This window comes from Arthrobacter sp. 2762 (genome assembly GCF_040548745.1).
In the GTDB taxonomy this organism is placed as follows: Bacteria; Actinomycetota; Actinomycetes; order Actinomycetales; family Micrococcaceae; genus Arthrobacter.
Genome location: NZ_JBEPSI010000009.1, coordinates 57,672 through 258,520, shown reverse-complemented (window position 1 = coordinate 258,520; position 200,849 = coordinate 57,672). Strand labels below are relative to the sequence as shown.

The following is a 200,849-nucleotide window of genomic DNA, read 5'->3' as shown; positions in this document are numbered from 1 at the left end:
GGCTTGTACTTCTGCCCGGGCCCGTAAACCCAGAACGAAACCCCTGTAATGGGTCCCCGGTCCCTAACCGTCCAGTTGAACCGAATCTTATCCCCCGGCCCAACCTGCTTCGGGGACGCTAACGAAACAGAAACCAACTCCGGCGAAGTCACATCCGCCGACGTTCCAGATACCGTCGATGTGAGGGGTGGTAGGAGTGCAGAACTGCCTTCGACCCGAGCGGAGTTCCCGGCCGAGTCAGCCGGCATGATCAGTGTCACCACGTAATCACCAGCAGGCCAGGACAGAGAATCAATCACGGCCGTTTCGGACGTTCCAGAATATAGGCCAGGGCCTGAAGAGTACGAACTGACCATATAGGCAGGCTTGTACTTCTGCCCGGGCCCGTAAACCCAGAACGAAACCCCTGTAATGGGTCCCCGGTCCCTAACCGTCCAGTTGAACCGAATCTTATCCCCCGGCCCAACCTGCTTCGGGGACGCTAACGAAACAGAAACCAACTCCGGCGAAGTCACATCCGCCGACATGTCCGCAACGCTATCCCTAACGCCCCACGTCAGCGTCAGCGCAATGGATAGACATACCGACACTAATAGCGTGAATGCAGGGAACCGCAATCCAAAACTTCCATTCGCAGAATGCATACGGGCATCGAAATTATTGAGCATACTTCTGGACATCCTAAGGACATGGCGATCTACGGAGATCGTGAGATCGCGGGCAGCTGGGAGATCACCAGCTGACCCCCCGGAGATTGTAGGCAGACTTTCGAATTGCGCTTCGCTCCAAATATGTTTATGACGAGTTGATAGATTAAATGCGACAAGGACCCGATCGAATGATCAGATCCTTATCTAGGTTGTTCGGGCTGTTGCCCCTACATGTCTGCGAGCGCTCCACCAGGATTCTCGATGGCGTCGGCCACGTACCGGAGGAAGCCGGCGGCAGTCTCACCGTCACACACGCGGTGGTCGAAGGCAAGGGTCAACTCGGTAACCTTGCGGACGGCAAGTTCACCGTTAACTACCCACGGCCTGTCGATGATGCGACCCACGCCGAGCATCGCAACCTCTGGGTAGTTGATGATCGCGGCCGAGCCATCCACACCGAACACGCCGTAATTGTTCAGGGTGAAGGTGCCTGAGCCGAGTTCGGTTGGGGTCGCCTTGCCTTCCCTTGCCACCGAGGTCAGACGCCGGATCTCGGCATCCAACTCGCGGGCGCTCAACTGGTGTGCGTTCCGGACAGACGGGACCACAAGACCGCGATCCGTCTGTGCTGCGAAACCTAGGTTGATTCCGTCAAAACCTACGATTTCCTGGGAGCCGTCCTCCCCGACTTCAAAGCGCGTGTTCAGTGCTGGGTACTTTTTTAACCCAGCAGTGACAAAACGAGCGATGAAAGCCAGCAGACCGGGTGTGTCATGCGGAGCGCGCTTCTTCAGTTCAGCCCGCATCTCGAGCAAAGCGGTTGCATCGACGTCCACCCAGACCGTCGCCTCAGGGATCTCCGTGCGGCTCTTGGTCATATTCGCGGCAACTGCCTTGCGAACTCCGCGAACGGGAGTCCGGGCCGAGACAGCCAGACCGGTCCGGGCATCGAGGTCGCCTTCAGCAGCGGCAGTAGCCGAGGCCGGAGCCTTCTCACGAACAGGAGCAGCAGGAGCTTCCGGAGCTGAAATAGCAGCTTCCACATCCCGGCGCATGATCAGCCCACTGGCGCCCGAGCCCTCGATGTTCTCGAGGGAAACACCGTGGTCCCTGGCCATCTTCCTGACGAGCGGTGAGATGACGGCGCTGAGCTTGCCAGGGATCCGTGTTCCGGCGACAGCCGGCTCGGAAGCGATCGGCTGATCGGCACGGGTCTCCGCTGGGCGATCGACGACGGCGACGCTCGCCTTCCGCGGGCGGGTGCGGCCTCCGGTCACGCCCCCAGGAGTGCCGTATCCGATAAGTACATTGCCGGATCCAGCTTTCTCCTCGGTGCGATACGTCTCGGCGGCCGCATCAACCTCGGGTGAGGCCACGATCCCGGTCGAGACCGCATCATCGGCAGGGGAGGGAGTTTCCAGCGCAACGGGAGCAGCGCCTGAACGTGCGATCGAGATCAGCGGCTTGCCGACGTCGAGGGTTTGGCCGGCCTCACCGTGAAGCTCAGCCACGGTGCCCGCATAAGGCGAGGGCACCTCCACCATGGACTTGGCGGTTTCGACTTCAGCGATCGGCTGGTCCACCTTGATTTCGTCACCCACAGCGACGAGCCAGTTCACGAGTTCGGCTTCGGTAAGGCCCTCCCCCAGGTCCGGCAGACGAAATACCTGCATATCTGAGCTCATGGTCAGTCCTCCCATTGAAGGTCGTCGACGGCGTCGAGGATGCGGTCGACGCTTGGCAGGTAGTAGTGCTCCAACTTGGGAGACGGGAACGGAACGTCGAAGCCGGTCACACGGCGGATCGGCGCAGCGAGGTAGTGGAACGCACGTTCCTGGACGCGGGCCACGATCTCGGAGGACACGGAGGCGAAACCATGCGCCTCGGCGATGACGACGGCGCGTCCCGTCTTACGTACGGACGCACAGACGGTTTCGTCATCGAAGGGGACGAGGGTACGCACGTCGATGACCTCAAGCGAGCGACCCTCTTCGGCCGCAGCAGCCGCCGCTGCGAGCGCGGTGGGAACGGAAGGACCGTACGCGATCAGCGTCGCGTGAGTGCCAGGACGGGCAACCGCCGCGCGGCCCTCGGTGGAGGTGCCGGCGTCGTGCTCTGCTCGTAGGGCGTCCAGGTCCACTTGGTCCTTGGACCAGTAGAGCTTCTTGGGCTCCATGAACATGACAGGGTCATCGGAGTCGATGGCTTCGCGGAGCATCCGGTAACCGTCTGCGACGGTGGCTGGGGTGTAGACCTTCAGGCCGGCGGTGTGGGCGTAGTAGGACTCGGAGGAGTCGCAGTGATGCTCCACTCCCCCGATGCCGCCGGCGTAGGGAACACGGATGACTATGGGCATCTTCAGCTTGCCCTTGGTGCGGTTGTGCATCTTGGCGACGTGGCTGACGATCTGTTCGAACGCCGGGTAGGCGAAGGCGTCGAACTGCATCTCGATGACAGGCCGCATGCCGTTGATAGCCATACCGACAGCCATGCCAACGATGCCGGATTCTGCCAGCGGGGTGTCGAAGCAGCGCTGCTCGCTGAACTCGGCCATGAGGCCATCGGTGATACGGAAAACGCCGCCAAGCATACCGACGTCCTCGCCGAACACCAGCACCGAGGAATCGGCGCGCATGGCATCGGCCATTGCCGCGTTGAGCGCCTTGGCCATGGTGATGGACTGGGGGCCGCTCGCCTCAGCGGTAGCTGCAGCGGACGCGGCGGCGCTTGCGGTAGCGGCGCTGACGTTTCCGTTGACGTTGGTGGTGACGGTCATTTTGCGCTCTCCGTTCCGTGATTTTCGGCGCTTTCAGCGCGGGCGAGTTCGTCAGCCAGCAGCTCAGACTGCTCTTTCAGCTGCGGGGTGGGCTTGGAGAACACGTACTTAAAGAGGTCCAGCGGCTGTACGGGGACGTCTTCACCGAGGCCTTCGCGCAATTGGGTTGCCACGGCTTCTGCATGTTCGGCAATGCGTTCATTGGCGGCGTCGTCCAGGAGTCCCTTGTGGGTGAGATAGGACTTCATTCGGGCCAGCGGATCCTTCGCTTGCCATTCGGCCACCTCACTGTCGGGGCGGTAGCGCGTGGCATCATCGGCGTTGGTGTGCGCCTGCATGCGGTAGGTGTGCGCCTCGATCAAGAGAGGTCCGGAGCCTTCGCGGGCCAGCTTCACTGCGCGGTCCATTACGGCGAGGAGCGCGACGAGGTCGTTGCCGTCCACACGCTCACCGGCCATTCCGTAGCCGACAGCCTTGTGGGCCAGCGACGGCGCCACCGACTGGTGGCTGAGCGGAACGGAAATCGCGTATTTGTTGTTCTGCACGAAGAAGATGACCGGCAGGTGGAAGACGGCCGCAAAGTTCAGTGCCTCGTGGAAGTCACCCTCACTCGTGGCACCATCGCCGCACATCGCCATCACCACGGTGTCCTCACCGCGGAGTTTGGCGGCATGCGCGACCCCAACGGCGTGCAGCAGCTGTGTGGTCAGCGGGGTGCACTGGATCCCGACGTGGTGTTTCTTGGGATCGTAGCCACCGTGCCAGTCACCGCGGAAGATCGTCATCGCTTCGACAGGATCCACACCACGGGTCATCACTGAGACGGCGTCGCGATACGTCGGGAAGAGCCAGTCACCTTCACTGAGGCACATGGCAGCCGCCACCTGGCAGGCTTCCTGTCCATGGCTTGACGGATAGACAGCCATGCGGCCCTGCCGGACGAGCGCAGAGTTCTGATCGTTGACACGACGTCCGACGACGAGCTGCTCGTAAGCAGCCATGAGTTCAGCATCGCTTGGCGTGGGGTACTCGTGGCCGGGTTCGGTTCCCTGCTCTTCGTGGGAGCGGAGGGTGCCATCCGGATTCACCATTTGGATCTGGTGCCGGGCGGGCAGCATGTAGTCCTCTACGCTGATGCCGAATTTTCTCTGGACGTCAGCAGCTGTGTCCTCTACTGCCGTTTCCGGCGCAGTGTGGTCTGCGTGGATCGTCATTGGTCCGTCCTTCTCTAGCCACTATGTGCTTCCAGTATGTTCCGGACGGAGGTTTCGTATCCAGCTTTCGTTCAAATCATGGAAGAGCATGCAGAAAGTGGCTATTCTGAAAGACGAATTGCAAATGTGAGCTGGGTAACGAGCCAGTCCTGTAGACGAATTGGAGACCACGTGAGCGAGACCGAGGCGGAGCAGGCTGCCGTGCCCCTGGATGATGTTGACCGGGACATCATCCGTGAGCTCACCACTGACGGCCGGATGTCCATTACCCAAGTGGCCGAGAACGTGCACATCAGCCGGGCACATGCCTACTCACGCATTGCCCGGCTTACCGGCGAGGGGGTCTTGACCAAGTTCACGGCATTGGTGGACCCGATCAAAGCCGGCCTGCGGTCTTCGGCCTACGTCACCCTCAAGGTCCAGCAGCATTCCTGGCGGGAACTCAAGGAGCTCTTGCGGGCCATCCCCGAGGTTCACCACATTGCGCTGGTGGGCGGCGACTTTGACGTCATCCTGCTGGTCCGCGCCACAGACAACATCCACCTCCGCCGTGTGATCTTCGACCAATTGCAGTCCATGGAGGGAGTGCTGGATACCCAGACTTTCCTTGTGTTTGAGGACGTTGATACGCGATAGACAGTTCGGGCAGCCCTCGGCTGGGAGGGAGCACCCATTTCCGAACCTTAGACTGTCCCCGTGCCACTCAAAACTGTCTCCGTCACGCGCGCACTCATACGGGCTGCAGTGTCGATTTTGGTGATCGCCCTGCTGTGGCTGATCGCCGTGTTTCAGTTCTTTTACAACCCTCCACAGGGCACCCCTCATCACACCGACGCCATCGTCGTTTTGGGCGGATTAAGCAAGGAACGGCTCCCCGCGGCTCAGGAACTCCAGGAAAGCTTGAACATCCCCGTTTTGGTGGTCTCGACGACTGGCCTATCCGGCAACGTTGAGGGTGACGCTTTGTGCCATGAGGACGACGAACCGGACCTGATTTGTTTCCGTCCCTCACCTCTTAATACCCGGGGCGAAGCCAGGGGCCTTGCGGAGCTGATCGCGCAGAACGGGTGGAAGTCCGTCACCGTGGTTACTTCCAACTATCACCTCGTGCGGGCCGGCACACTGATACGGCAATGCACGTCCGCGGAGATCCAAATGGCCGGCTCCCAACCCGACCTTTCGGCCGGAGCGTGGCTGGACCGATTCATCATCGAAACAGGCGGTCTGGCCGACGCGTGGGTACAGCCGGAGTGTGGGGTCTAGCACACGATTATCACGGTGACAGAATTTGTATTAATACGACAAGTCTTGCAAGACTGGCTTCCGACTTTTTACATTCACTCGATGCAGTTTCTTAGGTCTTGAAGGATTCAGTCAAGGCATTGAGTTTGTAATGGTCTGGGAGCATTCTTTTGCCATAGGTCCAAGGTCTCACCCTACGAGTCCAAGGATCCTCCGTGGAAAGAATCGATTCCAAGTCATTCAATGCCAACCGTCGCAGGTCCAAGAATGTCGCTTCCGGTCTGTTTGCCGCGCTCGTTCTCATAGTTGGTTTCCTTCAAGTACCGGCTGCCGACGCAGCGCCCGCTCCCGTTTATCCCATCAGCGGATACTTCATCTATGGAAGTACCAGCGACGCAGCCAACCTAAAGAAACTGACGGACATCAAGTCAGTAGGTGGTGACACTGTAATCACCTTTGGCTCCCGGCTGAAGCCAGCCACGCTTTCTACCATCCCTGCCGCATGCACCATTTCGGGCGTTAATTGCGCAACGGCTGCAGCCTCTGGAGTCAAGGTGAAGCGGTACTTCACCTACTCAGATGGCAACTCCTGGGCATCACCAGCCATCCTCTGTGCCCGCGACAAGACAGTCACCAGTGGCACCACTGTTTATACCATTTTGGTGTTGCCAGTTGAGGGAAGTGGTTGCAACTCGCCGAGCGGAACATACGACATTGTGGTGATCAACGGGGGAACGTCCACCTCGATGTCGGTCTCCTTGGGAAAGGCGGCCACGAGTTTGGGAATGAAGTTCTATGCAGGCCTCCCGGCTCCGATCATGCGTACTGACATCACATATCTTCCCGACCTCTCGTATCAGGCCACGTTGTCACTTTTTACCGCCCGCTTCCTGATCTATCAATCGAACGTGAACAACGTTGCGGGTTTGGCAGGCTTTTACCACCACACGGAGATGCCACTCAGCGACGGAGCCGTATGGGACCCGGTCCTCACCTTGTACCGAATCCAAAACGCACGAATCGCCCAGTACCAGCCAAGCCGCTCAGCGGTCGTTAGCCCGTACATCGACTCCCGCACCGATTTCGGTGGGCGCGTCACGGTAGACCAAGCCCGAAATGCGGCTAACAAAATCGCAAAGACCGCCAACGGTGTCAAACTGGCGATCGCGGTCCAAGACGGAATGGGTACGGGCAAGGGCGGGTCGTTCTTTTCGAGCGAGAGCAGCAACAACGTTGACCAATTTGCCGCATCCATTGTGGGGAGCGGGTCCTGGGGAAGCAAGTATCTGGCCCCAACAAGAGACTACTTCTGGGCCCTGTCTGAAGGCGTAGAGGGTACAGGTGCCCAGCTATGGGCCAACCTCGAAGGCATGGCGCCGGCGACCTCGCAAAACCCTTGCGACAACAACTTGCGCGGGCAAAGTACAAAATCCAGAATCGATAAGCAATTGCAGCAACTGGGCAACACACCAGTGAAGGTGATCTCGTTCATGTGGGATCCGTACTTCACGTGCAGTGGGACATGGGCGCCGATGCTTGACCGCCTCAAAGCCGGCAACACGACCCCCATCATCACAGATTCCATTTTCTATGGAAACGGCGACGTCCTGGTCACAGGACACAACCTGAGCGGAGGCACCATCCAAGTTCAGTGGTCGGACGCTAACGGCCGGGTTTTTGACAAGACCGTGACGGCGTCCAACTACAACGCTTCCTACGGAAAACAATTGAGCATCAACCCACTCCTGGAGTCCGTCACGGCAAAGCTTGGGGCCACATCATTGGGTTCAGGCAAGCACTACTTCATCAATGTGGTCAACGGCGCAGGTGTCGAAAACGACGCCTTGTACTCCGACCGCGGTTAGCGGAACTTCAGAGGGGCGGTTCGAAGTTCGAGCCGCCCTTCTGACGCGTCGGCACCGGAGAGCGAGCTTCCTCGACGCCCGCGAAAGCCACCGCCCACGAGCGGTTCGGACTCCTCCGAATGTTGCGGCGGACAGCTTCGATGCAAGAATTGGTTGTGGCCATGGTTCATCTGGACGCAACTGAGGAGTAAAACGTGACGGAACCAGTCCGCCGGTTGGCGGCTCTTTCGCCTGCCCCTCGGCATCTACGCAAACGCCGTTTCAGGTCCGAGATTCCGTCGAGCCTCATGGCTGGGTACCTAGCGCAGGGCCCCATTATTTCTCCGTGCCAGCCTTCGGAAACTCCTTCAGAAGACGCACAAACAGCCAAGGCAATCACCCCGGCAAAGGGGCCAGGCGGACAGCTCCCGGAACCGCACGACGTCACGCATGGACAGAAGCGCCTTATAGCACTGGTGCTTGTGATCCTCGTCTCCGTCAGCATCCCTGTTCTAGCCCTGACATTGATATTTGCCCCATAGGACGGCGACCCCGCGGTTCGCAAATTGAAGTCCTCGATGCGTCGTGCGATAGCATCGGGTGGTCACTCAACGCTACTCCCGGGGGAAATCCATGCCCAGCGTCATGCCAATCTTCGGCACCCGTCCGGAAGCCATCAAGATGGCTCCCATCGTCAGTGCCTTTCAAGAGTCCGAGGATTTCGACTGCATCGTGACCGTTACCGGTCAGCACCGCGAGATGCTGGACCAGGTCAACGAGTTGTTTGGGATCGTTCCAGACCACGATCTGAATATCCTGCAGCAGCGCCAGTCCCTCTCAGCCATCATGACTCGGACCATCGACGGTCTGGACAAGCTATTTACGGCCAAGAAACCAGACGCAGTGATCGTCCAGGGCGACACCACCACGTCAACGGCCGGCGCCATTGCCGCTTTCTACCACGGCATACCTGTAGTTCACGTCGAGGCCGGGCTGCGAAGCGGTAACCTGTTTTCACCGTTCCCAGAGGAAGCGAACCGCAAGATCACTAGCCAGATCGCGAGCCTTCACTTGGCCCCCACTAGTACCAGTAAAGCGAATCTGCTCGCGGAGGGCATCGCCGAGGATGACATCGTGGTCACCGGCAACTCCGTCATTGATGCTCTGCTCACTACTGTCGACAAGCAGCTTCCGTTCAGCGACCCCCAATTGGAAGACCTGGCTGCCAGTGGACGTCGTATTCTTCTCGTAACTACGCACCGCCGCGAAAACCAGGGCGACGCCATGCGCGGTGTCGGTAGGGCGCTTGCCCGCATTGCCGAAGCGGAACCGGACCTCGTTATCGTATTGCCGGCCCACAAGAACCCGGTGGTGCGCGAAGCCGTACTCCCTGCTCTTGAAGGCAAAGAAAATGTAGTAGTAACGGAGCCCCTGGCATACGGCGAATTTACTCGCATGCTCTCACTCGCACATATCGTCCTCACCGACTCCGGAGGAGTTCAGGAAGAAGCTCCTAGCCTAGGGAAGCCTGTGTTGGTGATGCGCGACAACACTGAGCGTCCCGAGGCTGTTGACGCCGGTACGGTCTCCCTGATCGGAACTGACGAAGAAACAATCGTCAAGGAAGTAGACCGTCTCCTGAACCAGCAGGACGCCTTCGATGCCATGGCAAACGCCGTCAATCCCTACGGCGATGGCAAAGCTGCCGGACGGACCGTCGCGGCAGTGGCCCAGCTCCTCGGAGTAGGTAACCGCGCCGATGAGTTCGATGTTTCTAGCTTAGGCTAAGCACAACCGTCCCCGGATCGCGACTTTCGGCTCAGATCACAAGTCGCGAAATTGCAGCAGCGCCTCCGCGGAGCAACTGGCGGCGCTGCTACTCCCTCCGGCTGTTAGCATGAACTAGGTCCGATGGCGAAACATCTGCAAGGGGCGTGTACGATTTGATTGACTTTGACTTTCGAAGCACATTGATTGGCCCTGAGAGCCTTAGACGTATCGTCGGACCTCTGGTCACATACTTCAATTCACTTCGAGCCCCTATCGATGAGTCAGACTCGTATATGATAATCGACCCTGATACAGGGTTGCCCGCCACCTGTTGCACACAAATTCAGGTCGCCATATTATTTGCCCTCGATCACCTTCTGAATGACAACCAGAATGATCACGTGGCCGAGCTTCTCACGGATAATGTTCGTCAACGCCAGAACCCAAATGGGTCTTTCTCCAGCAGCTATAATCAGCCCCTTGACTCGCCGGATCTTCAGGACATCGCAGAAATTGGAGCTTCAGCTAATGCCCTCTTCTACCTCTACCAGATAACCAACAGTGAAGCTGCCAGAGATACTCTCTTAGCGGCCGCCGAATATGTACTTACGCAAGTCGCAATGGAGAATCCCGGGGCAATCTATAAAAACTCAAAGGCAAGACATGTCGACATTTTGAACGGCGATGTCTACGCCGCACTGACTTTATCCCGAGCCTTCGAGCTAACCGGTGACGACCGATTTCTTCTCCAGACACGACTTGTGGTCAACCACGTCCAAGCTAGATTTGGCGCTTGGAGTGAAGGCTGGTGGCCATACGCTGAGACTTGGGACGGAAAGGTGGCCGTGGGAGCGAGCCTTGCTTACCAAGCAACCATCATCGCCTTCGGGATGCCTATTGGCCGCACGCTCGAACCTGGCCTTCGCGCAGAATGGTCAGCGATCCTGTCGACAGCTCTCAAAACAGTGGCGCAAAAGCTGCCGCAAGGTCCGTCCGATGACTCTGAAGCACCCTCGTGGTCACGCGATTGGGCGAACGTTTGGGAGATCCCGCTAGCATTCGCACAATTTCCCTATTCACCATATGCGCAGGACTATGTACGCAAACGTCTGCTCGCGGTTGAACGTGGCATTGAACTAGCTGGCATTGAGACCCTACGACCAAAGCCGCTGCAAAACAACGGACGGACGCCTGTAACGTCTCTGTATCGCAAGGCGGCCACCTTCGCCGGCTTTCTATCCGATATTCTCCTAAATACCAGCCTAAAGACAGCTAATTCATCTACAGATGCTAGTCACTGAGATTTCTAATGACTTTTGCTGGCACTCCGCCCGCCAGACAGTTATCAGGGATATCAGACGCCACTACTGCGCCTGCCGCAATGATGCAACCCTTCCCAATAGTGACACCGCCTAGGATCGTAACACTGGCACCAATCCATGTCCCATCTCCAACGGTGATGGGCGGCCATTTATTTGCCCCGCCGCGTTTCGAGGATGGCCCGATCTCATGGGAATCAGTAACAAACCGAGTAAACGGTCCTACCATGACGTTATCTCCAAGTGTTGTGTTGCTCCGGAGGTATCCATCACGGTTTACCAAACATCCGTTACCAATAGTGACTGGTCCGGTTATTTCGGTTCCACGATAGATATTTGTTCGATCGCCTATACGAATCGGACGATCCTCGCCGGACATAAATTGCACTGACGGAGCAATCGAACAGTTATCTCCTAGCGATGTATCCGGAGGCAACCAAGCCTCTTTTCTCGGAGAGATGGCTCTCATCTGCTTATTGAGCTCAGCGAGTTGCCTCTTGAGACGAGATATTTCGAGTTCTAATTCTTGCACGGTGGTATTCCGTTCGTAAGGTGCATCAGGAGAGGTTTCAAGTGTCAGCTGTTCCCGAAACTGCAGTTCAGTCACAGTACAGGTAAGCTATTCGACGATTCGAAGGGCGAGACAGTCATCGAGCATCTGATTTACACGTTCCTTCGAGGGAGCGGAATGCGAATCCGATTCGTGTTCAAGGATGAAGTGGGCTCCAGGGCGTTTAGCAGTGACTTCACGAAACGGTGAGAAATGATGCGTCATATGATGGGTATCGCCACTATTCTGCACATAAACAAAGTTGGTCGAAACCTGCGGATCTGAGTATAAATTCGTCAAACTCACCCGCTGTGGAAACGCTGCTTCCACACCATCAAACGACCGAAACTCAGGATAGAGCGCAGTTGAGTATGCCTCAGCAAATACCCCGTAGTATCCTCCGATGGATACCTGCGGCGAGAAAGCAAGAGCTATCGATCCCGCGATTAGTGGCGCCATTGCCAAGGCTGCGAATCCTCCGCCCGAAAAACCAAGAAGTACTATGCGCGAGGCCCCGCATTGCACCGCGACGCTGCGAACAAGCGCGCCATATCTTTCAGTGAGGTTATCCGACGAATCGCCGGTGTACCACGCCAGCTTCAAATCATCGTGCGACTCAAGGGGTGTATCGGAAAGAAACAGAAGGCTTTCTTGACGGTTTTGGAGTGTGGCCATCCATTCGAATCGGGGGAGCGTGTAGACCTCTCTGTTTAGAGCACCGTGTAGGGCTACGATTAACACATCCGAGTCACGAGGCTCCACCAGACAATCCAACGGATAAGTCTCCTCGTGACCGGAAGGTTCCACGATGTGCCTCTGCCGACCCTCGACACGAAGATGCTCCAGGGCGGACCAATTGACAATTGTCGCCTTGTGCCGGGCGTCCCAGTTATCCATTACCAATTCACTTTCTCTCCGCCGCGATGGTCGGACGGATAGATTTGCGTCTCTGACAAGCTTACGAGATCGACGAAGTGTTTAAGGCAGCAGGATATCAACCGACTTGCTTCGATGTCATTGAAAATGAAGCCGAAGCAAGTCGATGAATCCTATTGACGAACCTGTTGCCTCTCGTCTACAGCCTTGCCTTCTTGCCAATCATGCAGAATTTCTTCTAGTACGCGCACCGCCTGGACTGCATTGCCTACTGCCGACCTGTAGGCCAACGGCTTCACACTCAAGGGGCTCCCCTCATCCAACAGGCCCCAAATTGGCTGGCCACTCCCCACATAGTCTGAATACTTTGAGGGCAGGAAGGGATTTATCGCCATTTCGCCAGTGCGCTCAACGTCATTAACCAGTAGTACATCAAACTTCGTTGTCAAATTTAGAAACTCAAGATAGGGACGATATCCCTGGGCCTTGACGATTCCCATGAGACCAAATTGTTGAACCTGGCGAACAACTTCATCGGGCTTGTTGGTAAAGACGTGCAACCGCAGCTTCCTACGGACGGCGGCAGATGAATTCGACAGTGCTGTGAGAACCTCAACGAGACCGCGGTTCTCATAGAAAGCCCCGAAGTAACCGACATTAGCCACGGAGTCCGATAACTCATACTTAGCGGGAAGCATCTCGTAGCTTCTGCTTGGTGGCGTTGGATGCACCCTCACAACTGATTTAGCCTGGATCTGCTCCTTCAGACGCGTGTCGGAAACGTAGCTCAACATGTACTCAAGTTGGTTTTCATTGGTAAAAATCAACTCATCCGCAAGGATATATGTCACATACTCGCACCAGGTAAATAGACTATTCGTTGCCAAAGTATCAAAGCCCCTTGACACGACTGCATGCTCAAACTCTTCGAAAAAATCGTCACGGATTAGTTCACCAGGCCTGCTCTGGCCTTGGGCGTCCGTACTCATCGGATCGGAAAACTCCGCCGTCCATACGACACCGGGATGATTAATCTTAAACTTTGCTGCCAAAAAATGTGATCCGGGCCAAAGAACACGACTGTAGAGGGTTTCGTATCCGCCGATTAGTGCATCGCGACGGTCGGCAACGCCCAAGCCTTTGTGTACAAACTCAGAGATCTGCTTCCAGCCCGCAAAAGAGGGCGGAGCATCGATCTCAGTAGCAGTGTCGATAAACCGACCTGCGATCGCTTCAAGGTTGCTATCTTTTCTACGGACTGATGCCATATTATTATATATGACGTCAACTATACTACCGCGCTCAACAATGGCTTTTGATGCCACCACCGCGCTTGTGTCTGAGTATGGAGCAAAGCAATAACTTACGACCAAACCTCGAGCGTTTCCCGCATTTATGATCGGCCAAGGAAAGTCTTTGATTCCCATGGCATCAACAGCTTCAGTAATGAGCTGCCTTTCCGCCGGATTTTCATCAAGATAGCGTTTTACGAAGTTTGCTTGTGACTTTATGAGACCAGTCAGCACCACGTCATTCGCTGATGAGTCCCAGCTTCTCTGGGATTCGAGCTGATGAATGACCTCGAGGCGCTGAGTGACTGCGAAGTCGAAATTCAGTGGCTGACGGGAGATTGACTCTTCCCGAAGGACGCGAAAATATGAGCCTGAAGCTTCAGTGGTCGCCACCAGGGCATCGAAGTTGTTCTCCACAGCCAAACGCGCCATGAAACAGACGTCCTCGCCGCTCCTGAGGATCTCCGAATACCTAACTTTTTTGACTGCCTTCGTGGGAATCAATTTGCAAGCATTGAGACCAAGAAAGGTACTAACCGATTTGAACTTGAACTTCTTAGTTCCACGTGCAGAGATCTGTACGTTCACAGAGTTTGAAGCATTTAGGTTTCCATGTACATCAACGTTGACTATCGGTGAAATCGAGACGCAATTAGGTGAAGCCGCTGACAGCAATCTCTCAAGAAACTTTGGGCCAACGTAGTCGTCATCATCAACAAATGTCAGATACTCAAACCGTGCTGCCTCGATTCCCACGTTGCGGGCTGACCCTGCACTGGCACGAACCTGATAAAGGATGCGGATTTGATGCTCCGGATTAGCTTCACGCAATGTGCTGGCTATGTCGTACGTGCCGTCGTCTATTCCATTGATGATCAAGATGATTTCGAAGGATGAAGGGTCGAGTGTTTGATCAATCAAAGACTGTAAACAAACCGCGATTCGGTCACTGCCCAAATAGCTCGGAATAATTACACTGACACCGGGGTTGAATTCTGTTATGGAATGGACAGGAGGCACCTCAGACTCGCCGAGCAAGCGACGAAGAGCCAAGATCTCCTTATCCCGTGCAGTAGCATCGACCACCATCGTGGAGCCGTAGTCGACGTCAACATACCCCTCTCTATGCTCTGCCATCGTTTAGGCCTCCTCTTTCGATTGCATCTTGTTTGCCCCTGATGTCTTCCGCCCCCAGAACCGCAGCGTTAACTTACCAAGGCGGGAATTGGCCAAGGCTTGGTACTTTTTGTCCAAGGCGCTGTGCTTGCCGACCAGAGCGTGGTGCTCGCTGTCCAAAGCGTTGTACCTGCTGTCCAGAGCCTGGTGCTCGCTGTCCAATGCCTGATACCTGCTATCCAGAGCCTGGTGCTCGCTGTCCAATGCCTGATACCTGCTATCCAGAGCCTGGTGCTTCCCGTCCAATGCCTGATACCTGCTATCCAGAGCCTGGTGCTCGGCGTCCAGTGCGTCATAGCGCCCGTGCAGCAGGAGCAGCTCTTTCTCGAGCTTGAGCACATCCTCCGATTTCGCCACAGCCGTCGCATCTTCCACTGGAGCCTGATCGACCACCGGTGCTAGCACCTCCAGCAGACTAAGATGCTTGCGACGCAGCTCTTCAAGTTCCTGAAGACTTCCGTCACGTTCTAACGGCTGGTTCCCGCATTCGTGGCCGATGAGTACGGCATTGACTGCTAGGCCCGCCTGAAAGCTCTCAAGATCAAGCCGCCCTGCAACGTCCTTGGCTGTACTGACAACCACCCTGTCGATAGTTCCCCGAACCCTCTGGACGGCGATCTGCTCTGGCAACCCCAGAAAACTAATTTGCTCAAGGGTTTGATCCAAAGGAGCTTGCAAACTCCAGGTAATTGGTGAATCCGGGCTCAGCTCACCAAGCCCGAGGAGCTCGGTTGCCACAGAGAATCCGGATTTTGTGACCAGAAACGACTGTCCGTCAGACGACCTGACTGATCGAAAGTCATCGAGACTGCGAACTAAGACTGCATCCAACGGAAGCAGAGAGTATTCAGATTCCGATGTTATCGCGCCAGTGATTACGGTGACACGGTCGACGGGCAGACTCCCACCCGTTAGATCCGCCCCCGCGCTGATACCGATTAATGTGTCAGCGCTTACTTCTGGGCTCCCGACAGCCGTCGTCATACCAGCAGCGCTCCTCGAGTATCAATCACTGTCTTGCCCGCCAAAAGCTCCGGGGCTACGCCCTTGACAGCATCGTGGTCCACGAGGACGACAACAACGCCCGAACGTTCAATGGATTCCTCCACACTCATCAGTTCGACGTTGTTGCGGCCGCTGAGCTGCTTCGGCAGTTCCTCAACGTGAGGCTCAGCGACGTTAATGCGTCGATCATTCAATGCGTCCGCCAAGTGGGCAGCAATCTCAATTGCTGGCGATTCACGGAGATCATCGATATTCGCTTTGAATGCCAAGCCCAGGACAGAAACCTCCGCTGTAGCGGGAAGATGCTGAAGGGACGATACAACTTGTTGAAAGACCCACTCTGGCTTTGCATCATTGACCTCACGGGCAGTCCGAATAAGTCGAGCTTCATCGGGCGCGGCGGCAACAATGAACCACGGGTCGACTGCGATGCAGTGCCCACCCACGCCGGGCCCTGGCTGGAGGATGTTGACTCGCGGGTGGTGGTTTGCCAGACGAATGAGCTCCCACACATCTATGCCGAGCTTCTCGCTAATCACAGACAGTTCATTGGCAAAAGCAATGTTGACGTCACGGTAAGAGTTTTCCACGAGCTTTGCCATCTCGGCAGTTACAGCATCCGTGGTGAGAATCTCACCCTGACAGAATACCGAGTAGAGGTTCTTGGCGGATTCCGCGGCTTCAGGGGTCATGCCGCCAACGATTCTGTCGTTAGTGACTAGCTCGATCATGACGCGGCCAGGAAGAACCCGTTCCGGGCAGTGAGCAACCAGGATAGCAGGGCGTGAACCTGAGCCATCAAGGCTCAGGTCCGGGCGCAGGTTGAGAATGTAGTTGGCCATGTGTTCAGTGGCCCCTGGAGGAGACGTTGATTCGAGAATCAGCAGTTCGCCGCCCTGCAGTTGCGGGGCGATGCCCCGGGCGGCAGCCTCAATGTAGCTAAGGTCAGCAGAGCGGTCTTCTTGGAACGGCGTCGGCACGGCGATGATATATGCCTCAGCCTGCGGCGTCGATGTCGTTGCCTTAAGGTGGCCCTGGCTCACCGCTCCAGAGACGTGAACGCCAAGGTCCGGCTCTACAAAAGGTACCTGCCCTGCGTTCACTGCGTCCACAGTACGTTGGCTGACGTCCACCCCAATGACCTCTATGCCATTGGTGGCCAGAATGGCAGCAGTTGGAAGGCCAATGTAACCAAGACCGATTACGGCTACGCGATTAATAGTGTTCAAAGTATTCCCCGTTTTTGTTTAGTTTGTTTAGACAGTGATGTGTTCGGCTGGATTGCCCCAGAACTGAATGTCCCCGGACGCGAGCAATTGATCGTCGGTGGCAGTCCACGTGTGCCCGGAAGCCGACCGCTGAACGTAGTAGTTGTATCGGTCGGAGGCATAGATCTTCCCTCCGGCATCGCTGACGGCGCGCATGAACGCGGTGTCCTCTCCTCGCCCCACTTCCTCGAAGGGATAGCGTTCGAAGATAGCCTTCTTGGCCATGATCGTTGCACCAATAACCATATGGCTGAAGCGATGCTCCATATGATTGAACCTCAGCAGTGTGGCATTCCGGCTCTCGATGTACATGAAATGCGCTAGCTTGCCGACGACGTCAGCCCCCGAGAACATCAAGGCGTTCACCTGATCTCGAAGGTAGTTCGGACCGTAGTAGTCGTCGTCGTCCATCTTCGTGAGAATGGCACCACTTGATGCCGCAACGCACAGATTCAAGCAAGTACCAAGACTGACTGTCCTAGGCTCATGAAGAAGCGTCACTTTACGTACGCCATATTTCCTACGCAAACGCCAAATTTTCCACCAGCTGGGTTTGAACCCATGCGCCAGCAGAACCAGCTCGACGTCGACCCCTTGCTGTGAGCCAACGGTCCTGAAAACATGTTCGAGTTGGTGGGGGCGAATAGTGGATACCAATGCGCTCACGGATTCGGGCTGCACTGGACGAACCCTGTGAGGAAGCGCCAGCCCTACGACTTTTTCAGCTCTGTGCGCGTAAGTGTGCTCTGCCCAAATTCGACGTTGGGCGAGGTGGACGGATCGATCGTTGAGTTCGGGGCTCCTCATCAACGCCCTCATGATGAACGCTGCATCTTCTTTGTTTTCCACACTATGGATCTCGCCGTTGGGGAAGAACCTAGGCAATGCAGGGCTGGGCGTGGTAACCACAGGTGTTCCGGAAGCGGTGATTTCGAAGATTCGGCGAGCACACATGCTGGGAGAATCCACTACGGAGTTGACGTTCAAAAAGACTTTGTAAGCCTTGTACGCCGTCAGCATTTGATCGTATGTCAGCGACCCAACAACGTGGGAGGCGTACGGTTCCGGGAACTGGTAGTCCGGATTCCCACCGAGCTGCCGCGAAAAAATCTCCAAGCCATGCTTGACCCTGTCGGATCCGGCTATGGCCCCATCGAGCAAAAGACGCATCTGTTCACGGCGCTCAGGATATTTGTGAGCGAAGTACATACCTGCGAATGCCACGTCGCGGGAGTGGCGACCTTCTCTTGGCCGGACAGGGTTATGGATGGCCGGTTGCGCCGCAAAAGACAGAACATCGACGCGGTTGTGTCCGAGCGCCTGTCTGTAGTCCGGCAGCTTGTTTTCGTCGGAAGTGAAGACAACGTCAAACTCGCGGGCTGCCGGCAAGAAGTCATGGAAGTGCGGAGGGTCTTCTTTGTTCCAAAAGACGGTGGGGACACCGTTATCACGGCACCATCGCATCAGGTTCAGGAAATCCTGTTTCGGGCCGCTGGTCCCAGTCAGCTGGTATTTCCAGGAACCACCATTGCCTTCCCACGCGGACTCAACAAACAAGAAATCGACGCGCTGCTCCTGGAACTGCTGCATCCAGCGGTCCTTCGTCAGATAGACAAGGTTCCATTCGAAGGCAAAGGCTTTCGCCGAGAAATTATCCAGGATTACGGCCACGGTTAGATCGTCCCGCCGGGAGGGCACCTGCGGGTAGTCGAAGGCCGGGAAGGTGAGCTGACGTTTCTCGTTACTGGTCTTAGGAGCTGCTAGGCGCGCTTGTACGTTCTTGTTGGATGTCTTATTTACCGCGAGGGCCCGTTGGCGTTTATGGAACGCCTGGAGTTGCCGGACTCCTCCGGCTCGAAAGTGCCAAGCGGCCTTCCGCAAATTTTCTACGGTATAAATCATGCCCGGCTCCTACGCATCTTACTTCTGGCCAACACTTCTGTCATTTGCAAATTGGCCCGTGCTTCATCACGGATTCTGGCGGCAGAGATGCCGTTACCCTTTGCGAGGTTTCCGGTGAAATCCTGATAGGCCTTTACCGTTTCGGCCGGGTCTCCGTCCATGATCATGTGGCCCATATCCAGCCACACGACGCGGCTGCACATGCTGGTGATGGTGTCCAAAGAATGGCTTACGATGAAGACACAACCCGCCTGTTCACGCAGTTGATCCATCCGGCGCTTACTTCTCTCACCGAATTGGGCATCACCAGTATTCAAGGCTTCGTCCACAAGAAGAATCTCCGGATCAATACTTGCAGCAATGGCGAACCGCAGCCTCGATGCCATGCCTGAGGAGTACGACTTCATAGGCAGGTAGATCGAGTCCCTTAGCCCTGAAAGCTCTACGATGCTCGTAAATTTGGCGGCTACTTCCCGACGGCTCATACCCATGGCAAGACACCCCAGAACTACGTTCTGATGACCCGAAAGATCGCCGACCAGCGCCGCGTTGACTCCCAACATTATTGGTGTACTGGAAGCGAAGACAGCGCCTGAGGACGGCCTGACCTGTCCGCAGATGAGCTTCATAAGCGTGCTCTTGCCAGAACCGTTTCGGCCGATGATCCCCACCGACTCGCCGCGCTCTACAACAAGGGACAGTTCATGCAATGCGCGTACGGTGACCGTGTTGGGTCGCCGCGCAAGGCGTCCTAGAAAGCTCGTTTCCTGGCGTTCCCTCGCAACCGCGTCAGCATCTGTTGTAACCACGCGATACTCCATGGCCGCGCGATCCACCACTACGCAGGGGTGTCCCTCAACATCCAAAACCTGTTCAGCCACGACCATAGGATTCCTCCCCCTGCCAGAAGAACACCATGCCCACGAGGAGCGCGCCGAGGGCCCAAACGCTGAGAGTCGCCCACGACTGCCATGTCGGAGGCTGGGCATAGAGAACGCAATTGCGGACGATGTCAATCACGTTGAAGAGCGGATTTAACTTCATGATCGCCAATATGTCTGGGTGAGTGACAAATTTCTCGTAGGAGTAGAAGATAGCGGAGCCATACATCCAGGCCCGCATGAAAAACGGCAGCAAATGCGTCGCATCGTGCACGCGGGAGATGACGCGCGCCAGGATTAGCCCTACACCCAAGTTGAAGATGGCCTGCAGTACTACGGCTGGAATAATCATGAACCACAACCAGGTGATCTTCTCCACGGGCGGAATCAGAGTGATGATCAAAAGCATGGCCAGAATCAACGGAACGTTCGACATCATCTCACGGATGTTGACCCCGATAGGAAGAGTTGCCCGCGGGAAGTTGAACGCTTGGACTACTGCTTTGTTGCTATGGATCGATCTCGCGCCGCTCGTGATGGCGCCAGACGTCCCTTGGAAGATGAAAATGCCAATGACCAAGTAACCAACATAATTATCGATGCCATGGCCGGTTTGGAGCAGCACTCCAAAGATCACGAAGTAAGTGAGCCCGTTGAAGATGGGGTTGAGCAACAACCACGCACTGCCCAAGCGGTCACGGCGCGTCCCGCTCTGAACCCTGGCGCGGGCATCGTAGAAAATGAACTCGCGGAAGTCCCAGAGCTGTACCAGGTAGTCCAAGAAACCTGGCCGTGCGCCGACACGCGTCAACCGTCGCATATCCACAGCCAGCGGTTGCACCACCGCTGGCTCTGGCAAAAGTGCCTTTTTCGCCGACATCAGCTGACCCTCCTCGTAAAGTTAGACCCTAAAGTTTCATAAGCTCGGCCGTAAGCAAGAGCGTTGGCCTTCCACGTCCTTGTGGCTAATACGTACTCCCTGCCCGCGGAGCCCAACCGCCGGCGCAATCCTTCATCTTCCAACAGATCGAGCAATACCTCGGCCAACCGCCCAGGGTCTTCAGCCTTGGTCACCCTGCCGTTGACGCCGTCATGCACTATCTCCCGCAGGGCGTCAAGGTCACTGGCTACAACCGGCCGACCACAGGCCAAGGCCTCCACTGGCTTCAGGGGCGTTACAGCCTGCGTAACGGCCGAGTCCCTGCGAGGCACAACAAAAACGTCCAACGACAAGTGATAAAGGCGCGCTTGCTCCGGATGGACCCGCCCTGTGAAGATAGTCCGATCTGATAGCCCCAGACGCTCGACTTGGTCACGGAGCGCAGGAGCAGCCGTACCATCTCCTACGAGGATCAGCTTCAACTTTGGCAGTCTGGGTGCAAGCAGCGCAAATGATGTGACGAGGTCGTCAAGGCCTTCGTAGCCAACTATGCTACTGACGGTCCCTATGTAGAGGTCGGTTGGTTCAAGGCCGAGAGCCACTCGAGCCATTCGGTGATCCAGCGGAGCTTCCAGATATGCGCCTCCAACAGCATTGGGACTGATGAGGATTCTTTCGTCCGGTATACCTATCGCCGTGATGTTCCGTTTCATGGACTCGCCGAGGGTCACTACGAGGTCTGCCGCCTGCATGACCTCTGCTTCGCGTGCAGTGAAGAGGGCGTATCGTTCGCTGCTGCGTGCTGCTTCATCGCGGCTGGAAGCCCAAGTATCTGCCAACTGCCCACGGACCTCGTAGACCCAAGGAATGTCCAGTGCATTCGACACCTCACGGGCCACCACGCCATTCACGAAGTGCGTGGTCGTGTGAATGATTGACGGCCTGAATCCTTGGGCAATGGTGAGTAATTCGGAGGCCTGCTGCTGCAGGCGTCCATCCATTGTCGCCGCCATGTGGCCGGGCAGGATCCGCTGGTAGCGCACGCCGTCAACAATGTCCTGTTTCCGAGCGGTGAGCGCGCCAATCTGAACTGGATAGCCCAAGCGAGTTACAGCCAAGGTTCCCCAGCCGGCTTCCTGCTGCGCGGTCAGGATGGAGTGCGAGCGTCGCGCGTATCCACTGCCGGTGTGAGGCGCCGAGTTTGTCAACAGGTGAAGTACTCGGCGGGGTTCTGGTACTACGGCAGTAGATGTTAGGACTGGCTTCCAACCTCTGAACACCTTAAGTTCCGATTCGAGGCGCAGCCGCTGCTTCGCCATGCTGTCAGACTTGCTCCGAAGGACATCGAGAGCGCCGCTCATATCGCCGTCGTACCACTTGCGTCTGGCCATGGTGGCTGGAACGGACGTAGAGTCCCCTGCACGCTGTAAGAGAACGTCCGCCCACTGGGGCTGTCCGGCAGCAATGGCAACTTCACCTGCCTTACGAGCAGGTTCACCTTCGACGCCGCCAGCCAGGACGCTTTCAAAGCGTCGGATTAGTTCAGTGTGTTGACCCGCCGCGTGACTGGCCAGCAGGAAAAGCGGACGTCCGGACGAAGGCGCCATGGCTGAGATAAGACGAGCAAGCGGCCTGACGATCCCGGCAGGCAGTTTCCTCAGGACTTGAAGTATCAAGACAAATGGTGCCTCGGTTAGGTGCTCGGATAACGTTCCAGCTGTGAGCCGTATGTTGCGAAGAAACTGGATCACGTGGTTTGCTCCCGATTTGCGGGACGTTCCGGACGAACCAGCGCCGAGATTGTGTTCATGTATCTGATCGCCAACTGCGCGTAGTCAGCGTTTTCACGCACCCACTCACGTCCGCTGGCGCCCGACGCGAGCCGGCTGCGGTCAGCAGCCAGCTCCCTCCACAATTGCGCCACAGCCTCAGGGTTAGCGGCCACAACGTCTCCCCCTCCCGCCTCAAGGATGATGCGCTCAGCTTCGCCCCGCACAATCGCGGTGACGTGCCTCCCAATCGCAAGGACCTCATAAGTCTTTGAGGGCACAGTGGTCTCAAAGGACTTCCAGTCGTCACGGAGGGACACTATGCAAGTGTCCGCTTCGCGGTATTTTTCTAACACCTCGGGGCCCTGAAGCGAGGGAAAGAAGGTGACGGGGGCGTCCAGCTCGCGGGCCAATTTCACCAGCTGTGGGCGCGTGGTGCCGTGCCCCACAAGCGTAAGTTGAAAGGCATCGCCTAAAAGTGCACTGGCCCGGATCAATATATCCAGGCGTTGACTTTTGCCATGATTTCCCAGATATAGGGCTCGGAAGACATCTCGATCCGTCGCCGGAGGCTCAAGAAACGGCATCGAGTTCAAATCCAGTCCATTGCTGACGGTGACGACGTTTTTCAAGCCGCGCTCCCGCAAGGTATCTGCAAAGCCTTCTGTAACTGTCACCACAAGGTCGGCCCGCTGTTGCACAAACTCCACAACGCGTTCCACCATACTTTTTACGCTACCCTGGACGATCCGAGCGTCCCGGGCGAGGTCAGGCCAAGCATCGCGCATCTCAACAATAAAGGGCACCCTGCGAAGTCTTGATAGCAAATATCCCGTGGCAAGCGTGGGGAGACTAGGAGCAGTGGCAAGAATAGCGTTAGGTTTCTCCCCGCGAAGTCCCACAGGAACGGATATGACCGCCGAGAAGAGCTGATCCACGAAGCGCGCAAGGGGGGACGTCCCCAGATGCCGTAGGTAGGGGACACGTCTGATGATTTCACCGTGCGGGCCAATTTGACGCGAGAAGGCGATCCCAGCCTCCCTACGAGGCAAATTGCGGCGGCCGTTGGGATAGTGTGCCACGGGAGCGACAACATCAATGTCCCATCCTGCTCGGCGAAATTCCCGGGTCAGGGACAACCATCTGCGTTGGGGAGGGCTGTGCTCAGGCCAGTACGAATGCGTTAGGAGCATAAGGCGCAGCGGTGATGCAGGATTTTCCGCAACCTCGTCCCTTGATAGGGAGCTAACCATAGTTCTACTTGCCGTTAACGCGGGGGCCGGGGACTCCCTTGGAACGAAGTGCTCGGAAGTACGCAACACCGAGCAGGATCAGGACAAGGATCGTCAGACCTTGGACAATAGGGTTGTTCTCTGCAACCGGCGCCAGGGCTACTTTGAGGGGTCCTGCAATGTCTGCGCTCACCACGGGCGGTGCTGCCACCTGGGTGACCGTCGGGGTGGGCGTAGGACTCGGGGCTGGCTGGGGTTCAGCTGGAATAACGGGCTCAATCATCTGGCTGCCCTGTTCCAGTGGGACTGATGGGACCGGCTCCATAGGTGGCGCACTAGCAAAGGGGGGAGCGACCGGCACGACAACGGGAGGGACGGCAGGAGCCGCTGGTTCCACAACGGGAGACTCAACCGCAACCGGTGCCGGTGTTGCTTCCGTAGGCGCCGGAGTGGGGAACAGCGGTGGGTCCACGGGCGCAGGTTCTATAGGCAGTGGGTTCGCCGGAAGGGAATCGATGGGCGCGGGCTCAGGGCTAGGGGATTCACCTGGTTGCTCTGTGCTGGGCACAGGATTGGTTTCCGTTGCAAGGGCAGGCTGGGAGCCGAAGAACCCAAGAATGACCACCATAAGGACGGCGCTTCCAGTCTGGACGCGTCTGATTACCTTTCCCATCTTTCCCCCGTTGTACTTGCTCCGGATCACCTACGCGTCCAAAACCTGCTTTACCGCCTGAGATTTGACGGCGCACGGACGTCCACCATCGGAGGGCGACCCGGATTAGTTTATCGTATGGATTAGAGTCGAGTGGCTTGGACTCCTGTCAGGTGGGGTTTCCGCATCCTCCCCCGGGGGTCGGGACTAAAGATCCGCCCGCATTGTTAGAGCCTTGCCGGCCAATACCGTTATCAAGGAACTGATGAGACTCAGGAAATTGCACCAGCTCGAACTGCGGCGCAACCAGCGCTCCCCTCGGCGGTTCCCGCGTAGATCCGAACGTGCAGTTGTAACTGTCACAGCCATCTCCGTGCTGGTCTTGGGACTCATGGGGATCAGTTATGCACCCTTCGTTCAAATGGACGTTCGAACCTCTGAAAGCCATGGGCCGGCCGAAGGACAGCCGCCCCAGCTGAAGGCGGCAGCACCAAGCTACCCGATTAGTGGATTCTTCATCTCGGCCAGTTCCAGGGACTCCATAAACGTCCGGAAATTAACAGACATCAAGGCGTTTGGAGGCGACACCGTCATTACTTTCGGAACGTCCCTTCAGCCGGCCACCTCAGAGTCACTTCCGAGGGATTGTGTGATAGACGGGAAGAATTGCGCCAGAGTTGCAGCGGCTTCCGGAACAGTTGACCGGTACTTCACGTTCCTAGATGGAAGCAATTGGGACGAGAACGCCCGGAAGTGTCCGAACGATCTTAAGGCAACGAACAACGGTCAGTCGTATACCGTTCTGGTTTTACCCGACTCTGGCGACGGCTGCGTTTCCCCCAATGGAAGATATGACGTCGTGGTGGTGGGAGGAAGTAGCTCGTCCGCTACAGACCCCTCTCGATCTCTTGCCGCTGCCGCTACAAAACTCGGTTTGAAGTACTTCGCTGGGATGCCTGCTCCCGTCAAAAGAACAGATCAGGCTTATCTGCCCGATATGTCATACGAGGGCACGCTAGCTAAATTCACAGAGCGTTTCCTTCAGTACCAAGCTGCCGTAAATGACGTCCCTGGCCTAGCCGGCTTTTACCATCACACCGAAATGCCCCTGACGGACAGTGAAGGGTTTGATCCGATCCTCGATCTCTACGCCAGCCAGAACCGTGCCATTCGTAACATATTTCCCACCCGGCAGGCGCTTGTCAGTCCTTACATCGATGCCCGCATCGCTAACGCGGGTATCAGCCTCGAGAAGGCGAAGAACGGAATCCGCAAGATTGCTCACACCTCGGGCGGCCTCGTGTTGAACATCGCCATTCAGGACGGCATGGGTACAGGCAAAGGAGGGGCGTTCAACGGTAGCGAAGCCAACTCCCCGGTCGACCCTTTCGCTGCAACAGTCGTAGGAAAGGGACAATGGGGAACTAAGTACATTGCGCCCAATAGAGATTACTTCTCCGCTGCAGCTGCTGGTATTTCTGGCACAGGAGCTGTTCTGTGGGCCAACGTGGAAGGTATGGCGCCCGCAATAAACGCAAACACTTGTGGTGACAGTCTTCGCGGACAGACAACCAAGAGTCGGCTGGACCGTCAACTCCAACAAGTGGCCATAGCAAAGAAGGTTGTTTCCTTCATGTGGGACTCATACTTTACGTGCATCGGAACAGGCGAACCGTTACAAAAACAAGTGGAAGCGGACCTCGCTATGCCGATAGTTACCGACACAACTTTTCGCCCCTCAACTGGGCAAGTTGACATTGTCGGATTCAACTTAATGGGAAGCACGGCCACAGTGAATTGGACTAACGAAAAAGGACAACAACTGGAAAAATCGGTAAGAGCCAGTCGCTTGGATTCTACCTACGGGGTCCGGAATGGCATGAACCCTAGACTGGAAATGGTGACTCTCAACGTTGGTGCCACGACCGCTAACACCTCAAAGAACTACGCCATAAACCTGACCAATGGATGGGGTAAGAAGGCGACGGAAGTTCAATCCCAGCTCCGCTAGCCATCCCATTCGGGAGATGTCGCTGCCACCGTTACGTGCTGCTTGATAGAATCATCTCTGCTGACGCCGACACCAAGGAACACATGACGCTCCCGACTGATACTGAAAATGCCGAGACCGAGTCCCGCCCTCGACGTCAAAAGAGCCCCAAAAAGACCGCGCGAAATGTACTGCTTGGCTTCGCGGCCGTAGTAGTCATTGCTGGTCTTATCGGTGGCGCATACATCTTCAATCTGGCACAGACCTTCAATTCCGGTACTACCAAGATTGAGTCCGCCTTCCCTGACGAGGCCACGCGACCCCAGAAGACCCAGCCCGCTAACGGTGCCGCAGCTCCAATGAACATCCTTGTGATGGGCAGTGATACTCGCGGGTCCGACGAGTTGGACGTGGACACAGCTGCGGCCACCAACCAGCGTGCCGACACGTTGATGCTCGTCCACATTCCTGCCGACCGCAAGAACGTCTATGCAGTATCCCTCATGCGTGACCTTTGGGTGAATATCCCAGGCAAGGGCGAGTCCAAGATCAACGGGGCGCTCGCCCTGGGCGGTGTCCCGCTGATGGTCCAGACCGTTGAGTCACTGTTCCAGCAGCGGATCGATCACGTTGCGATGGTGGATTTCGAGGGTTTCAAGGGTCTCACGGATGCCCTCGGAGGGGTGGAAGTCGACGTGAAGATTCCCTTCGCACCTGCATCCGGTCCGATGAAGGGCCATTACTATGCCGCAGGCAAGCAAACATTGAATGGGGATGAAGCTCTGGCCTTTGTCCGCGAGCGTAAATCTTTCAGCGATGGCGACTACCAACGCGTGCGCAATCAGCAGACCTACATGAAGGCAATCATCAGTAAGACGATCGCACGGGACACCCTGACGAACCCCGTCACCGTCAACAGCATGGTCAGCGCCGTTTCACCTTTCGTCAGCGTCGACAAGAGCTTCGATGCCGCCGCAATCGGCGGCCTCGCTCTTGGCCTCAAGGACATCAGGGCCAACGACACTGTGATGTTTACCTTGCCCACGCTAGGCACTGGGACTTCTTTGGATGGTCAGTCCATCGTCGTGGTGGACACAAACGCCATTTCGGAGATCGCTGCCGCACTTTCCAAGGACCAATTGGGCGCCTACGTCACAGCACACGCGCTTGAAAAAGGAAACTAACCACCGGACGGGTTGGTTCTGACACGAAGTTCCTGAAAGCTCAGCCTCACAAACCGCTCCCCTGGCGACTCGGCTTGGCCGCGTATGCCGGGGGTTTGGTTGTTGTGGGCTTCTGGCCCTCACCTGTAGACCAGCCCATTAGGGGAACACTGGATGCCATTTTGGACTATCTTTGGCGCATCGGTGTCCCTCAGTGGTTTGACTACAACCTAGTTGAAGCCACAGGCAATGTTCTGCTTTTTGTGCCGTTAGGCATCCTGGCTGTCATGTCCTTCCGAGACGGACGCTGGTGGCAATTCGCGGGCACGGGGTTGTTTGTCTCAGCTGTCCTGGAATGTGGGCAGTGGCTGTTCCTCACCAACCGTTTTCCCAGCGTGGCCGACGTCGTCGCCAACACAGTTGGAACAATTATCGGAGTTGGGTTGGCTACCCTTTTACATCGCCGATAAACGCCTCAACATCCTCAGCCACCCGTTCCGGGCACTCCCACAACACCAAGTGACCTGTCTTCTCATAGATCTTCAGCTGAGCTCCCGAGATACGGCTGGCAAGGGTTGCTTGATGGTGCCGCGGGACAATGTGGTCATGTGCGCCCCACAGGATGAGCGTCGGGGCTGAAATGGTTCCGGCTTCCGACGGCGGGACAGCCTCGTAGTAGCCGCGCAAGGAAGCCTTCCAAACGGCAGCCGGCATGGCCAAACCGTCCTGCACTCTGTCCTCGATGTAGGCAGCGGGCACGGTGTGCAGCAGCCGGTACCACGACAAAGATTCCCGAACCCAGTCCTCCGAAATTGGATCAGTGAGCGCCTCTATCCCGCTCGCAAAAAGTGGTTTCCCATTGAGGCTCAACGGAGATCCCACCAGAATCAGAGATGCCACGAGCTCCGGATGCATCGCTGCGAGTTGTTGCGCCACGTATCCGCCGCTGGATGAACCCAAGACGTGAGCCCTCGCTATACCCAAGGCATCAAACACTGCGACTACATCCTCCACAACCGCTGTCAGCGAATACCCGTCTTCGGGCTTGTCGGCCCCACCATGGCCGCGCAGGTCCGGCGCCACCAGAGTAAAGGACGGCAGCGAGGCAATCAGCGGCTCAAAACTCCGCCAGGATTCACCCCACGCATGCAACAAGACCAAGGGCGCGGCGCCGTCGTCGTTCGTTTCACCAAGGTGACCCTGCACAAAACAGGGCACGTTGATGCCGGTGCGCAAAGCGACGGTCCTGACCTCGGACTCCATGCGGCCAGCGTACGCCCGCGCTGGCTACTGCACGACCGTCTTGGCTGAATCCATTGCCGTCTGGCATTCCCGCAGCAGCCATTGTCGAAACCGACCAACCACCGGGCTGCCCCAGGTGCGGGATAGTTGCATCACGGCGAAAAGAACGATGCTTCCTGCCCGTTCGCTGATAGAAGGCTGTGTCGAGGTCGGCGGGCGGGCGAGTTTCCCCGAAGCCGTATCGATGAAGACCATTAAAACGGTCCTGGCATTCCACGGACGGATCGAGCGCTGGGCACGCGTCTCGCGAACGATCGCTACCGGATAGACCAGCCTCCCTAGTGTCGCTATGAGCATGCGCCCAGGTGCTGTGCGATGATGCCGAAATGGAACTGATGACCTCTGAAGTATTGCGTTATGCCGCCTTTACCAATGCTCCCGACGGGGGAAATCCAGCGGGAATTGTCCTGGACGCAATGCGGCTGTCTGACGCCAGGATGCAGGCCATCGCAGCCGAGATCGGATACGCGGAAACGGTCTTCGTTACCGAGGCGAGGGTTAATGGGGACTCCCGCCGAAACCGTGTCAGGTACTTCTCCCCGATTGCGGAGGTGCCGTTCTGCGGCCATGCCACAATTGCTTTGGCCGTCGCGCTGTCCGGGCGCGATGGTACAGGGACATTTGTCTTCGACACGGCCGTGGGACCTGTCGCGATTGAGACTGAAGGTGAGGGCGCCGCGGTGGCAGCATCGTTCACAAGCGTTGAGCCGAGGGTGGCCGATTTCCCTGACGGTGTCCTAGCCACCCTTCTCGGGCTGCTCGGTGCGGGTCGGGCCGACCTGCACCCGGCGTACCCTCCGATGGTTGCTTTTGCCGGAAACTGGCATCCAATCCTCGTCTTCGCGGATCGAAGGACCTTTGACTCGTTTGCTTTCGATCCGAATTCCATGCGTACGCTGATGGATGCCCAGAACTGGGCTGGCACTGTCACGACGCTCTGCGAGATTGGACCGGACGAGTACGACTCCCGAAACCTCTTCCCGGTTGGCACCATAGCTGAAGATCCGGCCACCGGCTCGGCAGCCGCTGCCTTCGGCGGATACCTACGCTTGCTTTCACTCGCGGAACCGCCAAGCCGTGTGGTGGTGCGCCAAGGCAGCCACGTCGGCCGCGCGAGCGTGCTGACTGTCGACATTCCTGTGTCAGGCGGGATAGTCGTGAGTGGTGAAGCCGTCGAGATCTCTTGAGCGGTATGGGCTGATCTTGAAGTGATGTGGCCCTACGGCAATCTGGCTGAATCCGTTGTTGTTTGGCATTCCGGGCAGCATCCCGAGTCCTCCGAGGACTCATTGCTGACGGTCGCAGCGGGCACAGCGCAACAAACGTCGCCACGCCACGCGTTGATTCCTTCCCGGACGGCGACGGCGGCAATCACCAGAGCCGCACCGGCATCGGCCCACCACCAACCCAGCGCGCTGTTCAGGACCAGGCCTATGAGCAGCACAGCAGAGAGATACGTGCACAACAACGTCTGCTTGGAGTCAGCTACGGCCGTCTTGGAACCGAGCTCACGTCCGGCTCGGCGCTGCGCCCAGGACAAAACGGGCATGATCGCCAGGCTGAGGGCCGCGATCACGATGCCTGGCGTCGAATGCTGTGCCTCTCCCCCACCGGTGAGGGACCGGATGGCATCGAACGTGACGAAGGCGGCGAGGGCGAAGAAGGAAATCGCGATGATCCGCAGGGTTAAGTGCTCGCGCCGCTCGGGGTCCTTGGCGGAGAACTGCCAGGACAATGCCACTGCGGAGGCAACCTCGATGACCGAGTCCAGCCCGAAACCAATCAAGGCCGATGAATCCGCCGCACCGCCGGCCCACAATGCCGCTGCCGCCTCGACCACGTTGTAGGTGATGGTGGCGGCAGCGAAAAGTCTGATCCGACGCGTCAGGACGGCTCGGCGTTCAGATGCTTCCCGCAGCTCAATGGTCATGCCACGCACGTCCCGTCAGGAGCGCAGCAGTTCGGATCCACCGCCAAGACCACACCGATCAGGTCCTTGATGGCGTGACCCAAGCGTGCGTCGGCCAGTTCATAGCGTGTCCTTCGCCCGTCGGGAACCCCGACAACCAGGCCGCACCCGCGCAGGCAGGTCAGGTGGTTGGACATGCTCTGGCGGGAAACGCCCAGGGAATCTGCAAGCTCCGAGGGGAATGCGGGTGCATCAGCCAGGGCCAGAAGCACGCGCGCCCTGGTGGCGTCCGAGATCGCGTAGCCGAACCGGGCCAGCACCGGAGCGTGGGTGAGGGTTTCCATATCGTTAAAGTACAGCCGTCGCTGTATTCATGCAATCGTGTACTGAACCTCAGCGCGAAACGCCAAAGCCGCACCCTTCCGCCCAACCCGGCGGCAGCAACGCCGTCGTACGCTTTGCCGACATGGCAGAGGCGGAGCCACCCTGTTAGGGGGCCCCGCCTCTGGTGCGTTGGGATTATCCAGTCCTGCGCCCGCCTTTCGGGTTACCTGTTGCGTTGGTATGCAGGGTGGGTCCCTTCGCGTACCGACCTGGAATTGCCGGCGGTCATGTGAAAAGTTGCGGTTTACAGGATGCCGGTCGGAACCAGGAGGGCCCAAGCCAAGGCGGGCGCCACCAGGACCACTCCACCGGCGTAGATCATCAGCTGCTTGTAGACGCGCTGACGGTCTGATTCCTGTGCGTTGGCAACGATCAGTGCGCCGTCGGTGGAGAAGGGCGAAACGTCCACCACAGTTGCTGCGATTGCAAGGGCTGCCACCGTTCCTGATGCACTCAACGTGCTGGAGGCCAGCAGCGGCCCGGCCAGCGGGATGAACGCGGTCAGCAGCGCCGTGGACGAGGCAAATGCTGAGCCGACGCCGATGACGTAGCAGAGAACCAAAGCGATCAGCAGCGGTGCGCCGAGAGCCAAAGCCATCTCTGCAAGGGTGTCGATAACGCCCACATGCTGCAGCAGGGAGACGTAGGTGATCATGCCGGCCACCAGGAGGACGGTGGACCAGGAAACGCCGCCGATGAAGGTCCGGTGTTCCTTGATGTTGATCAGCGCCAGCAGCAGGCCGGCGGAAAGAGCAACAAAGCCAATCGGCATCCGGAAGCCCAACGTGCAGACGAGCATTACACCGATCAGCACGAGCGTCAGGATCTGCTGGCCATGAGGCCGCGTGGTGCGGGGAGTTTCCAGGTCCACGTTCGGGACCCCCGTGCCGTCCTTCAGCTTTCCGAAGACTGCGAACAAAGCCAGGGAGAGCGCCGAGAGAAGCAGGTTGATGGCGAAGCTCGCCGCGAAGAGTCCGCCCTGGGAAATGGGGAAGCCGTTATCGTGGGCGATGTTGTGGACCAGGACGCCGGCAACCGAGAGTGGCGAGAACCCACCGGCGTGTGCGCCGTTGATGACGAAGGCACCCATGAGGACGGGGTGGATGCGTGACTCGTAAGCGAACCCCATGGCGGCAGGCGCAAGAAGTGCCACGGCGGCAGGCGAGAACGTGCCCAGCGAGGTCAGCGCGGCAGCAATAAGGAAGAAGACCCACGGCAGCAGCAGCGTCTTGCCCCTGACGAGGCGCGCACAGCTCTGCACGATGATATCGATGGTTCCATTGCGGTTTGCCATGCTGAAGAAGTACGTCACGCCGATGATCGTCAGGACGATGCTGGCAGGGAAGTCCTCCAAGATCTCCTTATCGGACATTCCCAGCATGAAATACCCGACGCCGAACGAGGCTACCAGCCCCATCACACCGATGTTCAGTGGCCACTTGGTAGCAACAACGAACATGAGGACGAGGACGACCAAGGGAATGATCTGGGTAGCGGTCAAGGTCGGCTCCGTTCCCGAGGTGGCCGCCGGGTTGAAAATGGCGCCTCCGAACATCAGAGCGGCCAGACCCAGGACAGCAATCACGGCTGCTGTTATCAGCAGGATACGGCGGCTGCGGTTCGGACGTTTGGAACCAGCCTCCTGGACATCATGCACTGATGTGGAGGCGGCTTGGTAATCGGTCTTAGTCATGATCTTTACTCCTCGTTGAGTGGGCTGATGTCACTGGGCGACTGATGCGAAGGAAGGCTCGACGGCGCTGCCGAGGAGTTCCGGGAGATGCAGGGTGGTGGTGGCGATGGTGCGTGCCGTCCGATCCACCCCGACCAACAGGGACCCGTCGCGTTCTTCGCTCCAGGTCTCGATCACGCCCGCAGGAGTACGAAGCCGCAGGATGGATCGCGGTTCACTGCCCGTAATGCTGTTGAGGACAGTTCCTGGGGTACTTGCCGCAAGCGTCAGGGCGATGCTTCCGGTAATCGCCAGGGCCGGGTGGGGCTTGCCCATGGAGAGCATCATGACGTTGACATCGCCGGTGTCCCCTGCGCCGGGGGCTCCGACTATTGCGAGCTTGGGGATGGCGCGGGCAGCATCCTTGACCGTTGGGGCCAGGCCCATCCGGACGGCGGCCTGCCGCCGGATCTGGTCCAGGGTGTCCAACTGCAGCTTCACTCCGGCCTGCCAGCTTTCGAAGCGTGCGGTGTCAAGGCCCAGTTCCTCAGCTTTGACGATCACAACCGGAGCTCCGGCGTCGACCATTGAAACTGTCCAGCGCGTCCCGCCGGCACTTATCGTGTCCGTCGGTTCGCCGGTGGGAAGCAACTTCCCGGTCGTCTTTCCGGCAGGGTCCTTGAAGCCCAGGCCCACCCGGTAGCCGGGAAATACGACGCCGGGCATCTCCGCATCCGGGGCGATCGGCAGGGCGCCCTCTGGGGTGGCAACGCGCTGGATGATGATCTGGCCCGTGTTGGTGTTTCGCGTGACGATCCGGGTGTTGTCGCCGCTGGGCGTGACCCAGCCCTTCTCGATCGCGTACAGTCCAACAACCGCAGAGCAATTTCCGCAGTTACTCCCCCAGTCCACGGCCGCCTCCTCGATGCCGACCTGAGCGAAAGTGAACTCGACGTCGACATCCGGGTCGGAGGGACGGCGCAGAATCATGGCCTTGCTGGTGGTGGAGGTTGACCCTCCGACGCCGTCAATCTGGCGGTGATCCGGGCTTCCGAAAAGCCGGGGCAGCAACGAGTCCAGGTCCTTGTGGGTTTCGTCCAGGTGTTCACCTTCGAAGACCCAGCACTTGCTGGTGCCTCCACGCATCCATTCCGCTTCAATCTTCATGGCAATCCGTCCATCTCCTCATGCCGCGCTGGGTTTCAGGGGCCTATAAGAAGAATGATCCGGATCACAAATGAAGACAATGTTGGATATTTAATGGGGCATGTAGAGATGCTTCATTCATTGGGTTCCGAGCGATTTTGGGTTGGCTTGTTTCTTTCTATCGGCTGTTTTCTGGGCAATAGCTAGGGGAAATCCCGCAGGATTGCATAGAATGAACGAAAATCAGAGGAGAGTTAACTGATGCTTAATGATCATGGCCAGGAATTATTCGACATTCGGCGGTTGGCTCTGCTTGTTGAGGTGGTAGAGCAGGGATCCATCACTGCTGCGGCCGATCTGATGCTCTACACCCCATCGGCGGTCTCCCAACAGCTGCGCAAGCTGGAACAGGAAGTAGGGCAGCCGCTTCTTACCCGCCGCTCGCGTGGTGTGGTGCCGACAGAAGCCGGCCAGGTGCTTGCCGGGCACGCCCGCAAGATGGTGGGGCAGATGCGCGCCGCCCGGAACGACCTCGACCAGATCGCCGGACTCCGCCGCGGCTCCCTGACGGTGGGCACGTTTCCCACCCTCGCCGGATCGTTCCTGCCGCTCGTGATCCGAGCCTTCAAGAAGCGATACCCGGCCATCAACCTGTCCGTCCGCAGCGCGCGTTTTGAGGAACTGGTCTCGGACCTCGAATCCGGAGAGACCGGCCTATGCCTGCTCTGGGACTACCCTTGGCATCGCTTCCATGACGACGCCATCCGGACAACCGAGGTCTTCCAGGAAAGCACCGTCATCCTCGTGGCCAAGGGACACCACCTCGCGGACCTCGATGAAGTAAAGATGGAGGATCTGAAAAAGGAATCCTGGATCGTGCGTGCAGACGCGCATCCCGTGGTGGAAGTACTCCGGCGCTCGGCCAACGAAGCCGGCTTCGAGCCGACCATCGGGTTCCTGGCCAACGACTACCAGGAAGCGCAGGCCATGGTCAGCGTCGGAATGGGCGTCGCCATGGTGCCCAAAACCGCCGTCGCACTCCAGCACCCCGACGTCCGGGTGCTGAGCCTCGGCGCTGCTGCCCCACTGCGCCGGGTTCTCCTCGCCCAACGCCAAGACAAGGTCTACGCCCCGGCGGAGGTCGCGTTCCATACGACACTGCTGGAAATCGCCCGGGACCACGTTGGGGATTACCTCTAGGGCCTTCACAGGATCCCAGCGAGACCCCACCCTTGGCCGATGGAACGGATATCCTGTGTTATGCCCTCCCCGGACAGACCGCCGTCGAACACCCCCCGAGACCCTGGAGATACATCCGGGGTCCTTCACGACAAGCTCACAATCCCGGAACGATACGTTGCACCGCGGAGTCAAAAGATCCTCTATGTCATCGCGGTTATCCTCGCTGTGCTCGGCGCTGGAACCTTCTTCCTCATCCTCGCCGAAGTAAAGCAAAAAATAGATCTGGCCACAGTGGATGAAACAGTCAGCTCGTGGTTCGTGAGCCAACGCTCACCGGCGGCGACCACGGTCATGGGTGTCCTCGCCACCATTTTTGGCCCTATCGTGATGCCCATCATCGTGGCGGCCGTGACCGGGATCTGGATCATCAGGGCGCGAAAACTCTGGCGCCCCCTTTTGCTGGCCGGGGCCATGCTGACCGGTGTGATCCTCGCCCAAGTCATTACGCGTTTGGTCGAACGGCCAAGACCTCCCACGGATCTCATGGTGCTCGGCGCTGACAGCACCTACTCTTTTCCCTCCGGCCACGTGCTCGGCGCGTCCGACTTCCTTCTCGTGGGGGCATTCCTCGTGTTTTCGCGCCGCCGCAGGATAGGTGCTGTCATTGCCGGCTTCAGTGCCGCCGTGGCGGGGATCGCCACCCAAGCCATCAGCAGGCTTTACCTCGGCTACCACTGGCTGACGGATGTCCTCGCTTCTGTCTCTTTGTCACTCATAGTGCTGGCCGCAGTCATTGCCTTGGACACGTGGCGCACCACCAAGGCGCTACCCGGGCCGGAGGAGATGGCTGCGAAAAAGCGCTTGCCGCCCGCATGAGTGACCGCTTCCCTTGGATGCTTGCCCTGAGGAGCCAACACACGCCTAACCAACCGGAGCGCGCCGAACTGTCACCGCATGACCGCAGCCTGGTCACCAGCAGCAGCACCGATCAACTCCGCGGTCATGGCTCCTTTTAGTACCGCCCTTCCTGCTGCTGGTGCAGTGCCGTAAAGTCTGGCCATGAACGCTTCGGCTTCCGACCTGGATCCAGTCCTGGATCCCACCGCCGGGTTCCGCCGCCGCAGCGCCGCGATCGCCCTGCCTGTCGCCTTCGTCTGTCAGCTAGTCTGCAATGCAATCTACGCCGGTGTATCAACCTCGACCGGCCTCAGCGACACCGGCAGCTCCGCCGGTGGCCTCGAGCTGGCCGCTGCGGCTCCCGGCGCCTTGCTGGCAGCCGTCATGTTCGCACTTGTCGGATCACTGCTGGCGGTGCTCGGGCTTCCCGCTGCGCTGCGACTGCTGCGTCCGGCACGTCCGCGACTGGCTCTGTGGGCGGTGACGCTCATGGTCGCCGGTTACATCAGCTACTTCGGCATTAGCTTCGCCAACCTCGACAGGATCGCCCTGGCCACGAGCGGCGTGGATGCCGCCGCCGCCCTGGATGCATCGCCCGCGGGGACGTGGGGCCAGCCGATTTACCTGCTGTTCGCGATCGGCAATCTTATCGGCACGCTGCTGCTCGGCCTCGCGGTGATCCTAGCTGGCCGCGCCGTCGGGGTGCCGTGGTGGGCGGGCGCGCTCATCATCTGCTGGACCATCGGCCACCTCATCAACATCATCGTCGGCAACGAGTGGTTCGCCGTGGCCGGTGGCGCGCTTGAGATCGTCGGGCTCACGTTCGTGGCCGCGGCGGTGTGGCGTTTGACGAACGCGGACTGGGTGGCGCGGGGCTGACCCACGGTATCCACAGTCACAGCTTTATCTACCCTGAGCATGTTCGGCAAAACCGTGCGAATGCGAAGCCTGAATCGGCTTCGATCGCCTCGCGCTGCGCCAGCAGCGATCCATACTCGCCGTGTCGAATTCGGTCGGTTCGAGAGACGATGGAGGAGAAGGAGGAGCCATGTCAGCACTCACGCACACCATAGACATCGACCGTCCACCCGATGAGGTTTTTGCGTATGCGAGCGACCCGCTGCACTTCCCAGAGTGGCAGGCTGACGTCCTGGAAGTGCACTTCGAGGGCGCCGACGGCGGGGAGCTCGGGTCGCGGTTCACCACTATCCGCCGGATCGGACCCAACGAGCGCACGATGATCCAGGAGATCACGGAGATCGAGCCGCCCCATCGGTTTGCCGCACACGGCGTTGAGGGCCCGATCCGCCCTCGCGCGAGCATCGACGTCGAACCGCTCGACGACGGTGCAAGGTCCCGGGTGACGTTCGAGCTCGATTTCGAGGGGCACGGCTTCGGCAAGGCGCTCGTGCCCGCCGTACGTCAGCTCGCCTCGCGGGGCGCTCCGGAAAGCTACAGGCGGCTTAAGGAGCGGCTCGAGGCGGACGGATAGCGCCTAATACGGAAATCTGCAGTTAGTCCTGCCGGATTTGCATCATCAGCCCGAAGAGGTCGGGGAGGCCGTGCTCTTCACTGATTTGACCGTTTGTGAATCGATAGATGTTCATTGCCTGCGTTTGGATTGGTTTGCCTGTTGCAGGTACGCCAAGGAAGTCTCCTTGGTGTGTGCCACGAAGGATGAATCGTGCGGCTACCGTGTTTCCTTCAATGATGGTTTCCTCCAGTGACCACTGGACGTCGGGAAACGCCTTTCGCATTATCCCGATGATTTCGAGGTAGCCGCTTGGATCCTGCACCGGCTCTGGCAGACAGGGCACATGGAACGTTGCCGACGGCGAGATGATCTCATCACCAATCTTTTCGTCGGCTGAATTGATGAATTCAACGAATCGGTCCATGCGTCCGCGGAGTTCTTCAGTCATTTCGCTCCTTCCTTCACGTCTCTATTGGCTACCGCATACACCGCTGGTTGCGGGTATTACTTAATGAACCCGGGGTCCCGCAAGCGTGTCAGCTCGCTCGCTCGGCAGCCGCCGTCGACCGATTGGCATTTCGCAGCCGGCCCAGCAGTTCCACGAGATCATGCGTGGTTTGCTCGGTAAGCACGTGATTCAGCCGCAGATCCAGCTCGGCTTCGACAGTCTTCCTGGCCCGTCCCAGCAGCATGCGACCGTCCGCCGTTAGCTCGATGAGGGAGGATCTGCGATCGTCCGGGTTATTTCTCCGACGGCAATATCCGGCCTTTTCAATCCGGTCAATGAGCTTGCTCGTGCCTCCGACGGTAATCGCAAGAGCCGAGGCCACATCGAAAACCCGGCACGCACCCAAGCGATCGACGACGGCCATCGGTTCAAATCTGCTCATAGGGAGGCCATGCTCTTTGCGCAATCTGCTGTCGAGCGCGTCCCAGAGCTCGGTTTCCAATCGGGTCAGTTCGCTGAAGAGAGGGTATAGAGACCAAGTTTCGGTGCCCTTGTTCATAAAGGGACTCCAACACTTTGTTTCCATGGAACATAGTTCTAAGGAAACAAAGTATTGAGGTCGCTGGGCGGAGCCTACAGCTTCGCCCAGCCTCCGCAGCCTTCGGTGATGAACCTCTGCCCGCGAACCAGTTTCACCATGGGGAATCCACTCGTCACAGCTCCCTCGGAGCTGTCAATGCTGCCTGGGCGCGTGATCTGCCAGGAGCAGGAGCCGCTAACCTCATTCGTGGTTCGATACGTTCCCGGGGCGATATCCTTCCCAACAATCCACGTCCCGTCCTGAATGGTCCCGTCTTGAACGGTTCCGTCTTGAATGGTGCCCGGAGCTTGCGGAGCAGCGGCAACGGTCGAATCACGAACCGCTTCAGTCCCGGCAGCAACCACGCCGAGGAAAAGTGACGCCGCTCCGGCGACGGCAACCACTATCGCTGCCTGTCTGCTTGGTAACGCTGCCCAGGAGGGTCTCTTGAAAGTGAGCGAATAGATACCTGTCAGCAACGCTGCCATGCCCACGAAGATCAGGATCGATTCGCCGTTCCCCGTAACAGCATTGGCCAAGGCAAGTACTGCCAGCAATGCACCGACGATCCAAAAGGACGGACCCAAGCGCTTCCTGGAACCGCTGGACCAATTTTCCGGCGCAGGATTCTGCGGGAAGGGCGGGGGTCCGAAGCCGGGATGTTGGAAGGGCGGCTGCTGGTACTGAAAAGGTGATTGCTGGAACGGCGGCTGCTGGTACTGGTGTGGCGCCGGAGCAGCAGCGGGTGCTGCAAAGGGCTGCGACGCCCCGTACAGAGGCACTCCCGGCGGCGCGAACGGCTGCGGCTGTTGCAGCGGCACTGCCGGCACGTCCGACTGGCCGTAAGCCGCACCATCCGTGTCATTTGACATCAATTCCCCCAATGAAAGTAACCGGCATGGTCCGTTCCTCAGCAGCTGCCCAACTACGCTTCAGACTACGACACCGAGTGCGAACATCAGGGGCTTTCCAGAACATCTTCCGGGCCTGAACGCCGTTGCCCTACCGACTGAAAGGGTGCACTGCCTAAACTGAGGGGCAAGCGCCACGAACACCGGGAACTCACCGACCCCGCCGACCAGCCTCTCGACACCGTCCGGACCATCCGCGACGAAATCCACGACTGTGTAAAAACCTGGTCGCCTCCCTCACGAAAGAAGCAGCACTCTAATGACCTCCGAACACCCCTCCGTCCTGTTCGTCTGCAGCAAGAACGGCGGCAAATCCCAGCTCGCCGCCGGTCTCATGCGAGACCTGGCCGGGGAGGGCCTCTCGGTCTACTCCGCCGGCACCAAAGCAGCTGAGTCCTTAAATGGCCAAGCCGTGGACTCGCTGGCGGAGTTGGGGATCGACGTCACCGGCGAATATCCCAAACCGATCACAGACGAAGTCCTCAACTCCGTGGACGCCGTAATCGTCCTCGGAACCGAAGCCAAGCTCGACCCACCAGCCGGAAAGCGTTTCGAGATCTGGGAAACCGACGAACCCTCCGAACGCGGCATCGAAGGTATGGAACGCATGCGTTTGGTTCGCGACGACATCAAGGCACGGGTCGAAAAGCTCTACGACGAACTGGTGCAGAACTGACCCCGGCCCCGCCTGGGTCAGTGTCCGAGGAATCAGCACGGAGGATGAAGCAGCCGCACAGGCGTTGTGGTCCATGTTGCCTTCAGCAGGCCCGTCGGCTTAAGAATCAGGTTGCGTAATGGAACCAGGTCAGGAATCAACCGCCGCCGGATACAACCGTGCCCGCGGGGAGCTCACTGGCTGGCTGACCCGTGCCACCGCTGACGATCTCCAACGCCAGAGCAACGGGACCCGCTGGACCAATGAGGAACTGCTCTTCCACATGGTCTTCGGCTACATGATCGTCCGGGCACTTCTCCCGCTGGTCCGTCTCATCAGCCGCCTGCCCCGCTCATGGCAAAAGGCTTTCGCCGCCGGCCTGAACGCCGCTACAGGCCCGTTCGACATCGTCAACTATTGGGGATCCCGAGCGGCCGCCACCGTCTATAACAGGCACCGAATGGGCCGCAAATTAGACAAAACGATCAAAGCACTGACCCGCCGGTTGGAACAAGAAACCCCGGCGACACTAGCCAGGTCAATGCCCTTCCCAACCCGGTGGGACCCGTTCTTCAAACCCGAAATGACAGTCGCGGACGTCTACGCCTATGGCACTCAACATTTCAACTTCCACGCCAGACAGTTGAGCCTCCAAGGACCCGAGAAGGAACCCTCCGGAAAATGACCAAGGCTGCCGACGGCCCACCGACGACGATGCACGAAATCGCTGACGTGGACGTCAGCCAGGCTTTCCAGAACATCTTCCGGGCATGCCCGATCGCCAGTGCCCTACCGGCCGAAAGGACGCACTGCCTAAACTGAAGGAGCACGAAGCAACCACGGTTTGCGGAGTTGATCGTGCTTAAGGACGGAGAGCGCCATGCTCAAGATGCTCATGTGCAAACTGAACCTGAGTCACGCCTGGCACGTGGAATCGGCAGAAGATGGCAGCGGCCGTTACAGGCGATGCACGCGGTGCGGTAAGTACGACCGCGACTGGGACGGTAGCGGCTTTATGCACTGAATGGGCCTATGACTTCGTGTTCTCCTGTGATGGGGTGGCCGGAAGCGAAACCGTAAACGTGCTGCCTCTTCCGGGTTTACTGGTGCACGTGATACTGCCGCCGTGCCGTTCCACGATGGACTTGGTGATGGACAATCCCAGGCCAACGCCCGGAATGGCGGCCTGGCGGGCGGCACCTGTCCGGAAGAAGCGCGTGAAAATCTTCGAGGTCTCCTCCGTGGTCATCCCCATGCCGGTATCTTGAACTTCCAGCTGGATCCACCCGTCGTTCCGGGCAGCCCTCACGGTGACGCGTCCGCCACCCGGGGAGTACTTGATGGCGTTGGACACGAGGTTATCCAGGGCCTGACCCAACCTCAGGGGATCTGCATCTGCCCAGAGGGGTGAAGGCACGTCGGCCACGAGGCCCACATTGGCAAAATCAGCCTGCGCATGGGCTGACACCAAGCTGTTTTCAACCAGGCCCGCAACGTCTGTACGCCTTAGGTGGATGCTTTCCACTGCAGCTGCTGACATGAGCAGATCATCCACCAGAACGCGGAGCCGCTCCGCATTGCGCTCAGCGACTTCCAAACGGGTCCGTGCCCTGTCCGAGAGCTCTTCATCTCCGCGGAGCACCAAGTCCAGATTGCCCAGGATCGAGGTCAGTGGGGATCCGAATTCGTGCGAGACATTGGCGACCAGTTCGTCCTTGGCCGCGAGGGCCTGGACTACGTCGGTCACGTCTCGAAACACGATCACAGCACCGCCGAAACCTTCGTCCACGCCGTATTTCATGCTGCGCGCGGCAGTCGAAATGGCCCGCTGTTCTGCTCCAGTACCGAACCACACAAGGTAATCGGAATACGTTTCTCCCTGGGCTGCCCTTTGAGTGGGGCTCTTTTCGGGCGGAAGCGGGGTCAGTCGATCCTGACCAAAGATCAAGAGCTCGTCCCGTGCAGGAGTTGCACCGGGCCGGGCCGGAACTGCCACGCGATGGAATTCTTTTTGCTGGTTGTTGGTCAAAAGCGTCTGGCCCTTGGAATCGACGGCGACAATTCCGACGTCGATTGTGTCCAGGATCGTCGCGAGCAGCATTTCCCGATCCCTGCTGGCAGCGAGTAATTGCCGCAAGGCTTGGTCGCGCTGCCTGACACGCTGTTGCTGGATCCTGGCATTGGAGCCGGACAGGCGAATGGTGACTGCCACCGCAAACATCACCAGAGGCAAGACAGTAACCGAGAACATGTCGGAGGCTGGTGGCTTAGGCAAGTGCGAAATAAACGGCGGGAGGGCAATTACGAGGGGTCCTAGAAAACTGATGATAAGGCTTGACCTGGTTCGCAGACCTGAGGCGGATAACCAGATCACAGGAAAAAGGGCGAGAACGCCGAGGCCTGGCAGCGAACCATAGGCACCACTTCGGGTGAATGCGAGGGCAAGGAGATCCAGGACGGGGATGGCCAGGCTTGCGCTCGGCGCAAGGCGCTCCCACGGTACCAGGAAGCAACTCACGAAAAGGATCCCGTGCATGAGGATTCCGGTGACAAACAACCCGTTCTGCATGAGATTTGGCCAAAGGGCAGGGGCAGAGACGAACAATCCTCCGACTACCAGAGTCAAGGGCAATTCGCAGACGGCTACCCGGGCCCTGGGCGTCAGTTTCCTAAAGATGCGGGCGGCTGTGCGAAGCAAAGGCTGCTCAGTCAAGGCAGAATCCTTCGTTTGGGGGACACGGACCAAATATCGTTTTGCGCCGATTCCGGGACGAGCGAGGGGGTGGAGCGAAAAACCGGAACGTTGGGACGGCACATATTGCACATATTAGGTGCTATAAAACTTGAATGCTTGTATCGTACGTATTGGGTGACGCTTCCCGCACTGCGCTGGGCTTGCGGGGATATGCGCCGACTCGGGGGAATCAATGAGCGAGCCTGGGGTTGCTGTAGTCATTGAGGATGACGAAGACGTCCGGAACTTGGTCGGCGCCATCCTAAAAGAGGCCGGTTTTGTGGTTCATTCCGCCGCCACTGGACGCGAAGGCGTCGAAGTTGTCCGAGATCATCATGCTGTGGCGGTGACACTGGATGTCGGACTTCCTGACATGGATGGTCACGAAGTTTTACGGCGAATCCGACAATTCAGTGATGCCTACGTTGTCATGCTCACTGCACGCAAAGACGAACCGGACACCCTGACCGCTTTCCTGACGGGTGCGGACGACTATGTGAAAAAGCCGTTCCTGCCCCGCGAGCTTAGGGCCAGGGTCACTGCGATGATGCGACGCCCCCGCGTGGGCGTTGGGTTGTCTTTGCCTGAGGATACCGGCGACAATGGCTTGGTCCGTTCGAATGGACGCAATGATGCGGTCATTGAACACAATGGATTGTCGTTGAATTACAAATCCCGGGCAGTTGCCCTTGATGGTTCTCCCCTGACCTTGACCAGAAGCGAATTCGATCTGCTGCTGGATTTGCTTCGCAACCCGGAGGAAGTGCGGACAAGGGCTGACTTGGTTCGAGCTGCCCGTGGTGACTATTACGACGACGACGCTTATATCAGCGAGGCCGACGAACGGGCTGTCGAAACCCACATTGGAAATCTTCGCCGAAAGCTGCGTGAAGATTCACAGTCTCCCCGGTTTCTGCAGACGATCCGGGGAGTCGGTTATCGACTCGCCCCGAAAAGACCCGATTAGGAGATGGGATCCGGTTCCGCGCTTTCATTCCTCAGAACGTAGCTTTCCTTGAGCTCCTTGACAGTGCGCTGACCACACTCGGCAATCTCATCAAGGAGAGGCTGGGCATCGCGTAAATCGCCGTTGAGAACGTGTTCCTCCAGTTGCGCTGCGAGAAACGCAAGGCGAAGCCCGCCCACCATGGAAGACGAGGTCCTGAGGCTCAAAATCGTGTCCAGGGCCGCCGCTTCGTCACCACGCTCGACGGCGGTGGCGAGGCTTTCGTACCGCACTCGCCAGAGCCGGGCAAAGTCGCTTGCAAACTTGCGCGCTGTGCGCGGATCGCCCACCTGATCTTCCAAGAGTTGGAATTCCGCGAGGTCCAATATCGGCCGCCGATCGGCGTCGGGCTTCCACGTGGAACCCTCCGCTGGGCCGATATGGTCGGAGTCCCCACGCTCGTCGACCTCACTGAAATCTGAACTGAACATAACTCGATGCTACTTCCTGAACTCAGATCTAAACCGATCTTGTGCTGATCTTGAGCAAATCCTCAGCGCCTCCTGATTTCTTGAGTTTCTTTTGAATACGCAAATTGGCTGCGTTTCATCCACCGCTGAGCGTTGTTATGGTGTTGATGACCGCTGGTCCCAGGATGGCAATAAACAGGACCGGAAAGATGAAGAATAGCAGGGGAAAGAGAATTGTTACCGGAAGCTTCATGGCTTTCTCCTCGGCGCGTTGCCGGCGCTTAACCCTCATGACCTTCGCCTGAACTTTCAACACCCGACTAATGGCAATCCCGTACGTGTCAGCCTGGATAACGGCCTGCACGAAGCTTCTCAGTTCCGGAATGTTGGTCCGTTGGGCCAACGCGAGATACGACTCGCGGCGGCTCCGTCCAACCTGCATGTCCTGGAGTGTCCTGACAAGTTCCTCCGCCAGCGGTCCCTTGCCGTTTTCTCCGGCGCGAGCCATGGCTCCTTCGAAGCCGAGGCCGGCCTCCACCGAGATGAGCATTTGGTCCATGGTGTTGGCGAGTTCCAACTGTATTTTCTTCTGACGTTCCTGACCTTTGCTGTAAAGCATCAGGTCCGGAATGAAGTATCCCAGCAGGACCACAAAGATCCCCACAAGCTTGATGAGTCCGCTCTGGCTGGTGGTAGTGATGAACACACCAAAAATCGCACCGAGAAGGCCAAGCGCAGGCTTGGCGGCGAGGACACGTCCCAGAGGGAGGGAGGCCGGACGCCCGGCCAACGCCAGTAGCCTGTCCAGTTTCTGGACGTAACTACCAGGAGTAAGCCTGTAGCCCAGGCGCTCCAAAGCCCCGCTCCTGCTCTGCTGCTCCACTTCAATGGCGATTTGACCCCTCGAGAGCAGCTCGCGGACTGCCCGCGGAGTCCTCCGGTCAGTCGAAAGGAGGGACCACGCGAAATACGCGCTCGGCAGCGGAACGAGCACCAGGGATAAAAGCAGGAAGGGGTGCAAGGTTCACCTCAGAATTTCAAATCGATGATTTTGCGCATCCACAGACCACCGATGGTCATAAAGATGAGGGAAGCGGCAATCATGCCCCAACCCAGCGGATTGGTAAACATCACGTTCATATAGCCGGGGTTGACGATCATGAGCATGATGACGATTCCCACCGGAAGAGCCATCAGAATGTAGGCCGAGAACTTTCCCTCGGCAGCCAGGGACTTGATGTGTCCTTTGATTTCGCTGCGTTCGCGAATGGTGTCGTTCACCTGGTCCAGCACGTCTGCGAGGTTCCCACCCACCTCACGGTTGATCTGGATTGCTTGCGCTATCCACACGAAATCCTCGTTCCGCATTCTTTCCGCCGTATCGTTCAGGGAAGCTTGCAAGTCCCGTCCCAGACTGGTCTCCGTGATGACTCTGCGCATTTCTTCAGATGTGGGGCTGACTGATTCCGTGGCAGCGGCGTCGATGGCCCGCAGGATACTGTGACCAGCCCGTAGGCCACCCGAAAGAAGCTGAAGTGTGTCGCCAAGCTGATCATCGAACTTGTCACGCCTTTTGCCCGCCCGGAACTTCAGAACCAGCCGAGCCACGAAGGGCGCCAAAACGCTGAGGAGAATGGCACCGATGATGCCGCCAACAACCAGCCCGATCAAAGCTCCCACAACAGCGCCTGCGATCACCAGGATAACGAAGTCCGCTTGACTCATCCGCACGCCGGCATTGTCCAGCTCTTCGCGGTTGAAAAGCCGAACGTTGCGCTGCGTCAGCACCCGATGAAGTACGTCAGTTGTGGACCCGGTGAATCGAGTCAGGTGGGAACCGGGACCTACCTGGTAGGGCCTCCTCCGGTCCAGCGGAACGTCGGGGGTCTTTGGCAAAATGACGGCTACCCCGAACAGCACGATGGCTGACAGCATAAGGGCCAGCCCGACGAAAAGAATCATGGCGCGCTCACGTCCTCGGCGTCGACGTTAGTGGAGCCGCGAAAAGCTCCGGAGAAACATGAATGCCCAGGTCCGTGAAGCGATCGATGAACCGCGGACGGATACCCGTGGATACCGGTCGGCCCAGAAACCTACCGTGAGCGTCAACCCCGGCCGAATAGTCGAAAACAAAAGCGTCCTGGAGCGTGACAATATCGCCCTCCATGCCTTGGACCTCGGTCACATGGGTGATGCGGCGCGTTCCATCGCGGAGCCGGGAAATTTGGATAATAAGATTCACCGCGGACGCGAGTTGCTCACGGATTGCCCGCAGTGGCAGGTCCATTCCGGCCATAAGAACCAGCGTTTCAAGCCTGGCGACGGCGTCCCGGGGAGAATTGGAGTGCACTGTTGAGAGGGAACCGTCGTGCCCGGTGTTCATGGCTTGCAGCATGTCCAGCGACTCTCCCCCGCGCACCTCGCCAACAACGATCCTGTCCGGGCGCATACGGAGGGAGTTCCTGAGCAGCTCCCGAATAGTGACTTCGCCCTTGCCCTCCGTGTTTGGTGGCCGGCTCTCAAGCCTGACCACGTGCTGCTGCTGGATCTGCAGTTCCACGGCGTCCTCAATAGTGACGATCCGATTGTCGTCAGGAATGAAGGAAGACAGGACATTCAACAGCGTAGTTTTGCCGGTTCCGGTACCGCCGGAAACAATAATGTTCAGTTTCGCTTTGACACAGGCGTTCAGCAGTTCGGCGATTTCCGGGGTCAGCGTGCCGAAATCGATCAAGTTTCTGATGGTCAAGGGCACTTTGCTGAATTTTCGGATGGTCAGGGACGAACCGCCAACAGCAAGCGGCGGAATCACGGCGTTGACGCGTGAGCCGTCCTCCAACCGGGCGTCGACCAGCGGGGATGACTCGTCGATTCGACGTCCCACCTTGGAGACGATGCGTTCGATGACTCTTCTCAGATGATCTTCGGAGCTAAAGCCGGAATCAGTGAGGATGAGCTTGCCGCGCCGTTCGACGTAAATCTGGTCCATCCTGTTGACCATGATCTCCGTAACTTCGGGGTCATCGAGCAGTCGTTGCAGTGGCCCGTAGCCCAGGACGTCGTCGGCCACATCCGCCACAAGCCGGCTCCGCTCCTCGGGAGAGAGCGGCACTTGTTCAGAGTCGATGATCCTGGTCAGCTCTTCGCGGGCAGCAGTCCGCAGTTCCTGCTCACTCAACGTTGAGTCGTTGAACCTCGCACCCAGGCGTTCAAACAATGCGGTTGCGGCGCGTCGCTTCAGCGCAGCGAAGGCGTCCACCGGCTGCTGGGCCTTTGGCATCGGAGCGTCCGGATGATCAGCCAATTTCGCCGAGAGGTGTGGTTTCGACCCAACCGCGGCCGCCTTCGTTAGAACGTTTGGTTTGGCCTGCTGTGCGGCCTGCGCAAAGGTGGGGTTCGCCGTCGAGACCGGCTTTAGTCCTTGCCCAGGCCCAACCGCTGGATCCGCGGATCCTTGCTCGGCATCGCGCAGACGTTCAGAGAGCTTCACTGGACTACCACCCTCCTATGCAGTTTTCGCTGGGACGAGGCCCGCCATGCGGGGTTGAAGCGTTCAACGAGATGGTTCAATCCCTTGATAGCTGGATCCTTCGGCCCCTCTTGCAGCACCGGAATTCCACGGTTGGTGGAGAGCGCCACTGCTTTTGACCGGGGGATGCTGACATCAACGGGGGCACCAACGGTCGATTCAACGTCCTGGACGGACAACCCGGATTTGGAATCGGCCATATTGAGCACCACATGGCGGGTTTCCGGGAGCAGATTCAACTTGCGAAGGATGTCCAACCCGGAGCGCAGGCCCCGAACACTTGGCACATCCATGGCTGACACCCACACGGCGTCCGTGCACTGCTCCAGCGCCGCGAGGCCGATCTCAGGCAGCCCAGGGGCTGTATCAACCACCACGTACTGAAACTCTTCGGCAAGTTGCTCCAGCAGCCGACCCACCTGTTCGGGAGTAATTTCATCTGCTTCAACAGGGTTTTTGGGCGCACAAAGGGCGTAGATGCTCGCCGGATGCACAGTGAGAAAGGCCTTGAGCACCAGGGAATCCTGGCTGGCCGACGGTGTGACTGCGTCTGTAACCGTATGCTCCGGATTGAGATAGAGCCCCGAGGCGACATCCCCGAATTGCAAATCCAGATCCACTATCACTACGCTCATGGGCGCTATCTTGCCCAGCCCCACAGCGATATTCGTGGCGATGGTCGTCTTGCCCACACCGCCCTTGGGAGAAAAGACGCCGATCACCAGGCCTTTGGGTGCACCGGATGGCTTAGGTTCCGACGTCCTCTGTCGAGTGGCGAACGACTGGCACGCCCGCTCCAGCGTGACCCTTATCTCCGCCATGTCCGCGGATGGGCTCATGATGTCGCGGATGCCCGATCGCATCGCCTGGAGGATAAAGTCTGGCTGCGGCTCGGCGACAAGAAGCACGCTGAGTTCCGGCACTTGAACATTAAGGACTGTAGCCAAGCGCATCGCGTCCTCCACGGGCACCTCGGGACCCAGGATCAGCACTTCGAGTGGTTCCTGGTTGAGGGCACCAAAGAGCTCGGCAGGGTCCACAGGCAGCACATTGGTGAAGAACGTCTGCACGCTTCCGGGGAGGCCGCCGGCAACGGCTTGACGCAACCGCTGATCGAATTCAGCACTGGGAGTTATCAGGACAAACCGGCTCACTTGTACACCTCGCTCCGTTGGATGATTCTGGGTCCGCTCTCCTGGGCGTCCACTGGCTCCTTACTCAGCCAGATTTTGGCGAACTCTGAGGCGAAAACGATCTTGGCTGCGTCCGAGTCCCCCACTGCTACGGTCAGGAGCAGGGAACCGGTGGGCAGGGTGCTGTCCTTGGGATCCGGCGCTTGGGTCCCGGGAGTGGGGCTGGGGCTGGGCTGTGCCGCCGCCGGCTCGGGGGCCCGCTGCACTGCGGTCACAAGCACCTTGTGAATGGACAATTCGGTGGTTTCCTTGTCTGGCTTGGACTCGATTCCACCGTTGGCCATTGAAATGAAAATCCCGATGTGGTCACCAGGAACCAACCGTCCCCCCACCACCCGTTGGGGCTCCAGCTGGAACGAGACCTCCTGCATTCCGGGAGGCACCGCTACGTTTCCAGGAGTCTTCAGTGCCTCCGGAGCTACAAGACGCTCGGCCACCAATGGTTCGCCCGGAACGAGGTCCACGGCAGCCACCTTGCCAGTCGAATCGGCAAGGGTCTTCAGTGCTGATGCGGGGACAGAAGACTCCGGAAGTTGCTGGGCGGCCAAGGAAGCCTTCATCGCTTCCACCGGTGTGCCGGCTGGAATCGGTGCCTTGACCATCAAGACCTCAACAGGGGCAAGATTCTGGACAGCCCGTTGATCCGCGCCCTGCGCGTAGACGAACACGAGAATCACCCCTATGACCGCCAGCAGCGCTGCTGCCGATCCTGCCAATAAGCGTGATTTCACTTAACACTCCTGTGCTTAAAAATTGCAAAGACTAGTTGGTCAGGCGCACTACGGTGACACCATTGGCATCCACAGGTCCCAAGGAGTAGCCGTCTGCCAGCGATACGTACTTGACGAATCTCCCCACGATCCCCCGGCAATTTCCGGTGCAGGACAGCGAGGAGGAAACATAGGGACTCTCGTTATGGAAGGTGTCCGGAAGGCTGCTGCCGCCGCTGAACTTCCATCCCGTCACCTTGAACGCGGCAAACGAGATCAAGTGGTAAATGGCTCCACTGCCTGTGCCCGTAACGGCATTGAAGACCGGAAGGAGCACAATGATGTCTTTTCCGGCATTGATGGTGGCGGCCCACTTGTTGAGGGTGGTTGCACAGTTTGGCGGCACGCTGTTCCCGGGGGCGCTGCCGCCTTCGCTGAGCGCCAGGTCAATGGTGCCACCGCACACGCCAGGATCCTGGACAGTCCATCCGAACCCGCCCTCTACTGCCGCGCCTGAAGGCCCGTAGTTGCAGCTGGGGTTGGCGCCGGTGCCGTGAGCCTGCAAAAGCTGCTGGACACCGCCAACGTACCCTTGCACCTGGCAGATCGAAAACGCCAGGGGAAATGGAGTTGTTCCAGCACGAGGACTGCCCCATTGAACAGTGGACGAAGTCACAACGTCCGCCGAATTCATGCCCAGGACACGGCCGAAGACGAGCGAAACAGCATTTGGAGCGCCGCCCGCTTGCTGGGAGCCGGCGGACACGGTTACCTTCCGGTTAGTCAGATCAAGGTTTACCGAGTTGATGTTTCCAAGGCCGTCTATAGCATTCTTGTTGGCCATGTCCTTGGCGATCTGGGACGTAGTGGAGCAATTCGGGTCGCTGGTGCTGGCGGCACACTTCTCCGCCACGGCCAGGGCCGCGGCATCGGATCCATTCTGCGCTTGCGCCTTTTCCGAGTAGAGCATTCCAGCATCCACAGCGAGAGCGGCAAAACCAAGAAGCGCAACCAGAATCAGAGCTATGAGGACCGCGACTGCACCGCGTTCGCCGTCGTCGTCATTGCCCTTTAGCCGCCACATACCATCACCCCTACGCCTTGCATCGGGAACGGTCCTGCGATTCCCGTGAGGGTGCTGAGTGTGTACTTGACGGTTACGGACATCTGCGCGCCGGACGTGCAGCTGGTGGCACTGAAGGTGAAGTTCGCATCTGCCAACTTCGGGTTCAGGGTTACAGCCGCGTTTTTCGCCGCCGTCCTGGCTGCCGACTGATCATTCGCGATCGACATCACGCGCACGCCCTCGCGGGCAGCGTTCGTGAGCGAGACCTGCGCATTGTAGGCCCGCCCGAATTCCATGATCCCCAGCACCAGGAGGATCAGGACGGGTGCGAGCAACGCGAACTCGACCGCTACGGCACCCCGTTCTGATGTCCTGTGCATGTGGATCTGCCTTCTTATCGAAAGTGGAAAGAGGAACGGGTGGGTGGGGCCACCGACCCACCCACCCGGGTACCCGCCGTGAGCGGACTACTTTGAGCAGCTGCCTGGGACGCCCTGGACATTGCCGACGGTGGCGGTGGTAGCAGTCCAGGTGCCGCCCTTGACCGCACAGGCTGAGCTGTTGAAGGTCTCGACGAGGTTCCCGCCAAGCAGGGTTACAGCAACAATGATGACGACTGCGATAAGGGCAACCATGATGCCGTATTCGACGGCGGTAGCGCCGTTCTCTTCACGACGAGCACGGGATGCGATGGTGCGGAAGGTAGCAAACATTTTGAAAACTCCTGAGCGAGTTGGGGAGATGTGGGCTGGCCCGATACCAGCTCCCTAACAACGTAGCAACGGAGTGAAGCCCATTTCGGAGTCCTTGGGACTTCCTGTGGAAAGCCTCTGGAACCTGCGCATTTCCTGCGCCAAACCTAGGAATTCCCTGCTTTGCCCACACAAAAACAAGGCCGCGCCACCATCGGCACGGCCTTATCCTTGAGTTTTTGTCAGCCCATTACAGGCGCAACCACGGGTGGTGGTGAGAGCTGCTTACGCGTCCAACGGGCCAACTTTTTGCCCTTGCCCTTCCACCAGTTGTCTTCGTCCTTGTCGTAGTGCCAGCGGAAGATGATCATCACCAGCACGGCCATACTCATAGCCACCTGAATCCATGACCAGCTGACCGCTTCAGCGAGCGCGCTGATCCCCATCACGAGGATGGAAGGCACCGCCAAGGTCCTGAAAATCGTATTCGCCACGTACCGCGGGCGTGAACTCGGCAGGGACAGTGCCCGCACCATATCGAAGCACAGGCATACCACTACCATTATTTGTCCCACGGACATAAGGAGAAGCCCGGGCAGCGACCCCGCGAACATTGCTGCCGATTCCATTCCTGTACTCAACGTAAACCCCTCCAACAAACGTCATTTCAGATCCACTGTGCTCCATTGAATCGGCTGCAGAAGGGCCCCGTCACGAGTAGTGGGTACTCGTTTCCGGCCGGCCCGACTACTCGGTTGCTTGCCGTGTACTTGATCCAGTAGGGCCGCACTTTCCACCAGATTCCGTGCTTTCCTGCCACCGCGCCTTGTCTTTGCTGATCCGTAAATCACTATGCTTGGCAGCAGGGCTTGGTTTTTGAGATCCGGGGGGATGGAAGGTGCTTGGCTATGGGGGATAGCGTTTTCTTGCCGCTGGAGGATTATTTCAGCAGAATCGGAACGCGCAGGGCGATTGTGCTGTGCCAGCTGCCAATGATGGCCACGGTGGCCTTCATTGTTTTCCTTGCGGTTCTCTTCAACCCAGCAAGCCTCTTACACCCTGCCTTCTTCCTCGTCCTTTTCCTGCAAGTCGTGATCCTGGCGGCATGCCTCGTTCTTCCGTGGAACCGCCTTCCGACATGGAGCTTCGTCCTCATCCCCGTACTGGATTGTCTTGCTCTCGGCCTCCTGCGCGAGGTTGGTGGTCCCGTCCTCAGCGTCGTGGGACTGGTCATGGCATTCCCAGTTATCTGGCTGTCGGTCAGCGCCAGCAAGGTCCGCGTTGCCCTGGCCGTCCTGGCACCGCTTTGCGCCACCGTTGCTTCGCCGTTCGTGTTGGGTCACGAGGTTGAACGGTCGGAGCTGATCCGCATGATTGTCTTCCCTGCCATCATGGGTGGTTTGGCGATCACTGGACATGCTGTTGCCCGCGGGCTGATCAAACACGGCGACCGGCTGGACCTGAAGGATCGCGAATTGGTGCGGCTCCATGGTGCTACCAAAGAACACGCGCAGCTCCTGGATACGGTCCTTGAAACGGTCAATGTTGGAGTCTGGGCCATGGACGCAAACGGTGCTGACATTCTCACCAACCGTCGCCTTCGCGCCGACCGCTCGTGGGTTCAGGAGTCGACGGACGCCGTGAACCCGTTCACCGTGGGGACTGGTCACTCCGATGAAGAACGGAACAGTCCTGCCGATCTTGCTGTCCGAGGCGCCAGTTTCACCAACAGACTTGTGCGCGTAGGCGATGGGGAGAAGCAGCGGACCTTTTCCGCCGCCGCACGTCCACTGGTCGGGGAAGCGGGCGAATTGAAGGGTTCAATCATTGCTTTCACCGACGTCACAGCACTGGTCAAGGCGCAAACAGCGCGCGACAAGTTCGTTGCGACGATCTCCCACGAACTTCGAACTCCGCTCACGTCCATCCTTGGTTATCTGGAAATACTCGACGGCCAGCCAAATCCTGCGTTCATGGGCATCATCGAACGGAACGCTGAACGCCTGCTAACCCTTGTCAACGATCTGCTCCTTGTCGCGTCCGAAGACCTCGAACTGCGTCGCAGACCCACCAACGTTTCCGAACTGCTCCAGGAGTCCGTCAAGAATGCCAGGCCTGCGGCCGCCGCAAGGGGTATCACCATTGCTATGCAAATCCACGGCGACGTAGCGGCAGATGTGGACCCCGGCCAGTTCTCCAAAGCGATCGAGCAGTTGCTATCCAACGCCATCAAGTTCTCCCCCGAAGGCACCCAGGTAGTCATCGGTCTCCGGGGAAATAACGGCGAAGTTGAGCTCTCCGTCCGCGATCACGGGATCGGTATGACGGAAGAAGAACAAGACGAAGCCTTCACAAAGTTCTTCAGGGCCGATCAGGCAATGGAATCGGCAATACCCGGGGCAGGTCTGGGATTACCACTCAGCAAAGCCATCATCGAAGCACACGGTGGAACCATCGGGTTGAACAGCCGGCCGGGGTCCGGCACTACCGTCACGGTCACCGTTCCGCGTTAGCTGCAGAGTTGCGGTTCCTCAGGCGCCAGCAATCCTCCTTTATCGATATCGTGACGATCGTCAACTTTTTGTTATCCACATCACGATAGACCCTGCCCTGAGCTCAGCGCAATAGCCTATTGGTATGCCAAGACCGCACTCGGTTCGGCGTCACTTCGCGACGCTGCGCAGAAATTGGCACTGCTATTGACGCTCTCTTTTAGTTTGGTATACCGTCAGCGCTATTCGGCATCCACCTGACTGGACGCCTCGACGATGAGGAAAGACGAATGGCAGAAGTTGAAGTGGCATCGAAACAGGCCGGAGCTGGCTGCGCCAACTGTGGCGGCAATGTGGGACTCGAAGAAGAAACCGACACTCTCCCAGGCCAGGCTCATCAAACCGGGCTGCTGGTGGACAAAGTCGAGCGCGAGTCCGCGCTGGCGAAGATGCGAGGATTCGGAGCTGATGGCTTCCGTGACCAAAGCCGCCCCCTGGTTCTGGCCCCGAGTTGGCTCTTGGCGCATATCAACGACGAGATGGTTCTCCTGGCCGATCACGAGGTTGTGGTCAAGAACGGTCGAATTGAGGAAGTAAGGCCCCGCACGGGCAGCACCGACGAGCGTGTGGATATGCCGGGACAGCTACTGCTTCCCGGGCTGATCTCCATGCACAGCCATGTGGCCGGAGGAGCAGCCACTCGAGGCTATGTTGAAGGCAACCTGACACCCATGAGCAAGGGTGCGCCGCTGCGGCAGGGACGGCAATTCCTCAAAGCCATGGTGCTCCTTGAAGACCTTCCGGACGAAGATCTGGACACCATGACCGCATTGAACCTCGCTGAAATTCTTCGCGGTGGCTGTACGACTCAAGTAGAAATGTCCAAGGGCCTCCGCTCAATGCAGTCATATGTCCGGGTTGCCCGCGAGTTTGGCATCCGGGGCTACCCTTCAGGCGCTGTCCCGGGGATGAAGCGAATCCTGCCCATATGGAAACGCGGTACGGACGATCAAGCGTTGTTCGATTCTGTGCCCGAAACCCTGGCAGAAATCCAAGAGAACCTGAACTACGCCCGCACCATCAATGGCGCTGATGATGGTCGGATCCTTCCTATGATGGCGCCGGCAACGAACGCTGTGCACACGCCGGAAACTTTTGCCGCAATGAAGTCCGCAGCACAAGAGCTGCACGGCCTGCACATTCACCTGCAGGCCGGATATGGCCGGGCGCCTCAGCCCGACAAGGTAGCAATGAACAGGTTGTGGGGCCAGGATGAAATACCGTGGCTGCACAGCATGGGCATCTTCGATGGGTCCGTTCGCGTGTTCGGCGCCCATCTGCTGGGTATTGACTTCGAACGTGACCTTCCCCTTCTGGCCAACTCCAGCTTCACGTTTGCCAACTGCCCCTCCGGTACGGGAGCGGGAGTAACGCCGGCGCAATGGCCATGGCCAGAGGTTCTGGGTGCGGGCGTCAACTCCGGCATCGGCTTGGATACCCACTCCAACGACTACATCGAAAACCTGAAGATGGCGGTCATTTATGGGCGCATCCGTGCTGACTTCCTGGGTGATTCCACCCCGGTGCCCATGGTCCGCCCGTCCATCTGGACCGCCGTCGAAGCAGCAACGCTGGGCGGAGCGAGGGGCCTTGGCCGTGAAGATCTGGGCCGCATCGCCGTCGGAGCGAAAGCAGACCTCACGAGCATCGACGTCAGTGGCATGTTCGTCGGCGTCGGAACCGTGCCGCGCGAACCCCTGAACCACCTCATGTATGCCAACGGGCTCTCTGTCAGGAATGTCATGACAGATGGCCAGTGGCAGGTCCGCGACGGCGCCCTGACCATCGTTGACGAGGCCGCCCTGGTCCATAAAGCCGGCAAGGTGGTCCAGAGAATCTGGGACCAGATGGCAGCCGACGGGGTGTTTGTCGACGAGCCCCGCACCGACCTGATCCCCGCCGCCTCCCTCCGCTAAACCCTCCCCCTATTTCCCGCGGTTCACGCCCCGGGCTATTCCGTGCTGCCCACTTTTGACCCTGCAGTTCCCTTCAAGACCAAGTAGTTCCCTTCAAATTGTTAGGAGATAGATCAATGAAGAACTTTGCTCCCCAGGTATCTGAATGCTGGAAGAAGGTCGCTGTAACGACAGTTCTCGTCGGCATACTCGCAAGCACCGCCGCCTGTGGTGGCGCCGCACAGCCGGCTACGAAGGTGGAACCGGCAGCAAGCGGTAATGCCTCCTTAAGCGATCTGCTTCCCGCAGACATCAAGGCAAAGGGTTCGATCACCGTCGGCACCCAGCCGGACTTTGAACCCGCCAACTACACACCGATCGGCGAAGACGGCGTCAAAGGCTTCAATATTGACCTGATGAATGCCATGGCCGCCAAGCTGGGCCTTAAGGTCACGTACCAGAAAGTCCCCTTCGACCAGCTTTTGGTCGGCGTGCAGAACGGCAAGTTTGACGCCTCCATTGCTGGAATGACGGACCGTCCCGGGCGCCAGGAAAAAGTTGATTTCGTGGACTACCAAGTGGCAGGAACCGTCTTCATGGTGGCCAAAGGCAACCCCAAGAAGATCACCAGTGAGGTCAACGGCGGCTGCGGAATCAAAATCGGCGGGGTCAAGGGCAACGACGACGAACGCCTGGTCAAACTAATGGCCGAGGCGTGCACCGCCGAAGGCAAGCCTGCCCCGGAACTGGTGACCTTCCCCACCGGAAGCGATAAGAACCTGGCGCTAACCTCCGGGCGAGTGGACGCCATGTTCTGGCCCGACATGGCCGTATCTGTGGTGCAGAGGGAGACCGGTGGAAAGCTGGAGTCCGTGCCGGTGAATTTCGAGGAAAAAGTCTTCCTCGGCATGATCTTCAACAAGCAGACCCCTCAATTGCGCGACGCCTTCCTTAAGGCCACCGAGGCCATCCACGCCGACGGCACGTATGACGAGATCCTGAAGAAATGGGATGTTGCTGTCATCGATCTGCCAAAGCCCGGAATCAACCTCGCCAAATGACCACTAATAATGAAGCGCTGACAAAAGTGCATTTGGCGACCGATTCCCCTCTGACAGCTCCACGGCACAATCCCGATCAACCTGTGGCGGCTTTCAAAGAAAAGGCGAAAAGGCGAAAGCCGTACGGACAATGGGCCACCGCAGCCCTGATCCTGGCAATCATCGGCGCATTCTGTTGGACGCAGGCCGGGAATGAAAAGCTTGACTGGGCCAGCGTGGGCCAGTTCATGTTCCATCCAGCCATCCTCAAGGGCATAGCAGTCACGCTGGAACTCGCGGTTTTCAGCATGCTGATCTCAGTGGTTCTGGCCTTCGGCGTCGCCCTTATGTGCCAAAGCAGAAACCGAGTGGCGTCAGCAGTAGGCAAACTCTACGTCTGGTTCTTCAGAGGCGTGCCCCTGCTGGTACAGATCCTCATCTGGTTCAATCTCGCCGTGCTTTACCCAACCATCCTGGGGACAGACACGAATGAATTGATCTCAGGTTTCACCGCAGGCCTCTGTGCCCTGTCTCTGGCCGAATCCGGATATATGGCGGAGATCATTCGGGGCGGCATCATCTCGGTCAACAAAGGGCAAACTGAGGCGGGACTTAGCATCGGTCTTACCCGGGGCCAAGCCCTTCGCCGAATCGTCCTGCCTCAAACCATCAGGGTCATCATTCCGCCCACGGGAAATCAATTCATCGGACTACTGAAGGCAAGCTCGTTGGTCTCAGCCATCGGTGGCAGCGACCTGCTCACCCAAACCCAGCTGATCTATGGACAAAACTTCAAGATCGTTCCCCTGCTCATCGTCGCCACAGTTTGGTACCTGATCCTGGTCAGCGTCGCCAGCGTGGGCCAGTACTTCCTGGAGCGGAAGTTCAACCCGGACGGAGCATCCTCAGGGTTCTCATTTCGGCAACTCTTCATAGGCCGCGCCGCGGTGCTGCGACAGCAATCCTCACTTATCCGGAAGGCAGGACGGCCATGACGGTACTTCAAGAGCAGGCACCCTTGATGTCAGCCCGGGATGTCAACAAATGGCTCGGACGCAATCACATCCTTCGCGGTGTGGACATGGCGGTAGAACCAGGTGAAATTGTCTGCGTCCTTGGCCCATCAGGCTCCGGCAAGAGCACATTGTTAAGGTGCATCAACGGACTCGAGGCAATCGAATCCGGCACCATCAACGTGGACGGCGACCGGGTGGGGTTCACTACCCGCAAAGGGCAGCTATACGAACACACCGAGCAGGAAGCTGCGCTGATGCGTCGGAGGATTGGAATGGTCTTCCAGCACTTCAATCTTTTCAATCACATGACGGCCCTGCAAAACGTCACCTATGGTCCTCGGAAGGTCCTCGGCCTCCCCAAAGCAGAGGCAATCAAACAAGGGCTGGATGCGCTGGACAAGGTTGGCTTGTCCTTGAAACGGGACTCCTATCCAGCCCAACTTTCCGGTGGGCAGCAGCAACGCGTAGCAATCGCCCGCGCGCTGGCCATGAAACCTCAACTGATGTTGTTCGACGAACCAACCAGCGCCCTGGACCCTGAATTGGTGGGGGACGTACTGGCGGTCATGAAGCGGGTGGCTGAGGAAGGGATGACGATGATCATCGTGACCCACGAAATCGGCTTCGCCCGGGAAGTCGCGGACAGAGTGGTTTTCATGGATGAAGGCCGGATTGTCGAATCAGGACCGGCAGCGCAGGTACTCGACCATCCATCCAATGAGCGAACAGCCAATTTCCTTCGCCACGTCAAGTGAAAGCGTGGGGTCCGGCAAGGCCCGGACCCCACGCCACCAGAACAGGAACACGACCCTATGACAGACCGTGAAGCCGTGGATGATGTCCCAGTTTCAGCATCACGCACAGCCTTGGCCTACTTGCACATCAGAGACCGGATTATCAGCGGGGACCTGACGCCCGGGACCTGGCTCCGGGAGCGGGAACTATCCTCTGAGCTCAATGTTTCCCGTGTGCCGGTCCGGGAAGCCCTGCTTCAACTCGAGGCCGATGGTTACACCACCACAGGGCCACGGCACGGTGCGGTTGTTCGGCAAATGACCATTCAGGACGTCAATGAAGTTTTCGATATCAGGCTCAGCATTGAAGTCTCAGCAGCAAGCATTGCCGCGAGGCAGGTAGCCGATGGTGCCGCTCCTGATCAACTGCTCACGGTCATGGCACATGCAGAAACGCTCATCGACAGCCAGGATGCCGATCTGCGGGCGAGGACAAATATCGCCATTCACGACGAAATCTTCCGGCTGACGGGCAACGAACTGCTGACTTCAGTCATTAGGCCGGTCGCCAACCGCATGCGCTGGCTTTTCGGAAATGTGGTGGAACAGGACGCTGCAGTGCTCTGCCAGGAACATCGGGCCCTGTGCCAAGCGATATGCATGGGGCAACCAGAACTGGCCTCGGCCTTGGCCGTCGCCCACATCGAGCACAGCAGGGCTCCTGCCATCGCCCAGTTGGAAGGAAGGCTTCCATCCCGCCGTCCGCAAACTGCCCCATCCCCCAGCTCCTTCCACCCCCGGACACAGAGGCACTCATGACACTTGTTCTTACTGCATCCACACTCGAATTCCTCGCCAGCATGACCGACACCATTACCGCCGTCGAACGCGGTTTTGGTGACATTGCCCGCGGCACTGCACTTCAGCCCGGTCCGCTTTCCCTGCACCTGCCGTCGTCGGAGGCGCGTTACTTACTCATGGCCGGACTGGCAGAAACCCAGCAGCTGGCGGCGGTGAAGCTGCTTTCCGATATCCCGGCGAACCACGATGAGGGGCTGCCTACCCAACGTTCCAGCATCCTCTTGGCCGATCGACGGACAGGAGAAACACTCGCCCTTCTGGACGGACGGGTGCCTACTCGAATTCGAACTGCGGCCGCGAGCGCCGTGGCCAGCAGGTTCCTTGCCCGGCCTGACAGTTCCACTCTGGGGCTGGTGGGTGCAGGAGCCTTGGCCATCGCCCACGTTGAAGCATTGATGGCCGTTCTTCCCATCCGGAAGGTAGTGGTGTGGTCACGAAGCGCCACTACATTGGCGGCATTTGAGGCCAGGACCGCGCATCACCCGATCGAAGTGGTGAGGGCATCGAGTGTCCAGCAAGTTGTGGAGGCAGCCGACGTCCTCTGCACTTTGACGCCGTCTGTGGAGCCGCTGGTTCGTGGTGAGTGGTTCCGTCCTGGACTGCACGTCAATGCTGTCGGTGCACGCCCACGCCCCACGCATCGGGAAATCGATTCGGAGGGGATGCGACGGTCACGGGTGTTCGTGGACAGCATGCCGACGGCGGTAGAGAAGTCGGGCGACCTCATGATGGCCGTGGCCGACGGCGTCATGTCGCTGGACGACGTCAGGGGTGAGCTCGGCGAAGTGATCGGCGGCGAGTTGATCGGACGTGAACGCGAGGACGACATTACGCTCTTCAATTCGGTGGGAATCGGGATGCTTGACCTGGCAATCGGCCGGCTGCTGTACGACGCTGCGGTCCTTCATGGGTTGGGAACCAGCATCGATATGTCCCGGTGATATGTCCCGTTATGGCCGGGTCAGGAACGACTCTACTTTGCCCGGATCCCGCTCGATTACCGGCTCCAAAACCTGGTCAATCCTGTGGAGCAGTTCAGCATCAAGCTTCACGCCCGACGCCGTCGCGTTGTCCACCAGTTGCTCTGGCTTGGACGCCCCCACGATCGCTGCCGAAACGTTGCTGTTCTGAAGTACCCAGGCCACGGCGAGGGCGGCCATGGACAGTCCTGCTTCCTTGGCAATGGGCTGCAATTCCTGAACCTTCTCCAGCACCTCCGGACGCATGAACTTGTGGTCGTCCTTCAAGGTCCCGTCCTCGGTGGTGAAGCGCGAATCGGTGGGCGCCCCCTTCCCCGGAATGTACTTGCCTGTAAGGACGCCCTGGGCCAACGGGGACCAGCAAATCTGTCCCAAGCCCAACTCCTCGCTGGTGGGAACGACTTCCTCCTCGATGACCCGCCACAGCATTGAGTATTGGGGCTGGTTCGAAATCAGGCCGATACCAAGGTCCTTGGCAAGTGCGGCGCCAGCGCGGATCTCATCCGGAGTCCATTCCGAGACACCGATGTAAAGTGCCTTGCCGGCCCGGACGATATCCGCAAATGCCTGCATCGTCTCCTCAAGCGGCGTCTCATAGTCGTAGCGGTGGGCTTGGTAAAGGTCAACGTAATCCGTACCGAGCCTGCGCAACGAGCCGTTGATGGACTCCATCATGTGTTTACGCGAGAGCCCACGATCGTTCTTTCCCTCACCGGTGGGAAAGTAGACCTTGGTGAAAATCTCAAGGCCTTCGCGCCGAACGCCCTTGAGTGCTTCGCCCAAGGCCGATTCTGCACGCGTTCCCGCGTAAGCGTCGGCAGTATCGAACGTAGTGATCCCAAGATCCAGTGCTTGCCGTACGCAGGATGTTGCCGCCTCCTGGTCGATCTGTTCGCCGTGCGTGACCCAGTTGCCGTAGGCCAGTTCGCTGATGTACATGCCGGAGGCGCCGAGCTTGCGATATTCCATGGCTTAAGTCCTTTTCAAACGTGTGATTGTTGGCTGCGGGATGTGATTCTTAGGCAGGTGGTGTGACAGTGCGCCTGCCCCGCAAGGGAAGTGGCGGCGCTGTAGTGCCGCGAACAACCAGCTGGCCGGACAGCACCAAATCCGGCTCCGCACCGGCGTCGGGCGTTATCAAAGCCAGCAACCGCCGCGCGGTTTCGGACCCCTGCAGGGCGACCGAGTGGTCCATGGTGGTCAGGCCGAGAATCTCGGAGAGTTCGTGGTTATCGAAGCCAATGACCGACATGTCGCCCGGAACATCGATTCCACCCGTCTTCAGAGTGTGCAACACGCCGAAAGCCATTTCATCGGACGCTACGAAGACTGCGGTAGGGGCTACCTCCGCGCACAACAACCGGGCCATCGCTCTTGATCCGCCAGCCGTTGAATTCTCCTCGTGGACCTCAAGGTCTTGATTGGGCTCCAGCCCAGCCTCAGCCAGGGCCTCGCGGTAGCCCTTCAAACGGTTGGCCGGCGGGACTCCACCCAGCGTGCTGTCTGCAGCCTCGCGAATTCCGACGAAAGCGATGCGTTCGTGCCCCAAATTGATGAGGTGCCGGGCTGCTGCCCTCCCGGCTGCGTGATCATCTACCCGAACACCAGACCTGCCGGGAGTTCCCGACCCCAAAAACGCGAGCGGTAAGTTCTGGGCTTCAAGGGTGGCCAGCTCCTCCGGAGTCGGCTGCAAGGCAATGACCAACACGCCATCAGCTCGCCCGGCAAGGCTCGACCCCGCGAAGAAACGCTCCCGCGCGGCAGTGTCCGCGAGTTCGTACAACAGGACGTCAAAACCTGCTTGGCGAAGCACACGCCCCGCCGATGCCAGCACCTGCCCAAAGAACCATTTGGAGAGGTTGGGAGTGACAATCGCGATGGCTCCCGTCCGGCCAGTTGCCAGGCGGGAGCCAGCCAGCGAGGGAACATACCCTAGCTCCTGGGCAATTCTCTGCACGCGCTTGCGCGTCGCTTGTGAAACACCCGGCATATCCCGCAAGGCGCGCGAGACCGTTGATACCGAGACATTTGCACGTTCCGCAACCGCATCCACTGTTGATGACATGGGAACGACGGTAGTGGCAACGCAAGATTAACGCAAGCGCTTGCGAAACGAACCTATCTGGGCTCTAAGGAGTAGTGCTTGGCGACGATGAGGAAGTTTCACTGCCCTCCGAGGTGCTCATGGTTGGTGTCGACGTCGGCGAGGCGGACGACGTCGAAGTGGCCGTGCTGCTCGGCGAACTGGTCACGCTGCCGGACGAACTGGTCATCATTTCACTGGGGGTTTCGCTACCGCCCTCGGCTTTCTCAAGCACCTCGTTGATCAGGTCTTCGAGTTCCTTCTGGTCAGGATCGCCCAGGCTTGGCCCACTCTTGGTCGCCACCACCAGCAACCTCCCGTCAGCCGCGGAGACCTGCATTAGCTTCTTCTGGCTTTCGTCGGAACGGGTGCTGATTGTTCCGAACGTTTCCTTTGCCTTCGTCTTGGCGTCTAATTTCTCACTGGAGACTTCATACGCCTGGCCAACGGCTTTCACAGTGAACTTTGCGCACTTATCCATGGTGCCGCTGATGTCCTTGAGAACCTTTTCTGCGTCCGGGCCTTCGCTACCGGATTGCGCGGACAGAGACCGGGGCTGATCACTGTCGGACAGGGCGACGGCAACATCTCCATGTTCAACCTTGTCTACGAGCCCCGCAGTGGCGATGTCCTTGCAATCCTCAGGATCCACACTGGCCGTGTTCAAGAGGAGATCGGCGATCTTGCCACCTTGGTCTACCTGCTCCTTGGAATAGAGCTTAAGCTCGTTGCCATCTCCATCCCTCATACCGGAGATTAGCTCTCGCAACTCATCCTCGCTGTAGACCTTCTCCCGGGCCGGCGTCGAGGCGGACGCTGAGGAGGTAGTGGCAGATGAAGGACTTGTTGCACTGCCCCCGCCTCCGCCGCTGCACCCTGCCAAAGCCACTGCTGCAACTGCAAATACTGCAAGCGCTGGAACTCTTCGCATCAGATAATGCCTTCCGAGACGTTCGAAGCGGGTTTTCTACATCTGTCCGCCCGGACCGCTATCCTCCACTTCACCGCGCCAAGCACCTGTTTCTGTTCCCCGGGACTCGATAAAGTCCTTAAATTTCCGCAGATCGGCTTTAACCTGCATCTCGTCGATCTTCAGCGCCGCGCCTGCCTTCTCAGTGACAGTTTCCGGCGCCCACTCAAAATGGACGTTGACTTTGGTGTGACTGTCATCCATTCGGGTGAACCGCACGACGCCGGCATGGGACTTGCCGTCTGTACTGCGCCAGGCGATCCGGTCATCAGGTTGCTGGTCCACGATTTCGGTATCGAATTCGCGCTCCACGCCAGCGATTTTGGTGACCCAGTGGTTGGTGGTGTCACTCAGCTGGGTCACGGCCTCCACACCGGACATGAACTCCGGAAAGGACTCAAACTGGGTCCACTGGTTATAGGCAGTGTGCACTGGGACAGCGACATCAATGGTTTCTTCAACGGTTTCCATTTTTCCTCCTGTTTGTTGGTGCGGCCCGCAAGCAGCGGACAGCGGTAGGCCTCACGGCGCGCTGGAGTACGCGTCGGTTCAGAATGGCTGTGATGTCCAAGTGGAGTGCCTGAGGATAGTCCGATGGACTTCGTCCGGGCGATGGACAATCGCCGGCCAGGTAGGGATCAGAGATGCTCGACATCGACTGTTTCCTCAGGAAAGGGAGGCTGCTGCCCACCTCTGGACCTGCTCCCGCTTTTAGGCTAGACCTCGACATGTTGTGAGGCAAGGATCCGACGAGGCCCACAGCGCGGAGGCAGCAGTCACTTCTTTGGCAGCAATTTTCAGTTGTTTCCGGAGACAGCACTACCAACGTTGTACCGCTTTGCTTCCAACGTTGTACCCTGTCATCAGGGCGATTCCGGCCCTTTGCGCAGGGAAAGGAGCGGCCATGTCTGTCACTATCCGGGACGTCGCCAGGGTCAGCGGTTTTTCCATCAAGACGGTGTCCAACGTCATTAATGGCCACCCGCAGCTGCGCGAAGAAACGCGGGCACGGGTTCAGGAAGCCATTGACCAGCTGGGGTACAGGCCCAATCTCTCCGCAAGGAATCTGAGGTCCGGACGTACTGGAGTCATCGGCCTCATCATTCCGGATCTCACCACGGCCTATTTTGCTGAACTCGCCGACGCCGTTATGCGTGCCGCTGCCGCCAAGGGAATCGCTGTCCTCATTGAACCGATCGGCAGTGGACGTGAAAATGAGCTGGCGGCCCTTCGTGGCCAACACCGGCACATGGTGGACGGCATTATCTACAGCTCCCTGACTTTGGGATCTGCGGATACGGAAATTCTGAAGGGAGTGGACACCCCGCTGGTTGTCCTCGGTGATACGTCCTTCGAGGGCCAGGTGGATCGCGTCACCATGGCAAACACGGCGGGAGCAAAGTCCGCAACCGAGCACTTGTTGGCAATCGGCCGACGCAGGGTTGTGGCCCTGGGTGCTCACGAGGGCGATATCGTCGCGTCCGCTGAACTTCGCTTGGACGGATACAAGGCCGCACTGGAGGACGCCGGACTGCCCTTCGACCCCAAGCTGGTTTACTACGCGGACTCCTGGCACCGGAGGGGCGGTGCCGCCGCAATGACGCGGATGCTCGCCGACGGACTGGAATTTGACGCGGTGTTTGCCTTCAATGACACCTTGGCACTGGGCGCCATGCGCGTCCTCCAAGAGGCCGGGCTGCACATCCCGAAGGATGTTGCAATCGTCGGCTTTGATGACCTGGATGAAACGCAGTATTCCTTGCCAACTTTGTCCACCATCAATCCCAGGCGGGACCAGATCGCCCAGGCAGCTGTCGAGATGCTCCTGCGACGCATAGAGGGCGGCAACGGCCCGGAAGCAAACGAGATCGAAACGGGCTTCTCCCTCCAAATCCGCGAGTCCTCTGGCGGATCCCCGGACAGCGCCTCCCTGGCAACATCTGCCGCTTGAAATAAAAATGCACTGAGGTCTTGACCCCTTTCGAAGCACGGCGCATGCTTGATACAACGTTTACGTACAACGTTTACCTAAATCGTTGACAGCAGGTTTTGGGGACATGGCTGTCCCATTTCACGAAAGGGCTGACATGAAAAGGTCGCTCACATTCCTCACCGTCGTCGCCGCCGCGTCGTTAGCGCTAACGTCCTGTTCGGGCGGGGGCGCAAGCGGGGAAAGCAAAGACGGCGCCAAAGCGGAACTAACGTTCTGGCACGGTTACACCGAGGCTGACGGGAAGGTCCTGAACAAGATCGTGGACGACTTCAACGCCTCACAGAATGAAGTCAGCATCAAAGTGCAAACCAATCCATGGTCGGTCATTGATGACACCCTTTTGCCGGCCCTCTCCTCCGGAAAGGGTCCAGACATCGTGGCGATGCCGGCCGAACGGCTCCCGGTCTACGCTGACAAAGGGGCCTTCGTTCAACTGGATGACTTCTACAAGAATCCGTCCAGCAACCTCGACAAGCTGATTCCCGCCGCCGCGGACATGGAAACCGTCAACGGCCACAAATACGGCGTCCCATCCGGCTTCGTTCCTCTGGCGATGTTCTACAACAAGTCCCTCTTTGCCAAGGCTGGAATCACCACCCCGCCCACTACCTGGGACGAATGGATCGCCGCGGCGAAGAAGCTGACCGTGGATGAAAACAACGACGGAACTCCGGAACAGTACGGACTTGGTTTGCCTGACCACGCCACCGTAGCCAACGGCGTCTGGCCTTCCCTCTTCTACGGCAACGGCGGAAACGTCGTCAAGGATGGCAAGGCTGTGGTGGACTCGCCGGAGAATGCCCAGACACTCAAGACGTGGGTGGACGCCATCCGCAACGACAAGATCTCCCCAGCCGGCCTGGACGGTATTGCCGGTGACAAGCTCTTCAGCAGCGGCAAGGCAGCCATGTACCTCGGTGGGCCGTGGATGTCCTCCATCGCCACTGAAAACAAGATCGATTACGGCATTGCCGCCGTCCCTGCCGGGCCTAAGGACCAGGCCGCGTCCGCCATCGGTATTTCGATGGGCATCACAACGCAGAAGGACGAGGCGAAAGCCGCAGCAGCACAGAAGTTCTTCACCTACTTCCTGCAAAAGGAACAGGCAACGGCCTGGTCCCTGGGTTCCGGCTGGCCGCCCCTGCGCTCGGACATCCCGGCATCTGACGTAGCTGCCAATCCTGTAGTGGAAGCCTTGACCAAGCAGTCTGAATTCGGCCGCCCGCTCCTGCCCGGCGTCGTGAACAGCACGGACGTTCTGACCGCCGTCGACAAGCTCACACAACGTGCTGTGGCCGGCGAGAACATTCAGGACCTGCTCAAGGAAACCCAGGCGTCAATCCAGAAGATCGTCGACGCCAAATAGTTGAACGGAACAGGTGCGGCGCCTATGGGGCGCCGCACCGTCCGGAAGGAAGCTCCCAAATGAGCACCACCATGCACAAGAAAACGACGGCGGCACCCCGGTACCGTGCGCCAGCCCCCTTGGGCGGCCGACGCAACCCGGCCATCGGGCAACGCCGCAAGAACATCCAGGCCCTGGCTTTCCTGATCCCAGCACTCTTGGTCCTTGGTGCGTTCACCGCGTGGCCCATGATCTCCGCCCTGCGACTGTCCTTTACCGATGCCAGCGGCTTCGGCAAGGAAAAGTGGGTGGGCTTCGAGAACTACGCCCGCATCTTCACCGATCCGGTCATCCTCAATGCAGTAGTCAACACTGCCCTTTACGCACTGTTGTTCACCCCAATGGCGGTGGCTCTGGCCCTCGTATTGGCGCTGCTGCTGAACGATCCCCGGCTGCCATTTCGGGGGTTCTTCCGAACCGCCCTGTTCCTGCCGTTCATTATCAGCCTCGCCGTGGCCGCGATCGCCTGGTCCTATCTGATCGACCCTCAGGTTGGTTTGTTGAACTACTGGCTGGGGAACGCCGGGATCCGCATCGGAAACGTCCTGCAGGATCCCGTCCTGGCCATGCCCGCGGTTGCTTTCGTTGCGGTGTGGAAAAGCTTCGGCTTCTACATGGTCATTTTCCTCGCCGGCTTGCAGGAGATCCCGGGATCTCTCTACGAGGCCGCGAAGGTGGATGGCGCCGGACCCTTGATGCGGTTCCGGCATGTGACCATGCCGATGCTTTCCAACACCACGGCTTTTGTCCTGATTTTCGCCCTTATCGCGGCCCTCCAAGCCTTCGACCAGATCTACGTGATGACTGGCGGAGGACCTTACGGCCACACCGAAACCGTGGTCATGCAGATCTATAAGTCCGGGTTCCAGAAACTCGACGTCGGTTTCGCCTCCGCACTCTCCTATGTCCTGCTGGCCGCCACGCTGCTGCTCAGCGTTGTCCAGTTTGTTTTCTTCGGAAAACGAGAACGGGAAGGTGACTGATGTCCACCACATTAAGACTGCAGCCCACCCCTGGCCGGGCCGGGTCTAAATCCCGCAATGCCACGAGGTCAAGGCTGAACCGCGCTTTGGTGGTGGTTCTCCTGGGCCTTGCGACGGCCGTAATCCTCTTGCCCATCGTGATCATTGTTTTTACCGCCTTCAAACCCGTGGCCGAGGTTAACGCTTTCCCGCCCACCCTCACCCCGGGCGCGTGGACCTTGGACAACTTCACCAGGATCTTCCAGGACCTCCCCTTCATCCGGCTGATCGCCAACAGCTTCGTCTTTGCTGGTGGCGTTACACTCTTTGCCCTCTTGTTCGACTCGCTGGCTGCCTACGCATTGGCCAGGATCGATTTCACCGGTAAGAAGCTCCTGCTGATTGCGATCGTTGCCAGCCTCATGATCCCCTTCCAAGCCACCCTTGTTCCGGTCTACCAACTGGCAAGCGATCTGGGCTGGGTCAACACCTTCGCTGCGCTGATCATCCCCCGCGCCGCGGATGCCTTCGGGATTTTCTTCCTGCGGCAGTTCTTCCTGTCCCTCCCCAGGGACCTGGACAACGCAGCCCGCATTGATGGCGCCTCTGAGTGGCGCGTCTATTGGAATGTTGTCCTCCCGAATGCCATGCCGGCCATCTTGACGCTGGGAGTGTTCGTCTTCGTGAACAACTGGAACGACCTTCTCTGGCCGCTGATATTCACCACCGACAAGGACATGGGCACTCTGACCTCAGGGCTGACCCTCTTGACGGGACCCGGCGGAATAGTCCCCTACGGCGTGATGATGGCAGGTGCCCTCGTGGCCATCCTGCCCCTCGCAGCCATCTTTATGTTTGTCCAACGCCGCTTCATTGAGAGCGTCGCCACCACAGGATTGAAGTGAGGAAAAATTTGAACTGGCATGAAGACGGGCGCCTGCATTTCGGCCTCGGGATTGAAGACACTTTCATTCCCCAGGAACGCGCCGGAGAGCGGTCCCTGGACGAATACGAACTCACCCAGCACTACCGCTTCTGGCATCAGGACTTGGGGCTTGCCAAGGAGGCGGGCGCAGAGTTCCTGCGGTGGGGCATTCCCTGGTACAAGATCAATCCCGAGCGCGATGTCTGGAAGTGGGACTGGCTGGACCAGGTGATGGACCGGTTCCAGGAACTTGGACTGAAGCCCTTGGTGGACCTGATGCACTATGGAACCCCCACCTGGCTGGACAACCAGTTCCTGAACTCCAGCTATCCGGAACGGGTGGCTGACTACTCGGCCCGGGTCGCGGCCCGCTACGCCGATACGGTGGTGGACTACACGCCGGTCAATGAACCGATGATCCATACCCTGTTTGCCGGAAAGTTCGGGCACTGGCCACCCTACCTGGCGGGCGACGACGGCCTCGTCGCCTTGGTACGCAACCTCTCCAAGGGATTTGTCCTCGCCCAGCAAAACATGGCTGAGGTGCTTGGTGAGCGGGCCATCTTCACCCACGTCGATGCAGGTTTCCGGTTCGTCAGTGACTCGAACAACTGCGAACACGATGATGAACTCCAGCACCTCAAGGCCCGCTCCTACCTGGTGGAGGACCTGGTGACGGGCAAAGTGGATGCCAATCACGAGCTCACGCCGTGGCTTTCCCGGCACGGAATGACCGACCATGATCTGGCATGGCACCAGGAGAACATCGTGCTCCCGGACGTGATGGGTGTTAATTACTATCCCCTGCACTCCACCGAGCTCCTCGAATCTGCGCGTCCCGTCCGTGGTGACATCAACGATCCCCGCGCCGTCCGCAATGACTGGACCGAGGGATTGGCCGATGTTCTGACCACTTACGGGAAGCGCTACGGTGCTCCGGTTGCGCTCACCGAGACCTGCCTTACGGGCTCATACGAGCGGAGGATCGAGTGGCTTGACGCCTCCGTACGATGCGTCCAGGAACTCCGCGCGGCAGGGCAGGACATCGTGGGATACACCTGGTGGCCGGTAACGGATATGTACGAGTGGACCTACCGCTACGGAACCGAACCGCTTGAACATTACCGTCTCACCATGGGCCTTTGGGACCTCGTCCCCGACGAAATCGGCACTCTTCACCGGGTCAAGAACCCCGTCGCGGATAGGTTCCAGCACTACGCTGCCGCAGCTGTGACCGATCCGCCCGCTGCCATCACCAAAGAACCCGCCTTCGCCTCCGAACAAGAAAGAAGCCCGTGGCCACAGCACGCCTGACCCTCGACCCGCAACGGACCATCGGCACAGTTAACCGCAGGGTGTTCGGTTCATTCGTTGAACACCTCGGCCGCTGCGTCTATGACGGCATTTACGAGCCCGGCCACCCACTCGCTGACTCCGCCGGATTCCGGAACGACGTCAAGGAACTTGTCAAGGAACTGGGAATATCAGCGATCCGGTATCCCGGCGGGAACTTCGTCTCCGGATTCAAATGGGAAGACAGCGTTGGCCCGGTGGAACAACGGCCCAAACGGCTGGACCTCGCATGGCACTCCACCGAAACCAACCAGGTCGGGCTGCACGAATTCGCAGGTTGGCTGGAGGAAATCGGCAGCGAGCTCATGCTCGCCGTCAATCTCGGGACACGCGGCACCGAGGAGGCCTTGGATCTGCTCGAATACTGCAACCTCCCGTTCGGTACCGCCTTGGCCGAGCAACGGGCAGGCAATGGCCACGACAAAGCGTTCAACATCAAAATGTGGTGCCTGGGCAACGAAATGGACGGGCCCTGGCAGATCGGGCATCGCAGCGCTGACGACTACGGCAAGATCGCCTCCCGGACGGCGAAAGCCATGCGGCAACTGGACCCTTCCATTGAACTGGTCGCCTGCGGCTCCTCAAGTGCGGACATGCCCACTTTCGGCGAGTGGGAACGAGTGGTGCTGGGGCATACCTACGACGACGTCGACTTCATTTCCTGCCATGCCTACTACGAGATCAAGGACGGGGACCTGGGAAGCTTCCTGGCCTCGGCGGCAAATATGGACCGGTTCATCGACTCGGTCACCGCTACGGCAGACCACATCAAGGCAGTGAAGGGAAGCGACAAAACCCTGAACATTTCCTTCGATGAGTGGAACGTCTGGTACAACGAACGTTTCGAGACGGTCGATAAAATCACCGGGATCGACAACTGGCCCATCGCTCCCCGGTTGCTCGAGGACAGCTATACGGTTGCGGACGCCGTCGTGGTGGGAAACCTCCTCATTTCACTGCTCAACCATGCAGACAGGGTCACGTCAGCTTCCCTTGCCCAACTGGTCAACGTCATCGCCCCCATCATGACCGAACCCGGCGGACCGGCCTGGAGACAGACCACATTTTTCCCCTTCGCACTGACCTCCCACAACGCAAACGGCATTGCCCTGGACACCGGACTCGCAAGCGAAAAATACGACACTGCCGCGCACGGCACCGTCAGGATCGTCGACGCCGCCGCCACCCACAATCCCGACGACGGATCCGCATCGGTCTTCCTCGTCAACCGCAGCTCAGACCGGGAATCCACCGTCACCATCGACACCAGCCATCTCCGGGACGTGAAAATACTTAGCGCCCTGACGCTGACCGATACTGACGTCTTCGCCGCCAACACCCTGGCCGATCCACATCGCGTTCAACTCCGTGACCTCGAAGGAACGGAGCAGCGCCCCGGCACCATCACTCTTACGCTGCCACCTGTCTCCTGGAGTGCGCTGTTCCTGACCAGCACCCCGGAAAAGGCCTGACACCCCACAGCCTCTGGCTCCACCTCATCCAAACAGTCAGACCCCACGCCCAACGAGAAATGGGAGAACAATGCACCAACAATCTGTGCCTTCAGCCATGCCCAAATGCAGGACGAGTCCTCCACGCACCCGACCCATCATCGCCGTCGTCGTGCTTGTCATGCTCGCAGTGCTGGCCGGTCAGTTCACTGCGATACCGTCAGCCATGGCAGTGACCACCGGCAACGGCGCACTCGTGTACTCACCGCCGGCGGGATCCTCGTTCAATCCCGAAGGCGGGCGCGCGGCAGGCACCACCTACGCCAAAGTCATTACCCTCAAGAACAACGGGACCGCCAACGGCACACTGCTGGCCACGTTCGACAAACTGGTACTGACAAACGGCGTTCAGAGCTACCCCATCCACCGCAGCACGGACAACGGCGCCACGTGGACCAAGATCTCTGAAGTGAATCCAAGCATCACCTTTCCTGCCCTGACGCGGACAGCCCAACCTTTCCTCTTCGAACTCCCCCAGCAGGTTGGCAACCTGCCCGCCGGCACTGTTCTGCTCACGGGCATGGTCATGCCGGAAGATCGCTCCAGCAGCAGACTTGTGGTGTACAAGAGCTTGGACAAGGGCGTTACGTGGTCCTACCAGAGCACCATCGACTCCGGCGGGCCCGCAGTTTACGATCCCAGCCCCACCTCCACCACGAGTACTGTTTGGGAACCCTCCCTGGCAATCGACGGCAACGGCGGACTCGCGGCCTACTTCTCGGACGAGCGGCAAAAAGCAAACGGCGTGCTCCAAGCCGTGTCCTACCGACGCTCAACTGATGGCGGCCTCACCTGGGGTGCACTCGGCAACGTTTCCGCGCCGACAAACAACAGTGACCGCCCGGGCATGATTACTGTGACCAAGATGCAGGATGGCCGCTATCTGGCCACTTTCGAAGTGGTCAACCGTCCCAGCCAGTCACAGAACACAGCGCCCGTCTACTTCAAGATCTCGCCCGATGGGCTGAACTGGTCGCCTGAAGCGAGCATCGGCACAAAGGTAGCTCTCAAAGACGGGCGAGGAATTGGGTCCTCCCCCTTCGTGAAGTGGGTTCCCACCGGAGGACCTAAAGGCATGGTCATCATCGCCTCGAAATGGTCACTGGACACAGCCGGCAACATCGACGGCGGCCAGAACTTCTACGTCAACTACAACTTGGGCGACGGTCCCTGGGAAAGGCTCCCCTACGCCGTCACCTATGACGCATCCGATACTCAGGGCGGGTCCTTTACCGGCTTTGCGCAAGGCTTCGACACCAGCGTTGACGGCAGGACCCTCTACCAGGCCACCAACGTTGAAAATCCTGCTACCACCTACAACGATGTTCGAGTCGGCTCAATCCCCTTGGACGCCCAGCAGTACGAGGCCGAACGCGCCGCTCGGCAGGATGCAACCCTGGTGAACGATCCGGATGCGTCCAATGGCTCAAAAGTAGGCAACATCAACAACGCCGGCAGCTCGGTCACCTTCACCGTGAGGGCGCCGACTGCAGGAACCTACACATTGAATATGCGTTACACGAACGGAACCGGAGCAAACAGCTCGCACGCCGTCAAAGTCAACGGTGGAGCATCGACTACCTTGAATTACCCGGCGACCGTCGACTGGGGACGCTACGGCTGGGCGCAGATGACGGCTACCCTGGCGGCCGGAGCCAACACGGTGTCCTTCACCAAGGGAACCTCCTTCGCCGAACTTGATGTCCTCCAGGTCTTCAACCCTTCCAGCAGCCTGGATCCGCAATTCCGGGTTACCAACCGCAACAGCGGCAAATCCCTGGAAATTCTCAGCGCTCTAACAACCGATGGCGCGGGAGCCGGACAATGGGGCGATACCGGCAATGCCACACAGCTATGGAGCATCAAACAAGCCAGCGGGGGAATCCAGCTCACCAACGTCAACAGTGGCAAACTCCTTGAAATTGGCTCGGCAGCCACTGCCGATGGAGTTCAGGCGAGCCAATGGGGCCCCACCGGCAGCCCTACACAGGTCTGGGCACCGACCGTTAGCGGCGGCTGGTGGAAACTCGCCAATGCCAACAGCGGGAAACTGCTCGAAACAGCTGGTGCTTCAACAGCCGACGGCGCACATGCCCAGCAATACACGGCCAACGGGTTCACGTGCCAGGAGTGGAAGCTGAGCCGCGAAGGAATTCAGTAACTTAATGAAGGACCCTCTGCCAGCAAAATCGGCAGAGGGCCCTTCATCGGACCGCACTATTCCTACCGAAAGGCTTCAGGGCTGGATGTGACGCTTCAATGCATCCAAGGTCGTCTCTGGCGAGGTGTTGAAGCAGAACGTGATTCCTGGTGATTCGGCGTTGCACGCATTGATAATCCGTTCGAAGAGTTCCGTGTACTCCGGGACCATCCTGATGCCACCACCGATCATCACCAGGCCGAATTGATCACGGGCGAACGCTTCACGAATCTCTGCTTCGGCCTCGTCAGGCGAGGTGCCGATCAGGCAGGACACTGCATCAAAACCGGCAGCGATGGTCGCCCCGAAGCCAGCCTCGATCCGCTCGGTCATGGTTGCCTCATCGAGTCCCGGCGGCAGTTTGCTGTAGTCAAGCGCGCGGGCATGGATACCGATCATCAGGATTCGACTCATGGTGCTTACTGTGCCACGCAGTGAAATGTTTGTCTGCTTAGTGCACTGCTCCAAACCGGGATAGAGACGACCACTCCTGCCCTTGTTCGCCCCACACACCGTACAACGGGGAGTGGGGCGGACAAGTGCGGGATCCGTGGCAACCGTTTCGTCTACAGAAACTTACGTTCCGCAGAACGTCCGGTAGGGGCCGAAGCTCTCCGGTGCCGGTGCTGCATACCGTTCCAGGCCCGGCCTTTCGCTGTACGGAGATCCCAGTGCTTCAAGCAACCGTTCCGCTGGCCCTGTATCTCCCTCTGTGGCAGCCAAAAGGGCTTCCTCCACCAAGTGGTTTCGAGGGATGTAGATCGGGTTGACCCGGTCCATGTCATCAGCATCCGGCATCACAGCGCGCCAGCGTTCCAGCCAGGCATCGAACGCTGCCAGGTCCAGGATCTGGCCGCGGGCGGGTTCAACCTCCCCGCGGGCTGCCTTACCGAGGCTTCGGAACAACGAGGTGCAGTCCGCACGTGACTCCTGAATCAGCTCAAGCAGGTCATCCACCAAAGGTGAGGCAACGCCGTCGTCAATTCCCTCAGGCACCCCAAGTTTGGCCTTCATGCCGTTGAACCAGGTAGCGCTGTACTGCTCACGGAACGCGTTGAGTGCCTCGACGGCAAGGGCCACTGCCTGCTCTTCATCCTCATGGATAAGAGCGGCGAGTGATTCGGCGAAACGGGCAAGGTTCCACTCGGCAACCAGCGGCTGGTTGCGATAGGCATACCGTCCGGTTTCATCGATGGAGCTGTATACCGCTCCCGGATCGAAGCCGTCCATGAAGGCGCACGGACCGTAATCGATGGTTTCGCCAGACACGGTCATGTTGTCGGTATTCATGACACCATGCACGAAACCGACGAGCATCCACTGGGCCACCAGCTTCGCTTGGACCGCAATGACGCCTTTAAGCAGCCCGAGGTAGCGGTTGGCTTCCCCAGCAGCCGACGGGTGGTGGCGTTCGATCGCGTGGTCGGCAAGGCGGCGCAGCAGATCCATATCGTTGGTTGCCCTGGCGTATTGGAAACTGCCCACTCGCAGGTGACTGCTGGCAACCCGGGTCAGAACGGCGCCCGGCAGGAGAGTCTCGCGCTGAACCGGACCGCCCGTCGCGACCACGGCCAGGGACCTCGTGGTGGGAATGTTCAAAGCATGCATCGCCTCGCTCACGATGTATTCGCGAAGCATGGGCCCGACCACCGCCCGTCCGTCACCGTTGCGGGCAAAAGGCGTCCACCCCGAGCCCTTGAGGTGGATGTCGCGGAGCTTCCCGTCAGCGCTGGCCACCTCACCCAGCAGGAGGGCCCGCCCGTCCCCCAAACGCGGTGAGTACCAGCCGAACTGGTGACCAGAGTACGCCTGGGCCACGGGGGTTGCCTGTTCCGGGAGGGTATTACCGATCAGCAGCCGAACGCCCTCCGGGCTGCGGAGAAAACCAGGATCAAAACCGAGTTCGACGGCGAGGGGCTCGTTGAGTGCCAAAAGCTGCGGCTCAGGGGCCTCCTCCGCCCGCCAGGGAATAGCCATCTCGGGGAAGTCCCGCGCGAAATGTCCCTCTAAGGCGATGGTGGGCTGCGCAATTTCGCTCATCATTCAAGGATAGCGATGGTGGGAAGGGGCCACCGTAGCGCAAGCTTCGGTGAGCGCTTCAGGGCCTAGATCATTCCACCGCGCGCGCCGATGATCAGTTCCAAGGACCGGAGCACAGCGAATGGGACAACGCCGCTGGTGCGCGGGTTTTGTGGCGATACTTTGTTGCAGATTTCAAAGCGGTAATTCCCGCTGCCTCCGGAAGCCTCGATCAAGTGCGTCGTAAGCTCGGCCGCCGGGTCGGCCCTTACAGACACGGCCACGGCGTCCCAGTCATCTACTGCAAGGGCGACGGCGGCTGCCACGTTGAGCGACTTTGGGAACAATTGTGTGGCTTGGGTGGCGGAACCGGAAAAGATCTCGATGGGGCCTGCCGTATTCCGAATGCGATCGGCCTCACCCTCGTCCATCCACGGCTGAATCAGGGAACCCGGCAGCTTGGTTGTGGTTATCCTGACGGCGTCATAGCCGGTTGCACGGGCGCCCGACGCCAACAGGTCCAGGCCACCAATGGAGCCCGGGGTCAAGAAAAGCCTGCCAGGGCCTGCGGCGAACAAGCGCTGTGAGAGGTCAGGGTCCGCAAGCGCCCCGAGTGAAGTAGCGAGCAGGTCTACGCCCGCAGAAAGCACCGCCTCGCCATGCTCAATCAAAACCTCCTGCCCTGCGCATTCAACGAGCAGGTCACAGCGTTCCAACGCTTGGTCAATCTCAAGCCGGGGAGCCGGCGCGTTGTCTATGGCGCTGCGGCAAATGATTCCCTCAAGGGTGGCCCCCTTGACTTTTCCATCGGCAATGTCAGCAGCAACACGAGCCCCGATGGCTCCATGTCCGATTATTCCGATCCTGCGGGCTCCTGGCTTCATTCGATTCCTTGCTTGATGTAGTGGATGGACGAACCGGCGCCGTGATCGTCTAAACGTTCAGGGCAAGTTCGTCCGCGGAGGAAGCCTTCGGGTCGTAGGCGACGATCGAGGCTTCAGTTTTTTTCAGCAGCAGCGCCAGTTGTTCGATCTCCTTGGTGGTCAGGCCGGCGAGCATCTTGCGCTGCGTTTCCAGATGCTTTGAAATAACTTCGTCAATGAGCTCCTTGCCGTGGGCCGTCATCTGGGCGTAGACAACCCGACGATCTTCCTTCGACCGAACCCGCTCAATGAGGTTTTGTTCCTCCATGCGGTCCAGCCGGAAGGTGATGCCGCCAGTGGTCAGCATGGAGGAACTGGCCAGTTCACCGGCCGTCTTCCGGTGCGGCGGGCCGGACCGACGCAAGTTGGCCAAAACATCAAAGGATGCCAACGTGAGCCCGTACTCCTCATAGTTCACATCCTGCACAGCTCGCTGCCTTGCTACCAGGCTCTGCAAGCGGCCAAAGACGCCGATGGTCCTGGGATCAAGGTCAGGGCGTTCGCGGTGCCAGTCCTCAATGATGGCGTCCACGGCGTCCATGTCAGTGTTCCGCGACTCGGTTGTCATGCGCACTCTCTCCTTCGTTCGGTCTAAGCATCTTAACACTGAGCTTCCCAACACATGCGGCAATTTTCGCGCACTTTCCACCGACATCTTGCAGCGCGATCCATTATATCTTAGTCTTGAGATAGTTAGAGTCGAGGGAGATTCACTCCGCGTCTGGCTCTTGGTGTCCCCGGGAACTTTGCCTAGCTGGTTTGGCGCTTCTTCATCAAAAGCCACCCTGGTCGGTTGTGGGGGCCATGAGACCCCTTACCATGTGCTCGAGAATTTCCTGGATGCCTCGGATGTCCCGCAGGGAGGGAGTGCGGACAACGCTGGTGACCACGTGCAGTGCCGCTTTCACCCGGGTTCTGACCACCTCTGGATCGGCACCCGGGTAAATGTCCTCCACCAGTGAGGCCAGATCGGTGATGTAGTCGCCCTGCGCCTCCATTAGGTTCCGCAAATCCCCCTCGGGCAGGTGTGGACGTTCGGACACGGCCAGTTGCAGGAATTCCGGGCTGGCCACCGAGAAAGCAATGTGCGAGGAAAGGATGCGCTGCAGTGCCTCGGATGCATCAGCAGCTTCAGATAGAGCGCGCCACATGTCCATCCACCGCACTTCTTCGGCGCGATGCAGGGCTGCGGCAAGCATTTCCGCCTTGCTGTCGAAGTGGCGGTAAATGCTGGGACCCGCGACTCCAACCTCGGCGCCGATGTCGTCAAGACTCACGGCTTCAAACCCAAACGCGGCGAACTGTCGAATTGAGGCAGCCAGCAATGCCTCACGACGGCTACGCGGCATGGGAATCGACGCGCGCCGGTGGTTCCCCGACGCTTCAATCGGGGGCAATGGCATGACGAGTACTGTGCGGGCGAGCGTGGCCAGCTGGAACTCTTTATCCACCCGTGAAAGCCGGTTGGGGTTCCACGACACACTGATCATCACAGCAAACATTGCCCAAGCCCGCAGGTCCGCCTCGGGCGCCGGCAACGCATGGCTGCCGGACTGCAGTTTGCTGCTCATCGCTAACTTGCTGGCGCTCGCAATATCGAAGCGGGTGGCAGGCGGAAGGTGCCGGGATTCACGCTCCCACAGCACGCCGTTGTCCCGGTGCTCCAAAACTGCCCGGCCCAGAGCCGCGATCAACTGTTCGAGGTCGCCGTCGGGGGCTTGGGTGACGGTATCCAAAACGGGCTGGAAGCTGGCCACAACTGCCTCCCGAAGCAGCTCGCCCTTGCTCGGGAAATGCCGGTAAAGGGCGGATGGTTGAACCGCCATGGCTTTGGCCACGTCGGTCATGCTGACTTGTGCGTATCCCTTCTGCGCGAAGAGGTCACCTGCCGCTGCAAGTATCAGGGCGCGCCGGTTCCGCGGCCTCGTGCCGCGCTCCGGGGCGATGGAGGACTCATTCATGTTCATAAGACTAGTCGGATTCACTTATTTCGCAATATACCGCCAAACTAACACAGTTCTATGAACAACTGCGAAATACTGCCATTCACTTACCGGAGGCCAAGTGGGTGCCAGACCCGAAAGGCATTCCCCAAACTCACGGGCAGGATCGGGATCGACACCGACAGCATCGTCCGTGCTGTCCTGGATGTGGTCCACTGACAGCGACGCTTATGGAGGCTGCTAATGATGCTCTTTCGCCGAGCTGCATTCATCCAGGTCCGCGAGCTGTATTCTCTATCTGAGCCACACCTTGTTGGCCTTTTCTGGTTTGGAACTACGCCCTGCAGGTGCTGAACCATGAACGTTCCTGGGGGAACCATGATTCAGTCCCGATCCGCGCGTTACTTTGAACGCTTGAAGCCAGTGCGATTCGGCGTCGCGGCCGTAGGTGTTGCCATGCAGCTGTCCGCGTGCACCATCATTTCCCTTCCGGGGTTACCCGTCGCAACCACTCCACCTCCCACGACTTCTCCGGTAGAGAGGAGCACAGAAATCGCGACGGCGGCATGGGAAGTACCGCTCGATGCCATCGGCCAACCTGTGGTGGCTGATGGCGTTGCCTTGGTCTACGCAAAGACCCCTGCCGGAGTTGCAGCCCATGCCATTTCAGTTACGAACGGCAAGGAACTGTGGACCCAGCCTGTTCACCCGGGGCTCGAGGCGCCCGCTGTTCCCCTTGAACCTGTTGTCACCAGGACAGCGACAGGGAAGAGTGCCGCCATTTTCCTGCAGGCGGCGACTCCCCCGGCCAATAATGGCGGCGCCACGTGGTGGACTGCCCCGGTGGCCTTTGACCTGAACACCGGCAAGGAGCTCTACCGCGGCAGGCCCGAACTGGTAGGCACCCGTCCCTTTGCCTGCGACGACCACGTGGACATGTGCTTTATCGCCTTTGATGAAACTTCCCAAACAGTGGAGCACTGGGTGGACTTGGGTTCCGGCGAAGATCTGGCCGGTCCCGAAATCAACCCACTCACGGGGAATTTCCGGCCAGTGGGCAAAGAACTGTACTCGGTGGTGGCTGGTGGAGTTGAAACCCTGGCCCACGTCTCTTACGGCGAGGTGCTGTGGGAAGTTGAAATCGAAAAAATCTTTGGCAAAGGGGCCAGCACCAGTATGGGCTGGCACTTCACTTACTCTGAAGAGTTGGATCTCTATGTCGGCTCCGTTGGAATAAACCCTACGGATTTTTCACCCGACAAATTTACAGAGCAAACCTTCTCATTAAACTTGCGCGAAACCGCAAAGACCGTAGGCTTCCGGGCTTCAAGCGCACGGATTCTGTGGACAGCGGACGGCTCACAGGTGGAATGCTCCAAAACCATTGGCACAATAGCGACGAAGCTGGAGGGTGGCGACGCGTTCCCCATTCGATGCGAGTACACCGAGGGGTATATAGAATTTCCCGCGGGCAAGTACAGAGGTGCCAAGTCGAAGCTGGTCGGCTACAACCCCCTGACCGGCGACGCCGCGTGGGAAACCGAGCCCATGGATGTCGGCTGGAACACGAGGGAACTCATTCCTACAGCAAGTCGCGGCGATCTGGTGATTGCGGGTGTCCCAAGGAGCGTGAATCTCTTGGACACCCGGACCGGCAAGTTCCGCGGGGCAAGCTTCGAGGACGTGTTTGTCTGCCTGAAGGAGACCACCTACACGCCACCTCCAAACGGACCCTACGAGGACCAGCCTGGTGGTGCCATCAGCGCTGGCTCGGTTACGGGTTTTCCATGCATGAAGAGTGGCGTGGCCGTCCCAGCACTCACATACGGTGCGCTCACCGACCTCACCACTGCGGAGGACGGCATGGCCGTGATCTCGTTGGAAGGAAAAGTGGCCGGGTACAAGCTCCTCAAGGAATTTGTCTAAGCGAGCTTCACCGCCAGGAACTACCCCTTGAAGACCGGCGCCCGCTTCTCCTGGAACGCCCGGAAGCCCTCGGCATAGTCGTCGGTCTTGCAGAGGCGGGCCTGCTCAGTGTTTTCCTCGGCCATGGACGCCCAGAGGCCCAGGCGCTGATCGCGGATGTGGGCCACGAGTTCCTTGGAGGCAACAAACGCGCCGGTGGCACCTGTTGCCACCCGTTCCACGATCGCCCGGGTCATAGCCAGCAACGCGTCGTCCGGCATCGCGCGGCTGAACATGCCCTGGGCCACCGCCTCCGAACCGGAAATCAGGTCGGCCGTATAGATCAGGTCCAGTGTCCGGTGCATGCCCAGACGCTCGGTGAAGTACCAGTGGCCGCCGGAATCCAAGGTGGCGCCCAGCTTGGCAAAGGGCGAACCGAACTTGGCATTCTCAGCCACGTACACCACGTCAGTGGCCAGCAGGAGCCCTAAACCAACACCCAGGCAAGCTCCATGCGCGGCAGCAAAGGTAGGCGCCGGGAACGCGGCCATCTTCTTCAACAGCGGCTCCACCAGTCCGCCGAGGTACGCCTGCGCGTCATCGGTTTCAGGGGTAACGCCGGCAATGTCGCGGCCGGCGCAGAAGGCTCGTCCCTCTCCGCGAAGCAGCAGCGCCCGCACCTCACCGCGTGAGGCGGCGGCAGCAGCGTCGTCGTACGCCTTGTCCAGTTCAGCAAGCGCGTCCTCGTTGAGCGAGTTCAGTTTTTCGGGGGCATTGAGGACAATTTCGGCAATGCCGTTGGCAATGGAGAGCTCGATCATGGGACTCCTTAGACGTCGAAGTCGACGGTAACTTCTTCGCTGGTGGGGTGAGACTGGCAGGTGAGGACGTAGCCCTTGTCCAGCTCGTCCTGCTCAAGGGCGTAGTTCTCATCCATGGACACCGTACCCGTGACGAGCTTGGCGCGGCAGGTTCCACAGACGCCGCCTGCACAGGCGAACGGAACATCGGGACGGACACGCAGCGCAGCGTTGAGGATGGACTCGCGGGCATGTGTGGGACTGGCGACCTCGCCGGTCAAACCATCCAGCTTGAACGTGATCTTGTAGGTTTCCTTCGACTCGTCCTCCACAACGGGACGGCCGGCATTGCCCTCAGGACGGTCCGGACGACCAGTGGTGAACAGCTCGAAGCGCACGTGCTCGGGCTTCACACCGCGGGCAGCGAGGGTGTCGCGGCATAGTTGGACCAGCTCGAACGGCCCACACAGGAACCATTCGTCCACATCCTCGGCATGGATGGCACTGCTCAGCAAGGCCTGCAGCTTCTCCGAATCGATGCGGCCGGTCATCAGCGGGGCGATCCGCTGCTCGCGGGACAAAACGTGGTGCAGCGCCAGGCGCGAGGGGTACTTGTCCTTCAGATCCGCCAGCTCCTCGAGGAACATGACGTCCATGGCGGCTTTGTTGGCATAGATCAGGTCAAAGGTGGTCTCCGGGTTGGCGGCCAGCAGTGTCCGGGCAATCGCCATCACGGGCGTGATGCCTGAACCCGCAGCGATCGCAACGAAGTTCCCGGGCTCTCCCGCCAACTCCTCCGGGTGGTTCATGGAGTTCATCACGTTGTGCTGGACCGACGAGCCGTCCTTGCCATGCCGTGAAATAAACGCGCCCTGCGGGCTCATGACGTCCAGGACGTCGCCGGCCTTCAGCTCGGCATTGGCCCACGTGGAGAAGACACCGCCAAGGTCCTTCTTGACGGCCACCCGGATCTCGCTGCTGCCATCCACGAAACTGCGCGGCTCTGCGCAGATCGAGTAGCTGCGGCGGATCTCGTGAGGCTCACCATTCTCATCCGGCAGCGTGGTGCGCAGCGCGACGTACTGGCCAGGCAGGTAGTCGTACTGACCGGCCAGCTCGGCGGGAACAGCGAACGTCACCTCGATTGCGTCGTCCGTAAGGCGCCGGACTTCCGAGACGGTCAGGGTATGGAAAGACGCACGACGGCGGCTGGCCGTCTGGGTTTCGGTGGTCATGGAATTCCTTAGAGGACTTTGAAGTAGTCGAACGGTTCCTTGCAGTCCTGGCAGACGAACAACGCCTTGCAGGACGTGGAACCAAAGCGGGTGAGCTCCTTGGTGTTCAGCGAAGAACACTGCGGGCATTTCACGGCCAGGTTCAAACGAACGGGACCGGAGTGGCCGCCGGCGGCAGCACGACCGCTGGGCGGCGCGATGCCGTATTCCTGCAGCTTGGCCTTGCCGGACTCGGTCATCCAGTCGGTGGTCCAGGCCGGGGAGAGCACCAGGTTGATGTGCACGCTTGCGTAGCCTGCGTTCCGGAACGCCGTCCGCAGGTCGTCACCAATCGCATCCATGGCCGGGCAGCCCGAGTACGTCGGCGTGATGGTGACCTCGACGGCGGTACGTGAGGTGCCGCCGTCGTCCGCCTTGTCCGTGAGCTGCGGCGCGTCCGGGGCCTGAACGACGTGTACGCCGCGGAGAATGCCGAGGTCCTCGATGGTGAGGACCGGAATCTCCGGATCGCAGACCGTGGACGCGATGTCCCAAGCCCGCTGCTCTTGTGTCCGTACCTGTGTTGCCATGGTGGTCACCAGCTCGCGCCGGGGTGCTCGCGGGCCAGGACCTGCATCTCAGCAAGGACGTAACCCAGGAATTCCGAATGCTTGCCGCGACGGCCGCCTCCCAGTGCTTGCGGGACGGCAGGGATGTCCAGTTCGGCTTCGGCCATGATCCCGCTGGTAAGCCGATCAAACTCAGCGCGAAGGCTTGAGGGCTGAACTGTCACGCCGGCCTCGGCCAGGCGGGTGGTGAGCTCGTCGTCCTCGAAGAGTTCGTCCACGTACGGCCATACGAGCTTGAAGCCCTGGATGATGCGGGCGCGGGACTCGTCCGTTCCGCCAGCCAGGCGCAGTACCCACTGGGCGCTGTGGTCGCGGTGGTAATCCACTTCCTTGACGGCCTTGGCAGAGATGGCAGCGAGGGTGGGATCAGTGGACTCCATGAGCCGCGTGTAGAGCTCGTACTGGTAGTAGCTGACGATGAACTGCCGGGCGATGGTCACCGCGAAGTCCCCGTTGGGCTGTTCGAACAGGTGCGCGGAACGGAATTCGTGCTCGCGGCGGAAGTACGCCAGATCGTCCTCGGACTTGTCCCATGCGGCACCGGCGTAGGTCAGGAACGAGCGCGCGTGGCCCAACTGGTCCAGCGCGATGTTGCCGAGGGCAATGTCTTCCTCAAGCTCAGGAGCACGGGAAATCCAGTGGCCCAGGCGCTGCGCCAGGATCAGGCCGTCGTCGCCGATCCTGAGGGCAAACTCGGCCACGTCCTCGCTCGGCTTGACCTGTCCGCGCCGTACTTCAAGGGCAATATCCTCCGGGCGGAGGGCGTTGCCCGGCGTGATACGGGTAGCGCTGGCTGAACCATCACCGGAAGCTCCGGCTCCGTGGACGCCCACGGAGATGTCTCCGTGGCCTTCAATGGCGAAGTCAGTGTCTTTGTCAGTCATCACAGGTGCTTCACGCCTTCGCTCTTGGTGTAATACGTTGCGTGGCGGTAGTCCTTGCCCTGCGGCGACTCGAAGAAGGAACCCTTGGAATCGGGATCGCTGGAGGAGATCGCCTCGGCCGGGACAACCCAGATGGAAACGCCTTCATTGCGACGCGTGTAGAGGTCGCGGGCATTCCTGAGTGCCATCGCGGCGTCAGGAGCGTGCAGGGATCCGGCGTGCACATGGGACAGGCCACGGCTGGAACGCACGAAGACCTCCCAGAGGGACCACGGGGTCTCGTGGTGCTGCCGTTCCGCCGGCGTAGTGGACGCAACCTTGGGGGCCTCGCGCTTGATCTCGCTGGCCGAGCTTGCCGGTTCTTCCGGGTTACCGTGGGGAGCCATTATGCTGCGTTCTCTTTCTGTGCTTGCTTGCGGGCGTAGGCAACGGCGGCTTCGCGAACCCAGGCACCGTTTTCGTGTGCCTCACGGCGGCGCTCGATGCGCTGCGAGTTGCAGGGGCCGCGGCCGGCCAGGACTTCTTTGAACTCGTTCCAGTCCAGGGGTCCGTGCTCCCACTTCTTGGTTTCTTCGTTGAAACGGATGTCCTTGTCAGGCAGGGTCAGTCCGAGGACCTTGACCTGCTCCACCATCATGCCGACGAACCGGCTGCGCAGTTCATCGTTGCTGAAGCGCTTGATGTTCCAGGCCATTGACTGCTTGGAGTTGGGTGAGTCATCATCCGGCGGGCCAAACATCATCAGCGACGGCGCGTACCAGCGGTTCACAGCTTCCTGGGCCATCTGCTTCTGCTCAGGCGTGCCGTTGGAGAGTTCCAGCAGGATCTCGAAACCCTGGCGCTGGTGGAAGGACTCTTCCTTGCAGATGCGCACCATTGCGCGGCCGTAAGGACCGTAGGAGGCGCGGCACAAGGGCACCTGGTTGCAAATGGCGGCGCCATCTACAAGCCAACCAATGGCTCCCATGTCCGCCCAGGAAATCGCGGGGTAGTTGAAGATCGACGAGTACCGGGCCTTGCCGGCAATGAGGTCTTCCATCATCTTGTCCCGGGTCTGGCCCAGGGTCTCAGCTGCCGAGTAGAGGTAGAGTCCGTGGCCCGCCTCGTCCTGGACCTTGGCCATGAGGATGGACTTGCGCTTCAGGCTTGGAGCGCGGGTGATCCAGTTGGCTTCCGGCTGCATGCCGATGATTTCCGAGTGCGCGTGCTGCGAGATCTGACGCAGCAAAGTCTTGCGGTAAGCCTCCGGCATCCAGTCGCGCGGTTCGATGCGCGAGTCTTCCGAAATGATGCGATCAAAGTACGCCTTACCGGCTGCCTCCCGCTCCTGCTCTTCCGGGGACAGCTCAGCGGGCACTGATTGCAGATTCTGCGATGCCATGGTTGCTCCTAATAAATTACCGACCGTTCGTTCAGAATATGCGGAGCGGACGTTTTCAGTCAAGCGTTCAGCTGTTGTTGGAGGCGCTTCGCGGGCTGCCAGCTCAAATTCTGCTGGATCAATCGAAGGTTGAGCAGCAGCAGTCCGCGCCATACCGCGGCTGGAGGTCGGTGCCACTCGGAATGATGCAGCAGAATCCTTCACCTGAGGCTCACTCGCTGTTCACGACGGCCCGAAACAGTGGAACCATGACTGATCTCTCACGCCGCACCCTCGTCAAAACATCCATAACCGGCTTGGCTTTGGCTGGCCTCGCAACCGGTACCGCCGCACCTGCGCCCGCCGCTATCCCGCTGGTCCGCAAACGCCTCACACTCCCCACGGGAATTGCCACCGGGGATGTCACCACCGATTCCGCTGTCCTCTGGTCACGCGCCTCAGGCCCGGGCCGATTGAGCGCCCGGCTGCAAGCAGTGGATAACGCTGGCGAAGTCCTGCGGGGACGCTACGGATTCAGCCGCACCATCCAAGGCCCTATCGCTGCCGAAGCCAGCGACTTCACCGCCAAGATCCATGCCAAAGGACTTCCTGCTGGAACCCGCTTCGCCCTTGAACTTAACTTCGAGGACGAGAACGGCCTCGGCGAGGCAGTCAGGGGGACATTCACTACGGCGCCTGATTCGTCTGGGAACGGCGGTCCTGAAGACGGGCGCGGAGGCGGCAGGCCGTCGTCGTCCTCGCAGTCCTTCGTGTGGACCGGCGACACCGCTGGGCAGGGCTGGGGCATCAATGAGGAAATCGGCGGCATGCGTGGCTACAAGGCAATGCACGCAACGCGCCCGGATTTCTTCATCCACTCCGGCGACACCATCTACGCCGACGGCCCAATTGCCGCCACGGTCACGGAGAAGAACGGCCAGGTGTGGCGGAACATCGTCACCGAGGAAGTCGCCAAGGTCGCCGAGACACTCGCCGAATACCGGGGCCGGCACCGTTACAACTCCCTGGACGCCAATATGCGCGCCATGTTCGCCGAGGTCCCGGTAATCGCGCAGTGGGATGACCACGAAACACACAACAACTGGTACCCCGGCCAGATCCTGGACGACGCGCGCTACACCGAACGCAACGTGAACGTCCTGGCCGCCCGCGGCAGGCAGGCCTGGCAGGAGAACATGCCGATCGCGGACTCGGCGGCGTTATGGCGCCCGGGAACGTTCGACGACGGCCGGTACCAACCTGCGCGTATCTACCGGAAGATTTCGCGCGGCCCGCAGCTGGACATCTTCTGCCTGGACATGAGGTCGTTCAAGTCCCCCAACACCGATGGCAAAGAGCCGTACGCCACCAACATCCTGGGTCAGGAGCAGGTCGACTGGCTGATCAAGGAAGTCCGCCAATCCAAGGCGACGTGGAAGGTGATCGCGGCGGACCTGCCGCTGGCCATCATCGTGCCGGACGGGCCCGTAAACCAGGAGAGCCTCTCCAACCGGGACAACGGCGCTCCCCTGGGACGGGAACTGGAAATCGCCGGCGTGCTGAGTGCTTTCAAGCGGGACGGCGTCAAGAACACTGTATGGCTGACGGCGGACGTGCACTACTGCGCAGCCCATCACTACTCCCCCGAGCGGGCCTCGTTCACCGATTTCGATCCCTTCTGGGAGTTCGTGGCCGGTCCTATCAACGCGGGCTCGTTCGGTCCGAATGACATGGACGGAACGTTTGGACCGGAAGTAGTGTTCACCAAAGCTGGCCGCTTCCCGGGCGAATCCCCGCGGGATGGCGAGAACCAATATTTCGGGCACGTGGACCTCGCCCCGGACGGCACTTTTACTGTGAGCCTCCGCAACGCCAACGGGGCCGTGTTGTTCTCCAAGACGCTTACCCCGCAGCGCTGACCCAACTGGGTCGCAGTTGATGCCGTTTTGAGCGTCCAAAACGGCATCAACTGCTACTTGGATGGGGTTTCACGCGACGTCACCTTTGTGTGTTGCCGGTCACTTAAGCGCGCTTTCGGCGTATGCTCTCCTCAGCGCAAAGGCAAGATGCGTTGTTCGCTTTTGGTGGGGCCACTTTTGAAGGCAGGGGTTCAGTGGCAGGAGTGAAGCACGAGGTTCTTCCGGTGCGCTCGTGGGCGCCGCAGGGTATGCCGCTTTTCCTCGTAGCAGCCGGAGTGTGCGCGGTCCTTTTGGCCGCAGGGTTCGGCAGCGGCATCGGCACGCCCACAGCCCAGCTGGCAGGCGACTTGGCCATACTTACCGCCGCCCTGACTGCGCTGATGACACATACAAGCGCGGCTTTGCGAGGGCATGGCGACACCAAGGCCCGATGGTTCGTTGTTGCAGGGTTGGTTCTTTGGTCCTGCGGCCAAGCACTCTGGACCTTCAACGGCATAGTGCTGGACCACGCATACCCCTTCCCATCGGCTTCCGACATTGGATTCGTCGGCTATGCGCTGCCCGTCGCCGTCGGACTTGTCCTGCTTTCAAGGGGTAGCAGCGTCCGCATGTCAGTTGTCCGCACTGTCCTGGACGTGGGAACGGTGGCCAGCGCCGTTCTCTTCATCGCGTGGGGCGCAGTCCTGGGGCCGTTGATCGCGGAGGGCAACGTTGACACCCTGGCATTTCTGACAACGCTGGCCTACCCCTTCGCTGACGTGGTGATGGTCTCGCTGGTGATCGTCCTGACAATGCGCGCCGCCCGTGGCCGGCGCCTTCCGTGGCTGTGCCTGGGCCTGGGCTTCCTGGTGCTCGCGTTGACGGACCTGACCTACGTGCGACTTACCGCCGAAGGCGTTACAGGTGTGACCGGATCCCCCTTGGCACTCGGCTGGGTAGCAGCTTTCCTGCTCGTCGGGTTCAGCCCTCTGGCTCCGGAGACCAGCAGCAGCAAGAAAGACGGACGAACGTATGCTGCGGCATTGGAACTCCTGCCGTACATTCCCGTTTTTGGCGCAGTCCTTTTCAACCGCAGCCGGGCCATCAACTTAGGAGACCCGATACTGCTGATCACAGGCCTCTCTGTCTTGGTCTTCGTCATCGTGCGGCAGGTCCTGATTGTCGTCGAGAATGTGACGCTTACGCGGGACCTGGAGTCCAAAGTGGCGGCCCGGACGGCCGAGCTTGAGGGCTTGGGTGCGATCGTGAACTCCTCCGGCGACGCCATCATTGGCAAGACACCTGGCGGCGAGATCCTCAGTTGGAACCCTGGGGCGGAGCGGATTTTTGGCTATACCGCAGCGGAGGCCATCGGCAGGAACAGCGATTTCTTTATCCCGGAGGAATTACAGCAGGCTGAACACGACGCCCTCCAAACGACCGCTGAAAGCGGGGCCGTTCAGAACTTTGAGAGCCTGCGCAAGCGCGGAGACGGCTCCACCATTCCCGTCTCCGTAACCCTCTCCCCCGTCCGGAATGAATCGGGCATCTGGGGCGTGGCCACGATTTCCCGTGACATCACCGAGCGTAAAGCGGTTGAAGCCGAACTCCTGGCCGCCCGGGAAGCCGCCTTGGAGTCGAGCAGGCTCAAGTCCGAGTTCCTGGCCACCATGAGCCACGAGATCCGGACCCCTCTGAACGCCGTGATCGGTCTGACGTCGCTCATGCTCGACACGCGTTTGAACGAGGTCCAACGGCAGTACGCGCAGGGAGTCAAGGGGGCCGGCGAGGTTCTCCTGACGCTGATCAATGACATCCTGGACTTCTCCAAACTGGAAGCCGGGAAGGTGGACCTGGACATCACAGCATTCGACCCCCGGGTGCTCGTGGAAGAGGTAGCTGGACTGGTTTCCGAACAAGCCCAAAGCAAGAACCTTGAGCTGATCTCCTACTGTCACCCCAACGTGCCGGAACGGCTCATGGGCGACTCCGGGCGGATTCGGCAGATCCTGCTGAACCTGTCATCCAACGCGGTCAAGTTCACCCCATCCGGCGAGGTGGAGATCCAGGTTTCAGTGGTCAGCCAAGATTCAAACAAAGCCTCCCTGCGGTTTGAAGTCCGTGATACGGGAATCGGCATCAGCACCGAAGACCACCACCGGTTGTTCGACTCCTTCGCCCAGGCAGATGCCTCCACCACCCGGCGTTACGGCGGCACGGGCCTCGGACTTGCCATATCCCGGCGGCTGACCGAAGTCATGGGCGGCGAAATCGGACTCGACAGCGAAATGGGTGTGGGCAGCAAATTCTGGTTTGTCCTGGACCTACCTGTCGGCCCTCCAGCCACGGACACCGGAATCCTGCCCGCCTCGCTCGCGGGCAGGAAAGTCCTGGTGGTGGATGACAACGCCACCAACCGTTTGGTGCTGGAGACGCAGCTTGCAAGCTGGGGAATGCAGCCCGTGGCAGTCGCAGATGCGCGCACTGCCATTCACGAATACCGTTTGGCCGTTTCGGAGCGCCACCCCTATGACATCGCCGTGGTGGACATGTGCATGCCCGACGTCGATGGTCTGGAATTGGCCCGCCAAATCATGGAAGAGAGCAACGGCTCAGGCGGCCCGGGGATCATTCTCCTGACCTCCACCATGCAAGTGGACAAGGCCGATCTCGCCTCCGCAGGAATCCGCGAGTACCTCACCAAGCCCGTGCGGAGCTCAGAGTTCTACAACCGGCTCCTGCGGCTCGTGGCAACGAAAACGACGGGTAAGCCAGCGCCCCTTGGAACCCAGCCCGAGCTGCCGTCCCGGGACCCGGAACTCCTGCTGGGCAAGCTTCTGGTGGCTGAAGACAATGAAGTCAACCAGCTGGTGGCGCGTGGGATGGCGAACAGGCTCGGCTACGCAGTGGACATCGTCGACGACGGCGCGCAGGCCGTTGCTGCGACACTCACCGGAAACTATGCCGCCATTCTTATGGACTGCCACATGCCTGTCATGGATGGCTTTGAGGCGACGAAAACCATTCGATCCCGTGACTCCAAAACCGTGAGGATCCCCATCATTGCCATGACGGCCGGGGCCCTGAACGAGGACCGCGAGCGCTGTTTCGCAGCGGGCATGGACGACTACATCAGCAAGCCTGTGGATCTGGACAAGCTCCGTGACATCCTGGCCCGGTGGGTGCCGCAGGAGCAGCTCGCGGAAGCACCGCCGTCGAACGTTGCTGTGGACGCTGCCGGGTCCGACGCCGCTGACGTTGCCGCCGCTGACGCCACCGTCCTCGACGAGGACAGGCTGCAGATCCTGCGCGACCTTGGACCGGCGGACGGTTTGGGCCTGTTGCCTGACGCCGTCAGGGCCTTCCGCGAGGAAGCCCAGCGCGCCCAGGAGAAGCTGCGCTCGGCTTTGGAGAGCGGGCAGGCCAACGCAGTCGAGGCGGCCGCGCACAAACTCGCGGGCGCCGCAGCCAACATCGGCGCTATGGGTGCCGCGGCCTTGGCCAAAGACTTGGAACGGCTGGGCCGTGAGGCGGGCCCGGGTGTTGCATCGCATGGAACGTATGTACTCGGTCAACTAAATTCGGAACTCGCACGGGTGGATGGGGCACTCGAGCGCACATTAATGGGAGCCCCATGAAAGTACTCATCGCCGACGACGACCAGATCTCCCGCATGATCACCAAGGCCGCTGTCGAGCAATCCGGTCATGACTGCATCGTGGCAGTGGACGGCGACTCGGCCTGGGATCTTTACCAGGAACATGCTCCTGCAGCGGTGGTGACCGACCTTATGATGCCGGGCCTGAACGGTCTGGATCTTTGCCGGGCGATCCGGGAGCGCGAGCAGGACACCTACACCTACGTGATCCTGGTGACCTCCCACGGTTCGCGAAAGGACGTACTGGCGGGCATGGAAGCCGGCGCGGACGATTACGTCACCAAACCGTTGGACCCCTTCAACCTGCACATCCGCCTGCTGGCCGCGCAACGCATCACCTCGCTGCACGCAGACCTCGCAAAGTACCGGACAGCGCTGACAAAACAGGCCCGCACAGACCCCCTGACCAAGCTGAACAACAGGCTCAAGCTGACCGAAGACCTCGGACAATTGCACAGCAGAAGCGACCGCTACTCATGGGATTACTGTCTGGCGATGGTGGATGTGGATAACTTCAAGAGATACAACGACATTTATGGCCACCAGGCGGGAGACGCCGCACTGGTGGCTATCGCCTCGACCCTTGCCGGTGAGGTCCGTCAGTCCGACGGCGTGTACAGGTTCGGCGGCGAGGAGTTCCTCCTGGTCCTTCGGGAGCAGACGGCCGCTGGCGCCGAAGTTGTCATGGAGCGGATTCGGGCAGCTGTTCATGCGCTGCAGATCGAGCACTCGGGCGACCCCGATGGCATACTCACGATCAGCGCGGGTGTCTCGGCTTTCGCTGAGGGGCACCGCGCGGGGACGGAGCAGTTGCTGCGCGAAGCGGACCTCGCTCTGTACGCGGCAAAGGCATCGGGAAGAAACCGGGTGACGCTCGCCAGCACGCTTTCGCAGGGCGTGGACTGAGCGTCTGGGCGCTCTGAGCGAAATCACTGGTTCTGTGTCAGAGGCCGTCTATAGAGTTGCCATATGAGCCACACTTCCTCCGCGCCTGCCGCTGCCCCTGTCAACGGTTCAGCACCCCAGCCGCCTGTTGCCAAACGTGTCCCCAGCCGCCGCGAACACCACGGCGATGTCTTCGTGGACAACTACGAGTGGCTCCGGGACAAGGAATCCGAAGAAGTAGTGGACCACCTCAAGGCAGAGAACGCCTACCAGGAGGCTGTCACCGCCCACCAGGAACCGCTCCGCGAAGCAATCTTCCAGGAGATCAAGGGCCGCACCCAGGAAACTGACCTGTCCGTACCCAGTCGCAAGGATGGCTGGTGGTACTACAGCCGTTCGGTGGAGGGCAAGGAATACAGCATCCACTGCCGCGTGGTGGCCCGGAACACAGGTGACCCCGTAGCCGACTGGACTCCGCCGTCCGTTGAGCCGGGCGTGGAGATCCCCGGCGAGCAGGTGCTCCTGGACGGAAACGTGGAAGCGGAGGGCCAGCCGTTCTTCAGCATCGGTGGCGCTGCCGTGACCATCGACGGCAACCTCTACGCATACGCCGTGGATAATTCCGGCGACGAACGCTTTACGTTGCGGATCAAGGACCTGCGGACCGGCGAGCTCCTGCCGGACGTCATCGAGAACATCTTCTATGGCGTGGCGTTCTCCCCGGACGGCACCCGCCTCTTCTACACCGTGGTGGACGATTCCTGGCGCCCCTACCAGGTCAAGGCCCACGTACTAGGCACGCCTGTCGCCGAGGATGAGGTTCTTTACCAGGAGGACGACGTCGCCATGTGGCTGGGCTTCGATCTCGCCTCCGACCGCCGGCACCTTGTGCTCAGCATCGGCTGCTCGGAGTTCAGCGAGACCCGGCTGCTCCGCTTTGACGATTACGACGCCGGTCTCAGCACAGTCATTCCTCGCGGGGAACACATTCTCTACGAGGCCGAGCCCTTCCTCCTGGACGGCCAGGAAACCCTTCTCCTGACCCACAACAAGGACGCCATCAATTCGATGGTGAGCCTGGTTGACCCGTCCGAGCTCACCAAGCCGCTGGCAGAGCAGCACTGGCGGACCGTCGTCGAGCATTCCGACGAACTCCGGGTCAACGGCGCGGGCGTCACGTCCACGCACCTGGTGCTGTCCATCCGGAAGGACACCATCGAGCGTGTTCAGGTCCTGCCGCTTGCTGGCCTGGGCACGCCGGAGCAGGCCACGCCCGTGGAGCCAGCCTTCGACGAAGAGCTCTACACGGCAGGCGTTTCCAGCTCCGACTACGAGGCCCCCGTGATTCGCATGGGCTACACCTCCTACTTCACACCATCCCGCGTCTACGACTTCGTTCTGCCCACTGCAGAGCTGCCCTCCGGCCAGCTGCTGCTGCGCAAGGAAAGCCCGGTCCTGGGCGGCTACTCCCGGCAGGATTACGTGGCCACCCGTGAGTGGGCAATCGCCGACGACGGCACCCGGATTCCGCTGTCAGTGCTGCGCCATGCTTCGGTACAGCAGGACGGCACAGCCGCTGGTTTGGTGTACGGCTACGGCTCGTACGAGATGAGCATGGACCCCGGCTTCGGCGTTGCGCGATTGTCGCTGCTGGACCGCGGGATCGTCATGGTCATTGCCCACATTCGCGGTGGCGGCGAGCTAGGCCGCCACTGGTACGAGGATGGGAAGAAGCTCACCAAGAAGAACACCTTCACGGACTTCATCGCGGCCACCGACTGGCTTGCTGGTTCCGGCTGGGTGGATCCTTCCCGGATTGCTGCCATGGGTGGTTCCGCGGGCGGCCTGCTCATGGGTGCCATCGCCAATATGGCTCCGGAAAAGTTCGCGGCAGTGGTGGCCCAGGTGCCGTTCGTGGATCCACTGACCAGCATCCTGGACCCGGATCTTCCCCTGTCGGCCTTGGAATGGGAAGAGTGGGGCAACCCCATCACCGATCCCGAGGCCTATGCCTACATGAAGTCCTACACTCCGTATGAGAACGTGCGGAGCGTGCCCTACCCCAAGATCGCAGCCGTGACGTCCTTCAACGACACCCGCGTGCTGTATGTGGAACCGGCCAAGTGGGTGCAGGCACTGCGCTCGGCATCCACTGGCTCGGAACCGATCGTCATGAAGATCGAGATGGACGGCGGCCACGGCGGAGCGTCGGGCAGGTACGTTCAGTGGCGGGAGCGGGCTTGGGACTACGCGTTCGTTGCCGACGCCTTGGGCGCCACGGGCCTGCTTCCGGGAGCAGGGCTCAAGTAGCGGCGCGTTCATAATCCTGCAGATTGCAAATTCTGAACATATTCAGAATGATGGTGATCATGACTGCGATCGCGCACAGCCGCACAGCAAGCTCTTCGGATCTTTCCCGCAACCCCGCCCAGGTGTTCCGGGCAGCGGAAGAGGGACCCGTCACGATTACGCGTCGTGACGGTGAGCCATTGACGCTGATCAGGTCCAGCACAGTGGAACGGGAACATGAGGCGCTTCGCTTGGCCGCGAGCCTCGTTGCCGCCTCGCTCGCTCCGGGCGCTTTGAGTTTCGCTGAAAGACTCCTCGTTCCGTTCCCCTGGCTTGGTTTCCTACCACCTAGCCAGCGTGAGCAATTTGCAGCCGAAATTGTGGAGGTAGCTCGTGCCTGTGCTGCTATTTCCAGCTTTGAAAGGTTGTTCGTGGTTCTGGCTGAGTGGAGGTCAACGGCTGAGGCTGTCGCTTCCGGATACACGCCCGATGACCAGCTTGACTGGCTGGACGACACAGAGGCCGTCGATGATCCCCGAGCCAGCGAGTGACGCCGAAGAAGGAAGCAGTCCCCCGCCCACTGCGCCGCTCGGAATATGAAATCGTCTTTGGAACGACGAACGCCCGAAAGGGTTGGATCGATGTTCTCGCTGTCCAACGGAACATCGTCGTACAGGCTTGGGAACGGCTTACTTCCGATCCGATGGCAGATGATCCCACATGCCATGGCATGAAAGGTGATCTTGAGCCCGTAAGGCACAAAGGAGTCAGCCACCGCCGAAGGCAGTACGAGCTTTCACATGGCGCGAGAATCGGTTTTACGTCGACGCAGGGATTGTCGTCCTGCTCAACGTCCATACTCACCACCCGAACGCCACAAAGTAGAACGCCATTGGTTTCCAGCTTTGAGTTTGTGGTCAGCTGATGCCCTCTGGAGGCAACCAGAAAGGGGCATTGGGTGTAACACCAACTCCTAGTGTTGGCGAGGCTCAAGTAGCGGTTAGTGCCGGACGAGCATGCTGATCCACATCGCGGCAAGCCAGTCCGAGAACCGTTCGTCACTCCAACCGCGCTGCTCCACGAACCGGGTCCAGAGTGTGCCGTCCATGGTCGCGAACAGCACATCGCGGCATTCCTTCTCGGTGACACCAAGCTGCCCGGTTGCAGCCGCAGCGTGTGCGTAGCGCGTTGCCACATCCAGGCGGCGGTCCGCCCATTCGGTGAGCATGGCGACGGCGTCGGGCTCGCTCGCTGCTGCTCCTGTGAGGGCCTCAAGGAGCGGGGCAATCCGGCGATTACTCGCGGTCACGAATGCGGCGTGGCGTCGGATCCTGGCCCGCAGGTCCGGCTCAGCCAGGATGGCCTGCATCTCCGCCCTGTCGTATAGGGTCACGTCCGCCTCATCGCCGCGGAAATCGACGTACCAAACGTGCCGGAGCAGCGCGGCTTTCGTGCGGAACGTCGCGTATACGGTTTCGACGGCGACGCCCGCCCGTTCAGCTACCTGCTTGACCGTGGTCTGCCCGTATCCCTGCGAGATAAACAGCTCGTTCGCCGCCGTGATGATGCTTCGCCGTGTCTCCGCAGCTTGCTGCTGGCGGCGGGTGGAATCGTACGGCCTCTTGATTTTTGCGCCCATTGGATGCAGTATAACAGTATTCAAAACAGTCTCACTGTAATGGAGTTGGTCATGTCTACCGAGACCGATGCTTTCCTCACCGAAATAGTTCCCCAACAGCAGGCCGCGGACAGTGCAATCCACGACGGCGACGCCGGCCCCCGCCTCGCGCTGTGGTCCGAGAACGACCCGCTGACGCTCTTCGGCGCGAGCCTCAGCGGCAGCGGCCGGGCAGAGCTTGAGCCCATGTTCCACAACGTCGCCTCGTGGTTCTCGCACTCGGATTCGTTCGATCTTGAGATCATCGCGGCCGGTGTAAGCGGGGACCTCGCCTACACCGTCGGCTACGAGCACAGCACCACCACCGTTGAGGGCACTCCCCGGAAATACAGCTTGCGGGTGACCCACGTCTACCGTCGTGAAGACGGCGCCTGGCGGATCGTGCATCGACACGCGGATTTTCCGACGGGAGAGGCCAGCGTTCCGTTGCCCCCTGGCCGGGGTGATCCGATGAGGGGCGAGCGCCCGGCAATGGGTAAAGAGACCGAGGCCTTCCTCGCCGAGATCCTGCCGAAGCAGCGGGACATGACGGTGGCCCTGCACAAGGGGGACGTGACAGCACGCCTTGCTTTGTGGTCGCACACTGACCCCACAACCCTGTTCGGTGCGCATATCTCCGGAGTGGGCTGGACTGATCTGGAGCCCAAGTTTCGCCAGGAAGCCCGACGGTTCGAAGGCGCCACCGGGTTCGAGTTCGAGGTTGTCGCGGCCGGTGCCAGCGAAAGCCTCGCCTACATCGTTGGGTTGGAGCACAGCCACGCCGTTGTTGATGGCGTCCTGGCTAACTACACGATGCGCACAACGCACGTCTACCGTCGGGAAGACGGCGACTGGCGGATCGTTCACCGGCACTCGGACCTTATTCCAGTTCAAAGGCCCCGGTGACCACAGCGCCACTCCAAGTAATGGCGCGCGAAGCTCGTGGGGGCGGTGTTAGCGGGCGCGGAACCCAGTGTTAGCGGGCGCGGAGCAAGGCGAAGTATCCCGGAATGAGGTCCGGGTCTGAGGGGTTGCTCAGCGGCCGGGTCTCGATACTCGTCGCCCCCTCCTCCAAAAGGTTCCACTCCGCCGTCGGGAACGCCTTGGCGCGCTGGGCGGCGCCGAAGCGGCCCGGCATCGGCAAGCCCTTGATGGCCCACTCCAAGGGAGCAGGAATGGAGTTGAGAGTGGCGCCGAGGTGGCTGACGTAATCCACGGGCGTGCCGGGAAAGTTGGTTTCGGCCAGGAACACGCTGCCGCGGGATCCGACGACGGGCAGCAGGTTTGCGGCCAGCGCCGCCCTTCCTTTGGAATCCAGGACGTGCAGTACGCCCCGGATGAACACGTTGGCATCACCTGTCCACCCCGCAGCTTCAAGGGCCGTCACGACACTCCGCGCAGCGTCAGGTGCCGTCATATCGCACACGGCGAATGACGCCGTCGTGATGTCCCCTGACTCTTGCCGTGCGCGGTCTACGGCGTTCGCGGAGTAATCGAGCCCCAGCGCGTGAGGGAAATGCTGGGCCAGCAGGCGTGTGAAGCTGCCGTTTCCACAGCCCACGTCCACCATAGGGAGGGACTGATCCATGCGGGCAAATTTGGGCAGGTAACCCTCAAGTTCATGGGAGCTGCCGGAATCCCACAACACATCCCCGGCGGCCCCGGTGGACCGGACGTTGCCCCAATAGCGGTCCCACGCTGTGAGCGGGTCCTTGGGCGCGTTCGAGGAAAGCCTGATGAGGCGGGGAATCAGCAGGTATTTCCGGAGCGCTGAGAGCATGCTCCAAATATATGTGGCGCTATTGCTCTTTCAGCCAAAGCAGGGCTTCTGTTTCTGAAGTAAAGAACCTCGTGGGGCATGGGGGTTTCATGATGCCAATGAAGAAATTGGCGATAACCCGGTCCACCGGGGACGAACCCCAAAGGGCGATACTTGAGGCCTGGCAGGGTTTGGCGAACACTGAACGGGCGCCCCGGGTGACGTCAGCCGTGGTGGCCATGTCCACAATCATCGGGTGGCGCGCTTCCCCGCAAATTTCGTTGACCCGGTCCATTGCCCGCTGGGCGTCCGCCTCCTGGATCCTGGAGCCGCGCGGCCACGTTAACCGCAGGATTCCTGTGTCTTCGAGTTCCAGCTCGAACGTCACCTCTTGGTGGTCTTGCGGTGTTGCTGGCTGGTTCACTGGTCTCCTTGGCATTTCCTTGCGGACGGCAGGAGGACGAAGCCTCCCCCTTGGCTTTCACCCTCTAGGCTGTCGAATCGGGCCCCGAATGTAAAGGGTCCCTCCCCGACGCAATGCCTTCCACGGCGACGCAAATGAGCATCAAATGCCCCTTGCAGGGTCGAAGCCCGCGGTGGCGCTGATAGTGTGTTGCCAAATCTGGAATTACGGTGAACGAACGTTGTAACGGAGGGGGCTCAGTGGGTAAGAACGGGGCCGATGTGCAGCACGTTTCCCGCTCCGCCGTCGTGGCGGATTCAGACGCTGATCGTTTGGCCTTAACAAAGGCTGCGCTCACTGCCGCAGGGTTCGAAGTTATCGCCACAGCAGACACCGCTTCCATGGCCGCGCAGCTGGAAACCGGAAGTCCCGCTGTAGTGGTGTTGGAGAACTCCCTGGCACATGGTCTTCGCAGTCCTGGTGTTCCTGTGCTGCTGCTCCTCAATGCCGGCGAATCCGTGGACCTCGAAGAAGCCCAAGCGTGGGGCGTTGTGGACTATGTGATCAACCCGGTCCGTGCCGATGAACTTGTCTACCGTGTTGAAACCTTGATTGGCAGGTCCCGGGAGCGTGCACGGTCCCGGGGAGAAGTAGAAGCCCTCCGCGAAAGCCTCCGGAACGTCTCATCCGCCATCAGGCAAACCAACGATCCCCAACTGATTGCCGACCACGTGGTTCGAGGTTTCGGCGAAGCCCTTGGCATGGACCATGTCTGGTTTGCGACCTTTCGGGACGAACGTGTCCCCTCAATTCGCGCCCAATGGAATCGGCCAGGCACGCCGATGCTGCCAGCCAGGTTGGGCGACAGCGAGAACGTGATCGTAGACGCAGCCAACAGGCTATGGGCTGAGGCTGACGTTCTTGCCGTGACAGACCACCGTACTCAGCCGGAATCCAGGATTACCCAGGCGCTCAAAGAGTGGTCGTGCGAGCTCAACCCCGTGTCATCAGTATTGCTGCCTGTGGGCGAAGGTGGGTCAGCGTTGGGCATCATCCTGCTCACCACTGTGGAGGAACGGCATGATTGGACCCGGCCTGAAATCGCGTTGATGCAGCACGTCGCCGGGAACGTGGCACACGGACTCATCCAAGGCCACCTCATCAGCGCCCAGCAACGCGTATTGCATCAGCTCAGGCAGTTGGACAAGGCCAAGACGGACTTCCTGGCAACCGTGAACCACGAGCTCCGGACACCCCTTACCTCGATCACGGCCTACTTGGACATGATCAGGGACGGTTCAGGTGGCCCTGTTCCTGAGGGAATCAGCAAGATGCTGGATGTGATCGCCAGGAACTCGGACAGGCTGCGACGGCTCATCGAAGACATGTTGACGGTGTCCATGCAGGACGGAAGCAACCTGGACCTCAAACCCGTGGACATCGCCAAGCTCCTCCAGGTGGTGGTGGCAACCCTGCGGCCTTTGGCAGAGTCCCGGCACGTCGCTGTGTCCTTCACTGAGGGAACCGAGGACGTGGAGGTCACTGCCGATGAAGCCAAGCTGGAACAGGTCTTCACCAACATCGTGGCCAATGCCATCAAGTTCACCCCTGAAGGTGGACGGGTGGGCATCACCAGTTCCATGTTTGCGTCCGCAGATGGTGGCCGCGCAGCCCTCGTCAAAGTTGCCGACACAGGCTTGGGCATCCCCGAACACGATCTCCCCCACATCTTCACGCGGTTCTACCGTGCCTCCAACGCCACGGCAGCAGCTGTTCCCGGAAGTGGCCTGGGCCTGGCGATCGCCCACGACATCATCAGCCGGCATATGGGACGGATGGTCTTCGACTCAACACTGGGCTCGGGGACTACGGTGTCCGTCGAGTTGCCGGTTGGTGGTCCCTAGGGGCCAGCTGGCGGTCCGCAAGGGTCAGTTGACGCCCCCAAATTGTCAGTTGACTGCCCGGTCCTTGTGACTTGACGCCCTCATGGCGCCCTGCACCCGTCCATGACAGGCTGGTCAACGGCTGGTCTGAACCTGACCCGCAAAGTCACTAATCTGCGACACAATCCGCAACAAAACTGATGCCCCGAGCAAAAGCCCAGGGCATCAGTTTGAGTCATGTGGCCTTGAAAGGCGCTCCCCCAATTTAGTTCGGCCACCAACCTATGGTGGTGGTTTCAGTCTTGGTGGTAGTGCTGTTCGGCCACCAGCCGATTGCCGTGCTGTTGCTGTCCTGCGAAGGCTCGGCATTAGCCGGAGCAGCGAGCCCCGTTACTGCCAGGACTGCTGCCATGAGCAGTGTTGCCGCAAATTTCTTCATCCGCTGTGCCCTTTCCTACTGATGCGAATTACCGGTGTGACTTGAAAAAGGTCACGAGGCAAACTATACGAGCTTTTCTTCACTATGGACATGGATAATGGGCACATGCAGAGTCCACAATTAACGCCCCATCTTGTAGCCGGACTCAATGCGCGCGCCAAATGGAAAGAACGTCACTTTGATGAGGCCTTTCGCTTGGCCGGTGAAGCTGCACATCTTGCCGCTGATGCCGGGGATGAAGTCTCCTGGTGGAACATGCGTTACTTGCAGGCGGAATGTCTCCGGGACCAAGGCCGGATCGATGAATACCTGGCGTTGGCACTGGAACTGAACGAGCACGAGCTCACGGCGTCCTCGCCTGAGCTTGGGGCCAAAGCCGGGACCATGGTTGCCGTTGCCCTGCAGGGGCTGGGGCGGTTGGCGGAGGCCGCTGCCATGGCCGCGGATGCCGCCAAACTTGCTGCCCGGGACGCGGACCTGGTGTACGTGCAGATCCTGGCGCAGCGCGCACTCATTGCTTCCCTTGCCGAAAGCCGGCTCCTGGACGATGCCTGGCGTGAGTGCTTGGAGCTGGAATCCCTGCTGACCGAAGACATCGACGAAGACACCGCGGGCAAGGGCTATTGGGTTATCGGCAATGTTGCCTTCCTGGCAAACCGGGTTGAAGATGGCAGCCGGTATCACGATCTTGCTTCCGAACGGCTGTCTCCATCCAAGGACGTGGACTTGTGGGCACGCTTCAATCGCGCCTCGGCGGAAATGCGGCTCCAGGCCCGGCTGAGTGACGCCGCCACGCTCCGCTGCATTGAGAGGGCCGAGCTCGCCACAGACATTGTGGGCGGTTCCGAGAGGGATCATTTGGAAATGTCCTTGGTCCGCGCCCACTGGAACTATCTCAACGGTGACATGCAGGAAGCCCTCACCATCCTTGAGCCCTTGTGTGCGCGCTCATCCATCCTCGCCACCCAAACCTCCGCGGAGTCCCACTTCCTCTTGGCCAGGACTTTGCTCGCCCTGGACCGGCGGGAAGAAGCCGTGGCGACCTTCAGCGAAACTGCAAGCCTTTTCGATCAGGCAGCGTTGCCGGACCGAAGCTTGGCCGTTCGTGAATACCTCCGGGATATGGTTGATCAGCGAGGCGAACCGCACGGGGGGTGACCATGCCTGAGGAAAACTCGAATGATGCAACAGATCCACGCCTGGGATTGCTGCTTGATGGCATCGTCAGGCTTGCCGCGGGAGACCTGAACACCAGGATTGAAATCTCTGATGCCCGCGACGAGATCGACGCCGTGATCATGGGTACCAACCTCCTTGCCGAGGACCTCCAGATTATCTATGAAGAGCTGGAGCAGCGGGTGGCAGCCCGCACCCGGCAGCTGCACGAGGCCCACCGCGAAATGCAGCACATGGCAATGACCGATCCCCTCACAGGCCTTCACAACCGCTCCGCCTTCTCGGCCGCACTGGCGGAAGCCCAGGACCGGGGCCCCAATGGCAACCAACGGCCAGGCATCCTGCTGATGGACATGAACGGCTTCAAGGGCGTCAATGACTCCCTGGGCCACACCATCGGAGACAAAGTGCTGGAAACGGTGGCGGCCCGCATCAGCGCTGCCGTCCGCGAGGAGGACATGGTGGCCCGCATGGGCGGCGACGAATTCGCGATCCTGCTGCAGGACGTTACCCCTGCGAAGGCGGCTTCCATCGGGAACCGGATCCTCGCTGCACTGGACGGGACCATGGAGATCGACGGCCAACACGTACGGTGCGGCGCCAGCATGGGCCTTCGTATGGCAGATCCCGGCAAGAGCGCCGAGGAACTGATGATGGAAGCGGACATCGCCATGTACGAATCCAAGGCTGATGGTCGCGGCAAATTGAAGGTTTTTGACGCCGACATGCTCCTTGCCCGGCAACTGCGCAACCAACTCGTAGGTGAGCTCAAAGAAGCGATCGCCGGTTCGCAGCTGGTGCTCTACTACCAGCCAATCATCCGCTTGGACACCCGAGGAATTGAAGGCGTCGAGGCCCTGGTGCGTTGGAACCACCCCACCCGCGGCATGATCATGCCCGACGAGTTCATTCCCATTGCCGAGGAAACGGGAATGATCTCGGATCTGGGCGGTTGGGTGCTGCGCACCGCCGTCGAGCAGTTGCAGCGGTGGCGCAGCGACCCCCTGACGGGGCGCCACGACTTCAATATGCGCATCAACGTGTCCGCCGCAGACCTCCAGCGGCTGGAGTTCGTGGAGGACGTACGCGAAGCCCTGGCCTCGGCCGGGCTGGACCCCTCGCTGCTGGTTCTGGAGCTGACCGAAAGCGCAGTCATTCAAGGCAACGACCTTGACCGCTACACGCTGAACAGCCTCCGGCGGCTCGGCATCGAGATGGAGATCGACGATTTCGGCACCGGCTACTCCTCCATTGATTACCTCCGCCGCTTGCCCGTGCACGCCGTCAAGGTGGACCGAACACTCCTCTCGGCGCTCGGCAGCGACCCCGCGCAGCCCGCCCTCCTCGCGGCAGTCCTGCAACTCATTCGTGCGTGCGGCCTCGGTGCCGTGTGGGAGGGAATCGAAACCTCCGAACAGGCAGACTTCCTGCTCAGCATCGGGTGCACCAGCGGGCAGGGCTACTACTTCAGCCGGCCGTTGCCGGAGGCACAACTCACCGAACAGCTGAAGCACCACAAGACCTGGCCGATCCAGGATTAAACGCACGACGGCGGTGGCTGGCTTTAGTCTGCGACGCCCGTTTCGATTGGGGCGGGTGCCGGTTTCGGCGGCGTCAAGCCCCCTCTTGGCGCGCCCGCCATTCGGAGTCGAGGATCGCATAAATGTTCTCGGTGGCCCACTGGCCTTTGTAGTGCCAGTTGTCCACGAGGGTGGCTTCCAGCCGCATACCCAAACGTTTGCATATACCGGCGGAACCAGTGTTGAGCGCATCGAGTTTCGCGTCAATGCGGTGGAAGTTCAACTGGCCGAACGCCAGCTTCATGACAGCCTCCGCCGCCTCGGTGGCGATTCCTTGGCCCCTGCCCTCGGGGTGGAGGATCCAGCCAAGCTCAGCCTGGCCTGTTCCCTCCAGCCATTTCAGGACGATCTCGCCCATGAGCCCCGGGCGGTCCTGGCGTTCAATGGCGAGGCAAGCCCAGTCACCTTCATGCTTGAACTGTGCATTGGCGTAGCGGCCCAGAACTTCCATGGATTGTGTCTTGGTCAGTTCGTTTCGCAGCAGGTACCGGGCGGTTTCCGGCAGCGACTGGTAGGCGTGGAACCGCTCAAGGTCCTCGGCCTCGAAACGCCGCAGTATGAGTCGTTCGGTCATGATCGGAAGCTCAATTTCGGGCATGTCTTCGAGGCTACTAGGCGCGTCCAAATCCTCGCCTTGAGCTTGTCCAGTCTTGACAGTTGGGCCGATCTGGGATTACCTAATGAACATTCGGTAAATAAAGCTGGAGGCAATGACGCATGGTTGAAACAACCCTCTCCGGTGCAACGCACCACATCCTGACGAACGACTACGCGTCTGAATGGATGGGCATTGAGGTCCTCAAGATCGACGACGGCCATGCCACCATCCGCATGCACCTCCGCCAGGAAATGCTCAATGGATTCGGAATGGCTCATGGCGGAATGATCTTCGCCTTCGCAGACACGGCCTTCGCACTGGCCTGCAACCCGGCCAACCCCACGCCAAAGCAAGCCGCCAACATCACGGTGGCGTCCGGCGTCGACATCAACTTCATCAAGCCGGCGTTCGAAGGCCAGGTGATTACCGCCGTCGCAAACCGTCGCGCGAGTACCGGCCGGAGCGGCCTCTACGACATCCAGATCTACGCGGCTTCACCAGGCGCCGAGGGCGCCACCCCCGATCCAGATCCCGGAGAACTCATTGCAGAGTTCCGGGGCCGCAGCCGCACCATCTCCAAGAAGTAGGAACACAGATGACCCAGAACACCGTCGCCGCGCCCGCATCGCCCACCTCCGAGGGAACCGCCCCCGTCCTGGACCGCGAAGAAACGATGTCCCGCGACGAGCTCGAAGCACTCCAGCTCAGCCGCCTGCAGCACACGGTGGCCTACGCCTACGATCGCGTGCCGCTGTACAAGCGCAAGTTCGATGAAGCCGGCGTGCACCCGACCGACCTCCGCGAGTTGAGCGACCTCGGCAAGTTCCCGTACACCACCAAGGAAGACCTCCGCCTGGAGTACCCGTTTGGCATGTTCGCGGTCCCGCAGCACAAGGTTGCCCGGATCCACGCGAGCTCCGGCACCACCGGTCGCCCCACCGTGGTGGGCTACACCAAGAACGACCTCGCCAACTGGGCAACCCTGGTGGCCCGTTCCCTGCGCGCCTCCGGCGTCCGTCCGGGCATGAAGGTCCACAACGCCTACGGCTACGGTCTCTTCACCGGCGGCCTCGGCGCCCACGCCGGCGCTGAAGCGCTGGGCTGCACAGTCATCCCGATGTCCGGCGGCCAGACCGAACGCCAGATCCAGCTCATCCAGGACTTCAAACCGGACGCCATCCTGGCCACCCCCACGTACCTGCTGACCATCGCCGACGCCATGGCGCACCAGGGCATCGACCCGACCTCCACATCACTCAAATTCGCCGTGCTTGGCGCCGAGCCGTGGACCGAAGAGATGCGCCACGAACTCGAAACCACCATGAACATCAAGGCCTCGGACATTTACGGACTCTCCGAAGTCATGGGCCCGGGTGTGGCTGGCGAAGCTGTTGAAACGCAAGACGGCTGCCACATCTGGGAAGACCACTTCCGGCCCGAAATCATCGATCCGTTCGATCACTCCACAGTCCTGGGCGACGGCGAACCCGGCGAACTGGTCTTCACATCGCTGACCAAGGAAGCGCTGCCGATCATCCGCTACCGCACCAAGGACCTCACCCGCTTGCTCCCCGGCACCGCCCGCCCCGCACACCGCCGGATGGGCCGCATCACCGGCCGCAGCGACGACATGATCATCCTGCGCGGCGTGAACCTCTTCCCCTCCCAGATCGAGGAAATCGCCCTGCGTATCCCCGAGCTCAGCCCGCACTTCCAGCTTGAAATCACCCGCCCCGAAGGCAAGCGCATGGATTCGCTGACCGTGAAAATCGAGCGGCGCGAAAACGTCCCCGCAGAGTCAGGCACGACGGCGGCCCGCACCTTGCGCGAGCAGATCAAGATTCACGTCGGGTCCTCTTGCGTGGTTGATGTTGTGGAGCCCGGTTCCCTTGAGCGTTCCAACGGGAAGCTCCGCCGGATCTACGACCTGCGGCCGAAGGGCTGACATGCGGCGTCGCTGAACGGCAGCCCGTCTAGAGATCGTGAGAAAATGCCACCATGCCTACTGAGACAACCACCAAGCGCGGACGGCCCGGTTACGACCAGCAGTCGGTGCTCCGCATCGCCGTCGACGTCTTCAACCGCCACGGGTACGATGCTACGTCCATGGGCATCCTGGCCGAGAACCTCGGGATCTCCAAGTCAGCTATCTACCACCATGTGCCGTCCAAGGGCGATCTGCTGAAGCTCGCCCTGGACCACGCCCTGGGCGGTTTGGAGGCCATCCTCGACGAACCTGCCGCCACCTCCGGGCCAGCCGATGCTCGGCTGGAGTTCGTGCTGCGGCAGACCATCGCGGTACTGGTGGACAGGCTGCCGTTCGTGACGTTGCTGCTGCGCCTGCGGGGAAATACCGAGATCGAACGCGACGCCCTGGAACGCCGGCGCGCCTTCGATCACAAGGTTGCCGCGCTCATCGCGGCGGCCCGGCAAGACGGCTCCCTGCGACAGGACATCGATCCCCGCACGGTCACCCGGCTGCTGTTCGGCACGATCAACTCGATCGTGGAGTGGTACAAGCCAGGCGGCTCCCTCTCCCCCGAGAAACTTGCCGACGACGTCATCACCATGGCGTTCGAGGGCCTCCACACCGCCGCCTGACCTTCTCTCACATCCGGACTCGTTTCCCCGGTTCCTCTCTCACATCCGGACGCGTTTCCCCGGTTCCTCTCTCATCCTTTGTCGCCGGGCCGTGGCGGCGAGGCGGAAAAACATTGTGATCGATTTTGCCGCAACCAGCACAACGGCAGTCGTCACCATCGCCAGCACTCCAATCGTCATGACCTCCCAGCCAGCCGGTTTGCCCAGGTGCAACCACGTGATGGCAAGTGCGGCGACACTCGCCAAGGGGAACGTGAACGACCAGAAGCCCAGGGAGAACGGCAAGGCCCGATAGCGCCGCAACAGCGTGAGCTGGATCAAAACCATCAACACCGTTATGGCCGTCAACCCCTCGAACATATGGTCAGGTCGCCCCCCGGAGATGGCAAGCCATGCGGCCGCAGCGACCGCTGGTGGGGCAATCATGATCGCCAGCGTCGGGGTAAGGGATTCGGGCATCGTAGGTCGAAGCGCGAGTCGCAGGAAGAAAAACACAGAGATCACCAGCCAGAAGAAGACGCCGACGGCGAAACTTCCGACAGCGAGCCAGTCAAGTCCCGTCTGTCTTGCCGTGAGCGCGCCGACGAAACCTGCCGCGCTGGTTGGGAGGAAGTAGCCGCCATGCACGGATTCGAGTGGCAACTCGCCGCGCATCCAGAAGTTCAAAATCCATGCGGCGAACGCGGCGGCAACTGCAATGGAAACCAAGGTCAGGATGGTTCCGGCTATAGGAATGGTGCGGTGCAGCCCTGCCCCAAGCAACATGGCTGCAATCGGAAGCAAGGCAGCGAGCGGGCCCTGTGCGAAATGCTTGAGCTGATCGGAGAGCGACTGATCCGTGCGCCTGCCGCGATGGACGTGCACCGCGATGGTCCAAAGCCAGGCAATGGCGGCGATCAGCCAGAATGCTTGCGCAAGTTCCATCGGGGCCTGGAAGGACGAGGTCGCTGCCGACCAGACTTGTGCGAGGCCCGCCAAGCCCAGCGGTATAGCGAGCGTATTCAGGGGGACTCGGGGTGGACGGGAAGTCGCTAAGGCAACAGTGTTCTCCAAGGGCGGGTGTGTGGACAAAGGGATCCCATTTCTCACTGCGTAGAGGGCCGAATAAGTACTCAACAGCGGTTTTTGACCTAGAAGTACAATACCATGGGCGCTACGCTGTTCCCATGGGTAGACCGATGCAATTTGAGGCCGGTGAGGCGGTTAACAGGGCGATGGACTTGTTCTGGCGCCAGGGGTATGCCGGCACAACGCCGCAGGAGTTGGCCAGCGAGTTGGGAATCGGCAAGGGCAGCCTATACAACACGTTTGAGAGCAAACATGCCCTATTTCTGCGTGCCCTTCAGCGCTACAGTGAGGCCAGACTCGAGTACTTAACCAGCATGTTCCAAGCTCCCGGACCAATCCGGCCGCGTCTCAAACAAGCACTCACTGCACTGGCCGGCGTGGGCGAGCATCAACGCGGCTGTGTCATGGTCAACGCGGCGGCGGAGCTCGGCACAGCCGACGCCGAGGTGAATCACATTGCGAACGAGCTGTTCTCTCACATCGAAGCCGTGTTCGGGCAAGCAATTGTGCAAGGACAAGCGACTGGAGAACTCCGCACCGATCAGGCCCCCGACACTGTCGCCAGCCAACTCGTTGCGTCGGTCATCGGACTAAGCGTCTTGGTCAAAACAGGCGGGCCCGCCGAGAGGTTCAGCAACATTATCGACGGGCTCATTGACGGACTGTGAAGTCTGCCAGTTGGTCCGGCTAAGGTAGCTGTTCCGGTCCGGAAAAGGGTTCGATGCCAGCCGCGACAGCGACTTCACGGTAGGCAGCGGCGAGATCAGCAAGACTTGCGTGCCTGTTCAAGCCGCTCGGATTCGGGAGCACCCAAACCGGGGCACCTCCAAGCGAATCCGGCTGCCGCCCCCACGTCGCCCGGGGCCGGGCGAAAGCAGTCCGGTAGGCACTTATTCCCAATACCGCCACCAGTGCCGGCGCCATAAGTTCAACGCGCGCAGATAGTTCTTTGGCTCCGGCAAGAAATTGCTCGGTCGTGAGTTCATCCGCGCGAGCCGAAGCTCCCGCAACTATGGACGTGATTCCAACGCCCCGCTCCAGCAGATGATTGAGGTCCTCGGGGCGGAACCCTGCCGAGGCATCGATCCGACGATCGACGATGCCGGCCCGAAATAACGCTGGATAGAAGCGATTGCTGCCACCACCGAAGTGCGCCTGCACCGCAGCAGCACGCAGGCCAGGATTGATGCCGACGAACAGGAGCCTCGTCTGATCCGAGACTAAATCGGGCAGGGTAAGGCCTCGAAACGCATCAAGCTCCGCCCTGCTAAATCCCATTCGTCCACCCTAGGACATGATTCGTAAGATCCTTCCGGAGCCCTCAAGCGTAAAATTTTCAGCGTAGGAGGTGGCCAAATGCATCTAGCCCTTAACACAGCCACAACTGTCCTGCCTGTCGATGATCTAAGCCGCGCACGAGAGTTCTACGCGGAAAAGCTCGGTCTTCCGCATCGTGGCAGGACATGGGACGGAAATGATCTATTTGGCAACGACGGCGGCCCCATGCTGCAGTTGTTGCCGGTCACGGACGGTAAGCACTCCGGTCATACTGCCCTGAGCTTTGAGGTCGAGGACATCGAGCGAACTGTTGCGGAGATGGAAGCCCAAGGCGTCAAGTTCCAGGACTACGACGAGCCTGATCTCAAGACCGATAACCATATTTGCACCACGGACGCAGAGAGGTGCGCTTGGTTCATGGATACCGAGAACAACGTTCTGTGCATCCATGAGACCCTGGGCCAGCAGGCCGAATACCAGCTGTAACCAGCCCCTTAAGACAAAGCGCGTCCCCCTGCATGGGGACGCGCTTCGTCGTTACGTGAGAGAACAACCGCCAGGAACCGTCGGGATGTGCGAGAACATCCGGCCCAACGGGCGATGATGTGAGAGAACATCCGCCGGAAAGCGTCCGGATGTGAGAGAAGGTTACTTCTCCACGAGGGTCAGAACGTCGTATGTCGCTACGATTTCATCGTTCTGGTTGGTGAGCACCGCGTCCCAGGCAACCTCGCCATATTCGTCAGTCTCACGCGGAGTGATCTTCTTGGCGGTCAACGTGACGCGGATGGAGTCGCCGGCCGCTACCGGCGTGATGAAGCGCAGGTTCTCCAAGCCGTAGTTGGCCAGCACGGGACCCGGCGCGGGCTCCACGAACAACCCGGCAGCCCAGCTCAGGAGCAGGTACCCGTGCGCGACGATGCCCGGGAAGAACGGGTTGGCCTCGGCTGCTTCCTGGTTGGTGTGGGCGTAGAACGTGTCGCCCGTGGAGTTGGCGAAGGCCGTGATGTCCTCGAGGGTCACCTGGCGCAGATCGGAGCGAACGGCGTCGCCGATCCTCAGCGTCGAAAGGTGCTTCCGGAACGGGTGCTCGCCTTCGGTTTCGACCGTGAAGTTGCGGTCCGCGCCCGTGTGCCACTGGCCGGTGACGGCGGTGAGCATGTTCGGCGATCCCTGGATGGCGGTGCGCTGCATGTGGTGCAGGACGGAGCGGATACCGCCCAATTCCTCGCCACCACCAGCGCGGCCAGGACCACCGTGGACCAGGTGCGGTACGGGTGAGCCGTGGCCAGTGGAGGATCGAGCGTCCTCGCGGTTGAGCATGTGCACGCGTCCGTGGTGGGCTGCGATTCCAGTGACGAGTTCACGGGCAACAGAGGGATCGTTGGTGCATACCGAAGCCACCAGCGAGCCGGAGCCGCGGGCCGCGAGACGGATAGCGTCAGCCAGGTCCGTGTAGCCGATCACCGAGGACACGGGGCCAAACGCTTCAAGCGAGTGGACTTCTTCGGCTTCGGCATCGGCCCAGCTGAGGAGCACGGGAGACATGAACGCGCCGTCTTCCACGACGCCCACCTTGCCGCCGACGGAGGTGACCGACGGCGAATCGAGCGTTCCGTACGCAAGCTCACCACCGGCGTCGAGCATTGACTGAACGGCCGCGCGGACGTCGGCAAGCTGCTCCAGCGAAGCCAGGGCGCCCATGGTGACGCCCTCGGCACGAGGATCACCAACCACCACACGCTCGTTGATGCGCGCACCGATGGCGGCAGAGACGTCGGAAATCAGCTCCTTCGGGACGATCACGCGGCGGATGGCGGTGCACTTCTGGCCGGCTTTGACGGTCATTTCGGTGACGACAGCCCGGACAAACGCGTCGAATTCGGGAGTGCCGGGAACGGCGTCGGGACCAAGGATCGCGGCGTTCAGGGAGTCTGTCTCACACGTGAAACGGACACCACCCTGGACCACATTGTGGTGGCCCTTCAGAGAGTTGGCCGTAGACGCCGAGCCAGTGAAGGAGACGAGGTCGCGGTAATCCAGCTCGTCCAGGATGGTCCGGGCGGAGCCGGAAATCAGCTGAAGGGATCCCGCGGGCAGGATGCCGGACTCGACGATCGCCCTGACGGCGGCGGCCGCAACGTAGCCCGTGGGGGTGGCCGGCTTGACGATGGTGGGAACACCGGCAAGGAACGCGGGCGCGAACTTCTCCAGCATGCCCCAGACCGGGAAATTGAAGGCGTTGATCTGCACCGCAACACCAGGAATGCGGGTATAGATGTGCTCACCGGCGAACGAACCATCCTTGGAAAGCACCTCCATCGGCCCATCCACCACAACCTGCGAGTTGGGCAGTTCACGGCGACCCTTCGACCCAAATGTGAAGAGCACGCCGATGCCGCCGTCGATGTCGATCATGTTGTCGATCTTGGTGGCGCCGGACTGCGACGAGGACTCGTACAGCTCTTCACGCCGGCCGTTGAGGTACATGGCAAGCTCTTTGAGCTTGAGCGCGCGCTGGTGGAAGGTCAGCCTTCCAAGTTCCGTTTGGCCGGTGGTGCGGCCGTAATTTACGACGGCGGCAAAGTCCAGTCCGTCGGTGCTGACGTTGGCCAGGACTTCTCCTGTGCTGGCATCACGGACCGGGACGGTTTTGGCGTCAGGAGCCGGCGTCCACCAGGCATCCTGGACGTAACTGGGGACGGTTGCAACGGCTGTGGTTTCCGGGGCGACTGCGGTAGTGGTCATCGTCGACGGGTCCTTCCAAGGCACGTGAAATCGGCTCGGTCATTGAGCTGCGGGAGCGTAAACATTACTGACCGGCCGTTCGGTAATATATACAGGGTACATGAATGCCCGGAGGAGTACAGCAGCAATTTTGTCGTTCTCTCACATACCGCCCGATTCGGGCCGTCCCTCTCTCACATACCGCCCGATTCCGGCCATCGTTCTCTCACATACCGCCCGATTCCCGCCATCGTTCTCTCACATCACCGCAGCTTGGCCCGGATCGCCGCCACTTCTGCGTCCGTGACACCATTCCGCTCCAGGAACGATTCGACATCCAGAGAACTCAAGAATGTCCTCACGCCCGCCCGTTTCTGATCCAACCAGGCCTCAAACTCCTCGTTCGAAAGGTAGGGATCGTGCGCGTGGGGTGCCCCGTGGGTGCGGTGCCGCTCATTGATCCCCCGTGCCGCAAGTTCGTACCCGCGCAGGATTTCGTCATCACCAAGACCGGCCAAACGTTGCAACATGAGTGCGATCACCCCACTGCGGTCCCTGCCCGCCGAGCAGTGAATCACAACCTTGCCGGACGAGGCTGCGATGGCCTTGAAGACGGCCGCGATCTTGTCCGCAAACAGCCTCACATACTCGCCGTACTGCGCCGGGTCCTTCAGGTACGGCCCGAAGAGCTCGCCGAAATCGCTATGGTCCGGGTCCTCCGTGGGGCAATGTACGACGTCGATCCGAGCCTTCACGTCGTCCGGCACCTCGGGATCGGTGTCGCGTTGCCGCCGCTCGCCCGAGGCGCGCAAATCGATGACAGTGCGGATGCCGTCGTCGTACATCTGGTGCCAACCGGCTTCGGTAACCCACTCGTGGCGACCCATCCTGTACACGTCCCCCGCGATCCGCCAGGCGTTCACGGCGCCATCCCAGTGGACGCCCAAGTGCGATGCTGTCCCCTCCATAGGAGCCAGCTAAACACATTCGTCCGCAGCGATGTGAGAGAACATCCGTCAAAAGGCGGCCGGATGTGCGAGAGGATCCGCAAAAAGGCCGGTGGATGTGAGAGAGGAACGGATGGGGGGTATTGCGTGGGTCGAGTGACTCATGTCATACTCGTTCTCGATACGCATCGACGATACGTATCGATGACTTACCGAAACCGATCGGCAGTAACCGTTCAGTTCAAACCGTTCAGCAGAGAGCGCAAGGAGGCCAGGACATGCCCACCAGCAAGGACGTTGCCCAGGCCGCCGGCGTTGCACAGAGCACGGTTTCCTATGTTCTTAGTGGCAAGCGACCCATCTCCGAGAAAACGCGGAAAAAGGTGGAGGACGCCATCCAGCAGTTGACCTACCAGCCAAATGCAGGAGCCCGCGCGCTTGCCAGCCGCAGGACCCGCGTGATCGGCCTCGTCATCCCTTTCATCCCCGAGTTGCACATGGCATCGATCATGGAGTTCGTCTCCGTGATCGCCAACACCGCCCGCCTCTATGACCACGACATCCTGCTGGTCACCGAGGATGAGGGCGCACCGGGGCTGCAGCGCGTGGTGGGCCAGCAGATCTGCGACGGCCTGATCCTGATGCAGGTGGAAGGCGACGACGAACGGCTCCCTGTCGTCCGGAGCCTCCACGTTCCAGTGGTGCTCATCGGCATTCCGCATGATCCTTCGGGGCTGGTCTGCATTGATGCCGACTTTGAAATGGCCGGCGAACAGTGCGTCCACGACCTCGCTGCGGCAGGCCATGAAGTCATCTCCGTCCTCGACTGGCAGCCGGAAGTAGTGGACCGCCACGTGAACTACGTTGAGCGGTTCATGTCCGGCACCGACAAAGCCGCCCAAAGCCTGGGCGTCAAGGTGCTGCACCTTCCCGGAGGAACGGACCGCGAGGTGATCGCGGAATCCGTGGACAAAGCCTTGGCGGAGACCACTGGAGTACCTGCTTTCATCGCTCCGGACGGCACAGTTCAGGACGTTCTTCGACGCGTCCTGTCCAGCCGCGGCCTGACTCCCGGTACAGATGTATCCGTCATCGGCAGCGCCTCCCCCACCCTGGCTGAGCTTCAGCCCATCCCGCTTTCCACCATTGACCTCCGCCCGGCCGAAGTATCCCGCCGTGCGGTGAAGATTATTTGCGATCTCCTCGAAACCGAAAACCAGGGACCAACCGAATCCCTGGAATTGGTACCCACGGTCATTACGCACCGTGCCAGCACGCTCCGTCCACCCCACGGCAGCTAAACCCTCTCCACAGCACTCTGCACTGCAGTTTCCGAATTCATCGATACGCATCGTCGATGCGCATCGATAACTCACACCAGAAAAAAGGAACAGACAATGAAGTCAGCACAAAGGACAACCCGTCGTCCTCTTGCCCTCGCCGTCGCTGCATTGGTCGGCCTCCCCTTGGCCCTCTCAGCCTGCGGGACCTCCACTGCGGCATCGTCGTCGGAGGCCGTCACTGAGATCTCCGTGATGGACTACTACAACAACGAGCCGGACAAGTCCTTCATCGGCGACGCCCTGACCAAGTGCGGCACCCAGGCAGGTGTCACGATCAAGCGGGAGACCGTCCCGGGCAAGTCCCTCATCTCCAAGGTGCTCCAGCAGTCCTCCTCCAAGACCCTTCCCGACGTGCTCATGCTGGACAATCCGGACCTGCAGCAGATTGCCGCCACCGGCGCTTTGGCTCCCTTGTCAGACTTCAAGATCAGCACAGACAACTTCGCCGAGGGTGTCCTGAGCGCAGGCACCTACAAGGACAAGGTCTACGGCCTGGCTCCCACCGTGAACACGATTGCCCTGTTCTACAACAAGGACATTCTGGACAAGGCTGGAGTAACCCCGCCCACCACCTGGGATGAGCTGAAGGCAGCCTCCGCCAAGCTCACCGCCGGCGACCAGTACGGGCTCGCGTTCAATGCCAACCCCACCTATGAAGGCACCTGGCAGTTCCTCCCGGTCATGTGGTCCAACGGAGGCGACGAGAAGAAGATTGACACCAAGGAAACTGAGCAGGCACTGCAACTCTGGACCGACCTGGTCAAGAGCGGCTCCGTCTCTTCCTCGGCCCTGAACTGGACCCAGGCCGATGTCAAGGACCAGTTCATGGCCGGCAAAGCAGCCATGATGGTCAACGGCCCTTGGCAGATCCCGGCCCTGGATAAGCAGCCCACTCTGCAGTACGGCGTGGTCAAGATCCCCGTTCGTGAAGCCGGCCAAACGTCCGTTGCCCCGCTGGGTGGCGAAGTATGGACGGTCCCCCAGACCGGCAACAAGGCACGACAGGCCAAGGCCGCGGAAGTGGTTGCCTGCCTGAACAGCGACGAGAACCAGATGGCCATGGCCAAGGTCCGCAACACCATTCCTTCCAAGACCACGTTGGCGGAGAAGTTCGCCACCGAAAACCCCAAGCTCGCTACGTTCACTGAGCTGATCAAGACTGCCCGTGCCCGCACCGGGGAGCTCGGTGCAGAATGGCCGGCCCAGGCAACCAAGATCTACACCGCTATCCAGACAGCCCTGACCGGTAACGCCTCTCCGGCCGATGCCCTCAAGCAAGCGCAAGGCCAGTAAGCAGCGAGCCATGTCATTGACAACAGATTTGTCGCAAACGGCGGCACGTTCCACCGGAAAGGCCGCAGGAAAGGCCAACGCAAAGACCAGCCGCAAGCACGGCCGCCCGGCAGGCTCGCCTACAGAAGCGCAGACACCACGACGGCGCACCCGCCAACGCCGCGAGCGCATCTTCCAGTGGCTCTTCCTGGTACCTGCCGTGGTCTACATGGCGCTGTTCTTCGGCTACCCCGTGGTCAAGAACGTCGTCATGAGTTTCCAGGACTACACCACGGCTACCTTCTTCACCGGAGAAGCCCCATGGGTAGGGCTGGCCAACTACGTAACTGTCTTGTCGTCGTCGTTGTTTTCCACCTCGCTGCTGAACACCGCGCTGTTCACGATAGGTTCCATCCTGGGGCAGTTCGTGATCGGGCTGGCGTTGGCGATCTTCTTCCAACGCAAGTTCCCGCTCAACGGCATCCTGCGGTCGCTGCTTCTACTACCGTGGCTGCTTCCACTGATTGTTTCGAGTGCCGTGTGGCGTTGGATTCTGGACAAGGACAGCGGAGCGCTCAACCGTTTCCTGGGGGATCTGGGCATCATCAACACTGGTGTTCCGTGGCTGACCAGCACCTCGTTGGCGTTGATCGCTGTGGTGGGCGTGAACATCTGGATCGGCATCCCGTTCAACCTGACCATCCTCTACGGCGGCCTGCAGGAGATCCCGGACGAGCTTTACGAGGCCGGGTCCCTGGATGGCGCGACGGGTTGGAAGGCGTTCCGGCATATCACCTGGCCGATGCTCCGTCCCGTGGTGAGCGTGGTGCTGGTGCTCGGCGTCGTCTACACCCTCAAGGTGCTGGACATCATCCTGGGCCTGACCAATGGTGGCCCGGCGAACTCGACCCAGACCATCGCCACGCAGTCCTACGATCTCTCCTTCCACGAGTTCAAATTCGGTGAAGGCGCGGCCCTGGGCAACGTGTTGGTGATCATTTCCCTGGTGTTCGCAGTGTTGTACCTGCGGGCAAGCCGACGCGCTGTGGATGAGTGAGGAAACCATGACAACCGTACTGAAAGCACCCACACTCCGGCCCAGCAGAGCAAAAGCACCGGCGAGCAACCGCAAGAACTGGGGCTACACGGCGCTGGCTATCTTCTTCTTGGCCATCATGCTGTTCCCCGTCTACTGGATGATCAACGCCTCCCTGCAGCCAAACGGCACTACCTTGGAAACCTCGTGGCTGCCCTTGAAACCCGACTTCACCGGCTATGCCACAGCCATCAGTGAGCAAGCCGGAAACCTCGGCACGAGTCTGATCATCTCCCTGGGCAGTGTGGCATTGAGCCTGGCAATCGCAGCTCCGGCGGCCTACGCGCTGGCCTATTTCAAGGTCCGCGGCGCTGGCGTTGTCCTCTTCGGCATCCTTATCAGCCAGATGATCCCCGGCATCGTGGTGGCCAACGCGCTGTACACGGCATACAACGACCTCGGGCTGCTCAACTCCATTCCGGGCCTGATCCTCGCGGACTCGGCACACGGAATCCCGTTCGCCATCCTCATCATCCGGGCATTCATGAACGGCATGCCGGCGTCCGTGATCGAGGCAGCGCGTGTGGACGGAGCGGGGCACGTCCGGGCGTTCTGGTCGATCGTGATTCCCCTCAGCCGGAACTCGCTGATCACTGCAGGACTCTTTACGTTCCTGTTCGCCTGGAGCGACTTCCTGTTCGCCCTGACCCTGACCACCACGGAAGCGGTCCGCCCCGTCACCCTGGGCATCTTCCAGTACATCGGCGCCTACGTGAACGACTGGAGTTCAGTGATGGCGACGGCGGTACTCGCCTCCATCCCGGCCATCGTCCTGTTGGTCGCGGCCCAAAAATACATCGCCGCGGGCACCACCGGCGGCGCGGTCAAGTAGACCCCCACTCATCAGAAGGAAAGAATCATGCCTGAAACAAGCAAGCCCATCCGCGTCACCGTCTGGAGCGAAAACCGGCACGAGAAGCGGGACGAACTCGTGGCACGCCTGTACCCGGAAGGAATGCACGGCGCCGTCAAGGCGGGCATCGAGGAGAACCTGGGTTCCGGCGTCGAAGTCCGCACCGCAACACTGGACGAACCCGAGCATGGGCTCTCTGAAGAAGTCCTCGCCAACACCGACGTCCTCACTTGGTGGGGACACATGTCCCACGCTGACGTTGACGACGAAATCGTGGAGCGCGTCCACCGCCACGTACTCGCGGGCATGGGCCTGATTGTGCTGCACTCCGGGCACTGGTCAAAGATCTTCACCAAGCTCATGGGCACCACCTGCACGCTGCGCTGGCGCTCGGAACATGACCGCGAACTCGTATGGACAGTGGACCCGACCCACCCCATCGCCAAGGGCGTTCCCCACCCCATCGTGATCCCTGAGCAGGAAATGTACGGCGAATTTTTCGATATCCCCACGCCGGATGAACTCGTATTCATCAGCTCGTTCAGCGGCGGCGAGGTCTTCCGTTCGGGCTGCACGTTCCGGCGCGGACACGGCAAGATCTTCTTCTTCAGCCCCGGCGACCAGGATTACCCCGTCTATCACCACAAAGACATCCGCAGGGTCATCGCCAACGCCGTGGAATGGGCCGTCACCGACCGTCCCCAGCGCGCCGTCCCTGAGCTGCTTCGCTACGAAACCAACGACTTCTTCAACGGCAAGAGCTACCAAGGAGCAAACGCGTGAGCACGCCTTTCGCCACAATCCCCGACGACGGCACTCCCCTTCGCGTCGTAGTGGTCGGCGCCGGGGGCATGGGCCGCGCTTGGCTTCGGACCGTTGAGTCGTCACCGTTGGTGGAGCTTGTGGGCATCGTGGATCTGGATCTTGCCACGGCCGCTGAGGCTGCAGCTTCACTGGGCCGTCCGGACCTTCCGGTAGGTGCCAGTACAGCGGCACTGGCGTCCGACGTCGGAGCCCAAGCGGTCATCAACGTCACCGTTCCGGCCGCGCATCATCCGGTCACTACCGAGTCGCTCGCTGCGGGCCTGCCGGTCCTTGGCGAAAAGCCCGTGGCCTCCACGGTGGCGCAAGGGCTTTCTTTGGCAGCCGCTGCGGAGCTTCACGGCCAGCTGTTCATGGTCAGTCAATCCCGGCGCTACAACCGGCAGCTCTTTGAAGCCAAGCGGCTGTCCGGGTCTCTGGGCTCTGTTGGCATTGTTTCTGCCGAGTTCTTCAAGGCGCCGCACTTTGGCGGATTCCGCGATGCCATGGACCATCCCCTGCTGCTGGACATGGCGATCCATCAATTCGACATGGCCCGGTTCCTGCTGGACGCCGATCCGGTCTCGGTTTTCTGCGAGGAGTACAACCCCTCGTGGAGTTGGTACCGCGGTGATGCCGGGGCCACGGCCGTGTTCGAAATGACCGGCGGCGAGCGCTTCGTGTTCAACGGAAGCTGGTGCAGCCCGGGCCAGGAAACCTCGTGGAACGCCTCATGGAGGATCAGCGGCGAACAAGGCACCGTCTTGTGGGATGGGGACAATGCACCTGTGTCTTCTGTTCCTGTTTCCGGCGATGCAGCCAGTTCTGAGGATTCTGGCCAGGAAATCGCTGGCTCCCTGCGCGACTTCGTAACTGCAGTCCGCACGGGAAGCACCCCGATGGGCCAGGTGCACCAAAACATCATGAGCCTGGCCATGGTGGAAGCCGCCATTCTCAGTGCGGCCAACGGCACCCGGGTTTCCGTGGACGCGCTGCTTGAGGACTCATACCAACAGGCACTCCTTGCCGAGCGGGACCCCGCCGTGTTGGAGGTCTTGAAGTCCTGGACCTCGGTTCGGAGTGCGCTTGCGGGAGACAGTGCGCTTGCGGGAGGCAGCGCGCTTGCGGGGGAAGGCATTCGGCTGTGACGCGGAAGCTGCGGGTAGGCATGGTGGGCTACTCCTTCATGGGTGCCGTCCACTCGCATGCCTGGCGAACGGCGCCGCGCTTCTTCGATCTCCCACTTGCGCCCGAGCTGACGGCGCTGGCTGGCAGAAATGCTGCCGCTGCTCAGGCGGCTGCGGACAAGCTCGGTTGCGATTCCGTGGAGACGGATTGGCGTCGCCTGATCGAGCGCGATGATATTGACCTGATCGATATTTGTTCCCCCGGAAACACGCACGCCGAGATCGCGATTGCCGCCTTGGAAGCGGGCAAACACGTGCTGTGCGAGAAGCCCTTGGCCAACAGTGTGGGTGAGGCCGAGAAGATGACCGCCGTGGCATCCTCGGCCGCTGAGCGGGGCGTGTACTCGATGTGCGGTTTCACGTATCGGCGAACTCCTGCACTGGCCCTTGCTAAGCGGATGGTGGACGACGGCCGGTTGGGCGAGCTCCGGCACGTCAGGGCCCAGTATCTCCAGGACTGGTTGTCGGACGCGGACGCTCCGCTGACGTGGCGCCTGGACAAGTCAAAGTCCGGCTCTGGTTCGCTGGGTGATATCGGTGCCCACAGTATCGACGCTGCCCAGTGGATCACCGGGTCCAGCATCACGGGTGTCTCGGCTCTGATGGAGACGTTCGTGAAGGAGCGGCCGATCGGCGGTGACTTCGTAGGCCTCGGTGGGCACGGTGGTACAGACGGTCCGCGCGGCCCAGTAACTGTGGACGACGCAACGATCTTCACGGCCCGTTTCGGCGGAAAGACATCCGGCGCCGGGAAGACATCCGACGCCGCCCCAATCGGCGTGTTCGAGGCGACGCGGTTTGCCCTGGGACGGAAGAACGCCATGCGGTTGGAACTCAATGGCACGCTTGGCTCGTTGGCTTTCGACTTCGAAGACATGAACGTGCTGTCTTTCTACGACGCCACAGACGCGGACGCCGGTTTCCGGCGGATCATCGTGACGGAGCCATCGCACCCCTACGTCGGGAACTGGTGGCCCACCGGGCACGGCCTGGGCTACGAGCACGGGTTCACGCATCAGGTGGTGGACCTCGTGAACGCCATCGGCGCTGGGAAGCAGCCCTCGCCGTCGTTCTCTGATGCGTTGCAGGTCCAGAAAGTGCTGGCGGCAGTGGAGGCCAGCGCGGAGGCGGATAGCCGTTGGCAGAGGGTGTGAGCCTGGAGCCAGCCTGCATAAACGTTACGAACCCGCTGTTCCGTTGCTGGGCAACAACGAAACAGCGGGTTCGCGACGTCTTAGCGGTCTAACGCTTGGCGAGCTGCGCGGGTTTGATCGCGGACAGCAGGGCTGCGGCGTAGGCCAGATGCCCTGCCTCGTTCGGATGGAAGTTAGCGTCGGGCAGACGATCAAACGGGGGTACGGGCGCCAGGACCATCACAAGCCACGGATCTGCAGAATTCGCTGCATGCCCGAGGAACTTCTTGGTGACATCGATGAACTTGGCGTTGGTTTGGCTGTCAGCCACCGCCTTGGCAATTGTCGCGTTGAGGGCATCGATGGCCAGATTCACTTGGGCTTGGTTCGCAGGCGGGATCACCGGGAGACCATTGGCGGGATCAAAAAGCCGCGGATAGCCCATGACAGCGAGGGTCGCCTCCGGAGCCGAGGCTCGGATTTTTTGATAGATGATCTCAAGTCCGGACTCGATCACAGGAAGATTGGCGATGATCCCGGAAACGGTGGCCGCGCATAGCTGTGTATCCGGCGTAGAGCAGTTCTGCAAAGCGAGCAAACTGCCGGCATCCACGGCACCAGCTGTGACGCTGACCAGATCAGCACCAGCCAAGGCCTGCTGCCCAGCGACGATCTGTTGACCGACAGTTGGCGTCACTCCGTCATAAAAGGGCGGGACGGGGAACAGCACGGCTCCGTGACAGGCCAAATTCGCCACCAAAGTGACGCGCCCTGTCGCGGCGACATCATCGACATAGCCCGGACTACTCTGCCAACAAGCTACCGGTGGACGGTACAAGTCTCCCGCACCCGTCCCTGCCGTGTACGAATCACCGAGTGCCACATACGTGACAGGTGGGGGTGGTGCGGCGGTCGCCGGACTGGCCGTGAATCCTAACGTGAGTGCCAGGGCGGCGAGTCCGCCTGCAAAAGCCAAGTGCCGGCGTCGTGCTCGATGAGTTGCCATAATGATTCCCCTTCATGCTGCTCTGTGGGGCTCCGGTGGTCCCTCAGAAAGGACCACTTCGCGGCTCGCCCACCCGTCGGCCGCGTACCGGGGCAATGTGTGGGCAAGACTACGCCGGACAGGCAAGCGGGAGAAGACCTTGACGGCAACGCCTGGACTAAAGCCCGTACTTGGCCAGCCTGAACTCCAGGCCGTTCTTCACCGCCGGCCATTCGTGTTCCAGTATGGAAAACACCACGGTGTCGCGAAGGGTGCCGTCCTTGCTGCGCGAGTGGTTTCGCAACACACCGTCCTGCTTGGCGCCGAGTCGGGCAATGGCGTCGCGGGACTGGTGGTTGAGCCAGTGCGTCCGGAACTCGACGGCAGGGCAGCCAAGGTTTTCAAAGGCATGCTGAAGAAGCAGCAGCTTGGAGTCGGGGTTGGTGCCTGTGCCGTGCGCGGACGCTGCGTTCCACGTGGAGCCGATCTCCAAGCGAGGGGTCTGGTGATCGATGTTCATGTACGTCGTCATTCCGATGACCTTGCCCGTGCTGTTGAGCCTGGTAGCGAAGGGCACCATGGAACCTTGGGTTTGCAGGCCCAGCCTGCGCTCAATCTCGGCAGCCATACCGTCCGGCGCGGGTACGGACGTGTACCAGAGCTTCCAGAGTTCGCCGTCCTTGGCCGCCTCCACAAGGTCGTCGTGGTGATCTGGCCGCAAGGGTTCCAGGGTCACGAATTTGCCGGTCAGGGTAATGGGTTCAATCGAGGTCACCCGGTTAGCCTAACCCGCCCCGGGCGTCAGTCGTTCCAGTCGAAGAAACCCTTGCCCGTTTTGCGGCCAAGCTCCCCTCGGGCCACTTTGTCCCTCAGGATCTGCGGTGGAGCGAAGCGGTCACCCAGCGTGGAATGCAGGTACTCCGCGATGCCCAGACGAACATCAAGACCCACGATGTCCGTGGTCTTGAGCGGCCCGGTGGGGTGCTTGTACCCAAGGACCATCGCGGCGTCGATGTCCTCCGCTGATGCCACACCCTCCTCAACCATGCGCATTGCCTCCAAGGCAATAGCGACGCCCAGCCTTGAGGACGCAAAGCCCGGCGCGTCATTGACGACGACGGCGGTCTTGCCGAGTGCCTCCGTCCAGTTCTTCGCGGCTTGGGCGAGTTCGGGCGAGGTCTCCTTGGCCAGCACCACTTCGATGAGGGTGGAGGCGGGCACCGGGTTAAAGAAGTGCAGGCCGACAAAGTTGGCTGGCCTGCGGAGTTCATTCGCCAAGCCCGTCACGGACAACGACGACGTGTTTGAGGCGAGGAAGGCATCCGCGGAAAGGTGGTCCTCCACCGCCTTCAACGCGGAGACTTTAAGGTCGTAATCCTCGGGCACTGCTTCTACCACCAGGCCGCAGTGGATGAAGGATTCGTAGTCTGTCGACGTGCTGAACCTGGCCATGGCTTCTTCAGGGGTTTCGCCCAGGGTGCCACGGGCAGCGGACTTGGCCACAGCATCTGCTACCCGGCCCTGCGCTCCGGCCGCTGCCTCATGATCCCTCTCCACCACGATCACTGTGGCCCCCTTGGTCAGGAACGCATGTGCGATTCCCGCACCCATCCGGCCACCGCCAAGGACTCCAACAACGTGGGGAATCGCGGGAACGCTTGTCATTTTTGGGTCCTGTCGTCGTTGGCAGAAGAGGAAGAGGTGGCGGCCTTCGCCGATTTCTTGTCCAGGAAAGCCTGCATCCTGTCGAATTTGGCCTGAGATTCGAAGAGAATCCCCTGGGCAAGAGTGTCGATCAACGGGTGTGCTTCCGCGGGAGCGTGGAAAACGGACTTGGTAATGCGGACAGCAAGGGGGTCCTGGCGGCCGATCCTGTCAGCCAGATTGTGCGCGGCTTCCATGAGTTCAGGGGCCTCGTGAATCTCGGTGATCAGACTGATTCGGAGCGCTTCCTCGGCCCGCAACACGGCGCCGGCGAGGAGGATTTCCTTGGCTTTCGGTTCACCCACAAGCTCCTTGAGCCGCCAACTGGCGCCAGCTGCAGCAAGGATTCCCAGTCCTGTTTCGGGGTTGCCAATCCGGACACTGGGGGTCCCGATCCGGAAGTCTGCCGCATAGGCAAGCTCCGCACCGCCACCCAGGCAATAGCCGTCCAAAGCTGCGATGACGGGCATGGGCAGCTTGGCGATGCGCATGAAGATCGTTGAGTTGATCCCCCGCAGTGCGTCATCCCGCCGGCGTTCCCGGAGCTGTCCAATGTCCGCGCCCGAGGCGAAGACGCCGTCCGTGCCCGCGATGATCAGGACCTTGGGGTTGCGCTCCAGTTCGGCGCAGACGAGGTGGAGCTCGTCCACCATGGTTTGGTCGATCGCATTGCGTACTTCGGGACGGTTGAGAAGAACAGTGAGCCTGTCCTCACGTTCCTCGAGGAGGAGGGTGCTGAAGTCTTTCTGGTTCAGTGCCATTTACACGCCTTCCAGCAGCATTGCCGTGCCTTGGCCCACGCCGATGCACATCGTGGCAAGGCCAAGCTTCCGTCCATTGTTGCTGGCAAGCTCGCGCTCCATGCGGCCCAGAAGGGTAATGGCCAGACGTGATCCGCTGGAACCCAGCGGGTGCCCCAAACTGATGGCACCGCCGTCGTTGTTGACGATTCCGGGGTCCAGCCCCAGGCGCCGCATGCTGGCGAGGGACTGGGTGGCAAAAGCTTCATTAAGTTCCACAGCACCGAGCTGGTCCACGGTAAGGCCAGTGCGGGCGAGGACCTTCTGCGTTGCCGGGACAGGACCGATGCCCATGATTTCCGGCTCACAGCCCGCCGAAGCGCCATCGATGATGCGGGCGCGAGGCGTCAGGCCGAACTTCTTGATGGCTGCCTCGGAGGCGACGATGATCGCAGAGGCGCCGTCATTGAGGCTGGAGGAGTTGCCCGCGGTGACGACGGAGCCACCGGGGACTACTGGCCGAAGCCCTGCCAGGACATCCATGGTGGTGCCTTCGCGGGGACCTTCATCAGTGTCCACCACGGTCTCGGACTTGCGGGTCTTCACTGTGACCGGAACGATCTCGTCCTTGAACCGGCCGCCTGCAATGGCTGCCAACGCGAGCTCGTGCGAGCGGACAGCGAAAGCGTCTGCGTCCTCGCGGGAGATGTTGTCCACGCGGCCCACTTCCTCGGCCGTTTCAGGCATGGAGTAGGTCATCTTGCCGTCACGGGAGAGCTCGCCCTTGGTGAAGAGCGGGTTGACGAAGCGCCAACCGATGGACGTATCGAAGATCTGGCCCGGCTTGGCGAATGCAGTGGTGGGCTTCTCCTGGACCCAGGGTGCCCGGCTCATGGATTCGACGCCACCCGCCACCACGATGTCCGCCGCGCCGGACTTGATCATCTGGCCCGCCATGATGATGGCGCTCAGGCCGGAGGCACAAAGCCTGTTAACGGTGATGCCCGGGATGTGGAGGGGAAGTCCTGCGAGGATGGTCGCCATGCGTGCCACGTTGCGGTTCTCCTCACCAGCGCCGTTGGCGTTGCCGAGGATTACCTCATCAATGGAGTCAGGATCGAGGCCGGCACGCGCCACTGCCTCACGGACCACCAGCGCGGCGAGGTCGTCAGGACGGACGGAGGACAATGCCCCGCCGTAACGACCAACCGGCGTCCGTGCGCCGCCAACAAGAAAAGCCTCGACCATGAGAACATCCTTCGCGAAGTGAAAGGGACCGGTCGGGAATAATATACCGACCGTTCGTTCTATAAAGATTACACGGCCTGCCGTCCGGGTCAACAGATGAAGCTATCTCCCCAGGCGGCCAGGGCAGTGCCTTAGACCACCCGGATGCCCAGATGACCGGCCAACAACGGGGCCATGAGACTCAACTGGTAATCGTCGATAACAACTCCGGCGAGCCCGGCCAATCCGTTGATACCCCGGAACTCCGAACTCCGCAGGTCCACGTCCTTGAGCTTGGCACCGGTGACGTCCAAGGTGCCAATAGTGCAGTTCTTCAGCGAAACCCGCGTCCCGGTGCAGCCGCCCAGATCGAGCTCGTTGATGATGCAATCTGAAATCTGGACGTCCATCAACTTGGAACCGCGGAGGTTCACGTAGTCCAGCTTGCCGCCCTCGATCCGCACCGACCGCCACGTGCCCTCGTACAGCTCGGCTGATCCCCACCTCGGATTGCTGATCTCAACGTCCTGCCAGGAAGTCCGGGCCGCAGTGAAGACTGGCGCATAAGGCTCCGCAAGGATGCACTCCCGGAACGTGGCGCCACGCAACTGGGCCTCGTTGAACGAGACGCCCGTGAACTCACACTCAATGAAGTCAGCACCGCTCAGTTCCTCCCCATCGGCGGACACGCGGGTAAACCTGATGCCGTCATACCGTTCGCCACGCTGGAAGTCCGGGGCGTCGTCGTCGCGCAGTTCTTCCAGGCGCACCGGCGAGATCTTGGGGGCCGCCACCTTTGCAGCCGCCATCAGAGGGATTCCGCCTTTGCAGCGATCTCGGCAAGGTCCTTGCTGAGGGCCTTCCGCGTGATGCTCATGCCTATCTTCCCGAACAAGGCCATGGCGACCTTGCTCACGAGCGTGGGTTTGAGGACCTCGGCGCCGAATGTCAGCGTAAGGTCAGTTCCGCCGTCGCGCCCTGCCAGGTTGAAGCGGGTGGTGTAATCGGCGCCGCCCTGAAGTGCTTTGACCGTGGTACTGCGGGGCGGGTCCACCTCGTCCACCCACATCTCCACGGTTTCCTGCCTGCCCATCATGGTCCGTGTTTCCTTCCAGCGGGTACCTTCCCCATAAGGACCCTCACTGAGCATCTGGATTGCATTGATGCCCGAAAGGGTGCCGGCCGAGCCCGGAATGTCCGAGAGGACCGCCCAAACTTTCTCCGGGCTGGCGTTGATGTGCTGCGTCAGGGTGGTGGTGTGATCCATACATCGAGCCTAGTCCGGGGCACTGACACTCCCAACTGACTGGCGCTGTGGGGCCGGCTCTGCGCCCCAAACTCCTCAGCAGGGCCCACACCGCCAGGGTTCCCTGGCCGAGCTTGCGAGGTTAGGGAGGCGGGGGGATGTACACCAGGCCCCGCAACGCGAACGGCGGGTGCCCCCGTAAAGGAGGCACCCGCCGTCGAGCGTTACGAGTGAAGCGTTAGCTGAAGAGTTCGCTCTTCGGCTCGTTGTTCTTGACCTTCTGCCAGCCAAGCCACAGGACCAGGGCGAAGAACGGGATGGTCGCCAGGGTCCAGAGACCCAGAAGGAAGACCTCGCCGGTTGCCTTATCGGTCATGGTGTCGAAGCCGATCAGTACGGTGATGGCCAGCAGCGCAACCAGGCCCAGCCAGCTGGTCCAGGGCGAACCGGGCATCGGCAGGGTGGAGACGTTGCCGCGCTTCTTCCGCAGGGCAATCTGGCTCGCGAAAATGGAACCCCAGGTGAAGATCACGCCGATGGATGCCGTGTTCAGCGCGAGGTCGAACGCGTGGGAGCCACCCAGCCAGATGTTGAGCAGGATGCCCACCAGGTAGACGCCGCCGATCGCGAGGATGGCCGCGTACGGCACGTGGCGGGACGACATTTTGGTGAGCCACTGCGGGGCGTGGCCGTTGTTGGCCATGGTCCGGAAGATGCGGCCGATCGAGTACAGGCCCGAGTTGCACGAGGACAGGGCTGCGGTGATGACGATCATGTTCATGACGTCGCCCATCCAGCCGAGGCCCATCTGGCCGAACACGGTAACGAACGGCGAGGTGCCCGCCTTGTACTGGTCCGACGGCAACAACATCGCAAGGAGCATCACGGAACCGACATAGAAGACAATAATGCGGATCACGACGGCGCGGATCGCCTTGGGAACTTCACGTTCCGGGTTCTCCATCTCACCAGCAGTAATACCAACGAGTTCGATTGCGTTGTAGGCGAAGATCACGGCGTTGAGGACCAGGATCATGACCAGGCCGCCCTTGGGGAACATGCCGCCGTCGTCGTGGAACAGGTTGCCCACCGAGGCATGGCCGGTGCCCACCTGGGCGTTGGTGACAACCATGAAGGTGCCAACGGCAAGGAAGATCAGGATGGCGGCGACCTTGAGGCAGGAGGCCCAGAATTCGAACTCGCCGAACGCCTTGACGCTGAACAGGTTCACGGCCACCAGCAGCACCAGCGCTGCAATGGCGGAGAGTTCAACGGGAACGTTGGGGAAGAAGAACTGGAAGTACAGGCCGATCGCGATGAGCTCGGCAATGCCGGTCATGGCCCAGTTGATGAAGTACATCCAACCTGAAAGGAAGGCGCCCTTCTTGCCGAACATTTCACCGGCGTAGCTCACGAACGAGCCCGAGGTCTGGCGGTACATGATGAGTTCGCCAAGGGCGCGCATCAGCAGGTAGGCGATGACGCCGGCGATTGCGTAGGAGAAAATCAGGGCCGGGCCGGTGGAGGCCAAGCGGCCACCGGCGCCCATGAACAGGCCGACGCCGATTGCGCCTCCCATGGCAATCATGGTGACGTGGCGCCGGCTCAGGGTCTTCTGGTATCCCTCAGCGCTGAGGGTTGAATCGACGGCGCTGGGTGTGGCCGTCGGGTTCTGGAGATCTGTGGGGGTACTTTGCGGCACAGCTGTTCCTTGTGGGTTGGGGTATTGCTGTAGGTGTTTGCGCCCATGCCGGAACATGGGCACCTTTGCCACACAAAATTCGAGCTTTCCTCGCTGGAGGACCCCGAAGTGTGACAAAGAACGCAGAACGCCGAAGGTTCGCGCAACCCGTCTATCTTACGGGATTAACGGGAATGCCCGTGACGCAGGCAACAGGCCCCACCCCGAACACAACAATCCTCACAGTCACTTGGGGCCCATGTTGGCCTTCCAAAGGGGCCATAAGTGACCCCGCGTTGCTTCAAGGAATGACGACGATGTTCTGGGCCTCATCCGCGAAAACTTCGTACGTCCGCAGGGGCTTCGCTCCCGTGGTGGAACACCCGGTTTCCAGCTCAAACGAGTGCTGGTGGAGTGGGCACATCACCACACGCTGATCAATGGTTCCGTCCGCGAGGGGGCCTCCTTTGTGGGGGCACACCGCAGAGACAGCCCGCAAGGTCCCATCCCGTAGCCGGAAGACCGCAACCTGCTCGCCGTCGATCCCGAACGCCCTGCCCTCGCCGAACGGAATTTGGTCCACCGGCCCTACGACGTGTGGAATCTTCATCGGACCGGCACCTGCGGCAGCACCGTCAAGGGCAGCGAGGTCCGGAATTGGCCAGGGGTGAGTGGATCATCGCGCTCACTCCACGGATCCACGTAGTTGTCCACGGATTCCTGCATCGCCTCATCCAGGCGGGCAGCGATACCCGCGGAGTCATCCAGGATGACGCTGCGAAGATGCTCAATCCCTACCCGGGGAACAAACGCGTATGTCCGTTCAAGCCAGTTCGCGTTTTCCCGGTAGTACTGCATGAATCGGCCAGCCAGCAGTGTGACTTCCTCGGGCGTATCCACCGTGACCAGTAGATCGCCCTTACGGATGTGGGCGCCGGCCGCTCCCCCAATGTAGATCTCCCAGCGGCCGCCCTCCACCGCCACGACCCCAATGTCCTTCACCAAGGATTCTGCGCAGTTCCGCGGACATCCGGAGACCGCGAGCTTCAGTTTTGCCGGCGACTCAATTCCCTGGAAGCGGGACTCAAGCGAAATGCCCAAACCAGTGGAATCACCCGTCCCAAAGCGGCAGTAGTCCTTTCCCACGCAGGTCTTCACAGTGCGGAAACTCTTGCCGTAGGCATAGCCGGACGGCATGTCCAGATCGGCCCAGACTGTGGGGAGGTCCTCCTTGGCAACGCCCAGCAGGTCAATGCGTTGCCCACCGGTCAGCTTGATCATGGGAATGTTGTGCTTCTCGGCGACGTCGGCGATCCTCCGGAGCTGCTGCACGGAGGTCACGCCGCCCTTCATCTGGGGTACCACGGAGAATGTCCCATCGCGCTGGATGTTCGCATGCACACGGTCATTGATAAAGCGGGCGTCGCGCTCGTCGATGTACTTCTCTGCCAGCATCATCTTCATGAGCGAGGCCAGGCCCATCTTGGACTTGGCGTCCTCCGCGCTGTCTGGAGCCAAGGCGGCGAAAACCTGCGAAACCGAGCGCAGCCCAAGCTCCCGGATCCGGGACATCAACGCAGCCTTGTCCAAGGGAATACCAGGCACGTAGTAGCTCGCTGCGGGGTCTTCTTCTACCGCACCGTCGGCCGCCCACTCCACCACCTGCGTGACCAGCAACTTGCACGAACCACACCCCTTGCCTGCTCGGGTGGCGTCCATGGCGGCTGGTACCGAGCGGCACCCACCACGTACGGCCGAAACAAGTGCCCCTTTGGAGACCCCGTTGCAGTTGCAGACTTGCGCGTCATCTGCCAGCTCGGAAACACTCTCGTCTTCTCCTGGCGAGCCGAGATCGAACATCAGCGAGATACGCTCCTCCGGCAAGGGCAGTCCTTGGTCAAAAGCCTGGGTCAAGTAGGCAACCTTGCGGCTGTCACCAAGCAGGGTAGCGCCCACCATCTTGTTGTCCCGGATCACGATCGACTTGAACACGCCCCGGCTCGGTTCCGAGAAAACAAGGTGCTCATCCGTGTCGAGTTCCGGGCCCGGCAAGCCCATGGAAGCGACGTCGACGCCGGCCACCTTCAGTTTGGTGGCGGTCCGGGATCCAAGATAGACCGATGAACGATCCACGCCGGTGATCTGGTCCGCCAGAACGGCGGCCTGCTCCCACAAGGGAGCCACCAGCCCATAAACCTCGCCCCGGTGCTGAACGCACTCCCCCACGGCATAAATGTCCTCTTCGTCCATGACGCGCAGGTGGTCATCCACCACGATGGCCCGTTCCACGGCCAGGCCACTCACCACGGCGACATCCACGTTGGGCCGGATCCCGGCTGTGACAACCACCATGTCGCAGTCCAGCTCAGTGTCATCACGTAGCCGCACGCCGGTGATCCGGTCCTTTCCCAGCACAGCGGTGGTCCGGCTTCCTGTGTGGACCTCGATGCCCAGCGCCTGGACGCTTCGCCGCAGTATTGCGCCGCCGTCGGGCCCTAATTGCGCGTTCATGAGGTGGCCCCCTGAGTGGACCACAGCCACGTCAAGGCCGTACGCCTGCAGTCCCCGGGCAGCCTCGAGCCCCAGCAATCCCCCGCCAATCACCACAGCCTTGCGGTGATGCTCGTGCTGGGCGAACTGGACCATCTTGCGGGTGTCGTCCATGGTCCGGAACGTGAAGACCCCGTGACGCACCGATCCGCTGGGCGTGTACAGGCCATCCATCGGGGGAAGGAAAGAGTGGCTTCCGGTGGCGATGATCAGGACATCGTAGGGGACCACCCTGCCATCGGCCGCGAAGACGTGCTTGCTGTACTTATCTATGCGCTCCACGCGGACCCCGGCGTGCAGGGTGATGTTGTTTTCCTGGTACCACGGCAGGGCGTTGAGGAAGATGTCGGCATCGCTTTCCTCGCCGGACAGCACATGGCTGAGCATGATGCGGTTGTAGTTTCCGTACGGTTCATCGCCGAAAATGGTGATGTCGAAAGCGTCCCCGCCGCCGCGGGCCAGGATCTCCTCCACCGCACGTGCGCCGGCCATGCCGTTCCCGATGACCACCAGCTGCCTGGTCATCAGTGCTCCACCATGCCCAGGTCCACCACCACGGAACCGCGGACGCCGGCCGGCGCGGCGATGTACAACTCGATCATCGAGCCGCCCTCGATATCTTCCACGACCCTCAACGGGACGTGCACGTCGCCTTTGGCCCCGATGGGGAAATACCGCATCGGGACGCCGTCGCGCATGAGGACAACTGCGATGAGTTCGGAGCTGGAGTTGCCGCCGCGGAAGTAGAGCGTCTGGTTCACGACGCCGTCCGGGACAAAGTGCGCGAGCTCGCTATGGAGGGGAACCGGCTTTTCCATACCGATGCCGTCAAACGGGAAAATGCCTTGGAGGAAGAGGTTCTTGGAAATCACGGAAAGATCCTTTCGGCCGGCTTCCTTCCATGGTGCTCCACCGTTGTTTCGGGACGCTTGATGCCGTGTTTCCATATGCAGGACACAGCGTAACGATCCCTTTGCGAACAACTCACCCCGGCGGCAACGGCCTAGAGCAACTCGCCCTCCTGCATTCCGTACCGGACCCAGTTACCCACCGAACCGGCGTCGGCACACCGATCGAACCACTCCCCCAGTGCGCGGTCGTGGCTCACAATGACCAGTGTCCCTGCGAAGTCGGCGAGCGCAGCCTCCAACTGTTCCACGAGCACCGGCGCAAGGTGGTTGGTGGGTTCATCCACAATCATGGTCTCGTAATTGCCCAGAAGCAGCCTGGCCAGGGCGAGGCGGCGTTGCTGCCCGGCCGAGAGGCTGCCCACGGGAACGTGAAATTCAGCAGGCCTAAACAAGCCAAGGCGAAGCAGCGCTTCGGCGTGTTCGTCGATGTTTCCGCCCAGTCCCGCGGCAAACGCCGGAAGCAGCCGGAGGCCCGGACGGGGCGGTACGTCGAGTTCCTGCTGCAGATACCCCACCGTGCCCTTAACAGCCAAGGTCCCGCTGGCGGGCTCAAGCGTCCCGGCGAGCACCGAGACCAGGGTTGATTTTCCTGCTCCGTTGGCACCGGTGATGAGGACCTTTTCCCCGGTTTCGACGCGCAGGTCAGTTGGTTTGAGGCGCCCGGGCACGCTGATGCCTCGTGCTTCGATGGCCGGTCCAGCGGTCTCCTCCACCTGAAGGTCAAGCTGTGCGGCGAGCTTGAGCGGCACGGGCGGCCGGTCAACAGGGTTCTCTTCGAGGCGGCGGAGGCGTTCCTGGGCATTGCGCACTTTGCTGGTGGCTGCGCGCTGCCACGTGCCCTTTTTGAAGCCGGTTGCAAATTTGTCGTTGTCGCGCACCCGGCCGTAGCCCATGCTTCCCGAAACCGTGGCGGCTTGGAACCGCTCGGCGGCCATGGCGTCCAGCCATTCCTCGTATTGCTGCACCCAACGGGCTCGCTGGGCGGCTTTCTCGCGCAAGTAACCTTCGTAGCCGTTGCCGTACCGATTGACGGAACGGCGTTCGGCGTCGACTTCGATGACTGTGCTGGCTACCTTCCGCAGCAGGACACGGTCGTGCGAAACCACCACCACGGTCCCTCGATGCGCAGCCAACCTCGATTCCAGCCAGGCTGTGCCGTTGGCGTCGAGGTGGTTGGTGGGCTCGTCAAGGAGCAGGGCTTCGGCCGGATCGGCCAGCAGGCAGGCGAGGGCCACGCGCTCCTGTTCGCCGCCGGACAAAGATCCAAGCGTTCGACGCCGGTCCAGGCCTCCCAGCCCCAGCCGGTCAAGCGCTGCTTCCACCCGGGATTCGGCGGCATACCCCTCACGGAGTTGGTACTGGGTCTGCAGGCTTCCGTAGCGTTCCAGGGCTTCGGGGTCGGCATCCGCCAGGTCCTGCTCCAGTTCGGTGATGCTGGCCTCGAGCGCCCGCAACGCAGTAAGCGACGCGTCGATGGCGTCGCCCACAGTCAGCGAGGCCGGAAGTCCGTGTGTCTGGGCGAGATAACCCACGCGGTAGCCGGCATTGCCTACCAAACCCGCCGTGCCGTCGTCGGGCGTTTCTACGCCGGCCAGCAGGCGGAGGAGGGTGGATTTTCCCGCCCCGTTTTCTCCGACAATGGCTACGTGTTCGCCGTGATCGATGGTGAGGTCAACGCCGTGGAAAAGTTCGCGGTCCCCATAGCCGTGGGAAACGCCGGAAAGGTGAAGGTGGTCAGTCAAGAGGTGTCCTCGCAAAGTCCGCAGTGAATGGCAGGAAACCGCCTGGGGTACTGCCGGAGTGGTCTACTGGGGATGCAGCCGGATGGAAGGGCTGCGCTCAAGACTTCATCGCTCCAGACTGCCCGGCGAATCCGGGCACGTCAAGTTTCAGGCCGCCGCGACCGCCCGCTTCCGCCGGGCCTTTGCCAGGCGCGTACCAATCAGTCCCTGCCGCGGGCTGAACAGATAGACGACGGCGAACACAGCACCTTGGGTGACCACCACCATGGCACCGGATGCCGTGTCCAGGTAGTAGCTGAGGTAGATGCCGGTTATGGAGCACACCACCGAGATGACCGGGGCGATGACCAGCATCCGGGAGAACCGGTCCGTCAACAGGTAAGCGGTGGCACCGGGAATGATCAGCATGGCCACCACCAACACCACGCCCACGGTCTGCAAAGCAACCACGGATGTCAGCGCCAGCAGGCCCAACAGCAAAGCTCCAAGCCGCCGGGGCGACAGGCCAATGGCGTGGGCATGCGTGGGGTCGAACGCGTAGAGCGTGAGGTCCCTGCGCTTGAGGATCAGGATCGCGAAGGCAACCACGCCGAGGACCACAACCTGGATGAGGTCAGGGACGCTGACTCCCAGCAGGTTGCCGAAGATGATGTGGTTCAGGTCGGTCTGGCTCGGCGTCACGGAGATCAGCACCAGGCCCAGTGCGAAGAGCGACGTGAACACGATGCCGATGGCTGCATCTTCCTTCACGCGGCTGGTGTTCCGCACGACCCCGATCAACGTCACCGCGATCAGGGCGAACACCAACGCACCAAGCGCGAACGGCGCACCCACAATGTAGGCGAGCACGACGCCGGGAAGCACCGCGTGCGATACGGCGTCACCCATGAGGGACCAGCCGATCAGAACGAGCCAGCAGCTTAGGACAGCACAAACCACGGCGGCAATTGCCGTGGTGGCGAGGGCGCGCACCATGAAGTCGTAGCTCAATGGTTCAAGCAGGAATTCCACGGCTTAGCCCCTGTTCATGACGTCGAGGCCGAATGCCATGGCCAGATTTTCAGGTTGCAGCACCACGTCCGGGCTGCCGTGCATCAGCACCTTACGCATCAGGAGCACGGCTTCGTCGCAGAGCTGCGGGAGCGCGTGGAGGTCGTGGGTGGAGATGAGGATGGTGGCGCCGTCAGCGGCAAGTTCGCGCAACAGACGGGTAATAGTCGCTTCGGACCGTTTGTCCACTCCGGCGAAGGGTTCATCCAGCAGCATCATGGTGGCTCCTTGGGCGATGCCCCGGGCTACAAAGGCGCGTTTCTTCTGACCGCCGGACAGCTGGCCGATTTGGCGGTCGGCGAACTCGCCAAGCTCCACCCGTTCCAGGGCCTGTTCGACGGCGTCCCGGTCTACTTTCCGGGGCCGGCGGGTGAAACCGAGGTGCCCGTAGCGGCCCATCATCACTACGTCCCGGACGGACAAGGGGAAGGCCCAGTCCACATCTTCGCTTTGCGGGACGTAGCCGATGCCGGCTTCCTTGCGGGTCTTCATGGGCGGATGACCGTTGATGAGGACCCTGCCGGAATCGGGCTTCACCATGCCCATGATGGTCTTGAACAGAGTGGACTTGCCCGAGCCGTTCATGCCGACCAATCCACAGATTCTGGAGTGGTCCAGGGTGAGGGATGCGGAGTCCAGCGCCAGCACTTCGCCGTAGTGGACCGTGACATTCTCGACGACGATCGCGGGGCTGGTCATGACGCTCCTCCTGTCAGTGCTGTGGTGATGGTCTTCGCATCGTGGCGGATAAGGTCCAAATACGTGGGAACAGGACCATCTGCTTCTGATAGCGAGTCCACGTAGAGGACGCCGCCGAATTTAGCCCCGGTAGCACCGACGACTTGCCGCATGGGGGCGTCGGAGACGGTGGATTCGCAGAACACGGCCGGCACTTGGTTGTCCTTGACGAATTCGATGGCGCGCGCGATCTGCTGGGGCGTGGCCTGCTGCTCAGCGTTCACGGCCCAGATGTAGACCTCTTTGAGTCCGGCATCCCTGGCAAGGTAGGAGAACGCGCCTTCGCAGGTCACCAGCGCCCGGTGTGCCTCCGGCAGAACGGAGAGCTTGGAGACCATCTCATCCTGGACGGTCTGCAGTTTGGCGTTGTAGGCCTTGGCATTGGCTTCAAACTCGGTGGCGTGAGCCGGGTCCAGCTTGGCGAAAGCCTTGGCCATGTTATTGGCGTAGATCTGGACGTTGCTGGGGGACATCCATGCGTGCGGGTTCGGCTTGCCCTGGTAGGAGTCTTCTGCGATGGGCATGACCTTCACGCCGTCGCTCACCACGGCGTGGGGCACATCGAGCCCTTCCACGAATTGGGAGAACCATGCTTCAAGGTTCAGACCGTTATCCAGGATGAGGTTGGCCTGGGCAGCCTTGCGAATGTCCCCGGGAGTGGGCTCATAGCCGTGGATTTCGGCCCCGGCTTTGGTGATGGATTCCACGCGGAGCTTGTCACCTGCGACGTTTTTGGCGACATCGGCCAACACGGTAAACGTGGTCAGGACAACGGGTTTGTCATCCCCTCCGGCAGAGGAATTACCTCCGCAGGCGGACACCCCGAGCACCAGAGCGGATGCGGTCAGTAAGGCAGCGAATCGGCGGACAACTTTGGCGCGCCGAAACGGAAAGTTAGGCATACCGAAAATTGTAGCGAAGCGAGGGCCACCCAGCAAAGATAGTCTGGTCATATGGGCACCATTTCGACGCGGGCGAGGCTTTACCGATTCAATGCCCTGGACGCCGTGGCCGTCGCCGCCTACCTGGGGTTCACGATCTACTTCACGTTTGCGGGCGAATCCGTGGAGCGAACGATGCTCCAGCTTTTTTCTGACCCTGCCACAGCCTCCTATGCCGTAAACGCGGTCTTCTATGCCGCCGTCGGGGTCTTTGCCTTGGCATCCGCCTGGCGCATAGTTGGCCGCGACGTCAAGATCCTGGGCACCCGCCCTTGGTTCACTCTTGGCATGGTCCCCCTTGCGGTGGTGGTCATGCTGATCCTCACGGCACTCCTGGTTGCGGCGCTCGGTACTGCGCAGACTTCCGAAAACCAGTTGGGCATCCAAGGCCTCCTTCAGCGTGTGCCGGCCTGGCTCATGGTGCCGCTGCTGGTGGTCCTGGGGCCGTTCGTAGAGGAGTACCTGTTTCGGCACCTGCTGATCGGCAAGTTGTCGCAGTACGTGAACATCTGGATCTGCTGTGCCATTTCGGTGGGGGTTTTCGCGTCAATCCATGTTGTGGGCAGGGAAGGGCTGGCGTTGTCAGCCCTTGCTCCTTATCTCGGCATGGCCCTTGTGCTGGTAGCGGTCTATGTGTGGACGGGAAAGAACCTGATGTTCTCCTACTTCGTCCATGCGGCCAAGAACCTCCTGGCCGTGGTTCTCATTTATGCCATCCCGCCGGACTTCCTCCCCCACTAGGGCCGCGAGTTCTGCATCCGCCAAGGCCATTACTAGACTCGGACTGTGAACAACCAACTCCCCGCCAAGGTTTCCGACATCTTTGACCCCTCGCGCTGGCGTACCGTTTCCGGCTTCGACGACTTCAAGGACATGACGTACCACCGGCAGGTTGAGCGCTCCACGGACGGCACGGTCAAGGACCTCCCCACTGTCCGCATCGCCTTCAACCGCCCCGAGGTGCGCAACGCGTTCCGTCCGGGCACTGTGGACGAGCTGTACCGGGCCATGGATCACGCCCGCATGTCTCCTGACGTCGCCACCGTGCTGCTCACGGGCAACGGACCCTCGGAAAAGGACGGCGGGCACTCGTTCTGTTCGGGAGGCGACCAGCGGATCCGCGGCCGGGACGGCTACCGCTACGCCCAAGGCGACACTCAGGAAACCATCGATCCCGCCCGCGCAGGCCGCCTTCACATCCTGGAAGTCCAGCGCCTGATGCGGACCATGCCCAAGGTGGTCATCGCCGTCGTCAATGGTTGGGCAGCTGGCGGCGGACATTCCCTCCACGTGGTCAGCGACCTCACCATCGCCTCGCGCGAGCACGGCAAGTTCAAGCAGACTGACGCCACGGTGGGAAGCTTCGACGCCGGATACGGCTCTGCGCTGCTGGCCCGCCAGATAGGCCAGAAAGCCGCGCGGGAGATCTTCTTCCTGGCCCGCGAATACTCGGCTGAGGACATGGTCCGGATGGGAGCCGTGAACGAGGCCGTGGACCACGCGCGGTTGGAGGAGGTCGCACTGGAGTACGCGGCTGATATCGCCCGCCAGTCCCCCCAGGCCATCCGCATGCTGAAGTTCGCCTTCAACCTGGCCGACGACGGCCTTGCCGGGCAGCAGGTCTTCGCCGGTGAAGCCACGCGGCTGGCCTACATGACGGACGAGGCCGTGGAGGGCAAGGAAGCCTTCCTCCAGAAACGCGACCCCGACTGGTCCAACTTCCCCTACTACTTCTAGGACTCCCCTGTGGACATCGATCCCGTACTCAAAGCGCTGGCCGCTGCCCTGCATGGCGAGGGTCCCGCCGTCGAAATTGTGGTTCACGAGGACGGCCAGCCGGAAGCCATTCCGGTAGAGACCGGCGTGGAAGAGGCCGCAGTGGTGGTCCGGACCTCAGGCTCCACCGGGACGCCAAAGGCCACCGTCCTTACTGTGGATGCCCTGGCGGCGTCCTCTGTGGCCACGGCCATGGCATTGCGCGGCGAAGGCCAATGGCTGCTGGCGCTCCCCCTACAGTTTGTGGCCGGCGTCCAGGTCCTGGTTCGCTCCCTCTATGCAGGGACGCGGCCCTGGGTGATGGATCAGTCGAACGGCTTCACGCCTGAAGCCTTCACGGCTGCCGCCGAGGAACTGACGGACAAGATCCGCTTCACGTCGCTGGTACCTACCCAGCTTCAGCGGCTCCTGGACTCACCCACGCCGGAAACCCTTGCCGTGCTGCGCCGCTTCAATGCCATCCTGCTGGGCGGCGCACCGGCGCCGGCTGAGCTGCTGGCAAACGCCCACGCGGAAGGGCTCCACGTGGTCACCACCTACGGCTCAGCCGAGACGTGCGGCGGGTGCGTGTACGACGGCGAGCCGCTGGACGGCGTCGAGGTCCGGATCGGCGAGGGCGAGCTGGAAGGCCGCATCCTGCTGGGCGGCGACACCGTGGCGGCGGGCTACCTTGACGCCCCGCGCGCCACAAAAGCCGCGTTCTTCGAGGAGGACGGCGTGCGCTGGTACGTCACCGGCGACCTCGGCGAAGTTACCGACGACGGCAGGCTCACCGTCCTGGGCCGCGCCGACGACGTCATCATCACCGGGGGCGTGAAGGCCTCCGCCGGATATATCCAAAGCAAACTGGAAGAGCTCGACGGCGTCACCGCTGCTTTCGTTGCAGGCGTCCCGTCGCGTGAATGGGGCCAGGCCGTGGCAGCCTACGTGGCCATGACTGATCCCTCGCCGGAAGGGCTGAAAGGGTTCACGGCCCGCCGCGAAGCAGCGTTGGGGGTTTTGGCCCCCAAGACTGTGGTTGCCGAGAAGGAATTGCTGATGCTGCCTAACGGAAAACCGGACAGGCTGGCCATGATCGAACAGCTTTCCGCCATGCATCAGGGACAATAGACACGTTCTGCCCTCATGACTCCGACCCAAGATCAACGCGAAATACACGAGGTACTACACGTGGCGACAGCTGCACAATGGATTCAAGGAGCCCGGCTCCGCACACTGCCCGCGGCAATCGCGCCCGTACTGATCGGTTCGGCAGCGGCGTACGAGCTCCATGCTTTCCGGCTGCCGAATGCGATCCTGGCGGCGCTTGTGGCGCTTCTTCTCCAAGTGGGCGTCAACTACGCCAATGACTACTCGGACGGCATCCGCGGGACGGACGAGGACCGGGTGGGGCCGCTGCGCCTGGTTGGTTCCGGACTTGCCAAGCCCGAGCAAGTGAAGTGGGCGGCCTTCGGTTTGTTCGGCGCTGCCATGGTGTGCGGGTTGATCCTGGTCATCATCACCCAGACCTGGTGGCTGATCTTGGTGGGCCTCGGTTGCGTCCTGGCAGCCTGGGGGTACACGGGCGGCAAGAATCCCTACGGCTACCTTGGCTTGGGCGACGTCTTCGTCTTCGTGTTCTTCGGGCTGGTGGCAACGCTCGGCACCACCTACACCCAGGCCGGGCAGGTCAGCCTTGCAGCAGTCATCGGCGCAATCGGGACCGGACTCATCGCCTGCGCCCTGCTCATGGCCAACAACGTCCGGGATATTCCCACGGACACGGCGGCCGGGAAACGCACCTTGGCCGTGCGTCTTGGAGACAGGCACGCCCGCGAGAGCTACGTGTTGATGCTGGCCGTCGCCATCCTGCTGGTGATTGTGCTGGCACCCACCAAGCCGTGGATGTTGATCGTTCTCCTGCTGATTCCCGCGTGCCTGATGCCTGCCTGGCTCATGGTCAACGGCAAAAAGCGCAAGAGCCTCATTCCCGTGCTCAAGCAGACCGGCCTGATCAACCTCGGTTACAGCCTTCTGTTCTCGCTTGGCCTGATCCTGAGCCGCGGCTTCTAGGTTTCGCTATTTGGAACCCGGGCGTTTGTCGTTGTTGACGGCGATGTCCGGGTTCTGCTCCACGAGGGCATCCTCTGCCTCGGCGTCCTCAACCTCACCAGCGGTGCGAATGGGCTTGGCCCGGCCGGAAATGCGTTCCCGCATGGCGGCAGTGGCGGCGTCGCGCTGTTTCTGGAAGAAGAGGTAACTGATGGCGAACGCGATCAGCCCTGCGAAGACCACCGCCAGGATCCAGCCCACCTGCAAAAGGGCGAAGAGGATGAACAGCGGCACGAACAGCGCCAAACGGATGAGGGAATACTTCAGGAAAGCCACTATCCAAGTTTAGCCCGCCCGGATGGTTGCACTCTGATCACAGCCGGAACCGGGCGTCCAGTGAATGCCTTCCGGCGACTAGACTTGGTGCATGCTCCGGGTTGTTGGCGTCGTCGTCGTCCTTGTTATCTTCGTCTACGCCCTCGTGGACGTGATACGTACCGATGGCAGGTTCACACGCGGCATCTCCAAGCCCGCCTGGATCGTGGTCATGATCCTCCTTCCGCTCCTGGGTGCCGTCCTCTGGTTCATCTTCGGCCGACCCTACGGCAAGCCCTCGGCGCAGCCCATCCGCCGCCACCCCACTGCCCCGGATGATGATCCCGAGTTCCTCCGCAACCTCGAAACCCGCCGCCGGAACATCGCCGAAGAAGAGCGCCTCAAGAAGCTCAAGGCAGAGCTCGAAGCCAAAGAGCGGAAGCTCAAAGGTGCTGATGGCGCGGAGGGCAGCCAAGGCAACAAAGCGCCAGGGTACAAGTCCGGCGATGCCAAACGCGGCGAACCCGATACCCATGGCACCGACGAACTGAAGTAGGGAACATGGCCCAGCAAGCTGATGGATCACGGCAGTCTTCTTCTACCGCGTCACCCATCGGCGGGCCACGCACGTCTACGCCGCCGTCCAGCTCCGGTGTTTCCCTTTCTCCATCCCCGCCCGTTGACGCCGTCGTGCGGCCACCAGGCCCGGCATTGCTGTCCAGGTCATTGTGGGCGGCGAGCTTCGTCGCAGGAATCGCGGTAGTCGTCATAAGTTTCCTTGCCCGCGACTCGCACTTCGACCGTCTGAAGGGCTTTATCGCAGGCAAGCTCCCCGATGGCGACGCCCCGGCAATCGAGGGTGCCACCGGCGTCGTGTTCTTGGGAAGCCTGGCCATGCTTGCGCTGGTGGTCGCGATGGAAGCGGTCCTGCTGGCTGTGGCCTTCAAGCGCCGCAGCTGGGCGCGCTGGCTGCTGGCACCGATGATCCTCTTGCACGCCGTGGTCACCATCATCACTGCAAGTTACGTCGTAGCCCCGGGAGGCGACGGCGTCCTGTCCACAGTGCTGCTTGCCGTGCAGTACGTGTTAGCCGCAGCAGGCTTGATACTGTTGTTCCTGCCCTCCACCACGGCGTGGCTGATTAGCGGACGCCGGCGCGCGACGGAAATCTAACCGCGCCTACTGAAGCTAAACGCCAGCTAGCCGGTCCACGTCGAAAGAGGTCTGCTCAGAGCCCGGAGTATGAGTGCAGGCCGTTGAAAACGGTGTTCACGAGTGTGAAGTTGATGATCACGCATGCGTAACCAACGATCGACAACCACGCTGCGCGGGTTCCCGTCCAACCACGGGTAGCCCGGGCGTGAAGATAGCCGGCGTAGACCACCCAAATAACGAACGTCCATACTTCCTTGGGGTCCCAGCCCCAGAACCTGCCCCAGGCCTTCTCAGCCCAGATGGCACCGAACATGAGGGTGAACGTCCAGCCGATGAAAGCGATCGCGTTGATGCGGTAGGACAGGTTTTCCAGGCTCAGCGCGTTAGGAACCACCCGCATGAAGCCAAGGTTGTCCGCTCGGCCGGCAGCCAGGTTCTTCTGCCGGTACGACTGAACCAACTGCAGCGCGGACATGGCGAACGTCAAAGTAAACAGGGCCGAGGACAGCACGGCGATGGAGACGTGGATGATCAGCCAGTAACTCTGGAGGGCGGGGACCAGGTGGCCCACCGGCGTCCAGAACGATACCGAGGCGGCCACCAGCATGATGATGGCCAGGCCGATGACGAACGTACCCAGGAACCGCAGGTCACGGCGGATGAGCACGATGAGGAAGACCGCCACGGCGACGAACGCACCGGTGGTGAGGAACTCGTACATGTTGCCCCACGGCACGCGGCCTGCGCCCAGTGCACGCGTCACAACGCCCGCACCATGAATGAGCACGCCCAGTACTGTGAGTGCCACAGCCACCCGGGCAGGCACGCGGCGTTCGGCGGAGTACTTCATGTCGCCGGCCGCGGTGCCACCCTCAACGGTGAGGCCCGACGTCGGACGCTCGGCCCGGCCAGCCGGCCCACCGGCGTCGGGGCCCCCCAAGCCTCCGCTGGCGCGACCAGCCGCCACCGCCACCTTCTGTGCTGGAGAGCTGGCAGCAGCCTTCGCGTCGATGGCACGCAGCGCCTTGCTGCTCTTGGCCAGGTCCCAGGCAAACGCAATAAACGCCACGGTGTACGTGCCGGCGGCCAGCAGCATGAACAGTTCGCTGTACTGGCCCAGGGTTTCGTTGATGACGGGCATTACTGGTCCTTCGAGGTTGGGGAAGAGACTGTGGGGGTTGCTGCCGGGTTACCGGAGTCAGAGGGGATCTGCCATTCCCGGGTAAAGAGTTCGCGGAGGGCTGCTGCTTCGCCCGCGAGTCGGTGGTCTTCGCCTCGGGCCAGCAGGCCGTATTCCACCATGGTGCGGCCGTCCTGATGGGTTCCGGTGCGGACCCAGACACGGCGGCGGTTGACGTAGAGCGAAGTCACCAGGCCGGCAACGGCCAAGAGACCGAAGATCAAGGCGTACAGCTGCCCCGGGTTGTGGTGGACGTCCACGCCGATGTACTTCTTGACGCCGTCGAAGCTGATGCTGCCTTTGCCGTCCGGCAGTGTTTTGGTCATCCCTGGGGCCAGCGTGATTCCGCCGGCTTCAAGTTTTCGGCCATTGAGCTGTTGAAGGTCCCTGACATCCAGTTCGAACACGTTCTGGGGCACGCCCTTGTCCAGGCCGAGGTCGCCGTAATAAGAGTCCAGGCTCAACTGTGGGTTGAAGAGTTCGGGACTTGCGCTGAAGGAGATGCCGTCATCGGATTTGAAGGCCGTGGGCAGGAAGAAGCCTTGGAAGGCCAGCTGGTCCGGTTTGCCGTCCGGTACCTTGATGACCACGGAGGAGTAGTAGTTGTCGCCCTGGACCTTGGCCGTGACCGGGCCCTGGAAAGCGATGTTGCCCTCGCCGTCGCGAACAGTCACCACGGGGGCGTAGCCGTTTCCGGTGAGGTACAGGCTGGTGCCACCCAGTGTGATGGGATCGTTGACCTTGAGGATTTCCTTCTTCGCCGACGAATCCGGATTTTCCTTGGTGGTGACCTCGGCGGTGTAGTCGATGGGCTGGCCGATCTTCTTCGGCGATTCGCGGTCGAAGGTGGCCTCAAACTTATCCAACTGGATGGAGTAAGGCTGGAGCCAACTGCTCTGGAAGTTGGTGCCCGGCGTGAATTGGTCGTAGCCCACCAACGTATTGACGAACGTCTCACCTTCCACCAGGATCCGCTGGCCGCTGTATCCGAACAAGCCGCCGATAGCCACGGAAACCAACACGCCGATCAGCGAAGTGTGGAAGACCAGGTTGCCGACTTCCTTCAGGAAGCCGCGCTCGGCACCCAAGGACGGGAGGTCGCCGTCGACGTCCCTGACTTCCACGCGGTAGCCCCGCCTTTTTAGCAGTCCAGCGGCATCGTTGATAGCCTTCGCGGCCGGGATCCCGGCGTCGGCGGACAGCTCCAGGGTGCCGTACTCCGGCAGGCGCGAAAGGCGCTTGGGCGTGCGCGGGGGCTGCGACTTCATCGCTTTGTAGTGGGCAATGGCCCGCGGGGTGACGCAGCCGATCAGGGAGATGAACAGCAGGATGTAAATGGCCGAGAACCAGGCCGACGAGTAGACGTCATAGAGCTGCAGGGCGTCAAGTAGCTGGCCGTAGGACGGGTTGTCCTTGATGTACTGAGTGACAACTGCAGGGTTCGCAGGGCGCTGCGGGAACAGGGACCCCGGCACCGCGCCCACAGCCAACAGGAGCAGCAGGAACAACGCCGTCCGCATGCTCGTCAACTGGGTCCAGGCCCACCGAAGCATGCCAAGGATGCCCAGGGAGGGCAGCGCAGCCTCGGACTTGGCCTGCTGGAGTTTTCCTTCCGCTGTATTCGTGCTTTCAGCGGCTGGTGACTTCTTCTTGGCTTTCACGGACTCGCTCATCAGATTGGCAACTTCACATCGGTTTGGAACCAGTACTGCAACTCGGTCACCCACGTTCCCCACACACCGGTGGCCATCAGGATGCCGAGCAAAATCAGGATGCCCCCGCCAAACCGCTGGATCGCCAGGCGGTGCGTCCGGAAGAAGGACATGACGCCCATGCCCCGCCGGACGGCAAGGGCGATCAGGAGGAACGGGATACCCAGGCCAAGGCTGTAAACGAAGGCCAAAAGCGCACCCTTTGCCGCCGACGATCCGCCGGACAAGCTCAGCAACTGTACCGCGGAGTATGTGGGCCCGATACATGGAGCCCAACCCAGGCCGAACGTCAGCCCCAGGAGCGGCGCGCCCCACAGTCCGGCCGGAGGCTTGGCATGGATTTTGGCGTCGCGCTGCAGCCAACCAAAGCCGCCCATAAAGACGATGCCCATGAGGATGACCAGAATGCCCAGCAGTTGGGTGATCCAGGCGTTCTGCGGGCCTGTCAGGAGGGTTCCGAGTTGGCCAAACGCACCACCCAGGAGGACAAAGATCACCGAGAAGCCCAGCACGAACAGTCCAATACCTGCCAGCATGCGGCCCCGCCGCTGCTTTTGGAGGTCGACGCCGGTCAGTCCCGTGACGTAGCCAAGGTAACCGGGGACGAGCGGCAGCACGCACGGCGAAAGGAACGAGACGAGTCCGGCCAGCAGCGCAACCGGCACGGCAAGCAGCAGTGATCCATTCAGGATCGTCTCGGCGAAAGGACTGTTCATGGGTACTACTCAGCCACTGCGGACGTAATGAGGGCCTTCAAAGTGCTCTTCTCAATTTCGCCCAGGACGCGGGAGGCAACTTTGCCCTCCTTGTCCAGGACCAATGTTGTGGGCACCGCACCCGGAGGCACGATTCCGGACACAGACAGGAGGACGGTCCCGTCTTTGTCGTTGAAGCTCGGGTAGGTGAGGTTGAAGGTCTTGTCAAAGGCCTCCGCGGTGGCTTTCTCGTCACGCAGGTTAACGCCGAAGAATTGAACGCCTTGGTCCTTGAAGTCCTGGTGCAGGGCTTCAAGCTGGGGAGCTTCGACGCGACAGGGGGCACAGGCCGCGAACCAGAAGTTCAAGACCGTGACTTTGCCCTTGAGGTCTTCGGGCTTGACCGTGTCTCCATTGAAGAGTGTGCCCTTCAGCGCCACGGGTGCAGCGCGGTCCGCTTTGGCGAACTCGGTGACGGAACCATCCCCGGCCACATAGTTCTTGTTGTCGCCTTTTCGGGCCTGCTCTGCGAGGGAGTCCTTCTGGGCGCAGGCTGACAGGCCCATGGTAAGTCCTGCCAACAGGACACCACCGGCTGTCAGCACGCCACGACGCGAAAGGTTGTTGTCCATGTGCCTACGCCCCCGGGGTGCTGGCTGCACCGGGAAGGAGCACGGCAGCAGGTTCGCTGTATTCGACCCGCACTATCTTGCCGTCGTCGTCCAGGACCAGGGATGTCAGGGAGGTCAAGGTGCACTCACGCTTACGGGGGTCGTGCGCCAGCCGGCGTCCCTCGGCGGACAGGCGGGTGGACCAGATGGGAAGCTGATGGCTGACGAGGATCGCTTCAGCGCCGTCGCCACCCAGTTCGATCGCCTTGAGGCGTGCGTCTTCAACGGCAGCCAGGACCCGGGCGGCTTGCTCTTTGTATGGCTCGCCCCAGGACGGGCGGAGGGGGTTCCGGAAATAGAGCCAGTGCTTGGGCTTCAGGAATTCGCTGCGCGTGGGGTGGAGTCCTTCGAAGTGGTTTTCCGCTTCGATGATCCTGGGGTCCGTATGGATGTCGAGGTGGAGCGCCTCGGCAGTGGGCATTGCCGTTTCCTGGGCGCGCGTCAGCGGCGAGGCGACCAAGTGGACAATCCTGGCACCCTCGCTTGCGCGGACGGCAAAGTGCTCAGCCAGCATGCGGGCCATCTCCCGGCCCCGCTCGGAGAGATGGAATTCAGGCAGCCGGCCATAGAGGACGCCATCGGGATTATGGACCTCGCCATGGCGAAGCAGATGGACAGTTGCTTGGGGCATGTTTACCAGTTTCTCAAAGAAGCGGGGCGATCCGAAATCTTCTACCGTCAGTAGAACTCAAAGTTTTCTCAAAATGTTCCGTGGAGTTGGAATAAAAGATGCATATGCATGTTTATACTAGACATGAAGCTCGGTTGACGCTTCAAGTAAACGTCTCAACCAGTCGGCCGGGCAAGCAAGCGGTACCTTCCACTACATACAGGAGCAACATCATGATGACCCTTCCCGCCAACGTCACCACCGGCATCTGGACCCTCGACGCTTCCCACAGCGAGATCGGCTTCACCGTCCGCCACGCAGGTATCAGCAAGGTCCGGGGCGTGTTCAAGGACGCCGACGCCACCCTCGAAGTTGGCGAGACGCTGACCGACTCGAAGGTCACCGCAACCATCCGGACGGCCAGCTTTGACTCCGGCGACGTCAACCGCGACGGCCACGTCAAGGGAGAGGACTTCTTCGATGTGGAGAAGTACCCGGAGATCACCTTCGTATCCCGCCACGTCAAGGCAAACGGCGACGGCTTCGATCTTGTGGGCGATCTCACCATCAAGGGAGTCACCAAGGAAGTTTCCATCGAAACCGAATTCAACGGCGTCGCAGTGGATCCCTTCGGCAACACCCGCGCAGGCGTCTCCGGCGAAACCACCATCAGCCGCAAGGACTTCGGCCTGACCTGGAACGCCGTGCTTGAGGCCGGCGGCGTCCTTGTCAGCGACAAGGTTGTCATCAACCTGGAACTCGCGTTCATAGCACCGGCAGCTGCATAACTCCACGGCAGCTTGCACGGGAGTTTGCAAGGCAGTCCCGAGCAAACGGCGCCCCAACACAGTTCCGCTGTGGGGGCGCCGTTTCGCGTACTCGGAAGTCACCCTGCGATTATTCGGGCAAACAGCCTGTAGTTAGCTGCGAAGCAGCTCCGAATTTCCTATGCATCCTTCAACCTGCGGTCTAAAGTGATGCCATGAGTAACCCAGATGAAGCACCAGAGCCTCAGCAGCCCGGCGCCCAGCCTCCGCAGCCCGGCAACGTTCCTCCTGCGGGTTACCAACCGCCGCAGGGCTACCAACCACCCCAGGGCTACCAGCCACCGTCGCAACCTGGCCAGTATCCGCAACAGGGCCAGCCGGCACAACCAGCGCAGCCGGTGCAACCAGGGCAGCCAGGTGGTTTCCACTTCGAAATGCCCACCGACGGACCCCGCAACTTCAATGACGTCCTTCCGCAAGGTGGGTTCTCGGGCCTCTTCAAGACCATGGGCCTGCCTACCGAGCTCAAAGTGTCCTACTTCATTTGGGTCATCTCGGGACTCCTGGGCCTCCTCTTTGGCCTCATCGGGCTTTTCGCCATCATCGCAGCGTTCGCTTTCATGCCGGGAGTTGCCGCACTCCTCCTGGTTCTCCTGATCATCAGCCTGGCTGTTGCAGCCGCCCAGATAGTCCTCGCCATGAAGATGAAGGAAGGCAAGGAATGGGCACGCCTTGCCCTCACTGTCCTCGCCGCGGTTTCGCTGTTGCTCGCCATCTTTGGCTCCATCAACGCCGGCGGACCCGGTGCGGGCCTGGGTGGCAACTGGTTTGGTTTCCTGGTCAGCGCAGTGGCCGTTGTGCTGATGTGGTTGCCGAACTCGCAGCTGTGGTTCAAGGCAGTAAAGGGCGCCGTCTAACCCGCCTGAAGTATCGCCGTCGGGCTCTCATCCAAGCCGCCCTGACAGGTGCACGAGGCCGTGGTGGTCCATCGGACCACCACGGCCTTCATCATGAAGGCGTACGCCATCGTGATGATTTCATCGGAAGCAGGAAATTCCTGCGTGTGATCATCCGCAGCACCGGACCCCGGAGGTACGGTGGAAGCAGAACCAGGCTGGGGGCAGGGTCTTTTTGCTGATCCCGGCAGCCGTACCAGCAGTCGAACACAAGCAAAGGAATGCCATGAGCAACCCTCCATACCCGCCGTCCAACGCGGGGGACGCCAATCCGGGCGACGCCAACACCGGTGATGCCAACAAGGGCGACGCCAACAAGCCTGAGCAGCCGGGCCAGCCATCCACGCCCCAGTATGGCCAGCAGACGCCGCAGTATGGTCAGCAGACTCCCCAATATGGTCAGCAGCCGAGCGCTCCGCAGTATGGTCAGCAGTCCCCGGCTGCACCCCAATATGGTCAGCCCCCGGCTCCCCAGTATGGCCAGCAAACCCCGCAGTACGGCCAGCAGACTCCCCAATATGGTCAGCAGTCGCCCCAGTTTGGTCAGCAGTCGCCGTACGGCCAGCAGCCATCTCCCTACGGTCAGCAGGCTCCGCAATACGGCCAGGACACCAACTGGCCCAGCCAGCAGCCAGGGCCTACTACGGTTCCCCAGCTGGTCAACATCTCCTTCTGGATGATCATCGCAGCGGGCATCCTGTCCGCCATTAGCTCGCTGATCCTGGCCACCACCGGTTCGGATGCCTTCATCAACTCGATGATCCAGCAGGCTGCACAGCAGGGCACTGAATTCCCCGAAGGCTCCCTGGAAGGCATGCGTGGCGGTATTGTCGTTGCCGCAATCATTGGGGCCATCGTGTCCCTTGGCCTCTACGCATTGGTTGCATTCCCGGTCCGCAAGGGCAAGAACTGGGCCAGGATCCTGGGCACCGTCTTCGCGGCGATCTCTGTCCTTGGCCTCGCCGGACTGTTCCAGTTCGGTGCCACGTACGGCATCCTGCAGCTCTTGGTGATCCTGCTGGGAGTTGCCGCAATCGTCCTGCTGTACCTGCCGGCGTCGGCTCCGTACTTCCGCAAGCCGCAGCCTTTCGGCAACCCTTACCAGAACCCTTACGGCCGCTAAGCCACCAAGCTCTTTGCAGTCACGTCAGCGGGCGCGGACCCGGTAAGGCTAGACAGCCTGACCCGGTGTTTGCGCCCGTTGTGCGTGGTACGCCAGGATCTGCAGCTCGGTGGCCATGTCCACCTTGCGGAGGTTCACGTGGGGCGGAACCTGTAGGAGAACCGGAGCAAAACTCAGGATGCTCCGGATTCCGGCAGCGATGACGCGATCACAGACTGCCTGCGCCACTGTGGCGGGCAAAGCCAGCACCACCATGTTGGTGTGGGTGCGCTCCAGGACACGTTCAAGTTCTGCTGAATCGCTGACCCGCAACCAACCCACCTCATTGCCGATCACCATGGGGTCTGCGTCGAAAATAGCCACGACGTCGAAGCCCCGCGACTCGAAGCCGCCGTACCGCGCCAGCGCCTTGCCGAGGTTACCGGCACCGACAATTGCGACCTTCCAGTCGTGCGTCAAGCCAAGGGCTGCGGCAATGTGACGGCTCAGATACTGGACTTCATAGCCCACCCCGCGGGTCCCGTACGAGCCGACGTAGGAGAGGTCCTTGCGGAGCGTGGAGGAGCTGACGCCTGAAGCCTCGGCCAACGCGTCCGATGACACACGTTCCACGCCTTCTGCCAGGAGCGAGTTGAGCGCGCGCAAATAGAGAGTCATCCGGGCCACAGCCGCGGGCGGGATCTGCTTGGCGGCAGGTTCGTTGTCCCCGCTTGTTGCCCCCGGGGACGGTTCCAGCGCAGTCACGGTTTTCTCCATTGCGTCGCTTGTTGTTCCACTCTATGGCCCTTGGCCGGACTCAACAAAAGCCGGTACTTCCGGGTAACAGAGTCCCCTGATCCTCAGCCTTCAAGGACTCTTTTCAAAGTACGGGTCAGGCGCTGCTCGTCGATCTTCCAAAAGTCGCGCTGGACCCCATCCACCAGCACCACTGGAATTTCCTCCGCGTAACGCTCCTGCAGTTCCGCGTTACCGTCGATTGCCTGCTCGGTCCATTGGACGCCCAGCGCCGAGGTAACGCGCTCGACGGCGGCACGCGCCTCCGTGCACAGGTGGCAGTCAGCTTTGGTGAGGAGAACGACGTCGGGAATAGCCATGACACAACGGTAACCGCCCCAACCCTCTCTCACATCCACCCCCCAAACCCCCAACCCTCTCTCACATCCACCCCCCAAACCCCCAACCCTCTCTCACATCCACCAGGGCACCCCCCACCGTGCGCCCTCAACGCCGGGGCCCGGCGATTGACTAGACTCAAGGCATGCCCGACGAGAAGAACGCCGCTGTGGTCGCCGACGCCAAGGTGCCACAGCACACCGGCGAAGCCGCTTTCTTCGACGTCGACAATACTTTGATGAAGGGCGCCAGCCTCTTTCATGTGGCCCGCAAGATGTACGAACGCAAGGCATTCACTCTGTCCCAGGCGGCTGGCTTCGCGTGGAAGCAATTCAAGTTTGTGATGCGGGGCGAGAACATGGACGACGTCCATGCCGTGCGGGACTCGGCCCTGACGTTGGCCGCCGGGATCACCGTGGAGGACATCAAAGCCCTGGGCGAAGAAGTTTATGACGAAATGATCGAGTCCCGGATCTGGCCTGGAACCAAGGCGCTCGCCGAGCAACACCTCCGTGTCGGCCGGAGGGTCTGGCTGGTGACGGCAACCCCAATTGAGGTTGCCACTGTCATCTCCACAAGGCTGGGCCTGACGGGCGCCCTGGGAACCGTGGGCGAGGTCCATGACGGAATGTATACCGGCAAGCTTGTGGGTGACATCCTGCACGGGCCGGCCAAGGCCATCGCTGTCCAACTCATAGCTGACCAAGAAGGCTTGGACTTGGACCACTGCTGGGCTTACAGCGACTCCGCCAATGACATCCCGCTGCTCACTATGGTGGGTCACCCCGTGGTGATCAACCCCGACGCCAAGCTGCGCCGGCATGCCCGCGACAAGAACTGGCCCGTCTACGATTTCCGATCCGGGCGCCGTGCAGCAACCCTGGGGCTGAAGGCGGCAACCGTTGGCGGTGCCATCTACGGGCTGTGGCGTGGATTCTCAAAGTTCCGCGGCCCCCGCTAGCCGTTCCTCTCTCACATCCGAACCCCTTTCCACCGTTCCTCTCTCACATCCTCTTGCGACCCTGACCTACCTGTGGATAACTTCTGCACGCCTAGCGGCTTCCAAGGAACAATGCGGGTATGCAGAATTCGCTACTCAACCAATCAAGCCCGGTCTTGGAGCCCTTCAGCCTGAACGAGGCCAAAGCAGCCGGCATCGATCCCTCGGTCATTTGGCGCAGCAGCAACATCTTTCCCGTTAGCCGTGGCTTGTACCGGCCAAGTGATTGGGATTTCGACCTTTCGTCAGCCGCCCGTTCCCTCTCCTCAGCCAGCCCTGGAGCGTGGATCTCCCACACAACTGCCGCCAGGCTCCATGGTTTTGTCTTGCCAGCGTGGCTATCGGATTCAAATGAATTGCACTTGAGCAAACCGCGACGTCTGCCGTCGGTCCGGCGCAAAGGCATCATCGGGCATACCGAAACGCTCTTCGAGGGAGAGATTGAGCAAGTCCAAGGGATTTGGATGAGCACTCGAGCCCGAACATGGCTGGATTTGGCGCGTCGTCTCCCACTTCATGACCTCGTGTGCGTGGCAGATCAGTTGATTCGCATTCCACGGCCCGACTTTGAGGGGCGCGACGCACCGTTCGCTACTGCCCATGAGCTTCGGAGCATGGTCGAACGGCACAAAAACCGCCAAGGCGTAGTCCGGGCACGGGAAGCTCTGGACCTTATGCGCCTCGGGGCCGACTCGGCTCCAGAGACTTTGCTTCGTTTAGCCATGCTTGATGCCAACTTGCCGGAACCTCAGCTCCAGGTGATGCTCCGCGCGAACGATCCCTTCTCGCCTTCAGCGGATTTGGGTTTCAAGAGCCGTCGCCTCGCGATCCAGTACGACGGCGGCCATCACCTTGAGGAGGAGCAGATGCATAGCGATCGGCGCAGGGATAAGGCGTTTAGAGCAGCCGGTTGGACTGTCCTTGTCTTCGGAAAAGATGACCTTGCGGACAACTTTGGCAACGCCGTTCGGCAGATCAAAAGGGCGCTACGGACTGCATGGATGGATCCATCGGTTGCATCCGGGTTTGCCAGGAACACGATGTGAGAGAACGTCCGGCCGCACCCCACACGATGTGAGAGAACATCCGGCCAGAAGCGTCGGGATGTGAGAGAGCAAAAATGCCCGCCGCCTTGGAAGGCAACGGGCATTCACGCTTGGTGAAGTATCTCTACTTCTTATTGCGGCGCTGGTGGCGAGTCTTGCGAAGCAGCTTGCGGTGCTTCTTCTTGGCCATACGCTTGCGGCGCTTCTTAATAACTGAACCCACGAAAGTTCCTTACAAACTAGATGAAGGTCCTGTCTGTTGGAACGGATCCGCGGACTAGCAGCAGACAGTACAACTGACAGATTCTTACATTGACGTAAAACGTTCCTTAACAGAGTACCGCTTCAAAGGGGCACCCCGTGACCACGGTCCGCGGGACGGACTCCGGCGCCCTCAGGCGGTCTCCGATTGTCCGTCCACCACAGCACCCTTGAGGTACTGGGCCACGGCTTCTTCGGGCACCCGGAAGGAACGGCCAAACCTGACGGCAGGCATTTCCCCTGAGTGGACCAGGCGATACACAGTCATTTTGGAAACACGCAGGACGTCGGCTACTTCAGCCACAGTCATGAAACGCGCATTCGAGAAGTTAGTCTCCGCGGACATTTCCCATATTCCTTTGCTCTCAGCTGGACAGGACACCCCCAGTAGAACGGTGTGCCGATGCTGAGCCATCAAACAACCATGTGCTAGATACTCTAGAGGCTGAAGTGACCAATGTGAAAGCATTTCCGGGAAGTGGGACTCTACTCCCCCAGCTACTCCCCCGAAACCAGCCGGCGCTTCCGTGCAGACGAAGCAAGCTGTTCCAGCACCGAAGCGGTGACGTCCCATTCCATGCAGGCATCGGTAACGCTCTGACCGTAGACGAGTTCCTGCTCCCCCGCGAGCTGCTTGGCCACATCCAGGTTCTGTGCCCCTCCCACGAGGAAGCTCTCCAGCATGATGCCGGCGATCGGCGAAGTCTCCCCCGCCTCAAGCTGCGCACCGATTTCCAGGGCAACTTCAGCCTGGCGGTGGTGGCTCTTGCCGCTGTTGGCGTGGCTGGCGTCGACGATCAGGCGCGGGTTCAGTCCCTTCGCGGCCAACTTGGACGAGGCAGCGGCAACGTCTTCCTGCGAGTAGTTGGGGCCCTTGCGGCCACCACGCAGGATCACGTGGGTGTCCGGGTTGCCGGAGGTCGCCACGAGAGCCGCGCGGCCGTCGTCGTCGATTCCAAGGAAGGCTTGCTCCGCGGCAGACGCGCCGCATGCATCGATGGCCACCTGGAGGTCGCCGTCGGTTCCATTCTTGAAGCCGATGGGCATGGACAGTCCGGAGGCAAGCTGCCGGTGGATCTGGCTTTCCGTGGTGCGGGCGCCGATTGCACCCCAGGAGACGAGGTCCGCCATGTACTGCGGGCTGATGGGTTCGAGGAATTCGGTGGCGGTGGGCAGTCCCAGGGCGGTGACCTGCTTGAGGAAGCCGCGGGCTGCCCGCAGGCCGGCGGCAATATCGTGGCTGCCGTCCAGGTGGGGATCGTTGATGAGGCCCTTCCAGCCGACTGTGGTGCGGGGCTTCTCGAAGTAGGTCCGCATGACGATCAGCAGGTCTTCCTTGTGCTTCTCCGCCTGGCTGACCAGCCGACGCGCGTATTCCAGACCGGCCTTGGGATCGTGGATGGAGCAAGGCCCGACGATTACCAGCAGGCGGTCGTCCACGCCGTCCATGATGGCCCGGACTTCATCTCGGCCACGGTCGACGACGGCAGCTGGGCGGGCATCCAGCGGCAACTCAGCGATGAGGTCCTGAGGGGCTGGAAGCGGCTCGAAGCGGGCGACGCGCAGGTTGGAGGTGGCGGGCTGGGAAGCTTTCCCGGCAGCGGGGAGTGCCTCGTTGTCGAGTGTCTCGGTGGATTCTGCGGCGATGCTGGTCATTTCTGGGTCCTGTTCCGGATGCGGAGCGGGCCCCTTTTCAGAACCCGCCGGATATGGCGAAGGGCAGAGAATGATCTCTGCCCTGCTGGCTCTGAAGGAAAGTTGGATGCGTGTCAGTTAGACGCGGGCCCCTCCAGAGCCAACGAAAAATACGCATACCAACGCTTAGTCATAGCCACACCATAACCGCGGTTCGTCAAACCGGGCAAATTGGGTCCGTCATGATGACAAAAGTTTGCGCAGGAACTGCAGCTGCTTGATCCAGTGGTGCTCCTGGCCGCCCTCGTGATTGTTGAAGCGGTATACCTCGATGTCCTTGACGGGTGCACCTCCCGAGAGACCGTAGTTGTTGAAGCTCGCAAACACCGTTGAGGGCGGGCAGATGTCGTCCATTTGGGCCGCTGAGAAGAGGGCCGGCGCTGTGGCGGCCCGGCCGAGATGCACGCCATCAAAGTAGTTCAGCACGGCAAGCATGGGCTCATACTTGCCGCGGTGCCGCCCCAGGAAGCCAGCAATCTCCGGGTATGGTCCGCGGGGCGCGATGTCGATTGCACGGGAAAAGTCCTGCAGGAACGGGACGTCGGGCAGCGCGGCGATCACGCCGTCGAGCCTTCCGGCCACCAGCCCGGCGGCCGCCACCGTAATGCCACCTCCTTGGCTGATTCCGGCCAGCACCACTTTGGAAGGGTCGACGGCGGGATGGCTCTGCGCTGCTTCTACCGCACGGAAGGCGTCCACGTAGACCCGGCGGAAGTAGTAATCGTCCTGATGGTCGGCTCCCCGGGTCATCAGGCCTGCATAGTTGATGCCGCCGGCTGATGGGTGCGGATCCGGGGTATCACCGGATACGCCCCCGTAGCCCTGGCCGCGGGTGTCCATGATGAAGTGGGCGTATCCGGCCTGCGCCCACCGGGTGTTCTGGTTGACCAGTCCGCGTCCGCCGGAGTAGCCGATGTACTCAACGACAACGGGAAGCTGCTGCCCTGGTTCAAGGTGCGAAGGAATGTGGAGCCAGCCCTTGATGCGGTCTCCACCGAAGCCGGAGTACGTGACGTCGTACGTGTTGATGACGCTGAGGTAGTTGTCCACGGGCTCGAACACAGCATTCAGCGGCAAGGCCCGTGCCTCGGCGATGGTGCGATCCCAGAAAGCGTCGAAGTCAGCAGGCGGGACTGCGCTGGAGGTGTAGTTACGGAGCTGCTCAAGGGGCAGGTCAAAGAGAGGCATGAGGACATCCTAGGTTATGGCGTTGTGTCGGCCGTCACGGGACGTCAGGGCTGGAAAAGGGCTACAGCGAAGTGATGGAGAGGTTCCGGTACGCCGCCCGCAAAGGGGCCATCTGACGTATCCCGAAGTAGCCGCCGCCCAGGAGTTCCCGGCTGGTGTCCACCCAGTCAAACAGGGGCAAATCATTAATCGAAAAGACCACGCGCGGACCATCTTTGATGACTTCCATCCGATAAAAGCCGCCCGCGTCTTCGGCTGGAGGAAGCGGGTCCGCTCCCTGCGATACGAGTTCGAAGCCGGCACTTTTGCGCAGGTTGCAGGTCCTGAAGGCCCGCTCCGCAGCGTATTTGTGGCGGAAGTAGGAGATGTGGAGCGCATCCATATCCCCTGAGTGGTACTGCGGGTAGAAGCCCGTTCGCTGGGCCAAATCGGGAGAGAACAGATCCTTGCCATCGTGCCCCCGCGCAGAGAAGAACACCATGGCCAGGCCTGGTTCCTCAAGCGGAAGGAACTCCCACCTGATCCGGACATGGTCCGGGACTTCCTCAGGGCACCAGAGGGTCCAATGGGCGTGGTCTCCGTGTTCCTCTGGATCGAGGGAACCGGAAAGGAGAAGTGCTGTGCTTTCTGCGAAAGCCGGCCCCGAACCGGCGGTTCCCTCCGGGGCCACGGTCGGCCCGCCGTCGTCGTAAATGCCCAACTGAACCGGCCCCTCGGCGACCCAACCAGCGATATCCGAAGGACCCCGCAAAGGGTTGGCATAGATCACGCCTTCGCCCCCACGTTAAGGGTGGCCACCAGTCCGTAGCCGAGGGCCTCGAGTTGCTCCGCGACGAAACCGGCAATCCGCTTGGCTCCTTTCTCGTGGAAGTGTGTGTTGTCCTCCAGGCCGCCAGCCCAGTGCGCATGCTCTCCGGGAGCGAAGTGGAAGAACAACTCCCTGGACCCCTCCTCCCCCAGCTCCTGGTACAGCGCGCGGGTCCATTCATTGAGGTCGATGAGGTCCAAGCCAAGCTCAACCGCCAACTCGCGAACCACCAGAGGATATTCACCCAGGGTGAGGTCCAGACGCCCGGCCGTGAAATGCCGGCGCTCCACTGGCGTGCACAGAAGGGGAATGCCGCCCTTGGAACGGACGTCGGCCACCATTCGCTTCAGGTTGTCGGTGTAGCCCGTCCGGGCAGCGAGATGGGCGCGCTTTTGGTCGTTGTGCCCGAATTGGATCAGCACGAGATCGCCCTTCACGGTCTGGCCCAGCAGCTGATACCAGAGGCCTTCATCGCGGAACGACTCCGTGCTGGCACCGCCCTTGGCGTAGTTGTGGACCGCAGCCCACCAATAGGTTTCGGGCGCAAGGTGGGCTCCCCAACCGCTCATCGGGTATTCGTAGCTGGGGCAGGCTGCCACGGTGGAGTCGCCCGCGAGGAGGATTTTCATGATTTTCCTTTCATCATGCCGAGGCCCCTTACCCCTTAACCGAACCGATCAGCATTCCCTTGGCAAAGTGCTTCTGCAGGAAGGGGTAGAAGATGAGGATGGGCAGGGTTGCCACCACGATCACTGCGAACTTGATGCCTTGCTCGGGCGGGATGTACGACGGGTCCACATTGCCGGTGCCAAGGAGATCCGAGGCAGCCGTCACCTGCCGCAGGTACATCTGCAGGGTCCACATGTTGTTATCGCTCAGGTAGAGCAAGGGAGACATGAAGTCGTTCCAAATACCCACCGCATAAAACAGCGCAAACGTGGCCAGCACCGGTTTGGACAACGGCAGCAGGATCCGCCAGAGGATTCCGATCTCGGTGGCGCCGTCCATCTTGGCCGATTCCTCGAGTTCGGCAGGGAGTTCCTGGAAGAAGTTCTTAATGATGATCAGGCTGAACGGGTTGATGGCCGCAGGCAGGATGAGCGCCCAGTAGCTGTTCAGCAGGCCCAGGTCCTTCACCAGCAGGAACGTCGGAATCATGCCGCCTGAGAAGACCATGGCAAAAACCACCAGGGACAGGATCAGTTTCCGGCCACGAAGTCCACGCTTAGCCAGCGGGTAAGCCATGGTGACGGTGAGAACCAACTGCACCAGCGTCCCAACCAGTGTGACCAGCACGGTGGTGATCAGGGCTTTGGTAAAGGACGGCGTGGAGAAGATGTACTCATAGGCCCCCAACGTGAATTGCTCGGGCCAGACGAAGAACGCCCGCCGGGTAATTTCCGCTTCGTTGGCGAAGGATCCTGCCAGGACGTAGACGAAAGGCAACAGAGTGATGATGCCGATCAGCGTCAGGAAGACATAGTTGGCGGCATCGAAAATCCGCCCGCCACGCGTGTTGTGAATCTTCATTAGAAAAGTCCGCTCTGGTTGAACCGCTTGGACAGCCAGTTGGTGCCGAAGATCAGTACGATGCCCACCAAAGACTTGAAAAGCCCGACGGCGGTGCTGTAGCTGTAGGCGCCTTGGGTGATGCCTACGAAGTACACGTAGGTATCGAAGACGTCGGCCACGCTGCGGTTGAGTGCGTTGGTCATGAGGTAGATCTGCTCAAAGCCGGTGTTGAGCATCTGCCCGATGGCCAGGATGAGCATCACGATGATGGTGGACCGGATGCCGGGCAAGGTGATGTGCCAGACGCGCCTGAACCTGCCGGCGCCGTCGATAATTGCGGCCTCGTACTGGTCCTGGTCCACGGTGGCCAGCGCCGCCAGGAAGATGATGGTTCCCCAACCGGTGTTCTTCCAGATCTCCTGAAGCACAATCAGCGGCCGGAACCAGTTCGGATCGGACAGGATGTCCACGTTGGTGCCGAACAATCCGTTGACGAACTGGAACAAGGGTCCGATGTCCAGGGCGAAGAGCAGGAAGCTCAGCGACGCCACGATAGTCCAAGACAGGAAATGGGGGATGTAGACGAGTGTCTGGACGGTTCGCTTCAGCACCGAAAGCCGGACCTCGTTGAGCAGCAAGGCCAGGACGATGGTCAGCGGGAAGGCGATCCCGAGGTTCAGGAACGCCAGGATCAGTGTGTTGCCCAGCAACCTCGGAAAGTCCGGGTTGGCGAAGAAGTCGGTGAAGTTCGTCAGACCTACCCAAGGACTGCCGTTGACGCCCAGGAACGGAACGTAGTCCTTGAAGGCAATCGAAACACCGTACATGGGACCGTAACGGAACACCGCGAAGTACACGACGCCGGGCAGGAGCAGCAGATACAACCATTTGTAATGCGCGAAGTGGACTGCAAAGCTGCGTCGCCGCGCCGGGGCGGGCGGCTTGCTGGCCGCCCGCTCCCGGGCTTTGGCCTCGACGACCGGGGCGGTCACTTCTTGGTGTCCTGCCACAGCTTGTTTATTTCTTCTTTGACCTTGTCACCGCCGCTGGTGTTCCACAGCTTGATGGCATCCTTTAAGCCCTGCTCGTCCAGCTGCCCGGCCAGGTACTTAATGCGGGCGTCGGCCACGATGTTGTCCAGTTGCGCGCCCTTGGCGACATACGTGGGGGAAACGAAGGCCGCGGCCGGGTTGTACACGGCACTCTTGAGATCGTTTGCCATCACTGCAACGCGGTCGTCAAAGACCTTCTGCTCGTACTCGGACGCCTGCTTCACCGGGTAGAAGTTGTTCCCTGTGACGTTGGTTCCGAGTTGCGCGTAGCTCTTGATGACGGTGTTGACTACCTTGCCCTCCGGCGTTTCCGGCTTGATGGTGGCCGCCAGGCCTTCCTCAACCGTGAAGTTGACGCCCTCGATGCCGTTGTTCATCAGGACGGCAACTTCCTTGCTGTTGAGTTTGTCCAGGAATGTCAGGACGTTCTTCAGGTCAGCTTCGGTTTTGACGCTGGACTTGGGGATGGCAAGGAAGCCGGAGTAGCCGTCGGTCGGGTGGGCGTGCAGTTCACCGTCCGGGCCCTTCAGGCTGCCTACGAAGCCCACTTTGTTCTGGAAGTCGCTCGGGTTGGCCTGCTTGAAAAGGTTGATCAGCACGCTGACCCGGGAGTCGACGTCGACAATTATGCCGCCCTTGCCGTTGAAGAAGGGCTCATTCCATTTGGTGGGATCGAAAGTGGCGAAGTCGGGGTTGATGAGCTTCTCGTCCACCATCTTCTTGATGAAGCGATCGGCTTCCAGAAATTCCTCGGTTTCGAAGCTCGGCACCAGCTTGCCGTCCCGCTCGGTCCAGCGGTTTCCGGCGCCGAACCAGGTCTCGATCATGTCGTAGGGGCTGTTGGTGCCCAGGGCGCCCCATTTGGGAATCGTGATGCCGTAGGTATCGTTCTGGCCGTTGCCATCCGGATCCTGCTCGGTGAATGCCTTGGCCACCTTGTAAAGGTCTTCTGTGGTCTGCGGCGCCTTCAGGCCCAACTTGTCCAGCCAATCCTGGCGGAACATCACGGCGGCGCGGATCGGATTACGAGCCCGGAAAACCCCGTAAACCTTGCCGTTGACGCTGGCGTTTTGCTGGACTTCGGGGAACGTGGTCTTGAGGTTCGGGTAGTCCTTGAGTTTATCGGTGAGGTCCCAGAACGCCCCGGCTTCGGCGTTCTTCACGAAGCCCGGCGACTTGCCCTGGACCACCAGGACGTGCGGGATGTCGGAGGAGGCCAGGGTGATGTTCATCTTGTCCTCGTAGGAGGCGTTGGGCGCCCACGAGATGTTGATGTCCTTGCCTGTGAGCTCTTCAAGCTTCTTCTGCACGGCGCCGTCCGGCGTTGGCGGCTGCGCCTCCAGGAAGGGCGCCATGATCTTGACGGATGAGAGGTCCGACGCCGGCGCTTCGCCACCGCAGGCGGTCAGGGCCAAGGCGGCAGAGACGACGACGGCGGCCGCCAACGTTGGTTTCTTACGGGACAGGACGATGTTGGTCATTGCTGTTCCTTTTCCACTTCTTCGGGGTTGGTTGAGATCGAGGGTGTATCTGCGGAGTTGGCAGGAAAGCTCTTGAAACTCCACAGTGATGATTTGTTTTGATACGTTTCATTCATGCCGGCCACCGGGGTGTCCAAGGAGCGATGAAGGAGCATCCTGGTATCAACGGGAGGGCGGTTGCGTGGAGCCTCAGACAAGGTTGCCCTCCCGCCTGGCGGCTGGGGCGGCAGGTACCTGGGTTGCCGCTGCCGGGGTTACGAGGACCTCGGCCCCGGCCGCTTCGCCGGCGGCCATGGCATGGTCATTCGCAGCAAAGAAGCGATCGCACAGCCACCCGGTGACATAGAGCCACGCCCCGACTCCAAAGAATGGAATCAATCCGGGCACCGAACGGCAAACAAACACGGCGGCCGCAGTCACAAAAAGGAGAATGGCAGTGCCGGCGAGGTGCCTCATGGCAAAGCGTGAGGACATCAGGAAGTACTGGGGCAGCGGCAAGGTGTAGCGGGCAAACATCGGGAACAGGTAGCAGCACGCTCCGGCAGCAAAGAGGGCAGCGACGAAGATCGCCGCCGACGCTACTTGCGAGCCAAAGTCCCAGCCCGCCGAGAAATACCCCCCATTCAGAATGAGCGTTACGCCCACCATGAGCACAGGCAACCCAAGAGCATTCCCCTTGCCGAAGTTCTTGAAGTACTCGCGGGCGAAGCGGCGAACAAGCGGCACGGCATCGCCGCGCACCTTCTCGCGAACCAGGATGTGAGCTGCCACAGTGCTGGGACCACACCCAAGGACAGCGCCACCCAGTACCGTGAAAATGATCCACAGGATATTCAGGCATGCAATCCACAAGAGCGTGTCAAAGAGCGTGTAGGCCTTAAAGCCGAAGGCGGCAGACGCCATGGCATCCCCTCTCCATCGTTGCAGAAGAAGCCCGATCGGCTGGCAAGAAAAGTTGTTGCGAAGTGGCAGAACAACGAGTCATGCGAGCCGATCAGGGTAGCCCGGGTGGGCCGCGTCACAGTCAGTAAACGCTTTCCCGAAAATCTAGACGCATCCCCTCGCGAGAGTCAAGACAATTCTTGAATCGTTACATTTCGGCCAAATCCGCGCTACACTGGGCTCAGTCGGGTCTGGGAAAGCGCTTGCTAGGTGTAGCCTGAACCCGCCGGGACACTTCACGAATTACCTTGACGACGGCGTCATTGCCTCGTTGCAGCGCCAGCAGAGGAGAACCATGGACAAGCCGTCCGACGAGTCAGCCCTGAGCACCAAGACGCTCGGGAGAGCCCCGGCGAGAATAGCCCTGGTTGGTGTTCACGGCTTCGGAGCACACCACCTGGGCAACCTTGAGCGTCTTGGCCATTTGGGAACGGTGGACCTCGTCGCTGTGGCGGATCCCAACCCTCCGGCACCCGGCGCGTTGCCGGAGAACACGGCCATTCATGCCGATCTGGATGCCCTGTTGGCCGGTGGACACCAGCCAGACGTCATCATTGTGGCAACTCCCATCCAGACCCATGCGCCGCTGGCACTCGCAGTGCTCGCCTCCGCCGCGGACCTTTATCTGGAGAAACCCCCGGTCGCGTCCATGCAGGATTTCCATCGACTTCAGGAAGCCGCCACCGCTGCCGGCCGCAGCGTCCAAATCGGATTCCAAAGCCTCGGTTCACACGCCATCAAGGCACTTGAACGCCTGGCCAGCGGCGAAGCCACGGACGAACTCCCCGGTATTGGAACCCTCAAAGGAATCTCGGCTACCGGCCGATGGGTTCGGGACCGCGCCTACTACAAGCGGTCGCGATGGGCTGGAAAGCGCAGCCTGGACGGGGTGGACGTCGTGGACGGTGTGGCCACGAACCCGCTTGCCCACGCCATTGCCACGGCCTTGCGCATCGCCGGCGCCCGCACCGCAAACGACCTCGCTTCGGTGGAGACCGACCTCTACCGTGCCAACGACATCGAAGCCGATGACACCTCGGTGATCCGGATGCGGACCGTGGACGGGTTGCCCATCACCTGCGCCCTGACGCTTTGCGCCGCCGAGTCCGTGGAACCTTACGTCACCCTCCACGGAACGGAAGGAACTGCCGTGTTCCACTACACGGAGGACCGTGTCACAGTACGCAACGGCGACGGCGAATCGACCCGCACCTTCGGCCGCGACGACCTCACCGAAAACCTGCTCCAGCACTTGTCGTCAGGAACGCCGCTCCTGAGCCCCTTGGATCACAGCGGCGCCTTCATGCGTGTCCTCGAGGCCATCCGCACCGCCGAGGCTCCCGCGCTCATTCCCCACACCAGTGTCGACTGGGTTGGCCAGGGCGATCAGGCCCACGCCGTCATCCCAGGCATCGAGGAAATCCTGGATCGTGCCACCCGCGCCCACGCCACCTTCAGCGAATTGGGCCTCCCTTGGGCCCGTCCGACCACCACGGGCGCGGAGCCTCTCTTCTCCTCAGGGAACAACCCTGCGGCCACCCTTCGCAGCGGAGCGGACCTCGAAACCGAACTCTCGCCCCGGCCGTACCTCCACCCGGTCTCCACGTTGTCCGGCACAGTGGTGACCGATCACTTGCCGGCGGATCACGTTTGGCATCTCGGCGCGGGATTCGCCCTGCAGGACGTCAATGGCAGCAACTTCTGGGGCGGCCGGAGCTACCGCCGATCGGCTGGGAAGTATGTGGACCTCTTGGACCACGGCCGCATTGAAGCAGCGAAGATCACCCGTGAAGGCGACCGGACGACCCTTGAACTCGACTGGCTGGCCTCCGACGGCGGCTTGGTCCTCAAGGAGCGACGATCATACGGGCGGACCGTCGTTGACTCGCGCACTTGGCGCCTCGACATCGAGACGGAACTGCTCGCCGTCGTCGATGTTTCACTCGGCAGCCCCGGTTCGCATGGTGCCCCGGGCAGCGGCTACGGCGGCTTCTTCTGGCGTCTTCCTGTCAATGGCTCGCCGCGCGTCTTCTCCTCAACAGGTGACGGGGAGCCTGCCGTGCATGGTTCCGTTGCGCCGTGGCTGGCGTGGAGGGGAGAGTTCGACGGCGGCCCTGCCACCCTGGTTTTTGCCGCGCCACCGGAATCGCCGGACCCATGGTTCGTCCGGTTGTCCGAATACCCGGCCGTCGGCTCGGCCCTCGCGTGGGACAAGGCCGTTGAGCTCACAGCCGGATCCACCGTCAAGCGCACCAACTCCGTCTGGATCAGTGACGGAAGGCTGGATCTCCAGGAAATCCAACGCTTGGTGGCCGATCTGTGAGCTCTGGCGCCACGTCCGGTCTCAGGGCCGCGAGTCTGACCATCCAAGGCCATGCCGCCACGCGTTCCGGACAGCGGGAAGCCCAGATCTTTGAAGCGGCTCGGGACCATACGTTTGACGCTTCGCCGGGAACGTGGAGGTTCGTGCCCGTCGAACCTGGATGCTGAGCCTCAACAGGTCTATTTCCCGCCTGCATCGCTGAGTATATTGGCACCAATGTAGGCGTTTGGGAAGTGAGGGCCAGGTGTCTCACGTCATTCCGCCGGGGGTCAGCCGGCGTCTGTACAACGAAGACCTCGCACCGGCGGAGCACCGCACGTGGGGTTTCTATTCGCTGTTTGCGATGTGGATGTCGGACATTCATTCGCTGGGCGGCTATACGTTCGCGGCAGGCCTCTTCGCGCTTGGGCTTGGTGCTTGGCAGGTGTTCCTTGCACTGGTTGCCGGGATTGCGATCGTTTTTGTGCTGATGAATTTCTCCGGATACGCCGGCCAGAAGACCGGAGTTCCCTATCCCGTGCTCGCCCGGATCTCGTTTGGAACGTTCGGCGCCAACCTGCCTGCCCTGATTCGTGCACTGGTGGCGATTGCCTGGTACGGGATCCAGACATGGCTGGCCTCCCGCGCCGTCATCGTCATCGCCCTGGAGATCTGGCCGGAACTCCGGGGTCTCACGGAGAACAACTTCCTGGGCGAATCCACGCTTGGTTGGCTGGCCTTCCTGCTGATGTGGTCGCTCCAGCTTCTTCTGCTCCGAAACGGCATGGAGACCATCCGGCGGTTCCAGGACTGGGCCGGACCTGCCGTCTGGGCCGTGATGGGCGTGCTGGTGGTCTACATCCTGATCCGTGCGGGGTGGAACATTTCCCTCGACTTGCCCGGGGGCAATGCGCCATGGGGAGTCGCCCACGCGTTTTTCGCCGCCACGGCACTGACGGTGACGTACTTCTCCACCTTGATGCTCAATTTCTGCGACTTCTCCCGGTTCGCGCCTTCCCGCAAGGCCGTGCGCACAGCCAATCTGTGGGGGCTGCCGGTCAATTTCATCGCCTTTTCCATCGTTTCGGTCGTCGTCACCGCCGGGACCTTCAAAGTGTACGGGGAGTACATCTACGACCCCGTTGAGATCGTTGGGCGGATCGACAACATCTGGGCTCTCTTGCTCGGCGCTGTCACCTTCGCCGTGGCAACACTCGGTATCAACGTCGTGGCAAACTTCGTGTCACCGGCCTACGACCTCGCGAACGCCTGGCCCTCACGGATAGACTTCCGGCGCGGCGGGCTGATCGCCGCGACGATCGCACTTGTCATTACGCCCTGGAACCTGTTCAACAGTCCGGTGGTCATCAACCTGTTCCTCGGTGGACTTGGGGCTCTACTGGGGCCGTTGTTCGGGATCATCATGGTTGACTACTACGTACTCCGCAGGCAGCGTGTGCTGGTGCGGGACCTCTTCAGGGAAGAGGGGTACTACACGTACACCCACGGCTGGAACCAGAAAGCGCTCCTGTCGTTCATCGTCTCCGCCATCCCGGCCGTGATCCTCGCGCTCGTTCCCATGTTTGCCGCAGCCTCTGCCTTCTCATGGTTTATCGGGGCTGGCGTGGCGGGTACGGTGCACTATTTCATCTCGCGCCACGACACCACCCTGGCTGAATCGGTCACGGCTGCCGCCAACGAAGAAGCATTCTCAGGCTGACCTCGGCGAAGCAGCCTGCCATGGCCTTCTTGGCGGCGTCAGTGGGAGAGAGCCGGTTGAAGTGGACCTCCAAGGCGTAGCGGCCCAGCACCTCCACCACTGAACTGGAACCGGCTGGCGGAACGGGGACGGCGTCGCCAAGTTCGGACGAGATTTCGTCGACGTCCGAGCCCCCCAACTGAAACGCAGTGTTATGGTACCGTCCGATGAAGCCTGCGGAGAGCTGCCTTCGCGTCACTATTCACAAAAGAAGCAACAACTCTCAGACCGCTGGGAGTTCACCGTGTTTCTGCCGTCGGCAGTACATCCACAGCAGCAACCCGATCACCACAGCGGATATCATCCCCAGCGCACCGGTGACCAGCAGTGCCGTACGCACGCCGAAATCTTCCGTGAGCCAGCCGGCGAGCAAGCCTCCCAAGGCATGCCCACCCAGGAGAAGGGGAAAGTAGAGGGCCAAGACCCTGCCCCGCACGCTTGTACCAGCTTCGAGCTGGACGCTGGTGGCTGCACTGGTGAGGAACATGAGAGTCATGAAGCCAACCACCACGAGCATGGCTACAAACAATTCCTGCGTAGGCATGAGCGCGGCAAGGAGCTGCGTGAGCCCGAACAGTGCGGCGCTACCCACGATCCCCTTGCGACCCAAGTGCTTAATCCGGGCAGCTAGGAGAGCGCCAGCCAAGGCTCCCAAGGCGCTGACCATATTGAAGAGCCCAAATCCGGCAGGACCGCTGTGCCACACACGGCCAGCGAATGCTGCGAGGACCACGGGACCGTTCATGCCGAAGGCTCCCAAGAGACCCGCCAACAGCATGATGAGCAGAAGCCGGGGCCTGGCACTCACATACTCGAAGCCTGCCAGGATTTGTCCACGCCTATCCCGCGGCGGGCCGTCAGGGTCGTGTGCGTGATGAAGCTCAGATGGCCGAATAATGGCGATCATCACCAAAACGGCCACCCCGATCCCCGCGTTCGTCGCAAACGCAGCGGCTGGGCCAGCTTGGGCAATGACGACGCCGGCAAGGGCGGGACCGAGCATGGCACCCAGTTGACCTATCGCGCTGTTGAGGCCGATGGCCGCCGGTAGTCCGGCATCACCTACTACCTCATTGACGAAGACTTGCCGGGCGGGCCCATCAATAGAGCTGGTAATTCCCAAAGCAATGCAGGAGCCATAGACAACCCACACGTCCGTGCCGCCCATGGCATTCCAAACGGCTAGTCCAGCGGCCAGTAGTGCAGCTACAGACTGGCACACCATGAGGATTCGGCGCTTCGGAAAGAGATCCACCAGCACACCGCTGACAGGACCAACCACCAGCATGGGCAGGAATTGAAGTGCCACGGCCAACCCCACCGCGGCCGGGCTTCCGGTGAGTTGCAGGACAAGCCAGTCCTGGGCGAGTCGTTGCATCCACACTCCGCCGCTGCCGACGAGCGAAAGCGTCACGAAGATCCGGTAATTGTGGTGGCGAAATGCGTAGTGCCACGCTTCAGTGGAGCGGGGCCTTGGCGAGACGGCGTCTTTGTCGGTGGAGTTCGAGGTCTGGTCAGAGGGACGGCGCGGCGGCAACGGACGCGGTGACACGGGTGGTCAGCTCGATTCAGCAGATTGTTGGATGCACACTCAGTTTTTGGTGCGGCTGGCAGCCCTGCTCTTGACCGCAGCAGCGGCAAGAATCAGCATGCCGGGAACGATCACGAAGAGCGCCTGCAGCATCCACACAAAAACGACTGCCACGAAAACGGCCCCGAGGAGCAACAGCGAACCGCTCCCGTCACCGAACAAATCAGCCTTGGCCTGGGAGTAGGCGAGCGACCACCGCTGCTGTGGACCGGGAAGATCCACGGACTTCCGGCCGGCGTCGCCCGCCCAGACCACTCCCCCGCTCCAGTTGCCGGCGATCCTGAGCAGGAGCACGGCGGCTGCGGCCGCCAGAATCAAGGTCGCCGGCAGAATCAGTACCCGCCCGGGCAGTTGACCCACCAGGGCGAGCAACAGGTTAAGGACAATCACGACGGCGGCTGCCGCCGTCGTGATTCCGATCTTCCAACTGCCGGGAAGCGCACGCCGGAAGTTGCCCCAAAGGCTCCGAAGGGAGTCATCCCTGCCACTGAGGTGCCGCTCAAGATGCGCGACGCCGGCAGCATAGGCGGCCGGCGCCGTCACCAACGGGACGGACAGGAGGAGCACAATGACTCCGGCGAGGATGGTCTCGGCGAAGAGGGCAAAGCGATTGACCGAGATGGCCTGCCTGTCCGAAGATGACTTTCCTGTGGTGTCCATGACGCTCATTCTGTTCTTCAGCCTTCCGTGTCCGTCAGCCCTTGAGGCCCTGTGTTGAAACGCCTTCTACGATGTAGCGCTGGAAGACCAGGAAGAAGACCAACACGGGCAGGAGCGCAAGAACTGACATGGCGATCATCGCTCCATAATCCGAGCTCTGGGTCTGGTCCACGAAGAGCCGCAAAGCCAGTGGCAGCGGGTATTTTTCGGGCGTGTTCAGGTAGAGCAGCGGGCCCAGGAAGTCGTTCCAGCTCCAGATGAAGGAGAAGATCGACGTCGAGATCAATGCCGGTTTCATGAGCGGGAGCATGATCGAGCCGAAGATTCGGACGTGTCCGGCACCGTCGATTCGGGCGGCCTCGTCCAGTTCTGCCGGAAGGTTGCGCATGAACTGGACCATCAGGAAGACGAAGAACGCGTCGGCGGCCAGGAACTTTCCGATCAATAGCGGCACATAGGTGTCTACCAGGCCAAGCTGCTGGAACACGATGTACTGCGGGATGATCACCACGTGGAACGGGAGCAGCAAGGTGGCAATCATCATGCCGAAGAAGATTCCGCGGCCGGGAAAGTTGATGCGGGCAAAAGCGTACGCCGAGACACTCGCTGAAAGGATGGTGCCGACTACTGCACCGACGGCCAGAATCAGGGAGTTGGTGAAGAACGTCAGCGTGGACACCCCGCCGATGCCGTCCATGGCCGTGACGAAGTTGTCGAAGCTGAAGTTGTTGGACCAAAGCTGGGTGGTGGAACCACCGATTTCGGAGTTCGGTTTGAAGGACGAAGCCACCATCCACAGAGCCGGGTAGAGGACTACCCCCACAAGCGCCAACGCAACGATGTGGAAGATGATGCTTTTGATGCGCTTGGCCGTGCCTGACTCGGACTTCGGGTTGTACAGCGGGGCCGGGGTGGCGGGCGTGGACTGGGTGGGGGTTGCCATGGTTGTCATTTTGAATCACCGCTGTAGTGGACCCAGGACTTGGAGGTCTTGAAGAAGATCAGCGTGATGATGCCGACCACGATCACCAGGAGCCAGGCCATTGCAGAGGCGTAGCCCATCCGGAAGTCGCTGAAACCGCGCAAGTACAGGTAGAGGGTATAGAAGAGGGTGGAGCCTGCGGGGCCGCCTTCACCATTGGAGATGATGTAGGCCGAGGCGAAGATCTGGAACGCGTGAATGGTTTCCATCAGCAGGTTGAAGAAGATCACCGGGGAAAGCATGGGCCAGGTGATGTTGAAGAACTTACGGACCGGACCTGCGCCATCCATCGAGGCAGCCTCGTAGAGATCGGCAGGAATCTGCTTGAGCCCGGCCAGGAAAATCACCATCGGTGCGCCGAACTGCCACACCGTCAGGAGGATCATCATGGGCATCGTCATGGATGGATTGCCCACCCAACCGCCGAGGTTGATCCCGAAGAAGGACAGGCTCTCATCCACAGGACCGGAATCGCCAAACATCGCCTTCCAAACAATTGCGATGGAAACACTGGCACCGATCAGGGAGGGAGCGTAGAACGCGGAACGGTAGAACCCCTGTCCCTTTCGCTTGCTGTTCAGCAGCATGGCGATCGCCAGGGCAGCAGCAAGCTTCAAAGGGGTACCGAACACTACATAGCTCAGGGTCACTCCCACTGACTGCAGGAAACGTTCGTCCTGGAAGAGCGTGGCGTAGTTGTCCAGGCCTATCCACTTGGGGGGATCGAAGAGGTTGTAGTTGGTAAAGGAGAGGTACAGCGAAGAAATCATCGGACCCACGGTCAGGGCAATGAATCCGAGCAGCCAAGGAAGCAGGAAGGTGTAGCCGGCGCGGGCGTCCGCCCCTCGTCGCCGCGAGGTGCGCGGCTGCGAGGGAGCGGACGACTGGGAGCGCCTGCTCAGGGTTGGGGTTTGAGTCACGAGATCAGTCCGTCGGTCGGAAAGCCTGGATCAGACACAAATGTCTGCTCAGGCATTCTGCTTAATAAGGTCTTCGGCTTCCTTGAACCACGCATCTGCAGCGCCGTCGATGGTGAGTTTGCCGTAGTTGAGATCGGAGCTGACGCGCTTGAAAGAGGATTCAAGCGTGCCGAAACCGACGATGGGCGGCTCCGGAGCATCCTTGAGGTACTTTTCGATGGACTTTTCGTAGTCCACAACCAGCTTGTCTGTGCCTTCAAAGGTGGTTCCGTCGCGCTGGGTCTTGGATGCCGGAACACCACGGGAGGTCTTGAAGATCTGGCCTACCTCGGGATCGTTGACCATGAAGTCAATGAAACGGGCAGCAGCATCCTTGTACTTGGTCTTGGCGCTGGCCACCATCAGCATTGAAGGCTTGAGAAAGAGTCCCAGGTTGTCGGAGTTATCGGAAGGAACCGGCACCAGCTTGAGTTCCTTGGCGCCGCTATCGCCGAGGTAACCGGCCATGAAGTTGTCCCACGTGACTTCCGTGGCAGTGACGTTTGAGCCGAACGGGGACTTCGGCAGCAGCTGGGTGGTCTTGTCTTCGCCAACGATCGCCGGGGTTCCACGAAGCTGGGCCGTGGTGTTCCACCACTTCTTGAGGTCGTCCTTGGAGAACCCGAGCTTGCCTTCATCCGTAAAGGCTTGAATGTTGTTTTGGCGCAGCCAGATGTTGAACATCCACCAAACGCCGGTGTAGTCGGTGCCGCCGAACAAGGTTCCGTTGCCCTTCTGTCCCACCTCGGCAAGGAAAGAGTTGAACTCCTTGTAGTTCCACGTTCCGTCAGGCTCTGCGATGCCCATGGCCTTGAGCTTGGCGGGATCGTAGTAGACAGCGAACGCATTGGTGCTGGTAGGGATGCCGTAAGTTTTTCCACGGATCTGGCCCGAGGGCAGGAGTGACTTGTCGAAGGCATCCGTGTTGATCTTTACCGTGCCCAGGTCCAGTAGCTGGTTACGCTGGCCGTAGTCGCGCAGGTAGGACAAGTCCCACTGCATCACGTCCGGCAAGCCACCACCGGCAGCTTCAGTGGCGCGCTTCTGCCAGTACCCCGCGAAGTCCGTGAAGTTGCCGTTGACCTTGACATCTGGATTCTTGGACTCAAAAAGCGCAATCGCTTTGCGGGTGCGTTCGGCACGGTCGTCGTTGCCCCACCAGGTGTACGTGATGGTCACGGGGTTCTCGGCAGAACCCGTCTTGCTGGACGACGAAGACTGGCCGCAGGCGGACAGGAACGCCGCAGATGCAGTGCCAAGGGCCACCGTGGTGAGGAAATTCCTTCTGTTGATCATGAGAGCCTCCTTGCTCAGTTGGTGCAAGCCTCTTCGTTCCCCACCAGGGAGAGTGACGTCGCTTACACTCGTTCTGAATCGATACAATATCCTCAATCGCGAATCTGGGCAAGCGTTTTCCAAGATCCTCGCCTACCCTGATAGCAGCCAAGCTCCACAGTTACCCCGCACTGCCGAACCTGACCAAGGAGTCCCTTTGTCCTCCCCTGAACTCTCCCGAGGCCCATCCAAAGGCCCGTCTGTATGGAACAGCATCAACGGCCTGGCCTACGGCGGCGACTACAACCCTGAGCAATGGCCGGAAGACGTCCGCCATGAAGATATTGAGCTCATGAAGGAGGCGGGGGTCAATTTCCTGAGTGTCGCCATCTTCTCCTGGGGCCTGCTGGAACCCGTGGAAGGCCAGTACGATTTTGGCTGGCTGGACGACGTCATGGACAACCTCCACGAAGCGGGCATCAAGGTAGCACTGGCTACGGCTACCGCATCACCGCCAGCCTGGCTGGCCAGGAAACACCCCGAAATCCTGCCCGTGACAGCGGAAGGAACAAGACTGGAACGCGGCTCGCGGCGCCACTACACGCCGTCGTCCTCGGTGTACCGCAGGTACGCGACAGCCATGACGCGGGTCATCGCCGAACGCTACAAGAACCACCCTGCGCTGGCATTGTGGCATGTGGACAATGAGCTCGGCTGCCATGTTGGCGAGTTCTACGGGGAAGAAGACGCTGCCGCATTCCGCGCCTGGCTTGAACGCCGGTACGGATCCATTGAGGCACTCAACGAGGCTTGGGGAACAGCCTTCTGGTCCCAGCACTACGCCACGTTCGAGGAAATCATCCCGCCCGGATCCGCCCCCACCACGCTTAACCCCGGCCAGCAGCTGGACTTTGCACGCTTCAATTCGTGGGCGTTCATCGACTACTACCGTGCCCTGCTGGCAGTAATCCGCGAAGTCACACCGAACGTCCCGGCCACCACCAACTTCATGGTTTCCAGTGCCACCAAAACCCTGGACTACTTCGATTGGTCCAAGGACATGGATGTGATTGCGAACGACCATTACCTGGTGGCTGCCGATCCTGAACGGGAAATCGAACTTGCCTTCAGCGCTGACCTCACGCGCGGCGTGGCCGGATGCGAACCTTGGATTCTGATGGAACACTCCACGTCGGCGGTCAACTGGCAGCCCCACAACCAGCCAAAGATGCCCGGGGAAATGCTCCGCAACTCCCTGACGCATGTGGCCCGCGGCGCCGATGCGGTCATGTTCTTCCAGTGGCGTCAGAGCAAGGCCGGATCTGAAAAATTCCACTCAGCCATGGTTCCGCACGGCGGACGGGACACACAGGTCTGGCGCAACGTGGTGGAACTCGGCGACGCCCTGTCCAAGGTGGAATCCGTGAAGGGCTCCCGCGTGGAATCGCGGGTTGCTTTCGTCTTTGACTACGAAGCATGGTGGGTATCGGAACTGGATTCGCACCCAAGCCAGGACCTGAAGTACCTGGAAATGATGCGTGCCTTCCACCGCTCTTTGTACCTGCGTGGTGTCACTGCGGACTTCGTCCACCCCTCCGCCGACCTCTCCGGCTACGATCTCATCCTGGTCTGCACCCTCTACGCCCTGACGGACTCTGCGGCCGCCTCCATCGCTGCCGCAGCAGACGGCGGCGCAACGGTCCTCATCAGCTACTTCAGTGGCATCGTGGATGAACAGGACCACGTTCGGTTGGGTGGCTACCCGGGCGCTTTCCGCGAATTGCTGGGTATCCGGACCGAGGAATTCCACCCACTTTTCCCCGGCAGCACAGTCACCCTCAGCGATGGAACAGTTGGCTCCTTGTGGAGCGAGCACGTTCACGTGGCTGAGAGTGAGGGTGGGCCAGCCGAGGTTTTGGCTACCTTTACGGACTACCCGCTCGACGGCGTCCCCGCCCTCACGCGCAGATCCACCGGGGCGGGAGCGGCTTGGTACCTTGCCACACTCCCCAACGCCCACGGCATCGATTCACTGACTGCCCGCCTGCTGAAGGAGGCTGGGGTGACGGCCGCTGCCGAGGCTTCTGCCGGCGTCGAACTCACCCGGCGGCGATCCGCGGATGGCAGTAGTTTCCTCTTCGCCATCAACCACAGCGGCGAGGACGTGACGGTGAAGGCCGACGGCGACGAGCTGCTGAGCGGAGCTCGCTTCAGTGGCGTGGTCCCCGCCGGAGCCGTAGCAGTTATCGCGGAAGACTAACCCAAAAACCGCGCCCCGGGCGGATCACGAATGATTCGCCCGGGGCGCGGTTCTTTTGGTTCTGCGGTTCTGTGCTGCCTTGCTGCCGGAAGCTAGGCTCCGATCGCGGACTTCATCTCGTCCACGGCCTTCTTACCGGCTTCCTCCGTGGAGAGCCTGTTGAACAGGACTTCCGAGGAGTATCGCTTGATGATTTCCTGGATGGCACCTGCACCCTTCGGCGGTGCGGCCGGGGCTTCACCGAGCTCGGGCTGGATGTCACTGATGAAGTTGACCACCTTGGTGTCCGCTGTCGCCAGCTTGGGAGCGATTGCTTCGCGGACGTCCGAGTTGGGGTAAACGCCGCGGTCAGCCAGCAGAATTTCGCCGGCCTTGACGTTGTTGGTCAGGAAGTCGATGAACTTGGCCGTCTCTTCAGGGTGCTTGGTCCTGGAGGACGCAGACCAGAACTGGGAAGCCTTGTACCAAAGCTGCGTATCAGCGGCCTTGCCCGTCTTGGACGGGAAACGGAGGATCTGCAGTTCGCCGCCCGCAGCTTTCTCGAGCGCCGGCAACTGGTTGGACCACCAGAACGCCATGCCGTTCTTGCCGGTTGCCAGACCACTCTGATCCAGTGGCGCAGCTTCGGCCTCAACAATTTCGGATGCCGACGGAACAGCCTTTTTCTCGCTGAGTTCCTTCAGGAAGTCCCAGTAGCCTGCAACGTCCGAGGGTTCAAAGCCAAGCTTTCCGTCCTGTGTGTACAGCGACTTGCCATTCTGACGCAGCCACACACCCAGGGACGCCTCATCGGTACCGTATGCAGCAGCTCCATAGGTTCCCTTCGGCGACTTGCTGGTGACCTCAGCAGCGATGCGCTCGAAGTCTTCCCATGTCCAGGTCTTGTCGTCCGGAAGAGCGACGCCCGCAGCCTTGAAGACAGCAGGGTTGGCCAGGATGGTGGCAGCGTTGATGCCTGCCGCAATCCCAGTAAGTCCCTTGGAACCCTTGCCTGCATTCAGCGCGGCTTCGTCCAGCTTGGACGTGTCGACCTTGTACTTGGACAAGTCCAGGAGGGCTCCACGAGTGGAGTACTCGGTGATGTACTTTTCGTCCATCTGGATGATATCCGGAGCATCGTTGGCAGCAACTTGAGTGGCCAGCTTGTCCCAGTAGCCGCTCCAGTCGCCATACTCGGCCTTGATCTTGATGTTGGGGTTCTCAGCCTCAAAAGCCGCAATGGCTTGCTGCGTCAACTGCGCACGCTTGTCGCCGCCCCACCAGGAAAAGCGGAGCTCCACCTTGCCGTCGGCACTCTTTTGTTCTGCTCCGCCGCCACAAGCGCTAAGCGCCAGAACGGCAGCAGCTGTGGCAGCGATGATGGCCGAGGCACGAAGCCGGCGCTTGGACCGCTTGGCCTTGGGTTCCGATGCGCGGGCTTTGGAAGCACCTGCGGAAGCACCTTCAGGGGCGATTCCCTCACCCTTTGGAAATACCGGCACTGTTGTCTCCGATCCTCTTTGATCTTGATGCGAATGAGAAAGCGTTTTCTTGCGTGGATTTATGCTACAAGTCACAATCTTGTATTACAAGATCCAAGCTTGTATTACTTGTCGGGCGAAGCCCTGGGCTTCCATTCAGTACGTCTGCGTTCTATTTGATGCCGGTAGTCGCGATGCCTTTGATGAGGAACCGCTGGCCGAACAGGAAGACAAGGAACACGGGGAACAGGGACACGATGGACATCGCGAAGAGCGATCCCCAGCTGGTGGCGGACTGCGAGTCAACGAAAGCGCGAAGCGCTACGGGGACAGTAAACATGTCCGGATCAGTGAGGTAGATAAGTGCACCGAAGAAGTCGTTCCACGTCCAGATGAAAGTGAAGATCGTGGTGGTGGCGAGGGCCGGAACCATCAAAGGCAGAATGACACGGAGGAAAATCCTGGGGTGGCCGGCGCCGTCGATGCGGGCAGCCTCGTCCAATTCCTTCGGAATGCCACGGATGAACTGGACCATGAGGAACACAAAGAACGCATCCGTGGCCAGGAGCTTCGGCACGATGAGCGGCCAGAATGTGTTCACCCAACCGATCTGCGAAAACAGGATGTACTGCGGCACGATCACAACATGGAACGGCAGCATGATGGTCAGCAGCATGATTCCGAAGAACAGCTTTTTGCCACTGAACTGCAGCCGGGCAAAGGCATAGGCGGCCATGGAGCACGAGATCAGGTTTCCGACGATCGAGCCAAGTACGACGATCGCAGAGTTGATCATGTAATGCCCGAAGGGGTGTGTCAGCGCAGACCAGCCATCGGTGTAGTTGCTCATTTCCAGGTTGTTCAGCCAAAGGCCGGGCTCGCGGAAAATGAGGTCATTGGGCCGCAGCGAGGAAACAACCATCCACAGCAGCGGGTAGATCATGATCCCCCCAACGAGGATCAGGATGGCGTGCTTGATGAGTCCCTTGATGCGGGCATTCCGGCTGAAGGCCAGGTTTCCTGGCGATTCGCGGCGGCGCGGGCTTTTACTGGTCTTGCTGCTTTGGCCCTCAGCTGCGGCCGGGAGGGTCTGGATTTTAGTCATCGTAGAACACCCAATACTTTGAAGCGATGAAGTTGATGGCAGTGAAGACACCGATAATGACCAGCAGGAACCAGGCCATCGCCGAGGCGTAGCCCATATCGAACTGGCCGAAGCCCTTCTGGTACAGGTACAGCGTGAAGAACATGGTGGAGTCGGAAGGTCCGCCGTTGCCGCCGGAGACGATAAACGCCTGCGTGAACGACTGGAACGAACCAATGATTTGCAGCACCAGGTTGAAGAAGATGATGGGGCTCAGCATCGGCAGCGTGATCCGCCAGAACTTCTGCAAGGTGGTGGCGCCGTCAACTTCGGCGGCCTCGTAGTACATGTTCGGGATCTGGCGCAGGCCCGCCAGGAAGATGATCATCGGGCTGCCGAACGTCCAGACATGCAGCAGGATGATGGAGCCGAGCGCCGTGTTTGGATCCGAGATCCAGCCAGGACCCTGGATGCCGATCATGGCGAGGACCTGGTTCACAAGGCCGGTGGTGCCGAAGATCTGCTTCCAAAGAATCGCAACAGCCACAGATCCGCCCAGCAGCGACGGCAAATAGAAGATGGAACGGTAGAACGGAAGGCCACGAAGCCCTTTATCCAGGACCAGCGCGATCACCAGGGCCACAGCCAGTTGGAGCGGAACGCCCACCAGCACGTATGTGAAGGTAACGCGCAAGGAATTGTGCAGGCGGGCATCGCCGAACATACGGACGAAGTTGTCGATTCCCACCCATTGCGGTGGTTGCAGAAGGTTGTAGTCCGTGAAGGACAGGTACAACGACATCAGCATCGGACCCACGGTGATGACCACGAGGCCGATCAGCCACGGAAGCAGGAAAACATAGGCGGCCTTGTTGTCGCGGCCGTTCGCTTTCTTCTCCTCCTTGGTCATGGGCCCCTTGCGGCGGCTCATTGTGGAGAGTTCGCCGATGGCGCTCATCGCTTCCCTCCTGCCTGACCGCGAACGCCTTTCGGCGTCCCCGTGTGTTCATATGCGGCCATGTGGTCTCCTTTGGTCATCGTGGCCATCCACGGAGTACGAGTGTGGTTGATGCTTGCCTTCCGGGACGCCGCCGTTCTCTTGGCGGTACCCCTTGACCCACCGGGATGTGCGTCCTGGGAATCAGCGGCTCCGTACCAAAGTAAACGCTTTCTTGACCCATGTACAGCCTTTTGCTAATTTTTGAGAAAGCGTTTTCTGACGAAGTCGCCCATACCCCTTTACACACGCCGAAGAAGCCCGGCGAGCGCTTTCGCACATCATCCGCACCGAAAAGGCAGGACACCATTGTTCCCCAAGTACGGCGACTGCCATGACCACTGCTGACATGGCAGGAATGCCCACTCGTCCCAGCGCTGTTGGCCGCTACGAGGATTGGCCCGCTTACGCCGCCCAGCATCACTTCGCTGCAGCCTCTCCAAGCGCCCAGCAGCTTGCGGACGCGCTTGGAGTCCCTGCCACTGCGCCGGTTCCTGAATACAGGGTGGACACCGAAACGGAGCACGACGGCGTCATTACCTCCCGCCTGTCCTGGCAGCTTGGATTCGGGCCAAGGACCTCGGCTTGGTTCGTGCGGCCAGCCGGCTCCATTGGCCTCCTGCCCGGGATACTGGCTCTTCACTGCCATGGCGGAATCAAGTCCCATGGCGCGGAGCGGCTGGTCTTACTTCCAAGAGACGAAGAGTACGACGCCGGCGCCAACGATGCTGCGGGCTTCGGTCCCGTGCCGGCCCAGTTGCGGGAAAAGCTCTACGGTGGGCGGCCCGTGGCTACGTGGCTTGCCCAGCAGGGTTTCGCCGTCCTGGCACACGACGCCTTCATGTGGGGCAGTCGCGGCTTCGGCCTGGAAACCCAGCCTTGGCGGACGGCACAGGCCGTCAACGGCCAGCAGGCACTGTGGCGGGAGGCCGGCGTCGAACCTTCCACGACGGATCTTTACAACGCAGCGGCGGCCCATCATGAAGAAACCGTGGCGAAAGCCGCAACGCTCCTTGGCACCAGCATCGCCGGGACGGTGGCGCATGACGACCTCGCGGCGCTGGGCATCCTTGCGTCCCTTCCCGGAGTCGATCCGGAACGCCTGGGATGCACCGGATTTTCAGGCGGAGGCGGCCGGGCCATGGTGCTCGCCGCCCTCAGTCCCCTGATCCGCAGCTATGTGGTCACGTGCATGATGACCACCTTCGCGTCCCTCCTCCCCGCCTACCTCGATGCTCATTCCTGGTTGCTCCACTCCCCTGGTCTGTCAAAGCTGGGGGATTGGCCCGATCTGGCAGTGCGTTCAACTGCCGGCGCTGTCCTGGTCCAGTACGCACTGGCCGATCAGCTGTTTCCGGAAGCAGGAATGCGCGACGCCGATGCCCACCTTTCGCAGCGCATGCCGGCAGGGCGGTACACAGGCAGCTTTTGGCCCGAGCCCCATGTTTTTTCCGCTGCCATGCAGGAAGAGGCGGCAGCTTTTCTCTCCTCCAACCTCCAGGGCAATGAAGCCCATGCTTTCTCCACAACTGATCCCGCTAGGACAGCACTATGACTCTGCCCTCAACTGCCTCCCACACCGAAGTGGCCGGCCACAACCAACTCCCCCGGGTAGCACTCGTTGGCGTGCACGGATTCGGCGAACGACACGTTGAAAACCTCCGTCGGCTCGGTTCTGCCGGAATCCTTGAACTAGTAGCTGTTGCCGATCCACTGCCGCCAGCCCCGGGTCAGTTGCCTCCTGAGGTGGGCGTCTACAGTTCCTTGGAGGAGCTGCTGGCTGCGGGAAGCGCCCCCGACGTCGTCATCATTTCCACTCCCATCCAAACCCACGCCCCGCTGGCCCTCACAGCGCTCGGGGCAGGCGCCAACGTTTACCTCGAAAAGCCTCCCGTGGCTTCCATGGCGCAGTACGAAAGTGTCCTCGCAGCGGCGGCGAGCGCCGGGCGGCTGGTTCAAGTCGGTTTCCAGAGCCTTGGTTCGCATGCCCTTCCCGCCATTGAAGAGCTTGTGGCATCGGGTGAAATCGGCGAGGTCCGCGGCATCAGCGCCACCGGCCTATGGCTCCGGACCAAGGGGTACTTCAAGCGCTCCCGCTGGGCCGGTAAGCGAAGCCTGAACGGTACGGACGTGGTGGACGGCGTAGCGACGAACGCCTTGGCACACGCGGTGGCTACTGGGCTGCGACTCGCACGTGCCAGGACCCTTGCCGACGTCGAATTGGTCGAAACCGACCTTTACCGGGCGAATGACACCGAAAGCGATGACACCTCCGTCATCAGAGTCCGGACCCCGACAGGCACAGTGCTGACCTGCGCCTTGACGTTGTGCGCTCCCGTGCAGTCAGCGCCATCGGTGACCATCTACGGCACGCTCGGGCAGATCACTCTTTCCTACACGGAAGACAGTGTGGAGGTCACCACTCCGGACGGGATCCGGAATGAGACTTTCGGGCGGACGGACCTGTTGGAAAACCTCCTGTCAGCACGGACCGAACAGGATCTGCTCAGCCCCCTCAGTGGAGCCGGCGCCTACATGTCCGTGCTGGAAGCGGTCCGAACCTCGGATGCGCCCCGGCTCATCCATCCGGACCATGTGACATGGCTGGGCGAAGGCGACGATGCCCATGCCGTGGTGCAGGACATCGAATCGTGGATCCGCCGGGCCACGCTGGGGCAAGCAACTTTCGCGGAACTCGGGGCGCCGTGGGTTGAAAAGGCGTGGGTTGAAAAAGCTGGGGTTGCGGCTTCCGCTGGAGCAGCCAAGCCAGAGCTGATGGTCAACGGCACAGCCGTCGCCACCATGCAGGACGGCTCGCGCATCCGGCCAACCTCCTCGCCGCGTCCATACCTCCACCCCGTCCGAACCCTTGCCGGCACAGTCGTAAGTGACCACATTCCGGAGGACCATGTGTGGCACCTTGGAGCAGGGGTCGCCATCCAGGATGTGGACGGTATCAATTTCTGGGGTGGCCGGACCTACACCCGCGACGCCGGAGCGTACGTCTGGCGCAAGGACCATGGCCGCGTAGTTCTTGAGTCCGCGGAGCATAAGGATGGAGCCCTGCATAATGATGGACAGCGGCACGAGCTATTGAGCTGGCTGGGCCCTGACGGTACCCCTGTCCTCCGCGAACAGCGCGAGTGGCGCTGGGCCGCCGTCGGGAATTCCGCCTGGCAATTGTCGCTGGACTTCACGCTCGAATCCGCTACCGGACATCCCGTGCTGCTCGGCAGCCCCGGTTCCAACGGCAGACCGCAAGGCGGTTACGGTGGCTTCTTCTGGCGGCTGCCGAAGGTCAGTGATGCGACCATCTGGACCCCTGATTCGCGTGGTGAAGATGCCGTCCATGGCAGCGTCGCGCCCTGGCTGGCTTGGTCAGGAACTTTCGACGCCGGAACGGGCGGCAGTCTTGCTGCGGGCGGTCCGGGCTTGGGCCATCCGGCCACGCTCGTATTCCTGGCATCCACCCAAGCACCGGACCCCTGGTTCGTTCGGCACTCGGGCTATCCGGGTGTGGGCCTGTCCTTGGCCTGGGAATCGCCAGTGGCGGTGGAACCCGGACTCCCTGTACATCGCACGGTCAAGGTGCTCATCGCTGACGGATTCCTTGCCACTCAAGACATTGAACAGCTCATTTCAACCCAGGGGGACCCAGCATGACCGCTCCGACTCAATCTGCAGTAACAGCCCACACCACACCGGTATCCGGCACCGCATCCCCGGCCCCCGGAAATGCCGCCGACCGTGTGGTGAAACGCCGCCGCATCTTGGACATCCTGGACCATTCGGGCCGCGACTCGCTTCTGCTCACCAGCAACACGGCGCTCACTTGGTACCTGGACGGTAGTCGGGTCCACATCAGTCTGGCAGGGGATCCCATTGCCGCTCTCCTGGTGGACCGCTCCGGCGACCACTTAGTCACGTTCAACAACGAAGCCGGCCGGATCGAGGCAGAGGAGCTGCCGGAGGGCGTCAACCTGCACAGTATTCCGTGGCACGGCCAACTGCATGCCTCTGCGGCCGGGCTGGCCGAGGATGGAAACCCGCTGATGGAAGCCGCCGTCACGGGGGAACTACGGGCAGCGCGGCAGCAGCTCCTGCCTGCAGAAGCAGCCCGCTATGCCCAATTGTCCGCAGATGCAGCCTGCGCGATGACCGACGTCCTCACGGCAGCGACGCCCGGGACAACCGAATTTGAGCTTGTCTCGGACCTCGCTGCCCGGATAGTGGCAGTGGGCGCCGAGCCGCTTGTCCTGCTGTGCAACGGTGCTGCCAGAAGCGGTTTCCGCCACCCGCTGGCAACGCATGCCTCCATCGGCCGCAGGGCCATGGCCGTGGTTTGCGCCCGCCGTCACGGCTTGGTGGCCAACGTGACCCGTTGGGTAGCGTTCGACGCCGGTACTCCACAGGAGCTCGACGCCGAAGCCCGCATCGCAGCAGTTGAAGCGGACATTTTCCGGGCCACCGTGCCGGGTGCCAAGCTCAATGAGGTCTTCGCCGGGATCCAGGATGCCTATGTGCGCCACGGTTTTGGTGCCGAGCAATGGACCCTGCATCACCAGGGTGGTCCTGCAGGTTATGCGGGCCGCGATCCGCGGGTCACCGCGGACGTGACGGACACGGTGGTGCTCGACCAGCCATTCACGTGGAACCCCTCCGGCCCGGGCGTGAAAATCGAAGACACCGTGCTGCTTACGGATTCCGGCCTGCGCGTCCTGACCACTGATGACCGTTGGCCAACCACCGAAGTGGACGGCCGCCGTCGTCCGATCACCCTGCGGCGGTAGCGCCTTCGTCAAGCTCGAGTCAACGCGAAAGGGGCGGGTCACCGCGATGGTGACCCCGCCTCTTTCATCTGCCCTTACCCAAGTAGGTCGCAGTTAAGCGCGTTTTGAGGGCTCAGAACGCGCTTAACTGCTACTTAGTTGGGTGCGCTGTAGGTGAGTTAGCCCAGTGTCAGTACGCCGTCCACCCGGCGCGGGATGCCCAACGGGTTCGACTCGCGCAGGGCCGGGTGCAGGATGTTGTCCGGAGCGTCCTGGTAAGCCACCGGGCGCTGGAAGCGGCGGACCGCGGTGGCGCCCACCGAGGTAAACAGCGATGTCGTGGCGGGGTACGGACCTCCATGCTGCTGCGACCAATTCACGGCAACGCCAGTGGGCCAACCGTCAAACAGGACCCGGCCGGCGAGCTCGCTCAGCTGCTCCACGAGCGCCGAAACGTCCTCACCTGACTGCGCGTGGACGGTGCCGGTGAGGCTGCCTGGAACCTTGGCGAGGGCCTTGGACAGCTCTTCGTCATTGGCGTACTCAATGAGCAGCGTGGTGGGGCCGAAGCACTCTTCCAGCAACTCATCAGGGCGTTCCAGCACGTTGGCGGCGCTCGTAGAGAACACCACCGGTGCGGCGCCGTCGGCCAGGCTGTCCTGATCCACCGTGCCACTCACCACCGCAACACCCGGCTGCTCCGCGACGCTGCGCAGGCCGTAAGGGTAGGCCTCCGCGATCCGCTCAGTCAGCATGGCCGCGGCTGGCTTGTCCTTGCTCGCCTCTGCCACCTGGGCAGCGAAGTCGGTGCCCGCGGGGATGAAAACGAGTCCGGGCTTGGTGCAGAACTGCCCCGCTCCCTGAGTAAACGAACCAGCCAGGCCAGCAGCAAGTTCTTTAGCGCGATCGGCCAGAGCACCATCAGTGATGACCACCGGGTTCAGGCTGCCGAGTTCGCCATAGAAGGGGATCGGCTCCGGGCGCGACGTTGCGAGGTCGAAGAGCGCGCGTCCGCCGGGGATGGAACCGGTGAAGCCCACAGCCTTGATGGCGGGATCCTGCACCAAGGCGGTACCAGCCTCGCGTCCGCTCACGAGGGCGAAGATTCCCTCCGGAGCGCCGGCATTGGCCAGGGCTTCGGTCACGATCTCGGCAGTTCGCTCGGACAAGCGGATGTGGCCGGAATGTGCTTTGACGATCACCGGGCAACCGACAGCGAGCGCCGATGCTGTGTCGCCACCGGCCACCGAGAACGCGAACGGGAAGTTCGACGCCGAGAACACGGCTACCGGTCCAATCGGACGCAGGATGCGGCGCAAGTCGGGCTTGGGCGGGGTGGAGGCAGGATCCGCATGATCGATGACGGCCTCCAGGTAAGAGCCCTCGGTGATGACCCTCGCGAACAGCCGGAGTTGGCCGCTGGTCCGGGCCACCTCACCGGTGAGCCGAACCGTGCCAAGGCTGGTTTCGGAGTCAGCTATGGCCACCAGTTCCGTCACCTTGGCGTCCAGGGCGTCGGCGACGGCGGTCAGCCAGGCCGCACGCTCGACGTCGGACGCTGCGGCGGTCACCTTGAAGGCTGCGGCGGCAGCGGCCGTCACTGCGGTCAGGTCAAGAGTTGCTGTACTCAATGTGGTTTCCTTTACTCTCAGGGGCGGAGCTCTCACGTGCGGTCGGCTTCGCGGCAAAGTCGAAGCCAAGGCCTGGACGGCCTTCGGAGCTGAGCCTGCTGTTGCGGATTCGGATAGGAGAGGGCTCGGCGAGGATGCCGAGCTGCTCGAAGGAAGCGTCTTCCACTTCTTCGACGCTCACGGCCTCAGCCAAGGTGAGCGCCAACTGTCCGGAGAGCTCCGGAAGCAGGTGCGGAGCCACCCTGATGCTGTTCGCGCGGGCCAACTCAACGATCCTGCGGAACGGCGTAATACCGCCCACGCGGACGATGTTGGGTTGGATGATATCCACGGCTTCGGCTTCGATGAAGTCGCGGAAACGGTAGATGGTGTGGACGTTCTCGCCAAGCGCGATAGGCACCGGAGAATGTTTACGCAGGCGCCGGTATGCCCAGAGATCGTCAGCACGGATTGGTTCTTCGAGCCATTCCAATCCGTACTCCCCCAAAACATCCAAGGCACGGAAGGTGTGCGCCAGGTCCCAGCGTTGATTGGCATCAATCATGAGCAGGCGGTCCGGGCCAATGACCTGCCGGACTGCGGCAACCCGTTCACCATCCTCGCGTAGCTCAGGCTTTCCCACCTTGATCTTCACAGCCTTATGACCAGCGGCAACCCAGCGCTGTGCCTGCTCCACGAGTTGTTCCAAGGAGTAGTGCAGGTTCACGCCCGAGCCATAGACCTCCACCGATTCCTGGCGTTGACCCAGGAGACCCGTGACGGAGGTGCTGGCCTGGCGGGCCTTGAGGTCCCACAGCGCGAGGTCCACACCGGCCATGGCGATAGTTGTCAGGCCTCCCCCACCTGCCTCGTGCAGACGCTTCCAGAGCTGGTCCCACACCACTTCGGGATTCGGCTCCAGACCAAGGATGAAGGGGGCAATGTCGTGGTCCAGGAGGGCTTTAACTGCAAGGGGACCAATGGTAGGTGTCCAAGAGAAACCGTGGCCCACGCCGCCGTCGTCAGTACTCAGTTCGGTGACGATCACATGGTTCTCGGGAGCTTCGGCACCCCAGCTGCGCAGCAACGGAACCGTGATCAAACGCGTGGTGAGGCCGGTAATGCGCGCTGTCATCAGCTGAGCGCCAACTCGTGGCCCTTGGCCAGGATCGATTTGAGCTCCAACAGTTGTTCGTCTGTGGGGTCCACCAGCGGCGGCCGAACAGGGCCTACTGGCAATCCAGCCAAGCGCAGGCCCGCCTTGATGAGCGAAACGCCGAAGCCGGGAGTCTGGTCACGAAGTCTCACGAGGGGCGCGTAGAAGCCCTCAAGCAGTGCGTTTCGGCGCTCTTCGTCACCAGAGACGTATGCGTCATAGTAGGCTTTCGCGATCTCCGGAGCCATGGCAAAGGCGGCCGAGGAGTAGAGCGGGATCCCCAGGCCACGGTAAGCGCCCTGAGTCAGCTCTGCCGTGAGGAGTCCATTGAAGAGGGCGAAGTCGGTTCGGCCGCTGGCGTTGATGGCGGATACGATTTCCTGCGCCAGGCCGACATCCCCGATCCCATCTTTGAAGCCGATGACTTTGGGGTTCCCCGTAAGGCGGGTCATGGCTGCGGCCGTGAACTTTGCCGTGCCACGGTGATAAACGATCACGGGCAGGCTACTGGCAGCGGCGATGGCCTCGACGTAAGCGACGACGCCGTCTGTTGGCCCGGTAACGAGGTATGGCGGGAGAACCAGCAAGGCGTCGGCGCCTGCCTCCTCGGCAACCTTGGCGGCAGCAAGTGCGTGGCCCAGCGGGCCGCCGGCGCCAGCGACTACAGGGACAGCTCCACCAACAGCTTCGACGGCGGCAGTCACCACGGTTCCGATCTCCTCCAGGGAGAGGGCATGGAATTCACCCGTGCCGCACGCGGGGAACACACCTCCGGGTCCGAAAGGAAGGCGCGACGTGATGTGCTCCTTCAGGAGGGCTACGTCCACCGAGCCGTCTTCGGCAAAGGGTGTGACGGGGAAAAACAGTACGCCGTCGAAGTTCATTGTGTCTCCTTGTTTGCTCCCGCCGGGACCAGGCCGGCAGGGTTCTCGTCGTCGAGTAGTGGTTGGTCTGATGCTGCTGAATCTGCGCCTTCATAGGGCGGCGTAAGTTCGGTACGCCAGCTGCGCTTGGGCTCCCAGCCAAGTAGCTCACGCGCTTTAGCCACCGAGAACGCCGGCCTGGTGCCGGTCAGGTGTTGGGTGAGCGGGGCGCTGCCGGGCAGGAAACGCGGGAGCAGCTCAGCGAGAGGGGAAGTGGCCAAGGCATCCTTGGCTCCGACGAAGAAGACCTGGCCGTTGGGGATGGTGTCCATCTTTTCCAACAGGACGTCCAGGAATTCTGCTACGTCGCGGGCGTCAACGTAGTTGAACAGCGCGGGGGCTGAAAGTGCCGGTTCGGCAAGGCGTTCGCGAACAGTGTGTCCCTGCTGCGTGAGCGCGCCTTGCCACTCTTCCGGGGAGATGACAAAGCAGGGCCGGAATGCCGCGTACCGGATCTTGTTGCCTTGCGCCGCGGCAAACATCTGCACTGTTTGTTCGGCGATCAGCTTGGAAAATGCGTAGGCATTCCAGGGCTTGGGCGGCGTCTGCTCGTCCAAGGGGAACGACGGCGGCAGCCAACCGGCGGGTGAGCCGTAGCCCAGGGCGGTGGGGCTGCTTGCCGTAATAATCTTCGGAATACCTGCGTCAGTGGCTGCACTGATCACTGCATAGGCGAGCCGGGTATTGGTACTGAAGATGACTTCCTCAGGCGCGCTGAAAGGTACTGCGATAGCAGCGAGGTGGATGACGGCGTCGGGGTTTGTTTCCCGGAGGAGCCGCTCCGCTTCTCCCGGGGCCAAAAGGTCCGCCGTGTGCTGCACTGCGCCAGTGGGCAACTGCTCCGCCGGGATGGCGTCGCGATCAACCGAGACCACCTCGTGGCCAGCCTGGGCAAGGCCGGCAACGACGCTGCGGCCGAGCCGGCCGGAACCGCCGGTGACGAAAATCCTGCTCATGGTGTTGTCCTTGTGTGGTGTTGGGCCGTTATGCCTGGCCGCGGCTGAGGTCGACGCCAAGGCCAAGTTCGCTGATGCGGACGGGGAGTTCGGTATCCAGGGACTGGTTGCCGGCGATGCCGACTGAGACGGAACGGAGGCCGTCGATGTACCCCGACGGTCGGCCCAGGGGGTCTAAGCCCGGTCCGTTGAAGAGGTCCGAGAGCAGCAGGTTGTCGCCGCCTCCGTGGCCCCCCTCCCCGTTGACGATCGGGACCTCGTAGGCCGCCTCCCAGTGACGCTGGACCACCAGACGCTCCCCGTTTCGTCGAACGGCGTCTTCTTCCTCGACAGGCGTCGCGCTGGGGTCCACCACAGTCTTCTTGTCCGTGCTGAATTGGACCGCTGCGCGCTCAACCACCTCAAGTTCGGCCCGGCCCTCGGTACCGTTGACGCTGACCCTGTAGCCTTCCCAGGGGCTGTGGGCGTTCAGCGAGTAGCTCAGCGTGGGGCCGCCTTGGTAGTCCACCACGAGGGCCAGGTTGTCCTCGATCGTGATGCCTTCAGTGAAGACGTCCTGGTCGCGCAGGTAGCCGTCGAACTTTTCATTGTCGTAGTACAGGGCCTTCAGGCGTTCGTCCTCCCGCATGTCCAGGCGGAACGGATCACGCGCGAGGCCATCAACGGTGCCGCGTTCCGGGCGGGCACCCAGACCGCGCTCGGCAGCATTCTTGTCGCCGTAGAAGCGGAGCCCCCCGGAGGTGAAAACGCGCTCGGGGACGTCATTGATCCACCAATTGACGAGGTCGAAGTGGTGCGAGGCCTTATGGATGAGCAGGCCACCGGAGTTCTTCTTCTCACGGTGCCAGCGGCGGAAGTAGTCAGCGCCGTGCACGGTGTCCAATACCCAGGTGAAGTCGATGGACGTGACCTTGCCGATCACGCCGTTCTGGATGATCTCCTTAAGCGCGGTGTTGCGCGGCGAGTAACGGTAGTTGAAGGTGACTACGACGTTCCGCCCGGTTTCCGCCACGGCAGTGGTAATGCGGCGGCAGCCCTCAACATCAATGGTCAGGGGCTTTTCAACCACGACGTCGGCACCCGCCTCGAGTGCCTCGACGATGTAGTCCGCGTGAGTATAGTCCGGCGTCGTGACAATGACGCGTTCAATGCCGTTGGCCTGGATGAACTGCGTCAGTTTGGCTGGTTCGAAGGACGCCACCGGTTCTGTTCCGCCGAGTTCCTTGATGAGTTCCTGGTAGAACTCCACCCGGCCTTGGTTCACGTCCGACAAAGCGACGAGGTCAGCCACGTCCGCGTGCTGTCCATAGATCGCGCGAATGTACATTTCGGAGCGGCCGCCGGTCCCGATAAGGGCAATGCGGGTCCGATGACGGGCAGTGCTTCCGGCGGCGGAGACGGAAGTGTCCGGCGCGGGTGGCTGGGTCTCGGCGGTGTCGACGTTGACCATGGGAATGCCCCTTTCAAAAGGCAGGAGTGAACCGCTTGACGGCCCGGCGTGATCTGGGAAGAATCATGAGAAAGCGTTTTCTCAGAGCGTTATAAGCTTTGTATCAAGACTCTGGCGGTTCCGTCAACCATTGCCCCAACGCAGGGGCAGCACGCGGACAGCCAACCGGAAGGGGCAACATGGCACGGAGGAACACCAATCGGCGGATTGGCATTGCCGATGTCGCGGAGAAGGCAGGCGTCTCGCACGCCACAGTGTCCCGCGTCATGAACGGTAACGCCGCCGTGGATCCTGGGATCGCTGCCCGCGTCAGGGCTGCAGCGGCCGAGCTCAAATACCAACCCAACCCCGTGGGACGAAGCCTGGCACTGGGCAAGACCGACACCATCGGCATTGTTGTCCCGGACCTGGCCAACCCCACCTTCCAGGCCATCCTTCGCGGACTGAGCATTGCAGCAGCCCAGGACGGGTATCGCGTCCTGATCGCGGATTCATCCGAAGTAACCAGTGAGGAAGCAATCCTTGCAGGAGAAGCCCGTCGCCGCTGCGATGGTGTGGTGCTCTGCGCACCCCGAATGGGCGATGCCGAACTTGAAGAGCTGGCACCTACCCTGCATCCGCTGGTACTCATCAACCGCACGACGGTGGCCACCAACACTCCAAGCCTCAGCGTGGACTACGGCCAAGGCATCCAGGAACTCGCCCAGCACCTGGTGGGCTTGGGTCACCGGCGGCTGGCCTTCCTCTCCGGCCCGGAGCACAGCGCATCCAACCGCCAGCGCTTGGTGGGCCTGGAAACATTCCGAAAAGAGCACCCGGAGATTGAACTCCAAATGCTGCACGGCGGGTCCAACTTCGACTCCGGACATGAATCCACCGAGGCCATCATCGCCAGTGGCGCAACGGGCATCCTGGCCTTCAACGACCTCGTCGCCATGGGTTTGCTCAGCGGCCTGCACGAGCACGGAGTGCGGGTTCCGGAAGACATCTCGGTGACGGGGTTCGACGACATCCCGTTCGCCAAGTACACCACTCCCCCGCTGACCACCGCCGCCGTACCCATCAATGAACTGGGGAGCCTGGCCTGGCGCAGGATGCGGGAGCAGATCCAGCAAGCAGGAGAATCCACCACGCAAGCCCAGGATGAGTTCTCGCCGCGGATGGAAATCCGCAAGAGCACCGCGGCCCCAGCCTTAAAGCCCGCCTAGAAATGCAACGCGGGGTCACTTTTGGCCCATCCGGACGTCCCACAGGGGCCATAAGTGACCCCGCGTTGCTCTATTCCCCGGCAGTCTGCGAGCCCACTCCGGCCTCTCTGTAGAAACCCTGGATGTGGGCGGCCACAAGATCTGCCGCCCGTCCGCCGTCGTTCGCGTTGACGGCTGCCAGAATCGCGTGGTGTTCCGCTCGAAGCCTGTCTGAGGTGGCCTTCCAGTCAGGCAGGTTTCCGGTGAGTTTCCCGGCGTAGTCTTCAATGGCGCCACGCAGTGACGCCATCATGGCACTGACCACGGTATTCCCGGCAGCGTGCGCCAGAGCCACATGGAACCGGGCATCAAGCGCCAGAAACGTCTCGATGTCCGCGCTGCTGTCCATTTGCTCGAGCAGCGCCGCCGCTTCATCAAGGGCCGGGGCGCCAACCTTGGCCCGCGCGGCCGCCCAGGATTCGAGCAACACCCGCGTCTCTACGATGTCAGCCACGGGAAGGTGGCGGGTTGCCACGTGGAGGCGGAGCGTGGAGCCCAGTGCAGAGCCGGGCTCGGCGATCACTACAGTTCCCGCATCCTTGCCCGAGCCAACTCCCGCGCGCACAACACCCATTGCTTCAAGGATCCGCACGGCCTCCCGCACAGACGTCCTGGATACCTGCAGCTGCTCGGCCATGGCCCGTTCTCCGGGGAGGCGTCCGCCGAGGGCGAGGTCGCCGTCGGATAGCTGCTTTTCTATCCACTGCAGGACTAGTTCGTGGGTACGCATACGGGAATACTAGTTGATGTGGTCCAACCACATGGCTTACAGTGTGGTTAGACCACAGTGGTAGGACCACAGAATTCCAAGGGAGAACCGCATGACCGACACCCTCGATCCGAAGATCACAGCGGGCCCGGCCAATGCCGGCAGCGACGAAACCGTCAACCGCCCGCCCCAGCCGACGCCCGCCGTCGTGCAACCTCCGGCACTGAAGCGGCGCTTACCCAAAGTGTCCGATCTGGCTCCATTGATGCAGTTCAAGAAGCCCGAATTCAGCAAGGCCGCCCGCCTCAAGCGCGCCAGCACCATCTGGGAACTTCGCGACATCGCCAAGCGTCGCACGCCGCAAGCACCCTTCGACTACACAGACGGGGCTGCGGAGGAAGAAATCACCCTGCGCCGGGCACGCCAGGCGTTCCAGGACATCGAATTCCGCCCCGGGATCCTTCGCGACGTCTCAAGGATTGACCTCCGCACGGACATTTTGGGGAAGGAGTCACGTCTCCCCTTCGGCATCGCCCCCACCGGATTCACCCGAATGATGCAGTCCGAGGGCGAATACGCCGGCTCCCAGGCCGCAGAAGCCGCAGGCATCCCCTACACGCTGTCAACCATGGGCACTGCTTCGATCGAGGACGTTGCTACGGCGGCTCCGAACGGCCGCAACTGGTTCCAGCTGTACCTGTGGACCGATCGTGGCCGCTCCCTGGAGTTGATCGAGCGCGCCGCAAAAGCAGGCAACGATACCCTCATGGTGACCGTCGATACCGCTGTAGCCGGGGCTCGGTTGAGGGACGTCCGTAACGGCATGACCATCCCGCCGGCGCTGACGCTCAAGACCGTCCTGGATGCGTCCTACCGACCCGCCTGGTGGTTCAACTTCCTGACCCATGAACCACTGACCTTCGCGTCGCTCTCCCGCTACACCGGCACGGTGGCGGACCTCATCAACTCAATGTTCGACCCCACGCTGACTTATGAGGACCTGGACTGGCTGCGTGAAACCTGGAAGGGCAAGCTCGTGGTCAAGGGCATCCAGACGGTTGAGGATGCCCGTAAGGTGGTGGACCACGGCGCTGATGGCATCGTCCTGTCCAACCACGGCGGCCGCCAACTGGACCGTGCACCCATCCCGTTCCACCTGCTTCCCGAGGTCACTTCGGCGCTGAGGGCTGACAACAGCACGGCTGCCGTCATGCTGGACACAGGCATCATGAGCGGCGCCGACATCGTGGCAGCCCTCGCCTTGGGGGCAGACTTTGCCTTGATCGGACGGGCCTACCTTTACGGACTAATGGCCGGCGGACGCGAGGGCGTGGACCGCACCATCCAGATCCTTGAGAAGGACATGACCCGCACCATGGCGCTGCTGGGCGTCAGCAAGGTGGCGGACTTGAACCCGGACCACGTGCGGTTGCTTCAGCGCTAAGGAACCCAACTGGGGGCGCTAGATCAGGCCTTGAGCCAGCATCGCGTCGGCTACCTTGACGAAGCCGCCGATGTTGGCGCCCACCACATAGTTACCAGGCGAACCATACTCTTCCGCGGTTGCTGCACAGCGGTCGTGGATGCCCACCATGATCTCGGTAAGCCGCTGTTCCGTGTGTTCGAATGACCACGAATCACGGCTGGCGTTCTGCTGCATTTCCAGCGCGGACGTAGCAACACCTCCTGCGTTGGCGGCTTTGCCTGGCCCGAACAGAATGCCGGCCTCCTGAAACACTGACACCGCCGAACGCGTGGACGGCATGTTGGCTCCCTCGGCCACCGCGATCAGGCCGTTGCTGACCAACTTGGCGGCGGCATCGCCGTCGAGCTCGTTTTGGGTGGCGCAAGGCAGCGCGACCGTGCCGTTAACGTCCCACACCGAACCACCCGCCACATAGCTGGATCCGGGCCGTCGAAGCGCGTATTCCGTAAGCCGGGCGCGCTCCACTTCCTTGATGTGGCGCAAGAGTCCGACGTCGATTCCTCCTTCGTCCACGATGTAACCGGCCGAGTCGGAACAGGCCACCACAGTTGCACCGAGCGACTGCGCTTTGGCAATCGCATTGATGGCTACATTTCCGGAACCGGACACCACAACACGCTGGCCGTCAAAGGAAGTGCCGCGGGTCTTGAGCATCTCCTGGGCAAAGATCACCGTGCCATAGCCTGTGGCTTCCGGCCGGACCAACGAGCCACCCCAGGAAATCCCCTTGCCGGTGAGGACCCCGGATTCGTAACGGTTTGTGATGCGCTTGTACTGGCCGAAGAGGAAGCCGATCTCGCGCCCGCCAACGCCCATGTCACCTGCAGGAACATCGGTGTACTCACCGATATGCCGGTACAGCTCGGTCATGAACGACTGGCAGAACCGCATGATCTCGGCATCCGAGCGTCCGCGGGGATCGAAGTCGGAACCGCCCTTGCCGCCGCCGATCGGCATGCCTGTGAGGGCATTTTTGAAGATCTGCTCAAAGCCGAGAAACTTGACGATTCCCAGGTAGACGGAGGGGTGGAACCGGAGTCCACCTTTGTAGGGACCGAGCGCCGAGTTGAACTCCACCCGAAAACCCCGGTTTACGTGGACTCGGCCAGAGTCGTCGGTCCACGGTACGCGGAAGATGATCTGCCGTTCAGGTTCGCAGAGACGCTCCAGCACGGCGCCTTCCAGGAATTCGGGGTGCCGGTCGTGAACCGGACCCAGGCTTTCGAAGACTTCGGTGACAGCCTGGTGGAACTCCTTCTCGCCCGGATTCCGCGCCAACACGTTGTCCCTGACAGCTTCGAGCCTCGAATCCATGCGTCTTCCTATCCCTCAGTGCGCCGACCGGCGGCGAGACGAATCAGTCCCGCTCATGGTTGCACCAATGGAGGTAGGATCTCCATCCGATGGGATTGTGACCATCGACTTGGAGTTAACACAACCGTAGAAAAACCCCGCAAACGCAAGGAAGCCTGACCCTAACGAAACCTCACAAGGTGTTGAAGATCACGTTGGATTGATCTGGACCTAGCGCACTAGCGCTTGCGACCGAATTTCGGGAGGTTGGGAAGGTTCGGGAGATTGGCCAGCAGATCCGCCGCTTTAGTGGCAGCGCGGCCAACAGTGCGGCCAATCTGCTGCGGGACGGTATCGTCCGATGCCGGATCCAGGGAGACGGGCGTCCCACTTGAGTGGACTTTCACGGCCTTGCTGACGGCGTCCGCACGAGTTGCAACGAGCTCCGGCACCGTGGGTTCCACAACCGAAGCCGCTTCAGCGGAAGCCACCGTTTGAGGGGCTGCTTCCACGGAAGGTCCGACGGCGGCGGTAGCCGAGGGTCCGACGTCGAACGTTTCCAGCCACGTAGCTACGCCGGCCAGCGGTTTCGGGTTCAGCGCGTAGTAGCGCTTCTGTCCCTGGGCGCGCATGCTGACGAGGTCAGCCTCGCGGAGCACCTTCAGATGCTTGGAGATAGTGGGCTGGCTTGCAGCCAGTTCTTCCACCAGTTCGCCTACAGCTTTATCCCCAGAGCGGAGTGAAACCAGGATGTCGCGCCTGGTTGCCTCAGCTATGACGGCAAATACGTCGTCAGTCACCATGCCTCCCACCCTAGCGACATATACGCCAAATGGCATCCCTGTTTCGTGCCGCGACGGCCCCCGTCAATCAGTCGAACCAGGGATCGAGCCCGTACAAAGGGAAGATCTCCTTACGCGTGGCAATCACCGTCCGGTCCACCTCGTCCGCGGGGTCGTAGCCAACTTCCCAGGAACGCCACCAGACATCCACGTCATCGCTCATCGACTCCGGAGCCCACACGCCGTAAGCCTCCCTGACATAGTTGCGCCAGGCTTCTGGCACGGGGGTGCTCAACGGTACCGGCCGCTGCGTCACCATCCCGATCAGGTGGCTCCAGGCACGTGGCACAACACCCGTAACGTCGTAGCCACCTCCGCCTGTGGCGATCCACCGGTTATCGCAGTACCTGGCTGCAAGGCTGGCGACGGCGCTGGCCGCCTCACGCTGCCCGTCCACGCTGAGGTTGAGGTGCGTCAGAGGATCCAGGCGGTGCGAATCACAGCCGTGCTGGCTGACAATCACCTCGGGGTTGAAGGCTCCAACCAGCTGCGGCACCACCGCGTGGAAGGCGCGAAGCCACGCGGCATCTCCGGTGAACGCCGGCAACGCGACATTGACAACCGTGCCGTGCGCATCCGGGCCGCCGGTTTCATTGGCGAAACCGGTTCCCGGAAACAGGGTAAGGCCGGACTCATGCAGGGAAATGGTCATGACGCGGGGGTCATTCCAAAAAATGCTTTGCGTTCCGTCACCGTGGTGGGCGTCGACGTCGATGCTGACGATGCGCCGCACACCGCCGTCCAGAAGCCGCTGGATGGCAATCGCGACGTCGTTGTAGACGCAAAAGCCGCTGGCACGGTCACGCGCCGCGTGGTGCATTCCGCCACTGAAATTTACTGCGCGGATGGCTTTGCCGGACAGGATCGATTCCGCGGCCAGCAAAGAACCACCGGCGAGTCGGGCGCTGGCCTCGTGCATGCCGGCGAACGCAGGATCATCCTCAGTCCCAAGACCGCGGTCTTCCTCCGGCATGCTCGGGTCCTCGCTGACCCGGCGCACGGCGTCCACATAGTCGGCGCTGTGGACCGAGCAAAGTTCGACGTCGGTGGCCAGCTCCGGCGCCTCCACCGCCACATGGCTGTGGTTGAAAAGACCAAGGGATTCCGCGAGCCTCGCTGTTAACTCCAGCCGCTGCGGGGCCATAGGATGGCTGGGACCAAAGTTGTAAGCAGTCATGGCTGGATCCCACACCACCGTCGTTGGCAGTGCGGACCGCGTAATGCTGGAAGCAGTTGTTCCAAGCCTGGAGTTCATCCAGAACAGGCTACCTGAGGCCGCGGGGCTCTACCGCCCGGTTACGCCGCAGGAATAGTGGTTTACTACTCAGGAAAGCATGTTCAACCGAGGAAGAACCCATGTCTCAAAGCCAGTCGCGCACCGCGAGCCCGGCCAACTGGCAATCCGGCCAGCAGGAACGTGAAGGTCTGTGGATTTTCACACGTGCGCGCGACTTCATTGACAACATCGCCAACACGTCCCCGGCCCGTCTGGCGCTGGTCGCTTTCGCCTCGGTGATCCTGCTTTTCACCGGCTTGTTGTCCTTGCCATTCTCCTCGGCTTCGGGCGAACCTACTCCTCTCCACCAGGCCATGTTCACGGCAGTTTCCAGTGTCTGCGTGACCGGCCTGACCGTGGTTTCCACCGCCACCCACTGGTCCTTCCTTGGCCAGCTCATTATTCTGGTGGGCATCTTTGTGGGCGGCCTCGGCACATTGACCCTCGCTTCGCTGTTGGCGCTCATGGTCAGCAAGCGGCTTGGTGTCCGCGGCAAGCTCATCGCCCAGGAGGCGATGAACAACGCCGGGAGGCTTGGTGAAGTGGGTACGCTGCTCCGCATCGTCATCGTGACATCGGTGGTGATCGAAGGTGCCCTTGCCTTGGCCCTGATCCCCCGCTTCATGCTCCTCGGGGAGCCCTTCTGGCAGTCGGTATGGCACGGGGTCTTCTACTCGATCTCGTCCTTCAACAATGCCGGGTTTACGCCGCACTCGGACGGAATCGTCCCTTACGAGACCGACCTCTGGATCCTGGTTCCACTCATGTTGGGCGTGTTCCTTGGCAGCCTCGGCTTCCCGGTAGTGATGGTTCTCCAGCAGAACGGCCTGAACTGGAAAAAGTGGAACCTCCACACCAAGCTCACCATCCAGGTATCTTTCATCCTGCTGCTCGCCGGCACGGTCCTGTGGGCGCTCATGGAATGGGACAACGTGCGGACCATCGCGCATATGGACCTTGGCGACAAGCTCATCCATTCCCTCTTTGCATCAGTGATGACGCGCTCAGGCGGGTTCAACCTGGTGGAACAAAACCATATGGAATCCACCACCATGCTCCTCACGGATGCCCTCATGTTTGCCGGTGGCGGCTCGGCGTCCACGGCCGGCGGAATCAAGGTGACCACTATCGCGGTCATGTTCCTCGCCATCGTCGCCGAGGCCCGCGGCGATGCCGACGTGAAGGTCTATGGCCGCACCATTCCCCAAGGCACCATGCGGGTGGCCATTTCCGTGATTGTTGCCGGTGCCACCCTTGTCTCGGTCGCGGCATTCCTGCTGCTCTCCATCAGCGGCGCAACACTGGACAGGGTGCTCTTTGAAACAATCTCCGCCTTTGCCACAGTGGGACTGAGCACCAACCTCAGCGCCGAGCTGCCGCCGTCGGGCGTTTACGTCCTGACCGCACTCATGTTCGCAGGCCGTGTGGGCACCGTAACCCTCGCTGCCGGCCTGGCCCTGCGCCAGCGCAGCCAGCTGTACCACTACCCGGAAGAGAGGCCAATCATTGGCTAGTACCACAGGGGCAGCGAACCGCCCCGCCCACAACGCACCAGTGCTGGTCATTGGCCTTGGCCGGTTCGGGTCGGCCACAGCCGAGCAATTGGTCAAGCAGGGCCGGGAAGTCCTGGCGATTGAACGTGACCGCACGCTCGTCCAGAAATGGGCGCCCGTGCTCACCCATGTGGTGGAGGCAGACGCCACCAACATCGATGCGTTGCGCCAGCTGGGGGCCCAGGAGTTCAGCTCCGCCGTGGTGGGCGTGGGCACGTCCATCGAGTCCTCGGTGCTCATCACCGTGAACCTGGTGGACCTGGGCATCCAACACCTCTGGGTCAAGGCGATCACCCCATCCCACGGCAAGATCCTCAGCCGGATCGGCGCAAACCACGTGATCTACCCGGAAGCCGACGCAGGCGTCCGTGCCGCGCACCTGGTGTCAGGGCGCATGCTGGACTTCATCGAGTTCGACGACGACTACGCGATCGTCAAGATGTATCCGCCCAAGGAAACCGTGGGCTTCACCCTGGAGGAATCCAAGGTGCGCTCCAAATACGGCGTGACGATCGTGGGCGTGAAGACTCCCGGCGAGGACTTCACGTATGCGCGGCCGGAAACCAAGGTGTCCGGCCACGACATGTTGATCGTGTCCGGACACGTGGACCTCCTGGAGCGCTTCGCAGCACGGCCCTAGGGCGCGGTTAGCCCAGCTGTTTTGTGATCTCGGCCGCGCGGTTGGCAGCCGCACGGGCTCCCTCAGCGATGATCCTGGGGATCCCGCCGTCGTCGAATGCTGCGATAGCCCGCTCGGTGGTGCCGTTGGGACTGGTTACGGCAACGCGAAGTGCAGTGGGGTCCGCCCCTGGTTCCGCCAGCATGAAACCGGCGCCCGCCACCGTTTCGCGGGCCAGCATGACGGATAGTTCGGCGTCCAGCCCCAATTCAACACCCGCAGCGGCCATGGCCTCAGCCAAATAGAACGCGTAGGCGGGGCCGGATCCACTGATGGCGGACAAGGCGTCCACCTGTTCCTCGGGCACCTCCACAACCTTGCCGGCTCCTGCCAGCGCTGCCTTCACACTCTCCAGCTGTTCCGGCGTGCAGTGCGTTCCGGGCGAAACGGATACGACGCCGCGACCCAGCTTTGCGGGTGTGTTCGGCATGGTGCGGATCACCGGCTGCCCCTCCGGGAGGGCGGCCTCAAGCTGCGCGATGGAAACCGCAGCTGCCACGCTCACAACAACGGTGTCCTTCGCGAGTGCCGGGCTGATTTCCCGGGCAAGGTCTGTAATGCCAACTGGCTTGACGCCAAGGATGACTATGCCTGAACCCTTGGCGGCGAGCTTGTTGTTGTCGGGCTCTTCCTCGCCGGCGATCGCCATAACGCCGTACCGCTGCGCAAGCTCTTCTGCGCGCTCGGCACGTCGGACAGTGGCGACGACATCGGATGGGTCAGCCCCGGCGGCAAGGAGACCGGCCAGAATTGCCTCGTTCATGGATCCACAGCCAAGGAATGCGATTCGGTTGCTCATTGCACCATCATGGCAGTTTGCCCATGGAGGGGTCGAACGCTGTCCGGATTCACAGCTTGTTCCCAAGAATATTGCAGGCAGCACCCAACCTTGGTCCGTAACTTAGTAGTTACCTCATTGAGGGTGCGAGTGATGAGGCGGGCATGGGGATGCCCGCCAACAGCACCGGTGGCCGGGGCGGGTTTTCCCCCATTTCCCGATTCGGCCGCCGGTGCTTTCGCTTTTAATGGCGTTGGCTTCCAAATTAGCGAGTTGGCTTCTAATTATCGTGCGACCGCACCAGCGGGATGCTGAGGTGCTGTCGAGCGAAACGAAGCGTTTCAGCCAACATTTCTTCACGCTCACCGGCCACCTTGGCCTTGCGGGTTGAAATCTCCGCCACCACAACACCACTGAAACCGTTGGAAGCAAGGTGTTGGAGGGCATCGGCGCACTGCTGCGTCCCCGTGCCCGGCACCAGGTGCTCGTCTTTCCCGGAACCTGAACCATCCGTGAGGTGAACGTGGCGGAGTTTGCTGCCCAGTGCCTGGATGGCTTCCAAACTGTTTGCCCCCGCAGTTGCCGCATGCGAGAAGTCCCAGGTGACGTCGTCGTAATCCTGTCCCAAGGGATCCCAGTGCGGCAGGTAGGCAACAGCTTCCCGTCCGCGGACGCGCCACGGGTACATGTTCTCCACCGCGATGTGAACTTGGTACATCGCCGCGATCTCCCGAACACCCGCAGCGAAGTTCTCGGCGTAGTTCGACTGCCAGCGGAACGGCGGATGGACCACCACCGTGTCGCAGCCGACTTCTCTGGCCATCTGGCAGGACTTCTCGATCTTGTTCCATGCAGCTCCCCAGACTTGCTGGGTGAGCAGCAGTGTGGGCGCGTGAATAGAGACGATCTGTTGGTGGTAACGATGGCTCAGCTGGATGAGGGCGTCAGGATTCTGGCTCACGGCGTTGTTGGTAACCATGACCTCAACGCCTTCATAACCAAGGTCCTGGGCAACCGCGAAAGCATCATGGACGCTCAGCGGATAAACGGAGGCACTGGACAGCGCCACGGGGATGTGGCGGCTATTTGCAACGGGCTCGACGTCGGTGCTCATCTCAGGAAGCCAGCCCGCCTGCCGCGGGGGCCGGAATTGGTGCGGGGGCAGGGTTGTTCACCGGCACCGGGAACTCCTCAAACGTGTGCTGGGGCTCGTCGTTGTCCGTCTTCTTGTCGCCTTCCTTGACTGCTTTTTTCTTGGACTTGTCCTTCTTGCGCTTCCCGACGTGCGGCGCGGGATCCACTGCATCATCGAAGACCAACTGGTCCAGGCGTCGAAGGATCAGCCCTTCCCGCAAAGCCCATGGACAGATTTCCATCTTAGGGAATTCAAAGAGCTCCAACGCGGCCTCCGCCACCAAAGCCCCGGCCAGCAATTGTCGGGCGCGCGCATCTGAAACGCCCGGGAGGTATAGGCGGTCCTCAACTTTCATGGCGGATATGCGCTGGGCCCACAAGCCAAGATCGGCGGCGTGGAGTTCCCGTTTCACATACGGACCGGCCGCGCTGGGGGCAGCACCAGCGATCCGTGCAAGGGAGCGGAACGTCTTGGAGGTACCCGCCACCAGGTTGGCCCGGCCAAGCTCGTGGAAATTGCGGACAACAGGCTTGAGGGTAGAGCGAATGTACCGCCTTAGCTCCTTGACGCTCTTGGCGCTGGGTGGATCATCATGGAGCCAATCCCGCGTCAACCTGCTGGCTCCCAACGGAACGGAGGTAGCGAATTCCGGGAGTTCGTCCGTGCCGTAGGCCATTTCGAAGGATCCCCCGCCAATGTCCAGATCCAGAATCGGGCCGGCGCCCCAGCCATACCAACGACGAACGGCAAAGAAAGTCATGGACGCTTCTTCGCTACCAGTGAGCTCCTGGAGAGTCACCGTGGTCTCGTGTTTCACCCGGGCCAGGACCTCGGCGCCGTTGGTAGCCTCACGGATTGCCGAGGTACAAAACGCGAGCAAATCCTCGGCCTTGTGGCGTGCTGCGAATTCCCACGCCTCCAAGACGAACTCAATCAGCTCAGTCTGGCCGGCATCGTTGATGTTGCCATCGCCGTCGAGGTATTGCACCAGGGAGAGTGGCCGTTTGTGGGAGGCAAAAGCCACTGGGCGGGCACCGGGATGGGCGTCCACGAGCAGCAGGTGGACGGTGTTTGAACCGATATCGAGAACGCCAAGACGCATTCTGCCATTATTCACTGATTCGAAGCCGGGGAAGCAACTTGGCGTCCACGTTTCGCTGACAGGCAGAGGTCCTGTGCTCAGGATGCCAGCTATTCCGTTGGCTCCCCTGCTTCGTCTGCCCGTTTGAAGTCGCGGCGAATGTTGGCGATTCCCTCAGGATCGATTTCGAAGCCATATTCGCTTCCGGGGTTGATGACCATACCCAGTTCGTCGCCGATGTTACCGAGGATCGCCGAGCCCATGGTGCCCAGAATGTGCGGGGCCGCTTCCAGGAAACGCTCGTCCACACGGCTCGGGTGGCTGAACACCGCCAGAACGGGCTGTCCATCGGCGTTGGAAAGGACCAATGGCTCTACGGCAGAATCCGGTCCATCCACTGCTTCGGAACTGATGAGGTAGACCTCGTTGTTCAGGAAAGCAAGGATGACATCTACCGGGTTGGCGTCCGGCTGTTCAGCCAACGCGAGCTTCGCTTCGAGGTCGTTCAAGGGTCCGTTGTCCGGTGAAGCCGTCTGTTCAGTCATGGTTCTACTCGACCACGATGCCGTCCGGGACGCAATTCGCTTGCTTCCCGGACGGCACCTTGTCTTGTTGCTGCGTTACTTTTTGGCTGCGTTACTTTTTGGCGGCGGCTTTCTTGGCCGGCGCCTTGCGCGTAGTGGTTCGCTTGACGGGGCCCTTGGCCCGCTTCTCGGCAAGAAGTTCGACGGCGCGTTCCCGGGTCAGTTCCTCAAGGGAGGTTGAGCGCGGGACCGTGATGTTCGTGACGCCATCAGTGATGTACGGACCGAAACGGCCCTCCTTCACGACGATGTTCTTCTCCGACACGGGGTCCGGGCCAAACTCGGCCAGTGGAGGCACGGCGGCACGGGCACCACGCTGCTTGGGCTGGGAGTAGATCTCCAAGGCCTGTTCCAGCGTGATGGTGAAGATTTCTTCTTCGGATCCGATGGAACGGGAGTCCGTGCCCTTCTTCAGGTAAGGTCCGAACCGGCCGTTCTGGACGGTGATGACATTTCCTTCAGCGTCCTCGCCAAGCACCCGGGGCAGGCTCATAAGCTGCAGGGCCTCATCCAAGGTGACGCTGTCCACGGTCATGGACTTGAACAGCGAACCTGTGCGTGGCTTGGCTTTCACCGGCTTCTTTGGAGGCTTGGGCTTGCCGTTCTTGTAGTACTCAACGGGCTGGTTTGCCAGCTGTTCCTCGGTCATCTCGGGGATGATCTCGGTGACGTAGGCGCCGTAACGGCCATTCTTGGCAACCACGGTATGGCCGGTGTGTGGATCGGTTCCCAGGACGCGTTCCTCGGGAGCCGCAGTTTCCATGAGCTCGATTGCCTTGGCGGCTGTCAACTCATCCGGAGCGAGTTCTTCCGGGACGTTGGCCCGTACGGACTCCACCACTTCACCGGTCTTCTCATCAACGGTGGGGATGCTGCTTTCCAGGTACGGGCCGAACTTACCCACACGCAGGGTGATGCCCTCGGCTATGGGCACGGAGTTGATCTCGCGGGCGTCAATCTCGCCGAGGTTGTTCACGATGCTCAACAGCCCGGGATCAGCGTCTTCACCATAGTAGAAGTGCTTCAGCCACGCTGCGCCCACGGCCTGGCCGTTGGCGATTTTGTCCAGATCGCCTTCCATGTCGGCGGTGAACTCGTAGTCGACATAATCCGTGAAGTGCTGCTCAAGCAAGCGAATCACCGAGAAGGCGATCCAGCTGGGAACCAGGGCAGAGCCTTGTTTGCGGACATAACCGCGATCCTGGATGGTGGAAATCGTGGAGGCATACGTCGACGGACGGCCGATGCCCTTCTTTTCCAGCTCAGCCGTCAGCGAGGCTTCGGTGTAGCGCGGAGGCGGTGAGGTTTCGTGCCCCACGGCGACGATGTCCGAGGCCTGCAGGGAGTCAT

Annotated in this window: 189 protein-coding genes (1 of these 189 only partly in view); 75 read left to right on the top strand and 114 right to left on the bottom strand. The window is 60.8% G+C overall.

Features of this window, described 5'->3' with window-relative positions:
* Positions 1 to 877 precede the first annotated feature (877 nt).
* Genes ABIE18_RS17550 through pdhA form a run of 3 tightly spaced genes read right to left on the bottom strand, consistent with a single transcriptional unit; the run spans position 878 to position 4,640 of the window.
* Positions 878 to 2,335 (bottom strand): dihydrolipoamide acetyltransferase family protein, encoded by a 1,458-nt coding sequence (locus tag ABIE18_RS17550; RefSeq protein ID WP_499723902.1) that lies wholly within the window; start codon positions 2,333 to 2,335, stop codon positions 878 to 880.
* 2 nt (positions 2,336 to 2,337) lie between these two features.
* Positions 2,338 to 3,426 carry an alpha-ketoacid dehydrogenase subunit beta gene (locus ABIE18_RS17545; RefSeq protein WP_499723901.1) on the bottom strand — a complete coding sequence of 363 codons (1,089 nt, stop codon included), beginning with the start codon at positions 3,424 to 3,426 and terminating at the stop codon, positions 2,338 to 2,340.
* The gene (gene pdhA, locus ABIE18_RS17540) at positions 3,423 to 4,640 is read right to left on the bottom strand and encodes a pyruvate dehydrogenase (acetyl-transferring) E1 component subunit alpha (protein ID WP_499723900.1); all 1,218 of its coding nucleotides are present in this window, start codon (positions 4,638 to 4,640) and stop codon (positions 3,423 to 3,425) included. The genes ABIE18_RS17545 and pdhA overlap by 4 nt, the downstream gene beginning before the upstream one ends.
* A 171-nt stretch (positions 4,641 to 4,811) precedes the next feature.
* Between pdhA and ABIE18_RS17535 the strand changes: the two genes are divergently transcribed.
* The 5 genes from ABIE18_RS17535 (at position 4,812) to ABIE18_RS17515 (ending at position 10,797) form a co-directional block, all read left to right on the top strand.
* The gene (locus tag ABIE18_RS17535; protein WP_499723899.1) at positions 4,812 to 5,276 is read left to right on the top strand and encodes an Lrp/AsnC family transcriptional regulator; all 465 of its coding nucleotides are present in this window, start codon (positions 4,812 to 4,814) and stop codon (positions 5,274 to 5,276) included.
* A 60-nt stretch (positions 5,277 to 5,336) separates the two neighbouring features.
* Complete coding sequence (locus ABIE18_RS17530; RefSeq protein WP_499723898.1) at positions 5,337 to 5,903, top strand: YdcF family protein; 567 nt, start codon at positions 5,337 to 5,339, stop codon at positions 5,901 to 5,903.
* Positions 5,904 to 6,097: 194 nt separating this feature from the next.
* The gene (locus ABIE18_RS17525; RefSeq protein WP_499723897.1) at positions 6,098 to 7,747 is read left to right on the top strand and encodes a hypothetical protein; all 1,650 of its coding nucleotides are present in this window, start codon (positions 6,098 to 6,100) and stop codon (positions 7,745 to 7,747) included.
* Between the two features lie 612 nt (positions 7,748 to 8,359).
* Positions 8,360 to 9,514: a non-hydrolyzing UDP-N-acetylglucosamine 2-epimerase gene (wecB, locus tag ABIE18_RS17520; protein ID WP_499723896.1), complete on the top strand. Its 1,155-nt coding sequence runs from the start codon at positions 8,360 to 8,362 to the stop codon at positions 9,512 to 9,514.
* A gap of 383 nt (positions 9,515 to 9,897) precedes the next feature.
* Positions 9,898 to 10,797 (top strand): hypothetical protein, encoded by a 900-nt coding sequence (locus ABIE18_RS17515; RefSeq protein ID WP_499723895.1) that lies wholly within the window; start codon positions 9,898 to 9,900, stop codon positions 10,795 to 10,797.
* On the opposite strand, the gene ABIE18_RS17510 is transcribed toward ABIE18_RS17515, so the two are convergent.
* The 11 genes from ABIE18_RS17510 to ABIE18_RS17460 form a co-directional block, all read right to left on the bottom strand.
* Entirely contained in the window at positions 10,787 to 11,422 is a 636-nt protein-coding gene (locus ABIE18_RS17510) for a DapH/DapD/GlmU-related protein (protein ID WP_499723894.1), read from the bottom strand. The genes ABIE18_RS17515 and ABIE18_RS17510 overlap by 11 nt on opposite strands.
* Before the next feature lie 12 nt (positions 11,423 to 11,434).
* Positions 11,435 to 12,040 carry a hypothetical protein gene (locus tag ABIE18_RS17505; protein WP_499723893.1) on the bottom strand — a complete coding sequence of 202 codons (606 nt, stop codon included), beginning with the start codon at positions 12,038 to 12,040 and terminating at the stop codon, positions 11,435 to 11,437.
* Positions 12,041 to 12,414: 374 nt separating this feature from the next.
* On the bottom strand, positions 12,415 to 14,670 hold the full coding sequence (locus tag ABIE18_RS17500; RefSeq protein ID WP_499723892.1) for a glycosyltransferase: 2,256 nt from the start codon (positions 14,668 to 14,670) through the stop codon (positions 12,415 to 12,417).
* 3 nt (positions 14,671 to 14,673) lie between these two features.
* Positions 14,674 to 15,447 (bottom strand): hypothetical protein, encoded by a 774-nt coding sequence (locus tag ABIE18_RS17495; protein ID WP_499723891.1) that lies wholly within the window; start codon positions 15,445 to 15,447, stop codon positions 14,674 to 14,676.
* Between the two features lie 242 nt (positions 15,448 to 15,689).
* Positions 15,690 to 16,943, bottom strand: coding sequence for a UDP-N-acetyl-D-mannosamine dehydrogenase (gene wecC, locus ABIE18_RS17490; RefSeq protein ID WP_499723890.1), 1,254 nt, complete (start codon positions 16,941 to 16,943; stop codon positions 15,690 to 15,692).
* Positions 16,944 to 16,970: 27 nt separating this feature from the next.
* On the bottom strand, positions 16,971 to 18,884 hold the full coding sequence (locus ABIE18_RS17485) for a glycosyltransferase family protein (protein ID WP_499723889.1): 1,914 nt from the start codon (positions 18,882 to 18,884) through the stop codon (positions 16,971 to 16,973).
* The gene (locus ABIE18_RS17480) at positions 18,881 to 19,771 is read right to left on the bottom strand and encodes an ABC transporter ATP-binding protein (RefSeq protein WP_499723888.1); all 891 of its coding nucleotides are present in this window, start codon (positions 19,769 to 19,771) and stop codon (positions 18,881 to 18,883) included. Before ABIE18_RS17480 ends, ABIE18_RS17485 begins: the two co-directional genes overlap by 4 nt.
* A complete protein-coding gene (locus tag ABIE18_RS17475) occupies positions 19,758 to 20,645 on the bottom strand; it encodes an ABC transporter permease (protein WP_499723887.1) in 888 nt (295 codons plus the stop codon). Before ABIE18_RS17475 ends, ABIE18_RS17480 begins: the two co-directional genes overlap by 14 nt.
* The gene (locus ABIE18_RS17470) at positions 20,645 to 21,853 is read right to left on the bottom strand and encodes a glycosyltransferase family 4 protein (protein ID WP_499723886.1); all 1,209 of its coding nucleotides are present in this window, start codon (positions 21,851 to 21,853) and stop codon (positions 20,645 to 20,647) included. Before ABIE18_RS17470 ends, ABIE18_RS17475 begins: the two co-directional genes overlap by 1 nt.
* 539 nt (positions 21,854 to 22,392) lie before the next feature.
* Entirely contained in the window at positions 22,393 to 23,607 is a 1,215-nt protein-coding gene (locus ABIE18_RS17465) for a glycosyltransferase family 4 protein (protein ID WP_499723912.1), read from the bottom strand.
* Between the two features lie 64 nt (positions 23,608 to 23,671).
* A complete protein-coding gene (locus ABIE18_RS17460) occupies positions 23,672 to 23,929 on the bottom strand; it encodes a hypothetical protein (protein ID WP_499723885.1) in 258 nt (85 codons plus the stop codon).
* Positions 23,930 to 24,533: 604 nt separating this feature from the next.
* Between ABIE18_RS17460 and ABIE18_RS17455 the strand changes: the two genes are divergently transcribed.
* From ABIE18_RS17455 to ABIE18_RS17445, 3 genes are all read left to right on the top strand, one after another.
* Positions 24,534 to 26,309, top strand: a complete 1,776-nt coding sequence (locus tag ABIE18_RS17455; protein ID WP_499723884.1) for a hypothetical protein — start codon at positions 24,534 to 24,536, stop codon at positions 26,307 to 26,309.
* 83 nt (positions 26,310 to 26,392) lie between these two features.
* Positions 26,393 to 27,472, top strand: coding sequence for an LCP family protein (locus tag ABIE18_RS17450; RefSeq protein WP_499723883.1), 1,080 nt, complete (start codon positions 26,393 to 26,395; stop codon positions 27,470 to 27,472).
* Positions 27,473 to 27,576: 104 nt separating this feature from the next.
* Positions 27,577 to 27,921, top strand: coding sequence for a VanZ family protein (locus tag ABIE18_RS17445; RefSeq protein WP_499723911.1), 345 nt, complete (start codon positions 27,577 to 27,579; stop codon positions 27,919 to 27,921).
* Here ABIE18_RS17445 and ABIE18_RS17440 read toward each other — a convergent pair.
* Both ABIE18_RS17440 and ABIE18_RS17435 read right to left on the bottom strand, forming a co-directional pair.
* Complete coding sequence (locus tag ABIE18_RS17440) at positions 27,899 to 28,714, bottom strand: alpha/beta fold hydrolase (protein WP_499723882.1); 816 nt, start codon at positions 28,712 to 28,714, stop codon at positions 27,899 to 27,901. The two genes, ABIE18_RS17445 and ABIE18_RS17440, sit on opposite strands and share 23 nt — an antisense overlap.
* Before the next feature lie 24 nt (positions 28,715 to 28,738).
* Positions 28,739 to 28,948: a hypothetical protein gene (locus ABIE18_RS17435; protein WP_499723881.1), complete on the bottom strand. Its 210-nt coding sequence runs from the start codon at positions 28,946 to 28,948 to the stop codon at positions 28,739 to 28,741.
* Between the two features lie 140 nt (positions 28,949 to 29,088).
* On the opposite strand from ABIE18_RS17435, the gene ABIE18_RS17430 reads away from it, so the two are divergent.
* Complete coding sequence (locus ABIE18_RS17430) at positions 29,089 to 29,940, top strand: PhzF family phenazine biosynthesis protein (protein WP_499723880.1); 852 nt, start codon at positions 29,089 to 29,091, stop codon at positions 29,938 to 29,940.
* Positions 29,941 to 29,972: 32 nt separating this feature from the next.
* Here the strand turns inward: ABIE18_RS17430 and ABIE18_RS17425 are convergent, their stop codons facing one another.
* From ABIE18_RS17425 to ABIE18_RS17410, 4 genes are all read right to left on the bottom strand, one after another.
* The gene (locus ABIE18_RS17425; RefSeq protein WP_499723879.1) at positions 29,973 to 30,683 is read right to left on the bottom strand and encodes a cation efflux transmembrane domain-containing protein; all 711 of its coding nucleotides are present in this window, start codon (positions 30,681 to 30,683) and stop codon (positions 29,973 to 29,975) included.
* Positions 30,680 to 31,006 carry an ArsR/SmtB family transcription factor gene (locus tag ABIE18_RS17420; protein WP_224088588.1) on the bottom strand — a complete coding sequence of 109 codons (327 nt, stop codon included), beginning with the start codon at positions 31,004 to 31,006 and terminating at the stop codon, positions 30,680 to 30,682. The genes ABIE18_RS17425 and ABIE18_RS17420 overlap by 4 nt, the downstream gene beginning before the upstream one ends.
* Before the next feature lie 284 nt (positions 31,007 to 31,290).
* Complete coding sequence (locus tag ABIE18_RS17415) at positions 31,291 to 32,739, bottom strand: SLC13 family permease (protein ID WP_499723878.1); 1,449 nt, start codon at positions 32,737 to 32,739, stop codon at positions 31,291 to 31,293.
* A 30-nt stretch (positions 32,740 to 32,769) separates the two neighbouring features.
* Positions 32,770 to 33,885, bottom strand: a complete 1,116-nt coding sequence (locus tag ABIE18_RS17410; protein ID WP_499723877.1) for a PrpF domain-containing protein — start codon at positions 33,883 to 33,885, stop codon at positions 32,770 to 32,772.
* A 240-nt stretch (positions 33,886 to 34,125) separates the two neighbouring features.
* On the opposite strand from ABIE18_RS17410, the gene ABIE18_RS17405 reads away from it, so the two are divergent.
* The 4 genes from ABIE18_RS17405 to ABIE18_RS17390 all read left to right on the top strand — a co-directional run bounded on the left by ABIE18_RS17405 (position 34,126) and on the right by ABIE18_RS17390 (position 37,435).
* Complete coding sequence (locus tag ABIE18_RS17405; protein WP_499723876.1) at positions 34,126 to 35,064, top strand: LysR family transcriptional regulator; 939 nt, start codon at positions 34,126 to 34,128, stop codon at positions 35,062 to 35,064.
* 60 nt (positions 35,065 to 35,124) lie between these two features.
* On the top strand, positions 35,125 to 35,922 hold the full coding sequence (locus tag ABIE18_RS17400) for a phosphatase PAP2 family protein (RefSeq protein ID WP_499723875.1): 798 nt from the start codon (positions 35,125 to 35,127) through the stop codon (positions 35,920 to 35,922).
* 183 nt (positions 35,923 to 36,105) lie between these two features.
* On the top strand, positions 36,106 to 36,822 hold the full coding sequence (locus ABIE18_RS17395; RefSeq protein ID WP_499723874.1) for a hypothetical protein: 717 nt from the start codon (positions 36,106 to 36,108) through the stop codon (positions 36,820 to 36,822).
* 169 nt (positions 36,823 to 36,991) lie between these two features.
* Positions 36,992 to 37,435, top strand: a complete 444-nt coding sequence (locus ABIE18_RS17390) for an SRPBCC family protein (protein WP_499723873.1) — start codon at positions 36,992 to 36,994, stop codon at positions 37,433 to 37,435.
* Positions 37,436 to 37,457: 22 nt separating this feature from the next.
* On the opposite strand, the gene ABIE18_RS17385 is transcribed toward ABIE18_RS17390, so the two are convergent.
* The 3 genes from ABIE18_RS17385 to ABIE18_RS17375 form a co-directional block, all read right to left on the bottom strand.
* Complete coding sequence (locus ABIE18_RS17385; RefSeq protein WP_499723872.1) at positions 37,458 to 37,865, bottom strand: ester cyclase; 408 nt, start codon at positions 37,863 to 37,865, stop codon at positions 37,458 to 37,460.
* Between the two features lie 88 nt (positions 37,866 to 37,953).
* Positions 37,954 to 38,424: a MarR family winged helix-turn-helix transcriptional regulator gene (locus ABIE18_RS17380; protein WP_499723871.1), complete on the bottom strand. Its 471-nt coding sequence runs from the start codon at positions 38,422 to 38,424 to the stop codon at positions 37,954 to 37,956.
* 74 nt (positions 38,425 to 38,498) lie between these two features.
* Complete coding sequence (locus tag ABIE18_RS17375; RefSeq protein WP_499723870.1) at positions 38,499 to 39,317, bottom strand: Rv1352/Rv1906c domain-containing protein; 819 nt, start codon at positions 39,315 to 39,317, stop codon at positions 38,499 to 38,501.
* A 298-nt stretch (positions 39,318 to 39,615) separates the two neighbouring features.
* Here ABIE18_RS17375 and ABIE18_RS17370 point away from each other — a divergent pair, with 298 nt between their 5' ends.
* The 3 genes from ABIE18_RS17370 to ABIE18_RS17360 all read left to right on the top strand — a co-directional run bounded on the left by ABIE18_RS17370 (position 39,616) and on the right by ABIE18_RS17360 (position 40,833).
* A complete protein-coding gene (locus ABIE18_RS17370; protein WP_499723869.1) occupies positions 39,616 to 40,032 on the top strand; it encodes an arsenate-mycothiol transferase ArsC in 417 nt (138 codons plus the stop codon).
* Between the two features lie 118 nt (positions 40,033 to 40,150).
* On the top strand, positions 40,151 to 40,696 hold the full coding sequence (locus ABIE18_RS17365) for a DinB family protein (protein ID WP_499723868.1): 546 nt from the start codon (positions 40,151 to 40,153) through the stop codon (positions 40,694 to 40,696).
* The gene (locus tag ABIE18_RS17360) at positions 40,693 to 40,833 is read left to right on the top strand and encodes a hypothetical protein (RefSeq protein WP_499723867.1); all 141 of its coding nucleotides are present in this window, start codon (positions 40,693 to 40,695) and stop codon (positions 40,831 to 40,833) included. The genes ABIE18_RS17365 and ABIE18_RS17360 overlap by 4 nt, the downstream gene beginning before the upstream one ends.
* 208 nt (positions 40,834 to 41,041) lie before the next feature.
* Here ABIE18_RS17360 and ABIE18_RS17355 read toward each other — a convergent pair whose 3' ends face one another.
* Positions 41,042 to 42,724, bottom strand: a complete 1,683-nt coding sequence (locus ABIE18_RS17355) for a sensor histidine kinase (RefSeq protein WP_499723866.1) — start codon at positions 42,722 to 42,724, stop codon at positions 41,042 to 41,044.
* Between the two features lie 214 nt (positions 42,725 to 42,938).
* Between ABIE18_RS17355 and ABIE18_RS17350 the strand changes: the two genes are divergently transcribed.
* On the top strand, positions 42,939 to 43,712 hold the full coding sequence (locus ABIE18_RS17350) for a response regulator transcription factor (RefSeq protein ID WP_499723865.1): 774 nt from the start codon (positions 42,939 to 42,941) through the stop codon (positions 43,710 to 43,712).
* Here ABIE18_RS17350 and ABIE18_RS17345 read toward each other — a convergent pair.
* The 10 genes from ABIE18_RS17345 to ABIE18_RS17300 form a co-directional block, all read right to left on the bottom strand.
* Positions 43,709 to 44,182 carry an Hpt domain-containing protein gene (locus tag ABIE18_RS17345; RefSeq protein ID WP_499723864.1) on the bottom strand — a complete coding sequence of 158 codons (474 nt, stop codon included), beginning with the start codon at positions 44,180 to 44,182 and terminating at the stop codon, positions 43,709 to 43,711. The genes ABIE18_RS17350 and ABIE18_RS17345 overlap by 4 nt on opposite strands.
* 115 nt (positions 44,183 to 44,297) lie before the next feature.
* Positions 44,298 to 45,182 (bottom strand): type II secretion system F family protein, encoded by an 885-nt coding sequence (locus ABIE18_RS17340; RefSeq protein ID WP_499723863.1) that lies wholly within the window; start codon positions 45,180 to 45,182, stop codon positions 44,298 to 44,300.
* An 8-nt stretch (positions 45,183 to 45,190) separates the two neighbouring features.
* On the bottom strand, positions 45,191 to 46,123 hold the full coding sequence (locus tag ABIE18_RS17335; protein ID WP_499723862.1) for a type II secretion system F family protein: 933 nt from the start codon (positions 46,121 to 46,123) through the stop codon (positions 45,191 to 45,193).
* Between the two features lie 7 nt (positions 46,124 to 46,130).
* Positions 46,131 to 47,441 carry a TadA family conjugal transfer-associated ATPase gene (locus ABIE18_RS17330; RefSeq protein ID WP_499723910.1) on the bottom strand — a complete coding sequence of 437 codons (1,311 nt, stop codon included), beginning with the start codon at positions 47,439 to 47,441 and terminating at the stop codon, positions 46,131 to 46,133.
* Between the two features lie 206 nt (positions 47,442 to 47,647).
* Positions 47,648 to 48,844: a CpaE/TadZ family protein gene (locus ABIE18_RS17325; protein WP_499723861.1), complete on the bottom strand. Its 1,197-nt coding sequence runs from the start codon at positions 48,842 to 48,844 to the stop codon at positions 47,648 to 47,650.
* Entirely contained in the window at positions 48,841 to 49,614 is a 774-nt protein-coding gene (gene cpaB / locus ABIE18_RS17320) for a Flp pilus assembly protein CpaB (protein WP_499723860.1), read from the bottom strand. Before cpaB ends, ABIE18_RS17325 begins: the two co-directional genes overlap by 4 nt.
* Positions 49,615 to 49,645: 31 nt before the next feature.
* Entirely contained in the window at positions 49,646 to 50,677 is a 1,032-nt protein-coding gene (locus ABIE18_RS17315; protein ID WP_499723859.1) for a Tad domain-containing protein, read from the bottom strand.
* Positions 50,665 to 51,039 (bottom strand): TadE/TadG family type IV pilus assembly protein, encoded by a 375-nt coding sequence (locus tag ABIE18_RS17310; protein WP_216926392.1) that lies wholly within the window; start codon positions 51,037 to 51,039, stop codon positions 50,665 to 50,667. Before ABIE18_RS17310 ends, ABIE18_RS17315 begins: the two co-directional genes overlap by 13 nt.
* Before the next feature lie 87 nt (positions 51,040 to 51,126).
* Positions 51,127 to 51,372, bottom strand: coding sequence for a Flp family type IVb pilin (locus ABIE18_RS17305; protein ID WP_224165174.1), 246 nt, complete (start codon positions 51,370 to 51,372; stop codon positions 51,127 to 51,129).
* 221 nt (positions 51,373 to 51,593) lie between these two features.
* A complete protein-coding gene (locus tag ABIE18_RS17300; protein ID WP_499723858.1) occupies positions 51,594 to 51,980 on the bottom strand; it encodes a hypothetical protein in 387 nt (128 codons plus the stop codon).
* Between the two features lie 279 nt (positions 51,981 to 52,259).
* Between ABIE18_RS17300 and ABIE18_RS17295 the strand changes: the two genes are divergently transcribed.
* The 7 genes from ABIE18_RS17295 (at position 52,260) to ABIE18_RS17265 (ending at position 60,390) form a co-directional block, all read left to right on the top strand.
* Positions 52,260 to 53,864, top strand: a complete 1,605-nt coding sequence (locus ABIE18_RS17295) for an ATP-binding protein (protein ID WP_499723857.1) — start codon at positions 52,260 to 52,262, stop codon at positions 53,862 to 53,864.
* 269 nt (positions 53,865 to 54,133) lie between these two features.
* Positions 54,134 to 55,819: an amidohydrolase family protein gene (locus ABIE18_RS17290; protein ID WP_499723856.1), complete on the top strand. Its 1,686-nt coding sequence runs from the start codon at positions 54,134 to 54,136 to the stop codon at positions 55,817 to 55,819.
* A gap of 116 nt (positions 55,820 to 55,935) precedes the next feature.
* Entirely contained in the window at positions 55,936 to 56,859 is a 924-nt protein-coding gene (locus tag ABIE18_RS17285) for an ABC transporter substrate-binding protein (RefSeq protein WP_499723855.1), read from the top strand.
* Positions 56,856 to 57,833, top strand: coding sequence for an amino acid ABC transporter permease (locus tag ABIE18_RS17280; RefSeq protein ID WP_499723854.1), 978 nt, complete (start codon positions 56,856 to 56,858; stop codon positions 57,831 to 57,833). Before ABIE18_RS17285 ends, ABIE18_RS17280 begins: the two co-directional genes overlap by 4 nt.
* A complete protein-coding gene (locus ABIE18_RS17275) occupies positions 57,830 to 58,609 on the top strand; it encodes an amino acid ABC transporter ATP-binding protein (protein ID WP_499723853.1) in 780 nt (259 codons plus the stop codon). Before ABIE18_RS17280 ends, ABIE18_RS17275 begins: the two co-directional genes overlap by 4 nt.
* A gap of 57 nt (positions 58,610 to 58,666) precedes the next feature.
* Positions 58,667 to 59,407, top strand: coding sequence for a GntR family transcriptional regulator (locus ABIE18_RS17270; RefSeq protein WP_499723852.1), 741 nt, complete (start codon positions 58,667 to 58,669; stop codon positions 59,405 to 59,407).
* A complete protein-coding gene (locus ABIE18_RS17265) occupies positions 59,404 to 60,390 on the top strand; it encodes an ornithine cyclodeaminase family protein (RefSeq protein ID WP_499723851.1) in 987 nt (328 codons plus the stop codon). The genes ABIE18_RS17270 and ABIE18_RS17265 overlap by 4 nt, the downstream gene beginning before the upstream one ends.
* A 9-nt stretch (positions 60,391 to 60,399) precedes the next feature.
* Here ABIE18_RS17265 and ABIE18_RS17260 read toward each other — a convergent pair whose 3' ends face one another.
* From ABIE18_RS17260 to ABIE18_RS17245, 4 genes are all read right to left on the bottom strand, one after another.
* The gene (locus tag ABIE18_RS17260; RefSeq protein ID WP_499723850.1) at positions 60,400 to 61,398 is read right to left on the bottom strand and encodes an aldo/keto reductase family protein; all 999 of its coding nucleotides are present in this window, start codon (positions 61,396 to 61,398) and stop codon (positions 60,400 to 60,402) included.
* A 49-nt stretch (positions 61,399 to 61,447) separates the two neighbouring features.
* Positions 61,448 to 62,494: a LacI family DNA-binding transcriptional regulator gene (locus ABIE18_RS17255; RefSeq protein ID WP_499723849.1), complete on the bottom strand. Its 1,047-nt coding sequence runs from the start codon at positions 62,492 to 62,494 to the stop codon at positions 61,448 to 61,450.
* A 64-nt stretch (positions 62,495 to 62,558) separates the two neighbouring features.
* A complete protein-coding gene (locus ABIE18_RS17250; RefSeq protein ID WP_499723848.1) occupies positions 62,559 to 63,260 on the bottom strand; it encodes a hypothetical protein in 702 nt (233 codons plus the stop codon).
* A 219-nt stretch (positions 63,261 to 63,479) separates the two neighbouring features.
* Complete coding sequence (locus ABIE18_RS17245) at positions 63,480 to 63,953, bottom strand: SRPBCC family protein (protein ID WP_499723847.1); 474 nt, start codon at positions 63,951 to 63,953, stop codon at positions 63,480 to 63,482.
* Between the two features lie 433 nt (positions 63,954 to 64,386).
* On the opposite strand from ABIE18_RS17245, the gene ABIE18_RS17240 reads away from it, so the two are divergent.
* From ABIE18_RS17240 to ABIE18_RS17210, 7 genes are all read left to right on the top strand, one after another.
* Positions 64,387 to 65,433 carry a LacI family DNA-binding transcriptional regulator gene (locus tag ABIE18_RS17240; protein ID WP_499723846.1) on the top strand — a complete coding sequence of 349 codons (1,047 nt, stop codon included), beginning with the start codon at positions 64,387 to 64,389 and terminating at the stop codon, positions 65,431 to 65,433.
* 136 nt (positions 65,434 to 65,569) lie between these two features.
* Positions 65,570 to 66,841 (top strand): ABC transporter substrate-binding protein, encoded by a 1,272-nt coding sequence (locus ABIE18_RS17235; protein ID WP_499723845.1) that lies wholly within the window; start codon positions 65,570 to 65,572, stop codon positions 66,839 to 66,841.
* 59 nt (positions 66,842 to 66,900) lie between these two features.
* Positions 66,901 to 67,863, top strand: coding sequence for a carbohydrate ABC transporter permease (locus ABIE18_RS17230; protein WP_499723844.1), 963 nt, complete (start codon positions 66,901 to 66,903; stop codon positions 67,861 to 67,863).
* Positions 67,863 to 68,747, top strand: coding sequence for a carbohydrate ABC transporter permease (locus ABIE18_RS17225; RefSeq protein ID WP_499723843.1), 885 nt, complete (start codon positions 67,863 to 67,865; stop codon positions 68,745 to 68,747). Before ABIE18_RS17230 ends, ABIE18_RS17225 begins: the two co-directional genes overlap by 1 nt.
* On the top strand, positions 68,744 to 70,081 hold the full coding sequence (locus ABIE18_RS17220; RefSeq protein WP_499723842.1) for a family 1 glycosylhydrolase: 1,338 nt from the start codon (positions 68,744 to 68,746) through the stop codon (positions 70,079 to 70,081). The genes ABIE18_RS17225 and ABIE18_RS17220 overlap by 4 nt, the downstream gene beginning before the upstream one ends.
* Complete coding sequence (gene arfA, locus ABIE18_RS17215) at positions 70,063 to 71,592, top strand: arabinosylfuranosidase ArfA (protein WP_499723841.1); 1,530 nt, start codon at positions 70,063 to 70,065, stop codon at positions 71,590 to 71,592. The genes ABIE18_RS17220 and arfA overlap by 19 nt, the downstream gene beginning before the upstream one ends.
* Before the next feature lie 70 nt (positions 71,593 to 71,662).
* The gene (locus ABIE18_RS17210; protein WP_499723840.1) at positions 71,663 to 73,792 is read left to right on the top strand and encodes an RICIN domain-containing protein; all 2,130 of its coding nucleotides are present in this window, start codon (positions 71,663 to 71,665) and stop codon (positions 73,790 to 73,792) included.
* Positions 73,793 to 73,867: 75 nt separating this feature from the next.
* On the opposite strand, the gene ABIE18_RS17205 is transcribed toward ABIE18_RS17210, so the two are convergent.
* The 5 genes from ABIE18_RS17205 to ABIE18_RS17185 all read right to left on the bottom strand — a co-directional run bounded on the left by ABIE18_RS17205 (position 73,868) and on the right by ABIE18_RS17185 (position 78,734).
* The gene (locus ABIE18_RS17205; protein ID WP_499723839.1) at positions 73,868 to 74,245 is read right to left on the bottom strand and encodes a hypothetical protein; all 378 of its coding nucleotides are present in this window, start codon (positions 74,243 to 74,245) and stop codon (positions 73,868 to 73,870) included.
* A 162-nt stretch (positions 74,246 to 74,407) separates the two neighbouring features.
* On the bottom strand, positions 74,408 to 75,871 hold the full coding sequence (locus ABIE18_RS17200) for a protein adenylyltransferase SelO (protein ID WP_499723838.1): 1,464 nt from the start codon (positions 75,869 to 75,871) through the stop codon (positions 74,408 to 74,410).
* A gap of 65 nt (positions 75,872 to 75,936) precedes the next feature.
* A complete protein-coding gene (locus ABIE18_RS17195) occupies positions 75,937 to 76,734 on the bottom strand; it encodes an aspartate dehydrogenase domain-containing protein (protein ID WP_499723837.1) in 798 nt (265 codons plus the stop codon).
* A gap of 49 nt (positions 76,735 to 76,783) precedes the next feature.
* Positions 76,784 to 77,341, bottom strand: coding sequence for a MarR family winged helix-turn-helix transcriptional regulator (locus ABIE18_RS17190; protein ID WP_499723836.1), 558 nt, complete (start codon positions 77,339 to 77,341; stop codon positions 76,784 to 76,786).
* A 205-nt stretch (positions 77,342 to 77,546) separates the two neighbouring features.
* Positions 77,547 to 78,734, bottom strand: a complete 1,188-nt coding sequence (locus ABIE18_RS17185) for a TetR/AcrR family transcriptional regulator (protein ID WP_499723835.1) — start codon at positions 78,732 to 78,734, stop codon at positions 77,547 to 77,549.
* Positions 78,735 to 79,073: 339 nt separating this feature from the next.
* On the opposite strand from ABIE18_RS17185, the gene ABIE18_RS17180 reads away from it, so the two are divergent.
* Entirely contained in the window at positions 79,074 to 80,642 is a 1,569-nt protein-coding gene (locus tag ABIE18_RS17180; protein WP_499723834.1) for a PQQ-binding-like beta-propeller repeat protein, read from the top strand.
* 20 nt (positions 80,643 to 80,662) lie between these two features.
* Here the strand turns inward: ABIE18_RS17180 and ABIE18_RS17175 are convergent, their stop codons facing one another.
* The 6 genes from ABIE18_RS17175 to paaA are packed head-to-tail and all read right to left on the bottom strand — an operon-like array spanning position 80,663 to position 85,529.
* A complete protein-coding gene (locus ABIE18_RS17175; protein ID WP_498687219.1) occupies positions 80,663 to 81,442 on the bottom strand; it encodes an enoyl-CoA hydratase/isomerase family protein in 780 nt (259 codons plus the stop codon).
* An 8-nt stretch (positions 81,443 to 81,450) separates the two neighbouring features.
* Positions 81,451 to 82,656, bottom strand: a complete 1,206-nt coding sequence (gene paaE, locus ABIE18_RS17170; protein ID WP_499723833.1) for a 1,2-phenylacetyl-CoA epoxidase subunit PaaE — start codon at positions 82,654 to 82,656, stop codon at positions 81,451 to 81,453.
* Positions 82,657 to 82,664: 8 nt separating this feature from the next.
* A complete protein-coding gene (gene paaD / locus ABIE18_RS17165; protein ID WP_499723832.1) occupies positions 82,665 to 83,225 on the bottom strand; it encodes a 1,2-phenylacetyl-CoA epoxidase subunit PaaD in 561 nt (186 codons plus the stop codon).
* A 5-nt stretch (positions 83,226 to 83,230) separates the two neighbouring features.
* Positions 83,231 to 84,148: a 1,2-phenylacetyl-CoA epoxidase subunit PaaC gene (gene paaC, locus ABIE18_RS17160; protein ID WP_499723831.1), complete on the bottom strand. Its 918-nt coding sequence runs from the start codon at positions 84,146 to 84,148 to the stop codon at positions 83,231 to 83,233.
* Positions 84,148 to 84,534 (bottom strand): 1,2-phenylacetyl-CoA epoxidase subunit PaaB, encoded by a 387-nt coding sequence (gene paaB, locus ABIE18_RS17155; RefSeq protein WP_499723830.1) that lies wholly within the window; start codon positions 84,532 to 84,534, stop codon positions 84,148 to 84,150. The genes paaC and paaB overlap by 1 nt, the downstream gene beginning before the upstream one ends.
* A complete protein-coding gene (gene paaA, locus ABIE18_RS17150; protein WP_224088685.1) occupies positions 84,534 to 85,529 on the bottom strand; it encodes a 1,2-phenylacetyl-CoA epoxidase subunit PaaA in 996 nt (331 codons plus the stop codon). The genes paaB and paaA overlap by 1 nt, the downstream gene beginning before the upstream one ends.
* Positions 85,530 to 85,777: 248 nt before the next feature.
* On the opposite strand from paaA, the gene ABIE18_RS17145 reads away from it, so the two are divergent.
* The 5 genes from ABIE18_RS17145 to ABIE18_RS17125 all read left to right on the top strand — a co-directional run bounded on the left by ABIE18_RS17145 (position 85,778) and on the right by ABIE18_RS17125 (position 94,789).
* Positions 85,778 to 87,427 (top strand): alkaline phosphatase D family protein, encoded by a 1,650-nt coding sequence (locus tag ABIE18_RS17145; protein WP_499723829.1) that lies wholly within the window; start codon positions 85,778 to 85,780, stop codon positions 87,425 to 87,427.
* A gap of 194 nt (positions 87,428 to 87,621) precedes the next feature.
* A complete protein-coding gene (locus ABIE18_RS17140) occupies positions 87,622 to 91,044 on the top strand; it encodes a hybrid sensor histidine kinase/response regulator (RefSeq protein WP_499723828.1) in 3,423 nt (1,140 codons plus the stop codon).
* Complete coding sequence (locus ABIE18_RS17135) at positions 91,041 to 91,970, top strand: GGDEF domain-containing protein (protein WP_499723827.1); 930 nt, start codon at positions 91,041 to 91,043, stop codon at positions 91,968 to 91,970. The genes ABIE18_RS17140 and ABIE18_RS17135 overlap by 4 nt, the downstream gene beginning before the upstream one ends.
* A 63-nt stretch (positions 91,971 to 92,033) precedes the next feature.
* A complete protein-coding gene (locus ABIE18_RS17130; RefSeq protein WP_499723826.1) occupies positions 92,034 to 94,259 on the top strand; it encodes a S9 family peptidase in 2,226 nt (741 codons plus the stop codon).
* A gap of 59 nt (positions 94,260 to 94,318) precedes the next feature.
* Complete coding sequence (locus ABIE18_RS17125) at positions 94,319 to 94,789, top strand: type II toxin-antitoxin system Phd/YefM family antitoxin (protein WP_499723825.1); 471 nt, start codon at positions 94,319 to 94,321, stop codon at positions 94,787 to 94,789.
* Positions 94,790 to 95,238: 449 nt separating this feature from the next.
* Here the strand turns inward: ABIE18_RS17125 and ABIE18_RS17120 are convergent, their stop codons facing one another.
* A complete protein-coding gene (locus tag ABIE18_RS17120) occupies positions 95,239 to 95,877 on the bottom strand; it encodes a TetR/AcrR family transcriptional regulator (RefSeq protein WP_499723824.1) in 639 nt (212 codons plus the stop codon).
* A gap of 51 nt (positions 95,878 to 95,928) precedes the next feature.
* On the opposite strand from ABIE18_RS17120, the gene ABIE18_RS17115 reads away from it, so the two are divergent.
* A complete protein-coding gene (locus ABIE18_RS17115; RefSeq protein ID WP_499723823.1) occupies positions 95,929 to 96,801 on the top strand; it encodes a nuclear transport factor 2 family protein in 873 nt (290 codons plus the stop codon).
* A 70-nt stretch (positions 96,802 to 96,871) separates the two neighbouring features.
* Here ABIE18_RS17115 and ABIE18_RS17110 read toward each other — a convergent pair whose 3' ends face one another.
* Together ABIE18_RS17110 and ABIE18_RS17105 are read right to left on the bottom strand one after the other, a co-directional pair.
* Entirely contained in the window at positions 96,872 to 97,675 is an 804-nt protein-coding gene (locus tag ABIE18_RS17110) for a class I SAM-dependent methyltransferase (RefSeq protein ID WP_499723822.1), read from the bottom strand.
* 19 nt (positions 97,676 to 97,694) lie between these two features.
* Positions 97,695 to 98,078, bottom strand: coding sequence for a DUF7793 family protein (locus tag ABIE18_RS17105; RefSeq protein WP_442003531.1), 384 nt, complete (start codon positions 98,076 to 98,078; stop codon positions 97,695 to 97,697).
* A 239-nt stretch (positions 98,079 to 98,317) separates the two neighbouring features.
* Here ABIE18_RS17105 and ABIE18_RS17100 point away from each other — a divergent pair, with 239 nt between their 5' ends.
* Positions 98,318 to 99,961, top strand: coding sequence for an ATP-binding protein (locus tag ABIE18_RS17100; RefSeq protein WP_499723821.1), 1,644 nt, complete (start codon positions 98,318 to 98,320; stop codon positions 99,959 to 99,961).
* Between the two features lie 244 nt (positions 99,962 to 100,205).
* Here the strand turns inward: ABIE18_RS17100 and ABIE18_RS17095 are convergent, their stop codons facing one another.
* Positions 100,206 to 100,379 (bottom strand): hypothetical protein, encoded by a 174-nt coding sequence (locus ABIE18_RS17095; protein WP_216926367.1) that lies wholly within the window; start codon positions 100,377 to 100,379, stop codon positions 100,206 to 100,208.
* A 105-nt stretch (positions 100,380 to 100,484) separates the two neighbouring features.
* On the opposite strand from ABIE18_RS17095, the gene ABIE18_RS17090 reads away from it, so the two are divergent.
* Complete coding sequence (locus ABIE18_RS17090; protein ID WP_499723820.1) at positions 100,485 to 101,537, top strand: hypothetical protein; 1,053 nt, start codon at positions 100,485 to 100,487, stop codon at positions 101,535 to 101,537.
* A gap of 2 nt (positions 101,538 to 101,539) precedes the next feature.
* On the top strand, positions 101,540 to 103,096 hold the full coding sequence (locus ABIE18_RS17085) for a putative bifunctional diguanylate cyclase/phosphodiesterase (protein ID WP_499723819.1): 1,557 nt from the start codon (positions 101,540 to 101,542) through the stop codon (positions 103,094 to 103,096).
* Between the two features lie 73 nt (positions 103,097 to 103,169).
* On the opposite strand, the gene ABIE18_RS17080 is transcribed toward ABIE18_RS17085, so the two are convergent.
* Entirely contained in the window at positions 103,170 to 103,733 is a 564-nt protein-coding gene (locus tag ABIE18_RS17080) for a GNAT family N-acetyltransferase (RefSeq protein WP_499723818.1), read from the bottom strand.
* 119 nt (positions 103,734 to 103,852) lie between these two features.
* Between ABIE18_RS17080 and ABIE18_RS17075 the strand changes: the two genes are divergently transcribed.
* Genes ABIE18_RS17075 through ABIE18_RS17065 form a run of 3 tightly spaced genes read left to right on the top strand, consistent with a single transcriptional unit; the run spans position 103,853 to position 106,334 of the window.
* The gene (locus tag ABIE18_RS17075) at positions 103,853 to 104,320 is read left to right on the top strand and encodes a hotdog fold thioesterase (RefSeq protein ID WP_499723817.1); all 468 of its coding nucleotides are present in this window, start codon (positions 103,853 to 103,855) and stop codon (positions 104,318 to 104,320) included.
* 8 nt (positions 104,321 to 104,328) lie between these two features.
* On the top strand, positions 104,329 to 105,678 hold the full coding sequence (paaK, locus tag ABIE18_RS17070) for a phenylacetate--CoA ligase PaaK (protein ID WP_499723816.1): 1,350 nt from the start codon (positions 104,329 to 104,331) through the stop codon (positions 105,676 to 105,678).
* A gap of 53 nt (positions 105,679 to 105,731) precedes the next feature.
* Complete coding sequence (locus tag ABIE18_RS17065; protein WP_431116337.1) at positions 105,732 to 106,334, top strand: TetR-type transcription factor C-terminal domain-containing protein; 603 nt, start codon at positions 105,732 to 105,734, stop codon at positions 106,332 to 106,334.
* 39 nt (positions 106,335 to 106,373) lie between these two features.
* On the opposite strand, the gene ABIE18_RS17060 is transcribed toward ABIE18_RS17065, so the two are convergent.
* Entirely contained in the window at positions 106,374 to 107,423 is a 1,050-nt protein-coding gene (locus ABIE18_RS17060; protein WP_499723909.1) for an SLAC1 family transporter, read from the bottom strand.
* Between the two features lie 89 nt (positions 107,424 to 107,512).
* On the opposite strand from ABIE18_RS17060, the gene ABIE18_RS17055 reads away from it, so the two are divergent.
* The gene (locus ABIE18_RS17055) at positions 107,513 to 108,070 is read left to right on the top strand and encodes a TetR/AcrR family transcriptional regulator (RefSeq protein WP_499723815.1); all 558 of its coding nucleotides are present in this window, start codon (positions 107,513 to 107,515) and stop codon (positions 108,068 to 108,070) included.
* Between the two features lie 19 nt (positions 108,071 to 108,089).
* On the opposite strand, the gene ABIE18_RS17050 is transcribed toward ABIE18_RS17055, so the two are convergent.
* Positions 108,090 to 108,680 (bottom strand): mismatch-specific DNA-glycosylase, encoded by a 591-nt coding sequence (locus ABIE18_RS17050; protein ID WP_499723814.1) that lies wholly within the window; start codon positions 108,678 to 108,680, stop codon positions 108,090 to 108,092.
* Between the two features lie 78 nt (positions 108,681 to 108,758).
* Here ABIE18_RS17050 and ABIE18_RS17045 point away from each other — a divergent pair, with 78 nt between their 5' ends.
* Positions 108,759 to 109,166 (top strand): VOC family protein, encoded by a 408-nt coding sequence (locus tag ABIE18_RS17045; RefSeq protein ID WP_499723813.1) that lies wholly within the window; start codon positions 108,759 to 108,761, stop codon positions 109,164 to 109,166.
* Between the two features lie 162 nt (positions 109,167 to 109,328).
* Here the strand turns inward: ABIE18_RS17045 and paaZ are convergent, their stop codons facing one another.
* Entirely contained in the window at positions 109,329 to 111,428 is a 2,100-nt protein-coding gene (gene paaZ, locus ABIE18_RS17040; protein ID WP_499723812.1) for a phenylacetic acid degradation bifunctional protein PaaZ, read from the bottom strand.
* A gap of 242 nt (positions 111,429 to 111,670) precedes the next feature.
* Complete coding sequence (locus ABIE18_RS17035; protein ID WP_499723811.1) at positions 111,671 to 112,375, bottom strand: tyrosine-protein phosphatase; 705 nt, start codon at positions 112,373 to 112,375, stop codon at positions 111,671 to 111,673.
* Between the two features lie 257 nt (positions 112,376 to 112,632).
* On the opposite strand from ABIE18_RS17035, the gene ABIE18_RS17030 reads away from it, so the two are divergent.
* From ABIE18_RS17030 to ABIE18_RS17000, 7 genes are all read left to right on the top strand, one after another.
* Entirely contained in the window at positions 112,633 to 113,655 is a 1,023-nt protein-coding gene (locus ABIE18_RS17030; RefSeq protein ID WP_499723810.1) for a LacI family DNA-binding transcriptional regulator, read from the top strand.
* Between the two features lie 96 nt (positions 113,656 to 113,751).
* Entirely contained in the window at positions 113,752 to 114,990 is a 1,239-nt protein-coding gene (locus ABIE18_RS17025) for a sugar ABC transporter substrate-binding protein (RefSeq protein ID WP_499723809.1), read from the top strand.
* 10 nt (positions 114,991 to 115,000) lie between these two features.
* Positions 115,001 to 116,026: a carbohydrate ABC transporter permease gene (locus tag ABIE18_RS17020; RefSeq protein WP_499723808.1), complete on the top strand. Its 1,026-nt coding sequence runs from the start codon at positions 115,001 to 115,003 to the stop codon at positions 116,024 to 116,026.
* A gap of 7 nt (positions 116,027 to 116,033) precedes the next feature.
* On the top strand, positions 116,034 to 116,897 hold the full coding sequence (locus ABIE18_RS17015) for a carbohydrate ABC transporter permease (protein WP_499723807.1): 864 nt from the start codon (positions 116,034 to 116,036) through the stop codon (positions 116,895 to 116,897).
* A gap of 27 nt (positions 116,898 to 116,924) precedes the next feature.
* Entirely contained in the window at positions 116,925 to 117,701 is a 777-nt protein-coding gene (locus tag ABIE18_RS17010) for a ThuA domain-containing protein (protein WP_499723806.1), read from the top strand.
* Positions 117,698 to 118,867 (top strand): Gfo/Idh/MocA family protein, encoded by a 1,170-nt coding sequence (locus ABIE18_RS17005; RefSeq protein ID WP_499723805.1) that lies wholly within the window; start codon positions 117,698 to 117,700, stop codon positions 118,865 to 118,867. Before ABIE18_RS17010 ends, ABIE18_RS17005 begins: the two co-directional genes overlap by 4 nt.
* A gap of 20 nt (positions 118,868 to 118,887) precedes the next feature.
* Complete coding sequence (locus ABIE18_RS17000; protein WP_499723908.1) at positions 118,888 to 120,060, top strand: Gfo/Idh/MocA family protein; 1,173 nt, start codon at positions 118,888 to 118,890, stop codon at positions 120,058 to 120,060.
* Between the two features lie 88 nt (positions 120,061 to 120,148).
* Here the strand turns inward: ABIE18_RS17000 and ABIE18_RS16995 are convergent, their stop codons facing one another.
* From ABIE18_RS16995 to ABIE18_RS16925, 15 genes are all read right to left on the bottom strand, one after another.
* Positions 120,149 to 121,045 carry an SGNH/GDSL hydrolase family protein gene (locus tag ABIE18_RS16995; protein WP_499723804.1) on the bottom strand — a complete coding sequence of 299 codons (897 nt, stop codon included), beginning with the start codon at positions 121,043 to 121,045 and terminating at the stop codon, positions 120,149 to 120,151.
* A 157-nt stretch (positions 121,046 to 121,202) separates the two neighbouring features.
* Positions 121,203 to 121,799, bottom strand: a complete 597-nt coding sequence (locus ABIE18_RS16990; RefSeq protein WP_499723803.1) for a GNAT family N-acetyltransferase — start codon at positions 121,797 to 121,799, stop codon at positions 121,203 to 121,205.
* A gap of 26 nt (positions 121,800 to 121,825) precedes the next feature.
* Positions 121,826 to 122,689 carry a 3-hydroxyacyl-CoA dehydrogenase family protein gene (locus ABIE18_RS16985; protein ID WP_499723802.1) on the bottom strand — a complete coding sequence of 288 codons (864 nt, stop codon included), beginning with the start codon at positions 122,687 to 122,689 and terminating at the stop codon, positions 121,826 to 121,828.
* A complete protein-coding gene (locus ABIE18_RS16980) occupies positions 122,686 to 123,489 on the bottom strand; it encodes an enoyl-CoA hydratase/isomerase family protein (RefSeq protein WP_499723801.1) in 804 nt (267 codons plus the stop codon). Before ABIE18_RS16980 ends, ABIE18_RS16985 begins: the two co-directional genes overlap by 4 nt.
* On the bottom strand, positions 123,490 to 124,716 hold the full coding sequence (locus ABIE18_RS16975) for a thiolase family protein (RefSeq protein ID WP_499723800.1): 1,227 nt from the start codon (positions 124,714 to 124,716) through the stop codon (positions 123,490 to 123,492).
* Positions 124,717 to 124,847: 131 nt separating this feature from the next.
* Positions 124,848 to 125,504 (bottom strand): pentapeptide repeat-containing protein, encoded by a 657-nt coding sequence (locus ABIE18_RS16970; RefSeq protein WP_431116362.1) that lies wholly within the window; start codon positions 125,502 to 125,504, stop codon positions 124,848 to 124,850.
* The gene (locus ABIE18_RS16965; protein WP_499723799.1) at positions 125,504 to 125,962 is read right to left on the bottom strand and encodes an SRPBCC family protein; all 459 of its coding nucleotides are present in this window, start codon (positions 125,960 to 125,962) and stop codon (positions 125,504 to 125,506) included. The genes ABIE18_RS16970 and ABIE18_RS16965 overlap by 1 nt, the downstream gene beginning before the upstream one ends.
* 217 nt (positions 125,963 to 126,179) lie before the next feature.
* Positions 126,180 to 127,643 carry an amino acid permease gene (locus ABIE18_RS16960; protein WP_499723798.1) on the bottom strand — a complete coding sequence of 488 codons (1,464 nt, stop codon included), beginning with the start codon at positions 127,641 to 127,643 and terminating at the stop codon, positions 126,180 to 126,182.
* Between the two features lie 280 nt (positions 127,644 to 127,923).
* The gene (locus ABIE18_RS16955; protein WP_499723797.1) at positions 127,924 to 128,232 is read right to left on the bottom strand and encodes a Rieske (2Fe-2S) protein; all 309 of its coding nucleotides are present in this window, start codon (positions 128,230 to 128,232) and stop codon (positions 127,924 to 127,926) included.
* Complete coding sequence (nirB, locus tag ABIE18_RS16950) at positions 128,229 to 130,697, bottom strand: nitrite reductase large subunit NirB (RefSeq protein WP_499723796.1); 2,469 nt, start codon at positions 130,695 to 130,697, stop codon at positions 128,229 to 128,231. The genes ABIE18_RS16955 and nirB overlap by 4 nt, the downstream gene beginning before the upstream one ends.
* On the bottom strand, positions 130,697 to 131,044 hold the full coding sequence (locus ABIE18_RS16945; RefSeq protein WP_309925213.1) for a molybdopterin oxidoreductase: 348 nt from the start codon (positions 131,042 to 131,044) through the stop codon (positions 130,697 to 130,699). The genes nirB and ABIE18_RS16945 overlap by 1 nt, the downstream gene beginning before the upstream one ends.
* Positions 131,045 to 131,175: 131 nt before the next feature.
* On the bottom strand, positions 131,176 to 132,825 hold the full coding sequence (locus tag ABIE18_RS16940; RefSeq protein ID WP_499723795.1) for an ABC-F family ATP-binding cassette domain-containing protein: 1,650 nt from the start codon (positions 132,823 to 132,825) through the stop codon (positions 131,176 to 131,178).
* A gap of 147 nt (positions 132,826 to 132,972) precedes the next feature.
* Positions 132,973 to 133,836 (bottom strand): metal ABC transporter permease, encoded by an 864-nt coding sequence (locus tag ABIE18_RS16935; protein WP_499723794.1) that lies wholly within the window; start codon positions 133,834 to 133,836, stop codon positions 132,973 to 132,975.
* A gap of 3 nt (positions 133,837 to 133,839) precedes the next feature.
* On the bottom strand, positions 133,840 to 134,574 hold the full coding sequence (locus tag ABIE18_RS16930; protein WP_499723793.1) for a metal ABC transporter ATP-binding protein: 735 nt from the start codon (positions 134,572 to 134,574) through the stop codon (positions 133,840 to 133,842).
* The gene (locus ABIE18_RS16925) at positions 134,571 to 135,515 is read right to left on the bottom strand and encodes a metal ABC transporter substrate-binding protein (protein WP_499723792.1); all 945 of its coding nucleotides are present in this window, start codon (positions 135,513 to 135,515) and stop codon (positions 134,571 to 134,573) included. Before ABIE18_RS16925 ends, ABIE18_RS16930 begins: the two co-directional genes overlap by 4 nt.
* Positions 135,516 to 135,566: 51 nt before the next feature.
* On the opposite strand from ABIE18_RS16925, the gene ABIE18_RS16920 reads away from it, so the two are divergent.
* The 4 genes from ABIE18_RS16920 to ABIE18_RS16905 are packed head-to-tail and all read left to right on the top strand — an operon-like array spanning position 135,567 to position 139,382.
* The gene (locus tag ABIE18_RS16920) at positions 135,567 to 136,295 is read left to right on the top strand and encodes a CPBP family intramembrane glutamic endopeptidase (RefSeq protein ID WP_499723791.1); all 729 of its coding nucleotides are present in this window, start codon (positions 135,567 to 135,569) and stop codon (positions 136,293 to 136,295) included.
* 45 nt (positions 136,296 to 136,340) lie between these two features.
* A complete protein-coding gene (locus tag ABIE18_RS16915; protein ID WP_499723790.1) occupies positions 136,341 to 137,291 on the top strand; it encodes a 1,4-dihydroxy-2-naphthoyl-CoA synthase in 951 nt (316 codons plus the stop codon).
* Positions 137,292 to 137,300: 9 nt separating this feature from the next.
* Positions 137,301 to 138,440, top strand: a complete 1,140-nt coding sequence (locus tag ABIE18_RS16910) for an AMP-binding protein (protein ID WP_499723789.1) — start codon at positions 137,301 to 137,303, stop codon at positions 138,438 to 138,440.
* A gap of 60 nt (positions 138,441 to 138,500) precedes the next feature.
* The gene (locus ABIE18_RS16905) at positions 138,501 to 139,382 is read left to right on the top strand and encodes a 1,4-dihydroxy-2-naphthoate polyprenyltransferase (RefSeq protein ID WP_477516801.1); all 882 of its coding nucleotides are present in this window, start codon (positions 138,501 to 138,503) and stop codon (positions 139,380 to 139,382) included.
* 6 nt (positions 139,383 to 139,388) lie between these two features.
* On the opposite strand, the gene ABIE18_RS16900 is transcribed toward ABIE18_RS16905, so the two are convergent.
* Positions 139,389 to 139,700, bottom strand: a complete 312-nt coding sequence (locus ABIE18_RS16900) for a DUF4229 domain-containing protein (protein WP_499723907.1) — start codon at positions 139,698 to 139,700, stop codon at positions 139,389 to 139,391.
* Positions 139,701 to 139,788: 88 nt separating this feature from the next.
* Here ABIE18_RS16900 and ABIE18_RS16895 point away from each other — a divergent pair, with 88 nt between their 5' ends.
* Both ABIE18_RS16895 and ABIE18_RS16890 read left to right on the top strand, forming a co-directional pair.
* A complete protein-coding gene (locus ABIE18_RS16895) occupies positions 139,789 to 140,232 on the top strand; it encodes a PLD nuclease N-terminal domain-containing protein (RefSeq protein WP_499723788.1) in 444 nt (147 codons plus the stop codon).
* Positions 140,233 to 140,237: 5 nt separating this feature from the next.
* Positions 140,238 to 140,849 (top strand): hypothetical protein, encoded by a 612-nt coding sequence (locus ABIE18_RS16890; RefSeq protein ID WP_499723787.1) that lies wholly within the window; start codon positions 140,238 to 140,240, stop codon positions 140,847 to 140,849.
* A 55-nt stretch (positions 140,850 to 140,904) separates the two neighbouring features.
* Here ABIE18_RS16890 and ccsB read toward each other — a convergent pair whose 3' ends face one another.
* The 5 genes from ccsB to ABIE18_RS16865 are packed head-to-tail and all read right to left on the bottom strand — an operon-like array spanning position 140,905 to position 145,720.
* Positions 140,905 to 141,972 (bottom strand): c-type cytochrome biogenesis protein CcsB, encoded by a 1,068-nt coding sequence (gene ccsB / locus ABIE18_RS16885; protein WP_499723786.1) that lies wholly within the window; start codon positions 141,970 to 141,972, stop codon positions 140,905 to 140,907.
* Positions 141,972 to 143,684 (bottom strand): cytochrome c biogenesis protein ResB, encoded by a 1,713-nt coding sequence (resB, locus tag ABIE18_RS16880; protein WP_499723785.1) that lies wholly within the window; start codon positions 143,682 to 143,684, stop codon positions 141,972 to 141,974. The genes ccsB and resB overlap by 1 nt, the downstream gene beginning before the upstream one ends.
* Positions 143,684 to 144,439, bottom strand: coding sequence for a cytochrome c biogenesis CcdA family protein (locus ABIE18_RS16875; RefSeq protein WP_442018880.1), 756 nt, complete (start codon positions 144,437 to 144,439; stop codon positions 143,684 to 143,686). Before ABIE18_RS16875 ends, resB begins: the two co-directional genes overlap by 1 nt.
* A gap of 5 nt (positions 144,440 to 144,444) precedes the next feature.
* The gene (locus ABIE18_RS16870; RefSeq protein ID WP_499723784.1) at positions 144,445 to 145,050 is read right to left on the bottom strand and encodes a TlpA family protein disulfide reductase; all 606 of its coding nucleotides are present in this window, start codon (positions 145,048 to 145,050) and stop codon (positions 144,445 to 144,447) included.
* A gap of 4 nt (positions 145,051 to 145,054) precedes the next feature.
* On the bottom strand, positions 145,055 to 145,720 hold the full coding sequence (locus tag ABIE18_RS16865) for a histidine phosphatase family protein (protein WP_499723783.1): 666 nt from the start codon (positions 145,718 to 145,720) through the stop codon (positions 145,055 to 145,057).
* A gap of 215 nt (positions 145,721 to 145,935) precedes the next feature.
* Between ABIE18_RS16865 and ABIE18_RS16860 the strand changes: the two genes are divergently transcribed.
* The 3 genes from ABIE18_RS16860 (at position 145,936) to ABIE18_RS16850 (ending at position 148,545) form a co-directional block, all read left to right on the top strand.
* Complete coding sequence (locus tag ABIE18_RS16860) at positions 145,936 to 146,487, top strand: YceI family protein (RefSeq protein ID WP_499723906.1); 552 nt, start codon at positions 145,936 to 145,938, stop codon at positions 146,485 to 146,487.
* 194 nt (positions 146,488 to 146,681) lie between these two features.
* Positions 146,682 to 147,383, top strand: a complete 702-nt coding sequence (locus ABIE18_RS16855) for a hypothetical protein (protein ID WP_499723782.1) — start codon at positions 146,682 to 146,684, stop codon at positions 147,381 to 147,383.
* 265 nt (positions 147,384 to 147,648) lie between these two features.
* The gene (locus ABIE18_RS16850; RefSeq protein ID WP_499723913.1) at positions 147,649 to 148,545 is read left to right on the top strand and encodes a hypothetical protein; all 897 of its coding nucleotides are present in this window, start codon (positions 147,649 to 147,651) and stop codon (positions 148,543 to 148,545) included.
* 48 nt (positions 148,546 to 148,593) lie between these two features.
* On the opposite strand, the gene ABIE18_RS16845 is transcribed toward ABIE18_RS16850, so the two are convergent.
* Together ABIE18_RS16845 and ABIE18_RS16840 are read right to left on the bottom strand one after the other, a co-directional pair.
* Complete coding sequence (locus ABIE18_RS16845) at positions 148,594 to 149,301, bottom strand: redox-sensing transcriptional repressor Rex (RefSeq protein ID WP_431116402.1); 708 nt, start codon at positions 149,299 to 149,301, stop codon at positions 148,594 to 148,596.
* Between the two features lie 83 nt (positions 149,302 to 149,384).
* Positions 149,385 to 149,639: a glutaredoxin family protein gene (locus ABIE18_RS16840; RefSeq protein ID WP_431116404.1), complete on the bottom strand. Its 255-nt coding sequence runs from the start codon at positions 149,637 to 149,639 to the stop codon at positions 149,385 to 149,387.
* Positions 149,640 to 149,803: 164 nt separating this feature from the next.
* Between ABIE18_RS16840 and ABIE18_RS16835 the strand changes: the two genes are divergently transcribed.
* The gene (locus tag ABIE18_RS16835) at positions 149,804 to 150,619 is read left to right on the top strand and encodes an HAD family hydrolase (RefSeq protein WP_499723781.1); all 816 of its coding nucleotides are present in this window, start codon (positions 149,804 to 149,806) and stop codon (positions 150,617 to 150,619) included.
* A gap of 119 nt (positions 150,620 to 150,738) precedes the next feature.
* Positions 150,739 to 151,704 (top strand): DUF559 domain-containing protein, encoded by a 966-nt coding sequence (locus ABIE18_RS16830; protein ID WP_499723780.1) that lies wholly within the window; start codon positions 150,739 to 150,741, stop codon positions 151,702 to 151,704.
* A 124-nt stretch (positions 151,705 to 151,828) separates the two neighbouring features.
* On the opposite strand, the gene ABIE18_RS16825 is transcribed toward ABIE18_RS16830, so the two are convergent.
* The 10 genes from ABIE18_RS16825 to ABIE18_RS16780 form a co-directional block, all read right to left on the bottom strand.
* The gene (locus ABIE18_RS16825) at positions 151,829 to 151,927 is read right to left on the bottom strand and encodes a 30S ribosomal protein bS22 (RefSeq protein WP_003792170.1); all 99 of its coding nucleotides are present in this window, start codon (positions 151,925 to 151,927) and stop codon (positions 151,829 to 151,831) included.
* A 171-nt stretch (positions 151,928 to 152,098) separates the two neighbouring features.
* On the bottom strand, positions 152,099 to 152,311 hold the full coding sequence (locus ABIE18_RS16820; RefSeq protein ID WP_017199160.1) for a helix-turn-helix domain-containing protein: 213 nt from the start codon (positions 152,309 to 152,311) through the stop codon (positions 152,099 to 152,101).
* Between the two features lie 152 nt (positions 152,312 to 152,463).
* Positions 152,464 to 153,621 carry a 3-deoxy-7-phosphoheptulonate synthase gene (locus tag ABIE18_RS16815; protein ID WP_499723779.1) on the bottom strand — a complete coding sequence of 386 codons (1,158 nt, stop codon included), beginning with the start codon at positions 153,619 to 153,621 and terminating at the stop codon, positions 152,464 to 152,466.
* Positions 153,622 to 153,840: 219 nt separating this feature from the next.
* On the bottom strand, positions 153,841 to 154,848 hold the full coding sequence (locus ABIE18_RS16810) for an acetylxylan esterase (protein ID WP_499723778.1): 1,008 nt from the start codon (positions 154,846 to 154,848) through the stop codon (positions 153,841 to 153,843).
* 61 nt (positions 154,849 to 154,909) lie between these two features.
* Positions 154,910 to 155,617, bottom strand: coding sequence for a DUF1961 family protein (locus tag ABIE18_RS16805; protein ID WP_499723777.1), 708 nt, complete (start codon positions 155,615 to 155,617; stop codon positions 154,910 to 154,912).
* Positions 155,614 to 156,285 carry a rhamnogalacturonan acetylesterase gene (locus ABIE18_RS16800; RefSeq protein ID WP_499723776.1) on the bottom strand — a complete coding sequence of 224 codons (672 nt, stop codon included), beginning with the start codon at positions 156,283 to 156,285 and terminating at the stop codon, positions 155,614 to 155,616. Before ABIE18_RS16800 ends, ABIE18_RS16805 begins: the two co-directional genes overlap by 4 nt.
* Positions 156,286 to 156,313: 28 nt before the next feature.
* Complete coding sequence (locus ABIE18_RS16795; protein WP_216926833.1) at positions 156,314 to 157,186, bottom strand: carbohydrate ABC transporter permease; 873 nt, start codon at positions 157,184 to 157,186, stop codon at positions 156,314 to 156,316.
* Positions 157,186 to 158,178, bottom strand: a complete 993-nt coding sequence (locus tag ABIE18_RS16790) for an ABC transporter permease (RefSeq protein WP_499723775.1) — start codon at positions 158,176 to 158,178, stop codon at positions 157,186 to 157,188. Before ABIE18_RS16790 ends, ABIE18_RS16795 begins: the two co-directional genes overlap by 1 nt.
* On the bottom strand, positions 158,157 to 159,701 hold the full coding sequence (locus ABIE18_RS16785; RefSeq protein ID WP_499723774.1) for an extracellular solute-binding protein: 1,545 nt from the start codon (positions 159,699 to 159,701) through the stop codon (positions 158,157 to 158,159). The genes ABIE18_RS16790 and ABIE18_RS16785 overlap by 22 nt, the downstream gene beginning before the upstream one ends.
* Before the next feature lie 189 nt (positions 159,702 to 159,890).
* The gene (locus tag ABIE18_RS16780; RefSeq protein WP_499723773.1) at positions 159,891 to 160,604 is read right to left on the bottom strand and encodes a YesL family protein; all 714 of its coding nucleotides are present in this window, start codon (positions 160,602 to 160,604) and stop codon (positions 159,891 to 159,893) included.
* Positions 160,605 to 160,938: 334 nt separating this feature from the next.
* On the opposite strand from ABIE18_RS16780, the gene ABIE18_RS16775 reads away from it, so the two are divergent.
* Entirely contained in the window at positions 160,939 to 162,966 is a 2,028-nt protein-coding gene (locus ABIE18_RS16775) for a DUF6807 family protein (protein WP_499723772.1), read from the top strand.
* Positions 162,967 to 163,210: 244 nt separating this feature from the next.
* Positions 163,211 to 164,665, top strand: coding sequence for an NCS1 family nucleobase:cation symporter-1 (locus ABIE18_RS16770; RefSeq protein WP_499723771.1), 1,455 nt, complete (start codon positions 163,211 to 163,213; stop codon positions 164,663 to 164,665).
* Here the strand turns inward: ABIE18_RS16770 and ABIE18_RS16765 are convergent.
* From ABIE18_RS16765 to ABIE18_RS16740, 6 genes are read right to left on the bottom strand one after another with little or no spacing between them, the layout of a single operon-like run.
* Positions 164,628 to 164,903 carry a hypothetical protein gene (locus ABIE18_RS16765; protein WP_499723770.1) on the bottom strand — a complete coding sequence of 92 codons (276 nt, stop codon included), beginning with the start codon at positions 164,901 to 164,903 and terminating at the stop codon, positions 164,628 to 164,630. The genes ABIE18_RS16770 and ABIE18_RS16765 overlap by 38 nt on opposite strands.
* A gap of 24 nt (positions 164,904 to 164,927) precedes the next feature.
* Positions 164,928 to 166,256 (bottom strand): MFS transporter, encoded by a 1,329-nt coding sequence (locus ABIE18_RS16760; protein ID WP_499723769.1) that lies wholly within the window; start codon positions 166,254 to 166,256, stop codon positions 164,928 to 164,930.
* A 39-nt stretch (positions 166,257 to 166,295) separates the two neighbouring features.
* Positions 166,296 to 166,964 (bottom strand): Poxvirus protein I5, encoded by a 669-nt coding sequence (locus ABIE18_RS16755; protein ID WP_499723768.1) that lies wholly within the window; start codon positions 166,962 to 166,964, stop codon positions 166,296 to 166,298.
* 25 nt (positions 166,965 to 166,989) lie between these two features.
* Positions 166,990 to 167,907, bottom strand: coding sequence for a carbohydrate ABC transporter permease (locus ABIE18_RS16750; RefSeq protein ID WP_499723767.1), 918 nt, complete (start codon positions 167,905 to 167,907; stop codon positions 166,990 to 166,992).
* A complete protein-coding gene (locus tag ABIE18_RS16745; RefSeq protein ID WP_431116433.1) occupies positions 167,904 to 168,857 on the bottom strand; it encodes a carbohydrate ABC transporter permease in 954 nt (317 codons plus the stop codon). Before ABIE18_RS16745 ends, ABIE18_RS16750 begins: the two co-directional genes overlap by 4 nt.
* Positions 168,858 to 168,905: 48 nt before the next feature.
* Positions 168,906 to 170,192 carry an ABC transporter substrate-binding protein gene (locus ABIE18_RS16740; protein ID WP_216926822.1) on the bottom strand — a complete coding sequence of 429 codons (1,287 nt, stop codon included), beginning with the start codon at positions 170,190 to 170,192 and terminating at the stop codon, positions 168,906 to 168,908.
* Positions 170,193 to 170,388: 196 nt separating this feature from the next.
* On the opposite strand from ABIE18_RS16740, the gene ABIE18_RS16735 reads away from it, so the two are divergent.
* Positions 170,389 to 172,431 (top strand): beta-galactosidase, encoded by a 2,043-nt coding sequence (locus tag ABIE18_RS16735; RefSeq protein ID WP_499723766.1) that lies wholly within the window; start codon positions 170,389 to 170,391, stop codon positions 172,429 to 172,431.
* A gap of 92 nt (positions 172,432 to 172,523) precedes the next feature.
* Here the strand turns inward: ABIE18_RS16735 and ABIE18_RS16730 are convergent, their stop codons facing one another.
* From ABIE18_RS16730 to ABIE18_RS16720, 3 genes are all read right to left on the bottom strand, one after another.
* Positions 172,524 to 173,912 carry an ABC transporter substrate-binding protein gene (locus ABIE18_RS16730; RefSeq protein ID WP_499723765.1) on the bottom strand — a complete coding sequence of 463 codons (1,389 nt, stop codon included), beginning with the start codon at positions 173,910 to 173,912 and terminating at the stop codon, positions 172,524 to 172,526.
* 151 nt (positions 173,913 to 174,063) lie between these two features.
* Positions 174,064 to 174,996: a carbohydrate ABC transporter permease gene (locus ABIE18_RS16725; RefSeq protein ID WP_499723764.1), complete on the bottom strand. Its 933-nt coding sequence runs from the start codon at positions 174,994 to 174,996 to the stop codon at positions 174,064 to 174,066.
* A complete protein-coding gene (locus ABIE18_RS16720; protein WP_499723763.1) occupies positions 174,989 to 175,933 on the bottom strand; it encodes a carbohydrate ABC transporter permease in 945 nt (314 codons plus the stop codon). The genes ABIE18_RS16725 and ABIE18_RS16720 overlap by 8 nt, the downstream gene beginning before the upstream one ends.
* Positions 175,934 to 176,306: 373 nt before the next feature.
* Here ABIE18_RS16720 and ABIE18_RS16715 point away from each other — a divergent pair, with 373 nt between their 5' ends.
* Genes ABIE18_RS16715 through ABIE18_RS16705 form a run of 3 tightly spaced genes read left to right on the top strand, consistent with a single transcriptional unit; the run spans position 176,307 to position 180,762 of the window.
* Entirely contained in the window at positions 176,307 to 177,527 is a 1,221-nt protein-coding gene (locus ABIE18_RS16715) for an acetylxylan esterase (protein ID WP_499723762.1), read from the top strand.
* Positions 177,524 to 179,635 (top strand): DUF6807 family protein, encoded by a 2,112-nt coding sequence (locus tag ABIE18_RS16710; protein WP_499723761.1) that lies wholly within the window; start codon positions 177,524 to 177,526, stop codon positions 179,633 to 179,635. Before ABIE18_RS16715 ends, ABIE18_RS16710 begins: the two co-directional genes overlap by 4 nt.
* Entirely contained in the window at positions 179,632 to 180,762 is a 1,131-nt protein-coding gene (locus tag ABIE18_RS16705; protein ID WP_499723760.1) for a M24 family metallopeptidase, read from the top strand. Before ABIE18_RS16710 ends, ABIE18_RS16705 begins: the two co-directional genes overlap by 4 nt.
* A gap of 158 nt (positions 180,763 to 180,920) precedes the next feature.
* On the opposite strand, the gene ABIE18_RS16700 is transcribed toward ABIE18_RS16705, so the two are convergent.
* Genes ABIE18_RS16700 through ABIE18_RS16680 form a run of 5 tightly spaced genes read right to left on the bottom strand, consistent with a single transcriptional unit; the run spans position 180,921 to position 186,836 of the window.
* On the bottom strand, positions 180,921 to 182,372 hold the full coding sequence (locus ABIE18_RS16700) for an aldehyde dehydrogenase (NADP(+)) (protein WP_499723759.1): 1,452 nt from the start codon (positions 182,370 to 182,372) through the stop codon (positions 180,921 to 180,923).
* On the bottom strand, positions 182,353 to 183,486 hold the full coding sequence (locus ABIE18_RS16695; RefSeq protein ID WP_499723758.1) for a mandelate racemase/muconate lactonizing enzyme family protein: 1,134 nt from the start codon (positions 183,484 to 183,486) through the stop codon (positions 182,353 to 182,355). Before ABIE18_RS16695 ends, ABIE18_RS16700 begins: the two co-directional genes overlap by 20 nt.
* Positions 183,486 to 184,391 carry a 5-dehydro-4-deoxyglucarate dehydratase gene (locus ABIE18_RS16690; protein WP_499723757.1) on the bottom strand — a complete coding sequence of 302 codons (906 nt, stop codon included), beginning with the start codon at positions 184,389 to 184,391 and terminating at the stop codon, positions 183,486 to 183,488. Before ABIE18_RS16690 ends, ABIE18_RS16695 begins: the two co-directional genes overlap by 1 nt.
* Entirely contained in the window at positions 184,388 to 185,386 is a 999-nt protein-coding gene (locus ABIE18_RS16685) for an NAD-dependent epimerase/dehydratase family protein (protein WP_499723756.1), read from the bottom strand. Before ABIE18_RS16685 ends, ABIE18_RS16690 begins: the two co-directional genes overlap by 4 nt.
* Before the next feature lie 28 nt (positions 185,387 to 185,414).
* Complete coding sequence (locus tag ABIE18_RS16680; protein WP_499723755.1) at positions 185,415 to 186,836, bottom strand: Gfo/Idh/MocA family protein; 1,422 nt, start codon at positions 186,834 to 186,836, stop codon at positions 185,415 to 185,417.
* Positions 186,837 to 187,015: 179 nt separating this feature from the next.
* Here ABIE18_RS16680 and ABIE18_RS16675 point away from each other — a divergent pair, with 179 nt between their 5' ends.
* Positions 187,016 to 188,044, top strand: a complete 1,029-nt coding sequence (locus tag ABIE18_RS16675) for a LacI family DNA-binding transcriptional regulator (protein WP_499723754.1) — start codon at positions 187,016 to 187,018, stop codon at positions 188,042 to 188,044.
* A gap of 70 nt (positions 188,045 to 188,114) precedes the next feature.
* Here ABIE18_RS16675 and ABIE18_RS16670 read toward each other — a convergent pair whose 3' ends face one another.
* Positions 188,115 to 188,813: a FadR/GntR family transcriptional regulator gene (locus tag ABIE18_RS16670; protein ID WP_499723753.1), complete on the bottom strand. Its 699-nt coding sequence runs from the start codon at positions 188,811 to 188,813 to the stop codon at positions 188,115 to 188,117.
* 91 nt (positions 188,814 to 188,904) lie between these two features.
* On the opposite strand from ABIE18_RS16670, the gene ABIE18_RS16665 reads away from it, so the two are divergent.
* The gene (locus ABIE18_RS16665) at positions 188,905 to 190,236 is read left to right on the top strand and encodes an alpha-hydroxy acid oxidase (RefSeq protein ID WP_499723752.1); all 1,332 of its coding nucleotides are present in this window, start codon (positions 188,905 to 188,907) and stop codon (positions 190,234 to 190,236) included.
* Positions 190,237 to 190,254: 18 nt separating this feature from the next.
* On the opposite strand, the gene gdhA is transcribed toward ABIE18_RS16665, so the two are convergent.
* The 3 genes from gdhA to ABIE18_RS16650 form a co-directional block, all read right to left on the bottom strand.
* Complete coding sequence (gene gdhA, locus ABIE18_RS16660; RefSeq protein WP_499723751.1) at positions 190,255 to 191,592, bottom strand: NADP-specific glutamate dehydrogenase; 1,338 nt, start codon at positions 191,590 to 191,592, stop codon at positions 190,255 to 190,257.
* A gap of 218 nt (positions 191,593 to 191,810) precedes the next feature.
* Positions 191,811 to 192,374, bottom strand: a complete 564-nt coding sequence (locus ABIE18_RS16655; RefSeq protein WP_499723750.1) for an ArsR/SmtB family transcription factor — start codon at positions 192,372 to 192,374, stop codon at positions 191,811 to 191,813.
* A 67-nt stretch (positions 192,375 to 192,441) separates the two neighbouring features.
* Positions 192,442 to 193,590 carry an acetoin utilization protein AcuC gene (locus ABIE18_RS16650; RefSeq protein WP_499723749.1) on the bottom strand — a complete coding sequence of 383 codons (1,149 nt, stop codon included), beginning with the start codon at positions 193,588 to 193,590 and terminating at the stop codon, positions 192,442 to 192,444.
* On the opposite strand from ABIE18_RS16650, the gene ABIE18_RS16645 reads away from it, so the two are divergent.
* The 3 genes from ABIE18_RS16645 to ABIE18_RS16635 are packed head-to-tail and all read left to right on the top strand — an operon-like array spanning position 193,589 to position 195,882.
* Positions 193,589 to 193,726, top strand: a complete 138-nt coding sequence (locus ABIE18_RS16645; protein ID WP_223946834.1) for a hypothetical protein — start codon at positions 193,589 to 193,591, stop codon at positions 193,724 to 193,726. The genes ABIE18_RS16650 and ABIE18_RS16645 overlap by 2 nt on opposite strands.
* 43 nt (positions 193,727 to 193,769) lie before the next feature.
* Entirely contained in the window at positions 193,770 to 195,203 is a 1,434-nt protein-coding gene (locus ABIE18_RS16640; RefSeq protein ID WP_499723748.1) for a TrkH family potassium uptake protein, read from the top strand.
* A gap of 40 nt (positions 195,204 to 195,243) precedes the next feature.
* A complete protein-coding gene (locus ABIE18_RS16635) occupies positions 195,244 to 195,882 on the top strand; it encodes a potassium channel family protein (RefSeq protein WP_377652913.1) in 639 nt (212 codons plus the stop codon).
* A gap of 7 nt (positions 195,883 to 195,889) precedes the next feature.
* Here ABIE18_RS16635 and proC read toward each other — a convergent pair whose 3' ends face one another.
* The 5 genes from proC to topA all read right to left on the bottom strand — a co-directional run.
* The gene (gene proC / locus ABIE18_RS16630) at positions 195,890 to 196,720 is read right to left on the bottom strand and encodes a pyrroline-5-carboxylate reductase (protein WP_499723747.1); all 831 of its coding nucleotides are present in this window, start codon (positions 196,718 to 196,720) and stop codon (positions 195,890 to 195,892) included.
* 259 nt (positions 196,721 to 196,979) lie between these two features.
* The gene (locus tag ABIE18_RS16625) at positions 196,980 to 197,813 is read right to left on the bottom strand and encodes a sugar phosphate isomerase/epimerase family protein (RefSeq protein WP_477516418.1); all 834 of its coding nucleotides are present in this window, start codon (positions 197,811 to 197,813) and stop codon (positions 196,980 to 196,982) included.
* A gap of 1 nt (position 197,814) precedes the next feature.
* Positions 197,815 to 198,936 (bottom strand): Ppx/GppA phosphatase family protein, encoded by a 1,122-nt coding sequence (locus ABIE18_RS16620; protein ID WP_499723746.1) that lies wholly within the window; start codon positions 198,934 to 198,936, stop codon positions 197,815 to 197,817.
* 89 nt (positions 198,937 to 199,025) lie between these two features.
* A complete protein-coding gene (locus tag ABIE18_RS16615; RefSeq protein WP_224165298.1) occupies positions 199,026 to 199,460 on the bottom strand; it encodes an SseB family protein in 435 nt (144 codons plus the stop codon).
* Positions 199,461 to 199,551: 91 nt separating this feature from the next.
* Positions 199,552 to 200,849 carry the end of a type I DNA topoisomerase gene (gene topA / locus ABIE18_RS16610; RefSeq protein WP_499723745.1) on the bottom strand. It continues 1,426 nt past the right edge of the window, so 1,298 of the gene's 2,724 nt are visible here — the last part of the coding sequence; the start codon falls outside the window, past its right edge — the gene reads right to left on this strand; its stop codon occupies positions 199,552 to 199,554.

What these genes read in the sequence shown, in the direction of transcription:
- ABIE18_RS17360 (WP_499723867.1), top strand. Translation starts at nt 40,693, where the DNA reads ATGACCAAGGCTGCCGACGGCCCACCGACGACGATGCACGAAATCGCT.
- ABIE18_RS16785 (WP_499723774.1), bottom strand. Translation starts at nt 159,701, where the DNA reads ATGACCAACATCGTCCTGTCCCGTAAGAAACCAACGTTGGCGGCCGCC.
- ABIE18_RS16860 (WP_499723906.1), top strand. Translation starts at nt 145,936, where the DNA reads ATGACCCTTCCCGCCAACGTCACCACCGGCATCTGGACCCTCGACGCT.
- ABIE18_RS17330 (WP_499723910.1), bottom strand. Translation starts at nt 47,441, where the DNA reads ATGCCAAAGGCCCAGCAGCCGGTGGACGCCTTCGCTGCGCTGAAGCGA.
- ABIE18_RS17425 (WP_499723879.1), bottom strand. Translation starts at nt 30,683, where the DNA reads ATGACCATTGAGCTGCGGGAAGCATCTGAACGCCGAGCCGTCCTGACG.
- ABIE18_RS17080 (WP_499723818.1), bottom strand. Translation starts at nt 103,733, where the DNA reads ATGCCCGAAATTGAGCTTCCGATCATGACCGAACGACTCATACTGCGG.
- ABIE18_RS17020 (WP_499723808.1), top strand. Translation starts at nt 115,001, where the DNA reads ATGTCATTGACAACAGATTTGTCGCAAACGGCGGCACGTTCCACCGGA.
- ABIE18_RS17380 (WP_499723871.1), bottom strand. Translation starts at nt 38,424, where the DNA reads ATGAACAAGGGCACCGAAACTTGGTCTCTATACCCTCTCTTCAGCGAA.
- ABIE18_RS17045 (WP_499723813.1), top strand. Translation starts at nt 108,759, where the DNA reads ATGCATCTAGCCCTTAACACAGCCACAACTGTCCTGCCTGTCGATGAT.
- ABIE18_RS16925 (WP_499723792.1), bottom strand. Translation starts at nt 135,515, where the DNA reads ATGCCTAACTTTCCGTTTCGGCGCGCCAAAGTTGTCCGCCGATTCGCT.
- ABIE18_RS16995 (WP_499723804.1), bottom strand. Translation starts at nt 121,045, where the DNA reads ATGGCAACTCATCGAGCACGACGCCGGCACTTGGCTTTTGCAGGCGGA.
- pdhA (WP_499723900.1), bottom strand. Translation starts at nt 4,640, where the DNA reads ATGACGATCCACGCAGACCACACTGCGCCGGAAACGGCAGTAGAGGAC.
- ABIE18_RS17375 (WP_499723870.1), bottom strand. Translation starts at nt 39,317, where the DNA reads ATGTCAAATGACACGGATGGTGCGGCTTACGGCCAGTCGGACGTGCCG.
- ABIE18_RS17010 (WP_499723806.1), top strand. Translation starts at nt 116,925, where the DNA reads ATGCCTGAAACAAGCAAGCCCATCCGCGTCACCGTCTGGAGCGAAAAC.
- ABIE18_RS17390 (WP_499723873.1), top strand. Translation starts at nt 36,992, where the DNA reads ATGTCAGCACTCACGCACACCATAGACATCGACCGTCCACCCGATGAG.
- ABIE18_RS16920 (WP_499723791.1), top strand. Translation starts at nt 135,567, where the DNA reads ATGGGCACCATTTCGACGCGGGCGAGGCTTTACCGATTCAATGCCCTG.
- ABIE18_RS16675 (WP_499723754.1), top strand. Translation starts at nt 187,016, where the DNA reads ATGGCACGGAGGAACACCAATCGGCGGATTGGCATTGCCGATGTCGCG.
- ABIE18_RS16650 (WP_499723749.1), bottom strand. Translation starts at nt 193,590, where the DNA reads ATGACTGCTTACAACTTTGGTCCCAGCCATCCTATGGCCCCGCAGCGG.
- ABIE18_RS17050 (WP_499723814.1), bottom strand. Translation starts at nt 108,680, where the DNA reads ATGGGATTTAGCAGGGCGGAGCTTGATGCGTTTCGAGGCCTTACCCTG.
- ABIE18_RS16820 (WP_017199160.1), bottom strand. Translation starts at nt 152,311, where the DNA reads ATGTCCGCGGAGACTAACTTCTCGAATGCGCGTTTCATGACTGTGGCT.
- ABIE18_RS16725 (WP_499723764.1), bottom strand. Translation starts at nt 174,996, where the DNA reads ATGACTAAAATCCAGACCCTCCCGGCCGCAGCTGAGGGCCAAAGCAGC.
- ccsB (WP_499723786.1), bottom strand. Translation starts at nt 141,972, where the DNA reads ATGCCCGTCATCAACGAAACCCTGGGCCAGTACAGCGAACTGTTCATG.
- ABIE18_RS17335 (WP_499723862.1), bottom strand. Translation starts at nt 46,123, where the DNA reads ATGATTCTTTTCGTCGGGCTGGCCCTTATGCTGTCAGCCATCGTGCTG.
- ABIE18_RS16615 (WP_224165298.1), bottom strand. Translation starts at nt 199,460, where the DNA reads ATGACTGAACAGACGGCTTCACCGGACAACGGACCCTTGAACGACCTC.
- ABIE18_RS16830 (WP_499723780.1), top strand. Translation starts at nt 150,739, where the DNA reads ATGCAGAATTCGCTACTCAACCAATCAAGCCCGGTCTTGGAGCCCTTC.
- ABIE18_RS16870 (WP_499723784.1), bottom strand. Translation starts at nt 145,050, where the DNA reads ATGGACAACAACCTTTCGCGTCGTGGCGTGCTGACAGCCGGTGGTGTC.
- ABIE18_RS17205 (WP_499723839.1), bottom strand. Translation starts at nt 74,245, where the DNA reads ATGAGTCGAATCCTGATGATCGGTATCCATGCCCGCGCGCTTGACTAC.
- ABIE18_RS16855 (WP_499723782.1), top strand. Translation starts at nt 146,682, where the DNA reads ATGAGTAACCCAGATGAAGCACCAGAGCCTCAGCAGCCCGGCGCCCAG.
- ABIE18_RS17315 (WP_499723859.1), bottom strand. Translation starts at nt 50,677, where the DNA reads ATGTGGCGGCTAAAGGGCAATGACGACGACGGCGAACGCGGTGCAGTC.
- ABIE18_RS17270 (WP_499723852.1), top strand. Translation starts at nt 58,667, where the DNA reads ATGACAGACCGTGAAGCCGTGGATGATGTCCCAGTTTCAGCATCACGC.
- ABIE18_RS17035 (WP_499723811.1), bottom strand. Translation starts at nt 112,375, where the DNA reads ATGGAGGGGACAGCATCGCACTTGGGCGTCCACTGGGATGGCGCCGTG.
- ABIE18_RS17125 (WP_499723825.1), top strand. Translation starts at nt 94,319, where the DNA reads ATGACTGCGATCGCGCACAGCCGCACAGCAAGCTCTTCGGATCTTTCC.
- ABIE18_RS17025 (WP_499723809.1), top strand. Translation starts at nt 113,752, where the DNA reads ATGAAGTCAGCACAAAGGACAACCCGTCGTCCTCTTGCCCTCGCCGTC.
- ABIE18_RS17350 (WP_499723865.1), top strand. Translation starts at nt 42,939, where the DNA reads ATGAGCGAGCCTGGGGTTGCTGTAGTCATTGAGGATGACGAAGACGTC.
- ABIE18_RS17500 (WP_499723892.1), bottom strand. Translation starts at nt 14,670, where the DNA reads ATGGCAGAGCATAGAGAGGGGTATGTTGACGTCGACTACGGCTCCACG.
- ABIE18_RS17135 (WP_499723827.1), top strand. Translation starts at nt 91,041, where the DNA reads ATGAAAGTACTCATCGCCGACGACGACCAGATCTCCCGCATGATCACC.
- ABIE18_RS17505 (WP_499723893.1), bottom strand. Translation starts at nt 12,040, where the DNA reads ATGGCCACACTCCAAAACCGTCAAGAAAGCCTTCTGTTTCTTTCCGAT.
- paaZ (WP_499723812.1), bottom strand. Translation starts at nt 111,428, where the DNA reads ATGACCACTACCGCAGTCGCCCCGGAAACCACAGCCGTTGCAACCGTC.
- ABIE18_RS17110 (WP_499723822.1), bottom strand. Translation starts at nt 97,675, where the DNA reads ATGCTCTCAGCGCTCCGGAAATACCTGCTGATTCCCCGCCTCATCAGG.
- ABIE18_RS16640 (WP_499723748.1), top strand. Translation starts at nt 193,770, where the DNA reads ATGTCTCAAAGCCAGTCGCGCACCGCGAGCCCGGCCAACTGGCAATCC.
- ABIE18_RS17280 (WP_499723854.1), top strand. Translation starts at nt 56,856, where the DNA reads ATGACCACTAATAATGAAGCGCTGACAAAAGTGCATTTGGCGACCGAT.
- ABIE18_RS17185 (WP_499723835.1), bottom strand. Translation starts at nt 78,734, where the DNA reads ATGAATGAGTCCTCCATCGCCCCGGAGCGCGGCACGAGGCCGCGGAAC.
- ABIE18_RS16665 (WP_499723752.1), top strand. Translation starts at nt 188,905, where the DNA reads ATGACCGACACCCTCGATCCGAAGATCACAGCGGGCCCGGCCAATGCC.
- ABIE18_RS16850 (WP_499723913.1), top strand. Translation starts at nt 147,649, where the DNA reads ATGAGCAACCCTCCATACCCGCCGTCCAACGCGGGGGACGCCAATCCG.
- ABIE18_RS16795 (WP_216926833.1), bottom strand. Translation starts at nt 157,186, where the DNA reads ATGAAGATTCACAACACGCGTGGCGGGCGGATTTTCGATGCCGCCAAC.
- ABIE18_RS16865 (WP_499723783.1), bottom strand. Translation starts at nt 145,720, where the DNA reads ATGCCCCAAGCAACTGTCCATCTGCTTCGCCATGGCGAGGTCCATAAT.
- proC (WP_499723747.1), bottom strand. Translation starts at nt 196,720, where the DNA reads ATGAGCAACCGAATCGCATTCCTTGGCTGTGGATCCATGAACGAGGCA.
- ABIE18_RS17090 (WP_499723820.1), top strand. Translation starts at nt 100,485, where the DNA reads ATGCAGAGTCCACAATTAACGCCCCATCTTGTAGCCGGACTCAATGCG.
- ABIE18_RS17300 (WP_499723858.1), bottom strand. Translation starts at nt 51,980, where the DNA reads ATGGAATCGGCAGCAATGTTCGCGGGGTCGCTGCCCGGGCTTCTCCTT.
- ABIE18_RS17405 (WP_499723876.1), top strand. Translation starts at nt 34,126, where the DNA reads ATGCTTAATGATCATGGCCAGGAATTATTCGACATTCGGCGGTTGGCT.
- ABIE18_RS17460 (WP_499723885.1), bottom strand. Translation starts at nt 23,929, where the DNA reads ATGATTGAGCCCGTTATTCCAGCTGAACCCCAGCCAGCCCCGAGTCCT.
- paaC (WP_499723831.1), bottom strand. Translation starts at nt 84,148, where the DNA reads ATGACTGACAAAGACACTGACTTCGCCATTGAAGGCCACGGAGACATC.
- ABIE18_RS16895 (WP_499723788.1), top strand. Translation starts at nt 139,789, where the DNA reads ATGCTCCGGGTTGTTGGCGTCGTCGTCGTCCTTGTTATCTTCGTCTAC.
- ABIE18_RS16710 (WP_499723761.1), top strand. Translation starts at nt 177,524, where the DNA reads ATGACTCTGCCCTCAACTGCCTCCCACACCGAAGTGGCCGGCCACAAC.
- ABIE18_RS17190 (WP_499723836.1), bottom strand. Translation starts at nt 77,341, where the DNA reads ATGACAACCGAGTCGCGGAACACTGACATGGACGCCGTGGACGCCATC.
- ABIE18_RS16815 (WP_499723779.1), bottom strand. Translation starts at nt 153,621, where the DNA reads ATGACCAGCATCGCCGCAGAATCCACCGAGACACTCGACAACGAGGCA.
- ABIE18_RS17030 (WP_499723810.1), top strand. Translation starts at nt 112,633, where the DNA reads ATGCCCACCAGCAAGGACGTTGCCCAGGCCGCCGGCGTTGCACAGAGC.
- ABIE18_RS16620 (WP_499723746.1), bottom strand. Translation starts at nt 198,936, where the DNA reads ATGCGTCTTGGCGTTCTCGATATCGGTTCAAACACCGTCCACCTGCTG.
- ABIE18_RS17200 (WP_499723838.1), bottom strand. Translation starts at nt 75,871, where the DNA reads ATGAGCGAAATTGCGCAGCCCACCATCGCCTTAGAGGGACATTTCGCG.
- wecB (WP_499723896.1), top strand. Translation starts at nt 8,360, where the DNA reads ATGCCCAGCGTCATGCCAATCTTCGGCACCCGTCCGGAAGCCATCAAG.
- ABIE18_RS16715 (WP_499723762.1), top strand. Translation starts at nt 176,307, where the DNA reads ATGACCACTGCTGACATGGCAGGAATGCCCACTCGTCCCAGCGCTGTT.
- ABIE18_RS16890 (WP_499723787.1), top strand. Translation starts at nt 140,238, where the DNA reads ATGGCCCAGCAAGCTGATGGATCACGGCAGTCTTCTTCTACCGCGTCA.
- paaA (WP_224088685.1), bottom strand. Translation starts at nt 85,529, where the DNA reads ATGGCATCGCAGAATCTGCAATCAGTGCCCGCTGAGCTGTCCCCGGAA.
- ABIE18_RS17440 (WP_499723882.1), bottom strand. Translation starts at nt 28,714, where the DNA reads ATGGAGTCCGAGGTCAGGACCGTCGCTTTGCGCACCGGCATCAACGTG.
- ABIE18_RS16980 (WP_499723801.1), bottom strand. Translation starts at nt 123,489, where the DNA reads ATGGCACTGAACCAGAAAGACTTCAGCACCCTCCTCCTCGAGGAACGT.
- ABIE18_RS17130 (WP_499723826.1), top strand. Translation starts at nt 92,034, where the DNA reads ATGAGCCACACTTCCTCCGCGCCTGCCGCTGCCCCTGTCAACGGTTCA.
- ABIE18_RS16975 (WP_499723800.1), bottom strand. Translation starts at nt 124,716, where the DNA reads ATGGTCGAGGCTTTTCTTGTTGGCGGCGCACGGACGCCGGTTGGTCGT.
- ABIE18_RS17240 (WP_499723846.1), top strand. Translation starts at nt 64,387, where the DNA reads ATGTCTGTCACTATCCGGGACGTCGCCAGGGTCAGCGGTTTTTCCATC.
- ABIE18_RS16810 (WP_499723778.1), bottom strand. Translation starts at nt 154,848, where the DNA reads ATGCCTCTCTTTGACCTGCCCCTTGAGCAGCTCCGTAACTACACCTCC.
- ABIE18_RS17275 (WP_499723853.1), top strand. Translation starts at nt 57,830, where the DNA reads ATGACGGTACTTCAAGAGCAGGCACCCTTGATGTCAGCCCGGGATGTC.
- ABIE18_RS16740 (WP_216926822.1), bottom strand. Translation starts at nt 170,192, where the DNA reads ATGATCAACAGAAGGAATTTCCTCACCACGGTGGCCCTTGGCACTGCA.
- ABIE18_RS16680 (WP_499723755.1), bottom strand. Translation starts at nt 186,836, where the DNA reads ATGGTCAACGTCGACACCGCCGAGACCCAGCCACCCGCGCCGGACACT.
- ABIE18_RS16875 (WP_442018880.1), bottom strand. Translation starts at nt 144,439, where the DNA reads ATGAACAGTCCTTTCGCCGAGACGATCCTGAATGGATCACTGCTGCTT.
- paaD (WP_499723832.1), bottom strand. Translation starts at nt 83,225, where the DNA reads ATGGCAACACAGGTACGGACACAAGAGCAGCGGGCTTGGGACATCGCG.
- ABIE18_RS17055 (WP_499723815.1), top strand. Translation starts at nt 107,513, where the DNA reads ATGCAATTTGAGGCCGGTGAGGCGGTTAACAGGGCGATGGACTTGTTC.
- ABIE18_RS17075 (WP_499723817.1), top strand. Translation starts at nt 103,853, where the DNA reads ATGGTTGAAACAACCCTCTCCGGTGCAACGCACCACATCCTGACGAAC.
- ABIE18_RS17550 (WP_499723902.1), bottom strand. Translation starts at nt 2,335, where the DNA reads ATGAGCTCAGATATGCAGGTATTTCGTCTGCCGGACCTGGGGGAGGGC.
- nirB (WP_499723796.1), bottom strand. Translation starts at nt 130,697, where the DNA reads ATGACCAGGCAGCTGGTGGTCATCGGGAACGGCATGGCCGGCGCACGT.
- ABIE18_RS16720 (WP_499723763.1), bottom strand. Translation starts at nt 175,933, where the DNA reads ATGAGCGCCATCGGCGAACTCTCCACAATGAGCCGCCGCAAGGGGCCC.
- ABIE18_RS17435 (WP_499723881.1), bottom strand. Translation starts at nt 28,948, where the DNA reads ATGGTCTTCATCGATACGGCTTCGGGGAAACTCGCCCGCCCGCCGACC.
- ABIE18_RS17305 (WP_224165174.1), bottom strand. Translation starts at nt 51,372, where the DNA reads ATGTTTGCTACCTTCCGCACCATCGCATCCCGTGCTCGTCGTGAAGAG.
- ABIE18_RS16670 (WP_499723753.1), bottom strand. Translation starts at nt 188,813, where the DNA reads ATGCGTACCCACGAACTAGTCCTGCAGTGGATAGAAAAGCAGCTATCC.
- ABIE18_RS16955 (WP_499723797.1), bottom strand. Translation starts at nt 128,232, where the DNA reads ATGAAGATTCCACACGTCGTAGGGCCGGTGGACCAAATTCCGTTCGGC.
- ABIE18_RS17400 (WP_499723875.1), top strand. Translation starts at nt 35,125, where the DNA reads ATGCCCTCCCCGGACAGACCGCCGTCGAACACCCCCCGAGACCCTGGA.
- ABIE18_RS17260 (WP_499723850.1), bottom strand. Translation starts at nt 61,398, where the DNA reads ATGGAATATCGCAAGCTCGGCGCCTCCGGCATGTACATCAGCGAACTG.
- ABIE18_RS16625 (WP_477516418.1), bottom strand. Translation starts at nt 197,813, where the DNA reads ATGAGCACCGACGTCGAGCCCGTTGCAAATAGCCGCCACATCCCCGTG.
- ABIE18_RS16685 (WP_499723756.1), bottom strand. Translation starts at nt 185,386, where the DNA reads ATGAGCAGGATTTTCGTCACCGGCGGTTCCGGCCGGCTCGGCCGCAGC.
- ABIE18_RS17415 (WP_499723878.1), bottom strand. Translation starts at nt 32,739, where the DNA reads ATGACTAAGACCGATTACCAAGCCGCCTCCACATCAGTGCATGATGTC.
- ABIE18_RS17545 (WP_499723901.1), bottom strand. Translation starts at nt 3,426, where the DNA reads ATGACCGTCACCACCAACGTCAACGGAAACGTCAGCGCCGCTACCGCA.
- ABIE18_RS16655 (WP_499723750.1), bottom strand. Translation starts at nt 192,374, where the DNA reads ATGGTGACTGACGACGTATTTGCCGTCATAGCTGAGGCAACCAGGCGC.
- ABIE18_RS17230 (WP_499723844.1), top strand. Translation starts at nt 66,901, where the DNA reads ATGAGCACCACCATGCACAAGAAAACGACGGCGGCACCCCGGTACCGT.
- ABIE18_RS17210 (WP_499723840.1), top strand. Translation starts at nt 71,663, where the DNA reads ATGCACCAACAATCTGTGCCTTCAGCCATGCCCAAATGCAGGACGAGT.
- ABIE18_RS17095 (WP_216926367.1), bottom strand. Translation starts at nt 100,379, where the DNA reads ATGAAGAAATTTGCGGCAACACTGCTCATGGCAGCAGTCCTGGCAGTA.
- gdhA (WP_499723751.1), bottom strand. Translation starts at nt 191,592, where the DNA reads ATGGATTCGAGGCTCGAAGCTGTCAGGGACAACGTGTTGGCGCGGAAT.
- ABIE18_RS17265 (WP_499723851.1), top strand. Translation starts at nt 59,404, where the DNA reads ATGACACTTGTTCTTACTGCATCCACACTCGAATTCCTCGCCAGCATG.
- ABIE18_RS17115 (WP_499723823.1), top strand. Translation starts at nt 95,929, where the DNA reads ATGTCTACCGAGACCGATGCTTTCCTCACCGAAATAGTTCCCCAACAG.
- ABIE18_RS17290 (WP_499723856.1), top strand. Translation starts at nt 54,134, where the DNA reads ATGGCAGAAGTTGAAGTGGCATCGAAACAGGCCGGAGCTGGCTGCGCC.
- ABIE18_RS17245 (WP_499723847.1), bottom strand. Translation starts at nt 63,953, where the DNA reads ATGGAAACCGTTGAAGAAACCATTGATGTCGCTGTCCCAGTGCACACT.
- ABIE18_RS16705 (WP_499723760.1), top strand. Translation starts at nt 179,632, where the DNA reads ATGACCGCTCCGACTCAATCTGCAGTAACAGCCCACACCACACCGGTA.
- ABIE18_RS17420 (WP_224088588.1), bottom strand. Translation starts at nt 31,006, where the DNA reads ATGGAAACCCTCACCCACGCTCCGGTGCTGGCCCGGTTCGGCTACGCG.
- ABIE18_RS17250 (WP_499723848.1), bottom strand. Translation starts at nt 63,260, where the DNA reads ATGAGGGATGGAGATGGCAACGAGCTTAAGCTCTATTCCAAGGAGCAG.
- ABIE18_RS17000 (WP_499723908.1), top strand. Translation starts at nt 118,888, where the DNA reads ATGGTGGGCTACTCCTTCATGGGTGCCGTCCACTCGCATGCCTGGCGA.
- ABIE18_RS16780 (WP_499723773.1), bottom strand. Translation starts at nt 160,604, where the DNA reads ATGGCGTCTGCCGCCTTCGGCTTTAAGGCCTACACGCTCTTTGACACG.
- ABIE18_RS17450 (WP_499723883.1), top strand. Translation starts at nt 26,393, where the DNA reads ATGACGCTCCCGACTGATACTGAAAATGCCGAGACCGAGTCCCGCCCT.
- ABIE18_RS17370 (WP_499723869.1), top strand. Translation starts at nt 39,616, where the DNA reads ATGACCTCCGAACACCCCTCCGTCCTGTTCGTCTGCAGCAAGAACGGC.
- ABIE18_RS17120 (WP_499723824.1), bottom strand. Translation starts at nt 95,877, where the DNA reads ATGGGCGCAAAAATCAAGAGGCCGTACGATTCCACCCGCCGCCAGCAG.
- ABIE18_RS17465 (WP_499723912.1), bottom strand. Translation starts at nt 23,607, where the DNA reads ATGCTCCTAACGCATTCGTACTGGCCTGAGCACAGCCCTCCCCAACGC.
- ABIE18_RS17365 (WP_499723868.1), top strand. Translation starts at nt 40,151, where the DNA reads ATGGAACCAGGTCAGGAATCAACCGCCGCCGGATACAACCGTGCCCGC.
- ABIE18_RS17175 (WP_498687219.1), bottom strand. Translation starts at nt 81,442, where the DNA reads ATGATCGAGCTCTCCATTGCCAACGGCATTGCCGAAATTGTCCTCAAT.
- ABIE18_RS17485 (WP_499723889.1), bottom strand. Translation starts at nt 18,884, where the DNA reads ATGATTTATACCGTAGAAAATTTGCGGAAGGCCGCTTGGCACTTTCGA.
- ABIE18_RS16985 (WP_499723802.1), bottom strand. Translation starts at nt 122,689, where the DNA reads ATGACAAGCGTTCCCGCGATTCCCCACGTTGTTGGAGTCCTTGGCGGT.
- ABIE18_RS16930 (WP_499723793.1), bottom strand. Translation starts at nt 134,574, where the DNA reads ATGACCAGCCCCGCGATCGTCGTCGAGAATGTCACGGTCCACTACGGC.
- ABIE18_RS16845 (WP_431116402.1), bottom strand. Translation starts at nt 149,301, where the DNA reads ATGGAGAAAACCGTGACTGCGCTGGAACCGTCCCCGGGGGCAACAAGC.
- ABIE18_RS17410 (WP_499723877.1), bottom strand. Translation starts at nt 33,885, where the DNA reads ATGAAGATTGAAGCGGAATGGATGCGTGGAGGCACCAGCAAGTGCTGG.
- ABIE18_RS17475 (WP_499723887.1), bottom strand. Translation starts at nt 20,645, where the DNA reads ATGTCGGCGAAAAAGGCACTTTTGCCAGAGCCAGCGGTGGTGCAACCG.
- ABIE18_RS17085 (WP_499723819.1), top strand. Translation starts at nt 101,540, where the DNA reads ATGCCTGAGGAAAACTCGAATGATGCAACAGATCCACGCCTGGGATTG.
- ABIE18_RS17145 (WP_499723829.1), top strand. Translation starts at nt 85,778, where the DNA reads ATGACTGATCTCTCACGCCGCACCCTCGTCAAAACATCCATAACCGGC.
- ABIE18_RS16645 (WP_223946834.1), top strand. Translation starts at nt 193,589, where the DNA reads ATGGCTGGATCCCACACCACCGTCGTTGGCAGTGCGGACCGCGTAATG.
- ABIE18_RS16835 (WP_499723781.1), top strand. Translation starts at nt 149,804, where the DNA reads ATGCCCGACGAGAAGAACGCCGCTGTGGTCGCCGACGCCAAGGTGCCA.
- ABIE18_RS17310 (WP_216926392.1), bottom strand. Translation starts at nt 51,039, where the DNA reads ATGCACAGGACATCAGAACGGGGTGCCGTAGCGGTCGAGTTCGCGTTG.
- ABIE18_RS17195 (WP_499723837.1), bottom strand. Translation starts at nt 76,734, where the DNA reads ATGAAGCCAGGAGCCCGCAGGATCGGAATAATCGGACATGGAGCCATC.
- paaE (WP_499723833.1), bottom strand. Translation starts at nt 82,656, where the DNA reads ATGACCACCGAAACCCAGACGGCCAGCCGCCGTCGTGCGTCTTTCCAT.
- ABIE18_RS16750 (WP_499723767.1), bottom strand. Translation starts at nt 167,907, where the DNA reads ATGACAACCATGGCAACCCCCACCCAGTCCACGCCCGCCACCCCGGCC.
- resB (WP_499723785.1), bottom strand. Translation starts at nt 143,684, where the DNA reads ATGAGCGAGTCCGTGAAAGCCAAGAAGAAGTCACCAGCCGCTGAAAGC.
- ABIE18_RS16800 (WP_499723776.1), bottom strand. Translation starts at nt 156,285, where the DNA reads ATGAAAATCCTCCTCGCGGGCGACTCCACCGTGGCAGCCTGCCCCAGC.
- ABIE18_RS17015 (WP_499723807.1), top strand. Translation starts at nt 116,034, where the DNA reads ATGACAACCGTACTGAAAGCACCCACACTCCGGCCCAGCAGAGCAAAA.
- ABIE18_RS16695 (WP_499723758.1), bottom strand. Translation starts at nt 183,486, where the DNA reads ATGACAGCGCGCATTACCGGCCTCACCACGCGTTTGATCACGGTTCCG.
- ABIE18_RS17255 (WP_499723849.1), bottom strand. Translation starts at nt 62,494, where the DNA reads ATGTCATCAACAGTGGATGCGGTTGCGGAACGTGCAAATGTCTCGGTA.
- ABIE18_RS17395 (WP_499723874.1), top strand. Translation starts at nt 36,106, where the DNA reads ATGAACGCTTCGGCTTCCGACCTGGATCCAGTCCTGGATCCCACCGCC.
- ABIE18_RS16755 (WP_499723768.1), bottom strand. Translation starts at nt 166,964, where the DNA reads ATGAGCGTCATGGACACCACAGGAAAGTCATCTTCGGACAGGCAGGCC.
- ABIE18_RS17225 (WP_499723843.1), top strand. Translation starts at nt 67,863, where the DNA reads ATGTCCACCACATTAAGACTGCAGCCCACCCCTGGCCGGGCCGGGTCT.
- ABIE18_RS16840 (WP_431116404.1), bottom strand. Translation starts at nt 149,639, where the DNA reads ATGGCTATTCCCGACGTCGTTCTCCTCACCAAAGCTGACTGCCACCTG.
- ABIE18_RS17480 (WP_499723888.1), bottom strand. Translation starts at nt 19,771, where the DNA reads ATGGTCGTGGCTGAACAGGTTTTGGATGTTGAGGGACACCCCTGCGTA.
- ABIE18_RS16775 (WP_499723772.1), top strand. Translation starts at nt 160,939, where the DNA reads ATGGACAAGCCGTCCGACGAGTCAGCCCTGAGCACCAAGACGCTCGGG.
- ABIE18_RS16690 (WP_499723757.1), bottom strand. Translation starts at nt 184,391, where the DNA reads ATGAACTTCGACGGCGTACTGTTTTTCCCCGTCACACCCTTTGCCGAA.
- paaK (WP_499723816.1), top strand. Translation starts at nt 104,329, where the DNA reads ATGACCCAGAACACCGTCGCCGCGCCCGCATCGCCCACCTCCGAGGGA.
- ABIE18_RS17065 (WP_431116337.1), top strand. Translation starts at nt 105,732, where the DNA reads ATGCCTACTGAGACAACCACCAAGCGCGGACGGCCCGGTTACGACCAG.
- ABIE18_RS17180 (WP_499723834.1), top strand. Translation starts at nt 79,074, where the DNA reads ATGAACGTTCCTGGGGGAACCATGATTCAGTCCCGATCCGCGCGTTAC.
- ABIE18_RS17295 (WP_499723857.1), top strand. Translation starts at nt 52,260, where the DNA reads ATGGGGGATAGCGTTTTCTTGCCGCTGGAGGATTATTTCAGCAGAATC.
- ABIE18_RS17345 (WP_499723864.1), bottom strand. Translation starts at nt 44,182, where the DNA reads ATGTTCAGTTCAGATTTCAGTGAGGTCGACGAGCGTGGGGACTCCGAC.
- ABIE18_RS17235 (WP_499723845.1), top strand. Translation starts at nt 65,570, where the DNA reads ATGAAAAGGTCGCTCACATTCCTCACCGTCGTCGCCGCCGCGTCGTTA.
- paaB (WP_499723830.1), bottom strand. Translation starts at nt 84,534, where the DNA reads ATGGCTCCCCACGGTAACCCGGAAGAACCGGCAAGCTCGGCCAGCGAG.
- ABIE18_RS17385 (WP_499723872.1), bottom strand. Translation starts at nt 37,865, where the DNA reads ATGACTGAAGAACTCCGCGGACGCATGGACCGATTCGTTGAATTCATC.
- ABIE18_RS17285 (WP_499723855.1), top strand. Translation starts at nt 55,936, where the DNA reads ATGAAGAACTTTGCTCCCCAGGTATCTGAATGCTGGAAGAAGGTCGCT.
- ABIE18_RS17430 (WP_499723880.1), top strand. Translation starts at nt 29,089, where the DNA reads ATGACCTCTGAAGTATTGCGTTATGCCGCCTTTACCAATGCTCCCGAC.
- ABIE18_RS16970 (WP_431116362.1), bottom strand. Translation starts at nt 125,504, where the DNA reads ATGGCGGCTGCAAAGGTGGCGGCCCCCAAGATCTCGCCGGTGCGCCTG.
- ABIE18_RS16965 (WP_499723799.1), bottom strand. Translation starts at nt 125,962, where the DNA reads ATGGATCACACCACCACCCTGACGCAGCACATCAACGCCAGCCCGGAG.